We start from the raw sequence: 225,814 nt of genomic DNA, 5'->3' as shown, positions 1-225,814 counted from the left end.
CCGTCGCCTCCCGTTCCGCTGTTTCCCGCCCCGTCCGCCAGCCGCCGCAGGCAGCAGTACCGCGCCAGCGAGTACAGCCAGGCCCGGACCAGCCCGGGCTCGGCGAGCCGGCCGCCGTACCGCACCGCCAGCTCACGCACCTCCCGCAGGGCGGCCGCGGCGGCCTCGTGCTCGCACAGCACCGAGAGGCAGTAGGTGAAGAGGCCGTCCACCTGTCGCTCGTACGCCGCGAGGACGGCGTCGCGCGGCCCTTCCGTACTCGTCGTCACCCGTCCGACGGTAGAGAGCGCACCAGCCCCGTCCGGGGGATTCCGCCCGGTTGTACTTCTTTCGGGTAACAACATCGCCCATCCGTGTGGACCGGGACCGCCGCCCCGTGCTGCCGCCCCGCGCCGGGCGGTCGCCTCCGCACTGTCGGACCCAGGCGCTACGGTGACCGCATGGCTGCCCGTACCAAGACCACCGCCAAGCCCCGCCCGGCCTACCGCTGCACCGAGTGCGGCAACCAGCTGCCCAAGTGGGTCGGCCGCTGCCCGGAGTGCAACGCCTGGGGCACGGTCGAGGAGTACGGCGCGGTGCCGATCCGCACCACCGCCGCCGGGCCGGTCAGCGCGCCCGCCCGCCCGATCGCCCAGGTGGACGGCCAGGTGGCGACGGCGCGCTCCACCGGCGTGCCCGAGCTGGACCGGGTGCTCGGCGGCGGCCTGGTCCCCGGCGCCGTGGTGCTGCTGGCGGGCGAGCCCGGCGTCGGCAAGTCCACCCTGCTGCTGGACGTCGCCGCCAAGGCGGCGAGCGACCGGCACCGCACCCTCTACGTCACCGGCGAGGAGTCGGCCGGCCAGGTCCGGCTGCGCGCCGACCGGATCAACGCGCTCTCCGAGCACCTCTACCTGGCCGCCGAGTCCGACCTCGGCGCCGTCCTCGGCCACATCGAGGCGGTCGGCCCCGGCCTGCTGATCCTCGACTCGGTGCAGACCATCGCCTCCGCCGAGCTGGACGGCGCCCCCGGCGGCCCGGCCCAGGTCCGCGAGGTGGCGAACGCGCTGATCCGGGCCTCCAAGGATCGCGGCATGGCCACCCTGCTGGTCGGCCACGTCACCAAGGACGGCCAGATCGCCGGTCCCCGCCTGCTGGAGCACCTGGTGGACGTGGTGCTGAGCTTCGAGGGGGACCGTCACGCCCGGCTGCGGCTCATCCGCGGGGTCAAGAACCGCTACGGCGCGACCGACGAGGTCGGCTGCTTCGAGCTGCACGACGAGGGCATCGCCGGCCTGGCCGACCCGTCCGGCCTCTTCCTGACCAGGCGTGACAAGCCGGTGCCCGGCACCTGCCTGACCGTCACCCTGGAGGGCAAGCGGCCGCTGGTGGCCGAGGTGCAGGCGCTGATGGTGGACTCCCAGATCCCCTCGCCGCGGCGGACGACCTCCGGTCTGGAGTCGCCCCGGATCGCGATGATCCTGGCCGTGGTCGAGCGGCACGGCGGGGTGAAGCTGGGCAAGCAGGACATCTACACCGCCACCGTCGGCGGGGTGAAGCTCTCCGAGCCCTCGGCGGACCTCGCGGTGGCGCTCGCGGTGGCCAGCTCCTCCTCGGACACCCCGCTGCCCAGCAACCTGGTCGCGATCGGCGAGGTCGGCCTGGCCGGCGAGGTACGGCGGGTGACGGGTGTGCAGCGGCGGCTGGCCGAGGCGCACCGGCTGGGCTTCACCCACGCGCTCGTCCCGCCGGACCCGGGCAAGGTCCCGCCGGGCATGAAGGTGGTCGAGGTGGCGGACATCGGCGAGGCGCTGCGGGCGATCCCGGGCCGCCGCCGGGCCGCCGCCAAGCCGAGGAGTGAGGCACCGTCGGCCCCGCCGGCACCCCGCGCGCCCCGCCCGGCGGCCCACCCGGAGGAGCTCATGGACGGGTGGGAGCCGCTCGACTCCGACGAACTGCGCTGACCCAAGCCCTGTCGTTGCCGCACGCAGTTAGACTTTCCCCTGTCTCATTGGTGATAAGGCAGTACTAAGCGACAGAGCAACAGACCGTAGGCCGGCGCCCCGCGCGAGGGCACGCGGTACGGGGTCGACCGGAGGAGTCACGTGGCAGCCAGCGACCGGGCGGACAAGTCCTCCCGCGAGGAGGCCCTGCTGCGGGCCTCCCTCACCGCCATCGCCCCCGGCACCGCGCTGCGCGACGGCCTGGAGCGGGTGCTCCGGGCCAACACCGGCGGCCTGATCGTGCTCGGTTTCGACAAGACCGTCGAGTCGCTCTGTACCGGCGGCTTCGTGCTCGACGTCGAGTTCACCGCGACCCGGCTGCGCGAGCTGTGCAAGCTCGACGGCGCCGTGGTGCTGGACAAGGACATCACCAAGATCGTCCGGGCCGGCGTCCACCTGATGCCGGACTCCACCATCCCGACCGACGAGACCGGCACCCGGCACCGCACCGCCGAGCGGGTCAACCGGCAGACCGGCTTCCCGGTGGTCGCGGTCTCGCACTCGATGCGGCTGATCGCCATGTACGTCAACGGCACCCGCCGGGTGCTGGAGGACTCCACCACCGTGCTGTCCCGCGCCAACCAGGCGCTGGCCACCCTGGAGCGCTACAAGCTGCGCCTGGACGAGGTGGCCGGCACGCTCTCCGCCCTGGAGATCGAGGACCTGGTGACGGTCCGGGACGTCACCGCCGTCGCGCAGCGGCTGGAGATGGTCCGGCTGATCGCCACCGAGATCGCCGGCTACGTGCTGGAGCTCGGCATCGACGGCCGGCTGCTCTCGCTCCAGCTGGACGAGCTGATCGCGGGCGTGGAGCCGGAGCGCGAACTGGTCGCCCGGGACTACTTCCCGGAGCGCGCCGCCAAGAAGGGCCGGACCGTCACCGAGGTGCTGGCCGACCTGGAGGCGCTCACCCACGCCGAGCTGCTGGACCTGCAGACGGTGGCCAAGGCGCTCGGCTACTCGGGCTCGCCGGAGTCGCTGGACTCGGCGGTCTCGCCGCGCGGCTACCGGCTGCTGGCCAAGATCCCGCGCCTGCCCAACACGGTGATAGAGCGCCTGGTGGAGCACTTCGGCGGCCTGCAGAAGCTGCTGGCCGCGAGCATCGACGACCTGCAGACGGTCGAGGGCGTCGGCGAGACCCGGGCCCGTTCGGTCCGCGAGGGGCTCTCCCGGCTCGCCGAGTCGTCCATCCTGGAGCGCTACGTCTGAGCCGATCCCGACGCCGGAGCAGCCGCCGGCGACGGACGACGAAGCCCGGACCGCCTGAGCGGTCCGGGCTTCGTGCTGTCGTGCGGTGAGGGACGCTCAGTTCTCCAGCCGGATCGACGAGCGGGCCGAGGCCTGGCCGCCGGAGAGGCCGGTGAGGTCGGCGACCACCAGGTAGGTGCCGGCCGGGGCGGGCGCCGGGTCGGCGGTGGCGCACTGCGGCTTGCTGCGGACCCGGTCCCAGGTGAAGGTCTCGGTCAGCCCGCCGTTGGCCGGCAGCTGGACCCAGCTGCTGTTCCTGTCGGCCGGGCAGTCGCCGGAGGACCAGATGCGCTCGCCGTTGCTGGCGGTCACGGTGATCGCCGAGGCGGTCCGGCCCAGGTCCAGCCGGCAGGTGGTGCCGGAGGAGTTGTTGATGGTCAGCGCCAGTTTGGGCTTGTCCTTGGGCTGGTAGGCGTTCTGGGCGCCGGCCAGATTGAGCGTCACCTGCGAGGAGGCGCAGACCGGCAGGGCCATGACCTCGGGGGTGTTCACCGGGGGCGGGCCGCCGGTGCCGCCACCGCCGGTACCCCCTCCGGTGCCGCCGCCGGCACTGCCGCTCGCGCCGCCGGTCCCGCCGCCCGCCGCCGCTCCGCCGGTCGCCGGCGCCGGGTTGGCGCCGCCGCCGGTGGTACCGCCGGTGCTGAGGCTGACGTCGCCGCCGCCGGAGCCGCCCACGGCACCGCCGGAGGCACTGCCGCCGCCGGGGCGGGAGTTGTTGACCGGCCCGGTCGGCGAGGCGCCCGGCGTGATCGCCTGGGCGGGCGTCTGGCTCTGCGACTGGGACGGTGCGGCCTGCGCGGCCTTCTCCTGCGGGCCGTCACCACCCCCGCCCTGATCGGTCATCAGCCAGATGACGAGGGCGGCGACCGCGACGACGGCGACGAGCACGACGATGCGCCGACGCCAGTAGATCGAGGCCGGCAGCGGTCCTACGGGTTGACGCAGAGAGGGCACGCCCAAACTCTACGAGACAGTGTGTGTCCCTTGACGCACCAACACCGCACAGTCACCCCTTCCTTCACATGATCCGCCATTTGCGCCGTTCGAGGGAGGCTGAATGGGGTGTTTTGCGCCGCTTGGCGGAATCCCGTGATCCGCTTCGGCTCCCGCCCCGGGCGTGGGAGGATCGAAGGGCCATGGCTGTTAACACCGTCACCCCCGCCGTCCCCGCCCCCGTGAGCCCAGCGAGCCCAGCGACCCCCGTGGGCCCCGCCGGGGCGCCGAAGCTCGGACTGCCGCTGCCCGTCCTGCACACGACCGTCCTCGACTGGTACGAGGCCAACGCCCGCGACCTCCCCTGGCGCACCCCGGACGCCTCGCCGTGGGCCGTGATGGTCAGCGAGTTCATGCTCCAGCAGACCCCGGTCAAGCGCGTCCTGCCCGCCTGGGAGGCCTGGATGGAGCGCTGGCCCACCCCCGCCGCCCTGGCCGCCGAGGCTCCCGGCGAGGCCGTCCGGCTGTGGGGCCGGCTGGGCTACCCGCGCCGGGCGCTGCGCCTGCACGCGGCCGCCGTGGCGATCACCGAGGAACACGGCGGCGAGGTCCCGGACGACCACGCGACGCTGCTCTCGCTGCCCGGCGTCGGCGAGTACACCGCGGCGGCGGTGGCCTCCTTCGCCTTCCGCCAGCGGCACGTGGTGCTGGACACCAACGTCCGCCGGGTGTTCGCCCGCGCGGTGACCGGGGTGGAGTACCCGGCGCAGGCCACCACGGCGGCCGAGCGGCGGACGGCGACCGCGCTGCTGCCCGAGGCCGCCGGCACCGCCGCGACCTGGGCGGTGGCCGTGATGGAGCTGGGCGCACTGGTCTGCACGGCCCGCGGCCCGGAGTGCGGGGACTGCCCGCTGTTCACCTCCTGCGCCTGGCAGCGGGCCGGCCGCCCGCCGTACGAGGGCCCTGCCCGGCGCGGCCAGTCGTACGAGGGCACCGACCGGCAGGTGCGCGGCAAGCTGCTCGCGGTGCTCCGCGAGGCGCACGGCGGGGTGCCGCAGGCCCGGCTCGACGCGGTCTGGCCGGACGCCGTGCAGCGGGCCCGCGCGCTGGACGGACTGGTCGCCGACGGACTGGTCGAACCGGTCGAGCAGGGCGTCTACCGGCTGCCCCAGTAGCCCGGGCCGCCCCGGCCGCCACCCCGGCCGCCTCCCCGGCCGTCACCCCGGACACGCGAGGGCCCCCGCCCGCCGAGTCGGCGGACGGGGGCCCCGGTGCGTTCCGGCGTCAGATCGCGACGGCCTCGACGTTGTCGGCCGTGGCGCCCTTCTTGCCCTCGCCGCCCTCGGCCGGCGGGGTGCCCGCCCCGCGCAGCGGCACCTCGCGCATGAAGACCGCGGCGGCGACCGCGATCACCGCGACGGCGGCGCCCCAGAGGAAGACGGTGTGCATGCCGTTGGCCACCGCGTGGTGGTAGGCGTCCTGGACCGGCGCCGGCAGCGCCTTCAGCGCGGCCGGGCTCAGCTGCGCCGGGTCGCCGCCCTGCGAGCCGCCCGCCCCGGCGGCCGAACCGAGCCGCTCGTTCATCGTCTCGGTGACCCGGCTGTTGAACAGCGCGCCGAACAGCGCCACACCGAACGAGCCGCCGATGGTGCGGAACAGGGTGGCGGTGGAGCTGGCCACGCCCATGTCCTTGAGCTCGACGCTGTTCTGCGCGACCAGCATGGTGATCTGCATCAGGAAGCCCATGCCGGCACCGAGCACCACCATCCAGCAGGCGGAGGCGAAGCCCGAGGTGCCGGTGGACAGGGTGGAGAGCAGCAGCATGCCGGCGGTCATCACCACGGTGCCGATGATCGGGTAGATCCGGTACTTGCCGGTCTTGGTCACCGCCTGGCCGACCACCAGCGAGATCACCAGCATGCCGAACATCATCGGCATCAGCAGCAGGCCGGAGTTGGTCGCCGAGGCGCCCTGCACGGTCTGCTGGTAGAGCGGCAGGAAGACGGTCGAGCCGAACATCACGAAGCCGACCACGAAGCCGATGATCGAGACCAGGGTGAAGTTGAGGTTCCGGAACAGCGACAGCGGAAGCATCGGCTCCTCGACCCGCTGCTCGACGTAGCAGAAGCCGATCAGGGTGGCCGCGGCCAGCGCGGCCAGGCCGAGGATCTGCTTCGAGCCCCAGGCGTACTCCTGCCCGCCCCAGGTGGTGATCAGGGTGAGCGCGGTGATGCCGGTGGTGAGCAGCAGCGCGCCGAGGTAGTCGATCCGGGCCTTGCTGCGGACCTTCGGCAGCTTCAGCGTGACCACGACGACGGCGAGCGCGACGGCGCCGAGCGGCAGGTTGATGTAGAAGGTCCAGCGCCAGTTCAGGTGGTCGGTGATGAAGCCGCCGACCAGCGGACCGCCGATGGTGGCGAGGGCCATCACCGCGGCGAACATGCCCTGGTACTTGCCGCGGTCGCGCGGCGGGACGAGCGCACCCATGATCGACATCACGCCGACCATCAGACCGCCGGCGCCCAGGCCCTGCAGGGCGCGGAAGCCGATCAGCTCGGTCATGTCCCGGGAGAGGCCGGAGAGCGCCGAGCCGGCCAGGAAGATCACGATCGAGGTGAGGAAGGTGCCCTTGCGGCCGTAGAGGTCGCCGAGCTTGCCCCAGATCGGGGTGGAGGCGGCGGTCGCCAGGGTGTACGAGGTGACCACCCACGACAGGTGCTCGGCGCCGCCGAGCTCGCCGACGATGGTCGGCATCGCGGTGCCGACGATCAGGCCGTCGAGCATCGCGAGCAGCATGGTGACCACCAGGCCGATCATGACCAGGCGGATCTCACGGGCCGAGCGGGGCTGTTCCTCCTCGGCCGGTTTCTTCTCGGGGGAGCCGGTGTCGGCCTTGGGGTGTGACATGGGTGGGTGTCTCCCGGAACAGGACGTCGGGCGACCGGCGCGGCCTGCGGGGGCCTCCTTACTTGTCGCCCGGCTAGTTTGTGGACCGTCGGCACGGTAGGTTGTTCACTAGCCGGTCGTCAAGCCAGTTTTTCGGCGGGCGCGCCGGGCAGGGAGAATGAACGAAAAAGCGGTCGCCGGTCAGGTGCCCGTCGCTACGCCGCGGCGGTCGTCGGCCGGCGCGGAGACCGAACCACGACGCAGTCAGAGGCAGGCGATGGGCACGACGCACAGCCCCCGCAGCGACACCCGGGCGCGCATCGTCGCCGTCGCTCTGGAGCTCTTCTCCGAGCACGGCTACGAGCGCACCTCGCTGCGGGAGATCGCCGACCGCCTCGGCGTCACCAAGGCGGCGCTCTACTACCACTTCAAGACCAAGGAAGACATCGTCCAGGGCATCGTGACGGCCACCGCCGCGCCGATCCACGAGCTCATCGCCTGGGGGCGCGAGCAGACCTGGACGCCCGACGTCCGGGACGAGCTGATCCGCCGGTTCGCGGCCGGGATGTCCGAGCGGGCGCCGCTGCTGCGCTTCTTCCAGGAGAACCAGCCCGCGCTGCGCGACCTGCAGGCCGGGCGGGAGTTCCGGGACAGCATGATCGCGCTGGTCCGGCTGGTGCACGGTCCGGAGGCGAGCTTCGAGGACCGGCTGCGCGCGGCGATGTCCCTGTTCACCATCAACTCCGCCCTCTTCCTGCTGCACCAGGACAAGCGGCCCGAGGACAAGCGGCCCGAGGCCGAGTGCCCGGCCGGCGGGACGCGGGTAGCGGAGCCCACCCGGGAGGAGGCGGTCGAGGCCGCCCAGCACGTCGCGCTGGAGATCTGCCGGCTGATCGGCAGGCCCGCGCCGACGGACTGAGCGTCCGGGGGAGGCGGCGGGTCCCCCGGACGGGGGATCAGAAGTCGGTGACCCCGTGCCCGGACAGGTAGGCGATCGGGTTGATCACCCTGCCGTACTGGTTGGCCGAGCGGATCTCGAAGTGCAGGTGCGGACCGGTCGAGTTGCCGGTGTTGCCGGAGCGGCCGATCTGCTGCCCGGCCGCGACGCGCTGGCCCGCCGAGACCGACAGCGAGGACATGTGGGCGTACTGGGCGTACCGGCCGTCCGCCAGCCGCAGGACGACCTCCTTGCCGTACGCGCCGTCCCAGCCGGCCGACACCACGGTGGCGTTGCCGACCGCGAGCAGCGGGGTGCCCTGGGGGACCGCGAAGTCCACGCCGGTGTGGTACCCGGCCGCGTAGTGCGGGTTGCGCACGCCGTAGGGGTTGCTGGTCGGCGCGCCCGGGACCGGCGCGGACCACTGCGGGGCGGGCGCCGGGGCCGGGGTGGGCTCGGGTGCGGGCTCCGGGGCGGGGGCCGGCGCGGGCTCGACGGGCGCGGGCTCCGGCTCCGGCTCCGGCTGCGGCTGCGGCTCCGCGACGGGCGCCGGCACGGCGGCCTGCGCGGGCAGCAGGTTGGCCGCGACCGCCACGTACTCCTGGGCCGAGGCCTGCTCGGACGGCAGCGTGTACGGGCTCGGGCCCGCGACCTGGACCAGCACCGGAGCGTTCACCGCCCCGTGCGGCGCGGTGAACGCCGAGCTGCCGGGGGTGGTCGGGGCGATGGTCTGCGCCGAGGCGCTGCCCGTGGTGGTGAGGAGCAGGGCGCCGGTCAGCACGGCCGCACCGGCCGCGGCGGCGGTGGTGGAGTGGGTGCGGCCGGTCTGCCGGAGGAAGGAGTCGGCGAGCCGGCACAGGGCCGGCCCCAGAGGCGGGACGGAAGGCATCGGAGCTCGACCTCATGAACGTACGGGGGCAGCACGCTGAGCCGTTCGGGCGTGCTGAGCGGGGACCACTCAGGTGTAACCGTCACCGAGCGGAGCCCCAAACCGTGTGACGTACTACGGCGTGTAGTCATCCTCGGCCCGTGAATTCAAACCGACGGAGTAACGATCATGCGGTCGGATCGTCCGTTCACGGGAAGGCGGCCGCCGAGCCTCGCCCGGTCGGGCTACTACCGCCGCTCGTACCGGTCCCGCGGCTTGTGAGCAGCACCACCCGCGGGGCGGGTTTGGAGCGCTCATGCCGGCCAGCAGGCGGAGCCGGGCAGAAGGAATCCGGCCCGCCCCCGCGGGTGCGGGAGCGGGCCGGATCGGCTCAGCGGTGCCTGGTCATGGACCGGGCGTCAGAGCCGGTCGATCAGTTGTCGACCGGGCGGACGCGGATCCAGGTCTCCAGGTAGTTCGAGGACTCGTTCTCGACCTCGATGCTGGTGCCCGTCTTCGGGACGATGACGCTGCTGTACGGGTTGTCCTTCGACCAGTACGACTTCAGGTCGGAGAACTCGTCGACACCCTTGGCCCGCGGGACGACCGTCTCGACGCCGGCGCGGTGCAGGGTCAGGGAGTCGGTCTTGCGGGAGCCGAAGGTGGAGTCGTAGCCGTTGATGCGCGGGCGCATCAGCGTGCCGTCCTTCCACTTCAGCGGGCTCGGGTGCGAGTCGACCGGCAGGATCAGACCCTGGCCCGGGTGGTTGGTGACGTTGTTGTCACTCTGCGACTCGTCCCAGTACCAGATCAGCAGACCGGGCTGGTACGGGTAGTGCTCGACCCAGAGCGGCTTGTCGGCGAAGCCGAAGTTGTACGGGCCGACCTTGAGGGTGCGGTCGTACGAGACGTACTGGCGGTTCTCCGCGATGTAGTACTGGTTGTAGTCCTTGGTGAAGGACCCGGTGGTGCGGGAGAAGCCCTTGGCGGTCCAGCCGTTGTCGCCGTTCTCGGCGCCGTCGGTGAACACGGTGGCGCCGTCGGCGGTCACCGCGAGCTCGTCCAGGGCCAGGCCCTTGAGGTGCAGGCCGCCGTCGGTGACGTAGCGGAAGCGGACCTTGACGGCCTTGCCGGCGTAGGCGTCCAGCGGGAGGACGAGGTCGCCCCACTTGTCGCCCGAGTTGCCGGTCAGCGAGGCGTTGCCCGAGGGGTCCTTCGGCAGCGCGACGCCGTTGAAGGTGCCGTTCAGGGCGGTCCAGGTGGTGCCACCGTCGGCGGAGACCTCGGCGTAGCCGTAGTCGAAGTCCTGCTCGATGTCGTACCAGGCCTTGGCCGACAGGGAGCCCGAGGTCTTGCCGGTCAGGTCGACGTCACGGGTCAGCGAGACGTTCAGGTCGTCCGCGCTGCCGCTCCACCACTCGTTGGCGCCCGCGTAGGGCTTGTTGACGGTGGTGGTGACGGACTTCTTCGGCAGGTCGACGACGAGCGCCTGCGGGAGCTTGCTGTTGTACTCCGCCGGGCCGATGTGGTGGGTCGACTCGGTGCCGGCCTTGGCCTTGTCGTACTTCAGCCAGCCGAGCTGGAGCTTGCTCCAGGCGTCGAGGTCGTTCGGCATGTCGCCGATCGAGTTCTTGCCCTCGCCCAGCCAGGAGCCCGACGACATCAGCGACCAGAAGCCGACCGAGTTGTCGATGCCGCTGCCGGAGGTGTCGTAGAGGTCCGGCAGACCGAGGTCGTGGCCGTACTCGTGGGCGAAGACACCGAGGCCGCCGTTCTCGGGCTGCATGGTGTAGTCGCCGACCCAGACGCCGGTGCCGCCGACCGGGGTGCCGCCCAGCTTGTTGTCGGCCGGACCGGTGGAGCCGGCGCCGGTGCCGTAGACGTACGAACGGTGGGCCCACAGGGCGTCAGTACCCTGCTTGCCGCCGCCCGCCGACTGGTCCTCACCGGCGTGCACGATCTGGAAGTGGTCGATGTAACCGTCCGGCTCGTTGAAGTTGCCGTTGTGGTTGAAGTCGTACCGGTCCCACTGGTCGTACTGCGCGATGGTGGCCTTGATCTGCTCGTCCGTCTGGCCCTTGGCCTTCTGGTCGGCGACCCAGGTGTCGATCGCGTCGCGGATCAGGTCCTGCGCGTTGGCGCAGACGTGCTGGCCGCAGTAGTCCGAGCCGTAGCGGGCCTCGTTGTACTTGACCTTCACCCAGTCGGTGACCTGACCGTCCACCGAGTAGCGGCCCGAGGACTGCTTCTCGTAGTAGGTCTTCAGCGAGTCCTGGGTCTTGCTGAAGTACAGGTCCTGGTAGTGCTGCTGGTTGTAGTCGGCCTGCCAGAGCGTCGAGTTGTTGGTGGCCGCGTCGGGCTTCTCGATCTGGTTGCGCTGCGGGCCGGGGGTGCCGCCGTACTTGATCTTGCCGTCCGGCGTTGTGGTGGTGTTGTCCACCTGGTCGCCGAACTCCACCAGGATGGTGAAGATCTTGTCCGTGCGCTCGCGGGCCAGCTCGACGTACTTGTCCTTGCCCAGCTTGATGCTGGAGCTGCCGCCGTGCTGCTCGACCTTGGCGGTGCCGGCGAGCAGCTGCTCGGTGGCGGCCTTCTGCTCGGCCTCGACCTTCTCGGTCAGCGGGCCCGGCAGGTTGTGCTCAGTGCTGGTCTGGACTGCGTCGGCCGGGTCCGTCGGAACGGGGGCGGAGCCGGCGGCGACGGCCGTGCCCGGCAGCAGCCCCGCGCCGAGCGCGGCTATGACCGCTGCGGCCGAGGCGACCGAAGCGGCTTTCCTGGTCATCTTCAACGTTGTGACGTCCTCCCCAAACCGTCCGGCTCTTGGCCTTCCGGTAAACCAATGAAAGACAGGTGGACGTCATTTGATCCAAGCGTGGACGGAAAAGATAGACCTTGACCGTGACATGGCTACAGCGCTATGCTCCGCGACTTCGTATCAGCTGACGCACTGTCAACAACATTGACATTAAAGATGACTGCACTTTGGGTCGCATCCGCACCGGCCCCCCATTCGGCCCCCCACCTGCCCCTTCGTGGGCCGGATCACACGTTCGGATCTGTTCCGGAAAACGGTTCGGGCCCCCGGCGCGAACGCCGGGGGCCCGAACTGTTTGCTGTTATCTGTTAAATGTTGCTACTTCGTCAGGTCGGGACCCGGCGAGGCGACGGCGGCCGGGGTGTCCGCGACCGCGGACTTCTCCTCGCCGCGGAAGGTGAACTTCGCGTCCTTGCCCTCGCCCTCGACCCCGACGACCACGATGTGGCCGGCCCGCAGCTCGCCGAAGAGGATCTTCTCGGAGAGGTGGTCCTCGATGTCGCGCTGGATGGTCCGGCGCAGCGGCCGGGCGCCCAGGATCGGGTCGTAGCCGCGCTTGGCCAGCAGCTTCTTGGCCTCGACGCTGAGCTCCAGGCCCATGTCCTTGTCCTTGAGCCGCTCGTCCACCTTGGCGATCATGAGGTCGACGATCTGGATGATGTCGTCCTCGGACAGCTGGTGGAAGACGACGATGTCGTCGACGCGGTTCAGGAACTCGGGGCGGAAGTGCTGCTTGAGCTCCTCGCCGACCTTCGCCTTCATCCGCTCGTACCCGGTCTGGGTGTCGCCCTGGGCCGCGAAGCCCAGGTTGAAGCCCTTGGAGATGTCCCGGGTGCCGAGGTTGGTCGTCATGATGATGACGGTGTTCTTGAAGTCGACCACGCGGCCCTGGGAGTCGGTCAGACGACCGTCCTCCAGGATCTGCAGCAGCGAGTTGAAGATGTCCGGGTGGGCCTTCTCCACCTCGTCGAAGAGGACGACGGAGAACGGCTTGCGGCGCACCTTCTCGGTCAGCTGGCCGCCCTCCTCGTAGCCCACGTAGCCGGGGGGCGAACCGAAGAGCCGGGAGACGGTGTGCTTCTCCGAGAACTCCGACATGTCGAGGGCGATCAGCGCGTCCTCGTCGCCGAAGAGGAACTCGGCGAGCGTCTTGGAGAGCTCGGTCTTACCGACGCCGGACGGGCCGGCGAAGATGAACGAGCCGCCGGGGCGCTTCGGGTCCTTGAGGCCCGCACGGGTGCGCCGGATGGCCTGGGAGAGCGCCTTGATGGCGTCCTTCTGGCCGATGACGCGCTTGTGCAGCTCGTCCTCCATGCGCAGCAGCCGGGAGGTCTCCTCCTCGGTCAGCTTGAAGACCGGGATGCCGGTGGCGGTGGCCAGGACCTCGGCGATGAGCTCCTCGTCGACCTCCGCGACGACGTCCATGTCGCCGGCCTTCCACTCCTTCTCGCGCTTGGCCTTGGCCTGCAGGAGCTGCTTCTCGTCGTCGCGCAGGGACGCGGCCTTCTCGAAGTCCTGCGCGTCGATCGCGCTCTCCTTCTCGCGGCGCACGTCGGCGATCTTCTCGTCGAACTCGCGCAGGTCCGGCGGCGCGGTCATCCGGCGGATGCGCATCCGGGAGCCGGCCTCGTCGATCAGGTCGATGGCCTTGTCCGGCAGGAAGCGGTCCGAGATGTACCGGTCGGCCAGGGTGGCGGCGGCGACCAGGGCGGCGTCCGTGATGGAGACCCGGTGGTGGGCCTCGTAGCGGTCGCGCAGGCCCTTGAGGATCTCGATGGTGTGCGGCAGCGACGGCTCGGCGACCTGGATCGGCTGGAAGCGGCGCTCCAGCGCGGCGTCCTTCTCCAGGTGCTTGCGGTACTCGTCGAGCGTGGTGGCACCGATGGTCTGCAGCTCACCGCGGGCCAGCATCGGCTTGAGGATCGAGGCGGCGTCGATGGCGCCCTCGGCGGCGCCCGCGCCGACCAGGGTGTGCAGCTCGTCGATGAACAGGATGATGTCGCCGCGGGTGCGGATCTCCTTGAGGACCTTCTTCAGGCGCTCCTCGAAGTCACCGCGGTAGCGGGAGCCGGCCACCAGGGCGCCCAGGTCCAGCGTGTAGAGCTGCTTGTCCTTGAGCGTCTCCGGGACCTCGCCCTTGACGATCGCCTGGGCCAGGCCCTCGACGACGGCGGTCTTGCCGACGCCGGGCTCACCGATCAGCACCGGGTTGTTCTTGGTGCGGCGGGACAGCACCTGCATGACCCGCTCGATCTCCTTCTCGCGCCCGATCACCGGGTCGAGCTTGGCCTCGCGGGCGGCCTGGGTGAGGTTGCGGCCGAACTGGTCGAGGACCAGCGAGGTCGACGGGGTGCCCTCGGCGGGCCCGCCGGCCGTGGCCGACTCCTTGCCGCCGGGGGTCTGGTAGCCGGAGAGCAGCTGGATGACCTGCTGGCGGACCCGGTTGAGGTCGGCGCCCAGCTTCACCAGGACCTGGGCGGCGACGCCCTCGCCCTCGCGGATCAGGCCGAGCAGGATGTGCTCGGTGCCGATGTAGTTGTGGCCGAGCTGCAGGGCCTCCCGGAGCGACAGCTCCAGGACCTTCTTCGCCCGGGGGGTGAAGGGAATGTGACCGGACGGGGCCTGCTGGCCCTGGCCGATGATCTCCTCGACCTGCTGGCGAACGGCCTCAAGAGAAATCCCGAGGCTCTCCAGGGCCTTAGCGGCGACACCCTCACCCTCGTGGATCAGACCCAGGAGGATGTGCTCGGTGCCGATGTAGTTGTGGTTGAGCATCCGGGCTTCTTCCTGAGCCAGGACGACAACCCGCCGCGCGCGGTCGGTGAACCTCTCGAACATCGTTTATCGCTCCTCAGAGCGGTCGGGCAGTTCGGGGTCCGTCCCCGCCCTGTCCTTCCGCATGCTAGTCCCGCTCAGCGGCGCGGCCCACGGATTCACTCCCTCGTAGGGGAGCGAGATGCTGCGCGACCAGCCGACACCAATCCCAACCCGATGCTGGGAGACGGTGTTCCCGCACGCGGGCCGGATGCACCGGATACCGCTACGCCATCGGCGAACAACCTCCGCCGCGACGCTGCCGGTGGGTGGCCGACCGGTCACGCGTCCTGCCCCGGGCGGAGCCACGGACCCCGTCCCTCTGCATTCATACCCGGTATCGGGGCGGTTCTCGCGCAGTTTCCGCGGTGACGGTGTTCGCCTGGCGAGAAGTCGGGCCGCCGCTGACGGCGGATCAGTCGCGGCCGGGCGGCCGGTACGCCGCCCGGGCACCGTCCGCGGTGCCGTTCCGCCCTTACAGCGTCGCACAGGCCACGGCCGTCGCGCCGCCCGGACCGGACCCCGGCCCGCTGCCCGAACGGGCAGCCGGGGCCGTCCCGGGTTCGGCGGCCGGCCCCGTCCCGGGTGTGCGGCGCGGGGCGCGGAGGGGTTCCCTCCACGCCCCGCGCGTGTGCCGCGGACGCTCAAGCGGCCCCCGGAACCCCGCACCCGTCCCGGCGGCCGGGCGTCGCCCGGTTCAGGACGCGTTGGCCTTCTCGTAGGCCTCGCGCACGTTGCTGGGGACGCGGCCGCGGTCGTTGACCTCCAGGCCCTGCTCCTTGGCCCACGCGCGGATCTTCGCGGTGTCCGGGACGCTGCCGGACGGACGCGGGGCGGCGCCGCGGCCGGCCCGGCGGGTGCCGGCGAGGCGACCGCTCTGCTTGCGCCCCTTCTCGACGTACGGCGCCAGCAGACCGCGGAGCTTGTCCGCGTTGGCGCTCTTCAGGTCGATCTCGTAGGCAACGCCGTCGAGCGCGAACGTGACCGTCTCGTCCGCCGACCCGCCGTCGAGATCGTCTTCAAGAATGACCTGCACCCTCTGTGCCACGGGCTTCCCTTTCCGCTAAACGACCCATTGCCTAAGGAAAGGAAAGCGCCTTTCTCCGGAAAACACAAACCCCTGGCCGTCCGGGGGCGGCTCACAGGTGCAGCAGCATGCGCGAGTTGCCCAGTGTGTTGGGCTTCACCCGCTCCAGGTCGAGGAACTCGGCGACACCTTCATCGTACGAGCGGAGAAGTTCTTCATAGACATCCGTAGCGATCGCCGCCGGGTCTGTCGTACCATCATCGGTTTCCTGGAGCTCCCCGATCTCCACGAAACCGTGTTTCGCGAAGAAGGCGACCTCGAACGTCAAGCAGAAAATCCGACGGACGCCGAGCCAGCGGGCGGTCTGCAGCAGCTTCTCCAGCAGCAGGTGTCCCACTCCGTGACCGCGGCAGGACGGGTCGACGGCGAGGGTGCGGACCTCGGCGAGGTCCTCCCACATCACGTGCAGCGCGCCGCAGGCGACCACCGTCCCGTCGTCGTCGCGTTCCGCGACCCAGAACTCCTGCACCGATTCGAACAGTGTGACGGTGGGCTTGTCGAGCAGAATCCCGTCGCGCGAGTACGCGTCGACGAGCCCGCGTACGGCCCGCACGTCCGTGGTCCGCGCCCGGCGGATGGTGACCTCCATGGCGGGACGTTATCGTGCCGGCCCCGATCGGGTCTCCCCGGTATCCGGTCCGCTCTCCGGGGAATCCGGGGCGGCCGGATCGGACGGGGACAGAGCGGCCACCCGCAAGGCGTCCCGCAGTGCCTCCCGCTGCTCGGGCGACATCAGGCCGAAGAAGTGCACCAGGGCCGCGGCGGGATTGTCGCTCGTGGCCCACGCGTCGTTCATCAGGGCCGCCGTGTACGCCTCGCGCGAGGAGACCGGTTCATATCGATAGGCCCGCCCCGCGCGCTCGCGGCGGAGCCAGCCCTTTCTGTGCAGCTTGTCCAGGACGGTCATCACCGTGGTGTACGCGATATCGCGTTCCGACCGCAGATCCAGGAGAACCTCGCGAACCGTGACCGGTCGGTTCCACCGCCACACCCGGGTCATGATGGCGTTCTCAAGTTCGCCGAGTTGCCGGACCATAGTCCGGCCAGGATAGGGAGTGAATGGGGCAAATCTTGTGAAGTGCCGCCAAACCGGCGCGCCGCCACCCCCGGAATCCGGGAATGGCGGCGCGTGGTCTCGCGGGCGGCCGACGGGTCAGTCGACCGCGTCCTCCTTGGCCTTCTGGGCCCCGCCCTGGGTACGGATGATGGCCCGCACCAGGAAGCCGAAGCCGATCGCCATGACCAGCGGCGGGACGATCGCGCTGACGTAGTCCATCAGGTCACTCCTCCTCGGTCTTCTCCGCCGCACCGGCGGACGCCTTGGGCTCCGGCTTCACCAGCGGGAAGAGCACGGTCTCCCGGATGTTCTTGCCGGTGAGCAGCATGATCAGGCGGTCCACCCCGAGCCCGAGGCCGCCGGTGGGCGGCATCGCGTACTCCAGGGCCCGCAGGAAGTCCTCGTCGACCTGCATCGCCTCGACGTCGCCGCCGGCCGCCAGCAGGGACTGCGCGGTGAGGCGGGCGCGCTGCTCGACCGGGTCGACCAGCTCGGAGTAGGCGGTGCCGATCTCGGTGCCGAAGATCACCAGGTCCCACTTCTCGGCCACGCCCGGGACCGAGCGGTGCTGGCGGGTCAGCGGGGAGACCTCGGTCGGGTAGTCCCTGAGGAAGGTCGGCCGGACGGCGTTCTCCTCCAGCAGGCGCTCGACCATCTCCAGCACGATCTGGCCGTGGCCCCACTCCTTCTCGAAGGGGATGCCGTGCTCGGCGGCCAGCTTGCGCAGCTCCTCGACACCGGTCTCCGGGGTGACCTCGGCGCCCAGCCGGGCGGAGATGCCCGGGTAGACGCTGATCTCCTCCCAGGGCTCGGCGAGGTCGATCTCGTGCTCCACGCCGTGCGGGTCCAGGCCCCGGATCACCGTGGTGCCCAGCGCGTCCCGGGCGGCGTTGACGATGGTCGCCCGGATCAGCTCGGCCTGGGTGTCGTAGTCGCCGTAGGCCTCGTAGGACTCCAGCGAGGTGAACTCGGGGTTGTGGGTGGAGTCCGCGCCCTCGTTGCGGAAGTTGCGGTTGATCTCGAAGACCTTCTCCGCGCCGCCGACCACCAGCCGCTTGAGGTACAGCTCGGGGGCGATCCGCATGTAGAGGTCGATGTCGTACGCGTTGATGTGCGTCTTGAACGGCCGCGCGTTGGCGCCGCCGTGCACCGGCTGCAGCATCGGGGTCTCGACCTCGATGTAGCCGCGCTCCTCGTAGGTGCGGCGGATCGAGCGGACCACCTTGGACCGCAGGTGGAGGATCTCGCGGGCCTCGGGGTTGACGATCAGGTCGACGTACCGCTGGCGGACCCGGGCCTCCGGGTCGGTCAGGCCCTTGTGCTTGTCCGGCAGCGGGCGCAGGCACTTGGCGGTGAGCTCCCAGCGGTCCACCATCACGGACAGCTCGCCGCGCCGGGAGGTGATCACCTCGCCCTCGACGCCGACCTGGTCGCCGAGGTCGATGTCGGACTTCCAGGCCGACAGCCGCTCCTCGCCCAGCTTGTCCAGGGAGAGCATCACCTGGAGGTCGCCGGAGCCGTCGCGCAGGGTGGCGAAGCAGAGCTTGCCGCCGGTGCGGGAGAGGATCACCCGGCCGGTGATGCCGACCCGCTCGCCGGTCGCGGTGTCCGGGGCGAGGTCCGGGTGCTTGGCCCGGAGGTCGGCGATGGTGCTGGTCCGGGGGAAGCCGACCGGGTAGGGGTCGACGCCGGCGGCCCGGAGCCGGTCCAGCTTCTCGCGCCGGACGCGCATCTGCTCGGGAAGGTCGTCGGTCGCGGGGATGGGGCTCTGATCGCTCACCCCACCAGGGTAGCCAGCCCGGACCGGTGCTCCGCCACGGGATTACCGTGCCGCGCGGTGCGGCCGGGGCCGCCGGGCACGGGAACGGGGAGGCCGGGCCGGTCGGAACCGGCGCGGCCTCCCCGGGAGGCGCTGGCGGGGCGGGCTCAGCCGGTGCCGGTGGCCAGCTCCAGGTCCTCGGGTGCCTCCGGTGCGGCCGGGCGGGCGGCCGGCTTGGGGCGGCGGCCGAACAGCTCGGCGGGAGTGGGCATCCGGTGCGGCCGGGCGGGCTGCCGCTCCTGGGGGGCGCGGGGGTCGGCGGACTGCTCGACGGGGGGCTCGGTGCTGCTCATCGGGATCCGTCCTCCAACAGGGGTGCCAACGGGGATGGGGGGAGAGCTCGGGGGAGCGGCGGGGCTCGGTACGGCGACGAGGTGGCGCTGGCCGGTGGTGAGGGCGAGCCGCTCGCGCACGGCCGCCTCGGCCAGCGCGTGGCAGCGCCCGGCCAGCCGGGAGCGGCGGGAGCGCTCGCCCTGCCCGCAGGGCTGGCGGCTCAGTCCGCGCAGCGCGGTGAGGTCCTCCGGCCCGGGGAGGTAGCCGTCGGTCACCGCCTCCTCCAACCGCTCCAGGTAGCCGGTGGCGGTGCCGGGCAGAGCGGCCCGGTAGCGGGCGAGGTCGGCGAGCAGGAAGGCGCGCAGCCGGCCGCCCTCCTGGACGGCCTCGTCGATCGCCTCGGTCAGGCGCAGCGCGTCCTGGACGTCCTCGGCCCACAGCGCCGCGCCCGCGTCGGCGTGCGCCGGGCGGCCGGGGAACTGGAGGTGGACGGGGACGGAGGGGTGCAGGGCTTGGGCGAGGGCGCGGCGCAGCACGCGGACTTCGTCGGCGCTGAAGGCCATGCCGCCGCGCGATCCGTGTGGCGTAGGCATGGGTTGACACTACGTGAGGAATATCCGATTTGTCGGTAACCTCGCGCCGACGCCACGCGTCACTCGCCCGCTCGCCTCCGGGGCGGGGCCCGGACCGCGCCGGGCGGCTCAGCGGCGCAGCGCCTCCGCCGGCTGGATCCGGGCCGCCCGCCAGGCCGGGTAGACCCCGGCCAGCAGTCCGGTGAGCAGGCCGATCACCGGCGCTGCCGCCACCGTCGCCGGGTCGACCACCGGCGTCCAGTCCCGGGCCAGCGCCACCCCGAGCACCGTCAGCACGCCCAGCGAGGTGCCCACCAGGCCGCCGACCAGCCCCAGCGAGGCCGACTCGGAGAGGAACTGGCCGGTGATGTGGCGGCCGCGGGCGCCCAGCGCCCGGCGCAGGCCGATCTCGCCGGTCCGCTCCAGGACGGCGACCAGGGTGGTGTTGGCGATGCCCACCGCGCCGATCACCAGGCAGATGCCGGCCAGCAGCAGGAACAGCTGGTCGAGGTCGGAGGTGACGTCGGAGCGGAGGGTGCGCGGGTCCGGCGGCGGGACCGGTTCGAAGTACTCGGGGTGGGCCGGGTCCAGGGCGAGCGGGGCCTCCTCGGCGATCTGCCGGGCCGCGCCGATCCTGGTCGAGATGATCATCTTGGCCCGGTCGCGGTCCGGCTCGCCCCAGAGGCGGGCGGCGGCCCCGCGCGGCACCGTCACCGAGAGCAGCAGGTCCGCCATGCGCTTCACGTCGTCGACGATGCCGATCACCGTGAACGGCTTGTTCTCCAGGAAGATCGCCGGCTGGGTGTCCAGCGTGGTGATCCCCAGCCGGGCCGCCAGCGCCGCGCCGATCACCGCCACCTGCCGGCCGGTGGAGTCGTGCCAGCCGTCGAAGGTCCGGCCCTGCACCAGGTGCGGCTCGGCGGCCTTCAGCACCCCGGCCGAGGCGGCCACCACCGAGACCTGCTCGCCACCGCCCTGCCGGCCCACCGGCGCGGCCCGGACGGTGCCGGAGGCCCGGCCCACCGGCCAGTAGACGCCGGCCGCCTCGACCCCGTTCAGCCGCTCGATGCGCGCGTCGGCGTCGGCCGGGAAGGCCAGGCGCACCAGCTCGGGGCGGGCGCCGCCGGTGTCCTCGACGCTCACCTCGGTCGCGCTCAGCACGCTGAACCGGGAGTCGATCTGCGAGGAGGCGGTCGCGGTCAGCCCCAGGACGGCCACGAAGGTGCCCACCCCGAGGACGGTGCCCAGACCGGTCAGCGCCGAGCGGGCCGGCCGCTGGAGGACGCCGGCCAGCGCCTCGGCGAGCAGGTCGCGCAGCGGGAGCCGGGACGGCTCGACCACCCGGTCGCGGCGGCGGGTCGGCCGGATGCTCATGCCGCGGCCACCTCCTCGCGCAGCACGCCGTCCCGGATCGCCACCGTCCGCCGGCCGCGGGCGGCCACCTGCGGGTCGTGGGTGATCAGCAGCACCGTCAGGCCCTGCGCGTGCAGCTCGTCCAGCAGGGCCAGGACCGACTCGGCGGTGCCGGTGTCCAGGTTGCCGGTCGGCTCGTCGCAGAGCAGCAGCGAGGGCCGGCCGACCAGCGCCCGGGCGATCGCCACCCGCTGCCGCTCGCCGCCGGACAGCCGGGTCGGCAGGGCGTCCAGCCGGTGGCCGAGGCCCACCCGGGCCAGCGCCGCCCGGGCCGGCTCGCGCCGCCCGGCGCCGCGCCGGCCCCGGCCGGCCGTGTAGAGCATCGCCAGCGCCACGTTCTCGGTCGCCGAGCGGTGCGGCAGGAGGTGGAAGGACTGGAAGACGAAGCCGATCCGGCGCCCGCGCAGCGCGGTGCGGTCGGAGTCCGGGAGGGAGCCGGTGTCGATGCCGTCCAGCAGGTACTGGCCGGTGGTGGGGGCGTCCAGCAGCCCGGCGATGTTCAGGAAGGTGGACTTGCCGGAGCCGGACGGGCCGACCACGGTGACGTACTCGCCGGGGGCGATCGTGAGGTCGCACGGCTTCAGCGCGGTCACCGGGGGCGGCCCCGGGTAGGTCAGGCCGACCTGGCGGAACTCGATGACGGGGGCGCCCGGCCCGGTGCCGACGACGCCGGTCACCTGGCGCCCGCCCCGGTGGCGTCCTTGACGCCGACGATCACCCGGTCGCCCGGCTTCAGCGTGCCCCCGGTCAGCGGCCGGACCTCGGCGCTGCCGCCGCCGACCGTCCCCGGGGTGACCTCCACCCGGCGGCGCTGCCCGTTCTCGTAAACCGTCACCACCGTCCTGCCGTCCGCCGTCGCGGAGACCGCCGACAGCGGGACCACCAGCACCGGGCCGGCCGAGGAGGCGGCCTGCACGGTCAGCCGGACGTCCTGGCCGGCCAGCCGCGGGTCCAGCGGCGCGTCCGGCTGGACCACCATCGCGTAGCCGCTCGCCGCACCGCCCTGGACGGGGGCCGGGTTCTGGCCGCCGCCCGCCCCGGCGCCCGGCGCGGCCGCGGCCGGCTGGCCGTCCCCCGGGGTGTCGGCCACCGCGCCGACCGTGCCGGCGGCCTTGACGCCGGTCACCTCGGAGAGGATCTCCACCACCTGGCCGGGACGCACCAGGCCCTTGTCGGCGATGGTCAGACCGCCCTTGACCACCAGCGCCCCGGCCGAGACGGTCAGCACCTTGCCGGACACCTCGCCGCCGATCCGGCCGGCCACCGAGTCCACCCGGGCGGGGAAACCGGAGAGGAACAGCAGCTCGGCGGCCGGGACCATCGGGCCGGTGGAGGCCTTCGCGTCCGTCACCTTCTTCCGCAGCTTGGCGAGGTCCTCGGTGGCCCGGGTCACCTGCTTCCGGGCGGTGTCGACGGCGGTGCGGGCCGCGTCGACGGGGCTCTCCCCGACCGGGGCCGGGGCCGCGCCGCCGGTGGCCGCCCCCGTCGCCGCGCCCGTGGCCGGTGCGGCGCTCTGCTGCGCCTGCTGTCGGGACTGCTGCCGGTCGGCCGCCACCGCGTCGTCGTGGCGCTTCCTCGCCAGCCTCAGCGCGTCCCTGGCGTCCGCCAGCGCGCGCTCGCCGCCGGTGACCGCGTCCTGGGCGGCGGTCACCTGGGCGTCCCCGTCCGGCGCGGCGGGCAGCGGGTCGTAGCCGCGCGCCGCGTAGAACGCCTTCACCGCCTCCTTGGTGCCTGCGCCGAAGGTGCCCTCGGCATCGCCGCCGGAGTCGAACCCCAGCTCCTTCAGGGCCTGCTGGAGCTGCTTGACGTCCTGTCCGGTGGCGCCCGGCTTGAGGTCCCGGTACACCGGCAGGTCGCCGCGCAGCGGGAACACCGGCCGCCCCGCCACCTCCAGCACCGACTGCCCGGCCCGCACCTGGTCGCCGGCCTTGGCCGGCAGCCTGGTCACCACCGGCTTGGCCCCCGCCGCCCCGCCGCCCCCGGCCGGCGCCACGTCCACCGACTGCCCGGCGCTCACCTGCCCGCGGACCACCACCGAGTCGGTCAGCACCCGCTTCTCCACCGCCGCCGTCAGCACGTCGGGCGCCGGCGGCTCGCTCTCCGCGGCCGCCTGCGCCGGCGACTTGATCATCGTCGAGGCCGCCACCCCGCCCCCGGCCAGCGCCACCGCGGCCGCCATGACCGCCACCAGCACCCGCCGGCGCCGCCGGATGCCCCGCTCGCCGCCGCCCACCCCGTCGTCCGCCGCCTCCGGCGTCACGTCCGACTCCTCGAACTCGGCCACGACCCGCCCTCGTTCCGAAAGTCGATCCAACTGTCCACGGATGAAGACTGCCTGACCGACCCTCGGGAGCGTCGGCGGATTCCCGGAATCGTCCGGCCCCCGCCCGGCTCGCCGCCCGCGTGCGGCGCGAGTCGTGGCCGTTGCCCGCAAGGACGGTTGGTCAGCCGGTGGTGGAGCGCGATCGGCGACCTCCCGGCTGGAGAGGTCCAGGGCAGGGAAGGGGAGTACCTCTTCCCTGGCGGGCGCTCGGGCGGTCGATCCGGGGCGCCGCGGGGCGCAGGTCGGCCAGGTGTCATCGACGGCCGCGACGGTTCCGCGCATGGCCTTCGGCGCCCACCGCTCCCCGGCGGGAAACGGCGGGTGACGGGGCCACCGGTGTTCGGCGCCGGCACGGCGTCCGGGGGATCCGCGTCACATGCGACGGGCTCAGCTCGGGCGGTTGCGCTCGTAGACCAGCCGCAGGCCGATGAGGGTGAGCCAGGGCTCGTGGACGTCGATCGAGCCGGCCTCGCCGAGGACCAGCGGGGCCAGGCCGCCGGTGGCGATCACCTGGACGTCGTCCGGGTCCTTGGAGAGCTCGCGGGCCATCCGGTCGACCAGGCCGTCGACCTGGCCGGCGAAGCCGTAGAGGATGCCGGACTGCATGCCCTCGACGGTGTTCTTGCCGATCACGTTGCGCGGGCGGGTCAGCTCGATCTTGCGCAGCAGGGCGCCGCGGTTGCCGAGCGCCTCGACCGAGATCTCGATGCCGGGGGCGATCGCGCCGCCGACGTAGTCGCCGCGGGCGTTGACCGCGTCGAAGGTGGTGGCGGTGCCGAAGTCGACCACGATGCACGGGCCGCCGTAGAGGTGGTTGGCGGCCAGCGCGTTGACGATGCGGTCGGCGCCGACCTCCTTGGGGTTGTCCATGAGGACGTGCACGCCCGTCTTCACCCCCGGCTCCACGATCACCGCGGGGACGTCGCCGTAGTAGCGGCGCGTCACCTCGCGGAACTCGTGGAGCACGGAGGGGACGGAGGAGCAGATCGCCAGGCCCTCCACCTTCGCGTCGGCGATCGCGGTGCGCGAGCCCTGCGAGCCCATCAGGCCGTGCAGCAGCACCGCCAGTTCGTCCGCCGTCCGGCGCGGATCCGTGGAGATCCGCCAGGTCTCGACGACCTCTTCACCGCCGAACAGGCCGAGGGTGGTCTGGGTGTTGCCGACGTCGATGGTGAGCAGCATCGGATGCTTTCTGCGTCGAGGACCAGCGGGCGGACGGGGGGGACGAACGGGCGGTGCGGGCGGAACGGCGGCCGGTCAGGCGCGCAGGTCCAGGCCGATGTCCAGGATCGGCGAGGAGTGGGTCAGCGCGCCCACCGCCAGGTAGTCGACACCAGTCTGGGCGACCTCGCGCGCGGTGGCCAGGGTGAGTCCGCCGGACGCCTCCAGCTTGGCCCGGCCGGCCACCAGGGCGACGGCCTCGCGCAGCTGCGGGACGGTGAAGTTGTCCAGCAGGACGAGGTCGGCCCCGGCCTCCAGGACCGGCGCGATCTGCTCCAGGGTGTCGACCTCGACCTCGACCGGCAGGTCCGGGTAGGCGGCCCGGACGGCGCGGAACGCCTCGGCGACGCCGCCGGCCGCGACCACGTGGTTGTCCTTGACCAGGGCCGCGTCCGACAGCGCCATCCGGTGGTTGGAGCCGCCGCCGCAGCGGACCGCGAACTTCTCCAGCGCGCGCAGTCCCGGGGTGGTCTTGCGGGTGTCGCGGACCACCGCGCCGGTGCCCTCCAGGGCGTCCGCCCAGGCGCGGGTGGCGGTGGCGATGCCGGACAGGTGGCAGAGCAGGTTGAGCGCGCTGCGCTCGGCGGTCAGCAGGTCCCGGGTGCGGGAGCGGACCGAGAGCAGCACCTGGCCGGCCTCGACCCGGTCGCCGTCCTGGACGTGCCGCTCGACCTCGAACTCCTCCTCGCAGACCAGCGAGACGACCGCCTCGGCGATCCGCAGACCGGCCACCACGCCGGCCTGGCGGGCGGTGAAGTCGGCGGTGGCGACGGCGTCGGCCGGCACGGTCGCCACCGAGGTGACGTCCTCGCCGCCGGCGAGGTCCTCGGCCAGCGCCAGGGTGGCGATGTCCTCGACCTCGATCGGGTCCAGCCCGGCCTCCTCCAGCAGCTCGGCGAGCTGCGGGTCCAGGCCGGTCTCGTAGCCCTCGCCGTCCCCGCAGGCGCAGCCGTCGCCGCAGCCGCCGGCCAGCGGGAGCTCCTCGTGCTCGTGCTCGTGCAGGTGGGTCACGTCGGTCGCGTCGGTCATGGTGTTACTGCTCCTCGGGGGTGCTGACGGGGCCGCCGGAGGCGGTGAGGGTGGTGATCAGGTGGCGCCGCCAGTGCGCGTCGTCCCGCTCCGGGAAGTCCTCGCGCCAGTGGCAGCCGCGGGTTTCCTCGCGCTGCGCGGCGGCGGTGACCAGCGCGTCGGCGACCAGCAGCAGGTTGGCGGCCTCCCAGGTCTCCACCCGGGGGTCGGCCGGCTTCTGCTCGGCGGCGTCGGTGCGGGCGTGCTCGGCGAGCAGCGCCAGCCCCCGCGCCGTGGCGGCCATCGACGCGGCCGAGCGCAGGACGCCCGCACCGCGCGACATCAGCCGCTGGATCTCGGCCCGCGCCTCGGGCGCGGGCAGCGGCACCGGACGGGCGGCGCGGGCCGCCGCCGCGTCGACGGTGCGCTCGGGCAGGGCGCCGGCCGTGTGCCGGCCGGCCAGGTCGGCGGCGATCCGCTCGGCGAAGACCAGGCCCTCCAGCAGCGAGTTGGAGGCCAGCCGGTTGGCGCCGTGCACGCCGGTGCAGGCGACCTCGCCGCAGGCGTACAGGCCGGGGACGGAGGTGCGGCCGTGGTCGTCGGTGCGCACCCCGCCGGAGGCGTAGTGCGCGGCCGGGGCGACCGGGATCGGCTCGGCGACGGGGTCGATGCCGTGCGCGCGGCAGGACGCCAGGATGGTCGGGAACCGGCGTTCCCACATCTCGGCGCCGAAGTGCCGCCCGTCCAGGTACATGTGATCGGTGCCCTGGAGCAGCATCCGGTTCGTGATCGCCTTGGCGACGATGTCGCGCGGGGCCAGCTCGGCCAGCTCGTGCTGCCCGAGCATGAACCGCACGCCGTCCGCGTCGACCAGGTGGGCGCCCTCGCCGCGGACCGCCTCGGAGATCAGCGGCTGCTGGCCCTGCGCCTCCGGGCCGAGCCAGAGCACGGTGGGGTGGAACTGGACGAACTCCAGGTCGGTGACCTCGGCGCCGGCCCGCAGCGCGAGCGCCACGCCGTCGGCGGTGGAGACCGCCGGGTTGGTGGTGGCCGAGAAGACCTGGCCCATGCCGCCGGTGGCGAGCACCACCGCGCGGGCCCGGACGGCGCCGACGCCGTCCCGCCGGCCCTCGCCCATGACGTGCAGGGTCAGCCCGGCGGCGTGCCCCTCGGCGTCGGTGAGCAGGTCGAGGACCAGGGCGTGCTCGATGAGCTCCAGCTCGGGGTCCCGCCGGACGGCGTCGACCAGGGCCCGGGATATCTCGGCGCCGGTGGCGTCCCCGCCGGCGTGCGCGATCCGGTTGCGGTGGTGGCCGCCCTCACGGGTGAGCAGGATCGCGCCGTCCTCGCCGCGGTCGAAGGCGGCGCCGACCGCGATCAGCCGGCGGACCGCGTCCGGGCCCTCGGTGACCAGGGCGCGGACGGCGTCCTCGTCGCAGAGGCCGACGCCGGCCACCAGGGTGTCGGTCAGGTGCTGCTCGGGGGTGTCCCCCTCGCCCAGGGCGGCCGCGATGCCGCCCTGGGCCCAGCGGGTGGAGCCGTCGTCCAGCATCGCCTTGGTGACCACGATGGCCCGCAGGCCGGCCTTGCGGACGTTGAGCGCGACGGTGAGCCCGGCCACGCCGGAGCCGACCACGACGACATCGGTGTCGGTGGTCCAGCCCGGCGCGGGGGCGGTGAGGCGGTGCGTGACGGCGGACATGACGTGGTGGCTCCTTAACGCGCGGCGTCGTCGTCGGCGCCGCTGCCGCCACGGTACGCCGCGTCCCCGCGCAGCAGTCCGGTGCCCTCCCCGGCCTCGGCCGGGTCGCCGCCGGTGCCGGTGATCCGGTTGTGCTCGTCGACGAAGACGACCTTGGGCAGGTAGCCCTTGGCCTCGGCGGTGTCCATCTGCCCGTAGGCGATCAGGATGACCAGGTCGCCGGGGTGGACCAGGCGGGCGGCGGCGCCGTTGATGCCGATGACGCCGGAGCCGCGCGGGCCAGCGATGGTGTACGTCTCCAGCCGCGCGCCGTTGTTGATGTCGACGATGTGGACCAGCTCGCCGGGGAGCAGGTCGGCGGCGTCGAGCAGGTCCTCGTCCACCGTGACGGAGCCGACGTAGTGCAGGTCGGCCTGGGTCACGGTGGCCCGGTGGATCTTGGACTTGAGCATGGTGCGGAGCATTGCGGGTCACGCCTCCTGTGAGTGCATGCCTAGGGGAACAGCGGTGGGACTACCGGATCACCGGACGATGATGCGGACGTTGTCGATCAGGCGGGTCGGACCGACCTTCGCGGCGACGGCCAGCACGGCCTCGCCCTGGAAGTCGTCCGGCGCCTCGGTGAAGTCGTGCGGATCGATCAGGGCGAGGTAGTCGAGGTCCACTCCCTCGGCGCCGTCCAGTACGGCCGCGGCGGCCTCGCGCACGGCCTTCGGGCCCTGCGCGGCCGCGTCCCGGCCGGCGAACAGCGCCCGGGACAGGGCGAGGGCGCTGGTGCGCTCCTGCTCGGAGAGGTAGCGGTTGCGGGAGGAGAGCGCCAGGCCGTCCTCCTCGCGGACGGTCGGCACGCCGACCACCTCGACGTCGAAGTCGAGGTCGGCCACCATCCGGCGGATGATCGCCAGCTGCTGGGCGTCCTTCTCGCCGAAGAGGGCGAAGTCCGGGTCGGTGATGTGCAGCAGCTTGGCGACCACGGTCAGCACCCCGTCGAAGTGGCCGGGCCGGGTGGCGCCCTCGTAGCGCTCGCCCATCGGGCCGGCGGTCAGCCGCACCTGCGGCTCGCCGTTCGGGTAGACCTCGTCGACGGACGGCGCGAAGACCACGTCGGCGCCGTTGGCCTCGGCGAGCCGCACGTCCTCGTCCAGGGTGCGCGGGTAGCGCTCCAGGTCCTCGCCGGCGCCGAACTGCAGCGGGTTGACGAAGACCGTGACGGCGACCCGGCCGTCCCGGCCGACCTGCTTGCGGGCGGCGCGGATCAGTGCGGCGTGGCCCTCGTGCAGGGCGCCCATGGTCATCACGACCGCGTTGTCCACCGGCTGCTCGTCCGGCCAGAAGGCGGCCTCGAAGTCGTCGACGGTGTGCGTGACCACGGCCCGGTGGACCTTCGGGGCGCGCTGGGCCTTGCCCGGCTGCTTGCCGCGTGCCATTACTGCTTCTCCTCGTTCAGTACGTCCAGCAGCGCAGCCGCCGACGCTTCGTCGATCGTCCCGTGGGCCAGGGCCCGCTGGGCGGTGGCGCGGGCCATCGCCCGGTAGGCGGCCGGGATGTCCGGGGACACCGTACTGAGCTGCGCCAGGTGGCGCCGCACGGTGCCGGCGTCGCCCCGGGCGACCGGGCCGGTGAGGGCCGCGTCGCCGGAGCGCAGCGAGTTGTCGAGCGCGGCGCCGAGCAGCGGGCCGAGCATCCGGCCGGGCTCGGCGACGCCGGCCGAGCGCAGCAGCTCCATCGCCTGCGCGACCAGCGTGACCAGGTGGTTGGCGCCGTGCGCCAGGGCGGTGTGGTACCGCGGGCGGACGTCCTCGGGCACCCACTCGGGCTCGCCGCCCATCTCCACCACCAGCGCCTCGGCGACCGGGCGCAGCTCCTCGGGGGCGGTCACCCCGAACGGGCAGCCGGCCAGCCGGGCCAGGTCGACGGAGGTGCCGGTGAAGGTCATCGCGGGGTGCAGCGCGAGCGGCAGCGCGCCGGCCGAGGTGGCCGGCTCCAGCACGGCCACCCCGTGCGCCCCCGAGGTGTGCACCAGCAGCTGGCCGGGGCGGACGGCGCCGGTCGCGGCGAGGCCGGCCACCAGGTCGGCCAGCGCGTCGTCGGGGACGGTGAGCAGCACGAGGTCGGCGGCGGCCAGCACCTGCGGCGGGGTGACGATCCGCACGCCGGGCAGCAGCGCCTCGGCGCGGCGGCGGGAGGCGGCGGACACCCCGGAGGCGGCGACCACCTTGTGGCCGGCGAGCTGCAGGGCGGCGCCCAGCGCCGGGCCGACCCGGCCGGTGCCGACCACGCCCACGGCGAGGCGGGCCGGGCGGTTGCCGGGGTCGGCCGGGTCGCCGAGGCCGTCGGCGAGCGGGGCGAACTCGCCGGGGTCGGCGAAGTCGGACGGACTCACGGGTCCACCTTTGTCCAAGGGCTCCGTTCCAGTCCACCTGACGGGGTACCGGACGTACCGGCCCATTCTACGGGGGCAGGCGAAGGGGCAGGGGCGGATCCGGTCAGCGCCCGGCCCCGGTCAGTCGGTGGCGCCGGCGCGGATCAGGCCCGCCTCGTAGGCCAGCACCACCGCCTGGACGCGGTCGCGCAGGTTCAGCTTGGCCAGGATCCGTCCGACGTGGGTCTTCACGGTGGCCTCGGAGAGCACCAGCCGGGCCGCGATCTCCCCGTTCGACAGACCCTGGGCGACCAGCAGGAACACCTCGCGCTCGCGTTCGGTGAGCGGGCCGAGGGTGTCCGTGCGGCCCGGGCCGCTCTGCGGGGTGGGCAGCACCTCGGCGAACCGGTCGATCATCCGGCGGGTGGTGGTCGGCGCGACCACCGCGTCCCCGCCGTGCACGGCGCGGATCGCGGCCACCAGCTCGGTCGGCGGCACGTCCTTGAGCAGGAAGCCGCTGGCGCCGGCCTTGAGCGCGGCGAAGGCGTACTCGTCGAGGTCGAAGGTGGTGAGGATGAGCACGTGCGGGGCGTCGGGCAGCGGGCTGCCGTCCTCGGCGAGGCAGATCCGCCGGGTGGCCTGCACGCCGTCCAGCCGCGGCATCCGAACGTCCATGAGGATCACGTCCACCGCGGTGTGCCGGAGCTTCTCCAGGGCCTGGGCGCCGTCCCCGGCCTCGGCGGCGATCTCGATGTCGCCCTGTGACTGCAGGATCATCCGGAATCCGGTGCGCAGCAGTTCCTGGTCGTCGACCAGCATCACGCGGATGGTCAAGGGTGGCTCCTAGGTCCTCGGGGGGAACGGCGGGGGTCGGTGGGCGTCCGGGCCCGGGATCAGTGGGCCGCCTTGAGCGGCAGCACGGCGCGGATCCGGAAGCCGCCGCCGGGTCGCGGCCCGACGTCCAGGCTGCCGCTGACCATGCCGACCCGCTCGCGCATGCCGATCAGGCCGTGGCCCTGGCCGTCGGTGCCGCCGGCGGCCAGCTGCTCGTCGGTGCTGCCGCGGCCGTCGTCCTCGACCAGCACGGCCAGCTCGCGCTCGCCGAAGTCGACCGCGACCCGGGCGTGCACGTCGGGGCCGCCGTGCTTGCGGACGTTGGTCAGCGCCTCCTGGACGATCCGGTAGACGGTCAGCTCGACGCCGCGCGGCAGCTCGCGCGGGTCGCCCGAGGTCGCGTAGTCCACGTGCAGGCCGGCCGTGCGGACCTGGTCGAGCAGTTCGGGCAGCTCCTCGACGCCCGGCTGCGGCACGTACTCCTCGCCCTTGCTGTCGGCGCTGCGCAGCACGCCGAGCAGCCGGCGCATCTCGACCAGCGCCTGCCGGCCGGTGGAGGCGATGGTGCCCAGCGCCTCCTTGGCCTGCTGGGGCGAGTTGTCCAGCACGTACGCGGCGCCGTCCGCCTGGACGATCATCACCGAGACGTTGTGCGCGACCACGTCGTGCAGCTCGCGGGCGATCCGCGCCCGCTCGGCGGCGACCGCTACCTTGGCCTGGGCGTCGCGCTCGCGCTCCAGCCGGGCCGCGCGGTCCTCCAGCTCCACCAGGTAGGCCCGGCGGACCCGGGTCAGCCGCCCCCACGCCCAGCAGAGGATGAACGGGGTGGTCATCATGCCGCCGAAGAACAGCGCCTCGGGGACGGAGTACTCGACGTAGCTGATGTCGCCGTCGGGCAGCCGGGTGGCCTTCATCGGGTGGAGCCGCCAGAAGACCAGCGGGCCGGCCAGCAGTCCGGCGGTCAGGGCCGCCCGGGACGTCCAGGGCCGGCCGAACGCGGCACCCGTGTAGGCGAACACCAGATAGGCGATGCTGGAGAGCGCCGGGTTGACGTCGAGCGCCACCTGGGTGAGGCCGACCACGATCGCGGCGGCCACCGTCAGGTCGGGGAACCGGCGCCGGAAGACCATCAGCAGCGGCAGCACGACGGCGACGACGAACTGGACCACGGCGCGCCAGCCGTCGTTGTCACTGCCCTCCTCCGGCAGGACGCCGAGGAGGAGCACCAACGCGGCCCAGGCGGAGTCGACCACCATGGGGTGACGGCGGAGCCAGGCGTTGAGTCGATGCACAGGTCAAGCCTAGGCAGCCGCGACGTGTCCCCAGGTCCGCCGGGAGAGCGATCCGGCCTACTCCCTAGGTCGGAGAGGCCGCCGTACCGATGCCGTACGGGTTGGGCGGGCGCGGACCGGATGTGTAACGTCCCGCCGCATGACCTGGATGCGGTGGGCGCCCGCGACGGAGCGCGCCCTCTACGGACCCGACGGCGGCTTCTACCGCAGGCCGGAGGGCCCCGCCGGGCACTTCCGCACCTCGGTGCACGCCTCGCCGCTGTTCGCCCGGGCGGTGGCCCGGCTGCTGCTGGAGGTGGACGCGGCGCTCGGCCGTCCGCGCGAGCTGGCCTTCGTGGACGTCGGGGCCGGGCGGGGCGAGCTGGTCGCCGGGGTGCTGGCCCGGCTGCCGCGGGAGGCGGGGGAGCGGCTGCGGGTGTACGCGGTCGAGCTCGCCGACCGCCCGCCGCTGCCGCCCGCCGCTCCGTCCACAGGCCTGTGGACGGAGCGGCGCTGGGCGGAGGTGCTGTGGACGGACGAGGTGCCGCGCGGGCTCACCGGGCTGCTGTTCGCCAACGAGTGGCTGGACAACGTGCCGCTGGACACCGGCGAGGTCGGCGAGGACGGGCGGCTGCGCTACCTGGAGGTGGAGACCGGGACCGGCGAGGAGCGGCTCGGCGCCCCCGTCGACGCCGCCGACGCGGCCTGGGCCGCCCGCTGGTGGCCGGCCGAACACCCCGGTGACTTCGCCGAGTTCGGCACCCCCCGGGACGCCGCCTGGGCGCACGCGGTGGCCGGCCTGGAGCGCGGGCTGGCCGTCGCCGTCGACTACGGGCACACCGCCGGACGCCGCCCACCGTTCCCCACCCGCACCGGCTTCCGGGCCGGCCGCGAGGTGGCCCCGGTGCCCGACGGCTCCTGCGACGTCACGGCGCACGTCGCGCTGGACGCCGTCGCCGTCCCCGGTCTCCACAGCCTGTGGACGACCCAGCGCGAGGCGCTGCGGGCGCTCGGCGTCAGCGGCGCCCGGCCCGCGCTCGCCCTCGCCTCCACCGACCCGGCCGGCTACCTGCGGGCTCTCGGCGAGGCCGGCGAGGGCGCGGAGCTCACCGACCCGGCCGGGCTCGGCGCCTTCGGCTGGCTCTCACAGAGCGTCCGCATGCCGGTACCGCCGAGCCTGGAGGCGCTGCCGGGATGGCAGACTCTCACCCCATGAGGGAGACCACGGTCGGCATCGGGGCGGGAGCCGAGAACTTCACGGGCGAGGCGGGCGCCACCGACATGGTGCTCAACATCGGCCCGCAGCACCCGGCCACCCACGGCGTGCTGCGCCTGCGGCTGGTGCTGGACGGCGAGCGCATCGTCAGCGCCGAGCCGGTGATCGGCTACATGCACCGGGGCGCCGAGAAGCTCTTCGAGGCCCGGGACTACCGGCAGATCATCATGCTGGCCAACCGGCACGACTGGCTGTCGGCCTTCTCCAACGAGCTCGGCGTGGTGCTCGGCGTCGAGCGCATGCTCGGCATGGAGGTGCCCGAGCGCGCGGTGTGGATCCGCACCCTGCTCGCCGAGCTCAACCGTGTCCTCAACCACCTGATGTTCCTCGGCTCCTACCCCCTGGAGCTGGGCGGGATCACCCCGATCTTCCACGCCTTCTCCGGCCGCGAGGACCTCCAGCACGTGCTGGAGGAGGCCTCCGGCGGCCGGATGCACTACATGTTCAACCGGGTCGGCGGCCTGAAGGAGGACCTGCCGGCCGGCTGGCTCGGCCGGGTCCGCGCCGCCGTCGCCGTCGTCCGCTCCCAGCTGCCGGTCTTCGAGGAGCTGGTGCTCGGCAACGAGATCTTCCGCGCCCGCACCGCCGGGGTCGGAGTCCTCACCCGGGCGCAGGCCGAGGCGTACGGCGTCAGCGGCCCGATCGCGCGGGCCAGCGGCCTGGACTTCGACCTGCGCCGCGACGAGCCCTACCTCGCGTACGGCTCCGAGGAACTGCGCCGGGTGCTCACCGTGGTCACCCGGGAGGAGGGCGACTGCCTGGCGCGCTTCGAGTGCCTGCTGGAGCAGACGGTCAACGCGCTGGACCTCGCCGACGCCTGCCTGGACAAGCTGGCCGAGCTCGCGCCCGGACCGGTCAACCTGCGGCTGCCCAAGGTGCTCAAGGCCCCCGAGGGCAGCACCTACGCCTGGACGGAGAACCCGCTCGGCGTCAACGGCTACTACCTGGTGTCGCGCGGCGACAAGACGCCGTGGCGGCTGAAGCTGCGCTCGGCGTCGTTCAACAACATCCAGGCGCTCACCGAACTGCTGCCCGGGACGCTGGTCGCCGACATGGTGGCGATCCTGGGGTCGATGTTCTTCGTCGTCGGCGACATCGACAAGTGAGCGGAGGAGGGGGCGGGACGGGCCCGCCCCCTCCTCCGCTCGCGGTCCGGCGCTACTGCTTCGCCTTGGACGCCTTCGGCTTCTTCGCCGGGTCCGCCGGGTGCGGGGCCACCTTCCGGTCGCCCTTGGTGGCGATCCGCTCCTCGCACAGGCCGGCCAGCACCGCGTACGCGGCCCGGCCCATCAGCTCGGTGAGCTCCGGGCGGTAGCCGACGTAGACCGGGTCTGCGCCCTGGTGGGCGTCCGGGCTGCCGGTGCACCACCAGTGCAGGTCGTGGCCGCCCGGGCCCCAGCCGCGGCGGTCGTACTCGCCGATGGTGACCTGGAGGTAGCGGGTGTCGTCCGGGCGGTCGATCCAGTCGTAGGTGCGGCGCACCGGCAGCTGCCAGCAGACGTCCGGCTTGGTCTCCAGCGGCTCGCGGCCCTCCTTGAGCGCGAGCGCGTGCAGGGCGCAGCCCGCCCCGCCGGCGAAGCCGGGGCTGTTCACGAAGATGCAGGCGCCGTTGACCCGCCGGGTCTGGCGGTCGCCGTCCTCGTCGAACATGGTGATGCCGCCGTCGGTCCTGATCCGGCCCTTGGCGTCGGTGCCGTGCGGGTGGTTCTCCCACAGCTCCGGGGTCAGCCGGGCCGCGTGGCCGGTGACGCGCTTCTCGTCGTCCTCGTCCGAGTAGTGCGCGCCCAGCGTGCAGCAGCCGTCGGACTCGCCCCGGCCCTCGCGGATGCCCTGGCAGCCCTGGCCGAAGATGCACGACCAGCGGGAGGTCAGCCAGGTCAGGTCGCAGCGGAAGACCTGCTCCGCGTCGTCCGGGTCGGTGAACTCGACCCAGGCGCGCGGGAAGTCGAGCGGGACCTCGGGACGGAGCTCGGAGCGGAGGACCGGCATCGCGAGGTCGACGGCGGTCGGGCCACCGGCCTTCGGCTTGGCCTTCTTGCCCTTGGAGGTGCCGCTGCTGTGCTGGGACGTGTCTGCTGCTGCCACTCGGCAAGGGTAGAGCCTTCGCGCGGCTTCGAACCGTCCGTGGCCACGGGGTTTACGACGAGTTCACCGCGCCCCGGCCGCCGACCGGGGCGCTGCGGCCGGGCGGCGGTGGGTGCGCGGCCGCCGTGAAGGCCGGGTGAAGCAGGGGGAAGACGGGTGAAGCCGGGTGAAGGGGCCGGCTGTGCGCGCCGGCCGGGGGCATGGGCGGGCCTAGGATGGCGGCCGGTGCGGGACGGGGAGGTACGGGATGGCCGGCGGCGGTAGCGAGTTCGTCATCAAGCCGTGGGAACTGCACGGCGAGGGGCGGGAGTTCGAGCGGATCTCGGCGGACTTCGGGAAGGCCGCCACCGCCCTGGAGCAGGGGCTCGCCGCACTCGGCGGCCCGTGGGGCGCGGACGCGCCGGGCAGCGGGTTCGCCGCCGCCTACCGGGAGGCGCACGGCGGGCTGGTGGGCGGGCTGCGCGGGCTGGCCGGGCGGCTCGGGACGGTCGGCGCGGGCCTGCACAGCATGGCGGAGCGGACCGCCGACACCGACAGTTCGGCGGCGAGCGGCTTCGCCGGGGGCACCGGCGGGGGCGGGCGAGGCGCCGGCAAGGACCGGTCGGCCTGACGCCGCCGGCGGACGCGCGCACCGCTCGGGGCCCGGCGTGCGTCTCTCCGTGGGGCGGAGCACCGCCCGGTACCGCTCGCCCGGGTCCGCATTCGCCCCGGTCCGCATTCGCCCGGTATCGCAGGGCCGTCCGTCGAAGGGGGAAGCACGTGTCCCGGAAACTGCCCGAGGAACTCGTCCCGGTCCTGGCCCGGACCGGCCACCGGTGGCCGCTGGCCGACGAGGAGGGGCTGCGCAGGGCGGCCGGGCTGTGGCGTGAGTTCGGCACCGAGGCGGACCGGCTCGCCAAGCGCGGCGGCGACGCCGCGCGGCGCGTCACCGGGGACAACTCCGGTCGCGCCGTCGAGGCCTTCGCCGCGTACTGGCAGGCGTTCCGCGGCGGCGGCAAGGGGCATCTGGACGACGCGCACGCCGCGGCCGGGCTGGTCGCCGGCGCCTTCGACGCGGCCGCCCGGGCCGTCGACTCCGGCAAGGCCGACATCGTCGCCGCCCTCAACGAACTGGCCGCCGAACTGAAGAAGGCGGAGGAGCAGGCCGCCCGGGCGGCGGCCGCGAAGGCCTCGGCGGCCCCGGCGGCCTCGGGCACGGGCGGGGTCTTCGACGCGGTGCGGCAGACCGCCGGCGCGGCCGCCGAACAGGCCGCCCGGGCGGTCGCGGCCGCCGCCGTCGAAGCCGCCCGGCTGAAGATCGGCGGACTGCTGGAGGAACTCGGCCGGGCCATGAAGGACGGCCTGGGCACCGCGCTGCGGGAGCCGGCCGTGGTCGCGCTGCTGCGCCTGGCGCCGCCCGGTGGGCCGGGCGTGCGGACGGCCGGGTACCCGGGTGGGGCCGGCGGGGCCTTCGACCCGGTGGCGGCCGGCCTGCCCGCCGTCCTCGGCGAGCCGGGCGTGCTCGGCGGTCCCGGCGGGACGGGGCTGGCGGTGGTGCTCGGCCAGGACGGCAAGCCGGTGGTGGGCGTGCCCGGGCTGGCCGTGAAGCTCGACGAGGCCGGGCGGCCGGTCCTGGACGAGCACGGCGAGCCGGTCATCGTGCGCGCCGACGGGACCCCGGTGGCGGACGCCGAGGGGCTGGTCGTGGTGCGGGGCGCGGACGGCCGGCCGGTGGTCGGGGTGGAGGACCTGGCCGTGAAGCTCGACGAGCACGGGCGGCCGGTGCTGGGCGTGGACGGGCGGCCGGTGCTGACCGGGCAGGACGGCCGGGAGATCACCGGGGTGCCGCTGGCCGGGCAGCCGGTCGGGCCGCCGGCGGGGCCGGGGGAGACGGACGGGCGGCACGGCCGCGGCCACGGCGGCGGCGATGGTGACGGCGACGGCCCGGGCGGTGGGGTGGACGGCGAGGGCGGTGACGGCCGTCGGCACGGGGCCGGTGTGCCCGGCGAGGGCGGGCCGGTGACGGCGGTGTCGGCCGGGGCGGACGTGGTGCTCGGGGCGGGGGTTTCGGGGGTGTTCGGCGGGGCCGGGGGCGAGCCGGGGCCCGAGGGCGTGGTGACCGGACCCGTCCCGGGCGGGCACGGGCACCGGCCGGGGCCGGAGGGGTTCACGGACGGTCCGAGCGGTGGCGGTGGCGGTGGCGGTGGCGGTGGCGGGGACCGGGCCCCGGCCGGGCCCGGTCCCGCGCCGGTCCACCACGCCGACGGGGGCGGGGGAGGCGGGGGAGGCGGGGGAGGCGGCGGCGGTTCGGTCGGCTCCCCCGGGCACGCCCGCGCGGCCGACGACGACTACCTGCTGCCGCCGGCCGCCGCGCCCGCGCCCGCGCCGAGCCCGGCGCACGGCGGGGGCGGCGGCGGGTACGCGGCCGGTCCGGTGAGTGTGCGCACCGACTCGGTGCTCGCGCCGCCCGCACCCCAGCCCGTCACCGCCTACGACCTCCCGGCTCCGGCCCCCGGCCCCGCGCCGGCTCCGGCTCCGGCTCCGGCCGCGGCCGGCTGGACGGCCGCGCCGCACGTCCCCCCGTCCGCCGGTTCCCACGCCGGTCCTCATGCCGCGCCGTTCACCGCACCGCCGGTTGTCGGTGGTGGCGGCGGGTCGGTCGGGCCGGGACCACTGGCCGTGGGCGCGGCCCCGGGCCCGGCGGCGGCGCCGGGGGCGGCCGGCGCGCACGGCCCCGCTCCGTTCGGCAGCGGGATCGGCGCGGGCGCCCCGGCGGGCCCGTCGCCGGCCGCCCCCGCGCCCGGATCCGCTCCTGCCCCCGGCGCCCCGGCCCCTCGCGCGGCCGCCGGGGCCGGGCACCCGGCCTTCGTCCCGGTGGGTGCCCCGGTGCCGCTGACCGTTCCCCCGCCCCCGGCCGCCCCGCCGACGGTCGGGCCCGGCGCGGGCACGGCCCCCGGGCCCGTTCCCGGCCCCGGACCCGCGCCCGGGCGGCCCGACGACCACCCGGACGGCCATCATCCGCACCGCCGCCGCACGGACGGCCCCTCCGCCGACGCCCAGGCCGGGCCCGCCTGGGGCGTGGTGCCGGTGGCCACCGCGCACGCGACCGCCCTCCACCTGGCCATGCGCGCGCTGCGCGCGGACGGCGGCGCGGTGACGCCCGTCGTCCGGCTGCGGACCATCGCCGACAGCCGGCCGACCGGCCTGCCCGGCGGGCTCGGCCCGGTCGACCCGGAGCACCAGCGCGAGATCGAGCGCCGGGCGCCCCGGGACGCCGACGGCCTGCCCGTCCGCCACCCCGACCCGGCGGCGGGCGGCTGGACCGAGGTGGTCAACGACGGCGGGTACCGCGCACCGGGGCGGGCCAACAACGGCCTGGAGATCGCCCTCTCCGCCGTGGACACCTTCACCGGCCGGCCGACCTGCGCGGCCCCGCGTGTGCCCACCGAGGGCGACGCGGGCGAGCGCGGCGGCCGCGACCGCGCCGAGCGCGAACTCGGCGCGCCGTTCCGCGACCTCGGCGACGGCGACCGGGCCTTCGCCCGCCTCGCGGGGGAGCTCCGCCGGGCGGGCCACGGCGCCCAGGCCGTGCTGCTCACCCTGGACGGCTTCGGCCGCCCGCACGCCTGGAACGCGGTGAACCACCAGGACACCGTGACCTACCTCGACCACCAGGCGGGCCGCCGGGCCCCGGCCCCCCTCCACCCCGCCGACCACGGCCTCTGGGCCATCGCCCTCACTCCCGAAGGCCGCCCCCTCGACCTGCCCGCCCCCACCCCGTGACTCCGGCGATCGCCTGCGCCGACCCCTGCTCCGCTCCGACCCGGGGGTTTTATGCAGACCGGTCTACAGATTCACCCTGGGAAAAGGTAGACCGGTCCACATATTCCGCCTTCGACGCAGCAGATTCTCTAGACCGGTCTGCATATTCGACCCCACCGGGCCCGCGAGTACGCCGTGCCAGGACCGTCGCTCAAGCCGGCGGCCGCCACTCGTGCTCCAGGATCGAGTACGTGATCGAGTCACGCCAGGCGCCGTGGACGAAGACGTGGTCGCGGATCCGGCCGTCCTCGGTCATCCCCGCACGCAGGAGGGTCCGCGCGGAAGCCTCGTTGAGGGGGGAGCGGGCCGCCCAGACGCGGTGCAGGCCGAGGCCGTTGAAGCCGAGCTCACACAGCAGATGCACGGTCTCCGTTCCGAGGCCGCGGCCCCACTCGGCCGGGTGGAGGGCGAACCCGATGGTGGCGGCCCGCTGCGGTTCGGTCGCCAGGCGCGCGTAGCCGGTCAGCCGGTGCTCGCCGGGCCCGGTGACGGCGAGGCAGTACCCGGTCCTCGGCGTGTCCCCGGCGGAGACGACGGACCGGCCGACGATGGACTGCACCTGCTCCCGGGTGCGGGGCTCGAAACCGAGGTGCCGGGTGGCCCCGGGATCGCCGTAGATCGCCAGAAGGTCGTCGGTGTCCCCGGGTTCGACTTCGCGCAGGGCCAGCCGGCGGCCCGTCCGGTGACCCCGCGGAGCCTACCCGCGGGGTCACCGGACGATCAGAAGCGGCGGGCGGAAGGAGGACGGCGGGGCGGTGTGAGGGGGGTCGGCACAATGAGGTGGGCGCGGTGGGGCTGGGCACGAGGAGTCGGAGGTGGCCGCGGTGGCGGTGACGAGGGCGGCGGCGATCGAGGCGGCGCACCGGTGGATCAACGGGGACCTGCCGACGGCGCGCGCCCGGCGGGTCCGTTCGCACGAGTTCGAGCTGGGCTGGGTGGTCTGGGCCGATCCGCCGCCGGTCCACGTGGACCCGCTGACCGGGGAGCGGCGGGCGCCCGAGGAGATCGGGGCGGCCTGCGCCGTGGTGGACCGGACGGACGGCCGGTTCACCGTCTGGCCGTCCGTCCCGGTGCCCGAGGTGGTCCGGCTGTACCGGGACTTCGTCGGCGCGGGCGGGTACGACCCCGCCCGGCCGCCCGCCACCGGTCGCGGCACCCGGGCCGAGCTGATCTACCGTGACGCCACCGGTGAGCAAAGGACCCTGGCCCTGCGTTCGGCACCCGGCCTGCCGCACCCGGCGCTGCGCGGCTGGTGGTGGCTGCGCGGGCAGGGAGTCCGCCCCGAGGAGGTGCTCGCCGTCCGCACCGACCTGCGGCCGAGCGCCCTGCCGGGCGGCTACTGGGCGTACGCGCTGACGGCCGAACTCCCGGCCGCGCGCCTCGACTTCGAGCTGCCGTACGGCCCGCGCTTCGACCAGCGGGCGGCGGCCGTCCGCGCGCTGCCGCAGGAGGAGGGCGCCGGGCCGGTCCGCAACCGGGTCCCGTTCCCGCGCGCCGCCGCGCCCGCGCCCGCCGAGGCCGAGCACGCGCTCGCGGAACGGCTGACCGCGCGGTTCGGGCCCGACGGCGTCCGGCGGTTCGCGCCGGCGGACATCGCGCGCGCCGACCTGCCGGCCGAGGACGCCCGGGTGCTGCTGACGGTCGGTGTGCCGACGGCCGTCGACGGCTACTTCGCCCTGCACGACCCGGGCCCGGACCCGGTCCTGGGCGGCGCGCGCCCGGACGGCGGCCTCCACGGGCCCGCCACCGTGCTCCCGCCGCTGGCCGACCACCTGGCGGCGGCGGGCCGCGGCACCCGGGTGGCCGAGCGGGAGCGCCGGGCGCTCGCCCCGCAGCTGGTGCTCGGCACGGACGGCTGGGCGCTGATCACCCTGGACACCGCCTGCGGCGCCGTCCGCGCCGTCGACCCCGACGACGCGACGGCCCGCCACTGCAACGCCTCGCTCACCGCCTTCGTGCGCTCCCTCGCCCTGTTCGCCGGCCGGCTGCCAGGCCTGCGCGGGCTCGACCCGCAGGCCGCCGGAGCGGCCGTCGCCGAATTGCAGAACGGCCTCGCGGCGCTGGACCCGGAGGTCTTCGCCGACCCGGAGAACTGGTGGGCGGTCGTCGTCGAGCAGCTCTGGGACGGCCTGCTCTGAACGGGTGGCGCCAGCAGACTGCGCCGAGCCCTCCGCCGCCCGGGTGAACGCCGGAACAACACCGTCCGAATACCGTTCGAACGACCCCGCCGCCCCGGGCCCGAAGCACCCCCCGCAGCCGCGATCAGTGCCCGGACCAGCACGAACACCGGCACGACCGGTCTCCTCCGGGCCGGGATCGCGTAGCGTGGAGAGTTATGCGACTCGGTGTTCTCGACGTAGGTTCCAACACGGTCCACTTCCTCGTGGTGGACGCCCATCCGGGCGCCGCACCCCTGCCCGCCTACTCCCACAAGGCCGAGCTGCGGCTCGCCGAACTCCTCGACGAGCAGGGCGCGATCAGTGAGGCCGGCGTCGAGAGGCTGATCGGCATGATCGCCTCCTCGCTGCGGGTCGCCGAGGACAAGGGCGTGGTCGACATACTGCCCTTCGCGACCTCCGCCGTGCGCGAGGCCGCCAACGGCGAGGCGGTGCTGCGCCGGGTCGCCGAGGAGACCGGAGTGGAGCTGCGGGTGCTCTCCGGTCAGGACGAGGCCCGGCTGACCTTCCTGGCGGTCCGTCGCTGGTTCGGCTGGTCCTCCGGCCGGCTGCTCAACCTCGACATCGGCGGCGGCTCGCTGGAGATCGGCTGCGGCCTGGACGAGCAGCCCGACGCCGCCTGCTCGCTGCCCCTCGGCGCCGGCCGGCTGACCGCCCGCTGGCTGCCCGGCGACGTCGCCGACCCCGAGCAGCTGCGCGGGCTGCGGCGGCACATCCGCGCCGAGATCGCCACCGTCGTCGGCGAGATCTCCCGCCTCGGCGCCCCGGACCACGCCGTGGCCACCTCCAAGACCTTCAAGCAGCTCGCCCGGATGACCGGCGCCGCCCCGGCCGACGCCGGCCCGTACGCGGACCGCCGGCTCACCCGGACCAACCTCGCCGCCTGGCTGCCCCGGCTCTCCGCGATGACCGTCGCCGAACGGGCGCAGATCCCGGGCGTCTCCGAGGGGCGGGCCAAGCAGTTGCTGGCCGGCGCGCTGGTCGCCGACGCCGCGATGGACCTGTTCGGCCTCGACGAGCTGGACGTCTGTCCCTGGGCGCTGCGCGAGGGGATCATCCTGCGCCGTTTGGACGCCATGGACAACGCCGCCGACCGCCGCCGGCCCGCCCTCACCCCCTGACGGCCGGTGCCCGGAACGGCCGGGCGGGCGGCGACCCGCTCCCCGTTCCGGGCGCCGTCCGCTTACGCTGTCTCCCGTGGCACCACCAGCGGGCGAGGACGGAACGCGGGAGGGCCGCGCTCCCGAGGACGGGCAGCCGCGGCCGGACATCCCGCGCCGCCCGGCCCACCGCACGGCCCCCGAGCCGCCCGCAGAGCCGGCCCCCGGGCCGCCCGCCGTCCGGAGCCCGGACCGGGCCCCCGGCACGCCCCCGACGGCGGTCCGCCGGGCCGCCCCGGCGGACCCGACGGACGCCCCCGCCCGCCCCCGCAAGCTGGGCAAGGCCGCCCGTGAGGCCGCCGGCGGCGTCGCCGAGAAGGCCGCCCGGAAGGCCGCCACCAGAGCCGCGGGCAAGGCGGCCGGCGCAACCAAGGCGAGTAAGACGAGCAAAGCGAGTAAGACGAGCAAGACGAGCAAGACGCCCCCCAAGGCCCCCGCCGCCCAGCCCGCGCAGCCCGCCCGCAGCACCCGCACCGCCCGCGCGGCCGGCGCCGCCAAGGCCGCCGTCCAGTCGGTGAAGTCCGTCAAGGCCGCCCGCCAGGCCGCCGCCCGCCCCCCGCTGCTGCGCACCACCGACCGCCTGGTGCTGCCCGCCCACCCGGCCCTGCACATCCCGGACACCAAGGTCGCCCTGTCCACCGCCTCGGTCTACCCGGCCACCACCGCGATCGCCTTCGAGCTGGCCGCCAAGCTCGGCTACGACGGCGTCGAGGTGATGGTCTGGAACGACCCGGTCAGCCAGGACATCGAGGCGCTGCGCCACCTCTCCGACGTCCACGGCATGCCGATCCTCGCCGTGCACGCGCCGTGCCTGCTGATCACCCAGCGGGTGTGGACCACCGACCCGTGGACCAAGCTGGTCCGCGCCCGGGCGGCGGCCGAGAAGCTCGGCGCGAGCGCGGTCGTCGTCCACCCGCCGTTCCGCTGGCAGCGCCAGTACGCCCGCGAGTTCGTCGAGGGCATCCACCGGATGGCGGGGGAGACGGACGTGCGGTTCGCCGTCGAGAACATGTACCCGTGGCGCTACAAGGACCGCGAGATGCTGGCGTACGCGCCGGGCTGGGACGTCACCGACGAGGAGTACCGGCACTTCACCATCGACCTGTCGCACGTCGCCACCTCGCGGGTGGACGCCTTCGCGATGGTCGAGCGGATGGGGGACCGGCTCGCCCACATCCACCTGGCGGACGGCTCGGGCTCCGGCAAGGACGAGCACCTCATCCCGGGCCGGGGCAAGCAGCCCTGCGCCGAGCTGCTGGAACACCTCGCCCGGACCGGCTTCGACGGCCACGTGGTGCTGGAGGTCAACACCCGCCGGGCCGCGTCGCCCGCCGAACGCGAGGCCGATCTCGCCGAGGCGCTCGCCTTCACCCGCTTGCACCTGGCCACCCACGCGCGCGTACGCTGACGGCACACGAACTGCCGTACTCAGGGGGAGACATGGCGGAACAGGACGGAACCCGTACCAGGCCCAGCAGCGACTTCCGCGGGCTCGCGGAGTCGTTCGGCGGGGTGGCGGCGGAGTACGACCGGGCGCGGCCCTCGTACCCGCAGGAGCTGTTCGACGAGCTGGAGCGGCTGGCCGGCCGCCCCCTGCGGGGCGCGCGGGTGCTGGACGTCGGCGCGGGGACGGGGATCTCGACCCGGCTGCTGGCCGCGCGGGGCGCCGACGTGGTGGCGGTGGAGCCGAGCGCGGGGATGGCGGCGCAGTTCCTGGCGAGCGGCCCGGGTCTGGCGCTGGTCCGGGGCAGTGGCGACGAGCTGCCGTTCCACGACCACTCGGCGGACTTCGTGACCTACGCCCAGGCCTTCCACTGGACGGCCCCGGAGCGCTCCGTCCCCGAGGCGGTCCGTGTCCTGCGCCCCGGCGGAGCGCTCGCCGCCTGGTGGAACGTGAAGGACAGCACCGTCGCCTGGGTGCGGGCGATGGGCGAGCGGCTCGCCGTCGCGCTGCCCGGGACCTACCACGGCTACGGTGCCACCAAGGAGATCGCCTCCCACCTCGCCCCGTACGGCCTGCGGAACACGCAGTCGGTCCTCCACTGGGAGCGGCGGATCACCGTCGAGCACCTGATCACCGACCTCTCCTCGCGCTCCTACCTCGCCGCGCTCACCCCGCAGCGGCGCGAGCCGCTGCTGGCCGTCGAGCGCGAGGCGCTGCTGGCGGAGTTCCCGGACGGCTGGGTGATCGAGCCGTACGTGCTGTACCTCAACGTCGCGCTCACCCCGGCCCGAAGCCGCGCCTGAGCCCGGCCCGGTCCGACGGAGGGGGAGACATGGCGGACGTCCAGGAGTTCCGCGGGCTCGCGGAGTCGTTCGGCGGGGTGGCTGCGGAGTACGACCGGGGCCGGCCGTCGTACCCGCAGGAGCTGTTCGACGAGCTGGAGCGGCTGGCCGGCCGCACCCTGCGGGGCGCCCGCGTCCTGGACGTCGGCGCCGGCACCGGCATCTCCACCCGGCTGCTGGCCGCCCGGGGCGCCGACGTCGTCGGGGTGGAGCCGAGCGCGGGGATGGCGGCGCAGTTCCTGGCGAGCGGTCCGCGTCCTGCGCCCCGGCGGAGCGCTCGCCGCCTGGTGGAACGTGATGGACCAGGACGTGCCCTGGGTCCGCGCCGCCGGCGCCCGGGAGCGCACGCTGATGCCCGGGGCCGTCCGCCGGTTCGACGAGGTGGAGACGGCGGCCGAGCAGTGGCGCCGCCTCGGTCTGGAGTCCGTCGGCACGGTGCTCCGCTGGGAGCGCCGGACCACCGTCGACCACCTGATCACCGACCTGTCCTCGCGTTCCTACGTCGCCGTCCTCGGCGAGGACCGGCGCCGTGCGCTGCTGGAGGGCGAGCGCGAGGCGCTGCTGGCGGAGTTCCCGGACGGCCCGGTCACCGTGCCGTACCGCCTGGACCTCACCGTCGCGGTCGTCCCCCGCTGACCGCGGCGCTGACCGCATCGCGGACGCGGCGTCCGCCGCCCGGACGGCGGGCGTAGGCTCGACGGACACAGCGGCCCCGCACCCTCCGAACGACCGGGGCCGCCAGCCAGCCTCCGAAGGAGTGGAGCACAGTGCCCGAGCTGAGGTCCCGTACGGTCACCCACGGTCGCAACATGGCAGGCGCCCGGGCGCTTCTCCGGGCGGCCGGCGTAGCCCGCGAGGACTTCGGCAAGCCGATCATCGCGGTCGCCAACTCCTTCACCGAGTTCGTCCCCGGCCACACCCACCTCCAGCCGGTCGGCCGGATCGTCTCCGAGGCGATCAAGGAGGCGGGCGGCATCCCCCGCGAGTTCAACACCATCGCCGTCGACGACGGCATCGCGATGGGCCACGGCGGCATGCTCTACTCGCTGCCCTCGCGCGACCTGATCGCCGACTCGGTCGAGTACATGGTCAACGCGCACTGCGCCGACGCGCTGATCTGCATCTCCAACTGCGACAAGATCACCCCCGGCATGCTGATGGCCGCCCTGCGGCTGAACATCCCGACCGTCTTCGTCTCCGGCGGCCCGATGGAGGCCGGCAAGGCCACCCTGGTCGACGGCACCGTGCGCAAGCTCGACCTGGTCGACGCGATCTCCCAGGCGGTCAACGAGAACGTCTCCGACGAGGACATCGCGATCATCGAGGAGAACGCCTGCCCGACCTGCGGCTCCTGCTCGGGCATGTTCACCGCCAACTCGATGAACTGCCTCACCGAGGCGATCGGCCTCTCGCTGCCCGGCAACGGCTCCGTCCTCGCCACCCACACCGCCCGCCGCGCCCTCTACGAGCGGGCCGGCCACACCGTCGTCGAGATCGCCGACCGCCACTACGGCCGGGACGACCACTCCGTCCTGCCCCGCGCGATCGCCACCCGCGCCGCCTTCGAGAACGCGATGGCCCTCGACATCGCGATGGGCGGCTCGACCAACACCATCCTCCACCTGCTCGCCGCCGCCCAGGAGGCCGAGCTGGACTTCGACATGCGGGCCATCGACGCGATCTCCCGCAAGGTGCCCTGCCTCTCCAAGGTCGCGCCCAACGGCTCGTACTACATGGAGGACGTGCACCGGGCCGGCGGCATCCCGGCCATCCTCGGCGAGCTCTACCGGGGCGGTCTGCTCAACGAGGACGTGCACACCGTGCACGCCGACTCGCTCGCCGAGTGGCTGAAGACCTGGGACGTCCGCGGCGGCTCGCCGTCCGCCGAGGCGGTCGAGCTGTGGCACGCCGCCCCCGGCTGCGTGCGCTCGGCCGAGGCCTTCTCCCAGTCCGAGCGCTGGGATTCGCTGGACACCGACGCCGCCAAGGGCTGCATCCGCAGCGTCGAGCACGCCTACTCCGTCGAGGGCGGCCTCGCCGTGCTGTACGGCAACCTCGCCGAGGACGGCTGCATCGTGAAGACCGCCGGCGTCGACGAGTCGATCTGGACGTTCAGCGGGCCGGCCGTCGTCGTCGAGTCCCAGGAGGACGCGGTCGAGGCGATCCTCGCCAAGCGGGTCAAGGAGGGCGACGTGGTCGTCATCCGCTACGAGGGCCCCAAGGGCGGCCCCGGCATGCAGGAGATGCTCTACCCGACCTCCTTCCTCAAGGGCCGCGGCCTCGGCAAGGCCTGCGCGCTGGTCACCGACGGCCGTTTCTCCGGCGGCACCTCGGGCCTGTCCATCGGCCACGCCTCCCCGGAGGCCGCCTCCGGCGGCACGATCGCCCTGGTCGAGGACGGCGACACCATCGCCATCGACATCCCGGGCCGGCGGATCTCGCTGGAGGTGCCGGCCGAGGTCCTGGACGAGCGCCGCCGCGCGCTGGAGGCCGCCGGCGGCTACCGGCCGAAGAACCGCGACCGCCAGGTCAGCCAGGCCCTGCGCGCGTACGCCGCGATGGCCACCTCCGCCGACAAGGGCGCCGTCCGGGACGTCAGCAAGCTCGGCTGACCCCACCGCGGCACCGGCGAGTGACGAGGAGCCGTCCCGGCCACCGGGACGGCTCCTCCGCCGTTCCCGCCCACCGGGGATAATCGGACCCGTGACCCAGGAACCCAGTCCCCCTGCCCAGCCCGCCGGCGCGCCCGAGCCGGAGCCGATCCGCTGGTTCGGCACCAGTTGGGTCGAGCGCGGCGGCGACTACCGGCTGCGCCGCGTCCTCGTCCCGGTCGGAGCCCTGCTCGCCGCCGCGGCCACCGCCCTCGTGCTGCGCTTCGCCGTGGACGGCATCCAGATCGCCGACAACGGCGGGTTCCTGAACGGGCTGCTGGTCGCCGCCGTCGCGATCTGCTCGCTGCTCGCCGCGCTGCGCACCTGGAAGCTGCTGGCCGAGGGCAAGGAGAACCTGACCGGCTGGATGGCCGAGGAGAAGTCGCTCGGCGTGGTCTGGATCATCGGCGGGGTCGGCGCCCTGCTCGCCTACTTCGTGCGCAGCCTGCGCGAGGCGCCGGGCGAGGCCGTCCGGCGCGCCCGCTACGAGCGGGAGCTCGACCGCCACGAGCGCCGGCAGGCGAACCGCAGCGGGCGGCCCGGCGCCAGGACGCCGGGCCGCCCCAAGCGCAGGCGCTGAGTTCAGGCCCTCTCTCTCGGATCACGTCGGACCAGTGGGCGTCGGTGGAGTGCGTGCATCGGTGGTGCGGAGGAGGGAGTCCATGCGGTGGGGGCACCTCCCGGCCGCCGGGCTGGGGGCCATCGGCGACCGACGACAAGCCGGCGAGGTGCGTGCTCCGGCGGCGACCGCCTGGCGTGATCCGAAAGAGAGGGCCTAGCTGCGGGTCACCGTCCCGCACTCGCCGTCGTCGGCCGGCAGGTCCTTGGTGCGGTCGTACGGGTCGCTGGCGGTGCCGCTGGGCGCCGGCTCGGGGCCGTCGAACGTGGCCGAGAACTGGTCGAACCGCGGGTGCAGGTAGCCGTCGTAGACGTCGCAGGCGCTGTTGCCGATCTCGGACCTGCTGTTGATGTTCAGCTTCTTCGGGATCACGTCGTAGCGCTTCGGGTTGTAGAACCGGAAGGTCTCCACCTTGCGGATCACCGTGCGGGCGGTCCAGGTGTCCCCGGCGACGTCGGCGGCCGGCACCGTCCAGCCGACCGGGCGGGCGGTGCCGCCCCCGCTGCTTCCGTTGCCGCCCTCATTGCCGCCGCCGCCCGGCGCGGTCGGCCGCGCGGTGGGCTTCGGCCTGGGCGAGGCGGCCCGCTTGGCGGCCTCCGGCCCGGGCCGCAGCGCGTACACGAAGGTGAAGTCCGTGTGCACCAGGACACCCTTCTCGCCGTCGCCCTCGACCGTGATCAAGCCCTGGAGCTTCACCGTGCCGTTGACCGGGATCGCCTCGGCCGGGTCGAAGCGGGTGAACCAGTAGGTCGGATCGCTCTCGGCGGACGGCTTGGCGAGCGCCTTGACCGCCGAGTTCTGCTCCTCGGCGTCCAGCATCGCCAGCGCGGCCGTCGGACGCCCGCCGGCCACCACCGCCGGGTCCATGTTGGCCAGCGCCAGGTAGTCCTTGACCAGCGCGACCTGCTCGGCGACCTCCTCGGCGGTGAACACCCCGATGGCGCCGGGCGTCTCCTTGGGCTCGAACACCGTGATACTGGTCGGCCACCCCTCGGCGGGGGAACCGGCCCACGGGTGGTCGACGGTGGGGCGCTGCCCGGCCGCCGCCGACGGCGCCTCGGTCGGCCGGGCCGTCTCCGGCGCGACGGTCGGCACCGGGGCGGACGAGGCCGTGCCGGCGGAACCGTCACCGAAGCGCGTCGAGTACCAGTTCCGCAGCCCGTCGACGTTCAGCGCGGCGAGCACCAGGGCGATGGCCAGCACCACGAACAGCGGCGTGCGCCACTCCAGTGCGCGGCGCGGCCGAGGGCTGCCCCACGCGTCGACCGGCCGCGCCCTGCGGGCGAACCGCTTCTTCGGCGCCGGCCCGTCGTTCACCGAGCGGCGGCCGCCCGGGTCGACCGGCGGGGTGTGCTTCCACTGGGCGGCGAGCATCCGGGTGCGGCCCGTCTGCTCCTTGACGGAGGCACCGTTGACGAACTCCTCGTCGAGGACGAGGTCGGCGAACGGGTCCTTCCCGTCCGGTCCGGACGGGGCGGTCCCGTCCGGTTCCCGGCCCTCGGACGGGCGCGGTTCTGGGTCTTCGGCGATCGGCATCGCGCCAGTATGCCGACGGGGTGTGACGAATGTTCGATCGGGGGCACACCGTTCGGTGAACGCGCCGGCGGTGTGCGGGGATCGGGGCGCTTTTGTCCCTCGCGGGCCCGCCGCCGCGCCCGCGTCAGTCCTTGCCGCGGGCCTTCTTCACCGACCCGACCACCCCGGCGACGGTCACCAGCATGGCGGCCGGGAACAGCGACTCGAAGAACGCCTCGAACACGCCCGCGTCCCCGAGGAACAGCTGCGCCAGCACGTTCAGCACCAGCAGTCCGCCGGCCGCCGGGAGCGCCGCCTGCCACGGGTGCTCGTTCGCCCACCGCTGCAGCCGCCGGTCGCCGCCCTCCCGGCGCAGCCGGGCGCCGACCGTGCCGACCAGGAAGAAGAAGAACAGGCCCCAACCGGCCGGCCCTGCCAGCATGCTCAGCGACCAGTCCCCGTCGATCAGATCGATCACCAGGTCCGTCGCCCCCACCACCGCACCGACTCCCGCGGCCGTCCGCCACGGCCCCAGGGTCGCCGCGGCGACGGCGACCTGCCGGTTCTCACGTCGGGACATCTCTCCGTGTGCCATGACTCCACGGTGCGCCCGCGCCCAGCCCCGGGCCATAGGGGACAACCCGGAGTTTCGCCCTAAGGGGCGCCCCGTCCGGGCTGCCCGCAGAGTGGACGATGCCGCCGGTGGAGGGCGTGCGGTGCGAGGATGGCCGCGGTGACGGAACGCGGCACCGGAGGCAAGGAGCGGCCATGACCAGCAGCGCGGCGCACGGACAGAAGATCGCCTTCCTCGGCACGGGCAAGATCGGGGAGGCCCTGCTCTCCGGTCTGCTGCGGGCCGGCAAGGACCCGGGGGACGTCCTGGTGACCGCCCGCCGTCCGGAGCGGGCCGCCGAGCTGGCCTCCCGGTACGGGGTCGGCGTGGTGGGCAACACCGAGGCCGCCAAGCTCGCCGACACCCTGATCCTCGCGGTGAAGCCGCAGGACATGGGCACCCTGCTGGACGAGCTGGCGCCGCACGTCGCCCCGGACCGGCTGGTGATCTCGGCGGCGGCCGGCATCCCGACCGCCTGGTTCGAGGCCCGGCTGGCGGCCGGCACCCCGGTGGTCCGGGTGATGCCGAACACGCCGGTGCTGGTCGACGAGGGCATGAGCGTCATCTCCGGCGGCTCGCACGCCACCGAGGCGCACCTGGCGCGGGCGGAGGAGATCTTCCGTTCGGTCGGCAAGGCGCTGCGGCTGCCCGAGTCCCAGCAGGACGCGGCGACCGCTCTCTCCGGCTCCGGCCCGGCGTACTTCTACTTCCTGGTCGAGGCGATGACCGACGCGGGCATCCTGCTGGGGCTGCCCCGGCAGGTGGCGCACGACCTGATCGTGCAGTCGGCGATCGGTGCCTCGGTCATGCTGCGGGACTCCGGCGAGCACCCGGTGAAGCTGCGCGAGGCGGTCACCTCGCCGGCCGGCACCACCATCGCCGCCATCCGCGAGCTGGAGAACCACGGGGTGCGGGCGGCCCTGCTGGGCGCCCTGGAGGCGGCCCGGGACCGCTCCCGGGAGCTGGCCTCCGGCGGCAAGTGATGGCCGGGGCCGTCCGGCTAGGGTCGAACGCATGAGCTACGAACTGGTGATCTTCGACAACGACGGTGTCCTGGTGGACAGCGAGCCGCTCTCCAACCGGCTGCTGGCCGAGTACCTGACCGAACTGGGTTACCCGACCACGATCGAGGACTCCTACCGGGACTTCATGGGCACCGCCGCCCACCGGGTGCACGACGTGATCGCCGAGCGCTACGACGGCGCGCGGCTCCCGGAGGGCTTCGACGACGCGTTCCACGGCCGGGTCTTCGACGCCTTCGCCACCGAGCTGGCCGCCGTCCGGGGCGCGGACGCGCTGCTGGAGGAGCTCCGGCGGCGCTCCGTGCCCTACTGCCTGGCCTCCTCCGCCCACCACAGCTGGATCCGCGCCGCGCTGGACGCCACCGGCCTGCGCGGCCACGTCGCGGAGGAGCGGATCTTCAGCGCCCAGGACGTCGGCGTGGGCAAGCCCGCGCCGGACCTCTTCCTGCACGCGGCCCGCGCCCTCGGCGTCGACCCGGCGGCCTGTCTGGTGGTGGAGGACAGCCCCAACGGGGTGCTCGCCGCCCGCGCGGCGGGCATGGACGTCTACGGCTACACCGCGCTGACCGACCCGGCGAAGCTGACCGAGGCCGGCGCCACCGGCCTGATCGCCGACCTGGCCGAGGTCCCCGCCCTGCTGAGCCGTTAGGCCCCGGCCGCGCCCGGCCCCTTCCGGTCCCGCACACCCCTTCCCGGGATCGGCCGTCTGCGCCTACGCTCTCGCCACCGACCGCCGTACCGGCCAGTAGCGAGGTGCATGTGCGTACCGAGGGTCCCGTCGTCACGCCCCGGCTCCGGGCCGGCCGGGCCGCGCTGGCCGCGAGCTTCCTGCTCCAGGGCGTCACCTTCGCCCTGCTGGTCACCTGCATCCCGGAGATCCAGGACCGGTACGGGCTGGGCGACGCGCTGCTGCCGCTCTTCCTGGCCGCGGTGCCGGTGCTGGCCGGGGTGGGATCGATGGCCTCCGAGCGGCTGGTCCGCCGGACCGGCGCGCGGGCCGTGCTGCGGGTGGTCCAGCCGGCCGTCTGCGTCACCCTGGCCGCCGTCGGCCTCGGCGACGCGCTCTGGCAACTCGCCCTCGCCCTGGGTGCGTTCGGACTGCTGGTCGGCGCGCTGGACGCCAGTATGAACATGCTCGGGGTCGGTCTCCAGCACCGCTACGGCCGCTCGGTGATGCTCGGCTTCCACGCCGGTTTCAGCCTCGGCGGCATCCTCGGCGCGGCCGTCGCCGGCCTCGGCGCGCACTACGGCCTGGGCCTGCCGGTGCTCTTCGGGACGGCGGCCGCGGTGATCGCCCCGCTCGCGCTGCTGGCCGGCACGTACGCCGCCGGTCCCGCCGAACTCGGCGACGCCGTCCGGGAGGCCGCCGAGGCCGCCGCCCGGTCGATCCCCTGGCGTCCGCTGCTGCCGCTCTGCCTGGCGATGGCCTTCGCCTACATCGCCGACGCCTCGGTCTCCAACTACAGCGTCAAGTACCTGACCGACGGGCTGGGCAGTCCCGAGGACGTCGCCAAGCTCTCCTACCTCGGCTACATGCTGGCGATGCTGCTCGGCCGGGCGCTGGGCGACCGCGCCGTGCAGCGCTGGGGCGCCGTGCCGGTGGTGCGCACCGGCGCCGCGCTGGCCGCGCTGGGCTTCGCGGCGGCCGCCGCCGCGCCGGGCGCCTGGGCCGGGATCGCCGGCTTCACCGTGCTGGGCCTCGGGATCTGCGCGATCATCCCGCAGGTCTTCGCGGCCGGCGGCCGGCTCTTCCCGGCCGATTCGGACGCCGCCGTGGCCCGGCTCAACCTGTTCAACTACGTGGGCTTCCTGCTGGGTTCGCCGCTGGTGGGCGCGCTGGCGGACGCGAGTTCCTACCGCTGGGCCCTGCTCGCGCCGATGCTCCTGGTGCTCGCCGTCCTCCCGCTCGCCGACCGCTTCGCCCCGGGCCCGACGGCCCCCGCCCCGGCTCCGGCGGCCGTCTGAACGGCGGTCCGGGATCCTGGCCCGCGCCCCGGCCTCCAGGGCGACCCGCGCCCGGTGCCGGCCGCCGTCCCGGCCGGATCGCGGCCCCCGTGCCCGCGGCCGCGCCCGCGCCGACGGCGAACGGGCGCGTCGGGGCCTGACGGCCGTACGGCCGCCGTTCGAGGACCCGTTGCCGGGCCGGGCCGCCCCCACCCACTACGGTGGACGCCATGCCCGAAGCCGAGCGTGACACCTCCTGCGGCCTGCACCTCTTCTGGGACGAGGCGGTCACCGCCTACGACTTCGGCCCAGGCCACCCGATGGACCCGACCCGGCTCGCGCTCACCATGCGCCTGGTGGAGGACCTCGGACTCGCCGCCGGACCGGGTGTCACCGTCCGGGCCGCGCCGCCCGCCGGCGAGTCCACGCTGCGCCTGGTGCACACCGCCGAGTACGTCGAGGCGGTCAAGTACGCCGCCGCCCACCCGGAGCGGCAGGACCCGCGGCACGGCCTCGGTACCGACGACAACTGGTCCTTCCCCGCCGTCCACTCCGCCTCCGCGCTGATCGCCGGCCAGTCCGTCGCCGCCGCCGAGGCCGTCTGGCGCGGCGAGACCCCGCACGCCGTCAACTTCGCCGGCGGCCTGCACCACGCCATGCCCGACCGCGCCTCCGGCTTCTGCGTGTACAACGACCCGGCCCTCGCCATCGCCCGGCTGCTGGAACTCGGCGCCGAGCGGGTCGCCTACGTCGACATCGACGTCCACCACGGCGACGGCGTCCAGCAGGCCTTCTGGGACGACCCCCGGGTGCTCACCGTCTCCCTGCACGAGCACCCCGCCACCCTCTTCCCGCAGACCGGCTGGGCCACCGAGACCGGCGGCCCCGGCGCCGAGGGCTCCGCGGTCAACCTGCCGCTGCCGGCCGGCACCGGCGACACCGGCTGGCTGCGCGCCTTCCACGCCCTGGTGCCCGGACTGCTCGCCGCCTTCCGCCCCCAGGTCCTGGTCACCCAGCACGGCGCCGACACCCACCTGGAGGACCCGCTCGCCCACCTCGCCGTCACCGTGGACGCCCAGCGGGCCATCGCCCAGGAGCTGCACGAGCTGGCCCACGAGCACTCCGACGGCCGCTGGATCGCCCTCGGCGGGGGCGGCTACGCCGTCGTGGACGTCGTCCCGCGGACCTGGACGCACCTGGTCGCCACCGCGGCCGGCCGGCCCGTCGACCCGGCCACCGAGACCCCGGAGTCCTGGCGTGCCGAGGTCTACCGGCGCACCCGCCGTCCGGCCCCGCTGCGGATGACCGACGGCGCCCGGCCGGTCTGGCGCGACTTCGACGCGGGATACGATCCGGCGGACCGCCTCGACCAGGCGATCCTGGCGACCCGCCGCGCCGTTCTGCCGCACCACGGCCTGATGCCCTGATCCGGGCCGCCGAACCGGTGCCTCCACTTGTGAAGACCTGGTGCGTCGTCGCTTTCCGTGCGCACGCCGACTAGTGCAGACCGAGGATCGGCTACGTACTGCAACGGGCTTATCCCTCACCGTCAGAGGACTGCGCTTCCCCCTCTTCCCACTGGTACCACCCATAACTACTCTGGGGATACACGTGTGCCGGTGGAGTCACCGGAGGGGAAGCCGGTGCCTTGCACACGGGTAAGGGTCGGGTGATGGTCATGAGTTCCGGCGAACGCCCCTTGCAGGACGTCGTCTTCCTGACCGTGGCCGAGGTGGCCGCGGTCATGCGGGTTTCCAAGATGACGGTCTACCGGTTGGTGCACAGCGGTGAGCTGCCCGCCATCCGGGTCGGCCGCTCGTTCAGGGTGCCCCAGCAGGCAGTGCACGAGTACCTCAAGGACTCCTACGTGCGGCTCGAGAGCGCGTAGGCGGGCCGGTCCGGTACGGGGTCCACCTCGGTGGGCCCCGTATCCGTTCGCCCCGGATTCGCCGCCTGTTCGCCCGCTTCGGGGAGCGCGATTACGGCCCTGGGCGTGTGGAATGTAGGCTAGGCCCTCCGTCAGTCGTATGGACTCCGTCTCTCACGGGCGAGAGTCTCAGTGAGCGAGGGTTGTTCCGTGGGCTCTGTCATCAAGAAGCGTCGCAAGCGTATGGCCAAGAAGAAGCACCGCAAGCTTCTCAAGCGCACGCGCGTTCAGCGTCGCAACAAGAAGTAAGCGCCCCCGGCCGCGCCTCGCGCGCCCAGCGCTTCGCACCGCCCGTCCCGGTCTTCACGGCCCGGGGCGGGCGGTGTCGTTTCCCGGCCCGCCCGGGCGGCGCGGTACGGTGCACGCAGGTCTCCCGGGCCGAGGAATGGGGTGCAGCGCTGTGGGAACCGTCGTGCTCGTCACCGGCGTGGCCCGCCACCTCGGCGCCCGCTTCGCCGCCGAGCTGCGCCGCCGGGAGGGCGTGGACCTGGTGGTCGGGGTGGACGTGCAGCCGCCGCGCCCGGCGCTGCGCGCGCTCGCGGAGCCGGAGGGGCCCGCCGCGCCGTACCGCTTCCACCAGCTCGACCTGCGCCGTCCCGCGGTGGCCCGGGTGATCGCCGAGCACGGCGTCGACACGGTCGTCCACCTGGCGGTCAGCGCCACCGGGCCGGGCTCCACCCACCGCTCCGCGGTGAAGGAGTCCAACGTGATCGGGACCATGCAGCTGCTCGGCGCCTGCCAGAAGGCACCGGGCGTGCGCCGGCTGGTGGTGAAGTCGACCACCGGCGTCTACGGCTCGGCGCCGCGTGACCCGGCGGTGTTCACCGAGCGGACCCAGCCCAAGGTGCTGCCGGGCGGCGGCTTCGCCAAGGACGCCGTCGAGGTGGAGGGCTACGTCCGGGGCTTCGCCCGGCGCCGCCCGGACGTGGCGGTCACCGTGCTGCGGTTCGCCAACATCGTCGGCCCGGGCGCCGACACCCCGCTCGGCGCGTACTTCGCGCTGCCGGTGCTGCCGACCGTCCTCGGCTACGACCCGCGGCTGCAGTTCGCGCACGAGGACGACGTGGTCGAGGTGCTCTGCCGGGCCTCCTTCCCGGCCGGGCCCGGCACCGTGAACACCGGCACCTTCAACGTCGCGGGGGAGGGCGTGCTGCTGCTCTCCCAGTGCGCCCGCCGGCTGGGCCGGCCGACCCTGCCGCTGCTGCTGCCCGCGGTCAGCTGGATGGCCGGGCTGGCCCGGCAGACCCGGCTGGTCGACGTCTCGCCCGAGCAGCTGCGGCTGCTGACCCACGGCCGGGTGGTGGACACCGCCCGGCTGCGCGAGGCGTTCGGCTACCGTCCGGCGTTCACCACCCCGGAGGCCTTCGCGGACTTCGCCGCCGCGCAGTCGCCCGGCCTGCTGCCCCCGGGCCGGCTGACCGCCGTCACCGACGGCCTGGCCGCGCTGCTGGCCGGGGCCGACGCCGACGCCGACGCCGCCGGTGCCCGATCGCCCCGACCGCCCCGACCGAGGAGCTGAACCCGCATGAGTGCCGCCGCCGAGAACGCGCCGGGCGAGGCGAAGGTCATCCCGATCGAGTCCGCCCCCAGCTGGAGCGAGCAGCCGCCGGCCGACGGCCCGGGCCTGGCCGACCGGGTCGCCGAGGCCGTCGGCGGCGCGCTGGCCGGGCGGCTCGGCGCCGCCGCGACCCGGGCGTTCGGCAAGGGCTGGGAGGACCGGGCCGCCGACGGCCTGGCCTTCCTGCGCCGCCGGATCACCGGGGACTACGAGGTCGACGAGTTCGGCTTCGACCGCGAGCTCACCGAGGAGGTGCTGCTCGGGCTGCTGCGGCCGCTGGCGGAGACGTACTTCCGGGTGGAGGTGCGCGGGATCGAGAACATCCCGGCCGAGGGCGGCGCGCTGATCGTGGCCAACCACTCCGGCACGATCCCGCTGGACGCCCTGATGACCCAGGTGGTGATTCACGACCACCACCCGCGCCGGCGCCACCTGCGGATGCTCGCCGCCGACCTGGTGTTCGTGCTGCCGGGCGTCAACGAGCTGGCCCGCAAGGCCGGGCACACCCTGGCCTGCAACGAGGACGCCCAGGCGCTGCTGGAGCGCGGCGAGCTGGTCGGCGTCTGGCCGGAGGGCTTCAAGGGGATCGGCAAGCCGTTCTCCGAGCGGTACAAGCTGCAGCGGTTCGGCCGGGGCGGCTTCGTCTCCTCGGCGCTGCGGGCACGGGTGCCGATCGTGCCGTGCTCGATCGTCGGGGCGGAGGAGACCTATCCGATGATCGGGAACTTCCGGACGCTGGCCCGGCTGCTCGGCCTGCCGTACGTGCCCGTCACGCCGACCTTCCCGTGGCTGGGGCCGCTCGGGGCGGTCCCGCTGCCGACCAAGTGGATCATCGAGTTCGGCGAGCCGATCGCCACCGACCGGCACCCGGCGGAGGCGGCGGACGATCCGATGCTGGTCTTCGACCTGGCCGACGAGGTGCGGGAGACCATCCAGCACACCCTCTACCAGCTGCTGGTGCGGCGGCGTTCGGTGTTCTTCTGACGACGGGCGCCCGCGCGGACGCGGACGGGCCCGGCGGACGTGGTGTCCGCCGGGCCCGTTCCGTTCTCCCGCCGGTCCGGTCAGCCGCCGAGGATCCGCAGACCGGGCAGCAGGCCCGGGATCAGCGGAGGCACCTCGACGCCCTGCTGGGCGGCGCCGCTCGCGCTGGGCGCCTCGCTCGGCGAGGCCGGGGGCTGGTCCGGCGCCGGTGCCGGGGCCGGGGCCGCGGGGGCGTCCGCGCTGGGCGAGGGCTTGACACCGGTGAGCCCGCTGGTCAGGTTGTCGACCAGCCCGCCGACCGGCGCCGGGACGACGTCGGCCGGGTTGCTCGGCAGCGGGAGGACCGGTGCGGCGGGCGCCGCCGGGCCGAGGATGCCGCCCTGGGCCGGGACCTGCGGGGTGACGCCCGGCCTGCCGCCGACCGCCCCGGCCGCCGGGCCGCCGGTGGCGCCGCCCTGGGCCGGCGCGTCGCCGACCGCCGGGTTGCCGCCGGGCGCCGTCCCGGCGGACGGTCCGCCCGAGCCGCCGCTGCCCGCGCCGTGGGTCGCGCCGCCCGCCCCGCCTCCGGCCGGCGCACCGCCCTTGGCGGGCTGCTCGACCAGGTGCAGGGGCGCGACGTCCTCACTTATGTCGTCGAAGAGCTGGTCCACCAGGTGCGCCTGCGGGATGAGCTGGACCGGGAGCCGGGACTGCAGCTCGGTCCAGGTGCCGTCCCCGTCCTGGGCGAAGCCGGCCAGGGCGCGCATCGGGTCCAGCGAGCCGTTGTTGCGGTAGACGGCGCGCAGCAGGTCGCGCCCCCTGATCGCGTCGGCGTGCATGGCGTCGAGGGCCTTGCGGACCTGCTCGACGGTGCCCGGGCTGAGCGCGCCGGCGGAGTCCGTCCGGCCCACCAGCGACCTCGCCTCGCCGAGGCGGGTGGAGGCGTTGTCCAGGAGCAGTTCGCCGCGTTCGCTGTCGGAGCCCGCGAGGTTGAGCCGCAGGCCCTCCAGACCGCGCTTCATGCCGTACAGCGGGTCGCCGGGAAGGGCGTTGCCGCTGGCGGCCGCGGCGCCGGCGAAGCTGCCGACCGCGAGGCCGGCGACCAGGCCGCCGATCGCGAACCGGCGGCTCCAGCGTCCGCGCGGCGCGGTGCGCACGGCCCGGTGGCGGCGCTGCCGTGGCACGGTGGCGCCCGGACCGCCCGCGAAGGCCTGCTCGAACGCGGCCATCAGCTGGGCGCGTTGAACGGTCCTGACCTCCCGGTCGAGGCCCGGCGCGGGCAGCGCGCGGAGCGCGCCGACCGTGTCGATGAGTTCCGCCATCGCGGCCGGACCGGCGTTCCCGCCGGCGGTGCTGGCCGTTCCGTCGCCGTCGGCAGCGCGGTGCTCCGCCTGGTGGGCCTCCAGCGCCTCGGCGAAGGCCTTCGCCCGCCGGTGCTCCAGCACGTTTGCCGTCACGGGCCACACCTCCCTTCGTCGTTGTCGACACCCCGGCCTGCCGGACGGTTGCCCCGGCAAGCCAAAGCCACTCCATCGGGTGAGAGGTCGCAATTCGACTTGACCGTACGCCTGGTGGAGGCTTGCACGCTGGCCAACGAGCGGCGCGGGCGGTCGGTTACGCACGGTTGATCACCGGCCCGCCCGTTCACCCGGATGTGTCGGGCCGTCCCGGAAGGTGACGATCCGCGCCCCGGCCCTCCCGGCGCGTCCCCGGACCCCGCCCGGGGGCACCGCCCGTTCACCGCGCGTCGGGCGGGAGCAGGCGGGCCAGGGTGCGCACGGCGCGGTACTGGAGGGTCTTGATGGCGCCCTCGTTCTTGCCCATGATCCGGGCGGTCTCGGCGACCGAGAGCCCCTGCAGGAAGCGGAGGGTGACGCACTCCTGCTGCTGCGGGTTCAGCCGGCGGACGGCCTCCAGCAGGGCGGCGTTGGAGAGCGACTCCAGCACCGACTCCTCGGGGCTGCGCTCGCACTCGTTGGAGTCGAGCATCTCGCCGGTGGTCACCTCCAGCCGGAAGCGGCTGGACTTGAAGTGGTCGGCGACCAGGTTGCGGGCGATGGTCACCAGCCAGGCGCCGAAGTCCCGGCCCTGCCAGGTGAAGGTGCCGATGCGGCGCAGCGCGCGCAGGAAGGTCTCGCTGGTGAGGTCCTCGGCGGTGGCCCGGCTGCCGACCCGGTAGTAGATGTAGCGGTAGACGGTGTCCGCGTAGTGGTCGTAGAGCCGGCCGAAGGCCTCGCTCTCGCCGGCCTGGGCCCGTTCGACCAGCTCCATGATCGGGTTGTGCTCGGTCTCGTAGCCGGGGCCGGTGGTGGTGCGGGCCCGGCTGCGGCCGCCGGTGGTGCCGGTGCGGCCGCGGGTGCCGGCGCCGGTCGATCCGGCGGCGGTGGTGCGCAGCAACGGGCCGCCGGCGACGGGGCCGTGGACGGACGGGGCTCCGGCGGGCACCGGCTGGGGGACGGCGGCGAGCTGGCTGCGGAGCAGGCTGCGCAGCAGGTCCAGGCCGGTGGAGATCTGCCGGGGCGGGACCGGGCGGCCGCGGAGGCCGGCGCGGGAGCGCAGGGGCGCGGACGACGGGCGGGAGGGTGCAGGCGCGTCGTTCCGGACGGGTGGGTACACGGGACTCCCAGAGGCAGAACTGTGGACGGATCACCTCCGCCTGCGCGGAGAGCACGCCCGTCCCGCCCGGTCGTACCTGGGGCGGGTGGGTGACGTGCATCCAGGAGAGAATAACGCTTTGTGCAATGACAGCTACACCGTGTGGTCGAAGTGGTCGTTTGGGATCCGCATGGAGTGCATATCCGGCCGACACTGTCCGAACGTGTCGGCGATAGCCTGGCTCAACGTGACAGAACGAGTGCGCCAGGTGACCAATTCGGCGGCGCGGCGGGCGGTTTCCCGGCTCGGTGACCCGATAATCCCCGACTTTGGCGAGTCGGCGAACGATCAGATCCGGTCACCGGGCGGCGAGTTCGGTCGTGAGGTCCGGACGGCCCCGCGACGCGCGGGAGTTCGCCCGTACGAGCGGCCTGGTCAGCGGGCGGATTGACCGCCCTCACCCCGGCGGGCGGCGGCCGGACGGGCGGCCGCGGAGCGGCGCCGGGGCCCGGCCCGCCCCGGGTGCGGCGGCTCAGCCGCGGTGCCGCCGGTGCAGCGCGACCCCGGCCGCGGCGGCGCCCGCCGCCACGCCGAGCGCGGCGGCCGCGGGCAGGCCCACCCGGGCCGCCTTGCGCCCGGTGCGGAAGTCCCGGACCCGCCAGCCCTGCGCCCGGGCGTGCCGCCGCAGCGCGCCGTCCGGGTTCACCACGTACGGGTGGCCGACCAGCGAGAGCATCGGGATGTCGTTGGCCGAGTCGCTGTAGGCGGCGCACCGGTCGAGGTCGAGCCGCTCGCGCCGGGCCAGCGCCCGCACCGCGGCCGCCTTGGCCGGCCCGTGCAGCAGGTCGCCGACCAGCCGGCCGGTGTACGCGCCGTCGCGCGCCTCGGCCACCGTGCCGAGCGCGCCGGTCATGCCGAGCCGGGCCGCGATGATCCGGGCCACCTCCACCGGGGCGGCGGTGACCAGCCAGACCCGCTGCCCGGCGTCCAGGTGCATCTGCACCAGCGCGCGGGTGCCCGGCCACACCTTGTCGGCGATGACGTCCTCGAAGACCTCCTCGCAGAGCGCCTCCAGGTCGGCGGTCCGCTTGCCGGCCACCACGCCGAGCGCGGTGTGCTTGGCGTCCGCCACGTGCTCCGGGTCCTCGGCGCCGTGCACCCGGAACCAGGCCTGCTGCCAGGCGAACCGGGCGACGTCCCGGCGGCTGAGGAAGCCGCGCCGGTAGAGGCCGACGCCGAGGTAGAAGATCGCGGCGCCGCGCAGGATGGTGTTGTCGCAGTCGAAGAACGCGGCGGCGCGCGGGTCGTCCGGCTCGGGTGTGTGGTTGCCCACAGGAGCCTTGGGAGCCCTGCCGCGCCTGGCCGGCTGCGCCTGCTCGGCCGCTCGGTCCCCTTCGGCGGGCCGTGCCTCCCCGGCCGGCGGGCCCTCCCCGGCCTGCCCGGGCTCCCCGGCGGGCCGTGGCACGGCCCGCAGCGCGGCCTCCGCCGCCTCGGCCGCGGCCTCGCCCGCCAGGGCGGTCCGCGCGCTGGTGGAGCGCCTTGTCTGGAGGAGCCTTCGGAGCACGGCCATGTCACCGAGCATAGCCAGCCACCTGGGCGGGGGCCGTGACGGCGGCGTGCCCGGGGGGTGAACGGGAGGAAGGCCGGTCGTGTCCGGCCCGTCGTGTAGGGGCGTCGCACAATGGCGGGGTGAGCCCACTGCTGCGACGCGACAAGAAGCCCGAGCCGAAGCCGGCCGACCGGACCGTGACCCTGGTGGCCAAGCCCGGCTGCCACCTGTGCGACGACGCCCGGGAGGTGATCGTGCGGGTGACGGCCGAGCTGGGCGCGTCCTTCGAGGAGAAGGACATCACCCAGGACGAGGAGCTCTACCGGCGCTACTGGGAGCAGATCCCGGTCACCCTGATCGACGGCCGCCAGCACGACTTCTGGCGGGTGGACGAGAAGCGCCTGCGCACCGCCCTCGGCGCCTGATCCCCCGAGCCCCGCCCCCGCCGTCCGGCGGGGGCGGTTCGCCGAATCGTTGCGAAGATTCCGCGTGCTCGGCTTGGGACGCCGCCCGTCGGTCGGCTTACGATCGAACTCGTTTGCGCCCATGGGGGGCTGAGCACGCGAGGAGTGCCGCCATGCTTCCCGGCCCTTCCCCGGCAGCGCCCGCCGACCCGCCGGCCGCGCGCGGGGGCTTCGCCGTGGTCGACGTGGAGGCGACCGGCCGCAGCCCCTGGCGGCACCGGGTGGTCGAGGTGGCCGTGGTGCTGCTGGACGAGCGGCTGCGCCCGGAGGGCGAGTTCTGCACGCTGCTGGACCCGCTGGGCCCGGTCGGCCCGACCCACGTGCACCGGATCGCGCAGGAGGACGTCGAGGGCGCCCCGCGGTTCCGCGAGATCGCCCCGAGGCTGCTGGAGCTGCTGGCCGGCCGGGTACTGGTCGGCCATCACGTCACCTGCGACCAGGCCTTCCTGGACCGCGAGTTCGCCCGGATCGGGGTGCCGCTGCCGGCGGTGCCGCTGCTGTGCACCATGCGGCTGGCCCGCGCCCACCTGCCGCAGGCCCGCGGTTTCGGGCTGGCGGCCTGCGTGGAGGCGGCCGGCCTCGGCGGCTTCGCGGCGCACACCGCGCTGGGCGACGCCCGCGCCACCGCTGGCCTGCTGCGGCACTGCCTGGACGCTCCGTCCTGCCCGCCGGGGGACTGGACCGGGCCGCTGCGGGAGGCGGCCCGGGTGCCGTGGCCGAGGCTCGGGCGGGCGCGCTCGCGCCCGTCGGGCGAGCCGGTCCCGCTGGTCCTGCGCGACCCCTTCCGCCCGGCTCCCGTGCCCGCCCCGCGCGACCTGCCGGACCGTCTTCCGTACGGGTCCCGGCCACCCGCTGCACCGCCCCCGGCGACGGCCCGGAAATCGGCCGGTGCTATGGGGTCCTCGGCGTGATGCGCATCACTGTGCGGGGACAAATCGGACACCATCTTTGTGCACACGTTCACAAACGCATAGCCTGGCTGCCAAAGCCCAGCTTCACCCACAGGAGCACCGTGGCAATCGGCCGATCACCACAGAGCAGTTCGCAGACGCCCGACCCGGGCGCCGCGCGCCGACCCTCGCGTGCCCGGGGCATCCCGGAGGCGACGGTCGCCCGGCTGCCCCTCTATCTGCGTGCGCTCACCGCGCTCTCCGAGCGCTCGGTGCCGACCGTTTCCTCCGAGGAACTGGCCGCCGCGGCCGGGGTGAACTCCGCCAAGCTCCGCAAGGACTTCTCCTACCTGGGCTCCTACGGCACCCGCGGCGTCGGCTACGACGTCGAGTACCTCGTCTACCAGATCTCCCGCGAGCTGGGCCTGACCCAGGACTGGCCGGTCGTCATCGTCGGCATCGGCAACCTCGGCCACGCGCTCGCCAACTACGGCGGCTTCGCCTCCCGCGGCTTCCGGGTCGCCGCCCTGCTCGACGCCGACCCGGCCGTGGTCGGCAGCAGCGCGGCCGGCCTGCCCGTGCGCCACATGGACGAACTGGAGTCCATCGTGGAGAGCCAGCACGTCTCGATCGGCGTCATCACCACCCCGCCCGGTGCGGCCCAGCAGGTCTGCGACCGGCTGGTCGAGGCCGGCGTCACCAGCATCCTGAACTTCGCCCCGACCGTACTGACCGTCCCGGACGGGGTGGACGTGCGCAAGGTGGACCTCTCCATCGAGCTGCAGATCCTCGCCTTCCACGAGCAGCGCAAGGCCGGCGACGAGCCGGACCGCACCGAGTCCGTGCTCGACCGGGCCCCCGGCCCGGTCCGGGCCGCCGCCGCCAAGCTCCGCCGGGCGGCCGGGGGCAGCGGCAAGACCCGCCCGGCCGCCGAGGACGCGGACCCGGCGGCGAAGGGCAAGCCCGGCAAGGCCGGCGAGGGCGAGCTGTCCGCGGTGATGCCGGCATGAGCACCGAGATTCGTGGGACCAGGGAGCGGGCGTGAGTCTTCTCGTCGTAGGGCTGAGCCATCGCACGGCCCCGGTCGGCGTGCTGGAGCGCGCCGCGCTGACCGGTGGGGTGCCGACCCGGCTGCTGCACGACGCGGCCGCGTCCGCGACCGTCGCCGAGGCCGCGCTGCTGAACACCTGCAACCGGATCGAGCTGTACGCCGACGTGGACAAGTTCCACGCCGGCGTCGCCGAGCTGTCGCTGCTGCTCGCCCACCACAGCGGGGTGGACCTCGAGGAGCTGACCTCGCACCTCTACGTCCACTACGAGGACCGGGCCGTCCACCACCTCTTCTCGGTGGCCTGCGGCCTCGACTCGATGGTGGTCGGCGAGGGCCAGATCCTCGGCCAGCTGCGCGACGCCCTGGCCAAGGCCCAGGAGGAGCACACCGCCGGGCGCGGCCTGAACGAGCTGTTCCAGCAGGCGCTGCGGGTCGGCAAGCGGGCGCACAGCGAGACCGGCATCGACAAGGCCGGCCAGTCGCTGGTGACCTTCGGCCTGGAGCAGGTCGCGGCCGGCGCGGGCGAGATCGCGGGCAAGCGGGCGCTGGTGGTCGGCGCGGGCTCGATGAGCTCGCTGGCCGCCGCCACGCTGGTCCGCTCGGGCGTGACCGACCTGCTGATCGCCAACCGGACGCCGGCCCGCGCCGAGCGGCTGGTCGAGATCCTCGGCACCGACATCGCCCGCACCCTGGAGCTGGCCAAGGTGCCCGAGGCGCTGGCCGACGTCGACCTGGTGATCTCCTGCACCGGTGCGGCCGGCGTGGTGATCAAGGCCGACGACGTCGCCGCCGCGGTCGCCGCGCGCGGCGGCGCGGCCCCGCTCGCCTTCCTCGACCTCGCCATGCCGCGCGACGTCGACCACGCCGTGCACGAGCTGCCCGGCGCGCTGCTGGTCGACCTGGAGAGCCTCTCGCACGCCCACGCCGCCACCCCGGGCGCGGGCGACGTCGACGCCGTCACCGGCATCGTCGCCGACGAGGTCACCGCCTTCGGCGCCGCCCAGCGGGCCGCGCGGATCGCCCCGACCGTGGTGGCGCTGCGCGCGATGGCCTCCGAGGTGGTCGCCGCCGAGCTGGGCCGCCTGGACTCCCGGCTGCCCGGACTGGACGAGCGCTCGCGCGCCGAGATCGGCCAGACCGTCCGCCGGGTGGTGGACAAGCTGCTGCACGCGCCCACCGTGCGGGTGAAGCAGCTGGCCGCCGAGCCGGGCGGTGCCTCCTACGCGGAGGCCCTGCGCGAACTGTTCGACCTCGACCCGGCCGCCGTGCACGCGGTTTCGGGCACTCCGATCGGCGCCCAGCAGCCTGCGGGCGGGGGCGCCGGATGAACCGTCAGCCATCCCACGAGTACCACCGGGACGATCACCTCATGAATGGTCAACCGCTCACCGGCCACACGTCGGACGCCACCGCGACACCCCTGCGGCTCGGCACCCGGCGCAGCGCGCTCGCCATGGCCCAGTCGGGCATGGTCGCCCGCGAGGTGACCCGCCTCACCGGACGCCCCGTCGAGCTGGTGGAGATCACCACCTACGGCGACACCTCCCGCGAGGCGCTGGCGCAGATCGGCGGCACCGGGGTGTTCGTCTCCGCGCTGCGCGACGCGCTGCTGGAGGGCCGGATCGACTTCGCCGTGCACTCGCTCAAGGACCTGCCGACCACGGCCCCCGAGGGCCTGGTGCTGGCGGCCGTCCCGCAGCGCGAGGACAGCCGCGACGCCCTGGTGGCGCGCGAGGGCCTGGCGCTCGGCGAGCTGGTGGAGAAGCTGGCCGGCTCCGGCCGCGCGGCCCGGGTCGGTACCGGCTCGCCGCGCCGGATGGCGCAGCTGAACGCCTGGGCCCGGGCCAACGGCGTCCGGCTGGAGACGGTCGCGATCCGCGGCAACGTGGACACCCGGATCCGCTTCGTCACCTCCGGCGAGCTGGACGCGGTGGTGCTGGCCACGGCCGGCCTGAACCGGCTCGGCCGGGCCGCCGAGATCACCGAGCACCTCGACCCCGAGCTGATGATCCCGGCTCCGGGCCAGGGCGCGCTCGCCGTCGAGTGCACCCCCGCCGCTGTGCTCCCGGACGGGAGCGGACTGGCCGCCGCGCTGTCGGCCCTCGACCACGCCCCCACCCGGGTCGCGGTGGCCGCCGAGCGCGCCCTGCTGTCCACCCTGGAGGCCGGCTGCTCCGCTCCGGTCGCCGCGCTGGCCGGCTGGGAGCACCAGACCGAACTGCGGCTGGAGGGCGTGGTCGGCACCGTCGACGGCGCCACCCTGCTGAAGATGTCCGCCCACGGTCCGATCGTCCTCGACGAGACCGCCGAGCAGCAGGCGGCGGCCCTCGGCCGCGCGCTGGCCGCCCGGCTGCTCGACGCGGGCGCGGCCGCCCTGATGGGGGAGCGAGCCCGATGAGCCCCACCACCGCCACCGACGGCCCGTTCCCGGCCGACAGCCCGTTCGGGGGCACCGTCCCCGCCACCGGCCGCTGCACCTTCCTGGGCGCGGGCCCCGGCGACCCGGGCCTGCTGACCCTGCGCGCGGTCGAGGTGCTGGCCTCCGCCGACGTGCTGGTCGCCGACCCGCTGACCGCCGCCGCCGTGCGCAGCCACTGTCCGTCCGGCGTGCAGGTGCACGCCCCGGGCGCGGAGGGGCCGGACTTCGACCTGGCCGACCTGGTCGCCGAGGCCGTGCGCTCCGGCAAGCACGTGGTGCGGACCGTCGACGGCGACCCGGGCCTGGACGGCTGCGCGGCCGAGGAGATGCTCGGCTGCGCCGGCGCCGGGATCGCCTTCGAGGTGATCCCGGGCGTCGCCCAGTCGGTCGGCGTACCGGCCTACGCGGGCGTGCCGCTGCGCGGCGCGGCCGGCACCGACGTCCGCTTCGTGGAGGCCGCGGCGCTGCTGGCCGGCTCCCCGGTGGACCTGGGCGCGCCGGAGACCACCCTGGTGGTGCGCACCACCCTGGGCCAGCTGCCGGCCACCGCCAACGCGCTGGTCTCCAACGGCCGCAAGCCGGACTCCGCGCTGAGCGCGACGCTCTCCGGCACCACCACCCGCCAGCGCACCTTCACCGCGACCCTGGCCTCCATCGCGGCGGACCTCAAGGCCGCCCGGGTGCTGCCCTCGCCGGTCTCGGCCCCGGTGGACCCGGCCACCGCGGTGATAGCCGTGGTCGGTGAGCAGGTCGCCCACCGCGCCTCGCACTCCTGGTTCGAGACCAAGCCGCTGTTCGGCTGGAACGTGCTGGTGCCGCGCACCAAGGAGCAGGCCTACGGCCTCTCCGAGCAGCTGCGCTCGTACGGCGCGGTGCCGCAGGAGGTGCCGACCATCGCGGTCGAGCCGCCGCGCACCCCGCAGCAGATGGAGCGCGCGATCAAGGGCCTGGTCACCGGCCGCTACGAGTGGATCGCCTTCACCTCGGTGAACGCGGTGCGCGCGGTGCGCGAGAAGTTCGAGGAGTACGGCCTGGACGCCCGGGCGTTCGCCGGGATCAAGGTCGCGGCGGTCGGCGAGAGCACCGCGCAGGCGCTGGTGGACTTCGGCGTGAAGCCGGACCTGGTGCCGTCCGGTGAGCAGTCCGCGGCCGGGCTGCTGGAGGACTGGCCGCCGTACGACCCGGTGTTCGACCCGATCGACCGGGTGCTGCTGCCGCGCGCCGACATCGCCACCGAGACCCTGGTGGCCGGCCTGGTCGAGCTGGGCTGGGAGGTCGACGACGTGACGGCGTACCGGACGGTGCGCGCCTCGCCGCCGCCGGCCGAGACCCGTGAGGCGATCAAGGGCGGCGGTTTCGACGCGGTGCTGTTCACCTCGTCCTCGACCGTGCGGAACCTGGTCGGCATCGCGGGCAAGCCGCACAACGTGACGGTCATCGCCTGCATCGGTCCGGCCACCGCCAAGACCGCCGAGGAGCACGGCCTGCGGGTCGACGTGATGGCCCCGGCACCGTCGGCCGCCGCGCTGGCCCAGGCACTGGCCGACTTCGGGGCCAAGCGCCGGGACACCGCGACCGCCGCGGGGGAGCCCGTCTACCGCCCCAGTGAGCGCCGTCCCGGCTCGCGCCGCAAGGCCGCGCGCTGACGTAGAGACCGGGGGCGGCCCGACCGCCGCCCCCGGCACCGCACATCGTCCGGAGAGAGAAGCCGTGTCCGCCGAATTCCCGTACGTCCGCCCGCGCCGCCTGCGCTCGACCCCGGCGGTGCGCCGGCTGGTCGCCGAGACCCGGCTGCACCCGGCGGAGCTGATCCTTCCCGCCTTCGTCCGCGAGGGCATCACCGAGCCGAAGCCGATCTCCTCGATGCCGGGCGTGGTCCAGCACACCCGGGACAGCCTGCGCAGGGCCGCGGCGGAGGCCGCCGAGGCGGGGATCGGCGGCATCATGCTGTTCGGCCTGCCCGAGGTGAAGGACGCCGACGGCTCCGAGGGGACCAACCCGGACGGCATCCTCCAGCAGGCGATCCGCGACGTGGTCGCGGAGGCCGGCGACCGGCTCGTGGTCATGTCGGACCTCTGCCTGGACGAGTTCACCGACCACGGCCACTGCGGCGTGCTGGCCGAGGACGGCTCGGTGGACAACGACGCCACCCTGGAGCGCTACGCCGAGATGGCCGTGGTGCAGGCCGAGGCCGGCGTCCACATGGTCGGCCCGTCGGGCATGATGGACGGCCAGATCGCGGTGATCCGCCGGGCGCTGGACGAGGCGGGGCACCAGGGCGTGGCCGTCCTGGCCTACACCGCCAAGTACGCCTCCGCGCTGTACGGTCCGTTCCGCGAGGCCGTCAACTCCTCGCTCAAGGGCGACCGCAAGACCTACCAGCAGGACCCGGCCAACGCCCGCGAGGCGCTGCGCGAGCTGGAGCTGGACCTCGCCGAGGGCGCCGACATGGTGATGGTCAAGCCCGCCATGCTCTACCTGGACGTCCTGCGGCAGGTCGCCGACGTCTCCCCGGTGCCGGTCTCCGCGTACCAGATCTCCGGTGAGTACGCGATGGTGGAGGCCGCCGCCGCCAACGGCTGGATCGAGCGCGAGCGCACCATCCTGGAGACCCTCACCTCGATCCGCCGGGCCGGCGCCGAGCAGATCCTCACCTACTGGGCCGTCGAGGCCGCCGCGCTGCTGAAGTAGGGCCGCGCGCGCCGAAGGCCGGGCCCCTCCGACGGGAGGGACCCGGCCTTCGGCGTGCCCGCCGTCAGTCGCCGAGGTGGGCGAAGCCCTCCACGCCGCCGACGAGGTCGGTGGAGGTGGCGGCGCCGAAGCCGTGGGCGCCGGTCTTGATGTGCGAGGTGTGGGCGACGCCCCACCACTCGCCGGCCGCGAACACCGGGTCGGCGGAGGCGACGAACTCGCCGCCGCCGGCGAGGCCGACGTGGGCGGACGCCGCCGGGGCGGCGAGGCCGGCCAGCGCCAGCGCGCCGATGGCGGTCAGGGTGATCTTGCCCAGCGTGCTCTTCATGGATCTGCCCTTTCTTCCGGAGCGCCCGGTGCGGACGCTCTGCTTGTGGGGGTGTGCCCGGACGCCCGGAGGGCCCGGGGACCAGACGTCCCCGGGCCCTCCGTCGCGCCGTGCGGCTGGATCAGCCGATCAGGTGCGAGACACCCGCGTCGCCCGAGGACTGGGTGTTCTGGCCGACGTTGCAGATCTGCTTCGGGGTGCTGTTGAGGATCGGAACCTCGACCGGGACGGCGATGCCCAGGACGCCGACCGCGACGTTGTGGATCTCCGGCAGGCAGATGTTCGCGTTGTCGAGGGTGTGGAAGTTCGGGCTGTGGTCGCCGTGGGTGCCGGTCTGGTTGGTGCCGCCGTTGCCCTGGGCGGAGACGGCGGCGCCGTCCGAGTCGGCGATGGCCGCGGCCGAACCGGCGGACATCGCGATGGCGGCGGCGGCCAGGCCGGCGGCGGCGAGGGACTTCTTGATCATTTCGGTGTTCCTCTCGGGGGGTGAATCGGGGAGCGATTCGAAGGTGGTCGGTTCGGTCGGAAGGGGTGACGCTGCCGGGACGGGCGGGTCAGCCGATCAGGTGGGAGACGCCCGCGTCGCCCTTGGACTGGGTGCCCTGGCCCTGGGTGCAGTACTGCTTGCCGCCGCTGTTGGCGATCGGAACCTCGACCGGGACGGCCACACCGAGCACGCCGACGGCGATGTTGTGGATCTCGGGCAGGCAGATGTTCGCGTTGTCCAGGAAGTGGAAGTTCGGGCTGTGGTCGCCGACGGTGCCGGTGAAGTTGGTGCCGCCGTTGCCCTGGAACGACCCGGCGGCGCCGTCCGCGTCGCCGATGGCCGAGGCCGGCGCCGCGGCGGCGGCCAGCGCCGCGGCGGCCAGGCCGGCGGCGGCGAAGGACTTCTGGATCATGGGGAGATCCCTCTCTGAAAAGCTCGGTTTCCGTGCGGTTTCCGTGCGTACAACGCGTACAACGCCCAGACCCGGTCTGCGGTCACTGACGTTCAGATCAAAGAATCACGGCACGGAAGGTTACGGGGATTTTGGAAAAGAGTCCGGGAGGCGCGGCGGGCAACGGTTTCCGGTCGGATTATTAACCCGAAGTGGTTAACCGTCGCTATCGGGGACACCGCTCGCTCGTTGAGCCCGTTGCTTTCGGCTGCGCCCGCGCAGCCGTCTCCCCATGGATCTCCAGTACGGACAGGCAGAACGGTGAAAAGCATGAGGTTCTCCAAGCGGGCCGGCGCGATGCTGCTGGCGGTCGGTGCGGGCGTGCTCGCCTCCCAGGGGGCGGCGTCCGCCGCCCCGGTCAGCCCCGAGCAGGTCGGGGCGCTGGAGGACCAGCTGGCCACCCAGCAGGTGCCGGTGGACATCCCGCTGGCGCCGCTGGACAGCCGGATCTCGGCCGGCATCCCGTCCTCGCTGCTGATGCCGCAGGCGCCCGGCCACACCACCGGGGACGCGCTGATCCCGGAGCGCATCGTGCCCGGGGTCGACATCGGCAAGGTCGGCCCGACCGCCAAGGCCGAGCTGCCGCTGCCGCTGCTCGACCGGGGCACGGACCTCGGCGAGCTGCTGCTGGACGCCCCGGCCGCGCCGCTGCACGCCGAGACCCCCGGGATCGGCCTCGGCAAGCCGCTCTCGCTCGTCGAGGACGGCACCGGCCAGCTCGCCGACGGCCGGCTCAAGGTCGGCGAGATCGACCCGCGGCTGCTGACCGGCGCGGTCCAGGCGGTGCCCGGCGCCAAGGCCACCCTGGGCAACGAGGACGAGCGGATCTCGGTGACCGACTCGGTGGGGAACCTGGCCACCACGGCGACCGCCACCACCACGGGCGTCGTCCAGGAGAGCGGCGTGGCCGGTCTCGCCCAGCTCTAGGACTCCTGCGCGACGGCGAGAGCCCGGCACCCCCTCGCGGCGGGGTGCCGGGCTCTCGCGCGTGCGGCGGCGGCTCAGCCGGGCAGCACGCCGAGCAGTCCGCCGACCAGCGGCAGGTCGCGCGGGCCGCCGCCGGCGCTGAGCGGGCCGGTCAGCGTCCCGGTGCCGATCGGCCCCAGGCCGGAGTTCTCCGGCTGGACGGTCGCCCCGTTGTTCAGCACGTCGGCCGAGGAGTTGGCCCACGGGTCCAGCCGCAGGTCCTTGAGCGGCGCGATGCCGTAGCCGAGGCCGGTCGTGGTGCCGCCGAGCGCCTGGGCCAGGTCGGTCTTGGTCAGCGCGGCGCCGCCGCCTGCCGGGGCCGCGTGCGCCGCGCCCGCGCCGCCGAGCAGCATCGCGGCGCCCAGGGCGGCGGCGAGGCCGGCCCCGCTCTTCGTCGAAATCATGGGCAATCACCTTCGGGGGGAGGGGGTCCCGGGCGAGCCGACCGCGCCCGGGTACGCCGAACCGCCCCCCGGCCGTGGGACCGGGGGGCAGTGCGGAGGGAACGCGTGCCGATCGGGATCAGCAGTCGTCCTCGTCGTGGTGCTGGTGCTCGTGGTGCTCGTGCTCCGGGGCCTCCTGCTTCGGGGCGTCGGCGTTGATGCAGGTGTTGCCGAACGCCGGGTTCAGCAGGCCGACCAGGTTGATGGAGTTGCCGCACAGGTTGATCGGCACGTGCACCGGGACCTGGAGCTGGTTGCCGGAGACGACACCGGGCGAGCCGGCGGCGACGCCCTCGGCACCGGCGCTGGCGGCGGCGCCGCCCGCCGCACCCAGCACCAGGCCGGCAGCGGCGGCGGAGAGGACGGCGGCCTTCTTCACGTTCTGCATGGGGGTTGATCTCCTCGATCACACGCGGGTTGAGCGGGCCGCGCCCCGCCCGGTGGCGGAGTGCGGCACGAGGGCGGGGAAGCGGTGGCCGCCGGTTCGGTGGCCGCCGCTTCAGCCGGCGTTGACGCAGGTGTTGCCGAACGCCGGGTTCAGCAGGGCGATGATGTCGATGCTGTTGCCGCAGAGGTTGATCGGCACGTGCACCGGGACCTGGATCTGGTTGCCGGAGATGACACCCGGGGAGCCGGCGGCGACGCCCTCGGCACCGGAGCTGGCCATCGCGCCGCCGGCCGCACCGACCACCAGGCCGGCGGTGGCGAGAGACAGGACGGCGGCCTTCTTGAGGTTGCGCATATGTTCTTCCTCCGTATTCTTCCCGACCGTCTGTGGAAATAGTCGGGAGCCGGGCGCGGGGAAATCCTGGCCCGTTGGCTTCTGGAAATGCCGTGATTGTCACTCGGGCGGCCCAGCTGGCGCGTGTCGCCCATGGCTCGGGCGATGAGCGGCCGCCGCGGCACCGTGCGCCGCGAATTCCTCCCGCACGGCCGGGAGGCATTCGAATCGACGCGCGACCGGGAGAATTCCGGACGGGTTTGGACCGGCGGCGGATCTCCTCGTCGTAGCGGGGCGGGTGGAGCGTGTTCCGACTGGAGAACGAGGCAGGGTGCCGGCGGAAACGGCCGGATCCCGGTGTCACCCGATTGCCCGGCCCCGGGGTTCCGTTCCTCCGGACGGGTGACAACCGGGGTGCCCTCGCAACCGGTCCGAGCGGGTCTCGTTGGAGATGTCGCACTCCCCGTGCATCTCTGTCGAACAGTCAGGAGGCTCCCATGAGCATCAAGAAGACGGCCGCCGTCGGCGCCGCTGTGGTCGGCATCGTCGCCGCAGGTGCCGGCACCGCGATGGCCAGCTCCGGCGCGGAGGGCGTTGCCGCCGGTTCCCCCGGCGTCATCTCCGGCAACCAGCTGCAGATCCCGGTCCACATCCCGGTGAACCTGTGCGGCAACACCATCGACATCATCGGCATCCTGAACCCGGCCTTCGGCAACACCTGCGTCAACAACGGCTGATCAGCCGCTGGTCCGGCCGGTGCGAGCCGCCGCTCCCGTACACCCCTCCAGGGTGTGGGGCGGCGGCTCTCGGCGTTCCCGGGGCCGCGCCGGGTCCGGTCGCCGGTGCGCCGGCCCGGCTCCGGCGGCCCACCGGGCCCGGCGCCGTCCACCCGCACGGTTGATCCGTCCCCGACCTGCCGTCCGTCCGCCGGGCGGGCTCCCCGCCCGTCCGGCGGCGGTCGTGTCGTAGGCTCGGCCGGCGTCGCGCTGTCGGTCGGCGCACCGGTCACGAGTGGGGCGGGGAGTACCAGAGCTGATGAGCGCGGCATCGAGCACCGAGTCGTCGGGCGGTGGCGCGGGCGTGCCCCCGTCGCCCGCCACCCCGTCGACGCAAGCCCCGGAGGCTTCGGAGGCGTCGGAGACTTCGGGGGAGCGGGCGGCGGAGGGACGGGCCCCGGGCCGCTTCGGCGCCGCGGTGGACCGCTACGCGCCCGCGCTCGGCGCGTACGCGGTGGTCAAGGCGACCGGCCTGACCGTCTTCCTCCTCCTGCTCTCGCACACCGAGGACTTCCTGAAGAAGGACGCGGGGCGCGGCGGCGGCGCCCGGCCGTGGGACGTGCTCGGCACCTGGGACGGCATCTGGTACCAGCGGATCGCCGAGAACGGCTACGACCCGCAGCTGATCCCGCTGCACGGCTACCCGCTGGCCACCTACTACGAGAACTCCTCCGCGTTCTTCCCGCTCTACCCGTGGCTGATGCGGCTGGTCGGGACGGTCACCGGGCTCGGCCCGTACGGCTCGGGCATCGTCGTCTCGGTGCTCGCCTCCTTCGTCGCCGCGGCCGGCATCTTCGCGGTCGCCGAGCGGCTCGGCGGCTTCCGGGCCGGCGTGATCGCGGCGGTGATCTGGGGTCTGTTCCCGGGCTCGGGCGTGGAGTGGGCGGTCTACTCGGACTCGCTGTTCGTCGCCCTCTCGGCCTGGGCCTGCTACTGCGTGATGACCCGCCACTGGATCGCCGCCGGGGTGCTCGCCCTGGTGGCCGGCCTCAACCGGCCGACCGCGGCCGCGCTGATCGCGGCCGTCTCGATCTCCGCGCTGGTCGCCCTGGTGCGGCGCACCGACGGGGTGGCCCGCCCGCTGACCGCGATGCTGATCACCCCGTGGGGCCTGCTCGGGTACGTCGCCTGGGTCGGCTACCGGATGGGCGACTGGACCGGGTACTTCAAGCTCCAGCGCGGCGCCTGGAACCGCTACTTCGACTGGGGCGCGTCCACCGCCCGCAGCACCCTGGACACGGTCACCGGTCACTGGACGTTCTGGCAGTCCAACCCGGCGCCGGACCTCATCGCGGTGGGCCTGCTGATCGCCCTGCCCGGGCTGCTGGTGCTGCTGTTCCGGCTGCGGCCGCCGCTGGTCCTGGTGCTCTACACGCTGCTGACCGTCTTCATGGCGCTGAGCAGCAACCAGATCTACGGCAACATCTCGCGCTACCTGCTGCCGGCCTTCCCGCTGTTCATCGGTCTGGCGGTGGCGCTGCGCCGGCTGCGGCCGTCGACGCTGGGCGGCCTGGTCGCGATGCCGGCGGTGGCGGCCGGCTGGTACGCGGGCTACGCCCTCTTCGAGCTCGGCATCCCGTAGGCCGCCGGGGGCCCCCGGGCGGGCCCCCGGGAGGGCCCCTCCGGCAGGCCCCGGCCCCCGGTTCCCGGCCCCGGAGGGCCGCGTAACCTCGACGGCATGACGACCAGCCGCACGCCGCCCGTGCGTCAGATCCGCGACCTCTCCGGTCTGCTGGACCACGCCAGCCACGTCCTGGCGACCCGGATGGCGGCGGCGTTCACCGAGCTCGGCGTCACCCCGCGCGCCTACTGCGTGCTCTTCCACGCCCTGGCGGCCGAGCGCACCCAGATCCAGCTGGCCGAGCTGGCCGGCCTCGACAAGACCACCATGGTGGTGACCGTCGACGAGCTGGAGCGGGCCGGACTGGCCGAGCGCCGCCCGGCCGAGGCCGACCGCAGGGCCCGGATCGTACGGGTCACCGAGGCGGGCGGGCGGGCCGTCGAGCGGGGCACGGCGATCGCCGACCGGGTGCACCGGGAGGTGCTGGACACGCTGCCGCCGGACGAGCGGACCGTCTTCGTCAGGGCGCTGACCCGGCTGGTGGGAGGGGGAGGGGCGCTGGCCGATCCGGTCGGGGGCGAGCGGACGGTGCGCCGGGCCCGCCGACCGCGCGGCTGAGGGCCGCGCCGCCGCCCGGAGCTCAGGCCCGGGCGCGGCGGTAGTCGGTTTCCGGTCGGCTTGTATGCTCCACCTGGCGCCAGGGGGGACGTCCTGGCCGCTGATCGTTCGATGGCACAGCCGTGAAGAGGTGCGGGGATGTCGGGTCGCCGAGACAGGAGTCAGCCCAGCGTGGCCCGGCCGCGTCCGGAGGGCTCGACCGGCTCGGCGGGTTCCACCGGTGCCCGGAGCGGCTCGTCGGGCGGCGAATCCACCGGTTCGGTGCCGGCGCCCCGGCCGGGCGGCCGGGCCGAGGCCCGGCGGGCGGCGCAGTCCAAGGGCGGCCGCGGCGGGCAGGGCGGCGACGGCGGGGCGGCCGGTCAGGGTCACCGCAGGGCGGGCGGGCGCGGCAAGAAGCCCCAGCGCAACGTCAAGAAGATCGTCGGCTGGACGGCGGTCGGCGCCCTGGTGCTGATAGCCGGCACCGGCGGCGCGATCTACTTCAAGCTCAACGGCAACATCAAGACCATCGACTCGGACGCGCTGAGCAAGGACCGCCCGCCGGAGGCCGCCGCCGACGCCAACGGCAACAAGCCGGTGAACATCCTGCTGATCGGCTCCGACAGCCGCGGCGGCAGCAACTCCGACCTCGGCGGCGGCGACACCGACGGCGCCCGTTCGGACACCACGATCCTGTTGCACGTCTACGCCGACCACAAGAACGCGATCGGCGTCTCGATCCCGCGCAACACCCTGGTCACCATCCCGCCGTGCAAGCTCCCGAACGGGAAGTGGACCAAGGAACAGAAGGGCAAGGACGTCCTGTTCAACGCCGCGTTCACGGTGGGCGAGTCGCCGGACGGCAACCCCGCCTGCACCCAGAACACGGTGGAGAAGCTCACCGGCATCCGGGTCGACCACACCATCGTGGTCGACTTCCAGGGCTTCGCGGCGATGACCAAGGCCGTCGGCGGTGTCGAGGTCTGCCTGCCCAAGGACATCTACCAGAGGGACCTCAACGAGAAGCTGCCCACCAAGGGCTCCCTCGTCCTGAAGAAGGGCCAGCAGAAGGTCGAGGGCCAGCAGGCGCTCGACTACGTCCGGCTGCGGCACGGCATCGGCGACGGCTCCGACATCGGCCGGATGAAGCGTCAGCAGGCCTTCATGAGCTCGATGATCAGCACGGTGAAGAAGAAGGGCCTGGAGCCCACCACCCTGCTGCCGCTGGCCGACGCCGCCACCAAGTCGCTGCGCGTCGACGAGGGGCTCAACACCGTCGACAAGCTGATGTCCTTCGCCCTGTCTCTGAAGAACATCGACCTGCACGACCTCAAGTTCGTGACCCCGCCGTGGCGTTACAACGAGGCCAACCTCGACCTGGTGAAGCCGGACGCGGACCGGCTGTGGGAGGCCATCCGCGCCGACCGCACCCTGGACGGCAAGGACGCCACCGGCCAGCAGCCCGACGCGCCCGCCACCCCCGAGGCGCCGGCCACCCCGGAGGCCCCGCCGACCACCACGGCCCCCGCGCACACCGCCCCGGCGGCCCCGGTCAAGGTCGCGGTCTACAACGGAACGACCGTCAACGGCCTGGGTGCCAAGGCGGGAGACGCCCTGAAGGCGGCGCAGTTCACCGTCACCGGGGTCAACCAGGCGAAGTCCACCAACAAGGCCACCACCACGATCGAGTACGGCGCCGGGCAGAAGGCCAACGCCGAGAAGGTCGCCGCGCTGTTCCCCGGGGCCACCCTCGCCCCGATCTCGGCGGCGGGCATCAACGTCGTCCTGGGCAAGGACTACGCCGACGCCAACGGCGGCGCCGGCACCACCGCCCCCGGCGCCTCGACGGCCCCGGCCGCACCCGCCCCGCTGCCGACCTCGGTCACCGAGGAGGCCCGCTCGGCGGACGACGACATCTGCGCCAACACCACCTACGGCTCGGGCGGCTGATCCCCCGTGGGCACGCGGGAGGGGCCCCGGCCGACCGGCCGGGGCCCCTCCCGCGTTCACGTGAAGGTCAGGGCCAGACCAGGCAGTACAGCTGGTGGCCCGCGTCGTGCAGGCGGTTGGCGAAGTCCTGCCACTCGTGCAGCATGCTGTAGATCACGAAGGCGTCGCGCGGGCCCCGGCGGTCGGGGACGGTGGACCAGATGAAGGCGGCGGCGCCGAGTTCGGTCTCGTCCGCCTTGCGCAGCGGTTCGACGACGTTCTGCGGCAGCTGGACGACGGCGTAGTCCGGGTGCAGCACGACCAGTTCCAGCGGCGGCACCTGGTGCAGCGGCACGCCCTGGATGCCGGTGAGGACCATGGCGCTCATGGTCTCCGGCTTGATCTTGGTGGAGAGGTGGCCGTTGGGGGAGCCACTGGTCTCCATCAGGTCGCCGAGCCGGCCGAGTGAGCCGAGCTCGCCCGCGTCCAGTCCGAGCCCGCCCGGCCCGAGGGCGGTCGGGACCCGGGCCGCGGTCGCCCGGTCGGGTGCGCCGAAGTACTTGTACGTCACCCCCACGCGTCCCTCACCCCGCCTCTCACGGCCACGGCCGCTACGCCCCGTTCCCGCTCCCGTACCCCCGCGTGCGGCCTCGGTGGGCCGGCGGGGGCCACCCGCGGCCTCGTCGTGGCCGTCCTGCGCCTCGGACACTCGGACCATCCTCACCGGAATTCGCCGGAATCGACAGACCCCCGCACGTCCGTGTCCCTCCGGACGTGCTCCTTACCCGTCATGCGCCGCCGTACCCAGTCGCGGTACGCGGCAGTCCTCTCCACACCCCTGCATCGACCCGGAGCGCCCGTCCGTCCTCGCGGCCGGAGGAACTCCGGAGACACTCTGGGTACATAGTCTGACTGGTCCGGGTAGCCGGCGCAGCCAGGGGTCCCGTTGTACGGATAACCGTACAGACTCGGGCGCCCGGATCATCGTTCCAGATGATGAGGTCCGACATGCAGAGGTGAAGGACACGATTTGAGACCATGTCTCCCGTGAGCTACCCCTACGAAGCACCCCAGTCCCAGTCGCTCTTCGACCGCGCGTCGGTCGTGACGCCCGGCGGCGTCAACTCGCCGGTGCGCGCCTTCCGCGCCGTCGGCGGCACGCCGCGCTTCATGGTGTCCGGCACCGGCCCCTATCTGACCGACGCCGACGGCCGCGAGTACGTCGACCTGGTCTGCTCGTGGGGCCCGATGATCCTCGGCCACGCGCACCCGGACGTCCTCGACGCCGTGCAGCGGGCGGTGACCCGCGGCACCTCCTTCGGTACCCCCGGCCAGGGCGAGGTCGAGCTGGCCGAGGAGATCGTCGCCCGGGTCGCCCCGGTCGAGCAGGTCCGCCTGGTCTCCTCGGGCACCGAGGCCACCATGTCGGCGATCCGGCTCGCCCGCGGCTTCACCGGCCGGGCGAAGGTCGTGAAGTTCGCCGGTTGCTACCACGGCCATGTGGACGCCCTGCTGGCCGCCGCCGGTTCCGGCGTCGCCACCTTCGGCCTGCCGGACACCCCGGGCGTCACCGGCGCCCAGGCCGGCGACACCATCGTGCTGCCCTACAACGACCTCGCCGCCGTCGAGGAGGCCTTCCGGGCCCACCCCGGCGAGATCGCCTGCGTGATCACCGAGGCCTCGCCCGGCAACATGGGCGTCGTCCCGCCGCTGCCCGGCTTCAACGGCGGCCTGGCCCGGCTCTGCCGGGAGAACGGCGCGCTGTTCATCTCCGACGAGGTGATGACCGGCTTCCGCGTCTCCAGGGCCGGCTGGTACGGCCTGGAGGCGGCGAACGAGGGCTGGGCGCCCGACCTGCTGACCTTCGGCAAGGTCATGGGCGGCGGCTTCCCGGCCGCGGCCTTCGGCGGCCGCGCCGACGTGATGGCCCACCTCGCCCCGGCCGGCCCGGTCTACCAGGCCGGCACCCTCTCCGGGAACCCGGTCGCCACCGCGGCCGGCCTGGCCCAGCTGCGCGGCTGCACCGACGAGGTGTACGCGACCGTCGACCGGGTCGCCGGCGAGGTCTCCGGCCTGGTCTCCGCGGCGCTCGCCAAGGAGGGCGTGGCGCACCGGCTGCAGACCGCCGGAAACATGTTCTCGGTGTTCTTCACCGAGGACGCCGTGACGAACTACGCCGAGGCGAAGACCCAGGAGGCGTTCCGCTTCACCGCGTTCTTCCACGCGATGCTCGCCGAGGGCGTCTACCTGCCGCCGTCCGCCTTCGAGTCCTGGTTCGTCTCCGCCGCGCACGACGAGCGGGCGCTGGAGCGGATCGCCGCCGCCCTGCCCGCCGCCGCCCGGGCCGCCGCCGAAGCCACGGCCTAGGCCCCTTACGAGTCCCAGGAGTACTGAGAAGTGAGCGCCAAGGACATCACCGTCGTCCACCTGATGCGGCACGGCGAGGTGCACAACCCCGAGGGCGTCCTGTACGGGCGGCTGCCGGGCTACCGGCTGTCCGAGCTGGGCCGCGAGATGGCCGAGCGGGTCGCCGAGGACCTGACCGGGCGGGACATCACCCACGTGGTGGCGTCCCCGCTGGAGCGCGCCCAGGAGACCGCCGCGCCGATCGCCAAGTCGCACGGCCTGGACGTGGCCGTGGACGAGCGGCTGATCGAGGCGGAGAACATCTTCGAGGGCAAGACCTTCGGGGTGGGCGACGGCTCGCTGCGCAACCCGTCCTACTGGAAGTACCTGACCAACCCGTTCAAGCCCTCCTGGGGCGAGCCGTACCTGGAGCAGGCGGTGCGGATGATGGGCGCGCTGGCCGCGGCCCGGGACGCCGCGCGCGGGCACGAGGCGGTCTGCGTCAGCCACCAGCTGCCGATCTGGATCGTGCGCTCCTTCGTGGAGCGCCGCCGGCTCTGGCACGACCCGCGCAACCGGCAGTGCTCGCTGGCCTCGCTGACCAGCTTCACCTACGAGGGGGACCGGATCGTCTCGGTCGGCTACCGCGAGCCGGCCCGCGACCTGCTGCCGGCCCACCTGGTCGGCAAGGGCGGCAAGAGCAAGCCGGTGGGCAAGAGCTTCGGCGCCTGAGACCGGCCGCCGAACGCCGCCGAACGCCCCCGCGGGGACGGGTGATTCCGGGTACGCCGAGGAAGCCCGGACGCGCGGAACGGTGTTCATGGTTCCCGATCCGGCGTAAGAGCCGTGTGAGTAAGGCCTGGGTCACACTCCCGCGACACCAGGTACGGCGGTCCCATCGCAGGTCAGAGGGGGTCCGGCAGACAAGGCCGGACCCCCCGGGGCCCGCCCGCGACTCCATGCGAAACTTTTCACATGTCTGGCATGACGCGCCCCCGTCCCCGTGTCGCCGCCGCCGCGGTCACCGCCGCCGCTGCCGCGCTGGTCCTCACCGCTTGCAGCTCCTCCGGTTCCTCGACCAGTGGCGACGGACAGATCGGCTTCGTCACCGCCAAGGGCAGCAACATCTCGACCGCCGCCGTCGGCCACCGCCAGGACGCGCCGGACATCGGCGGCACCACCCTGGAGGGCACCCCGGCCAAGCTCTCCGACTACCGGGGCAAGGTCGTCGTGCTGAACGTCTGGGGCTCCTGGTGCGGCCCGTGCCGCTCGGAGGCCGACGACCTCCAGCGGGTCTGGGAGAAGTACCAGGACCAGGGCGTGCAGTTCCTCGGGATCAACACCCGGGACACCGAGATCAAGAACGCCGTCCGCTTCGAGCAGGAGAAGGGCGTCACCTTCCCCAGCATCTACGACCCGGCCGGCGCCGAGCTGCTCAAGTTCCCCAAGGGCAGCCTCAACCCGCAGTCCATCCCGACCACCCTGGTGGTCGACCGGGACGGCAAGCTGGCCGCCCGCGCCGTCGGCGGCCAGACCGACGACGCCCTGGAATCGATGCTCCAGCCGATCGTGGCGGAGCGGCAGCGGTGAGCGCGGCGCTGCAGCTCGCCGACACCACCGGGACCATCCAGAGCGGGGCGCTGCTGCTGGCGGCGCCGATCGCGGTGGCGGCCGGCCTGCTGTCCTTCTTCTCGCCGTGCGTGCTGCCGCTCGTCCCCGGCTACCTGTCGTACGTCACCGGCTTCTCCGCCTCGGACCTCGCCGACGCGCGCGGGGTCCGCCGCGGCCGGATGCTGGCGGGCGCGCTGCTGTTCATCCTCGGCTTCACCGCCGTGTTCGTCTCCGGCGGCGCGCTGTTCGGCTTCTTCGGCCAGACGCTCCAGGAGCACAAGCGGGTCATCTCGATCGTGCTCGGCGCCGTGACGATCGTCATGGGCCTGGCCTTCATGGGCCTGGTGCCCGGGCTGAGCATGCGTGAGCTGCGCTCGCACCGCCGCCCGGCCGTCGGCCTGCTCGGCGCGCCGATGCTGGGCGTGGTGTTCGGCGTCGGCTGGACGCCCTGCCTCGGTCCGACCATGTCGGCGATCCAGACGCTGGCCTTCAACGAGGCGGACGCTGGTCGCGCCGCCCTGCTGATGACCGCCTACTGCCTGGGCCTGGGCGTACCGTTCGTCGTGGCCGCGGTGGCCTTCCGGCGGGCGCTGGGCGCCTTCGGCTGGGTCAAGCGGCACTACCCGCTCGTGATGCGGATCGGCGGCGGCATGCTCGTCGTGGTCGGTCTGCTGCTGGTCACCGGGGCCTGGGACTCCATGGTGAGTGACCTGCAGAACCAGTTCGCCGACTTCCAGATCGGAATCTGACCCGTGACCAAGACCACGACCGATCGCGAGCAGCGCGAGGCCGCCGCCGCGCAGGGCGCGGCCGAGGAAGCGGCCGAGCGGCTCACCACCGCCCCGGCCGACTCCGACGGCCCCGCCGGCATCGGCGTGCTCGGCTGGCTGCGCTGGATGTGGCGCCAGCTGACCTCGATGCGGGTCGCGCTGATCCTGCTGTTCCTGCTCTCGCTGGCGGCCATCCCCGGCTCGCTGATCCCGCAGAACGGCCAGAACCAGTTCAAGGTCCAGGCCTGGAAGGCGCAGCACACCACGGTCGCGCCGATCTACGAGAAGCTCCAGCTGTTCGACGTCTACAGCTCGGTCTGGTTCTCGGCGATCTACATCCTGCTGTTCGTCTCGCTGGCCGGCTGCATCGTCCCGCGCACCTGGCAGTTCGTCGGTGTGCTGCGCTCGCGCCCGCCGGCGGCGCCGCGCAACCTGACCCGGATGCCGGTGTACGCGGCCTGGCGGACGGACGCCGACGCCGCGGCCGTCAACGCCGCCGCCCACCGGCTGCTGCGCGGGCGGCGCTTCCGGGCGCACCTGGACGGCGGCGCGGTGGCGGCCGAGAAGGGCTACCTGCGCGAGGTCGGCAACCTGGTCTTCCACCTGTCGCTGTTCGCGCTGCTCGGCGGCTTCGCCTGGGCGAGCCTGGCCAGCGGCACCGGCGGCAAGCTGCTGGTCGAGGGCGAGGGCTACTCCAACACCATCACGCAGCTGGACGACTTCACCGGCACCCGGTTCTACGGCACCGGCGACCTCGACCCCTTCTACGTGAAGCTGGACAGCTTCACCGCGAAGTTCCAGAACAACGGTTCGCAGGTCGGCAGCGCGCGGCAGTTCACCGCGGGCGTCGAGTACTACGAGGGCAGCGACCCGTCGAAGCTCAAGCAGGGCAGGATCGAGGTCAACCACCCGCTGGAGATCGGCGGCAGCAAGTTCTACCTGATCGGCCACGGCTACGCCCCGGTGATCACGGTGCGCAACGGCGCGGGCGACGTCGTCTACACCGGCGCGACCCCGTTCCTGCCGCAGGACGGCAACCTGACCTCCACCGGCGTCATCAAGGTCTCCGACTACGGCGAGAAGGACGGGAAGAAGACCCAGCTGGGCCTGTCCGGCTTCTTCCTGCCGACCGCGCCGGAGGCCTTCGACCGGAACACCGGCCCGCGCTCGCTGTTCCCCGGTGACGCGGACCCGGCGCTGGTGCTGAACGTCTACGCGGGCGACCTGGGCACCGACTCCGGCCTGCCGCAGAACATCTACCAGCTCAACACCAAGAACCTGACCCAGCTGGAGCAGGACGGCCAGCCGGCCAAGGCCCGGCTGAAGCCGGGCCAGGGCTGGACGCTGCCGGACGGCTACGGCACGGTCACCTTCGAGGGCTACAAGCAGTGGGCGAGCTTCAACGTCTCGCACCGCCCGGGCAACGGCATCGCGCTGGTCGGCGCGGTGGCGGCGATCGCCGGCCTGATCGGCTCGCTGTTCATCCAGCGGCGCCGGATCTGGGTGCGGGCGGTGGCCCTTCCGGACGGCGGCACGCTGGTCGAGCTGGCCGGGCTGGGCCGCAGCGAGTCGGCGAAGATCGCCGAAGAGCTCGCGACGCTCGCGGTGGACCTCCAGGACGACGCGCCCGCGCTCGACGACGAGCCCGATGACGAGCCCGACGAGAGCGGCACCACCGAGGCCGACGAGGCCTCGGCACCCGAAAGAACCGCAGTCCCCGCAGACCCGAACTCCAAGGAGTAGACGGTGCACCTCGCCTCGTCGGTCGACCCGCAGCTGGCCGACCTGTCCAACAAGCTGATCTATTCGGCGATGGCGGTCTACCTGATCGCCATGTTCGCCTACATGTTCGAGTGGACCTTCGGTGCCAAGGGCACCGTGGCCGTCCGCTCCACCGAGCAGGCGGGCCTGGCCGAGACGGTCGCCGAGGCCAAGGCCAAGGGCGCCAGGAAGGTCACCGTCACCGTCGCCTCGGCGGGCGGCGGCACCACCACGCTCACCCGCACCGCCCTGGCCGGCGAGGGTGCCACGGTGGTGACCAGCGGGCGCGGCGACGAGGACGTCGACGGGCCCGGCGCGGCCGGCACCAGCGAGAAGGCCGACCTGTCCGGCCGGATCGCGGTCTCGCTCACCGTCCTCGGCCTCCTGCTGCACGTGGGCGGCGTGCTCACCCGCGGCCTCTCGGTCTCCCGCTGGCCGTGGGGCAACATGTACGAGTTCTCCTGCGCCTTCGCGCTCGCCATGGCGCTCGCCTTCGTCGGGCTGCTGCTCGCGAAGAAGCCGGTCCGCTGGCTCGGCCTGCCGGTCACCCTGGCCGTCGTGCTCACCCTCGGCGTCGCCACCGAGGTGCTGTACACCGAGTCCGAGCAGCTCGTCCCGGCGCTGCACTCGTACTGGCTGGCGATCCACGTCTCCACCGCGATCGTCTGCGGCGGCGCCTTCTACGCGGGGTTCATCTCCGCCCTGCTGTACCTGGGCAAGGACTCCTTCGACAAGCGGATGGCGGCCGGCCTGGCCAAGGGCCCGCTCGGCACCTCGCCGTCGATCTGGCGCCGGCTGCCCGCCGCCTCGACCCTGGACAAGCTGTCCTACCGGATCAACGCCCTGGTCTTCCCGCTGTGGACGTTCACCATCATCGCGGGCGCGATCTGGGCCGAGGCCGCCTGGGGCAAGTACTGGGAGTGGGACCCGAAGGAGACCTGGTCGTTCATCACCTGGGTCGCCTACGCCTGCTACCTGCACGCCCGCGCCACGGCCGGCTGGAAGGGCCGCAAGGCCGCGTACCTGGCGCTCGCCGCCTTCGCCTGCTGGCTGTTCAACTACTACGGCGTGAACATCTTCGTCACCGGCAAGCACTCCTACGCGGGGATTTGACCGGGACCGGAAACCACCCACCGGCCCGGCACTCCCCAGGAGGAAGCCGGGCCGAGGTGCGACAGGGGTAGTTCGTGCCGGCCGCCCGGTCCGGTACGGAGAGGAACTGAGGAGGAAATCGCGCAATGGAGTGCGACGAGGTCATGCTGACCGTCCGAATCACCGCCGCCGAGCAGCTGCTGCTCCGCCGGCTCGCCCAGGGACACCGCAGCGACGTGTCCGAGGTGGTGGCCGACGGGCTGTTGGACATCATCCCCACGTTCAGCTCGCCGGCCGACGCCTACCGGCTGCTGGGCGCCCTCGCGGCCCCCGCGCCGTGCGCGCTGACCGTCTGGCTGCCGACGCCGCTGGCCGACCTGCTGGTGCCGGGCGCGGCCCGGATCGCCCAGGTGACGCAGGTGCGGATCGGCTCGGCCAGCGCGATGCTGGGCGCCGCGCTGCGGCTCTGGCTGGCCCAGGACCCGGGCCGGCTGGCGGAGAACCTCTCGGTGATGCACGCCGGGCGGCCCTCCGCGCTGGTCGCCGCCTGATCCGCCGGGCCCGGTGGCGCCGTCCTCGGCCGGCGGTGCGCGGTCGCCGGGGCGGTGCCGCCGGGGCGGGGGCTCAGCTGGCGAGCGGCAGGCCGCGGCGGGCCGGGGCCGGCGCGGCCTGGGCCGGGCCGCCGTCGGCCGGTCCGGTGAGCAGCCGGGCCTCGGCCACCGTGCGGCCCTCCTGCACCAGCAGGACCCGCAGCGGCGCCCGCCGTCCGCTGCCGCCACCGGTCTCCTGCCCCGCCTCCCGGACGGCCCGCACCACACAGGGGCGGTCCGGCGCGATCGGGTCGTGGAAGGACGTCACCAGCTCCAGCGGCACCACCCGGTCCGGGTGGTGCAGCCGCTGGGCGGCCTGCCGGGCGGCCTCCAGGACGAGCATCCCCGGCAGGTGGCCGGGCGCCGGGTCCATCGGGTCGAACAGCACCGGGTGACCGGCGTCCGCGCGCAGCAGCCAGCTGCCGGGCAGCAGCGCGGGGCCGAGCACCACGTCGGCGGCCTGCTGGCGGCCCACCAGTTCCGGGGCGGTGGCCTGGTCCGGGAGCCGGAGCGGGGCGGCGGCCGGGCCGGGGCCGCGCAGCCGGTCGTAGGCGGCGGGGGAGAGGATCCGCAGGCCGCCGAAGCCGCGGCCGACCGGCCGGCCGTCGCGTTCGACCTCGGCGTGCACCCGCAGGGCGGCCAGCCGGCCGTGCCGCATCCGGACGTCGTGGCAGCTGATCCGGAGCATCAGCTCGGTGGGGGCGGGGGCGACCGCGAGCCCCTCCAGGCCGGCCGGGCCGAGCGTGTAGCCGAGCTCGTCGAGCACCGCGTGGTGGTCGTGCGGGACGCCGAAGCCGGCGTGGCCCACCAGAAGGGCGGCCTGCCGGACCGTCTCGGCCATCAGCACCGGGTCGTGGTGCCGGTCGCCGGGCAGCCGGTAGAAGCCGTGCAGGCGCGGCCACTGGGCGCCGAGCAGGAAGTCGTAGGGGCCGGTGGCCTGCCAGCCGGTGATGAGCACCTCGGCGACCGAGGAACGGCGCACCAGGTGCCGGGAGACGGTCCGCTCGTGGAAGTCGTAACGGCCGGGGTGGGGATAGGGGGCGTCGCCGTCCATCGCGCTGAACACTGGCATGACGGGCCCCACTCCCGGGTGTCGGTCGGCCGGCCGTGCGGGCGGCCCGGGGAAAACATACAGGCCACCCGGTTTCTGCTTCCCCCGAGGGGTCGCCGTCGGCGCGCACCCGTGGTGCCCACCGTACCCGGGCCCCGGCCTGCGGCAACGCCTGGCCGCCTCGCTCGGGCCCCCGGACGGGGCCCGATCCCCCCTGGACGGCGGGGGCCGAACAGGGGCTAGATTAGATACCAACCATGCGGTTTCGGGCGGGCGCGGCGCGCCACCGACGGTCCGCAGACGGGGGCGCCGCGCCATCGACGGCGGCGCCGTGACAGCAACCGGGCGGGCCGGAGCTCGCCGCGGCCGGGGCCGGAGGGGCCGAGTGGCTAAGCAGGAACGGGCGGGGCGAACCAGGCAGGCCGTGCTGCTCGCCGCGGCGGACACCTTCGCCGACGCGGGCTTCGAGTCGGCCAGCCTGGTCGACATCAGCCGCCGGGCGGGCGTCAGCAAGGGCGCGCTCTACTTCCACTTCGTCTCCAAGCAGGCGCTGGCCGACGGGGTCCGCACCGAGGCCGCCGACACCGTCGGCCTCGCCGTGCTGCGGGCGCTGCGCGGTGGCGGGCCGGCCGTCCAGGAACTCGTCGACCTCACCCACGAACTGGCCCGGCTGCTGCGCGAGGACGTGGTGGTCCGGGCCGGTGTGCTGCTGGGCCTCGGCGGCCGGCCCGCGGACTGCCCGACCGGTGGGGTGGTCGCCCCGGCCGGTTCGCCGCCGGAGCCCTCGGCGGATGCCTGGCGGAGCCTGACCGCCGTCTTCCGCACCCTGCTCGACCGGGCCTCGGCGGCCGGCGAGCTGCGCCCCGGTCTCGACCGGGGGCAGGCGGCCGAACTGCTCACCACCCTGGCGGCCGGGCTGGTCCTGTTCGCCGCCGAGTCCACCGGCCGGCTCGCCCCCGCGGCGATCACCGGCCTCTGGTCGGCCGCCCTGCCGTCCCTCGTCCCGCCGGACCGCCTGCCGGCCTACCGGATCCGGGCGATCGGGTGCCCCGCCCCGAGCGCGGTCTAGGGGGCGCCGGCCGTCCGCGCCGGGTCAGAGCACCCCGGAGGCGAGCGGGCGAACGGCAGCGTTCAGGCGGGTCAGGGTGCGCGGTTCCACCAGGCCGGGAAGCAGAAGTGCCCAGAGGTCGGCCATCCGCTGCAGCAGGTCCTTGCGGTCCGTCAGCACCTGCGAGCTGAGCTGGATGCCGGTCACCGCACCGGTGATCACCCCGGCGGCGGCCGCCGGCCGCACCCCGGGATGGAGTTCGCCGGCGTCCTGCGCGTGCTCCAGCAGCTCGCGCGCCGCGTCCGTCCAGCCCTGGTACGCGCCGATCTGCGGCTGGGTGAAGCTGCCGTGCTCGATCGTCAGCCGGATCGCGCCGCGCAGCAGCGGGTCGTTCAGCAGCGAGTGCGCGAAGGCGTAGCCGAGGTCGATGACGGTCTGCATCGGGCTGTCGGAGGCGGGCCGCCAGGTGGCCAGCCAGGACCCCTGGCCCTCGATCACGGCGAGCGCCAGCTCCTCCTTGGACGGGAAGTGGAAGTAGAGCGCGCCCTTGGTGACGCCGGCCCGTTCCAGGATCTCGGCCATGGTGGCGCCCGCGTAGCCGCGTTCGTCGAACACCTCGGCCGCGGCGCGCAGCACCGTCTGGCGGGTCGCCAGCGCCCGGGCCTGCCTGGCCATCGCAGTCTCCCTGGTGTCGAGTCGTCGGCAGGGCTGGATCCTACGGGGCCGGGCCGGGCGTCGGCCCGCGTACCGTGCGGTAGCGATCCTTTCGAGCCGTTCCGGGCACTGGTGCGCGCCGGTGCGCGCCGGTCGCGCGGCCCCCGGGGGAGGAACGCCGCCGGCCGGCCACCCGTGTGCGCGGGTGGCCGGCCGGCGGTCGGACGGGTGCCGTCCGGGTCCTCGGTCGAGCCGTCAGGCGGCCCACTGCCAGCTGACCGGCGAGTAGTACGCCGGGCGGCGCTCCAGGCGCTGCCAGTTGGCGATCGGCTCGACCGGCGAGGCGGCGGCCGCCGCCTGCTGGGCGGCCGCGGCGCGGGCCATCAGCACGGCGGTCAGGGCGGCGAGCTCCTCGTCGGTGAGCGAGCCGCGGACGATGCGGACGAGTGGTTCGGCGGAAGCGGTCATGGTCCGGTCTTCTCCCGGCGGATGGTGGTGGGTCGGTCGTCGTCGGCGCGCCCGGCGGTGCTGTGCCGGCCGGGCGGTGCTGCTACATCGGGGGGTTGCCGTGCTTGCGGCTCGGCAGGTCCGCGTGCTTGGTGCGCAGCATGGCCAGCGAGGACGCCAGGACCTGGCGGGTCTCGGCGGGGTCGATGACGTCGTCCACGAGACCGCGCTCGGCCGCGTAGTACGGGTGCATCAGTTCGTTCTTGTATTCCTTGATCTTCTGCGTGCGCATCGCGTCCGGGTCGTCGGCGGCGTTGATGTCCCGGCGGAAGATGACGTTGGCGGCGCCCTCGGCGCCCATGACGGCGATCTCGTTGGTCGGCCAGGCGAAGGAGAGGTCGGCCCCGATCGAGCGCGAGTCCATGACGATGTAGGCACCGCCGTAGGCCTTGCGCAGGATCAGCTGGATCCGCGGAACGGTCGCGTTGCAGTAGGCGTAGAGGAGCTTCGCGCCGTGCCGGATGATGCCGTCGTGCTCCTGGTCGACGCCGGGCAGGAAGCCGGGGACGTCGAGCATGGTGACCAGCGGGATGTTGAAGGCGTCGCACATCTGGACGAAGCGCGCGGCCTTCTCGCTGGCGTTGATGTCCAGGACGCCGGCCAGCGACTGCGGCTGGTTGGCGATGATGCCGGTGACGTGGCCGTCGATCCGGGCGAGGACGCAGAGCACGTTGGTGGCCCAGCGCTCGTGGACCTCCAGGTACTCGCCGTGGTCGACGATCTCCTCGATCACCTTGCGCATGTCGTACGGCCGGTTGCCGTCGGCCGGCACCAGGTCGAGCAGCGACTCGTTGCGGCGGTCCACCGGGTCGTCGTTGACGGCGGCCGGCGGCATCTCGCGGTTGTTCTGCGGCAGCAGCGACAGGAGGAAGCGGACCTCCTCGATGCAGGACTGCTCGTCGTCGTAGACGAAGTGCGAGACGCCGGAGACCCCGGCGTGCACGTCGGCGCCGCCGAGCCCGTTCTGGCTGATCTTCTCGCCGGTCACGGCCTGGACGACGTCCGGGCCGGTGATGAACATCTGCGAGGTCTCGCGGACCATGAAGACGAAGTCGGTGAGGGCGGGCGAGTAGGCCGCGCCGCCGGCGCACGGGCCGAGCATCACGGAGATCTGCGGGATGACGCCGGAGGCCTTGGTGTTGCGCTGGAAGATGCCGCCGTAACCGGCCAGCGCGGTGACGCCCTCCTGGATGCGGGCGCCGGCGCCGTCGTTGAGCGAGACCAGCGGGGCACCGGCCGCGATGGCCATGTCCATGATCTTGTGGATCTTCTGGGCGTGGGCCTCGCCGAGCGCGCCGCCGAAGATCCGGAAGTCGTGGGCGTAGGTGAAGACCGTCCGGCCGTGCACGGTGCCCCAGCCGACGACCACGCCGTCGGTGTGCGGCTTCTTCGCCTCCAGGCCGAAGCCGGAGGCGCGGTGCCGGCGCAGCGGCTCGACCTCGCGGAACGAGCCCTCGTCGAGCAGCAGGTCGATGCGCTCGCGGGCGGTCAGCTTGCCCTTGGCGTGCTGGGCCTCGGTGGCCTTCTCACTCGGGCCGCGGCGGACCTGCTCGCGCAGTTCGTGCAGCTCCGCGACCCTGCCCCGCACGTCGGCGGGGGCTTCGGGGGCGTCGTCGTCGACCGGCGCCTGGTGCACAACCGTCATCTCGAACCACTCCAAAGGTGAGGGAACTGTCCGACAGCCAACGTCTGCGATGCCCCCGGCTGCGAATCACTTCTTCACTTATGACTGTACGAGGGGCCGCACGCTGGTTTCGGCGTCGATTCCGTACAAGGTCGCGTCCGTTTAGATGTCAGGGCTGCACAGAAACCGAAGCGTTTCGGCCCGTGCGACCGGTAGCTGTTCGATTACCCCGGGCTGTCGCCGAGATGGCCCCGGGGTGAGCTGAACATGAGGAAACGTGCAGGTCAGGGCTGTCTCCGTGAATACTGCCCGACGCGGCTCAAGGGCTGCTCAAGGGGCGCTTGGTACGGCGGTGAAGGCCGTGCCGACGAGGCGGTGGTGCCCTCCCAGTCGTAGGGATGCGCCAAAAACACCGCAGCCCACCCGGTGGATGCCGGGTGGGCTGTCCGGGCGATCCGGGGTCAGCCCCGCCGGCCCTCGTCCGGATCCTCCTTGCCGCGCAGCTCGTTCTCGCGGCGGCGCAAATCCGCCTCCCACTGCTTGAGCATGTCCTCGTGCTCGTTGTTGTGCTTCTTCAACGAGGCGAGGAACTCGGGGTCGTCGTCCGGGGCGAGCGGGCGCCCGTCGCGCCGGCGGTCGTACGCCGGGCCGTTCGCGCCGTAACCGCCGGCCGGGGCGGTGCGCACCGCGCGCTGCTTGCCGGCCACCAGCCAGGCGATCGAGCCGACGAGCGGGAAGAGCAGCACGATGATCACCCAGACCACCTTGGGGAGGTGCTTCACCTCCTCCTCGGGGGTGGTCAGGCAGTCGATGAAGGCCCACACCCACAGGGCGAGCGGGAGCACGAAGGTCAGGATCCTCAGCACGGCGGCGATCTCCCCCGGGCGGCGTCGGTGGCGGTCGGGCCCCTCGGAACGGCCGCCGCTGACGGTGCGCCGCGTCAAGGGGGCCCTTGACACAGGCCAGGCTAGCGGGTGGCGGATACTGGCAGGCATGGCATACGACGATCTCCGCTCGTTCCTGCGGGCCCTCGACCGCGAAGGCGACCTCAAGCGCATCAAGGCGGAGGTGGACCCCCATCTGGAGATCGGCGAGATCGTCGACCGGGTGCAGAAGGCCAAGGGCCCGGCCCTGCTGTTCGAGAACGTCAAGGGCTCGACGATGCCGCTGGCGATGAACGTCTTCGGCACCGAGCGCCGGCTCGCCAAGGCGCTCGGCCTCAAGGGCCCGGAGGAGATCGGCGACAAGATCTCCGGCCTGCTGAAGCCGGAGCTGCCGCAGGGCTTCACCGGCTTCCGGGACGCCTTCGGCAAGCTCGCCTCGATGGCCCACGTGCCGCCGAAGCACGTGAAGTCCGGCGACGCCCCGGTGCAGGAGGTGGTGCTCACCGGCGAGGACGTCAACCTGGACGAGCTGCCGGCGCTGTTCACCTGGCCGATGGACGGCGGCTCCTTCTTCAACCTGGGCCTCACCCACACCAAGGATCCGGACACCGGGATCCGCAACCTCGGCCTGTACCGGCTGCAGCGGCACGACCGCCGCACCATCGGCATGCACTGGCAGATCCACAAGGACAGCCGCAACCACGCCGCGGTGGCCGCCAAGCGCGGCGAGAAGCTGCCGGTCGCGATCGCCTTCGGCTGCCCGCCGGCCGTCACCTACGCGGCCACCGCGCCGCTGCCGGGCGACATCGACGAGTACCTGTTCGCCGGCTTCGTCGCGGGCGAGCGGGTGCGGATGGTGGACTGCAAGACCGTCCCGCTGCAGGTCCCGGCCGACGCCGAGGTGGTCCTGGAGGGCTGGCTGGAGCCCGGCGAGCTGCTGCCCGAGGGGCCGTTCGGCGACCACACCGGCTTCTACACGCCGCAGGAGCCCTTCCCGGCGCTGACCATCGACTGCGTGACCATGCGCCGCCGGCCGATCCTGCAGTCCATCGTGGTCGGCCGCCCGCCGACGGAGGACGGCCCGCTCGGCAAGTTCACCGAGCGCTTCTTCCTGCCGCTGCTGAAGATCATCATCCCGGACATCGTCGACTACGACCTGCCCGAGGCCGGCGGCTTCCACAACTGCGTGATCGTCTCGATCGACAAGAAGTACCCGAAGCACGCGCAGAAGACCATGCACGCCATCTGGGGCGCGCACATGATGTCGCTGACCAAGCTGATCATCGTGGTGGACTCCGACTGCGACGTCCACGACTACCAGGAGGTCGCCTGGCGGGCCTTCGGCAACGTCGACTACAGCCGCGACCTCACCGTGGTGGAGGGTCCGGTCGACCACCTCGACCACGCCTCCTACCAGCAGTTCTGGGGCGGCAAGGCGGGCATCGACGCGACCCGCAAGCTGCCCGAGGAGGGCTACACCCGGGACGGCGGCTGGCCCGAGATGGTCAGCTCCGACCCGGCGACCGCCGCCCTGGTGAGCCGTCGCTGGAAGGAGTACGGGCTGTGAGCACCGCCGCCGCCCTCCCCGAGGTGCCGCCCGGCAAGGTCAAGGCCTTCCTGCGGCTGGTGATGATCGAGCACTCGGTCTTCGCCCTGCCGTTCGCCTACATCGCCGCGCTGACCGCGATGTTCCTGGCCGACGAGCGGGTGCACTGGGCCGAGCTGTTCATCGTGACGGTGTGCATGGTGGGCCTGCGGACCTTCGCCATGGCGGCCAACCGGATCATCGACCGGGAGATCGACGCCCGCAACCCGCGCACCGCGGGGCGCGAGCTGGTCACCGGCGCCGTCTCGCTGAAGACCGCGTACGTGGGCTCGGCCCTCGCCCTGGTGGTCTTCCTCGGCGCGGCCGCGCTGCTGAACCCGCTCTGCCTGGCGCTCGCGCCCGTCGCCGTGGTGCCGATGGTCGTCTACCCGTACGGCAAGCGGTTCACCGACTTCCCGCAGGCGATCCTGGGCCTGGCCCAGGCGATGGGCCCGGTGGGCGCCTGGCTGGCCGTCACCGGCAGCTGGTCCTGGGACGCGGTCGTGCTCGGCGCGGCCGTCGGCATCTGGATCGGCGGCTTCGACCTGATCTACGCCTGCCAGGACGTCGCGTCCGACCGGGCGGGCGGCGTGCGTTCGGTGCCGGCGCGCTTCGGCGTCCCGGCGGCGATCCGCGGCGCGCGCGGCTGCCATGTGCTCACCACGCTGCTGCTCGGCTGGTACGCGGTGCTGACCGACGCGGGTGCGGCGTTCTGGATCGGCCTGCTGGTGGTCGCGGGCGCCTTCGTCTACGAGCACACCATCGTCAAGCCGAACGACCTGTCGCGGCTGAACCGGGCGTTCTTCCAGACGAACGGCTTCGTCGGCATCTCGCTGTTCTTCTTCGCGCTGGTGGACCTGGTGGTGCGCGGCCTCGGCGTCTGAGGCCGCGCCCCGCCGGGGCCCCTACTTCCCGCCCTCGTCGAGCGTGTGCTTGACGAGGGCGTTCGCGTGCCCGTGCCCGAGCCCGTGCTCCTCCTTCAGCCAGGCGACCAGCTCCATGTGCCTGGTCAGCGGCGAGGAGCGGATCAGCTCCTTCCAGTGCGCGATCGGCTGCCCGTACGTCTTCTCGATGGACGGGAAGTAGCCGGCGGGGCCCTTGGCGGCGGGGGTGGCGGTCATGGTGGGGCTCTCCTTCTTCGTTCGTTGTTCATAGGACCGGACGCGGCGTGAAAACTCATCGGTCGCGGGGGGTGACCCGGATCACATCCCGGGCGGCCCGGGCGGGGGCGAGGATCGGCCAGTCCGCACACCGCGCCGGCCTGCGGGGATGCGGGTGGACCTCCCGGCCCGCGGTGCGCCGGGGTGGCCGGAAATCGTGTGTCATTTGACCTGTGACATTGTTCTGACCTTCGGTCGGTGACAGGATCCACGCCAAATCTCCTTCCTTCAGCCCGACCCCACGTCGGGCTGCCCCCACTCGACGAAGGATTCCGCGTGCTCCTGCGCACCAGACTCTCCATGCTCGCGGCAGGCGTCGTCGCCTGTTGCGCCACGGCCACCGCCGTGCTGCCGGCCCAGGCCTTCGCGGCGCCCCCCGCCGCCACCGCCACCACCCCCGGCCCGGCTCCGACCACGCCCACGGCCGGCCCCGTCGGCCTCCCGGCCCCGACCACGACGACGGGTTCCGAGGACCACGCCGAGCCCGCCGCCCCGCTGCCCCCGGCGCTGCTCGGCGCGACGCGCCTGGCCGACCCGGCCGAGGCGGGCGCCCCCGCCCAGTTCAAGTCCCTCGCCGTGCAGAGCTGCACCGCGGCCGACTTCGCGGCCCGCACCGGGGCCGACCTGGTCGCGTTCATCAAGAGCTCGACCCCGGACTGCATCAAGTCGCTGTACAGCGGCGGCAAGGCCGACCCGAGCATCTTCCAGCAGTCCCGGATGCTGTCCGTCGCGGCCGCCCTCAAGGACCTGGCGGCCGGCTACACCGGCGACAACTCGACCGGCATCGCGCAACTGGTGAAGTACCTGCAGGTGGGCTACTTCATCCAGTTCAACTACCCGGCCGCGGCCGGCCCGTACACCCCCGCGCTCGCCGCCGCCGTCTCGTCCGCCCTGGACACCCTCTTCGCGGGCACCCGCTGGCGCGACGTCACCGAGGACAACGGCCGCATCCTCAAGGAGGTGGTGTGGCTGACCGACAGCGCCAACCTCCAGGCCCGCTACATGGGCGTCTACAAGCGGATCCTGGACGGGTACGACAACTCGTACAACGCGTTCCCGCAGATGATCAGCGCGGTCAACTCCGTGCTGTTCTACCCGCTCTGGGGAGGCTACCGGAACGCGGACTTCGTCCGGGCGCTCGCGGCCGACCCGGCCCTCATCAACTCGCTCGCCGACTTCGCGATCAACCACAGGGACCTGCTCGGCGGGCCCAACGCCGTCCTCGACACCAACGCGGGCAACGACCTGGCCCGGTTCGCCGGAACCAGCCCCGCCGCCGAGGCCCTGGCCAAGCCCCTGGTCAAGAAGGTGCTGGACTCCGCGCCGCTCCTCACGCCGCACGCGCCGCTGTACGTGTACACGGCCGTCCAGGCCGCCTACTACAACGGCGGTCAGTGCTCGTACTACGGCATCTGCGACCTGCCCGCCAAGCTCACCTCGGTGGTCCTGCCGAACCAGCTGGTCTGCGACAACCGCATCCTCCAGGCGCAGGCCCTGTCGGCCGCCGAACTGGCCACCGCCTGCGAGAGCCTGCGCAGCCAGGACGCGCTCTTCCACAACACGGTCAAGGACAACGGGCCCATCCCGAACCAGTACGCCAAGAACGTCACCTTCGGGATCTTCGCCAACAAGACCGACTACACGACCTACTCGTGGGCGATCTACGGCAACGACACCGACAACGGCGGCCAGACCGTCATGGACGCGACCGACCCGAACAAGCGGGCCGTGACCGTGATGTACCAGAAGGCCTGGAACGTCAACGACCCCGCGCGGGTGTGGAACCTCAACCACGAGTACACCCACTACCTCGACAGCATCTACAACCTGAAGGGCAACTACGACACCCAGTCGTCCGTTCCGAACAAGTGGTGGGTCGAGGGCCTCGCCGAGTACGTCTCGTACAGCCACCGCGGCGCCACCGACGTCGACGCGATGGCCCAGGCGGCCAAGCACACCTACAAGCTCAGCACCCTCTTCCAGAACACTTACGCCAACTCGGACTCGACCCGCACCTACCCGTGGGGCTACCTGGCCGTCCGGTACATGCTGGAGAAGCACCCGGCCGACGTCCAGGCGATGCTGGAGCGGTTCCGCGCCGGTGACTACCCCGGCGGCTACGCGGTCTACAACAACCTCGGCACCTCCTACGACGCCGACTTCGACGCCTGGCTCACCGCTTGCGCCGCCGGCGCCTGCTACGCGGCCGGCCCGACCTCGCTGTTCGACACCACGGTGAACGGCGCGACCGTCAGCGTGAGCGAGCGGTCCGTGCAGACCGGCCCGGGCCGGATCACCTCCTGGCACTGGACCTTCGGCGACGGCACCTCCTCGGACGAGCGCAACCCGAGCCACACCTACGCGGCGGCCGGCTCGTACACCGTCGCCCTGACCACCACCGACGACACCGGCCGCAGCGCCACCTCCCCGGCCACGGTCACCGTGACCGCCGCCCCGGCCACCCTGCCGACCTGCACCGAGCCGCGCGCCGACGCGATGGGCAAGAACTGCTCGCGCACCGGCCGCGCCGCGACCGCCGGCAACACCGACTACCTGTACGTCTACCTGCCGGCCGGCACCACCACCCTGAAGGTCACCGCCTCCGGCGGCACCGGCACCGCGCACCTGTACTACAACGCGGACACCTGGGCCTCGCCGAAGGCCTTCACCGCCTCCTCCACCGCCACCGGCACCACCCAGTCCATCACCGTCACCAACCCCACGGCCGGCTACCGCTACCTCAGCCTGCACGCCGTGACCGACTTCAGCGGCGTCACGATCAGCACCGAGTTCTGATCCCTGAAGCACGGCGACCGACGCCCGGCCGGGACTTCCCGGCCGGGCGTCGAAGCGCTGTGTGCGGGCGGGGGCCGTGCGCCAGACTGGCCGGATGGTGATGAACACGGCGGCGGCACTCGCCCACGGCGCGGAGCTGCTGCGCTCGGCGGAGCCGGCCGAACGGGCGGCCGGCTGCGACCTGGTGGGCGAGGCGGCCGACCGCGACGAGGCGGTCCGGGCCGAGGCGGCGGCCGTGCTGCTCGCACACGCCGAGCGGGAGCGGGACGGGAGCGTCCTGGCCTGGCTGGCGAGGGCCCTCGGGCGGACCGGCGACGGGCGGGCGGTGCCCGTCCTGGTCGCCCTGGCCGGTCACCCCGACGCCGGGGTACGGCGACAGGTCGCCTCCGCGCTCTCCCTCGACGAGGTGGCCGCCGGCCCGCCGGACGCCCCCGGTGTCCGCGCGCTCCTCACCCTGACCCGCGACCCCGACCCGGACGTCCGCGACTGGGCGACGTTCACGCTCGGGTTCCAGTGCGCGGCGGACGGCCCGCAGGTGCGGGCGGCGCTCTGGGAGCGGACCGGGGACGAGCACCCGGACGCCCGGGAGGAGGGCATCCGCGGCCTGGCCCGGCGGCGCGACCCGCGGGCCGTGCCGCTGATGCGCGAGCTGCTGGCGGATCCGCAGGGCGCGGCCGTGCTCACCTTCGGGGCGGCGGAGATCCTGGGCGCCCCCGAACTGCTGCCGCTGCTGGAGGACTACGACCCGGACGACCCCGGGGTGGCGCAGGCCCTCGCCGCCTGCGATCCGGCGCGGCGGGCCCGGCTGGACGGCGCGGCCTGGGAGCTGGTGCACGCGCTGGAGCGGTTGCGGCCCGACCTGGCGGCCGCGGTGTGGGCGGCCCGCTGCGAACCCGGGCTGACCCTGGGCGTCGGCGGCACCCCCGACGGGCCGGTCCACGACGTCGGGGCGCTCCTGACCCGGGCGGGCGGCGACCCGCTGCGGGCGGCCGAACTGGTGGGATCCGATCACCCGACGACCGGCACGCCCCGAGGCGGGCCCTAACATCGGCCCATGAGCGACACCGGCGACTGGAAGTCCGACCGCGTCGGCAGCGCCCTGCGCGGCGAGAACCCCACCGTCGTCCGGCGGCTGGCCGCCGGCTTCGCGGTGATGGGGGACGTGCAGTTCCTGCCCGGCTACGCGATCCTGCTCACCGACGAGCCGGGCGTCGAGCGGCTCACCGACCTGCCGCGGGCCCGCCGGCTGGCGTACCTGGAGGACCTCGACCGCCTCGGCGAGGCCGTCGAACGCGCCTGCCGGGCGGCCGACCCGGCCTTCCGCCGGGTCAACCTGGAGATCCTCGGCAACACCGACCCGATGCTGCACGCCCACGTCTGGCCCCGCTACGACTGGGAGCCCGCCGACCTCGTCCGCCTGCCCGTCTGGCTCTACCCCCGCACCCACTGGACCGCCCCGACCCACCCCCTCACCCCCGCCCACGACCCCCTGCGCACCGCCATCGGCGCGGAGCTGGATGCGCTGGGGTAAAGGCCAGTGGTGCAGACCACTCGTTCTCGTGAATCCGCTGACCGGGGGCGGGACGGGTGGCCGACTCGCGCCTACGCTGCGGGACATGGACATCGCCATCGTGCTCTTCGACGACTTCGAGCCGCTCGACGCGATCGGGCCGTACCAGGTGCTCGGCTACCTTCCGGGGGCCACCGTGCGGTTCGTGGCGGCGGGCGGGCGGGGGCCGGTGGCCGACAGCATCGGCGGGATGCGGCTGGAGGTGCCCGCCCGGTACGCGGACGTCGCGGCGTGCGACGTGCTGCTCGTGCCGGGCGGGCACGGCACCCGGCCGCTGATGGGCGACGAGGCCTTCGTCGGCTGGCTGCGCCGGGTGCACACGACCACCCGGTTCACCGCCTCCGTGTGCACCGGTGCGCTGCTGCTCGGGGCCGCCGGGCTGCTCGACGGCCTCGCCGCCACCACGCACTGGGCGGCCGCCGGCGAACTGGCCGCGTACGGTGCCACCTACACCCCCGAGCGGGTGGTGCGCCGCGACCGGATCGTCACGGCGGCCGGAGTCTCGGCCGGCATCGACATGGCGCTCCACCTCGCCGCCCTGCTCACCGACGAGACCACCGCCCGGGCGATCCAGCTGCACGCCGAGTACGACCCCCGCCCGCCCTTCGACAGCGGCTCCTGGGCGAAGGCCTCGCCCGCCGTCCGGGAGCGGATCAGGGAACTCTAGGGCCCGCCTTCGCAGCGAGGAAGGACTCCAGGGCGGCGGCCAGCGCGACCGGTGTCTCGTGCATCGGGTAGTGGCCGCTGGCGGGCAGCTCCCGCACGTCGGCGTTGGGGTAGTGGACGAGGAAGGTGGCGCGCATCGCCTCGGCGGTCAGTAGGAGGTCGTGCTCGCCGGCGAACACCCGGACCGGTACGGGGTTCCCGGCGACCGCCTCCACCAGGTCGGCGGTGGCCCAGTCGCGCACGTAGCGGCCGAACGCCTCGCGGGTGGACAGCTCCAGCGAGCGGTCCACCATCCCGTCGAGCCAGGCCCGGCCGGCCCGCCGCCCGGTCACCAGGTCCAGGATCTCGTACCGCTTCGCCCGGTCCTCGGCCGCGCCGTAGAACAGGGCCTCGCCGTCCGCGTCCATCGGGTACGGCCCGGCCGGGACGGGCGCCAGCCCGGCCAGCTTCCGCACCCGGTGCGGCGCCCGGGCGAGCACCTGCTGGGCGGCCTTGCCGCCCATCGAGTGCCCGACCAGCGAGAACTCCGGCCAGCCGAGCTGGTCGGCCAGCGCGAGCGCGTCGTCCGCGATCTCCGCCAGCGTGTAGGCGCCGGGCACGTCCTTGCGCTCGCCGTAGCCCCGGTAGTCGAGGAACGCGTAGGAGAAGGCGGAGCCGTCCAGGTAGTCCGGGAACGGCCCCCACCCGGCGCTGGTGCCGAACCAGTCGTGCAGCACCAGGACCTTGTGGGCGCCGGTACCGACCAAGCGGTGAGGGATCGTCATGCCCCGCTTACTGCCCGCCGGAGCCGGTCGCCGAACCCCGCACCCCCAGCACGCGCCGGTACGCCAGGCCCGGCCGTCCGCCGACGACCGCCTCGCCCTCCTCGGTGAAGCCGGTGCGGGCGAGCACCGCCCGGGAGGCCGCGTTGTCGACCGTGGTCACGGCGGTCAGCTCGCGCAGCCCGTACTCCCCGGCCGCCAGCCGGCACACCTGCTCGACGGCCGCCCGCGCCACGCCCCGTCCGGCGGCCGACTCGCCGACCCGGTAGCCGAGTTCGGCGCTGCCGCCCGCGGCGTCCACCAGGTTGACCCGCCCGACGATCCGCCCGCCGGCGTCCAGCACCACGTGGAAGTGGCAGGTGCCGTCGGCCTGTTCGGCGAGCAGCGCCCGGTGCCGGCCGGCGAACCCGGTCGCCGTGAAGTACGCGTCCCCCCGGTCCGGCACCGACCGCGCGAACCACGCCCGGTTCTCCCGCTCGAACGCCAGCACCGCCGCCGCGTGCCCGTCCGCCAGCCGCTCCAGCCGGATACCGCCACCTGTGATCATCCGCTCATGGTCATGTCCTGCGGCGACCGCTGTCCAGCGTGGACAATGCCGGTATGACAGAGGCGGGCGAGAGCGCACCGATCCTCCCGGTGCCGCGGGCGGAGGCCGTCGTCGGGCCCTCGCGCGAGCGGTACGACCCGTCGGCGCGGCTCGGCGTTCCCGCCCGCGTCACGGTGCCGCACCCGTTCCCGCCGGCCGACCGGCTGGACGCCGCGGTGCTCGGCGGCCTCGGCGAACTCCTCGCCGCCAGGGCCGACTTCCCCCTCTCCGCCCACCACGAAGGAGCGCCATGATCGGTCGGCTGCAGTGCCTCGTCCTCGACTGTCCGGACCCGGCGGTGCTGGCCCGGTTCTACGCCGGGCTGCTCGGTGGCGAGGTGGACCGGCCGGACCCGCGCTGGTCGCTCGGCGAGGACTGGTCCACCCTGCACACCCCCACCGGCCAGGTGCTCTGCTTCCAGCGCGTCGCCGACCACCGTCCGCCCCGCTGGCCGGACCCGGCGCACCCGCAGCAGGCCCACCTGGACGTCGACGTCCCCGACCTCGCCACCGCCGAGCCGGCCGTCCTCGCCCTCGGTGCCACCCTCCTCCACGACGCGGGCCGCTGGCGGATCTACGCCGACCCCGCCGGTCACCCGGTCTGCCTCCTCCCGGCCCACCCCTGAGCGTTCGGGGAGGTCAGCCGGCCGGAGCCCAGAAGCCGGTCAGCCGCGCGCGGCCGGGTCCGAGGCTCCGCCAGGGGCCGTCGACCGCGAGGACGGCGACGGCGGCGGTGGGGAACCCGGACCGCGCCACCTGCCGGGACAGCCCGTCCTCCGCCGCGTCCCGGCCCCGGGCCGCGAGGACGGCGACCAGGTCGTGGAGGCTCGGATTGTGGCCGACCACGACCAGGTCGCCCGAGCCCTCCGGCGTCTCCCGCAGGATCCCGATCAGCGCGTCGACCCCGGCCTCGCGGCGGTGGATGTCGACGCTGACGTCGTAGATCCGCCGCTCGTGGACGGTCGCGGGCGCCTCGGGGAGCGCCGCGCGGACGAGCTCCCAGGTCTCGCCGGTGCGCCGGGCGCTGGACACCCGCGCGAGGCCGGGCGCGACGCCGGACGCGGCGAGCCATCGTCCGGTCAGGGCGGCCTCGGTGCGGCCCCGCTCGTCCAGCCGCCGCTCGTGGTCGACCGCGGTCTCCCGTTCGGCCCGCGCGTGGCGGACCAGGACGATCCTCCGGGCGCCGTCGGCGGTCATGGTGCCTCCCCTTCCCCGGGCCGGAACGACCGGACGCACACGATCCGGCCGGTCCGCGGATGGTAGCAACAGCCCGTCAGGAGCCTTCGCCCGCCCGTGCCGCGGGCTCAGGCGATGCGGCGGACGCGCCGGATGGCGAGCGCGACGAGCAGGGCGGTCAGGGCGAGGAAGATCCCGGTCTCGATGGTCTGGAAGGTCCAGAAGCGGTCGGCCGGCTGGTACTCCAGCCAGTTGGTGTAGGGGCCGGGGCCGTAGCCGTCCCGGGCGAGGCCGGCCAGGCACTGGGTGACGCCTTCGCCGCCGCCGCCGCAGCTGATCCGGGCGTCGGGGATGACGAGGGCGCCGGTGCCGTTGCGCACGCCCTCCTGGTAGACCCACGAGCCGGCGAAGCGGTTGACCATGGCCGGACCGTCGACCGCGTAGGCGAGCGTCTCGGTCGGCATGAAGGAGGGGCGGGCGAGCAGTTCGACCAGGGCCCGGACGGCGATGAACGCGGCGAGCGAGATGCCCATCGCGGGCAGCACCCGGCGGCTGAGCGTGCCGGTCAGGATGCCGAGCGCGACCGCGAACAGGGTGTACCCGATCGGCGCGGTGCCCTGGACGTCGAAGACCAGGAAGCGGAAGCGGCCGAGGCCGTTGGCGGTGAGCGGCCCGAGCCACCAGGCGGAGCCGAGCGCGTAGCCGACGGACAGCACCAGCGCGACCGCGCCGACCAGGCCGAACTTGGTGAGGATCCAGCGCCGGCGGCTGATGCCCTGGGTCCAGACCAGCCGGTGGGTCCCGTTCTCGACCTCCCGGGCGACCAGCGGGGCGCCGAGGAAGACTCCGGCCAGGACCGGCAGCAGGACGAGGAGGATGGCCAGGTAGGTGGTCGTTTCGTACTTGCTCTTGAAGCGCTGGCTCAGCGCCTCGCAGCCGCCGCCGTCGACGAGTTCGGCGTGACCGAGGGCCCGCAGACAGGCGCCGAGGCCGGAGTCCTCGAAGGACGAGCGCATGGCCAGCCCGGTGGGCACGAGGACGGCGGCGAGCGCGGCGAGGGCCACGGCCGTCCACAGGGCCTGCTTGCGGTGCTGGCGCCAGGTCAGCCAGATCACGCGGCCACCTCCGGGAGCGCGGCGGTGCCGGGAGCACCGAGGTGGGCGAGGACGAGGTCCTCCAGGGTGACGTCGTGCACGGTCCAGCGGCTCTCGTCCACCGGGCCGTCGGTGCGCACCAGCAGGGTGGACTGCCGTTCGGTGTGGCTGGCCCGGATCACCGCGGCCACCCCGGGGACGGCGGCGCCCTCGGCGATCCTCGGGCCGACCAGCCGGCAGTGCGACGCGAGCAGGTCGTCGACGGACCCGACCAGTTGGGCCCGGGAGGTGTGCAGCAGTACGAGGTGGTCGCAGACCCGTTCGAGGTCGGCGAGCAGGTGGGAGGAGAGCAGGACGGTGGTCCCGTACTCGCCCACCGCGCCCATCAGGGCCTGCATGAACTCGTGCCGGGCCAGCGGGTCCAGCGCCGCCACCGGCTCGTCGAGCAGGAGCAGCCGGGGCCGCTTGGCGAGCGCCAGCGCGAGCGCCACCTGGGCGCGCTGGCCGCCGGAGAGCCTTCCGGCGGGCTTGTCGAGCGGGATGCCGAGCCGGGTGAGCCGGTCGCGGGCGACCGGTCCGTCCCAGCCCCGGGGGTTGAGCCGCCGGCCCATGGTGATCAGCTCGGTGGCGGTGAAGTCGGGGTAGAGCGGGGTGTCCTGGGCGACGAAGCCGAGGTCGGCCAGGGCGTCGCGGTCGTGGCGCGGGTCCCGTCCGAAGACGCGGACCTGCCCGGCGTCGGGCCGTAACAGGCCGACGGCGAGGTGGAGCAGGGTGGACTTGCCGGCGCCGTTGGGGCCGACGAGGGCGGCGATCCGCCCGGCGGGCAGCTCCAGCGAGCAGTCCTGGAGTGCCCAGGTCTGCCCGTAGCGCTTGCCCAGCGCCTCGGTGCGCAGAGCGACTTCCGTCATGTGTGTTCCCCCAAGATGACTGTCAGGCCGGCCCGGTCCCGTTGGTGGGCGGCCGGTCGGGCGTGGCCCGCAGAGTGGTGTCGACGAGCGCGGCGATGTCCTCGCGGGTGAGCCCGGCGGCCTGCGCCCTGCCCAGCCAGGCCACCAACTCCTCGCGCAGCGCGGCCTGGTGGGCCAGGGCCGGGCCGGCCAGGGTGCGGACCAGGAACGTCCCCACCCCGGGCCGGCCCTCGGCGAGCCCCTCCAGCTCCAGCTCCCGGTAGGCCTTGAGCACGGTGTTGGGGTTGATCGCCAGGGCCTGGGCCACGTCCCGCACCTTGGGGAGCCGGTCCCCGGGCTGCGCCAGTCCGACCCGCAGCGCCTGCTTCACCTGCAGGACCAGCTGCATGTACGTGGCCACCCGTGAGCGGCCGTCGAGCACGAACTCGATCACCAGTTGTTCTCCTGTCTTACGACAGTAAGACAGGATAGGCGCGGGTGAGTCAAGTGGCGAAACGGAACGATGAATTGACGGGAAGCCGGGGGAGCGCGGATCAGGCCAGCGTCAGGGTGTCGCCGACGGCGAGGCGGCCGGGGGCGGCGACCCCGGCGAGGGCGTCCAGCCGGCCGTCGTGGAACTGGACGAGGGCCTTGAGGATCTCCGGCGCGTGCGGCAGGCCGGGCTGGGCGGCGGTGGTCATCGCGCAGCGCTCGCTGGAGCGGACGAAGGCGAGCCGGGCGCCTGAGCGCGCGGAGCCGTGCGCCTCGCGCCCGAACCAGGTGTCCTCGGTGAACGGCGGGGTGCCCGGCGCGGTGCGCAGCAGGACGTTCGGGCGGAACCGGCGGACGTCCACCACGGCGGACGGCGCGGCCTCGGCGACCCAGTCCAGGGTGGCGGTGGTGAGCACGCTGACCGGGAGCTGGTCGAAGTGCGAGACGGCGTCCTCGCGGGCGAGTTCGACGTCCTCGCGCTGCAGGTAGGCGCGCAGGAAGGCGGCCGGGTCGAGGACCGGCCGGCCGAGCGGGTCGAACAGCTCGGGGCCGTCGAGCCGGTGGCCGAGCCGGGCGGAGAGGCGGAGCAGGCCGTCCATCCGCCGGAACCGGCGGGTGTTCTTGCCGGAGCCGAGCCTGCCGTCGCCGTCGCGCACGGCGTAGAGGCGGTCGCCCGCGAGCCCGCGGTCGTCCACCTCGACGGAGTCGAGCCGCTCGCCGCCGGTGGACTTCACGGGGTAGCGCCAGAGCTGCTCGATGACTCCGATGATCTCTGCCATGGCCGGACAGCGTACCGCCGCCCGCCGATGATGGTCTAGACCAAGTACCCGGCGTGGCAAGGCGTTCGTCCCCGGACGTTCACCCCAGCCGGGCGACCGCCCGCACCGGGGCCCCGTCCGCCGCCACCAGCCGCAGCGGGAAGAGCGACACCTCGACCGGCCGGCCCGCCTCCTGCGCGGCCAGCAGCGGCCGCAGGTCGGTCAGGTTCTCCGCGATCACCCCGCCGCCCGGCGCCCCGAGCAGCACCCGGTGCGCCGCCAGCGTCGGCTCCTCGGCGGCCGGCTGGTCGTGCTCGTCGGTGAGGTCGGCGAGCAGCGCGGCGACCGCCGGATCGCCCGGGCCCGGATCGGGGGTCGGGTCGACGCTGAGCGCGTCCACCCCGACGGTGCGCACCCCGGCGGCCACGATCGCCTCCGCGGCCCTCGCGGTCAGGCTCGGGTGGGCCAGGTAGGCGTCGGTGCCCCAGTGCCGCGCCCAGCCGGTGGCGAGCAGCAGGACGGTGCCCTCGCCGGCCCGCTCCAGCGCGGGCGCGAGCCGCTCGGCGGTGATCGCGGCCCGCGGTTCGAGGCCGCGCAGGTCGGCGACCACGGCCGGTCCGGTGAACCGCTCCAGCGGCAGGCCGTCCAGCGTCGGCCAGGTGACGTCGACGTGGTACGGCGCGTCCACGTGGGTGCCGGACTGCGAGCCGAGGTGCACGGCGAGCACGTTCACCCCGGCGGTGGCGGTGGTGAGGGCGGGCTCCAGGAGGACGGCCGGATCGCCGGGGTAGACCGGCATCGCGGTGGTCACCTGGTGGGTGAGGTCGACGAGGGTCGTGGCCATGCCGCCCATCCTCGCAGGGCGGGCCGGGGCGGAGTGAGGGGCCGAGTGGAGATAGAAAGTAGGCACTATGGAAAAGCCCGAACAGCCAGTGCGCCGCCCCTGGGTCGTCGGGGTCTCCGGCGCGTCCGGCACCCCGTACGCCGCCGCGGTGATCCGCGCCCTCCTCGCCGCGGGCGAGTCCGTCGACCTGGTGGTCAGCCGGGCCGCGCGGCTGACCATCCTGGACGAGACCGGCATCGCCTTCCGGGACGCGCACTGGCGGGCCGACCTGGCCACCTGGCTGGACGTCCCGGAGGACGGCCTGGAGGACGTCCGGTACTGGCCGGCGGGCGACTTCGCGGCCGGCCCGTCCAGCGGCTCGTACCCCGCGAAGGGGATGCTGGTGGTGCCCGCGACCACCGGCGCGGTGGCCGGGATCGCGCTCGGCCTCAGCAAGGACCTGCTGCAGCGGGTCGCCAGCGTCACCCTCAAGGAGCGGCGCCCGCTGGTCGTCTGCGTCCGCGAGACGCCACTCCACGGGGTGACGTTGAAGCACTTGGTGGAACTGGACGCGCAGGGCGCGGTCGTGCTCCCCGCCTCGCCCGGGTTCTACGCCGGCGGCTCCACCGTCGGCGAACTGGTCGGATTCGTCGCCGGACGGGTGCTGGACGCGGTCGGCGTGCCCCACACGCTGTACCGCCGTTGGGAGGGCGAGCTGGGCGCGGCGGCCCGCGGGGCCGAACGGTCGGCCTGAGGGGGAGTGAGATACCGCAGGACGGGAGAGTATGTTCTCTGCGATATCCGGGTTGGTCCGCGCACAGCGCCTTTGAATCCGGATAATGATCTGTGGGTCTGGTGAGGTTCGGAAGGACGCGGGACGGTATATGGACACGGTGGACAGACAGCTCATCCAGGCGCTGCGGGAGAACGGCCGCGCCTCCTACGCCGAGCTGGGCCGGTTGGTCGGCCTCTCCGGCCCGAGCGTCACGGACCGCATCAACCGCCTGGAGCAGGCCGGCGTCATCACCGGCTACCGCGCGACGGTCAACCCGGCCTCGCTCGGCTTCGGGGTCACGGCCCTGATCGGCCTCCAGCTGACCGACGCGGCGGACCACGAGGACGTGGCGTTCCGGCTGAAGGACCTCGGTGAGGTCGAGGACTGCTGGTTCATCGCCGGTGATGACTCGTACATGCTCAAGGTCCGGGTGCCGGACGTCGAGGGCCTGGAGTCGGTGGTGAAGCGGATCTCGGGCACGAAGGGCGTGGCCCGCACCCGGACGACCGTCGTACTCTCCACGAAGTGGGAGAGCCGGGTCAGCGAGCTGCCGCTCGCCGACGGCGAGTAACCAACGGTACGGACGGAACGCGGGGGAGTGGCGGTCATGGCACTGGTCGGTCTGGAGGAACTGCGCGCGGCCCGGCAGCGGATCGCGGGCGTCGCGGTGCGCACCCCGCTGGTCCCCGCCCCCTGGGCGGCGGACGGCGAGCGCCGGCTCTGGCTGAAGCCGGAGAACCTCCAGCCGACCGGGGCGTTCAAGACCCGCGGGGCGTACAACCGGCTCGCCGCGCTGAGCGGGGACGAGCGCGCCCGCGGCGTGGTCGCCCAGTCCAGCGGCAACCACGCGCAGGCGGTGGCGTACGCCGCGGGGCTGCTCGGGATCAAGGCCGTGATCGTGATGCCGGACACCTCGCCGGCGGTCAAGGTCGAGGCCACCCGCTCGTTCGGTGCCGAGGTGCTGCTGGTGTCGCCGCAGGAGCGCGACACGGTGCCCGCCGAGCTGGCCGAGCGGCACGGCTACGTCTGGGTGCCGCCGTACGACGACCCGTTCATCATCGCGGGCCAGGGCACGGTCGGCCTGGAGATCGCCGAGGACGCCCCGGCGGAGCTGGACACCGTGCTCGTCCCGGTCAGCGGCGGCGGGCTGATCGGCGGCACGGCGGCGGCGCTCAAGCTGACCCGCCCCGGTGTGCGGGTGGTCGGTGTCGAGCCCGAACTGGCCGCCGACGCCCAGGCCAGCCTGCGGGCCGGCGAGCGGATCGCCTGGCCGGTCGCCGACACCTACCGGACGATCGCCGACGGCCTGCGCACCCCCTCGGTGGGCGCGCTGCCGTACGAGCACCTCACCGCCTACGTGGACGACATCGTCACCGTCACCGAGGACGAGATCCGGGCCACCGTGGCGCTGCTGGCCCGGCGCGGGCGGATCGTCGCCGAGCCGTCCGGCGCGGTCGCCCCGGCCGCCTACTTCCACCGGGCCGCCGAGCTCGGCGGGCAGGCCGTGGCCGCCGTGGTGAGCGGCGGCAACATCGAGCCCTCGCTGCTGGCGGAGCTGCTCGCCGGCTGACCCGCGCGGGGCGGCTGCCCGCGAACCGCCCCCGGTGGGGGCGTACGCTCGTTCCGGCAAGGATTCGAAGTCGGAGGAGGCGGGGCACCGCATGGACGCAGGGCTCAAGCGCGAGCTGGAGGCGAAGGTCTACGCGGGTGAGCGGCTGACCCGGGAGGACGGGATCGCGCTCTACGGGAGCGACGACCTGGCATGGCTGGGCGGCCTCGCCCACCACGTGCGGACGCGGAAGAACGGCGACGTCGTCCACTTCAACGTCAACCGTCACCTCAACATGACCAACGTGTGCAACGCGTCCTGCGCGTACTGCTCGTTCCAGCGCAAGCCGGGCGAGAAGGACGCCTACACGATGCGCATCGAGGAGGCCGTCCGCCTGGCCAAGGCCATGGAGGTGGACTCCCTCACCGAGCTGCACATCGTCAACGGCCTGCACCCGACCCTGCCGTGGCGCTACTACCCGCGCTCGCTGCGGGAGCTGAAGGCGGCGCTGCCGAACGTCTCGCTCAAGGCCTTCACCGCCACCGAGATCCACTGGTTCGAGCGGATCAGCGGCCTGCCCGCCGACGAGATCCTCGACGAGCTGATCGACGCGGGCCTGGAGTCGCTGACCGGCGGTGGCGCGGAGATCTTCGACTGGGAGGTCCGCCAGCACATCGTCGACCACGACACCCACTGGGAGGACTGGTCGCGGATCCACCGGCTCGCCCACAGCAAGGGCCTCAAGACGCCGGCCACCATGCTGTACGGCCACATCGAGGAGCCCCGCCACCGGGTGGACCACGTGCTGCGGCTGCGTGAGCTGCAGGACGAGACCGGCGGCTTCCAGGTCTTCATCCCGCTGCGCTACCAGCACGACTTCCACGACTCCAAGGACGGCGTGGTGCGCAACAAGCTGATGGCGCGCACCGAGATGGCCACCGGCGCCGAGGCGCTGAAGACCTTCGCGGTCTCCCGGCTGCTCTTCGACAACGTGCCGCACGTCAAGGTCTTCTGGGTGATGCACGGCGTCACCACCGCGCAGCTGGCGCTCAGCCACGGCGCGGACGACATGGACGGCTCGGTGGTCGAGTACAAGATCACCCATGACGCGGACAACTTCGGCACCCCGAACAAGCTGAGCCGCGAGGACCTGCTCGGCCTGATCCGGGACGCCGGCTTCCGCCCGGTGGAGCGCAACACCCGCTACGAGATCATCCGCGAGTACGACGGCCCTGACCTGGCCCGCCGGGAGACCCCGCAGGCGATGCGCCTCTGACCACGGGCCGCCGCCCGGGCCCCCGGGGCCCGGGCGGCGGCTTCTTCACGGGGCCCGCACAGGCCCCCGGGTTTCGCAACCCGGCCTCCGTTTGGCAGGATCGGCCACATGTCCGGTTACCGTCGCACCTCCCCGTACCCGTCGTACGAGCCGGTGTACGAGGCGGTGTACGAGGCGCCGCAGCAGTCGTACGGCGCCCAGCAGCAGCCGTACGGCGGCGATCAGGAGTACGACGCCCCGCTGTACCAGGTGCAGGACCAGGGGCACGGAAACCACGACGGCGACGACGGGTACGACGCGTACGACGCGTACGACCAGCCGTTCCGGACCTCGCCCGCCGAGCCGGAGGCCCGGCCGCAGCCGGAGCCGGCGCCGCTGCCCCGGCAGCGCGCGGCCGCCGCCCCGGCCGGCGGCCGCGCGGCCGCCCGCGGGCACCGGCGCAAGCCCAAGAAGAAGCGCACCGGCCGCGTCGCCGTCGCCGGCACCGCGCTGCTGCTGGCGGCCGCCGCCGGCTGGTACACCGTCGGCGAGGACTCCGCCCGCCCCGGCGTGACCACCGCCGACGGCCCCGGCCCCGAGGGCGTCGGGACCCCCGACCGGCCGGCCGCGCAGCCGGTGGCCGACCAGGCCTCGCCGACCGCCCCGGCCGCCCAGGCCGCCGACGCCCGGCAGAGCGAGGTCCCCGCCGCCGGCCGCAGCGAGGCCCGCGCCGACGGCTCGGTCGAGGCGATCCCGGGCCTCGGTGCCGCTTTCGTCGGCCGGATACCCGCCGAGACCACCCAGGTGGTGCTGGCCAGCGGCGAGGGCAGGGACACCAACCGGGCCACCGTCACGCTGTGGAGCCGCACCGCCGAGGGCCGCTGGCTGGCCGGTGAGAGCTGGCAGGGCCACAACGCGTTCAAGGGCTGGACCACCGATCACAACGAGGGCGACCTGCGCAGCCCGATCGGCGTCTTCTCGCTCACCGACGCCGGCGGACGCAAGGCCGATCCGGGCAGCAGGCTCCCCTACGACAAGGACGCCAACTTCGTGGTCTCCGGGACGGGCTTCGCCGGCGAGCAGCTGGCCGGCTCCTTCGACTACGTCGTCGCGATCAACTACAACCGGGTGCCCGGCAACTCCCCGCTCGACCCGCGCCGCCCGAACGGCTCGACCAAGGGCGGCGGGATCTGGATCCACGTCGACCACGGCGGTCCGACGCACGGCTGCGTCTCCATCCCGGAGGACAAGATGGCGCAGCTGATCCGCACCCTGGACCCGGCCGCCCACCCGGTGATCGTGATGGGCGACGCCCCTTCGCTGGCCGCCTGACCGGCCGATCGGGCACGATCACCTCCCCGCGGTCCGATTCCGCGCTGGGCCGGAACCCGTCTGCCGCAACGGTCCTTGTCGGCCTCCTACAGCTTCACGGCGCGGATCCTGTAGCCGGGCGCGAGCGGCTGACCAGCGGGTAACCGGGTTGAGTGGCAGTATGAGCGGTTCGCGCATCGTGGCACTCGGCCACTACCAGCCCCCCAAGGTCCTCACCAACGACGACCTGGCGAAGCTGGTCGACACCGACGACGAGTGGATCCGCAGCCGGGTGGGCATCCGGACGCGGCACATCGCGGAGGGCGAGACCGTCGTCGACCTCGCCGCAGAGGCGGCGCAGAAGGCGCTGGCCAACAGCGGCCGGACGGCGTCCGACGTCGACCTGGTCGTGGTCGCCACCTGCACCGCCGTGGAGCGCAGCCCCAACACGGCGGCGGCCGTCGCCGCCCGGCTCGGGGTGCGCTCGCCGGCCGCCTACGACATCAACACGGTCTGTTCGGGCTTCTCCTACGCGCTGGCCACCGCCGACCACGCGATCCGCGCCGGAGCGGCCCGTACGGCCCTGGTGATCGGCGCGGAGCGGATGTCGGACACCCTCGACTGGACGGACCGCTCCACCTGCGTGATCTTCGGCGACGGCGCCGGCGCGGCGCTGGTCGAGGCCCAGGAGGACGGCGCCGAGCCGGGGATCGGGCCGGTGGTCTGGGGCTCGGAGCCGGAGCGCGGCGACGCCGTGGTGATCACCGGCTGGGACCCGGTGATCAGCCAGCAGGGCCAGTCGGTCTTCCGCTGGGCGACCACCCAGATCGCCCCGCTGGCCCGGCAGGCCTGCGAGCGGGCCGGGATCGACCCGTCCGAGCTGAAGGGCTTCGTGCCGCACCAGGCCAATCTGCGGATCATCGACGCGATCGCGTCCCGGCTCGGGGTCACCGACGCGGTGGTGGCCCGGGACGTGGTGGACTCCGGCAACACCTCGGCGGCCTCCGTCCCGCTGGCCTTCTCCAAGCTGGTCGAGCGCGGCGAGCTGGCGCCCGGCGACCCGGTGCTGCTGTTCGGCTTCGGCGGCGGCCTCGCCTACGCCGGCCAGGTCGTCCGCTGCCCGTGAGCCCCGGCTGAGGCCGCTGTGGCCCCTTTCCGACAGACATGCCTGTGGGCGGTCACCCTCGAAGGGTGACCGCCCACAGGCGTGTCGTGGCGCGCAGCGGACCGCCGGCGGACCTCCCCCGAGGACACGGCCGCCGTCCGTCGTACCCCGGACAGGAGGCCGGGGCGCGCGCGAAGCGGAAGGTGGGTCGTAGCGGAACGGTCTACTTGGGCGCCTTCTTGCCGGTGACGCCCAGGTACACCAGGGGAGCGAGGTTGGGCTTGAGGTCCTTGACCTTGACGCCCCAGGAGGTGAAGGCCTTCTGGTGCTCGGCCGCCGAGGCGAGCAGCGAGACCAGCGATCCGGCGACCGCGGCCGGGTCCAGCGATTTGTCGGCCTGGCCCTTCGCCTGGAGTTCCTTGACGGCCTCCGTGAGCGGCTTGGCGACGGCGTTGAGGACGGTCATGCGGATCTTGAAGAACCGCTTGTCCCCTTCGGCGGCACCGAGCGTGACCACACGGAGAATGGCGTCGTTCTTGCGCCAGAAGGCGAGGAATCCGTCGACCAGTTCTTCCGAAGTGGCCGTGCCGGACTTCCCTGCCCAGGACTTTCCGGCCACCAGCTCTTTGAGCGTGTCGGCGTCCTTGGCCATTTCCTCGGCGATTTCGAGGACGGCGCCCTCGACATCCGGGAAGTACTGGTAGAAGGTCGCGGGGGAGGTACCCGCCATACGGGCGACGTCGATGACCTTGACGTCCCGATAGGGCGACGTGCTGAGCATCTCGCGGAGGCAGTCGAGCAGCTTCTGCCGCGTCTCCTGTCCGCGTCGCCCGGCGACGCGACCGTCGACGGTGCGAACTTGTCCTGTCATGCCGTCAGCTTACCGTGGCCCGATCTTGGCGCGATTCGGTGATGTGACAATTACTCCGCACGGGGGTTGGTATAGCCGTCCGGAGCCCTTCGGAGGGATATTTCCGGGCCTCCGCGGCCCTCCTTGACGCCCCCCCGTATACCCGCGACGCCACAGGGTGACGACCCCTTCGCTGAGGGGTTATCGAGTAACGGAGCGTGACGACCCAATCGGTGGTGTGAGCTGCCCCTCGCTGCACTCCCGGGCGTGTCGGGCGCAAGCCGGTGCCGGAGCGGACGTCAGAATCCGGCCGTTCCGGAGCCGCTGACCGGCCGGTGGAGCCGGGAAGGGGCCGGACGGCGCTGTGGGCGGGGGAGGTTGGAGATGGGCCGGGCGGCATTGGAGAATCGGGTCCGGCACCACGCGGTGGGTGCTCGGCACCACGCGGGCGGTGCTCAAGACGGGGAGGTGGCAGCGGGTGGACCAGCTGACGGCGCACGATCCGAGGCGGATCGGGCCCTTCGAGGTGCTGGGGCGGCTCGGGGCGGGCGGCATGGGCCTGGTCTACCTGGCGCGATCGCCCGCCGGACGGCGGGTGGCGATCAAGACCGTCCGGGGGGAGCTGGCCGAGGACGAGCTGTTCCGGGTCCGCTTCGCGCGCGAGATCGCGGCAGCCAAGACGGTCGGCGGCTTCTACACCGCGGCCGTGGTCGACGCGGACCCGGACGCCCGGGTGCCCTGGCTGGCCACCGCGTACGTGCCGGCGCCGTCCCTGGAGGACCTGGTCACCGAGTGCGGGCCGCTGCCGGTCGGGGCGGTGCGCTGGCTGGTGGCCGGCATCGCCGAGGCCCTGCAGTCGATCCACGCCGCCGGGCTGGTCCACCGCGACCTCAAGCCGTCCAACGTGCTGGTCGTCGAGGACGGCCCCCGGGTGATCGACTTCGGCATCGCCGCCGGCGTCTCCAGCACCCGGCTCACCATGACCAACGTCGCGGTCGGCACCCCGGCGTACATGTCGCCGGAGCAGGCCCGGGACAGCCGGGGCGTCACCGGCGCCAGCGACGTCTTCTCGCTCGGCTCGCTGCTGGTGTTCTGCGCCACCGGCCACCCGCCGTACCGGGGCGCCAACCCGGTGGAGACCGTCTTCCAGCTGCTGCGCGAGCAGCCCGACCTCTCCGGCCTGCCGCCGGAGCTGGTCGACCTGGTGCGCGCCTGCATGCGGCCGGCGTCCGAGCACCGGCCGACCCCGGAGCAGATCCAGGTCGAACTGGCCCCGCACCTGTTCTCCCGGGACGACGCCTCCGGCGAGGCCGGGGACTGGCTGCCGCCCGACGCGCTCGCCCTGATCGAGCGCAAGCGGGGCCGCCGCCAGCCGCCGCCGCCCCTCCCGCCGCAGCCCGCGCCCCGGCCCGCCCCGCAGCCGGTCCCGGCGCCGCACCCGGGCCAGGACGACCCGCGCACCCGGGCGGTCGCCGGACACCCCCCGCCGCCCGCCGGGCCGGTGCACCACGCCCCGCCCGGGCCGGACACCGAGGCCGCCACCGAGAAGCTGGCCGCCCCCAGCCGGCACCGCCGGCCGGTCGCCGACGAGGGCGAGGAGGTGCGGCTGCCCGGCGCCTCGGTCCGGATAGGGCCGGGGCCGCGCGCCGAGCAGGCCGGCCCGGGCGCGCCGCCCGCCGAGACCGACTGGGTCCGGCGGATCACCCCGCCCCCGGCCCGCGCCGCCCGCTGGCGCCCCTGGCGGTTCCGGATGTCCAACGAGGTCTGGGGCACCCCGGTGGTCGCCGACGGCACCCTGTTCGTCTCCAGCTTCGAGGTGCACGCCCTGGACATCGCGTCCGGGCAGCGCCGCTACAAGACCCGGGACGTCGCCTGGGCGCTCGCGGTGGACGCCGGCCGGGTGCACGCGGCCGACGGCCCGCACCTGTACACGGTCGACGTCGCCGACGGCACCGAGCACTGGCGGCACTCGCTGGACGGCTGGGTGTACTCGCTGGACGCCGCCGAGGGCGTGCTCTGCTGCGGCGTGCGGGGCGGCGGCATCCAGCTGCGCGCGGCGGCCACCGGCGCCGAGCTGTGGCGCGCCGACGACGCCCAGCAGGACTTCGAGAACCCGCAGTCCGGCCCCGCCCTGGTGGGCGGCGCCGCGTACTACTACGGCGGCGGGCGGCTGCGCTGCGTGGACCCGCGCGGCGCAGGCCTGCGCTGGTCGGTCCCGGTCGGCGAGGACGTGCCCTCCCGCCCGGTCGAGCGCTCCGGCGTGCTGTACGTGACGGCCGGCACCCGGGTGTACGCGCTGGACGCGGCGAGCGGCGCCGAGCGCTGGCGGTTCGAGGCCCCGGTGGTGCTGTTCACCCCGCCGGCGCTGGACGCCGACGCCGTCTACGTCGCGGACTACCTCGGCACCGTGTACGCGCTGGACGCGGCCACCGGCCGGGACCGCTGGCGCGCGGTGACCGGCACCCGGCAGGGCGCCGAGCCGGTGGTGGTCGGGGACGGCATGGTGTTGGTCGGCAGCGGCGAGACGCTCTACGCCTTCGAGGCGGGCAGCGGCCGGGAGCGCTGGCGGTACACCGCGCGCGGCGAGATCGTCGGCTCCCCGGCGGTCGCCGACGGGCTGGTCCACCTCGGCAGCCGGGACCACTCGCTGCACACCGTGGACCTCGCCAGCGGCCAGCTGCGCTGGGAGCTCGGCACCAAGGGCGAGCTGACCGGCTCGCCGGTGGCGGTCGGCGGGAAGGTCTTCGTCGGCAGCAAGGACCGCTGCGTCTACGCGCTGGACGCCTTCTACGGCACCGCGGTGCCCTCGCACTGACCCGGGGCGGGGACGGCGGGGGCCCGTGGCCCCCGCCGCGGTCGCGCTACTTCCGGGCCTCCGGGTGGCGGCTGCACCAGCCCTCCCAGGCCGAGGCCACCATGGACTCGACGTCGTGCCCGGCGGTCCAGTCCAGCTCGCGGTGGATCAGCTCGGCCGAGGCGACCACCCGGGCCGGGTCGCCGGGGCGGCGCGGGGTGACCTCGGGGGTGGTGTCGTAGCCGGTGACCTTGCCGATCACGTCGAGCATCTCCCGGACGCTGACGCCCTCGCCGCGCCCGATGTTGAGGACCAGCGAGGTCTCCCCGGCCGGGTCGGCCGCCAGCCGCCGCGCGGCGGCCACGTGGGCCGAGGCGATGTCCGAGACGTGGATGAAGTCGCGGACGCAGGTGCCGTCCGGCGTGGGGTAGTCGGCGCCGAAGACCCGGGGGGCCTGACCGGCGGTGAGCCGCTCGAAGACCATCGGGATCAGGTTGAACACGCCCGCGTCGGAGAGTTCCGGCGAGGCGGCGCCGGCCACGTTGAAGTAGCGCAGCGCGACGGTGGACATCCCGTGGGCCTTGCCGGCCGCGGCCACCAGCCACTCGCCGGCCAGCTTGGTCTCGCCGTAGGGGCTCATCGGGGCGCACGGGGTCGACTCGGTCACCAGGTCGACGTCGGGCATGCCGTAGACGGCGGCGGAGGAGGAGAAGAGGAAGCGCTTGACGCCGCCCTCGGCCGCGGCCTCCAGGACGGTCTGGAGGCCGATCATGTTCTCCCGGTAGTACAGGAAGGGCTGCTCGACCGATTCGCCGACCTGCTTCTTGGCGGCGAAGTGCAGGATGCCCTCCACCCGGTGCTCGCGCACGGCCGCGTCCAGCGCGGCCCGGTCCAGGGTCGACCCCTCGACCAGGGCGACCCCCTCGGGCAGCCGGGTCCGGTCGCCGGTGCTCAGGTCGTCCAGGACGGCCACGCGCTCGCCCGCGTCGAGGAGCTGCTGAACGACGTGCCCGCCGATGTATCCGGCCCCGCCGGTGATCAACCAAGTCATGGGCGAATCCTAGGGTGCGGGGATCTCGCGGTGGTGTCGTGGGCGCGTCGGAGGCGGGGAACCGGACATTTCGGTGAAATGCTGACAAAGATCTCTGCGTCGCGTTCGAGCGGCCCGCCGTGGCCGCGCGCTGAGGAATCCGGAGGCCGTCACGGTGAACCGCAAGAAGGAGCCCACCCGTCCGATCCCGGCCGGACCGCGCCCGTCCGGGCCCGGGACCTCCGTGCGGCGGCTGCTCGCGCCGGGGGCCGCCGCCGTGCTGACCGCGCTCGCGCTGGCCGGGTGCAGCAGCGGCGCCTCCTCGGACACGTCGTCCGCGCGGGCGGACGGCTCGCCGACCGCCTCCGGCAGCGCCACCGCCCAGCCGGGCGGGGCCAACCAGCTCCAGTCCGACTACCAGCGGGTGATCAAGGACGTGCTGCCCTCGGTGGTGCAGATCACCACCGCGAGCGGCCTGGGCTCCGGGATCGTCTACGACGACAAGGGCGACATCGTCACCAACGCCCACGTGGTCGGCACCGCCACCACCTTCACCGTCACCCTGGCCGGCAGCACCAAGCCGCTGGACGCCGCCCTGGTCGCCAGCTACCCGGACTCCGACCTCGCGGTGATCAAGCTGGGCAGCCCGCCGGACGGCCTCAAGCCCGCGAAGTTCGGGGACTCCACCAAGGTCGACCTGGGCCAGATCACCCTCGCCATGGGCAGCCCGCTCGGGCTCTCCAGCAGCGTCACCCAGGGCATCGTCTCGGCCACCGGCCGGACCGTCACCGAGCCGAGCACCCAGGGCTCGCCGGGCGCCGTCATCGGCAACATGGTGCAGACCTCGGCCGCGATCAACCCCGGCAACAGCGGCGGCGCGCTGGTCAACCTGGACGGCCAGGTGATCGGCATCAACACGCTGGCCGCCACCGAGCCGCAGTCCGACGGCGCCGCCGCGCCGGGCATCGGCTTCGCCATCCCGGCGTCCACCGTGACCAGCATCGCCGACCAGCTGATCAAGGACGGCAAGGTCACCAACTCCGGCCGGGCCGCCCTCGGCATCACCGCCCGGACCTACTTCGACCAGAACTTCCGCCCGTCCGGCGCCGTGGTGGTCGCGGTCGCGCCGGGCGGCCCGGCCGACCAGGCGGGCCTGCAGGTCGGCGACGTGATCACGAAGATCGGCGACACCCCGGTCGACTCGCTGAACTCGCTCACCACCGCGCTGGCCTCGCTCGCGCCGGGCAGCAAGGTGACCGTCACCTACAACCGGGACGGTCAGAGCAGGACCGCCGACGTCACCCTCGGCACCCTGCAGACGCCGTAGGGCGTCTTCGGGGAGTTCCCCACCAGCCCCCGGACGGCGGGCGGCCCGCACAACCGCGCAAGGGTTCCGCGGGGCCGTCCGCCGTCCGGGTCACAGCGGGGCGAGGGGGTGCGCCCGGCGTCAGCGGCGGGCGGTGCGGGTGCGCCAGGGGAGTTCGACGGTCACCGTGGTCGGACCGCCGTCCGGGCTCTCCACCAGGAACACCCCGTCCACCGCGCGGATCCGCTCGGCCAGTCCGGCCAGGCCGCTGCCCGGGTAGGGGGCCGCGCCGCCCTTGCCGTCGTCCTGGACCAGCAGCATCAGCTGGTCGTCGGCCCGCCAGACGTCCACCGTGGCGGAGCGGGCGCCGGCGTGCTTGGAGATGTTGGTCAGCAGCTCGCTGACCGTGAAGTAGGCGATGCCCTCGACCGCCGAGTCGGGTCGGTCGGTGGCGCCGTCCGGGGCCTTCAGGTCGACGTGCACCTTGACCCCCTCCGGGACGGTGCAGCGCGCGGCCACCGAGGACAGCGCCGCGTCCAGGCCGCGGTCGGTGAGCACCGCCGGGTGGATGCCCCGGGCCAGGTCGCGCAGCTCCTGCAGGGCCAGCTTCACCTCGCCGTGGGCGTTGTCGACCATCTTGGCGGCGGCCGCCACGTCCTGCGGCGTCTCGGTCTCCCGCAGCCGCTCCTTGGCCATGCCGAGGTCCATCGCCAGCGCCACCAGCCGGGCCTGGGCGCCGTCGTGCAGGTCGCGCTCGATCCGGCGCAGGTCGGCGGCGGCGGTGTCGACCACGGTGCCCCGGTCGTCCTCCAGCTCGCGCACCCGCTCGGACAGGACGCCCGGGTGCAGCAGGGTCTCCACCAGCATCCGGTCCACCGCCGACTGGGCGCGGATCGCCCACGGCAGGGCCGGCCAGCCGACCAGCACGAAGACCAGGGTCAGCGCGAAGCCGAGGACGCCCCAGGGCAGCATCAGCACGTTGTAGAGGGCCGAGCGCCAGGAGAGCGCGTCGGTCAGGTGGGCGATCGCGAAGCCGGTGACGCCCGGCCGGCGGCGCGGCACCGGCTCCGGCTCGTGCACCTCGGAGCCGTACAGGGCCCGGGCCCGGCGGCGGGCGAAGCCGCTCATCGACCGGCAGCCGGCCAGTCCGGCGGCCAGCAGCGGCAGGCCGATGACGGTGACCGACAGGGCGAGGCCGACGGACAGCGTCACGACCGTGAAGACGAAGCCGGCGATCCCGAGCGGCAGGTTCAGCAACAGCCGCCCGACCTGGCGCCACATCCGCGCACCGTACAGCGGGGCGTGTCCGGCGGGCGCCGGCGGCTCCTGGCCGACGCCCCCGGCCGTGCCGTCCATTCGCTTCATCTCCGTCTACCGTCCTTTTCCGGTCGAGCTGTGCCTCTAGCTTGGCCGGTGGGGGGTAGGTGAGGCCATGGGGGTGATACGTCTCCCGGGGCGGGGGTTATCCCCACCCCGGGCGGGGCGCCGGCCGTCCACCGGTTGTCCATCGGGTGTCTTGCGGATCGGGCAGGATGCGGGGCACCGGTGCCGTGCACTTAGACTCACGCACTGGCGATGGTATTGAGCGTGTAAAGGAACGTCGTAGAACCTCCCCGAGGGCGGGTTCCGCGGCCGATGTGGAGGCGAGGCATGGTGGGGCAGCGGGCGGCTTCGGTCGCGGCCGACCCGGCGGCCGGCAGCGGCTACTTCGACGCGTACGCCGCGATGGGCCTGCTCGCCGTCGTCGGCGTGCTCTTCGTGACGGTGGCGTTCACGGCGAACCGCCTGCTGCGGCCGGTGGTGTACTCGCCCGAGAAACTCCTCGCCTACGAGTGCGGCGTGGACCCGGTGGGGGAGGACTGGGCGCACACCCAGGTCCGCTACTACGTCTACGCCTTCCTGTACGTGATCTTCGCGGTCGACGCGATCTACCTGTTCCCGTGGGCGACCGTCTTCGCCTCCGCCGGGTACGGCGCCGGGACGCTGGTCGAGATGTTCGTCTTCATCGGCTTCCTCGCGGTCGGACTGCTCTACGCCTGGAAGAAGGGCGTTCTGGAATGGACGTGACGCACACCCACTCGCACGGGCACGACGCCTCCGGCGGCCCGGTTCCGCTGGGCGTGCCGGACCCGTCGCGCCCCGGTGCCGCCGTCGAGCGGCGCGGCATCGGCCCGCTGGCCCGGCTCGCGCCGGACCCGGTGAAGGTCGTCCTCAACTGGGGGCGGCGCTACAGCCTCTGGTGCTTCAACTTCGGCCTGGCCTGCTGCGCGATCGAGTTCATCGCGGCCTCGATGGCCAAGCACGACTTCATCCGGATGGGTGTCATCCCCTTCGCACCGGGCCCCCGGCAGGCCGATCTGATGATCGTCTCGGGGACGGTGACCGACAAGATGGCGCCCGCCGTCAAGCGCCTCTACGAGCAGATGCCCGAGCCGAAGTACGTCATCTCCTTCGGGGCCTGCTCCAACTCCGGCGGGCCCTACTGGGACTCCTACTCGGTGACCAAGGGCGTCGACCAGATCATCCCGGTGGACGTCTACGTGCCCGGCTGCCCGCCCCGTCCGGAGGCGCTGCTCCAGGGCATCCTCAAGCTCCAGGAGAAGATCGCCGCCGAGTCGCTGCCCGGCCGCTACACCGCGCCCGCGGCGGCGCTGCGGCGTCCGCCGGTGGCCGGTCCGGATGCCGCCGCCGGCTCCACCGGTGCGGCCGGTGCGGCCGGTTCCGGTTCCGTCGAGGGAGGGGTCTCGTGACCACGGCCGAGCAGTACGCGGCGTCGGTCGGGGAGTGGGCGACCGGCGCCGAGGCGTACGGGCTGATCACCGTCGACGTGCCGGCGGAACACTGGATCGAGGCGCTCACCGCCGCCCGGGACACCCTGGGCCTCGGCTTCTTCGACTGGCTCAGCGCCGTCGACGAGCTCGCCGAGGGCTTCTCGGTGGTCGCCCATCTCGCCGCCGTCGACGCCCCGGGCGTGCGCCACCTGGCGCTGCGCACCCGGGTGCCGCGCGAGGCGGCCGCGCTGCCGACCGCCGTCCCGGTGTACGCCGGGGCCGCCTGGCACGAGCGCGAGACGCACGAGATGTTCGGCATCGACTTCGCCGGGCACCCCCACCTGATCACCCTGCTGCTGCCGGACGGCTTCGAGGGACACCCGCTGCGCAAGGAGTTCGTGCTCGCGGCCCGGGTCGCCAAGGCCTGGCCGGGCGCCAAGGAGCCGGGCGAGTCCGACCACGGCGACGGGCCGGCGCGGCGCAAGATGCAGCCGGCCGGTGTGCCGGACCCGAACGAGTGGGGGCCGCTCAAGGGCACCCTGCCGCCGGTCGCCGAGCGGCCGGCGCGCGGTGCCCGGGCGGCCGGCGCCGCCGGTGCGGCCCGGACGCCGCGCGGCGCGGCCGCGGGTGCGGCCGGTGCCGAGGGCGCCGCCGCGGTGCGGGCGGACCGGCCGAGGCGGACGCGCTCGGTCTCCGAGGGGTCGGCGAGCCAGGCGGCCGGCGCTCCGGCCGAGGGGGCCGCCGCCGAGGGGGCCGCTGCCGAGGGGGCGCCCGCGGTGCGGGCGGACCGGCCGAGGCGGACGCGCTCGGTCTCCGAGGGGTCGGCGAGCCAGGCGCCCGGCGAGGCCGCCCCGGCGCCCGCCCGGACGCGGTCCTCCGACGCGCCGTGGCACAACCCGGTGCCGGCGCACGACGAGCCCGAGCGGCCCGCCGCCGAGCCGTCGGCCGGGGAGCCGGTGGCCGGGAAGCCGGCGGCCGAGGAGCCGGTGGCGGAGAAGCCCGCCGCGGAGGAACCCGCCGCCGCGGAGCGCGGGACGAGCGAGACACCGCCGGCCGAGTCGGCCGGCCAGGACGGAGACGGCGCGTGAACCTGTTCGACACGGTGCTGCGCTGCGTCGCCACGCTGGTCGTCTTCCTCACCCTCCCCCTGGTCATCGGCCAGACCGAGCACAAGGTGATGGCGCACATGCAGGGCCGCCTCGGCCCGATGTACGCCGGTGGCTTCCACGGCTGGGCGCAGCTGATCGCGGACGGCGTGAAGTTCGCCCAGAAGGAGGACATCGTCCCGGCCGGCGCCGACCGGCGGATCTTCCAGCTGGCGCCCGCCGTCTCGCTGCTGCCGTACCTGCTGGTGCTGCTGGCGATCCCGGTCGGGCCGGGCGGCTTCGTCGGGCAGGCGGTGGACGCCGGCCTGTTCTTCGTGCTGGCCGTCATGGGCGTCGGCGTGATCGGCAAGCTGATGGCCGGCTGGGCCTCGGCCAACAAGTTCTCACTGCTCGGCGGTCTGCGGACGGCCGCGCAGCTGATGTCCTACGAGCTGCCGATGGTGCTCGCCGCCGCCTCCGTGGCGATGGCCGCCGGGACGCTCTCGCTGCCCGGGATCATGGACGCCTGGGAGTGGTACTGGATCCCGTGGCAGCTGATCGGCGGCTTCGTGTTCTTCACGGCCGGCCTGGCCGAGCTGCAGCGCCCGCCGTTCGACATGCCGGTCGCCGACTCCGAGATCATCTTCGGCGCGTACACCGAGTACACCGGTCTGCGCTTCGCGCTGTTCCTGCTCTCCGAGTACGCGGGCATCCTGGTGGTCTCCGCGCTGACCGCCGTGCTCTTCCTCGGTGGCTGGCACGGCCCGCTGCCGGACCAGCTCGGCTGGCTGTGGACCCTGCTGAAGACCTTCGCGCTGGCCTTCGTGGTGATCTGGCTGCGGGTCACCTACCCCCGGCTGCGCGAGGACCAGCTGATGCGCTTCGCGTGGACCGCGCTGATCCCGCTCGCCCTCGTCCAGCTGGCCCTCACCGGCATCATCAAGGTGGCGATCTCATGAGTTTCCCCGGTGCGGGCCTGGCCAAGGGCCTGGCCGTCACCCTGCGGACGATGACGAAGAAGAGCATCACCGCGCAGTACCCCGACGCGCAGCCGGCCCTCCCGCCGCGCTCGCGCGGGGTGATCGCGCTGCTGGAGGAGAACTGCACGGTCTGCATGCTCTGCGCCCGTGAGTGCCCGGACTGGTGCATCTACATCGACTCCCACAAGGAGACGCTGCCGGCCGCCGACCCGAACGCGCGCGCCCGCACCCGCAACGTGCTGGACCGCTTCGCCATCGACTTCTCGCTCTGCATGTACTGCGGGATCTGCATCGAGGTGTGCCCGTTCGACGCGCTGTTCTGGTCGCCCGAGTTCGAGTACGCGGAGACCGACATCCTGGAGCTGACCCACGAGCGGGACCGGCTGCGGGAGTGGATGTGGACGGTGCCGGTGCCGCCGGCGCTGGACCCGGCGGCCGAGGAGCCCAAGGAGATCGCGACCGCGCGCAAGTCCGCCGACAAGCTGGCGGCCGCCGCGGCCAAGGCGGCGGAAGCGGCCGAGCCGGCGCAGGACGGTGGTGACGCGTGAAGGGCGCCCTCACCCTGCTCGCCGCGACCGGGTCGCTGGACCCGGCCGCGCGCTCGTTCCTCTCCCCGACCGGGGTGGAGATCGTCTTCCTGCTGGTCGGCGTCGCCGTGCTCGGCTCGGCCCTGGTCGCCGTCACCACCAAGCAGCTGGTGCACGCCGCGCTCTGGCTGGTCGTCGCGCTCGGCGGCCTCGCGGTGGAGTTCCTGCTGCTCACCGCCGAGTTCATCGCCTGGGTGCAGGTGCTGATCTACCTCGGCTCGGTGGTCGTCCTGGTGCTGTTCGGCCTGATGCTCACCAAGGCGCCGATCGGGCGCTCACCGGACGCCGACTCCGGGAACCGCTGGCTCGCCCTGGTCGTCGCGCTGGCCTCGGCCGGCACGCTGGTGACGCTGGTCGTGGACGCCTTCCGGACGTCCTGGATCGACCTCGGCGCGGGCGGCGGCTCGGCGGCGGTGACCGGCGCGAGCCTGTTCCGGACCTGGGTGCTGCCCTTCGAGGCGCTCTCGGTGCTGCTGCTGGCCGCGCTGGTCGGCGCGATCGTGCTGTCGCGCGGCAACCGGAGCCGGGTGCCGGCGCCCCGGGCCGGGCGGATCCGGGCCGGCCGGCCGGTCGGCTCCAACCGCACGGTCGCCGAGGCCGAGGAGCGGGCCGGGAGCCGGCCCGCGGACCGGGCCGCGACCGGGGACGGGCCCGCGCCTGCTCCGACCACCCCCGAGCAGGAGGGCTGATGCACCTCGCCTACCCCGTCGTCCTCGCCGCGCTGCTGTTCAGCGTCGGCGTCTACGGCGTGCTCGCCCGGCGCAACGTCATCCTGGTGCTGATGTCCGTCGAGCTGATGCTCAACGCCGTCAACCTCAACCTCGTCGCCTTCGACGCCTGGCTGCGCGACGCGCTGCACGCCGGGCAGGCGCTGACCCTGTTCACCATCACCGTCGCCGCCGCCGAGATCGGCCTCGGGCTCGCCATCGTCCTGCTGCTGTTCCGGGCCCGGGGCACCGCGGACGTCGACCGGGTCACCGCGCTCGGCGACCCGGCCGAGTCCACCGCCGACGCCGAGCAGGCGCTGGCCGGAGCCGAGGCGCTGAAGGGCCGGGCCACCGCATGAACCTCGCCCTGCCCGCCCTCGTCCCCGCGCTGCCCGCGCTCGGCGCGGCGGCCACCCTCGCCACCGGCAAGCGCGTGCCCGGCCTCGCCAAGCCGCTGGCGATCGTGCCGGTCGCCGTCTCGGCGGTGCTCGCGCTGGTCGTCGCGCTCCAGCTCGGCAGCGGCCAGGCGCTGGACGCCGCCACCCGGCTCACCCCGACCGGCGGCCCGGACATCGCGCTCGCGATCCACCTGGACGGCTTCAGCTCGCTGATCTCGGTGCTGGTCGGCCTGGTCGCCACCTGCGTGCAGGTCTACTCGACCGCCTACCTCAAGGACGACCCGCGCTACCCCTCGTACGCGGCGCTGGTCTCGCTGTTCACGGCGGCGATGTTCCTGGTCGTCTACTCCGGGGACCTCGTCGTGCTGCTGGTCGGCTGGGAGGTCATGGGCATCTGCTCGTACTTCCTGATCGGCCACCACTGGGAGACCGAGGACGCCCGCTCCGCCTCGCTCAAGGCCTTCCTGGTCACCAAGCTCGGCGACGTGCCGTTCCTGTTCGGCGTCTTCCTGCTCGGCGCCGACGCCGGGAGCTTCCGGATCGAGGACGTGCTGCGGGCCGCCACCGAGGGGCGGCTCGGCCACCCGACGCTGGTCGCGCTGCTGCTGCTGGCCGGGGTGGCCGGCAAGAGCGCGCAGTTCCCGCTGCACACCTGGCTCCCGGACGCGATGGCCGGCCCGACGCCGGTCTCCGCGCTGATCCACGCCGCCACCATGGTCGCGGCCGGCATCTACCTGGTGGCCCGGCTGCTGCCGGTCTTCCTGCTCTCCGGCGCGGCGCTGGTCGTGCTGGCGGTGATGGCCGCCGTGACGATGATCGGCTCGGCCCTGTGCGCGCTCGCCCAGGACGACCTCAAGCGGGTGCTGGCCTACTCGACCGTCGGCCAGCTCGGCTACATGGCCGGCGCGCTGGCCAGCGGCGACCGCCAGGCGTCGGTCTTCCACCTGGTCAGCCACGGCGCCTTCAAGGCGCTGCTGTTCCTCGCCGCCGGTGTGGTGATCCACGCCGCGCACACCAACTCGATCTCCGCGATGTCCCGCATCCCCGGGCTGCGCAAGCGCGTCCCGGACGCCTACTGGACGATGGGCATCGCGCTGGCCGCCCTGGTCGGCCTGCCGCCGTTCGCCGGCTTCTTCAGCAAGGAGGCGGTGCTGACCGCCGCCGAGCACGCCGCCAACGGCGAGGCGCTGACCAACGGCCTCGGCCCCGCCTCGGCGGTGCCGCAGGCGGCCGGCTGGATCGTGCTGATCTCGGCCGGGCTCACCGCGCTGCTCACCGCGGCCTACGCCGCCCGGCTGTTCCTGGTGGCCTTCCACAGCCCGGCGGGCGCGGCCGCGGCGGCGCCCGAGGTGCTGCCCGCCGCCGACCGGGCCACGGTCGCCGGCGACCACGAGGCCGGCGCCCCCTACTCGCCCGAGCCGGACGAGGCCGACCCGGCCGTCGCCGAGCCGCCCGCGATGCGCTGGCCGCTGTGGGTGCTGGCCGTGCCGACCATGGGCTTCGGTGTCACCGGCCTGCGCTCGGACTGGTTGCCCGCGCTGCTGGACGGCGGCTCGCTGCGGCCCTCCGCGGTCACCGCCGTGATCGGCACCGGCCTCGCCGTGGTCGGCGCGCTGCTGGCCTACGGGGCCTGGCGCTCCGCCACCGCGCGGGTGCCCGGGCAGGCCGGAGCCCCGGCCGCCGGGACGGTCGTCGCCGACCCCGGGCGCGCCCTGCTCGGCCCGCTGTTCGACCCGGCCCGGCACGGCTTCGGCGTCGACCGGCTCTACGGCGCGCTGTTCGTCCGCCCGGTCGAGGCCGCCGCCCGCCTGGTCCGCTTCCTCGACCGCGAGGTCGTGGAGACGTACGTGCGCGGCGCCGGTGCCGGGGCGGGCCTGCTCGGCCGCGCCGTCCGGCTCGCCCAGACCGGCAACGCGCAGACCTACCTCAGCGCGCTGCTCGCCGGCGTCGTCCTGCTGGTCGTCCTGGTGGCGGTGTAACCGATGCCGTGCCTCCCTTCCCCGTCCGCCGTCGTCGCTAGGAGCCCCCGATGAACGCGGTCCTCATCGCCCTCCTGGTGCTGCCGCTGCTCGGCGCCGCGCTCACCCTGGCCCCGGTGTTCGGCGCGGACCCGGCCGCCGCCGACCGGCGAGCGCTGCGCTTCAGCACCGTGGTGACCGGCGCCGTCCTGGTGCTCACCCTCGTCCTGGCCGCCGGCTTCGACCACGACGAGCCCGCCCTGATGCAGGCCACCACCGACGTGTCCTGGATCCCGGCCATCGGCGTGCGCCTCCACCTCGGTGTGGACGGCGTCTCGCTGCCGCTGATCGTCCTGACCTCGCTGCTCACCTTCCTCTGCGCGCTCTACTCGGAGCGACGGCTGCCGTCCGGTGAGGCCCGGGGCGGAGCCCCCGACGCCGACCGTCCCTCGGCCCGGGCCTTCGCCGGGCTGTTCCTCCTCCTCGAAGTCGGCATGCTCGCCACCTTCGCGGTGCTGGACCTCCTGCTCTTCTTCCTGGCCTTCGAGATCGTGCTGATCCCGATGTACTTCCTGATCGCCCGCTGGGGCAGCGGGGCGAAGGTGCCGGCCGCCAACCGCTTCATCCTCTACACGCTGCTCGGCTCGGCCGTGATGCTGCTCGGCTTCCTGCTGGTCGGCGGCAAGGCGGGCACCTTCGACATGCAGGCCCTCGCCGCCGCCCACGGCTCCGGCCTGAGCCACTCCACCCAGGTGATCGCCGCGCTGGCGATCATGGTCGGGCTCGCGGTGAAGGCTCCCGCCTGGCCGCTGCACAGCTGGCTCCCGGACGCGCACACCGCGGCGCCGACCGTCGGCTCCGTGCTGCTCGCCGGCGTGCTGCTGAAGATGGGCACCTACGGCCTGGTCCGCGTCCTCCTCCCGGTCGTCCCCGACGGCACCACGACGCTCGCCCCCTACCTGGGAGCGTTCGCCGCCGTCGGCATCGTCTACGGCTCACTGGCCTGCCTCGCGCTCGCGCGGCGCGGCGCCAAGGGCGACCTCAAGCGCCTGATCGCCTACTCCTCCGTCGGCCACATGGGCTTCGTCCTGCTGGGCATCGCCTCCCTCACCCCGGTGGGCGTCAACGGCGCGCTGTTCGCGAACATCGCGCACGGTCTGATCACCGGCCTGCTGTTCTTCGTGGTCGGGGCGCTCAAGGACCGCTACGGGACGGCGGACCTCGACACCCTCTCCGGCGCCACCGGCGCCGCCCTCTACGGGCGGGCACCACGGCTCGGCGCGCTGCTCGCCTTCGCCGCCGTCGCCAGCCTCGGCCTGCCCGGACTGGCCGGCTTCTGGGGCGAGCTGCTCGCGATGTTCGGCGCGTTCGACCCGGCCGACGGCCTCTCGCGCCCCGCGTTCGTCACCTACATGGTCCTGGCCGGCCTCGGCACCCTCCTCACCGCCGCCTATCTGCTGATCGTGGTCAAGCGCGTCTGCATGGGCGACCCGAAGCAGCTCGCCCCGGTGGCCGAGCTCGCCGACCTGCGCCCGTACGAGGCCGTCAGCTGGACGCCGCTGGCCGCCCTCACCCTGCTCGCCGGTCTCTGGCCCGCGCTGCTGCTCGGCCTCTCCGACCCCGCCGTCAAACACCTCCTCGGGGGTGGCTGATCATGCTCGGCACCGCACTCGGACCTCACTCCACGGGGCAGACCACTGTGACCTCCCTCGCCGTCCCCAACCCGGGCAGCCTGATCCAGTCCGTGGACTGGGTGGCGATCGCGCCCCCGCTGATCGCCGCGCTGGCCGCGCTCGCCGTGCTGGTCACCGACCTCTTCCTGCCCGCGCAGCACAAGCGGTGGCTCGGCCGGCTCACCGCCGCCGGGCTCGCGCTCGCGCTCGTCTCGCTCCTCCCGCTCACCGGGGGATCACCCCGGGCCACCTTCTGTGCGCAGAACGTAACAGGAGCCACTGACAACGGTGGCTGCTCGTACGTCGCCGACCACTTCGCCCTGGTCTTCCAGCTGCTCGCGCTCGGCGGCGCGCTGATCGCCGCGCTGCTGTCCGCGCACACGGTGGACGAGGAGAAGCTGCCCGGCGGCGAGTACTGGTTCCTGCTGCTCTCCAGCGCCACCGGCGCCGCCCTGCTGCCCGCCTCCCGCGACCTCGCCACCCTGGTGATCGCCCTGGAGGTGGCCTCGCTGCCCGCCTTCGCCCTGGTCGCGCTGCGCCGGGACGGCCGGGGCGCCGAGGCCGCGCTGAAGTTCTTCCTCTCCTCCGTCACCGCGACCGCCGTGATGCTGCTCGGCATCGGCTTCGTCTACGCGGCGAGCGGCAGCCTGCACCTGGGCGCCGTCGCCACCGGCCTGGAACAGGCGCCCGCGCAGCTGAAGCCGCTGGCCGAGGCGGGCGCCGTGCTCACCCTGGTCGGCTTCGCCTTCAAGGTCGCCGCCGTCCCCTTCCACTTCTGGGTGCCGGACACCTACACCGGCGCCCCGCTGCCGGTGGCCGGCTACCTCTCGGTGGTCGGCAAGGCGGCCGGCCTGGCCGGCCTGGCGCTGGCCACCACGATCGCCTTCCGCCCGTACGCGCACACCTGGGGCCTGACGCTCGCGGTGCTGGCCGCCGTCACCATGACGGTCGGCAACGTGGGCGCGCTGCGCCAGCGCTTCGACACCCGGTACAGCGCGGTCCGGCTGCTCGCCTGGTCCTCGGTGGGCCAGGCCGGCTACCTGCTGGTGCCGCTGGCCGCGGCCGGTTACGCGCCCACCGCGACCGACCCGCTGGGCGCCACCGCCGCGTACGCGCTGATCTACGGCGTGGTCAACCTCGGGGCCTTCGGCGTGGTGGCGGCGGTCGGCCGCAGGGCCGGGACCAGCGTGGACGACTTCCGCGGCCTGTTCGCCCGCAACCGCTGGACGGCGCTGGCGCTGGCGTTCTTCCTGCTCTGCCTGGCCGGACTGCCGCCGGGCGTGATCGGCCTGTTCGGCAAGGTGGTGGTGTTCCAGGCCGCCGTCGACGCCGGGCTCGGCTGGCTGGCCGTGGTCATGGCCGTCAATGTGGTCGTCGCCCTGTACTACTACCTGCTCTGGACCGCCCGGCTGTTCGCCCCGGCCCAGGGCGAGGCCGCCGCCGGGGCCCCGGCCGCCGGTCACCGCCTGCCGGTGTCGCTGACCGCCACCCTGGGGCTCACCGCCTCGGCGGCGGTGGTGCTCTCGGTGGCCCCGCAGCTGGTCCTCCAGGTGGTCGGTGGCTCGCTGTTCTGACCCTCCCCGCGGTGTGTGCCGAGGTCGGAGCGGGTGGCCGCGGCCGGCCCGGCCGGGTGTCGCGCTGGTCACAAGGGAACAAGGCCGCCGTCCCCGCCCGTTGACCCGGCAGGAGGGACGAGGCAGAAAGGGCTTCCCCACGCACCATTGGAGGGCCAGCCGTGCACCGCCGGCACAACGGACTGAGGACCGCCGCCCTGCTCGGCGGCCTCTCGGCGCTGATCCTGGTGATCGGCGGCTTCTTCGGACGCACGGGCTTCGTGATCGCGCTGCTGGTCGCCCTCGGCACCAACGCCTACGCGTACTGGAACAGCGACAAGCTCGCCCTGCGCGCGATGCGCGCCCGCCCGGTGAGCGAGATCGAGGCCCCGCAGCTGTACCGGATCGTCCGGGAGCTCTCCACCGCGGCCCGCCAGCCGATGCCCCGGCTCTACATCTCGCCGACCCCGGCCCCCAACGCCTTCGCCACCGGCCGCAACCCGCGCAACGCGGCGGTCTGCTGCACCGACGGCATCCTGCAGCTGCTCGACGAGCGCGAGCTGCGCGGCGTCCTCGGCCACGAGCTGAGCCACGTCTACAACCGCGACATCCTGATCTCCTCGGTGGCCGGGGCGCTCGCCTCGGTGGTGATGTTCCTGGTCAACTTCGCCTGGCTGATCCCGTTCGGCCGCGGCGAGGACGACGACGGGCCGGGCCTGTTCGGGATGCTCGCGATCATGATCCTCGGCCCGGTCGCGGCCTCGCTGATCCAGCTGGCCGTCAGCCGCTCCCGCGAGTACCAGGCCGACGCCGACGGCGCCCGGATCACCGGCGACCCGCTCGCCCTGGCGAGCGCGCTGCGCAAGCTGGACGCCGGCACCCGGCAGCTGCCGCTGCCCCCGGAGCCGCAGATCCAGACCGCCAGCCACATGATGATCGCCAGCCCCTTCCGGCCCGGCGAGGCCGGCGCGAAGCTCTTCTCCACCCACCCGCCGATGGCCGAGCGGATCGCCCGGCTGGAGCGGATGGCCGGGCACCGGGCCTAGGGTCCACGCCGGGCGGCCCGCCGTCAGCCGGTGACCTCCTCGAAGGCCAGCCGCAGCCGGTGGACGCCCTCCACCACCTGGGCGGAGCTCTCGGCGGCCGCGTAGCTCATCCGCAGGTGCGGGGCCGGCGGCTCGGCCGCGTGGTACGGGCGGCCGGGCGTCACCTGGACGCCGGCCCGCAGCGCGGCGGCGGTCAGCGCGCCGTCGTCGACGCCGTCCGGGAGGCGCAGCCACAGGTGGTAGCCGCCGGGCCGGTACGCGCCGAGCGTGCCCGGCAGCTCCCGGTGCAGGGCGGCGACGGCGGCGGTGCGGCGGTTGCGCAGCTCGGTGCCGAGGGCCCGCAGATGGCGCGCCCAGCCGGGGTCGGCGACCAGTTCCAGCGTCGCCTCCTGCAGGGGCCGGGGCACGAAGAAGCTGTCCACCACCTGGGTCGCCCGCAGCCGGGCGAGCGCCGGCCCGCGCGCGGTGAGCGCGCCGACCCGCAGGTTGGGCGAGGCGGCCTTGGTCAGCGAGCGCAGGTGCACCACCACCCCGTCGCGGTCCTCGGCGGCGAGCGGGCGCGGCAGCGCGGGGGCGTCCGGGTGGACCAGCAGCCGGGCGAAGTCGTCCTCGACGACGAACGCGCCCGCCGCCCGGGCGATCCGCAGCACCTCGCCGCGGCGTTCGGGGGAGAGCACCGCGCCGGTCGGGTTCTGGAACAGCGGCTGGCAGACGAAGACCCGCGCCCGGGTGGCGGCGAAGGCGTCCGCCAGCAGGTCGGTGCGCACGCCGTCGGCGTCGACCGGTACCGGGACGGGCCGCAGCCCGGCCGCCCGGACCACCGCCAGGATCCCCGAGTACGTCGGCGACTCCACCAGGACGGGGGCGCCGGGCGCGGCGAGCGAGCGCATCGCCACGGTGAGCCCGCCCTGCCCGCCCGCGGTGATCAGGACGTCCCCGGTGCCGATCGGCCCGCCGTGGCCGCCGATGTCGCGGGCGAACCAGCCGCGCAGCTCGGTGAGGCCGTCGGTGGGCGGGCGCTCCCAGGCGCCCGGCCGCCGTCCGGCCCGGGCGAGGGCGGCGGCGAGCAGGCGCTCGGGCAGCAGCGAGGCGTGCGGGTAGCCGGCGTTGAGGTCGATGACGTCGGGCGGCGGCACGCGCAGGGTGGCGAACACCGGGGCGGCCAGCAGGTCGCGCGGGCCGGTGTCGCTGCTGAGCGCGAGCTCCTGCCAGGAGAGGTCGCCCGGACGGGCGGCGGGGGCGCCCGCCGCGGCTCCCGGGCCGCCCGCGAAGGCCGCCGCCCGGAACACCCCGGCGCCCGGGCGGGTGACCACCAGGCCCTCGGCGGCCAGGACGGCGATGGCGCGGGAGACCGTCCCCGGGCTGACCTGGTGGCGCTCCCTCAGGGCCCGGCTCGACGGCAGCTTCCGCCCTTCCGGGTAGCGCTCCACCTCGCGGCGCAGGCTGTCGGCGAGTTCGGCCACACTGCTACGCTCGGTCATGAGAGCACAAGATAGCGCTACGCACCCCTTGGCGGTAGCGGCACGACCCGCTACGGCGCCCGCCCCGACGGGGGCCCCGGGCACCGTCCTGGCCGCCCTGGGCGTCCTCTCCTTCTCCTTCAGCTTCCCCGCCACCGCCTGGGCGCTGACCGGCTTCGGCCCCTGGACGGCCACCGGTCTGCGCGGTCTGCTCGCCGGTCTGCTCGCCGCCCTCTGCCTCACGGCCGCCCGCGTCCCGCTGCCCGAACGCCGCCACTGGCCCGGCCTGCTGGTGGTCTCGGCCGGCTGCGTGCTCGGCTTCCCGCTGCTCACCACGCTGGCCCTGCGCACCTCCTCCACCGCGCACTCGGCCGTCGTCATCGGCCTGCTGCCGCTGGCCACCGCCGCCGTCGCCGCCCTGCGCTCCCGCCGGGACGGCCGCCGCCCGTCGCGGCTGTTCTGGGGCGCGGCGCTGGCCGGGGCGGTGGCGGTGCTGGGGTTCACCCTGCTGCAGAGCCACGGGCGGCCCGGCCCGGCCGACCTCTGCCTGGGCGCGGCGCTGCTGGTCTGCGCGGCCGGGTACGCGGAGGGCGGGCGGATCTCCCGGGAACTGCCCGGCTGGCAGGTGATCGGCTGGGCGGTGGTCGCCGCGCTGCCGGTCACCGCGCTGACCACGGCCCTGGCGCTGCCCGCCGAGCCGGTGCACCTCGGGGCGAAGGCGGCGGCCGGACTGCTGTACACGGCGGCCGTCTCGCAGTTCGGCGGCTTCGTGGTCTGGTACCGGGGGATGGCGCTGATCGGGGTCCCGAGGGCGAGCCAGCTCCAGCTGGCCCAGCCGCTGGTCACCCTGGTCTGGTCGGTGCTGCTGCTCGGCGAGGACCTGCCGGCCGCGGCCCCCGTGACCGCGGTGGTGGTGCTGCTCTGCATCGCGTTCACCCAGCGGGCCCGGGCCTGAGGCCGGGCACGGCGCCGCCGCCCGGCCCCGTACGCGGTACGGGGCCGGGCGGCGGACGGGATCAGTGACCGGCCCGTGCGGGCCGGTAGACGCACAGCGCCCAGATGATGAAGACGTCCAGGGCGATCACCACGATCGACCAGCCCGGGTAGTACGGCATCGACAGGAACGCGTCGATGGCGCTCACCGCGGTGAGGACGATACCGGCGTACCGGGCCCAGCCGGCTCCCTTGAGGAGGAAGGCGCCGACCAGCGCGACCAGCGCGCCGACGACGATGTGGATCCAGCCCCAGCCGGTGAGGTCGAACCGGAACACGTAGCGGTTGGTGGTCAGGAAGACCTCGTCATCGTGGACCGCCATGATGCCCCGCAGCACCTCCATGATGCCGTTGATCAGCATCAGGACGCCCGCGAACACCACGAAGCCGGGAGCCCACTCGCGGAACCCGTGGTGCGAGGCCGGCGGTGGCGGCTGGCCGGTGCCGGAGCGCCAGGGCGGGGGCTGGTCCGTCGGCGGCTGCTCCGGGGGCGGTTGGCCGGGCGGCGGGGACGACGTGCTGCTCATGGGTTCCTCCAGGACCGGACGCCGGGGCCGGTTGGGCACTCCCGGACAGGTGTTCAAAGAGGCGTGCTGACTTCGACCGTCCAACCCCCGCGGGTGCCGGGCAACCGGGTCGCGCCTGTTCGGGTGACCCGCCCCTGTTCGGGTGACCCGCCCGCGCGCCCCCGTCCGGCGCGGCCGGCCGGCCGGTACTGCTGGTCCGACCCCTGCCCCGGACCCGGAAGGCGCAGCGCGTGACTCTCCTGCCGAAGGACACCGCGGAGCAGCAGCCCCCGCACCCGTCGCGCACGCCCCGGCTGGAGCGCCACCGCGCCGCCGCCCGCCGCCGGCGCGGCCGGGCCCTGGTCGGCTGGCTCACCACCACCGACCACAAGCGGATCGGCACCCTCTACATCACCACGTCCTTCCTGTTCTTCCTGCTCGGAGGGCTGATGGCGATGCTGATGCGGATCGAGCTGGCCCGGCCCGGGCTGCAGCTGCTCTCCAACGAGGAGTTCAACCAGCTCTTCACCCTGCACGGCACGATCATGCTGCTGATGTTCGCGACCCCGCTGTTCGCCGGGTTCGCCAACTGGATCATGCCGCTGCAGCTCGGCGCCCCCGACGTCGCCTTCCCCCGGCTGAACGCCATCGCCTACTGGCTGTACCTGTTCGGCTCGCTGATCGTCGTCTACGGCTTCCTCACCCCGGACGGCGCGGCCGACTTCGGCTGGTTCGCCTACGCGCCGCTGAACGGCCCGGACCACTCCCCGAGCCTCGGTGCCGACCTGTGGATCATGGGCCTGGCCCTCTCCGGCTTCGGCACCATCCTCGGTTCGGTCAACTTCATCACCACGATCGTCTGCTTCCGCGCGCCCGGGATGACGCTCTTCCGGATGCCGATCTTCGTCTGGAACATCCTGCTCACCGCCGTGCTGGTGCTCTTCGCCTTCCCGGTGCTGGCGGCCGCGCTGCTCTGCCTGGAGTCGGACCGGCGCTTCGGCTCGCACGTCTTCGACGCGGCCAACGGCGGGGCGCTGCTCTGGCAGCACCTCTTCTGGTTCTTCGGGCACCCGGAGGTCTACATCATCGCGCTGCCGTTCTTCGGGATCGTCACCGAGATCATCCCGGTGTTCAGCCGCAAGCCGATCTTCGGCTACTCCGGGCTGATCGGCGCGACCATCGCCATCACCGGCCTGTCGATCACCGTCTGGGCGCACCACATGTTCGTCACCGGGCAGGTGCTGCTGCCGTTCTTCTCGATCATGACGATGCTGATCGCGGTACCCACCGGGGTGAAGTTCTTCAACTGGATCGGCACCATGTGGCGCGGTTCGCTGAGCTTCGAGACGCCGATGCTGTGGGCCGTCGGGTTCCTGGTCACCTTCCTGTTCGGCGGGCTGACCGGGGTGCTGCTGGCCGCGCCGCCGATCGACTTCCACGTCTCCGACTCGTACTTCGTCGTCGCGCACTTCCACTACGTGGTGTTCGGGACGGTGGTCTTCGCGATGTTCGCCGGCTTCCACTTCTGGTGGCCCAAGTTCACCGGCCGGATGCTCGACGAGCGGCTCGGGCGGATCCACTTCTGGACCCTCTTCGCCGGCTTCCACGCCACCTTCCTCGTCCAGCACTGGCTCGGCGCCGAGGGCATGCCCCGCCGCTACGCCGACTACCTGGCCTCCGACGGCTTCACCGCGCTCAACACCGTCTCCAGCATCGGCTCGTTCCTGCTCGGGATCTCCACCCTGCCGTTCCTCTACAACGTCTGGCACACCGCCCGGTACGGGGAGCGGGTCACCGTCGACGACCCGTGGGGCTACGGGCGCTCGCTGGAGTGGGCCACCTCCTGCCCACCGCCCCGGCACAACTTCGTCACCCTGCCCCGGGTCCGCTCCGAGTCGCCCGCCTTCGACCTCCACCACCCCGGGATCGCGGAGATCGACCGGCGGCAGAACGCCCGCGAACCACAAGGCTGATTCCCGGTCCTTTACCTCCTCGTTAGGATGACCGGCATGGCAGAGGACACCGCAGAGGAGACCCACGCCCCGGTGGCCGGCGACCCGCGGGGCCGCCGGCGCGGCCAGGGCGAGCTGGAGGCGCAGGTGCTGGCGGTGCTCCAGCGGGCCCCCGGCCCCGTCACCGCGGGCTGGGTCCAGGAACGCCTCGACGGCGACCTCGCCTACACCACCGTGATGACCATCCTCTCCCGGCTGCACGCCAAGGACGCCGTCACCCGCACCCGCTCCGGCCGCTCCTACCTCTGGCAGGCCTCCTCGGACGCGGCCGGCCTCGCCGCCCTGCGGATGCGCCGGGTGCTCGACGGCGAGCCCGACCGGGACGCGGTGCTCGCCAGCTTCGTGACCGCCCTGCTCCCGCACGACGAGGAGCTGCTGCGCACCCTGCTCGACGGCGCCTGCGCCCCGGCCCCCGATCCCGAAGGCTGACCTCCGCGCCGTGGGCGTCTTCGTCTTCCTCCCCCTCGTCCTGCCGCTGACGGCGCTGCCCATCGCCCGCCTCACCGAGCAGCACCTGCACCCGCGCGGCGCCGCCCGGCTGCTCACCGCGATCAGCATCGTGATGGCCCTGTGCAGCGCGGTCTGCCTGGCCCTGATCGGGGTCGTCGGCACCGCCCAGATCCCCGGCAACCCGCTGCCCGACAGCTGGTCCGACCCCGAGGTCCGGGCCGCGCTGCCGTACCACGAGAGCGTCGGCACGGCGGCGCTGCTCGTCCTCGCCGCCGTCCTGCTCGCCCTCGGCCGCACGCTCACCCGCCACCTGCGGATCCGGGCCCGCGCCCGGCGCGCCCTCGGCCGCGCCCTGCCCGCCTCGTCCGACGTCGCCCTGCTGCCCGACCCGGAGCCGTACGCCTACGCGCTGCCCGGCTCGCCGCGCTCGCCCGGCCGGGTCGTGGTCTCCACCGGCATGCTGGCCGGCCTCGCCGAGGACGAGCGCGCCGCCCTGCTCGCCCACGAGCGCGCCCACCTGACCCACCGGCACCACCGCCACCTGCTGGCCACCCAGCTGGCCGGCTGCGTCAACCCGTTCCTGCGGCCGCTGCAGCGCGCCGTCGCCTACAGCGCGGAGCGCTGGGCCGACGAGGAGTCCGCGCAGGCGGTCGGCGACCGCCGGGTCACCGCCCGGGCCGTCGCCCGCGCCGCCCTCGCCTCGCACCGCCCGCCCGCGGCCTACGCGGCCTTCCCCGCCTTCGCCGCCCCCGGCCCGGTGCCCCGCCGCGTCGCCGCCCTCCTCGGCCCCGTCCCCACCGCCCGCAACTGGCCCCCCGCCCACACCCCCGCCGGCCTCGCCGCCCTCGTCGCCGCCCTCGGCACCGCCGCCTCCGCCCTCTCCGCCCTCAACGCCGCCGTCGCCCTCCTCCTCGTCCTCAAGGCCGTCACCCCGCTGTAGGGCGAGCGCGCCCGGTCCGGAGGGTGGGGTGACGCAGGCTCACGAATGGCCTTCACCGATAGCGCTCCGTGTGCGGGCATGGGCAAATGGTGACAGCCGGTGTTTCCCACCGGATCGAGAATCAACGCCTCGAAAGGGCACCTTCCATGCGCACCATGCACCGTATCCTCGCCGCCTCCGCCATCGTCCTCCCGCTCGCCGTCTGCGGCGCCACCGCCGCCTCCGCCGACGCCGAGGGCGCCGTCCCCGTCGCCCACTTCGACAAGGGCGCCTTCACGGTCGGCCCCGACGGAAGCGCCCTGCACGTCATCGAGGTGAAGTACGGCCCCGACGGTGCCAGCTACTTCGAGGGCACCCTGGTCATCAGCGAGGACGGCGTCTCCGGCTCCTTCGTCGACACCGGCATCGGCCACGCGGAGGGCTGACCGCCCCCGACCACCGCTCCGCGCCGCCCGGGCCACCCGGGCGGCGCGGAGCCGCGTGTCCGGGCGGACCGGTCTCCTCCGTGAGGAGGGGCGGCACCCGGAGCGGTCCCTGAGGTGTGGCCTCCGAGCGCGTGGACACGCAGCTCAGCGGGCATCCGGGTCGTAGGGGGCAGTCGTCGCGCGTGAGAGGGTGCCAGGCATGAAGGTGATCGGATTCCTACTGAATGTGCTCTGGCTGGTCTTCTGCGGGTTCTGGATGGCGGTCGGTTATGTGATCGCCGGCATCATCTGCTGCGTTCTGATCATCACCATTCCCTTCGGCATCGCGTCGTTCCGGCTGGCGGGGTTCGTGATCTGGCCGTTCGGGCGCAAGGCCGTCGAGCGGCCGGACGCCGGGGCTCCGTCGTGCGTCGGGAACGTGATCTGGCTGGTGTTCGCCGGGTGGTGGCTGGCGCTGATGCACCTGATCACCAGCATTCCGCTGTTCCTGTCGATCATCGGGATCCCGTTCGGGTGGGCGAACCTCAAGCTGATCCCGGTGTCGCTGACGCCGCTGGGGCGGGAGATCGTGGCGACGGACGAGCCCTGGGGCGGGCGGTAGCGGACGGGGCGGGAGGGCCGGCGGGTGTTTCCGCCGGCCCTTCGGCGGTTTCAGGCGGTGGCGAGGGTGGTCAGGGTGGTGCGGGCGGTGGTGAGGGAGGTGGTGGCGAGGCCGCGGTAGGGGGTGAGGGCGGGGACGTCGGCGGCGCGGGTCAGTTCGGCGTGGACGAAGCGGAGGTTGGCCTCCGGGACGCCGAGGTGTTCGGTGCACCAGGCGCGCAGGTAGGGGGTCTGGAAGTCGAAGGGTTCGCGCGGGGTGCCGGGGCCGTAGCCGCCGCCGCGGGCGGTGACGGCGATGACGCGGGTGGCGGTGAGGCGGCCGGTGTGGGCGCCGGGGAAGGTGACGCGGTCGATCCAGGCCTTGAGGGCGGCGGGGACCGTGAAGTTGTACATGGGGACGCCGAGCAGGAGCGTGTCGGCCGCGTGGAGTTCGGTGATCAGGGGGTGGGTCAGGGACCACTCGTGGTGCTCGTCGGGAGTGGCCGCGAAGGCGGGGACGTCGGCGAGCGGGACGGGGGCGCCGTGGCGTTCGACGCGGACGCCGAGGGAGGCGTAGCCGGCGCCGATGAGCGGTACCGGGTCGGCGGCGAGGTCGCGGTAGCGGTAGCCGGCGCCGGGGTGGCCGGCCTGCCAGGCCCGGGCGAAGCGGGCGGTCAGGCGGCGGCTGACGGACCGGTCGGCGGGGCTCGCGCTGGAGTCCAGGTGGAGCAGGGTGGGCATCGGGGTGGGCATGAGGGGCTCCCGGTCACCTTCGGGGGGTGGGCATCGTCAACCCCGTGACGGGGACGCGGACGGAAAGGTGACCGATGGACGGGCGCGAGCGGTTGGCGGTGCGGTTCGAGGCCGAGCGGGGGCGGCTGGGGGCGGTGGCGCGCCGGATCCTGGGGTCGACGGCGGAGGCGGAGGACGCCGTGCAGGAGGCCTGGCTGCGGCTGGAGCGGGTGGACGCGGCGGAGCTGGAGAACCTGCCGGGCTGGCTGACCACGGTCGTGTCGCGGATCTGCCTGGACGTGCTGCGGGCGCGGCGGACCGAGCCGGCGGTGGCCGAGGGGGTGGTGGACGGGCCGGAGGCGGAGGCGGAGCTGGTCGACGAGGTCGGCCGGGCGATGCTGGTGGTGCTGGACCGGCTGGGGCCGGCCGAGCGGGTCGCCTTCGTGCTGCACGACGGCTTCGCGGTGCCGTTCGAGGAGATCGGGCCGATCGTCGGGCGGAACACGGCGGCCGCCAAGAAGCTGGCGAGCCGGGCCCGGCAGCGGGTCAAGGGGGCGCCGGCGGAGCGGGGGACGGGCGAGCGCACCGTGGTGGAGGCGTTCCTGGCCGCCGCCCGCGGCGGCGACCTGGACGCGCTGCTCGCCGTGCTCGCCCCGGACGTGGTGCGCCGGGCCGACCCGGCCGCGCTGCCGGCCGGCCGTCCGGCGGTGCTGCGCGGCGCCGACGCGGTGGCCCGGGAGACGCGGGTGATCGGGCGGCGGGCGCGGTTCGGGGTGCCGGTGCTGGTGGACGGCGCGGTCGGCGCGGCGATCGCGCCGGACGGACGGCTGCGGCTGCTGCTGCGGTTCACCGTGCGCGACGGCCGGGTGGCCGCCTTCGAGGTGGTCGCGGACCCGGCACGGCTGGCGGCGGCGGCGGTCGGGCCGCTGGAGTGCGGCCCGTGGGTCGGGGAGCCGGAGCGGCGGTGGCGAGCACGATGAGGCGTTGCCGCTCCCGGTGCCCGGTGCGGGCGGCGCGCGGGTCGTCGAGGTCGGCCTCGGTGCCGCCGGCGCCCTCGACGTACATCGCGCGGACCGGGCCGGGCACGGTGCCCGCCCTCTCGACGAGGCGGCCCCGGGGGAGCGGACCGGCGGTCCTCCGGTGCGGCTCAGCGCGGCTCGTCGGCGAGCTGGACGATCATCTTGCCGGTGTTGGCGCCGCGCAGCATGCCGAGGAAGGCGTCCACGACGTGCTCGAAGCCCTGGACGACCGTCTCGTCCGAGGCGACGGCCCCGGAGCGCAGGTGCGGGACGAGGAAGTCGTACAGCCCGGGGCGGGCGTCCAGGTGGTCGCGGACCAGGAAGCCCTCCAGCCGCAGGCTCTTGCCGACCACGTCGAACAGGTTGCGCGGCGCGGGCGGCGGGGCCTGGAGGTGGTTGTACTGGGCGACCGCCCCGCACCAGGCGATCCGGCCGTGGTCGCGCAGCGCGCCGATGGCGGCCTCCAGGTGGTCGCCGCCGACGTTGTCGAGGTAGACGTGCAGGCCGTCGGGCGCGGCCTCGCGCAGCCGGTCGGCGATCGGGGCGTCGTGGTAGTCGAAGGCGGCGTCGAAGCCGAGGTGTTCGGTGAGGTGGCGGACCTTGGCGGCGGACCCGGCGCTGCCGACGATCCGCCCGGCGCCGAGCAGGCGGGCGATCCGGCCGGCCGCGGTGCCGACGCCGCCCGCGGCCGCCGAGATGAAGATCGTCTCGTCGGGCCGCAGCCGGGCGATCCGGGTCAGGCCGACCCAGGCGGAGAGCCCGGTGCCGCCGAGGATGCCGAGGTGGGCGCTGAGCGGGACGCCCGCGAAGTCGGGCAGGACGGTGGTCTCCTCCGCGGTGACCACGGAGAGGGTGCGCCAGCCCCGGCGGTGGTGGACGAGGGTGCCGACGGGCAGCGCGGGCGTGCGGGACTCGACGACCCGGCCCAGGGTGCGGCCCTCCAGCGGGGCGTGCAGCCGCCAGCCGCCGGTCTCGTCCATCTCCTCGCGCATGTACGGGTCGACGGACTGGTGGATGTTCTCGACCAGCGCCTCGCCGTCGGCCGGTGGCGGGACCGTCTCGTCGAGGAAGGCGAAGTCGTCGGCGGTGGGCTCGCCGTCCGGGCGGGAGACGAGGTGGACGACGCGGGCGGTGGGGCGGGACACGGTGGGCTCCAGGGTTCAAGGGTTCAAGGGTTCAAGGGCTCGAGGCGGATGCCGGCGGGCGGTGGTGATCACCGTAGGGAGCGGGGCGGGGGCCGGGCAGGGGCCCGCGTCGATGGACGGGGACGTTCCATGAACGGGATCGATGGATCCGGTAGCGTCGCCGCCATGACCGATCTCGCCCCGCACGAGCTGCGGGTCCTCGTCGCGGTGGCCGAGGAGCAGGGGTTCACGGCCGCCGCCGCGCGCCTGGACAGCAGCCAGTCCGCCGTCTCGCACGCCGTGCGCGCCAGCGAACGGAAGCTCGGCGCGGTGCTGTTCGAGCGCGGGCGCCACGGCGCGCGTCCCACCGAGGCGGGCGAGCGGGCCGTCGCGTACGCCCGGCGGGTCCTGCGGCTGCTGGCCGCGATGGGCCCGGAGGTCCGGGCGGCCGCGGCGGGCGACGCGGCGGGGGAGGTCGGCGGGGTGCTGCGGATCGCCGCGTTCCGCAGCGTCGCCGCGCACCTGCTGCCGCCCGTCCTGGCCCGGCTGACCGCCCGCCACCCGGGGGTCACGGCGCAGGTGCGGATCGTCCGCGAGATCGGCCGGGGCACCGCCGGCGAGGTCGCCGACGGCCGGGCCGACCTCGGCCTCGCGACCCTCGACCCGGCCGCGCCGCCGCCCGTCCCCGGCCTGGTCGCCGCCCGGCTGTTCGAGGAGACGTACGCGCTGGCGCACCCGGCCGGTCACCCGGCGCCGCGCGGGCTGCCGCTGGTCGACTGGGACGAGAACTGCGGCTCGTACACCCGCGACTGGTGGGACCGGCAGGACTGGATCCCGCCGTCGACCATCGACGTCGAGGACGACACGGTGGCCGCCTCCCTGGTGTCGCAGGGCCTGGGGATGGCGATCATGCCCCGGACCGCCCTGCTCGGCGCGCCCGCCGGGCTGGCGGTCACCGGCCTCGGGCCGCGCCCGCCGAGCCGCTACGTCGGTTATGTGACGACGCCGGAGCTGGCGGGGACGGCGGCCGTCCGGGCGCTGATCCGCGAGCTGCGGGAGCTGCGCGGCCAGGGGCTGCCCGAGGGACTGACGGCGGTCTGACACCCGGACTCAGCGCGCGGCGGCGGCCACCGGGCGGGTGCGCAGCGCCCAGGCGGCGGCCGGCGCGGCGCAGACCGCGGCGAGCAGCAGCGCCCCGGCCGCCACCACGCCGACCGGCCGCCACGGCAGGACGAGCGGGGCGGGTACGCGCAGCACCGCCAGCGCGGCGTGCAGGGAGCCGAGCTGGACGGCCGCGACCGCGCAGCCGAGCACCGCGCCGACCGCCGTCACCAGCACCGACTCGGCGGTGACCAGGCGGACCACCTGACCTCGGGTCGCCCCGGCCAGGCGGAGCAGCGCGAGTTCGCGCCGGCGGTCGGCGGTGGCCATGAGCAGCGTGTTGGCGAGCGCGATGCCCGCGTAGACGAGGGCCGGGCCGAGCACCAGGACGATCCGCAGCCACGCGATCCGCGGGGACGCCCCGGCGGCGAGCCACTGCTCGCGGGTCAGCACGGCGGCGCCGAACGGCAGGGCGGCGGCGCGGACGCCGGCCGCCCGGGCGGCGGGGCCGAGCCGGACCTCGATCCGGTCGACCAGGGCGCCCGGGGCATTGGCGGCGGTCACGTACAGGCCGTTGTCGCCGAGCCCGTCGCGCAGCACGGCGGCGACCCGCAGGGTCGTCCGGCTGCCGTCGGCGCGGACCACCGGGACCGGCTCGCCGACCGTCCGGTGCCCCCACTCGGCGGGCAGGACGAGGGAGCCGTCGTCGAGGCCGGCCGGCGAACCGGCCAGCAGGGGCAGCCGGGCGAGCGCCGCCAGTCCGGCCGGATCGGTGGTCGCGCGGGCCTCGGAGCGGACCGTCACGCCGTCCGCTTCGACGAGCGAGAGGGCGGTCGGCGCGGTGGCGGAGAGGGCGGCCACGCCGGGAACGGCGCGCAGCGCGGCGAGCAGCGGGCCGCCGTCGGCGCCGGGGGCCGGGACGACGACCAGGTCGGCGGCGGTGCGGGCGCGCGCCTCGGCGGTGCGGGCGGCGCCCACCGTGTCCAGCGCGCCCGCCAGCGCGCCGGTCAGCGCGACCGAGACCAGGACGGGTGCGGCCACCGCCCCCGTCCGGCGCAGCGCCGCGGCGGCGCCGGCCGGCACCAGGCGGCCGGCGTAGCCGGTGACCCGGCGGGGGAGGACGCGGCCCAGCAGGCGGATCAGCGGCGGGGCGAGGAGCGGGGAGAGCAGGCCGGACGCGCAGATCAGCCACATGGGCTGGGTGGTGTACGTCTTGCGGTGCAGCAGGTCGGCGGGGTCGGTGGCGAGCGCGGTGGCGACCGGCGCGAGGAAGGCGAGCAGCAGGCCGAGGCCGGTGAGGAGCCGGCCGGCGGTCAGCACCCCGGTGTCGAGGTCGGCCGTGCGCAGGGCGTCCAGCGGGCCGACCCGTCCGGCCCGCCGGACGGCCGCGGCGACGCCGCCGAGGGCGACCAGCAGGCCGGTCGCGAAGGCGGTGGGCAGCGGCCAGGAGGCGGGGACGAGGGCGAAGCCGGGCGGGGCCATGCCGGCCTCGGACAGCCCCCGGACGAGCGCGGGAGCGCCGAGCCGGCCGAGCAGGCAGCCCGTGGCGGAGGCGGCGGCCCCGAGCAGCAGCGCCTCGGCGAGCACGGTGCGGCGGACCTGCGCGCGGGTGGCGCCGGCCAGGCGGAGCAGGCCGAGTTCGCGGCGGCGCTGGGCGACGGCGTAGGAGTAGGTGGAGGCGACGACGAACGCCGAGACGAACGCACTCACCCCGCCCGCGGTGCCGAGCGCGGCGACCAGCGAGACCAGTTCCTCCCCGCCGGCGGCGCCGCCCAGCGCGGCGGCGAGGCCGAGCAGCATGACGGCGGTCATCGCCACGCCGAGGGCCAGGGCCAGGAAGGCGCCGAGGAGGGAGACCGGGCGGGCCTTCAGGGACGTGAGCGCGATCCGCAGCTTTCTCATGCCGTCCAGCGAACCGCCGCCGGCCGGGCCGGCACAGCAGCCCAGGCGCCACTTCGGACGGTAGGGCGGGCCCTACCCGTAGGGGACGCGGAGGCCGCGCCGGACGTCGACGGGTCCGACTTCCGGCGCGGGCGGAACGGCGCGGGCCGCGGAAGGAAGGGCGCGGGCCGCGGGCGGAAAGGTAGGCCGGGCCCTACCGACGGGCCGCGGCCGGGGACCTAGGGTGGGCGGGCGCACAGGGGGAGGGACGCGATGGACGAGGGCTGGTGGGGCCCGGTGCCGCGGCCGGGGTTCCTGCGGTCGGCGGCCCCGTGGCGGGCGGCCGGGTACCTGCTGGCGACCGGGCTGACCGGGCTGCTGCTCTGCGCCGGGCTGCTGGTCTCGGTGGTGGCCGGCGGGGCGCTGGCGGTGCTGCTGGTCGGGCTGCCGCTGCTGGCCGCGCTCGCCCTGGTCGGGCTGCCGGTCGCGGCCTGGGAACGCCGGCTGGCCCGCTTCCTGGACGGCGCGCGGGTGCCGGACCCGCACCGCCTCCCCGACCGCCCCGGCCTCGCGGCCTGGCTGCGGCTGCGCTACCGCGAGCGGGCGACCTGGCGCGAGCTGGGCTTCACCGTGCTCGCCGGGTTCGTGCTCTGGCCGGTCGACCTGGCCGTGGCCGGCTGCGCCCTCGCCGTCCCCGGCTACCTGCTGGCCGCCCTCCCGCTGCTCCTGCTGGACGGCGAGCAGGTCAACGTCCTCAAGATCTGGCAGGTCCACTCGCCGGTGACGGCGGCCCTGTGCGGGCTGGCCGGCCTCGTCCTGCTGCCGTTGCTCGGGTACCCGCTGGCGGTGGTCGCCGCCGCCCGGGCGGGCCTCGTCCGGCTGCTGCTCGGGCCCGGCCGGCAGGAGCGGCGGATCGGCGAACTCGTCCGCTCCCGGGCCCGGCTGGTGGACGCCTTCGAGGCGGAGCGGCGCCGGATCGAACGCGATCTGCACGACGGCGCCCAACAGCGCCTGGTGGCCCTGCGGATGACGCTCGGCCTCGCCCGGCTGGACGCGCCGCCGGACGGCCCGCTGGCCGCCCGGCTCGCCGAGGCGCACCGCGAGGCGGGCGACGTGCTGGCCGAGCTGCGGGAGCTGATCAACGGCGTCCACCCCCAGGTGCTCACCGACCGGGGCCTGCCGGAGGCCTGCGCGGACGCCGCCGACCGCTCGCCGGTCCCGGTCACCACCCGCTTCGCGCTGCCCGTCAGGCTTCCGGCGCCGGTCGAGTCGGCCGGCTACTTCGCCGTCACCGAGGCGCTCGCCAACATCGCCAAGCACAGCGGCGCGCGCACGGCCGGCGTCGAGGGCCGCTACGCGGACGGGCGGTTGACCATCGAGGTGACCGACGACGGCCGCGGCGGCGCCGACCCGGCCCGCGGCACCGGCCTGACCGGACTGGCCGACCGGGTCGCGGTCGTGGACGGCACACTGACGGTCAGCAGTCCGCCCGGCGGACCGACCCTGGTGCGGGTGGAGATCCCCTGCGCCCCGGCTGACGGAGGAGCGGCCCGATGAGCCTGCGGATCGTGCTCGCGGAGGACGGCGTGCTGCTGCGCGAGGGGCTGGTCGGCCTGCTGGCCCGGTTCGGGCACCGGGTGGTGGCCGCCGTCGGCGATGCCGGGGCGCTGCGCGCGGCGGCCGAGGAGCACGCGCCGGACCTCGTCGTCACCGACGTCCGGATGCCGCCGGGCCAGACCGACGAGGGGCTGCGCACCGCCGTCGCCCTCCGGGAGCGGCGCCCCGGACTGCCCGTCCTCGTGCTCAGCCAGTACGTGCAGCGCTCGTACGCGGCGGAGCTGCTGGACTCCGGGGACGGCTCCGGCGTGGGCTACCTGCTGAAGGACCGGATCGGCCAGATCGAGGAGTTCACGGCGGCGGTCGCCGAGGTGGCGGCCGGCAGCACGGTGGTCGACCCGGAGGTGGTCCGGCAGTTGCTGCGCCGCCGCCGGGACCCGCTGGAGCGGCTGACCCCGCGTGAGCGCGAGGTGCTGGCGCTGATGGCGGAGGGCCGATCGAACGCGGCGATCTGCCGGGAGCTGGTGGTGTCCGAGGCGGCGGTGGGCAAGCACATCGGCAACATCCTGATGAAGCTGGACCTGCCCCCGGCCGAGGAGACCCACCGCCGGGTGCTGGCGGTGCTGGAGTTCCTGCGCTCCTGAGGGCCCGTCGACGGGGGCGTCGGCGGGCCCTACGAGACCGCCTCACGGAGCCTGCCGAACTCCGCCGCCAGGGTGTCCAGGGTGTAGTGGGCGTTGAGGCCGCTGGGGTTGGGCAGCACCCAGACCTCGGTCGTGCCGATGGTCTGCTCCTGGCGCCCGATCGACGCCGTCCGACGGCCGAAGGCCGTGCGGTAGGCGCCGATGCCGAGCACCGCCAGCACCCGGGGGCGCAGCCGCAGCACCCGGTCGGTGAGCGCGGCGCCGCCCGCCCGCAGCTCGTCGGCGGTCAGCTCGTCGGCCTTGGCGGTGGCGCGCGGGGCGACGTTGGTGATGCCGAGACCGAGACCGAGCAGCTGCCGCTGCTCGTCCGGGCGGAACTGGCGGGGCGTGAAGCCGGAGCGGTGCAGGGCGGGCCAGAACCGGTTGCCCGGGCGGGCGAAGTGGTGACCGGTGGCCCCGGACCAGAGCCCGGGGTTGATGCCGCAGAACAGGACGCGCAGACCGGGGGCGGTGACGTCCTCGATCGTGGTGTCGCGGGCGGCGAGCAGCTGTTCGGCGGTCGGCCTCGGCGCGGTGGTCGGCTTCTCGGTCACCGCTCCAGTGTGCCGGTGGGCGCGGCCGCCTCCGCGTCCGCCCCCGCCGCGTCCGCCCCCGCCGTCGCCGGGACGGCCACCGCCGCCCGGCTCGCCGCCAGCGACCGCGTCCGGCGCCGCTCCCGCAGCCACCGCACGCCGTACACCGCCGCGGCCGCGTAGGCCCAGCCGACGAAGACGTCCAGCAGGTAGTGCTCCGCCCCGTACACCAGCGCGAAGGTCATCGCGAGCGGGTACGCGACCAGCAGCACCCGCACCCACCGCGCGGCCGTCGGCCAGAAGAAGAACAGCAGCATCGCCGGGTACGCCGAGTGCAGCGAGGGCATCGCGGCGACGTCGTTCGCGAACTGGCTGCCGTTCTCGAACACCGACGCGGCCCGCGGCAGCCCGCTCTCGGTGAGCACGTCCGAGACCACCCGGGTCAGCGCCGGCAGGTGGCCCTCCTGGGAGGACAGCCACGGCGGCACCGCCGGGTACAGGATGTACGTCGCGAAGCCGGCGAAGGTCAGCACCAGGTAGCAGGTGAGCAGGTGCCGGAACCGGTCGTGGCGGCGGCGCCACAGCACCGCGAGGATCATGAAGACCGCGAAGAAGTGCGACATGTAGACGGTGACCGCCGCGTAGTCCCACCACTGCGGCGAGCCGGGCGTGTAGAGCCCGTGCTGGAGCCGCACGGTCAGCGTCTCACCGAAGCCGAGCACCTCGTCGAAGCGCTGCTGCGGCCACAGGTACGGGCCCCAGGGGGTGTGCGCGCCGTAGCCGCGCAGCAGCGAGTACGTCCAGACGACGGCCATCACCGGCACCCAGTCGCGCAGCACCAGCAGGAAGCCGCGCGCGCCGTGCCCGCTGTGCACGCCGGCGGCCACCAGGGCGCCCATCAGCCACAGGAAGACCAGGTCGTTGGTGTACGGCAGGCCGTACGCGCGCAGGTACCAGAGCAGGGCGGCGAGGTAGAGCGGCCACGCCAGCAGCCGGAGCCGGGCCAGGGCGCCGGGGCGCGCGCCGGTCCGGGAGCCGGTCGCCGGACGCAGCCGCCCGGCGCTCTCGGGAGGGGTGGGCGGCGCCGGGCGGAGCATTCTGGTCATGCCGGTCGAAGCTAGCAAGGCATTCTTGGAGAACTCTCGGTGCGAACGGCGGTCCGTTCAGGAAGGGCTCAGAAATGCCCCGGGCGGCGCAGCGGAGGCGGCCCGGGGTGACCCAGGACACGCGGAACAGGGCGCTCAGAACACGATGCCCAGCTCGTGCGGGGTGTTGTTGAACCGCCGCCCGCCCTGCTCGGTGACCGTCACGATGTCCTCGATCCGCACCCCGAACCGGCCAGGCAGGTAGACGCCCGGCTCGATCGAGAAGCACATGCCCGGCACCAGCGGCCGCTCCTCGCCCTCGACCAGGTACGGCGGCTCGTGCGTGGTGATGCCGATGCCGTGGCCGGTGCGGTGGATGAAGAAGTCGCCGTACCCGGCCTCGGTGATGACCCGGCGGGCGATCCGGTCGATCTCCTGGCAGCTCACCCCGGGCCGGACGGCCTCGAACGCGGTCTGCTGCGCCCGCCGGACCACGTCGTGGACCTTGCGCACCTCGTCCGGGACGTCGGGGCCGACGTGCACGGTGCGGGTGGTGTCGGAGCCGTAGCCGTCCTTGAGCCCGCCGAAGTCCAGGACGACGGTGTCGCCGTTCCCGATCACCCGGTCGCCGGCCTCGTGGTGCGGGTTGGCGCCGTTGGGGCCGGAGCCGACCACGGTGAAGTCGACCTGGCTGTGCCCGTACTGGATGAGCAGGGCGGCGAGGTCGGCGGCGACGTCGGTCTCCCGGCGGCCGGCGAAGGTGACCTCCAGGATGCCCCGGTAGGCGGCGTCGGCGGCGCCGCCGGCCGCGGCGAGGCGCTCCAGCTCGTCCGCGTCCTTGACCGCGCGCAGCATCGGCAGGGTCTCGGTGAGCGAGGTCCAGCCGACGCCCGGCAGGGCGGCCTGGAGCCCGAGCAGGTGCATCGCCCAGGCGTTGTCGGAGATCCCGTACCGGCCGGCCGGGTCGATCAGCGGGACGGCGGCGGCGTACGGGTCCTGGCCGTCGGTCCAGCCGACCAGCCGGAGGGCGGGGGCGCCGGTCGCCTTCTCGGCGTCGGGGCGCTCCAGGGCGGGGACGACCAGCGCGGGCTCGTGGCCGGCGGTGAGGACGAGGGCGGTGAGCCGTTCGGTGATCGCGGTGGGCTGGTAGCCGGTCAGGTGGAGGAGGTCGGGGCCGGGGGCGACGACCAGGCCGGCCAGCCCGGCGTCCGCGGCGGCGGCGGTGGCCCGCTCCAGGCGGGCGCGGTAGTCCTCGGTGGTGAACTCTCGGGGCATGCGGGGTCTCCTGGTGGGGGCTCGCCGACGGCGACGGCTGGTGGCTGGGTGCGCGTCGTGTGCGTCAACTCCATCATGGCCGGTGCGAGTTGGCGTAGTGCCGGAAGAACAGTGCCTCGACGTGGGCCATGTGCTCGATCTCGCCGGGGTCGACGCTCTCGTTGGGCGCGTGGATGAGGCAGCGCGGCTCCTCGACGCCCATCAGGATGATCTCCGCCTCCGGGAAGGTCGAGGCGAACACGGTGCAGAGCGGGATCGAGCCGCCCTGGCCGAGGAAGGACAGCGGCCGGCCGTAGACCTCCTGCGCGGCCTTGTCGAGTGCCGCGTACGCGGGCCCGCCGGTGGCGGCGCGGAACGGCGAACCGGCGCTCTCCGGTGTCACCTCGACGCGCACGTCCCACGGCGCGGCGGCCTCCAGGTGGGCGATGAGCGCGGCCTGGGCGGCGCCCGCGTCGGTGCCGGGCGGCACCCGCAGGCTGACCCGGGCCCGGGCGGTGGCCGGGACCGCGGCGGCGGAGCCGACCACCGGCGGGCAGTCGATGCCGAGCACGGTGACGGCGGGCCGGGCCCAGAGCCGGTCGGCGACGGTGCCGGAGCCGGTCAGCCGGACGCCGTCCAGGACGCCCGCGTCGGTGCGGAACTGCTGCTCGTCGTACCCGACGCCGCTCCAGGTGCCGTCGTTGTCCAGGCCGTCGATCCGGGTGCCGCCGTGGGTGTCGCGCAGCGAGTCGAGGATGCGGATCAGCGCCGCCAGCGCGTCCGGGGCCGGGCCGCCGAACATGCCGGAGTGCACGTCGCCGCGGAGCGCGGCGACGCTGACCACGACGTTGGTGACCCCGCGCAGCGAGGTGGTGGCGGTGGGGACGCCGATCGCCGCGTTGCCGGTGTCGCAGACCAGCAGCGCGTCGGCGTGCAGCTCGCCGGCGTGCGGCGGCAGGTAGGCCTCCAGGCCGCCGGTGCCCTGCTCCTCCGAGCCCTCGACGACCAGCTTGAGGCCGACCGGAAGGTCGTCGCCGAGCGCCCGCAGCGCGGTGAGGTGCATGACGATGTTGCCCTTGCAGTCGGCGGCGCCGCGCCCGTACCAGCGGCCGTCGCGCTCGGTCAGCTCGAACGGCGGGGAGGTCCAGGCGGCGTCGTCGAGCGGGGGCTGGACGTCGTAGTGGGCGTAGAGCAGGACGGTCGGCGCGCCGGGCGGGGGCGGGCGGTGGCCGACCACGGCGTGGCTGCCGTCCGGGGTCTCCTCCAGGTGGACGTCGCGCAGTCCGGCGGTGGAGAAGGCGTCGGCGACCCACTCGGCGGCCTGGCGGCACTTCTCGGGCGGGTACTGGCGGGGGTCGGCGACGGAGGGGATGGCGACCAGCTCGGCCAGGTCGGTCCTGGCCCGCGGCATCAGGGCGGCGATCCGGCGGGCGAGTTCGTCGGTCATGGTGACGGCTCCTCTGGGCGGCTGCCGGGCGTTCCGGCGTCGGGTGCGGACGTGTCGTCGGGTACGGAACATGTCGTCGGGCGCGGAACGTGTCGTCGGGTGCGGACCGGGGCGTCGGTCGGGGACCGGGGGTCGGTCGCGGTCGGTGCCGTCAGTTGCGGACGGTGTCGTCGAGCTTGAGGTCGTCGATCTTGTCCTTGATGGCGGCGAGCTTGTCCGGGCAGTACACCGAGAGCACGATCGCCTCCGCGAAGACCACCTCGCGGTCGGAGAGCACCGGGCGCTGGCCGGGGCCGGCGGCGCCGTTGGACATGCCGTACTTCCACTGGGCCTGCTGGAGCGCGCCGGCCGGGTCCTCGCAGACGGCGCCGCCGTCCTCGCCCAGGGTGTGCACGATCTGGTCCTGCGAGGGCACCGGGTAGCCGGCGGCGGTGAGCGCCTCGGAGAGCTGCTGGGCCTTGCGGTTGGCCTCGTTGGTCTCGTGCAGCTGGGTGTAGGTGAGCAGACCGGTGATCAGCATGCCGATCAGCAGGACGATCGCGCCGAGGTAGATCCAGCGGTGCCGGGAGGCCATCGGGTTGCGGGTCATGCCGTACCGTCCTTGTCCGGGCCGGGCCGGTCCGCACCGTCGGCGCGGCCCAGTTCGGCGGCCTCCTGGGCGGCGAGCTCGGCCCGGGCCTCGGGCGAGCGCCACTCGGGCTTGCGCAGCCGCAGGAACAGATAGGGGATCAGCAGGCCCAGGACCGCCAGACCGCCGCCGACGATCGCCACGTACGACCAGGCCGAGCCGCTGCCGAACTGCGAGGAGGGCACGAAGCCGATCGCCATCGCCGCCGCCGAGGCCACCAGGCCGGTCACCGAGATCGGCACCAGCGCGGGCGCCCGGTAGCCGCGCGGGTGGTCGGGCCGGGTGCGGCGCAGCCGGATCGCGGCGGCGAACATCAGCAGGTAGACGATCAGGTACACCTGCGTGGTGATCACCGAGAAGATCCAGTAGGCGCTGGAGACGTTCGGGATCAGGGCGTAGGCGAGGGCGATGACCGTGGTGATCACGCCCTGGGTGACCAGCAGGTTCTGCTGGATGCCCTCCTTGTTGAGCCTCTGCAGGAAGGGCGGGAGGTAGCCCTCCTGGCGGGAGATCATCAGCAGGCCCTTGGACGGCCCGGCGAGCCAGGTGAGCATGCCGCCGAGCGAGGCGGAGACCAGCGCCACCGCGATCACCGGGGTGAGCCAGCCGATGTGGAAGTACTGGAAGAAGGCGTCGAAGGCCTGCATCACGCCGGCCGTCAGGCTCAGCTCGCTGGACGGCACCACCCAGCTGATCGCCAGCGCGGGCAGGATGAAGATCGCCAGCACCATCGCGGAGGCGGTGAACATCGAGCGCGGGAACTCCCGGGCCGGGTCGCGCAGCGAGGAGACGTGCACCGCGTTCATCTCCATGCCGGAGTAGCTGAGGAAGTTGTTGACGATCAGCACCAGGCTGGCCAGGCCGGTCCACTCCGGGAACAGGTGGGCGGCGTCCATCGGGGCGGCGGAGCCGTTGCCCTGGCCGAGGAAGACGAGGCCGAGCACGACCAGCAGCGTGCCGGGGATCAGCGTGCCGATCACCAGGCCCGCCGAGGAGAGGCCGGCCACCGCCTTGGTGCCCCGGGAGGAGACCCAGACGCCGGTCCAGTAGAGCACCATGATCACGATCGCGGTGTACGGGCCGTTGCTCGCGAGGGAGGGGTCGACCACGTAGGCGATGGTGGAGGCCACGTAGGCGAGCAGGGATGGGTAGTAGAAGATCGTCATCGCGAACTGGCACCAGACGGCCAGGAAGCCCAGCGGCTTCGACAGGCCCTCCGACACCCAGCGGTAGACGCCGCCCTCCCAGCCGGACGCCAGCTCGGCGGAGACCAGCGCGGTCGGCAGCAGGAAGACGACGGCCGGGAGCAGGTAGAGGAAGACGCAGGCGAGGCCGTAGACCGCCATGGTCGGGGCGGAGCGGAGGCTGGCCACCGAGGCGGTGGTCATGAAGGCGAGGGTCAGCCAGGACATCCGGGGCGTGTCCGCCAGCCTGGTGGCCGCCGCGCCGGTGTGCCGGGTGTCCGCCTCGGTGCGGCGTCCGCCGGCGCCGCCGCCCGTGCCGCCTCCGTTGCCGCCGCCTCCGTTGCCGCCGCCGCCCGTGCCGCCGCCGCCCGTGCCGCCGGGCCGGCCCTGGCCGGACGACGGTAGGTCCATCGAACTCATGCGTCCTCCTGGGGTGGCCCGCCGGCGCCGGTCCGGGGGCCGGACCGGGAACGGGCCGGGGACGGGCCGTACCCGGCCAGTTCACCCGGTTGGCGATGGGGCCGCATGCGGGTGCGCCCGCACGGGTGAGCGACTGTCAGGAGGACGGGGCGGGCGTGACCGGCGGCTCGGGCCAGCCGGCGCGGCGCAGCGTCCGGCCGGCCGTCGCCGGGACCAGGCCCGCCGTGAGCAGCACGGCCACCGCGACGAGGACCGCCGCGGGGGAGAGGTGGTCGAGCAGCAGTCCGCTGCCGACCATCCCGGCCGGCATCCCGGCCGTGAACAGCGTCATCGTCGCGGCGATCACCCGTCCGCGGAGCGCGTCCGGGACCCTGCTGAACACCAGCAGGTCGATCATGACCCGCAGCGTCGGTATCCCCAGGCCCACCGTGAACAGCGCCGCGAACACGGTGACCGTCCCGCCCGGCAGCAGCGGCGCGAGCAGCACCGGGACGGTCAGCCAGGACACCGCGAGCAGCAGCACCCCGGGCCCGGCCAGCCGGTGCAGCCGGCTCACCAGCAGCGCGCCGGCCAGCGCCCCGACGGCCTCGCCGGCCAGTGCCAGGCCGATGCCGGTGCTGGAGGTGCCCTGGCCGCGCAGGAGGACCATCACCGGCAGCAGCATCGCGGTGCCCGCGACGTTGATCAGCAGGACGACGCCGAGGACCGGGCGGAGCAGGGCGTTGCGGGCGAGGTAGCGGTAGCCGGCCAGGGCGCCGCCCCGCGCGGCGGCCTCCCGGCCCGTCCCGGTCTCCGGCCGGCTCGGGAAGCGCACCAGCAGCGCGGCGGTCAGCGAGAGCAGCGAGGCGACCGCCGTGCCGACGAACGGCGCGCCCCGGCCGAGCCCGAACAGCGCGCCCGCCAGCGGCGGCCCGATCAGGCCCGCCCCGCTGATCCGCGCCTCGTCCTGCGCCAGCGCCTGCCGCAGCTGCTCCGGCGGGACGACCGAGCGCACCGCGATCAGCCGGGTCGGGCCGGTGTAGGCGATGGTCGCGCCGATCACCACGGCCACCACCAGGGTGTGCGCGACGGTCAGCCGGTCCACGGCCAGGGCGAGCGGGACGCTGGCACAGGCGAGCAGCCGGACGCAGTCGCCGACGATCAGCACCACGCGGCGGTCGTAGCGGTCGGCGGCCGCGCCGCCGTGGATGCCGAAGAGGACGGAGGCGCCGATCTGCAGCGCCCCGAACGCCCCGGCGAGCGTGGCGGAGCCGGTGAGCGCGAGCAGCAGCAGCGGGTACGCGGTGTCGGCGATCTGCAGGCCGAGGGTGGAGCCGGCCTGGCCGGCCCAGAGGGCCTGGAAGCGCCAGTTGCGCCGCAGGGGGACGGGGGCCACCGCCGTGTCCGGGGTCGTGTCCGGGGTCGTGTGCGTGGTCGCGGTGTCGGTCCTCATCGGCGATCTCCCCCTCCGGACGCCACTCACTATGACGTCATCATTCACGAATGCGTGAATGATGACGCCAGCGTGATCGATTGCGCAAGAGTGAACGCGCGATTGCCCGGGTCGGCGGCCATCTGCGAGGGTGGGCCCGTGGTCGAGAACGCCGAGAGTGCCGTGAACGCCGACGCGGGGCCTGTCGCCCCCGCCCCCGCCGTCCTCAAGGAGCGCCGGGTGGAGGACGCCGCCACCCTCAAGGCCCTGGCCGACCCGCTCCGCCTGGCGATCCTCGACGTCCTGATGGCCGCCCGCGATTCCGGACCGCTCACCGCCAAGGAGATCGCCGCCGCGCTCGACGAGCCGCAGACCAAGCTCTACCGGCACATCAAGCAGCTGGAGAAGGTCGGACTGATCGGCGTCGCCGGCACCCGGCTGGTCTCCGGCATCGTCGAGAGCCGCTACGCCCCGGCCCAGCTCTCACTGCGGGTCGCCCCGGAGATCTTCGCGCCCGGTTCGCCGACCCGGGTCGACGCCTACGACGCCCTGCTCGCCGCGATGGACCGGGTCCGCGGCGACTTCCGCGCCCACGCGGTCGCCGACCGCATCGACTTCACCACCTCGCGGGACGCCGGGGCGACCGGTCTGCCGGGCATGTTCTCGCACTTCACGTACCGGCTCACCCCCGAGCGGATGCGCCGGTTGCGCGGTCAGCTCGACGAGATCTTCCACGAGTTGAGCGCCGAGGGGGACAGCGACGCCGAGGACGCGGTGGAGACGACCCTGTTCGCCCTGCTCTACGGCGTCCGCCCCGAGCGGGCGGCCGACTCTCGGACTGATAGCCGACCGGGCACGGAATCGTAAACGCCGCGCGGACTGTCGGTGTCATGGTTCACGATGACTGAATGTCATACGAACTTCAGGCGCTGATCGGGCCGGCCGAGCTGGTCGCGGTGGCGGCCGCCGAGGTTTCGGCGGCCCGCCCGCGACCGCTCGCCCAGGGCCTGGCGCTGATCCCGGCCACCCCCGAGTTCCTGGCGGCCCTCCGGTTCGGCGACGAGGACCCGGCCTCCCCGGGCGCCGCCGGCTTCGGCTGGTTCTCCGACGGCCTCGAACGCCGGCTCGCCGCCTGGTCCAAGGCCGGCCCGATCGCCTGCGTGGAGGCCGACTACTTCGGCGGCACCGGCACCCAGCGCGCCGCCCTCTGGGCCGACGGCCGGCTCGCCCTGGGCCCGCTCACCAGCGCAGAACTCGAACCCTTCCCGCCCGAGGGCAGCCCGATCTCCCGCGTCCTGCGCCACCTCGGCGTCCACCCGGCCGACACCGACCCCGCCGCCCACGACGAGTTCGACGCGGCCGGCCTCGGCGCCCACCGCACCACCGCCTCCTGGGCCACCGCCGACTGACCCCCGGCGCCCGCCCCGCGAACGACGACGGCCCCGGCCGCACGCCCCGTCAGGAGCACGCGCCCGGGGCCGTCCTCCGCCTCAGCGGTAGTTCACGAACTGGAGCGCGAAGTCCAGGTCCTTGCCCTTGAGCAGCGCCTGGACGGCCTGCAGGTCGTCACGGCTCTTCGAGGTGACCCGGAGCTCGTCGCCCTGGACCTGGGCCTTGACGCCCTTGGGGCCCTCGTCCCGGATGATCTTCGCGACCTTCTTGGCATCGTCCTGGGAGATGCCCTCCTTCACGTCCGCGAAGATCTTGTACTCCTTGCCGGACAGCTGCGGGTCCTTGGCGTCCAGCGCCTTCAGCGACAGGCCGCGCTTGATGAACTTGCTCTGCAGCACGTCCAGGATCGCCTTGACGCGCTCCTCGCCGTTGGCCTTCATCTCGATCGTCTCGCCGGAGCGCTTGATCTCGGCGCCGACGTTCTTGAAGTCGAAGCGCGTGGAGATCTCGCGGGAGGTCTGGTTGATCGCGTTGTCGACCTCCTGCCACTCGACCTTCGAGACGATGTCGAAACTGGAGTCGGCCATGGGTGTTGGTCTCCTTGATGTTCTGGCTGCACTGACACGGCCCGTCCCACCGGACGCCCGCCGCCCCAGCCTATCCAGCCCGCCCCCGCCCCCGCCCGGGACAGCCACGCCACACCCGCCGATCCCGCCCCACCCGACCGGGTGGCGAACCACCCCCCGGCATCGGGTAAGGTTTACCCAGTCGAACGGGGCGAGCCCCCGGGAGGCGAACATCCTGGCTGGTTGCCCGAGCGGCCAAAGGGAGCAGACTGTAAATCTGTCGCGCAAGCTACGCAGGTTCGAACCCTGCACCAGCCACAGGATAGATGGAAGGCCCCCGGTTCACGGAGACGTGAACCGGGGGCCTTTTGTCGTTTCGGGGGTCACCGGGGGTGGGTGAGGAGGAGGGTGGCGGCGGTGGGGGTGTCGGGGGCGGTGTGGGTGGGGGTGGGGTGGGACGGGGGGAGGGGCGGGGGCGGGGTGGGGGTGATCCAGATGGAGCGGAGGCCGGCGGCGTGGGCGCCGCGGAGGTCGGTGGCGGGGTTGTTGCCGACCATCCAGTCGGCGGGGGTGAGGGTGCGGCCGAGGCGGGCGGCGGCGAGGTGGAAGATCTCGGGGGCCGGTTTGCGGGCGCCGGCCTCCTCGGAGACGCAGACGGCGTCGACGGCGGGAAGCAGGCCGGTGCGGGCGAGTTTGGCGCGCTGGACGTCGGTGGAGCCGTTGGTGACGACGGCGATGGTCCAGCCGGCCGCGCGGAGGGTGGCGAGGGCCTCGGGCACGCCGGGGAGCGGGTGGGTGCGGGCGGCTTCGTGGGCGACGTGCGCCTCCCAGAGGGCGGTGCCGGAGTGGGGGAGGCCGTAGCGGGCGGCGATGCGGGCGAAGCCGGCGGGGGAGCGGTCGGCGCGCAGCAGGGCGTGGACGGCGGGGGCGGCCTCGGCGGGCAGGCCGTGGGTGGCGCAGAAAGCGGGGGCCCAGGCGTCGGGGGCGCCGTCGCGTTCGACCAGGGTGTGGTCCAGGTCGATCAGGAGGAGAGGGGAGGACGGCGGGGGCGGGGAGTGGCGGGACATGTGCGGAGAGTAGTGGAGTCGATGGATGGGGCGTTATTGCGAATAGCTTGCAATTACGTGCGTCAGGCAGCACAGTGGTGGGGCAGGGTGGGGTCGGACCGTTCAGCTCGGCCGCCGCGCAGTGCTGATCGTCTTCCCAACCGGCGTCCGCCGGGACAGCGGTCCGCCCACCCCGCCCAGCCGCCGTCAAGGGCCCGTCAAGAGCGGGCGACGGCGCGTCAGGAACGCGTAGGGGCCGAGGGGCGGGACCGGCCGCCGGCCGCAGGATCGGATCAACCGATCGACTGCGGAGGTCCCGTCCGATGTCCAGCCCCCTCGCCCCGGCCGTCGCCGCCGAGCCCGGGCCCGAGCCGCCGGACACCGGCGACGGAGCCCCGGACCGGCACCGGCTGACCGCGCTCGGCGGTCTGGCCTCGCTCTCCCTGGACGCGATGGCGTCGGTGGCCTACGGGCCGGAGTCGGTGGTGCTGGTACTGGCGGCCGCGGGGGCGTACGGCCTCGGGTTCACGGTGCCGGTCACGGCGGCGATCGCGGTGCTGCTGGCGGTGCTGGTCGCCTCCTACCGCCAGGTCATCGCGGCCTTCCCGGACGGCGGCGGCTCGTACGCGGTGGCCAAGGCGCACCTGGGCCGGCGCACGGCGCTGACGGCGGCGGCCTCGCTGGTGATCGACTACGTCCTGAACGTGGCGGTGTCGGTGACGGCCGGCGTGGCGGCGCTCACCTCCGCCGTGCCGGGCCTGTACGAGGACCGGGTGTGGCTGTGCCTGGGCGTGCTGGCGCTGGTGACGGCGGTGAACCTGCGCGGGATCGCCGAGTCGGCCCGCTGGTTCATGGCCCCGACCGCCGTGTTCGTGCTCTCGATCCTGGCGATCATCGTGGTCGGCCTGTTCCGGGACGCGCCGGCGAGCACCGCGGCGGCCGCGGGTCACGCCTCCGTCCTCGCCGACAACGCGACCGCGGTGGGCGCCCTGCTGCTGCTCAAGGCCTTCGCGGCCGGCTGCTCGGCGCTGACCGGCGTGGAGGCGGTGGCGAACGCCGTCCCGTCCTTCCGCACGCCGGGCGTGAAGCGCGCGCAGCACACCGAGGTCGCGCTCGGCGCGCTGCTCGGCGTGATGCTGATCGGACTGGCCGTGCTGATCGGCCGCTTCCACCTCCAGCCGGTCGAGGGCGTCACCGTGCTCGCCCAGCTGGCCGACGCCTCGCTCGGCCACGGCGCCGGCTTCTACCTGGTGCAGTTCGCCACCGTCGTCCTGCTCGGACTGGCCGCCAACACCTCCTTCGGCGGCCTGCCCGTCCTGCTCCACCTGCTGGCCCGCGACAACCACCTGCCGCACGTCTTCGCCCTGCGCGCCGACCGGCAGGTCCACCGCCACGGCGTGCTCTTCCTGGCCGCCGTCTCCGCCCTCCTGCTGGTCGGCTCCGGCGGCGACGTCAACAGCCTGGTGCCGCTCTTCGCGATCGGCGTGTTCGTCGGCTTCACCGTCTGCCAGGTCGGCATGGTCCGTCACTGGTCCCTGCGCCGGCCCGCCCGCTGGAGGGCCAGGGCGGCGCTGAACGGCTTCGGCGCGCTGCTCACCGGCGTCGCCGCGCTCGTCGTCACCGGCACCAAGTTCACCGAGGGCGCCTGGGGCATCTGCGTGGCCCTGCCCCTGCTGGTCCTGCTGTTCGAGGCGGTGCACCGCGGCTACGCCCGGATCGGCGAGCGCCTCGAACTGGGGCGTGTGCCCGGACCGCTCACCCCGCAGCGCAGCCTGGTCGTGGTCCCGGTCACCGCCATCACCCGCCTCACCCGCGACGGCCTCTCCGCCGCCCTCTCGCTCGGCGACGAGGTCATGGCGGTCACCGTCGTCCACGAGCCGGCGGAGGCCGAGGCGCTGCGCCGGGACTGGGAGCTGTGGCGGCCCGGGGTGCCGCTGGTCGAGATCCCGGACGCGCACCGCCGCCTCGGCCCGCCGATCGCCGCCTTCGTCAACGAGCTCGCCGCCGAGCACGCCTACGACCGCCTCACCGTCCTCATCCCCGAGGTCGAGCCGGTCCGCCCCTGGCAGCGCGCGCTGCAGAACCGCCGCGGCGCCGTGATCGACCGGGCGCTGCGCCGGCACACCGACGCGGTGGTCTGCCGGCTCCGGATGCGGATGTGAACGGCCCGACGGGCCGGCGGCCCCCTGAACAGCTCGCCTGAACAGCTCAGCTGAACATCCCTCGTGAACAGCCCCCCTGAACAAATTGCAGGGATATGTCCCATGTAAGCGGCCTGATCTTCATATCTTGACGATGTCTTAACGCCCCCTCTTAACGCCCCCTCTTAACGCCTCCGAAACGCCCCCGCCCCACCCGGAACACTTCACCCATAGCGGCCCCGACCTGCGAAAACATCCCGCCCGTCCGTCACGGCGGCCGTCATGGGCACGCCGGAACGGCCCATTGCGCGCCCGTCGCACACGCTTACGCTCGCCGATGTGTTCAACGTGCCCCAGGCGCTCAAGCGCCTCGTGATCGGCAGGGCGATGCGCAGCGAGGAGCTCGGCGAGACCCTGCTCCCCAAGCGCCTGGCCCTGCCGATCTTCGCCTCCGACCCGCTCTCCTCGGTCGCCTACGCGACCCAGGAGATCCTGCTGGTGCTCACCGTCGGCGGCACCGCCTTCCTCTACCTGACCCCGTGGGTCGCGGCCGGCGTGGTCGCGCTGATGGCGGTCGTGGTGATGTCCTACCGCCAGGTCGTGCACGCCTACCCGAGCGGCGGCGGCTCCTACGAGGTGGTCTCCCGCAACCTGGGCGCCAACTCGGGCCTGGTGGTGGCCGCCTCGCTGCTGGTCGACTACGTGATGACGGTCGCCGTCTCGGTGGCCTCCGGCGTGGACAACATCATCTCGGCGCTGCCCTCGCTCGCGGACCACCGGGTGGAGCTGGCGCTCGGCTTCGTCGTGCTGCTGATGGCGATGAACCTGCGCGGCGTGCGCGAGTCCGGCAAGGCCTTCGCCGCGCCGACCTACCTGTTCATCGGCGCGATCCTGCTGATGGTGGTCACCGGCCTGATCCGGGTGGCCTTCGGGGACGCGCCGGTGGCGTCCAGCGCCTCGTACGGGATCGTGCCGGAGGACGGCAAGGACAGCCTGGCCGGCCTCGGGCTGCTGATGCTGGGGCTGCGGGCGTTCGCCTCCGGCTGCACGGCGCTGACCGGCGTGGAGGCGATCTCCAACGGCGTGCCGGCCTTCCGGGCGCCGAAGTCGCGCAACGCCGCCGCCACGATGGCCGTGATGGGCACCACGGCCGTGGTCATGTTCGTCGGCATCACCTCCCTGGCGCTGATCTCCGAGGTCCACATCGCCGACGACGCCTGCCACCTGACGGGCTTCGCCGGGGACTGCGCGAGCGCGCCGCAGCAGACCGTGATCGCCCAGTTGGCGGCGGCGATCTTCGGCGGGGACCACAGCGTCCTCTTCTACGCCGTCCAGGCGGTCACCGCGCTGGTGCTGATCCTGGCGGCCAACACCGCGTTCAACGGCTTCCCGCTGCTCGCCTCGATCCTGGCCGAGCACCGCTACCTGCCCCGGCAGATGCACACCCGCGGCGACCGGCTGGCCTTCTCCAACGGCATCATCGCGCTCGCGGTGGTGGCCGGCGGGCTGCTCTGGCTCTACGACGCGGACGTCACCAGCCTCATCCACCTGTACATCCTGGGCGTCTTCACCTCCTTCACGCTGTCGCAGATCGGCATGGTGCGGCACTGGAACCGGACCCTGGCCACCGAGACCGACCCGGCGGTGCGCCGCTCCGCCCAGCGCTCCCGGGTGATCAACTTCGCCGGCGGGGTCACCACCGCGCTGGTGCTGGTCATCGTGCTGCTGACCAAGTTCACCCAGGGCGCCTGGCTGGCCGTGGTGGCCGCGGTGGTGCTGTGGGTGATGATGCGCGGCATCCGCCGGCACTACGACAGCGTCGCCGAGGAACTGGCGGTGGACGACGCGCGGGCCGAGTCGAGGAGGCCGTCCCGGGTGCACGGCATCGTGCTGGTCTCCAAGGTGCACAAGCCGACCCTGCGGGCGCTCGGCTACGCGCAGGCGTTCGCGCCGGACTCGCTGGAGGCGCTCACCGTGGCGGTGGAACAGGACGCCACCGGGGAACTGCAGCGCCGGTGGCGGGAGCTGGACCTCCAGGTGCCGCTGAAGGTGCTGGACTCGCCGTACCGGGAGATCACCAAGCCGGTGGTGCAGTACGTGCGGGACCAGCGGCGCAGCAGCCCGCAGGACGCGGTGGCGGTGTTCATCCCCGAGTACGTGGTCGGCCACTGGTGGGAGCACCTGCTGCACAACCAGTCGGCGCTCTGGCTGAAGAGCCGGCTGCTGTTCACCCCGGGCGTGATGGTGATCAGCGTGCCCTGGCAGCTGACCTCCTCCAACCGGGCCAACCGGCCCTCGCGGCGCGCCCCCGGCGCCGTCCGGCGCGGCGAGCCCGACCTGCGCGCCGAGTCCGACCTGCGCGCCGAGCGGGAGAGGACGGCGGCCCCCGAGCGCGGGTAGGCGCCCGCGAACCGGTACGAGGCCCCGGACGGCACCCGCCGTCCGGGGCCTCGGCGCACCCGGTCACGGCACCCGGTCACGGCCCGGACAAGGGCCCGTATGGAGCCCGTCAACAATCGAACGGGCGCCGTATGGAGGGCGTCAAGAGAGCCGTTGACGCTCCGTGAGCGCGGTTGGCTGGCCATGCCGGCCCGCCGCCGGTGCCGCACCCCCTCCGCTTCGGCGCGGGAGACGCGGCCACCTCTGAACCACCGTGGTGGAGCCCATGTCCGATCTCATCTACGTCGCCGTCACGCTCGCCGTGTTCGGCGTCATCGCCCTGATCGCACGGGGGGTGGAGAAGCTGTGAGCGAGCGTAGCGAGCGAACCCCCAAGAGCGGCGCGTGGCGCGAAGCGGCTGCCGAGCGTAGCGAGGTGGGCGCGTGAGTGCGGAGAACGTCGCAGGTCTCATCGTGGCCGTCGCCCTCGTCGGCTACCTCGTCGTGGCGCTGATCTACCCGGAGAAGTTCTGACATGGGCTCGACTCTCGCGGGCTGGCTGCAGGTCCTCGCCCTGGTGGGCGCGCTGGCCCTGTGCTACCGGCCCCTGGGCGACTACATCGCCCGCATCCTGACCACCTCCAAGCACCTCAGAGCGGAGAAGGCGCTCTACAGGGTGATCGGCGTGGACGCCGACGCCGACCAGCGCTGGCCGGTCTACCTGCGCTCGGTGCTGGCCTTCTCGGCCGTCTCCGTCCTCTTCCTCTACGGCCTGATCCGCCTCCAGCAGTGGCTGCCGCTCAACCTGGGCGTGCCGCGGATGGAGGGCCACCAGGCCTGGAACACCGCGATCTCCTTCGTCGCCAACACCAACTGGCAGTCCTACAGCGGCGAGGCCGCGATGGGGCACCTGGCCCAGATGGCCGGCCTGGCGGTGCAGAACTTCGTCTCCGCGGCCGTCGGCATCGCCGTGGTGGCGACCCTGATCCGCGGTTTCACGCGCAACCGGACCGACCGGGTCGGCAACTTCTGGGTGGACCTCACCCGGATCAGCGTGCGGCTGCTGCTGCCGGTCGCGATCGTCTTCGCCCTGGTCCTGGTGGCGAGCGGCGTGGTGCAGAACTTCCACGGCTTCCACGAGGTGACCACCCTGGCGGGCGACCCGCAGGCGGTCCCGGGCGGGACGGTGGCCTCGCAGGAGGTCATCAAGCTGCTGGGCACCAACGGCGGCGGCTTCTACAACGCCAACTCGGCGCACCCCTTCGAGAACCCGAGCGGCTTCTCCAACCTGGTCGAGGTCTTCCTCATCCTGCTGATCCCGTTCGCGCTGCCGCGCGCCTTCGGCCGGATGGTCGGCGACCACCGCCAGGGCTACGCGATCGTCTCGGTGATGGCGCTGTTCTGGATCGCCTCGACGGCGCTGATCACCTTCTCCGAGTCGCAGCACGCGGGCAGCGCCCTGCAGGCGGCCGGCGGGGCGCTGGAGGGCAAGGAGCAGCGCTTCGGCATCGCGGCCAGCTCGATGTTCGCGGCGTCGACGACGCTGACCTCGACCGGCGCGGTGAACTCCTTCCACGACTCGTACACCGCGTTCGGCGGCGGTCTGACGATGTTCGACATGATGCTGGGCGAGATCGCGCCCGGCGGTGTGGGCTCGGGCCTGTACGGGATGCTGGTGCTGGCGGTCGTGGCGGTCTTCGTGGCCGGCCTGATGGTCGGACGCACCCCGGAGTACCTGGGCAAGAAGCTGGGCGGGCGGGAGATGAAGTTCGCCTCCCTCTACATCCTGACCACCCCGACCATCGTGCTGGTGGGCACGGGTGTGGCGATGGCGCTGCCGGGCGAGCGGGCCGGGATGCTGAACACCGGTGCCCACGGCTTCTCCGAGGTGCTGTACGCGTTCACCTCGGGCGCGAACAACAACGGCTCGGCGTTCGGCGGCATCACCGTGAACACCGACTGGTACGACACCGCGATCGGCCTCGCGATGGTCTTCGGCCGGTTCGTGCCGATGGTCTTCGTCCTCGCCCTGGCCGGCGCGCTCGCGCAGCAGCAGCCGGTCCCCGCCACCCCGGGCACCCTGCCCACCCACAAGCCGCTGTTCGTGGGCCTGCTGTCGGGCGTCGTCCTGATCGTCGTCGGCCTCACCTACTTCCCGGCCCTGGCTCTCGGGCCGATCGCGGAAGGTCTCTCCTGATGTCGTCCACCCTTGCTGAGAAGCCGGCCCCGCAGCCGGAGACGGCGCCCGCCGAGGCGCCGCACAGAGCGGCCAGCGGCCTGCTGGACCCCAAGCTGATCGTGGCGTCCCTCCCGGACGCGGTGAAGAAGCTCGACCCCCGGGTGATGGTCAAGAACCCGGTGATGTTCGTGGTCGAGGTCGGCTCGATCGTCACCACCGTCTCCGCGATAGCCGACCCGAGCGTGTTCGCCTGGTCGATCACGGTGTGGCTCTGGCTGACCACCGTCTTCGCCAACCTGGCCGAGGCGGTCGCCGAGGGCCGCGGCAAGGCGCAGGCGGACACCCTGCGCCGCACCAAGACCGACACCCTGGCCCGCCGGCTGACCGACTGGCCGGCGTCCCGGGCCGAGGAGGAGGTGGCCGGCACCGCGCTGCGGCTCGGCGACCACGTGGTGGTCGAGGCCGGCCAGATCATCCCCGGCGACGGCGACGTCGTCGAGGGCGTCGCCTCGGTCGACGAGTCGGCGATCACCGGCGAGTCCGCTCCGGTGATCCGCGAGTCGGGCGGTGACCGCTCCGCGGTGACCGGCGGCACCAAGGTGCTGTCCGACCGGATCGTGGTGAAGATCTCCTCCGAGCCCGGCAAGACCTTCATCGACCGGATGATCGCCCTGGTCGAGGGCGCCGCCCGGCAGAAGACGCCCAACGAGATCGCGCTCAACATCCTGCTGGCCTCGCTGACCATCGTCTTCCTGATCGCGGTCGTCACCCTGCAGCCGATGGCGACCTACGCGGGCGCCCCGCAGTCGATGATCGTGCTGGTCGCGCTGATCGTGGCGCTGATCCCGACCACCATCGGCGCGCTGCTCTCGGCGATCGGCATCGCCGGTATGGACCGGCTGGTGCAGCGCAACGTGCTGGCGATGTCCGGCCGGGCCGTCGAGGCCGCCGGCGACGTCAACACCCTGCTGCTCGACAAGACCGGCACCATCACCCTCGGCAACCGCCAGGCCTCCGAGTTCCTCTCGGTGACCGGCGTGTCCACCGACGAACTGGCCGACGCCGCCCAGCTCTCCTCGCTGGCCGACGAGACGCCGGAGGGCCGCTCGATCGTCGTCCTCGCCAAGACCGGCTACGGCCTGCGGGCCCGCGCCCAGGGCGAGCTGACCCACGCCACCTGGGTGCCGTTCACGGCGCAGACCCGGATGTCCGGCGTCGACCTGGACGAACCCGAAGGCGTCCACCAGGTCCGCAAGGGCGCGGCCGCGGCCGTCGCCGCCTGGGTCACCGGCAACGGCGGCACCGTCACCGACGAGGTCTCCTCCCTGGTCGACGGCATCTCCGGGGCCGGCGGCACCCCGCTGGTCGTCGCCACCAGGATCGCCGACGCCCCGGCCCGCGTCCTCGGTGTCATCCACCTCAAGGACGTGGTCAAGGAGGGCATGCGCGAGCGGTTCGACGAACTGCGCCGGATGGGCATCAGGACCGTCATGATCACCGGCGACAACCCGCTGACCGCCCGGGCGATCGCGGAGGAGGCGGGCGTGGACGACTTCCTCGCCGAGGCCACCCCCGAGGACAAGATGGCCCTGATCAAGAAGGAGCAGGCCGGCGGCAAGCTGGTCGCGATGACGGGCGACGGCACCAACGACGCCCCCGCCCTCGCCCAGGCCGACGTCGGTGTCGCGATGAACACCGGCACCATGGCGGCCAAGGAGGCCGGCAACATGGTCGACCTGGACTCCAACCCCACCAAGCTGATCGAGATCGTCGAGATCGGCAAGCAGCTCCTCATCACCCGCGGCGCCCTGACCACCTTCTCCATCGCCAACGACGTCGCCAAGTACTTCGCGATCATCCCGGCGATGTTCGCGGCGGTCTACCCGGGCCTGGAGAAGCTGAACATCATGCACCTGCACAGCCCGCAGTCCGCGATCACCTCGGCGATCATCTTCAACGCCCTGGTCATCATCGGCCTCATCCCGCTGGCCCTGCGCGGCGTGCGCTACCGCCCCACCGACGCCGGCTCCCTGCTGCGCCGCAACATCGGCCTCTACGGCTTCGGCGGCCTGGTCGTCCCGTTCGTCGGCATCAAACTGATCGACCTGGTCGTCCAGTTCATCCCCGGCCTCAACTAGCAAGAGAGGAGAACGCATCATGTCCAAGCCCCTGCCCACCGCCGTGCGCACCTACCTCACCGCGCTGCGCGCCCTGCTGGTCCTGACGGTGCTCCTCGGCATCGCCTACCCGCTGCTGGTCACCGGCGTCGCCCAGGCCGTCTTCAACGACCAGGCCAACGGCTCGATCGTCGAGGCCGACGGCAAGGAGGCCGGCTCCAGCCTGCTCGGCCAGAACTTCAACCTGCCCAAGCAGGACCCGAACGACGCCGACGAGGCCCCCCGGCCGGACCCGCAGTGGTTCCAGCCGCGGCCCGGCGCCTACGACCCGAAGGCCTCCGGCGCCTCCAACCTGGGCCCCAACAGCGAGGACCTCACCAAGACCGTCGAGGAGCGCCGCCAGGCCGTCGCCGCGTTCGACGGCGTCGACCCGGCGAGCGTCCCGGCCGACGCGGTCACCGCCTCCGGCTCCGGCCTCGACCCGCACATCTCCACCGCCTACGCCGAGCAGCAGGTCGACCGGGTCGCCGGTGCCCGCGGCCTGCCGGCGGACACCGTCCGCAAGCTGGTCGGGAAGTACACCGACGGCCGCTCGCTGGGCTTCCTCGGACAGCCGGGCGTCAACGTCGTCCTGCTGAACAGGGCTCTGGAGGACCAGAAGTGACGGCCGTTCGGCCGAGCACCTGAGACGGGCCGATCCGGGCCGGGGAGACACCCCGGGCCCGGGTCGGCCCGCCGTCCGTCCCCCGTACGCCGCAGACGACGAAAGAGCAGCGCCCATGGCCCGCGACCTCACCCCCGGCACCGGCCACCGACGCGGCCGGCTGAGGGTGTACCTCGGCTCCGCCCCCGGTGTCGGCAAGACCTACCGGATGCTGGACGAGGCACGGCGCAGACAGGACCGCGGCGCCGACGTCGTCGTCGGCTACATCGAGTGCCACGGCCGCCGGCACACCGAGTCCATGCTGCACGGCCTGGAGGTCCTGCCCCGGGCCCACCGCTCCTACCGGGACGCCGACTTCGAGGAGATGGACCTCGACGCGGTGATCGCGCGCCGGCCCGCCGTCGTGCTGGTCGACGAGCTCGCCCACACCAACGTCCCCGGCGGGCGCAACGGCAAGCGCTGGCAGGACGTCGAGGAGCTGCTGGACGCCGGGATCGACGTCATCACCACCGTCAACATCCAGCACCTGGAATCGCTGAACGACGTCGTCCAGAAGATCACCGGCATCCCGCAGCGCGAGACCGTCCCGGACGAGGTGGTGCGCCGGGCCGACCAGATCGAACTCGTCGACATGGCCCCCCAGGCGCTGCGCCGCCGGATGGCCCACGGCAACGTCTACAGGGCGGAGAAGGTGGACGCCGCGCTCTCCCACTACTTCCGGGTCGGCAACCTCACCGCCCTGCGCGAACTCGCCCTGCTCTGGGTGGCCGGGCGGGTCGACGAGGGCCTGCGCGACTACCGGGCCAGCCACAACATCGACAGGGTCTGGGAGACCCGCGAGCGCGTCGTGGTCGCCCTCACCGGCGGGCCCGAGGGCGAGACGCTGATCCGCCGCGCCGCCCGCATCTCCCGCCCGTCGCCCACCGCCACCCTTGGCCGAGGCGCTTCGCGCCGCCCCTCTCTCCGCACCGCCGGCGGCGACCTGCTCGCCGTCCACGTCACCCGCAGCGACGGCCTGGCCGGCGCCTCCTCCGGAGCCCTCGCCCAGCAGCGGCAGCTGGTGGAGACCCTCGGCGGCAGCTACCACGTGGTCGTCGGCGACGACATCCCCACCTCGCTGCTCGCCTTCGCCCGCGCCCACGACGCCACCCAGCTGGTGCTCGGCACCAGCCGGCGCGGCCGGATCACCCGCTTCCTCACCGGCCCCGGCATCGGCGAGACCACCGTGGACGCCTCCGAGGACATCGACGTCCACATGGTCACCCACGAGTTCACCGGCCGCGGCCGGCTGCCCGCGCTCGGCCGCCGCCACTCCCGGCGGCGCACCGTCGCCGGCTTCCTCGCCGGCCTGGTGGTGCCCTGGCTGCTGACCGCGCTGCTCTCGCAGTTCCACGAGACCGTCAACCTCACCACCGACGCGCTGATCTTCCAGCTCGGCGTGGTGATCGTCGCCCTGCTCGGCGGCGCGACCTCGGCCCTGCTGGCCTCGCTGGTCGCCTCGGTGCTGCTCAACTACTTCTTCATCCCGCCCGTCCACGACTTCACCATCGGCGAGACCAACAACATCATCGCCCTGGTGGTCTTCGCCGCCGTCGCGCTGACCGTCTCCACCGTGGTCGACCACGCCACCCGGCTCACCGCCCGGGCGGCCCGGGCCACCGCCGAGGCCGAGACGCTCTCCACCCTGGCCGGCAGCGTGCTGCGCGGCGCCGACGCACTGCCCGCCCTGCTGGAGAAGTCCCGTACCGCCTTCGGGATGCGCACCGTCGCCCTGCTGGAACGCACCGGCGGCGAGGTGCTGGCCTCCTGCGACGCCTCCGCGGGCGCCGCCGGGGCCGCTCCCGCCGGCGCCGGCGCGGAGCCCGGGCCGGAACGGGACGAGGTGACCACCGAGGTCCCGGTCGGCGCCGACGCCGTGCTGGTCCTCACCGGCCGCCGGCTGCCCGCCGCCGACCAGCGGGTCCTCACCGCCTTCGCCGCGCACGTCGCCGCCGCCCTGGAACGCGACCGGCTCGCCGTGGTCGCCGCCGAGGTCGAACCGATCAAGGCCGCCGACCGGATGCGCACCGCCCTGCTCGCCGCCGTCAGCCACGACCTGCGCACCCCGCTGGCCGCCGCCCTCGCCTCGGTCGGCTCGCTGCGCAGCCCCGACGTCGAGTTCTCGCCCGAGGACCAGGCCGAACTGCTCGCCACCGCCGACGAGTCGTTGGTCAAACTCACCCGTCTGGTGGACAACCTGCTCGACATGAGCCGACTCCAGGCCGGCGCGCTCACCCTGCACCTCGCCGAGACCCACCTCGACGACATCCTGCCGCGCGCCCTCGACTCGCTCGCCGACCCGTACGCGCCCGTCCAGCCGCTCGATCTGGAGACCGTGCCGCCGGTGCTCGCCGACCCGCCGCTGCTGGAACGGGTGCTCGCCAACGTGATCACCAACGCCCTGCGGCACAACGCGCCCGGCGCGCCCGTGCTGGTCGCCGCCAGCCACCTGCGGGACCGCGTCGAGCTGCGGGTGATCGACCGCGGCCCCGGCATCGCCCCCGAGGACCGCGACCGGGTCTTCCTGCCCTTCCAGCGCCTCGGCGACACCGACAACACCACCGGCGTCGGCCTCGGCCTCGCGCTCTCCCGCGGCCTGGCCGAGGCCATGGGCGGCAGCCTGGAGGTCGAGGACACCCCCGGCGGCGGCACCACCATGCTGCTCACCCTGCCCGCGGCGCACGCGCCGTCGGCCGACCACCCCGCGGAGGCCCCCGCGTGAGCGAGATCCTCGTCGTCGACGACGAGCCGGCGCTGCTGCGCACCCTGCGGATCAACCTGGGCGCCCGGCAGTACGCCGTCCGCACCGCCGCCACCGGCGGCGAGGCCCTGGACCGCGCCGCGCGCAGCGCCCCCGACGCCGTCCTGCTCGACCTCGGCCTGCCCGACCTGGACGGCATGGACGTGCTGCGCGGCCTGCGCCGCCGCAGCGCGGTGCCGATCATCGTGCTCTCCGGCCGCTCCGGCGCCGCCGACAAGGTCGACGCGCTGGACGCGGGCGCCGACGACTACCTCACCAAGCCGTTCCTGATGGAGGAGCTGCTGGCCCGGCTGCGCGCCGTGCTGCGCCGCCCGCCGGTCGCCGGCCCGGCGCCCGCGCCGGTGATCGGCGACCACACGGTGGACCTCGACGCCACCACCGTGACCGGTCCGGACGGCCCGGTGCGGCTCACCCCGACCGAGTGGCGGATCCTCGCCCTGCTGCTGGCCAACCCGGGCCGGCTGGTGCCCGGGCGGCAGATCCTGCGCGAGGTCTGGGGGCCGGCCCAGGAGCGGCGCGGCAACTACCTGCGGGTCTACCTGGCCGGGCTGCGGCGGAAGCTGGAGCGCGATCCGGCCCGGCCGCGCCACCTGATCACCGAACCGGGAATCGGCTACCGCTACGAGCCCTGACCGGCCCACGCGTCAACGAGCCGTCAAGAGCGGCCTCCCGAACGACAACAGCCCGTCAAGACCCGCCGGAACCACCCGTTCGCGGGCATAGCGTCAGCGGTGAGGAAGCGGCGTCCCGCTCCATGTGGGGGATGCCTGGGGCGCCGCTTCGCCGCTCCGGCGAGGGGCGCGCGGTGGCCATGCCGCGCGCCCCGATCACTCGTTCGGCCCGCGCCCGTCCGTGCCGTCGGACTGCCGGGGCAGGGCCAGGGCCACGGTGTCGGCGAACTCCCGCACCGCGCTGGTCCGGCTGACCACCCGTCCGCTGTGCACCACCAGCCGGCTGTGCCCGCCCGCCAGCGCCCCGGCCAGGCTGTCCCCGCGCACCGCCAGCAACTCGGCCGGGAAACCGGCGTCCACCCGCACCGGCGGCAGCCCGAGCGCCAGCCGCGCCTGGTTGGACACCGCGTCGTACGCCCCGTCCACGTCCAGCACGCCGCCGGCCGCCAGCAGGTACGCGGCCTCCAGCGGATCGGCCCGACCGACCGGGTTGGCGCCGTCCCGCAGCGACCCGCTGCCGGCCGCCAGCGGCACCCGGGCCTTCACCAGCTCGCGCAGGAGCGCCGGCCGCAGCCCGGAGGGCAGGCCCTCCAGCCCCGCGCAGCCGCCGTTCTGCGGCAGGCAGACCACCCGGACCCCGGCGTTGGCCAGCACCGTCGAGGCGCCCGGCGCGAGCGCGCCGCACGGCCCGAGCACCACCCGGGGCCGCAGCGGTGCCAGCGCCCCGGCCAGCCGGGCGAGGCGGCCCGGGTCGGCGGCGGTGGTGTGCAGGTCCACCGCGCAGTCCGCCTCCCGGGCGGCCTCCAGCAGCAGCTGGACGTAGCCCGCCGGGTCCGGGTCCAGCTCGGGGCAGCCGCCGGCCGCGGTGGCGCCCAGCTTGAGCGCCTCCCGCAGCTGGGCCCGGCCGTCCGCCCCGGCCCGGCCGGTGAGCAGCCGGGGCATCGCCACGGCCTGCAGCTCGGCGAGGCCGCGCAGCGCCTGCTGGGCGGTGAGCACCGCCTCCAGCCGGCGCAGCCCGTGCACGTCGCCGATCCGGACGTGGGTGCGCTGGGCGGTCGCGCCGTAGCCGAGCGAGGTCAGCGCGGCCTCGGTGACCCGCCGGGTGAGCTCGGTGGGGGTCTCCGGCGGGGGCGCGGGCAGCGCTGCGGAGAACGCGACGTCGTAGTGGGCGTGCGCCTCGGCCGGGGCCGGCAGCAGCAGGTAGCCGCGCAGGTCGATCCGGGCCCCGGTGGTGACGGTGGGCCCCCCGGGGAGGGCGGGCAGCGGGCCGAGCCCGCCGGTGGTGCCGACGGCCTGGATCCGGTCGCCGCTGATCCGCACGTCCACCACCCGGCCGTCCGCCAGCCTGGCCCCGGTGAGCAGCAGGACGGGTCCGTGCCCGAGTGGATTGGCGGCCGGGCCGGGTCCGGGGTGCGGCCCGTCGGCGGCTGCGCTGTCCATCGCCAGGCTCCTCGCTCGCGTCCGGCTGCTGCTCGCGTCAATGAGCGACGAGCCTACGGGCGGCGGGCCCGGGGTGCCGGGAGGCGGGCAATAGTCGTATCGGGTCGGGCCGCGGCCGCGGGGGCCGGTCGAACGCCGGGCCTTCGATCGCTCAGCCGTGCGCGCCGCGGACCTGCGGACTTCGCCGCCGGATACGGATTTCACCTCTGGGCGCGGAACGTGTAATCTCTTCCTCGTTCGCCCCTATAGCTCAGTCGGTAGAGCGTCTCCATGGTAAGGAGAAGGTCTGCGGTTCGATTCCGCATGGGGGCTCTGGTGAGAAGGAGTCGGCTTCGGCCGTGCTCCGGATCACTGTGGCGGTGTAGCTCAGTTGGTAGAGCAAGCGGCTCATAATCGCTGTGTCACCGGTTCAAGTCCGGTCACCGCTACCCCGCGTAGTCGGTCGGGAGATCGCACTCCCGGTCGGCTACTCTTGTCTGTGTTCTTATTCATTGTCCAAGGAAGGCACTCCCGTGGCTGCCACCGATGTCCGCCCGAAGATCACGCTGGCCTGCGTGGAGTGCAAGGAGCGGAACTACATCACCAAGAAGAACCGGCGTAACGACCCGGACCGTCTTGAGATGAAGAAGCACTGCCCCCGCTGCAACTCGCACACCGCGCACCGCGAGACCCGCTGACCCTCACCGCAGGGCATCGGGCCTGTGTGAATTCAGGTCTCCGACTCCGGGCCGCATCCCTCACTGGGTTGCGGTCCGGAGTTTTTTTCGTTTGTCCACCGCGTTTCCGAGGAGCTCTGCCGATGGCACTCGACCCCTCCTTCATCGGGCGGACGTACCCGCCCACCGAGCCGTACGAGGTCGGCCGCGAGAAGATCCGTGAGTTCGCCGTCGCCGTGGGTGACGCCAACCCGGCGTACACCGACCCGGAGGCGGCCAAGGCTCTCGGCCACCCGGACGTCATCGCCCCGCCGACCTTCCCCATCGTGCTGAGCATGCGGGCCTCCGCCCAGGTGGTCACCGACCCGGAGCTCGGCCTGGACTACAGCCGGGTGGTGCACGGTGACCAGAAGTTCGCCTACACCCGCCCGGTGCGGGCCGGTGACCGGCTGACCGTCGTGGTCACCGTCGACAACATCAAGTCGCTGGCCGGCAACGACGTGCTCACCGTGCGCGGCGAGATCGCGGACGAGTCCGGCGAGCACGTGGTGACGTCCGTCATGACCCTGGTGGCCCGGGCCGCCGACGAGAAGGCGGGGGAGTGAGCCCGATGACGGTCCGCTACGACGAGATCGAGGCCGGCACCGAGCTGCCGGCGCAGTCCTTCCCGGTGACCCGCGCCACTCTGGTGCAGTACGCGGGGGCCTCCGGCGACTTCAACCCGATCCACTGGAACGAGAAGGTCGCCCTGGAGGTCGGCCTGCCCGACGTCATCGCGCACGGCATGTTCACCATGGCCGAGGCGGTCCGGGTGGTCACCGACTGGGTCGGCGACCCGGGCGCGGTGGTCGAGTACGGCGTCCGGTTCACCCGCCCGGTGCCGGTGCCCAACGACGGCGCCGGCTCGGTGATCGAGGTCACCGGCAAGGTGGCCAAGCTGCTCGACGACCGCAAGGTGCAGGTCGACCTGGTGGCGACCTACGCGGGCCAGAAGGTGCTCGGCATGTCCCGGGCGGTCGTCCGGCTGGCCTGAGCGCGGCCCCGGCGGGGGAGCGTACGGGGCCCCCGTACGCTGGGGGGCGTGCTGGAAGAACTCGACGCCCCCCTCGCCCCGCTGACCACGCTGCGGCTCGGCGGCCCGGCCCGCCGCCTGGTGACCGCGCACACCGACGACGAGGTGATCGCCGCCGTCCGCGCCGCGGACGCGGCGGGGGAGCCGCTGCTGGTGATCGGCGGCGGCTCCAACCTGGTGATCGGTGACGCCGGCTTCCCCGGCACCGTCCTGCGGATCGCCACCACCGGCTTCGCCCTGGACGGCACAACGCTGGAGCTGGCGGCCGGCGAGGTCTGGGCCGACGCGGTGGCCCGCACCGTCGAGGCGGGCCTGGCCGGCATCGAGTTCCTGGCCGGCATCCCCGGCTCGGCCGGCGCCACCCCGGTGCAGAACGTCGGCGCGTACGGCCAGGAGGTCGCCCAGACGGTCACCGAGGTGGTCGCCTACGACCGCCGCACCGGCGAGAGCGTCACCCTCGGCAACGAGGCCTGCGCCTTCTCCTACCGGCACAGCCGCTTCAAGGCGGACCCGGAGCGCTACGTGGTGCTGCGGGTGCGCTTCGCGCTGGAGGACGCCGCCGGGCGCTCCACCCCGGTCCGCTACGCCGAGGTCGCCAAGCACTTCGGGGTGGCCCAGGACGAGCGGGTCGGCCTGCGCGAGGCGCACGACGCGGTGCTCGGCCTGCGGGCGGGCAAGGGCATGGTGCTGGACGCCGCGGACCACGACACCTGGTCGGCCGGCTCCTTCTTCACCAACCCGGTGCTGAGCGCCGAGCAGTACGCCGCCTTCCTGGCGGTGGCCGCCGGGCGCGAGCTGACCGCCCCCGCCTACCCGGCGCCGGACGGGCGCACCAAGACCTCGGCCGCCTGGCTGATCGACAAGGCCGGGTTCGGCAAGGGCTACGGCAGCGGCCCGGCGACCCTCTCCACCAAGCACACCCTGGCGCTCACCAACCGCGGCGCCGCCACCACCGAGGACCTGCTCGCCCTGGCCCGGGAGATCCGGGACGGCGTGCGGGCGGCCTTCGGGGTGGAGCTGGTCAACGAGCCGGTCATGGTGGGCGTCAGCCTGTAGTGCCCGCTCAGGCGGTCAGCCAGGTGTCGATGTCGGCCAGCAGTTCCTTCCTGACGCTCTCCGGCGCGCACGAGCCGCGCACCGACTGGCGGGCCAGCTCGGCCAGCTCCTGGTCGGAGAAGCCCAGGACGTCACGGGCCAGGTCGTACTGGGCGGCGAGCCGGGTGCCGAACAGCAGGGGGTCGTCGGCGCCGAGCGCGAGCGGCACCCCCGCGTCGAACAGCCGCCGCAGCGGGACGTCCCCGGGGTTCTCGTAGACGCCGAGCGAGACGTTGGAGGACGGGCAGACCTCGCAGGTGATCTGACGGTCGGCCAGCCGCTGCATCAGCCGCTCGTCCTCGGCGGCGCGCACGCCGTGGCCGATCCGGCCGGCGCCGAGGTCGTCCAGGCAGTCCCGGACGGACTCCGGGCCGGCCAGCTCGCCGCCGTGCGGGGCGGCCAGCAGCCCGCCCTTGCGGGCGATGTCGAAGGCCCGGTCGAAGTCCCGGGCCAGGCCGCGCCGCTCGTCGTTGGAGAGGCCGAAGCCGACCACGCCCCGGTCGGCGTACCGGACGGCGAGGCGGGCCAGCGTCCGGGCGTCCATCGGGGACTTCATCCGGTTGGCGGCGACCAGGACCCGGATGCCGACCCCGGTGGCCGCGGCGGCGTCGTCCACCGCGTCCAGGATCAGCTCCAGGGCGGGGATCAGGCCGCCCAGCCGGGGTGCGTAGGAGGTCGGGTCGACCTGGATCTCCAGCCAGCGGGAGCCGTCCCGCCGCTCGTCCTCGGCGGTCTCCAGGACCAGCCGGCGGATGTCGCTCTCGTCGCGCAGGCAGGAGCGGGCGGTGTCGTAGAGGCGCTGGAAGCGGAACCAGCCGCGTTCGTCGGTGGCCCGCAGCTTGGGGGGCTCGTCGGAGCTGAGCGCCTCCGGCAGCCGGACCCCGTGCTTGTCGGCCAGTTCGAGCAGGGTGGCCGGGCGCATCGAGCCGGTGAAGTGCAGGTGCAGGTGGGCCTTCGGAAGGTCCCTGACGTCTCGCGGGTTCAGCAGGCGTTCCATTCACGAATCCTGCCGCATCGGGGGGTGCTACGGGAACCGCCCTCTTTCCGTCCCCCGAAGGGGTGAAAAGAGGGCGGTCCGGTCAGCGGCGGCCGACCTGGTTCTCCGAGGGTCAGTCGCGCGCTTCCGACAGCAGCTTCTGGATGCGGCCGACGCCCTCGGCGAGGTCGGCGTCGCCCAGCGCGTAGGAGAGCCGCAGGTAGCCGGGGGTGCCGAAGGCCTCACCGGGGACGACCGCGACCTCGGCCTCGTCCAGGATCAGCGAGGCCAGCTCGGCGGAGGTCTGCGGGCGCTGCCCGCGGATCTCCTTGCCCAGCAGGGCCTTGACCGACGGGTAGACATAGAACGCGCCCTCGGGCTCGGGGCAGACCACGCCGTCGATCTCGTTGAGCATCCTCACGATGGTGCGCCGGCGCCGGTCGAAGGCGGTGCGCATCTCGTGCACGGCCGAGAGGTCGCCGGCCACGGCGGCCAGGGCGGCGCGCTGGGCCACGTTGGAGACGTTCGAGGTGGCGTGCGACTGCAGGTTGGTCGCGGCCTTGACGACGTCCTTGGGACCGATCACCCAGCCCACCCGCCAGCCGGTCATCGCGTAGGTCTTGGCGACGCCGTTGACCACGATGGTCTTGTCGGCCAGCTCGGGCAGCAGGGCCGGCAGCGAGGTGAACTCCGCGTCGCCGTAGACCAGGTGCTCGTAGATCTCGTCGGTGAGCACCCACAGCCCGTGCTCCAGCGCCCAACGGCCGATCGCCTCGGCCTCGGCCCGGGTGTACACCGCGCCGGTCGGGTTGGACGGCGAGACGAACAGCACCACCTTGGTGTTCTCGGTGCGGGCGGCCTCCAACTGCTCGACCGAGACCTTGTAGCCGGTGGTCTCGTCGGTCACGACCTCCACCGGCACGCCGCCGGCCAGCTGGATCGACTCGGGGTAGGTGGTCCAGTACGGCGCCGGGACGATGACCTCGTCGCCCGGGTCGAGGATCGCCGCGAACGCCTCGTAGATCGCCTGCTTGCCGCCGTTGGTCACCAGCACCTGGGAGGCGTCCACCGCGTAGCCGGAGTCGCGCAGCGTCTTGGCCGCGATCGCCTCCTTGAGCTCCGGCAGGCCGCCGGCCGGGGTGTAGCGGTGGTTCTTCGGGTCGCGGCAGGCCTCGACGGCCGCCTCGACGATGTAGTCCGGGGTGGGGAAGTCCGGCTCGCCGGCGCCGAAGCCGATGACCGGACGGCCGGCCGCCTTCAGGGCCTTGGCCTTGGCGTCCACGGCGAGGGTGGCGGACTCGGCGATGGCGCCGATCCGGGCGGAGACGCGGCGGTCGGCGGGGCGGACGGAACTGTCGGGCTGCGGGGTGGAAGCGCTCATGCCTGCATCGTCGCAGACCGCACACGGGCCGGGCATGGCGGTTTCACCATATGTACGGGGCCGTCCACATCGCGGCCGGTGGGGCCCGGGTGACGGCCGGAAAAGAAGAGGTTCGACCAAACGCCCTCCGACCACGTACACTCACTGCTCGACGGACACCGAGCGAACCGGATCCTCCGCCGCCGTGCAGAACCTGTACGGGGATCAGCGGAAGATGCGGTAGGTTGGTGGTCGCTACTGGGGCCGCGAGGTTCCGTAGGGCAATAGCTCAATTGGTAGAGCACCGGTCTCCAAAACCGGCGGTTGGGGGTTCAAGTCCCTCTTGCCCTGCTGCTTGATCCGTATTCAGCCCGTTCGCTCCGAAGAGCGAGCGGGCTTGATGCGGAGAGGGCGCCGATCAGCACCGTTAGCCGGCCGCTCGTGCCCTTCTCGGGCACGCAGTCGACGTCCGGCAGGACCCGGATTCAGGTGAGGACGAGTGACGGAGACCACGGGCTCCACCGCAACGCCTGAGAGCGGCAACCCCGAGGGGACCGACGGCGCTGCCGAGACCACGCCCGCTGAGGGCGAGTCGCGCCGCAAGCGCTCTGGCGACAAGAAGTCCGGCAAGCGCGGCAAGAAGGGCGTCTTCGCCCGGCTCGCGCTGTTCTACCGGCAGATCATCGCCGAGCTCCGCAAGGTCGTGTGGCCGACCCGCAACCAGCTGATGAGCTACACCAGCGTCGTGGTCGTGTTCGTCGTGATCGTGATGGCCTTCGTGTGGGGCCTCGACTACGGCTTCGCCAAGGCCGCCCTCTGGATCTTCGGCTGACGCAGCCGTCCACCTTCGAATCAGCTTCCCCGACCCGGGCCGGTCCTCGGCCCGGGTCGAGCTGTCTGCGTCGGCGGGACGAGGCCGCTACCGTTGACTCGGTACTGTTGAAGTCTCCGGGGCGAACGTCCGGCGACCGCGTGAGCGGAGCGTCGCCGGTCCGTCGCGGAGCGCGCCACCTTCACCATCTCCAGGAAAGAAGCAGCCACCGTGTCTGAGTCCCCCCTGTACGACGCCGACGAGACCGTCCGCGCGGCGGATGTCGCCGCCGAGGACGCGGCCGAGCTGGCTGACGACGTCGAGACCGACGAGCAGCAGATCGTGGACGCCGTCGACGCCGACGAGGACGAGACCGAGGCCTACGACGAGGCCGAGGCCGGGGAGTCGGCCGAGGAGGCCGCGCTGCACGTGGAGTCCGACGAGGAGCCTGCCGAGGAGGCCGCCGCCGAGGAGGCCGACGACACCGAGGCCGAGCCGGCCGTCGAGGTCGACCCGGTCGCCAAGTTCCGCGAGGACCTGCGGTTCATGCCGGGCGAGTGGTACGTGATCCACACCTACGCCGGCTACGAGAACCGGGTGAAGCAGAACCTGGAGCAGCGCGCCGTCTCCCTCAACGTCGAGGAGTACATCTTCCAGGCCGAGGTGCCGCAGGAGGAGGTCGTCCAGATCAAGAACGGCGACCGCAAGACCATCCGCCAGAACAAGCTCCCCGGCTACGTCCTGGTGCGCATGGACCTCACCCCGGAGTCCTGGGGCGTCGTGCGCAACACCCCCGGTGTCACCGGCTTCGTCGGCAACGCCTACGACCCGTACCCGCTGACCCTGGACGAGGTCGTCAAGATGCTCGCCCCCGACGTGGAGCGCCAGGCCGCGAAGGAGGCCGGCAAGCCCTCGCCGGTCAAGCCCAGCGAGATCCAGGTGCTCGACTTCGAGGTCGGCGACTCGGTCACCGTCACCGACGGCCCGTTCGCCACCCTGCAGGCGACCATCAACGAGATCAACCCCGACTCGAAGAAGGTCAAGGGCCTGGTCGAGATCTTCGGCCGGGAGACCCCGGTCGAGCTCTCCTTCGACCAGATCCAGAAGAACTAGTCGTACGGTCTTCGGATTCGGGGCGGGGCCGAGGGCCCCGCCCCGAATCCGTTTTGGTCCAGCGACGCCGAGGCGTTAGCCTGGTCCGATGTGTGTGCTGGCGACCGGGTGTCGCCCCGGATCGGCACACACCAGCAATCACCTCTCGGAAGGACCCGGAGAGACATGCCTCCCAAGAAGAAGAAGGTCACGGGGCTTATCAAGCTCCAGATCAACGCCGGTGCGGCCAACCCGGCTCCGCCGGTCGGCCCCGCGCTGGGTCAGCACGGCGTCAACATCATGGAGTTCTGCAAGGCCTACAACGCCGCGACCGAGTCGCAGCGCGGCATGATCGTGCCGGTGGAGATCACGGTCTACGAGGACCGTTCCTTCACCTTCATCACGAAGACGCCGCCGGCCGCGCGCCTCATCCTGAAGGCCGCCGGTATCGAGAAGGGCTCCAGCGAGCCGCACAAGACCAAGGTCGCGAAGCTCACCAGCGCCCAGGTCCGCGAGATCGCCACCACGAAGATGCCCGACCTGAACGCCAACGACCTGGACGCCGCGGCGAAGATCATCGCCGGCACCGCCCGGTCGATGGGCATCACCGTCGAGGGCTGATCACCCCTTCTCGTTCCCCGTGGTAGGGCCTGCGCTGGCCCGTGAATACCACAACTCCCATCACCATTCAGGAGCAGCTATGAAGCGCAGCAAGGCCCTGAAGGCCGCGGACGCCCAGGTCGACCGCGAGCGCCTTTACGCCCCCCTCGAGGCCGTCCGCCTCGCCAAGGCGACCAGCACCAGCAAGTTCGACGGCACCGTCGAGGTCGCCATGCGTCTGGGCGTCGACCCGCGCAAGGCCGACCAGATGGTCCGCAGCACCGTGATCCTCCCGCACGGCACCGGTAAGACCGCTCGGGTCCTGGTCTTCGCGACCGGCGAGCGTGCCGAGGCCGCGCGTGCTGCGGGTGCCGACATCGTCGGTGCCGACGAGCTCATCGACGAGGTCGCCAAGGGCAAGCTGGACTTCGACGCCGTCGTCGCCACCCCGGACCTCATGGGCAAGGTCGGCCGTCTCGGCCGCGTGCTCGGTCCCCGTGGCCTGATGCCGAACCCGAAGACCGGCACCGTCACCCCCGATGTCGCCAAGGCCGTCAACGACATCAAGGGCGGCAAGATCGAGTTCCGCGTCGACAAGCACTCGAACCTGCACTTCATCATCGGTAAGGCCTCCTTCACCGACGAGCAGCTGGTCGAGAACTACGCCGCCGCGCTGGACGAGGTGCTCCGCGCCAAGCCGTCCGCCGCCAAGGGCCGCTACATCAAGAAGACCGCGTTCTCGACCACCATGGGCCCCGGCATCCTGGTGGACCCGAACCGCACCCGCAACCTCCTCGTCGAGGAGGACCCGGCCGCGGTCTGATCGCAGTCGACGTCCGTACGGCGGGCCCGTACCCCCTTCGCCGGGGGTGCGGGCCCGCCGTCGTTTCCCGATCGATACCCCCGGCGGGGGGAACCGGCCCGCGGTCCGTCGTACGCTCGCCCGGTCCGCCCGCGCGCTCCCGCCCCCAGGGGGCGCCGCCGTCCGACCGCCGGAGAGTGCCGTGCCCGCCCTTCGCCCCGCCGCCAAGGGGGCGGCCCTGCTGATGCTCGCCGCCGGCCTGACCGCCTGCAGCGTGCTGGCCGTCTCCGGTGACCGCACCCCGATCAGCGACCGCCCCACCGTGCGCCCGCCCCGGCAGGTGCTGCTGTCCGCCTCCCAGCGGCTGGACGACGCCGGCGGGGCCAGGGTCCAGGTGGTCCAGGAGGGCCCGGCCGGGCGGCGCAGCGCCGACGGGGCGCTCTCCTGGGGCGCCCACGACACGGCCGAGCTGACCGTCACCGACGAGCTGGGCACCGGACGGCTGCAGGGCCGGAACGGCGCGCTGGAGCTCGGCTACCCGGGAGCGGCGTCCAGGACGGCGGAGCGGGCCGGGGCGGAGTCGCTGGACCCGCGGGCGGCGGCGAACGGCGCGAACGGAACGGCCGGCTGGGCGGGCGGCTGGATCACCGGCCTGCTGTCCAACCCGGGCGGCCCGGCGCGCGCGATGGCGCTCGCCGGCAAGCTCACCCCGCTCGGCGGCGAGCAGTTGAACGGCGGGACGGTCGCGCACTACCGCGGCACCGCGTCACCGGCGGACTACTTCGGCGCCGACGAGGGGCTGAGCCCCGCCCGGCTGACCGAACTGCTCGGCTACTACGAGCGGAACGGGGTCGGCACGCTCGAGTACGACTTCTGGGTGGCCCCCGGGGACCGGCTGCTGCGGGTGCGCTCCACGGTCCGCGGCGCGGCCGGCGCGGTGGTGACCACCACGGACGTCGCCGAGGGCGCCGAGACCGCCACCGAGCCGTCGGCCGACCCCTCCGCCACGCCGGTGCCGTAGGGGCCGCGCGGCGGGTCGTGCGGCCGAGTGGCGGGGGGTGCCACCGGGCCGCGCGAGGCCGGGTGGCAAGGTGGGCGGGACGCAGTGTTCGGACGGGGAGGCGTGGATGGCGGTGCGGCAGCGGCTGGCGGCGGTGGTCACCGTCGCGGTGCTGGCTGCCGGGTGCAGCTCGGCCGGCACCCCGGAGCCGTCCCCTTCGTCGAGCGCGCCCGGCTCCCCGACGCCGACGCCCAGCAGCGCCTCGCCGACCTGGCCGGCCAAGCCGACCGACCGCTCCCCGCACGGGGTGCTGCTCTCCTCCCAGCTGGCGATGCAGACCGCCCGCCGGGCCAAGGTGAGCTACCGGCTGGGCGCGGACGCCGGCTCCGGGCCGCTGTTCTGGCAGCCGAAGACCGCGCTCCAGGTCAAACGTTCCACCCCGGCCGCCGCCGAGCAGCTGATCGTCGTGGACACCGTCGCCTACGAGGGCGGTGACGCGGCCACCGCGGCCCGGCAGGGCGGCAGGCACTGGGAGCGGTTCGCCGGGCCGCAGGGCCCGGACGGGCACCGGGAGATCCCCTACGCGGGGCTGATCGACCTGCTCAATCCGGTGGTGGCGCTGGCCGCCGCGACCGCCGACGGGACCACCGCCCAGTACGTCGGCGAGGAGAAGTTCGAGGACTCGACGGTCGAGCACTACCGGGTGACCACCGACGCGGCCCGCTACGCGGCGGCGCAGACCCAGCTCAGCGGGGCCCGCCGGGAGGGCCTGCGGACCGCGCTGGCCCCCGGCGGCTCGGCCTCGCTCACCCTGGACCTCTGGCTGAACGACAAGGACCAGCTGGTCCGGATGGAGCGCACCGGCACCGGGGACAGCGGCCGGCTGGACGATTCGGTGGTCTACACCGAGCCCGGCGGCCCGCTCTCGGTGCAGGCCCCGGCGGAGTCGGACACCGTGGACACCGGCACCCGCAGCGTCTCCCCGCTGGCCCGCTGAGCCCGCCGGGCCCGGCCCGCCGGGCGCCGGCCGGGGGCGATTTGCCCCGGACGGCGGCGTCCGGCTAGTGTTACCCAAGCCAAAGACCGCTGGTTGTCGCCGTGCACCCGCAAGGGAGTGCGCGACCGAAGGACCTGCGCTTCGCGCGCAGGCAGCCCGCGCAGGACTGTTTGGAGCTTTGACCTCCGGGTCGCGTGCCCCGCACGTGGATCCGTCGAGTTCACGCCGAGCCCCGTGCGCCTGCGCACCGGGGCTCATCTGCTTTTCCGCAGGGGCTTTCCTCCGTCCGGTGGTTCGAGGCGCGAATGGTCGACTCTCGCGGTCGGCCCGACTTCGACATCACGGAAGGAGGCGTACGCCTATGGCTAGGCCCGACAAGGCTGCCGCCGTCGCCGAGATCACGGAGCTTTTCCGTGGCTCGAACGCGGCTGTGCTGACCGAGTACCGCGGTCTCACGGTGAAGCAGGTCAAGACCCTGCGTCGCTCGCTGGGTGACAACGCCCAGTACGCCGTGGTGAAGAACACGCTGACCAAGATCGCGGCCAACGAGGTCGGGATCACGGAGCTGGACGACCTGTTCGCCGGTCCGACGGCTGTCGCCTTCGTCACCGGTGACCCGGTGGAGTCGGCGAAGGCTCTGCGTGACTTCGCCAAGGAGAACCCTGCTCTCGTCATCAAGGGCGGTGTCCTTGACGGCAAGGCGCTGTCCGCCGACGAGATCAAGAAGCTCGCGGACCTCGAGTCCCGCGAGGTGCTGCTCGCCAAGCTGGCGGGTGCCCTGAAGGCCAAGCAGTCCCAGGCTGCCGCGCTCTTCCAGGCCCTGCCGTCGAAGCTCGTCCGCACCGTGGACGCGCTGCGCGACAAGGTCGAGCAGGGCGGTGCCGGTACGCCGGCTCCCGCCGCCGAGGAGACCGCGGCCGAGTAATCGGCCGGGGCCTTGCCTCGCTGCGGGCCCGTACGCCCGCCAACCCGTACATCCGGCACCACCTGCCGATTTAGTGGAAGGACGCCAATCATGGCGAAGCTGACCCAGGACGAGCTGCTCGCGCAGTTCGAGGAGCTCACCCTCATCGAGCTGGCCGCGTTCGTGAAGGCCTTCGAGGACAAGTTCGACGTCACCGCTGCCGCCCCGGTCGCCGTTGCCGGCATCGCCGGCCCGGTCGCCACCGAGGCCGCTGCCGAGGAGCAGGACGAGTTCGACGTCATCCTCGAGTCGGCCGGCGACAAGAAGATCCAGGTCATCAAGGAGGTGCGCACCCTGACCTCCCTCGGCCTGAAGGAGGCCAAGGACCTCGTTGACACCGCTGGTGCCAAGGTCCTGGAGAAGGTTGCCAAGGACGTTGCCGAGAAGGCCAAGGCTGCCCTCGAGGGCGCCGGCGCCAAGGTCACCGTCAAGTGACTCTCCGCCCCCTCTGAGGGGGCTGCGGGCCGGGCCGATCACCCTTGCGGGTGGTCGGCCCGGCCTTTTTCGTACCCGCGTGCGGGCGGCGGGGCCGGCGCCGGACACACCGGTGTGGCCGAACGCCCACTCGGCACTGTCGGTGCGGCCGGGTATGGTGATCGCTGTCATCGGGTGCGGCCCCGACCACGGCTTCTGTAACGCCGGGGTGGTCCGGCGCGATGGAGGGGTCGAGGTCCGCGCCGGAGGCGGGCCCTTGACGAACCTGGCACGGCGCGCGATTCTCAAGGCGCGAGTCCGCCCGGTTGGTCCGCCGCCGGATGCATAACCGGCGGCTCCGGAGGGAAGTGACTCCACGTGAGTCGTGGGGCCCGGCGAGTCCGGGCCGATGCAGTACCCGGCGGGCGTCCGCGCCCGACGGCTACCGGGAGGAGTCTCCGATTCGGTTTCCGAATCAGAGCTGGACAGCAGTGTCGCCTTTGGCTACACTGTCCCTTTGCGCTGCCTGTTAGCTGCTCCGTGACTCGTCGCCCGGAGTCGGCGTTGCCCTGAAGGGGTCTGGCATCGCCTCCGCAAAGCGGCTCTGACCTGGGGTTTCGACCTCGGCAGAGGCCAGTGGCGAGGAGGCGGGACCAAGCCCGTGAAGGCCCGGCTGGTACGCGCGTAGTGAGCTCCGAGCCCTCGGAAGGACCCCCCTCTTGGCCGCGCCGCGCAACGCCTCGAACAATTCCGCCGCATCCACCGCCCCGCTCCGCGTCTCGTTCGCGAAGATCAAGGAGCCCCTCGAGGTCCCGAACCTCCTGGCCCTGCAGACCGAGAGCTTTGACTGGCTGCTCGGCAACGCGGCCTGGAAGTCCCGCGTCGAGGAGGCGCTGGAGAACGGTCTGGACGTCCCCACCAAGTCCGGTCTGGAGGAGATCTTCGAGGAGATCTCCCCGATCGAGGACTTCAGTGGGTCGATGTCCCTGACCTTCCGCGACCACCGTTTCGAGCCGCCGAAGAACTCCATTGACGAGTGCAAGGACCGCGACTTCACGTTCGCGGCCCCGCTCTTCGTCACGGCCGAGTTCACCAACAACGAGACCGGTGAGATCAAGTCTCAGACGGTCTTCATGGGCGATTTCCCGCTCATGACCCACAAGGGCACGTTCGTGATCAACGGCACCGAGCGTGTCGTCGTCTCGCAGCTCGTCCGCTCCCCGGGTGTGTACTTCGACTCCACCCTGGACAAGGTCTCCGACAAGGAGATCTACTCCTGCAAGGTCATCCCCTCGCGTGGTGCCTGGCTGGAGATGGAGATCGACAAGCGCGACATGGTCGGCGTCCGCATCGACCGCAAGCGCAAGCAGTCGGTCACCGTGCTGCTCAAGGCGCTCGGCTGGACCAACGAGATGATTCTCGAGGAGTTCGGCGAGTACGAGTCGATGCGCGCCACCCTGGAGAAGGACCACACCCAGGGCCAGGACGACGCGCTGCTGGACATCTACCGCAAGCTGCGTCCGGGCGAGCCGCCGACGCGCGAGGCCGCGCAGACGCTGCTGGAGAACCTGTACTTCAACCCGAAGCGCTACGACCTCGCCAAGGTCGGCCGCTACAAGGTGAACCGCAAGCTCGGCAACGCCGAGTCGCTGGACTCCGGTGTGCTCACCGAGCCCGACATCATCAACGCGATCAAGTACCTGGTCAAGCTGCACGCCGGCGAGGTCGACTGGCGTGACGAGACCGGCCGCGACATCGTGGTCGAGGTCGACGACATCGACCACTTCGGCAACCGCCGCCTGCGCAACGTGGGCGAGCTCATCCAGAACCAGGTCCGTACGGGTCTCGCCCGTATGGAGCGCGTCGTGCGCGAGCGCATGACCACCCAGGACGTCGAGGCGATCACGCCGCAGACCCTGATCAACATCCGGCCGGTCGTCGCCTCCATCAAGGAGTTCTTCGGCACCAGCCAGCTGTCCCAGTTCATGGACCAGACGAACCCGCTGTCGGGCCTGACCCACAAGCGCCGTCTGTCCGCCCTCGGCCCCGGCGGTCTCTCCCGTGAGCGCGCCGGCTTCGAGGTCCGTGACGTGCACCCCTCGCACTACGGCCGCATGTGTCCGATCGAGACCCCCGAAGGCCCGAACATCGGTCTGATCGGCTCGCTGGCCTCGTACGGCCGGGTCAACGCGTTCGGTTTCATCGAGACCCCGTACCGCAAGGTCGTCGACGGCGTGGTCACCGAGCAGGTCGACTACCTGACCGCCGACGAGGAGGACCGCTACGTCATCGCCCAGGCGAACGCCCCGCTGACCGCGGACCTGCACTTCGCCGAGCCCCGCGTCCTGGTCCGCCGCCGTGGTGGCGAGATCGACTACATCCCGGGCACCGAGATCGACTACATGGACGTCTCGCCGCGCCAGATGGTGTCGGTCGCGACCGCCATGATCCCGTTCCTCGAGCACGACGACGCCAACCGCGCGCTCATGGGCTCGAACATGATGCGCCAGGCGGTGCCGCTGCTGAAGAGCGAGGCCCCGCTGGTCGGTACCGGCATGGAGTACCGCTGCGCCGTCGACGCCGCCGACGTCATCACCGCCGAGAAGGCGGGTGTCGTCCAGGAGGTCTCGGCCGACTACGTCACCGTGGCCAACGACGACGGCACGTACACCACGTACCGCGCCGCCAAGTTCACCCGCTCGAACCAGGGCACCGCCTTCAACCAGAAGGTGCTCGTGGACGAGGGCGCCCGGGTCGAGGTCAACCAGGTGCTGGCCGACGGCCCGTGCACCGACGAGGGCGAGATGGCCCTCGGCAAGAACCTGCTCGTGGCGTTCATGTCGTGGGAGGGCCACAACTACGAGGACGCGATCATCCTGTCGCAGCGCCTCGTGCAGGACGACGTCCTCTCCTCGATCCACATCGAGGAGCACGAGGTCGACGCCCGTGACACCAAGCTCGGCCCCGAGGAGATCACCCGGGACATCCCGAACGTCTCCGAGGAGGTCCTCGCCGACCTCGACGAGCGCGGCATCATCCGCATCGGCGCCGACGTCGTCACCGGCGACATCCTGGTCGGCAAGGTCACCCCGAAGGGCGAGACCGAGCTGACCCCGGAGGAGCGCCTGCTCCGCGCGATCTTCGGCGAGAAGGCACGTGAGGTCCGCGACACCTCGCTGAAGGTCCCGCACGGTGAGTCCGGCAAGGTCATCGGCGTGCGCGTGTTCGACCGCGAGGAGGGCGACGAGCTTCCCCCGGGTGTCAACCAGCTGGTCCGCGTCTACGTGGCCCAGAAGCGCAAGATCACCAACGGTGACAAGCTCGCCGGCCGTCACGGCAACAAGGGCGTCATCTCCAAGATCCTGCCGGTCGAGGACATGCCGTTCCTGGAGGACGGCACCCCGGTCGACATCATCCTCAACCCGCTGGGCGTCCCGTCCCGAATGAACCCGGGACAGGTCCTGGAGATCCACCTCGGGTGGCTCGCCAAGCAGGGCTGGGACGTCTCCGGCCTCGCCGACGAGTGGGCCAAGCGCCTGCAGGTGATCGGCGCCGACAGCGTCGAGGGTGGCACCAACCTCGCCACCCCGGTCTTCGACGGCGCCCGCGAGGACGAGATCACCGGTCTGCTGGACCACACCACGCTCACCCGTGACGGCGAGCGCCTGGTGAACTCCACCGGCAAGGCCCGGCTGTTCGACGGCCGCTCCGGCGAGCCGTTCCCGATGCCGATCTCGGTCGGCTACATGTACATCCTCAAGCTGCACCACCTGGTCGACGACAAGCTGCACGCCCGCTCGACCGGTCCGTACTCGATGATCACCCAGCAGCCGCTCGGTGGTAAGGCGCAGTTCGGTGGTCAGCGCTTCGGTGAGATGGAGGTGTGGGCCCTTGAGGCATACGGCGCCGCGTACGCGCTGCAGGAGCTGCTCACCATCAAGTCCGACGACGTTCTCGGCCGCGTGAAGGTCTACGAGGCCATCGTCAAGGGCGAGAACATCCCCGAGCCCGGCATTCCCGAGTCCTTCAAGGTCCTCATCAAGGAAATGCAGTCGCTCTGCCTCAACGTGGAGGTGCTGTCCTCGGACGGCCAGTCCATCGAGATGCGGGACTCCGACGAGGACGTCTTCCGCGCCGCCGAGGAGCTCGGCATCGACCTGTCCCGGCGCGAGCCGAGCAGCGTCGAAGAGGTCTGACGGAGGTGGGGCCGGCTGCCCGCTGAGCAGCCGGCCCGCCCCCAGGCCCCCCTCAGACCACACGAACGACTCTCGACTTACGAAAGAGGGCTTGACGACCAGTGCTTGACGTCAACTTCTTCGACGAGCTCCGCATCGGCCTGGCCACCGCCGACGACATCCGCCAGTGGTCGCACGGCGAGGTCAAGAAGCCGGAGACCATCAACTACCGCACCCTGAAGCCCGAAAAGGACGGCCTCTTCTGCGAGAAGATCTTCGGCCCCACCCGGGACTGGGAGTGCTACTGCGGTAAGTACAAGCGCGTCCGCTTCAAGGGCATCATCTGCGAGCGCTGCGGCGTCGAGGTGACCCGCGCCAAGGTGCGCCGTGAGCGGATGGGCCACATCGAGCTGGCCGCCCCGGTCACCCACATCTGGTACTTCAAGGGTGTGCCGTCCCGCCTCGGCTACCTGCTCGACCTGGCGCCGAAGGACCTTGAGAAGGTCATCTACTTCGCCGCCTACATGATCACCTGGGTCGACGACGAGCGCCGCCAGCGCGACCTGCCGTCCCTGGAGGCGCACGTCTCGGTCGAGCGCCAGCAGATCGAGAACCGCCGCGACTCCGACCTCGAGGCCCGTGCCAAGAAGGCCGAGACCGACCTGGCCGAGCTGGAGGCCGAGGGCGCCAAGGCCGACGTGCGCCGCAAGGTGCGCGAGGGCGCCGAGCGCGAGATGAAGCAGCTGCGCGACCGCGCGCAGCGCGAGCTCGACCGCCTCGACGAGGTGTGGGCCCGCTTCAAGAACCTCAAGGTCCAGGACCTCGAGGGCGACGAGCTGCTCTACCGCGAGCTGCGCGACCGCTTCGGCACCTACTTCTCCGGCTCGATGGGCGCGGCGGCCCTCAAGGACCGCCTGGAGACCTTCGACCTGGCGGAGGAGTCCGAGCGCCTGCGCGAGATCATCCGCACCGGCAAGGGCCAGAAGAAGACCCGTGCGCTGAAGCGCCTCAAGGTCGTCTCCGCGTTCCTGCAGACCACCAACAAGCCCAACGGCATGGTGCTGGACTGCGTCCCGGTCATCCCGCCGGACCTGCGTCCGATGGTGCAGCTGGACGGTGGCCGCTTCGCGACCTCCGACCTGAACGACCTGTACCGCCGCGTCATCAACCGCAACAACCGCCTGAAGCGGCTTCTCGACCTCGGCGCGCCCGAGATCATCGTGAACAACGAGAAGCGCATGCTCCAGGAGGCCGTCGACGCGCTGTTCGACAACGGCCGCCGCGGCCGTCCGGTCACCGGCCCGGGCAACCGCCCGCTGAAGTCCCTCAGCGACATGCTGAAGGGCAAGCAGGGTCGTTTCCGCCAGAACCTGCTCGGCAAGCGCGTCGACTACTCGGCCCGTTCGGTCATCGTCGTCGGCCCGCAGCTCAAGCTGCACCAGTGCGGTCTGCCCAAGGCCATGGCGCTGGAGCTCTTCAAGCCGTTCGTGATGAAGCGCCTGGTCGACCTGAACCACGCGCAGAACATCAAGTCGGCCAAGCGCATGGTCGAGCGCGCCCGCCCGGTCGTGTGGGACGTCCTCGAAGAGGTCATCGCCGAGCACCCGGTCCTGCTGAACCGCGCGCCCACCCTGCACCGCCTCGGCATCCAGGCCTTCGAGCCGCAGCTGGTCGAGGGCAAGGCCATCCAGATCCACCCGCTCGTCTGCACCGCGTTCAACGCGGACTTCGACGGTGACCAGATGGCCGTCCACCTGCCGCTCTCCGCGGAGGCGCAGGCCGAGGCCCGCATCCTGATGCTGTCCTCGAACAACATCCTGAAGCCGGCCGACGGTCGCCCCGTCACCATGCCGACCCAGGACATGGTGCTCGGTCTGTTCTTCCTCACCTCGGACCGCGACAACGTGAAGGGCGCCGGCCGCACCTTCTCGTCGACCGCCGAGGCGATCATGGCCTTCGACGCCCGCGAGCTGGACGTCCAGGCCCCGATCGAGCTGCGCCTGCCCATCGGCACCGTGCCGCCCCGCGGCTGGACCCCGCCGGTGGACGAGGACGGCCAGTCCTCCTGGTTCGAGGGCGAGTCCTTCCGCCTGAAGACCACCCTGGGCCGCGCGCTCTTCAACGAGCTGCTGCCCGAGGACTACCCGTTCGTCGACTACGAGGTGGGCAAGAAGCAGCTCTCCGCGATCGTCAACGACCTGGCCGAGCGCTACCCCAAGGTCACCGTCGCGGCGACCCTGGACAACCTGAAGGCGGCCGGCTTCCACTGGTCGACCCGTTCGGGTGTCACCGTCTCGATCTCGGACGTCATCGTCCCGCCGAGCAAGCCCCAGATCCTGGAGGGCTTCGAGGCGAAGGCGGAGAAGGTCCAGAAGCAGTACGAGCGCGGTCTGATCACCAACGACGAGCGCAAGCAGGAGCTCGTCGGCATCTGGACCCAGGCGACCAACGAGGTCGCGGACGCCATGGCCGCGAACTTCCCGAAGACCAACCCGATCTTCATGATGGTCGACTCGGGCGCGCGTGGAAACATGATGCAGATGCGCCAGATCGCCGGTATGCGTGGTCTGGTGTCCAACGCGAAGAACGAGACCATCCCGCGACCCATCAAGGCGTCGTTCCGTGAGGGTCTCTCCGTGCTGGAGTACTTCATCTCCACCCACGGTGCCCGTAAGGGTCTCGCGGACACCGCCCTGCGTACCGCCGACTCCGGTTACCTCACCCGTCGTCTGGTCGACGTCTCCCAGGACGTCATCATTCGCGAGGAGGACTGCGGCACCGAGCGCGGCCTGAAGCTGGCGATCGGCTCCGTGGGCGCCGACGGCGTGCTGCGCAAGGCCGACGACGTCGAGACCAGCGTCTACGCCCGCATGCTCGCCGAGGACATCACCGTCGACGGCAAGCTGCTGGCCACCGCCAACACCGACCTCGGTGACGTGCTGATCGACGAGCTGATCCGCCACGGCATCGCCGAGGTCAAGACCCGCTCGATCCTGACCTGTGAGTCGGCCGTCGGCACCTGCGCCATGTGCTACGGGCGTTCGCTGGCCACCGGCAAGCTGGTCGACATCGGTGAGGCGGTCGGCATCATCGCCGCCCAGTCCATCGGTGAGCCCGGTACCCAGCTGACCATGCGTACCTTCCACACCGGTGGTGTGGCCGGTGACGACATCACCCAGGGTCTGCCGCGTGTCGTCGAGCTCTTCGAGGCCCGTACCCCCAAGGGTGTGGCCCCGATCTCGGAGGCGCAGGGCCGGGTCCGCATCGAGGACACCGAGAAGACCCGCAAGATCGTCGTCACCCCGGACGACGGCACCGACGAGATCGCCTACCCGGTCTCCAAGCGTGTCAAGCTCCTGGTGAGCGAGGGCGAGGCGGTCGAGGTCGGCCAGAAGCTGACCATGGGTGCCACCAACCCGCACGACGTCCTGCGCATCATGGGCCAGCGTGCCGTCCAGGTCCACCTGGTCGCCGAGGTCCAGAAGGTCTACAACTCGCAGGGTGTGTCGATCCACGACAAGCACATCGAGATCATCATCCGGCAGATGCTCCGCCGCGTGACGATCATCGAGTCGGGCGACGCCGAGCTGCTCCCGGGCGAGCTCGTCGAGCGCGGCCGCTTCGAGCAGGAGAACCGTCGCGTGGTCTCCGAGGGCGGTCACCCCGCCTCCGGCCGTCCGCAGCTGATGGGTATCACCAAGGCCTCGCTGGCCACCGAGTCCTGGCTGTCGGCCGCCTCCTTCCAGGAGACGACCCGGGTGCTCACCGACGCGGCGATCCACGCCAAGTCGGACCCGCTGCTGGGCCTCAAGGAGAACGTCATCCTCGGTAAGCTCATCCCGGCCGGTACGGGTCTGCCCCGCTACCGCAACATCCGGGTCGAGCCGACCGAGGAGGCCAAGGCCGCCATGTACTCGGCCGTCGGCTACGACGACTACGACCTGTCGCCCTTCGGCGCCGGCTCCGGCCAGGCGGTCCCGCTGGACGACTACGACTACGGCCCGTACACCGGCTGAGTCGAAGGTTCCCGTCCGCAGGGCGGCCACCCCCTCCCGGGGTGGCCGCCCTGCGGCGTTGCGGGGGCGGCGTTCCGGGGCGGGCGGAAGCCGATTAGGGATTCCGGCCGAGGTCGCGTAAGATCGTGTTTACCGACGCGGGGTGGAGCAGCTCGGTAGCTCGCTGGGCTCATAACCCAGAGGTCGCAGGTTCAAATCCTGTCCCCGCTACTGCATCGAAGGGCCCGGAGGCATCTAACCTCCGGGCCCTTCGGCGTTCCCCGGCTCCCCGTGCGGGGGAGGGCCGGAAACCGGTCCGGCGGGACAGCCGCGGGACGGTCGATCTATCGGTGGCGGCCGGAGCGCGCCGGCCGTACCGTCCGGGGCATGAACGCGAAGCGCCCGCTGATCGCCGTCCTCACCGGCGCCGGGATCTCCACCGACTCGGGCATTCCCGACTACCGCGGCCCGAACGGGCTCTGGCAGCGCGACCCGGACGCGCAGCGGCTGGTCACCATCGGCCCCTACCTCTCCGACCCGGAGGTCCGCCGGCGGGCCTGGCGGCTGCGCGCCGAGACGGGCGCCCTGGCCGCCGAGCCGAACGCCGGGCACCGGGCGCTGGTCGGGCTGGAGCACTCGGGGCTGCCGGTGCGGGTGCTCACCCAGAACGTCGACGGGCTGCACCAGCGGGCCGGGCAGACGCCCCGCAAGGTGCTCGAACTCCACGGCACCGCACGGGAGGTGCAGTGCGTGGAGTGCCGGGCGGTGGCGCCGATGGAGGAGGCGCTGGAGCGGGTCGCGGCGGGCGGGGCGGATCCGCCGTGCCGGGCCTGCGGCGGGATCCTGCGGCCGCGCACCGTGATGTTCGGCGAGCAGCTGGACCCGGAGGTGCTGCGGCGGGCGGACGCGATCAGCCAGGCCTGCGAGCTGTTCATCGCGGTCGGCACCAGCCTGCAGGTGTTCCCGGTGGCGGCGCTGCCGTACAACGCGGTGAAGACCGGCTCCCGGCTGATCATCGTGAACGGCGAGCCGACGCCGTTCGACGAGGCCGCCGAGGAGGTCGTCCGCGAACCGATCTCCGCCGCCCTGCCGGCCCTGGTCCGCCGGCTGGTCGCCCGGTACGCCTGAGGCCGTCCGGGCCCTCGGGAGGGCGCCGGGTTCGCGGACGAATCGCCGACCGGGTTCCGAACTCGCCGCTCCCGGTGGCCTGTTCTGCGCTACGCTGCCGCGCGGAGCGGCGTGGCCGGTTTCCGGCCACCGGGGGAGGCCGCACGGGCGCATGCGCCTGAGCGCCGCACCGGCCAGGGGCGTCCCCCGCTCCGCGGCGGCGCGTACGAAGGAGCCCTCATGACCTCAGGCCGACTGCTGGACCGCCACGCGATCGGGGGCGAGCTGCGCGCGCTGGCGGACCGGCCCGGCCTGGTGGATCGTCAGGAGGAGCTCCGTGAGCTGGGGTTGGCGCTCTCGGGCGCCGGTGACCTCGACCCGTGGGCCGAACTCGACCTGGTGCACAGCTTCGTGCGGCCGGAGAGCGTGCGGGCCGCGGTGCGGCCGCGCCCCGAGCCGAGGTTCTGGTCCTGGGCCGAAGTCGCCCTGGGCGCCCTGGTGTTCGTCCCTCTGCTGGTCACCTGGGGCGGACTGATGCAGGCCACCAGCGCCTACCGGGCGCTGATCGGCGCGGACGCCCGGCAGGCCGAGCGCCCGTTCCTCCAGCTCTGGCAGACCGGCTTCGAGGGCCGGCTGCCCGGATGGGCCACCTTCGGCGACGTCGCGCTGTCCGCCACCCTGTTCATCACGCTGCTGCTCGCGCTCTCGGTGGCGCACGGCGTGCGCCGGGCCGGCACCGAGCGCCGCGAGGCCGCGGCCGAGGGCGAGGCGGAGGACCTGCTGGCGGAGCTGGCGCCGGTGCTCACCCGCGCCCAGCTGGTGCTGAACGAGCGCCGCCGCTCCACGCCGCAGCGCTTCGCGGCCGAGCTGACCGGCGCGGCGCAGACCCTGGAGCGGCTCGGCCGCCAGGCCGCGGACACCCAGCGGGAGCTGAGCGAGGCCGCGCTGGCCGTCGAGCGCTCGGTCGCCGGGGCCGAGCAGCGCCTCGCCGAGGCGGGCGAGGCGGTCGACCCGCTGCGCCGGGCCGTCGACGGCGTCGAGAAGGCGGTGGACGGCATCGGCCAGGCGGTCGACGGGGTCGGCCGGGCGGTGCGGGACAGCGGCGACCGGCTCGCCGAGACGGTCCGGGACGGCGCGGCGGCCACCGACAACCTGGTCCACCGGGGCGGGAAGCAGCTCACCGACGCGGCCGAGCTGGTCCGGCGGGCCGCCGACCGGGTGGGCGCCGAACTCGCCGGCGCGGGCGAACGGGTGGAGGAGGCGGTGCGCGATCTCGCGGTCGCCCAGCGCGGGTTCACCACCGGCGCGGAGACCGTGGCCGACGTCAGCGGGCAGGTGCTGGAGCGGCTCGACGGGCTGGCCCGGGACGTCGCGATGCTGGCCGACCGGGTCGCGGCGGCGGCCCGCCCGGAGGGGGCCGGGCCGGCCGGACACCCCGGCGAGGCGGGCGTCGTCATGGTGAAGACGGCGTCCGGGCCCGGTCCCGACGGGGGCACCGCGCGGTCCCGGGGCACGGCTGCGGCCGCCACCGCCGCCTCGGCCGCCGAAGCCGACGACCGGACCCTGCTGGAGCTGGACGAGGTGCCGGTGCACGGGCAGGGCCGATGAGGGGCCGCTTCCGGACGGCCCGGCCGCGGATCCGGGGCGTGCACCTGGCCGGCTGGCTGTTCGCCGACATGCTGCTCGTGCTCGCCCTGGTCGCGATGGGCGACCAGGGCGACCCGGTGGCCGCCGAGCGGGCCGCCGCGCCCACCGCCACCCCGGGTGCCACCGCGACCGCCACCGCCGCGCCCAGCGCCACGCCCACCCCGACCGGGCCGCGCGGCGTCGAGCACGACCCGGTCACCGTCGACGTCTCCGGAGACTCCTCGGACACGGCCGGCCTGGCCGCGCAGATCCGCGCGGCCACCGAGCGGTACACCGGCCGGCAGGCCGCCGTGGTCCTCACCTTCGGCAGCAACCGCGACCCGGGCGCCGGCCAGGCCTACGCCCACACCGTCAACGGCCTGCTGGCGCAGGCCCGTCCGGAGATGTTCCGGGGCACCACCACGCGGGACTTCATCTCGCTGGCGGACAACCCCCGGCACGCCTCGCTGGAGATCTACTTCTACACCGGCTGACCCTGCCCGCCGGCCAATCCAAGGAGAAGTTCCGTGCAGATCCTCCCGTTCTACGCCGTGTGCGACGAGTCGGGGTCGATGAGCGCCGACATCGACACCCTCAACAAGGCCCTGTTCGACCTCCACCAGGAGATCAGCACCAACCCGACCATCGCCGACAAGACCCGGTTCGGGCTGATCGGCTTCTCCACCGACGCCCACGAGCTGCAGCCGCTGGTCGACCTCAGCGACCTCGACGAACTGCCCGCCCTGGAGGCCTCCGGCCTCACCTCCTTCGGCAACGCCTTCGGCCTGCTCCGCCAGGCGATCGAGCGGGACGTGCAGGCGCTGAAGGCGGACGGCCACGACGTCTACCGCCCGGTGGTCTTCTTCCTCTCCGACGGCGTGCCGACCGACTCCGACTGGGACCGGCCGTACCAGGACCTGCTGGCCGCCGCCTTCCGGCCGCACATCATCGCCTTCGGCATCGGCCAGGCCGACCGGAGCGTGATCGCGCACGTCGCGACCTTCAAGGCGTTCATGCAGGAGGACGGCAACGCCGACGTGGCGGTCGCGCTGCGGGAGTTCGCGGCCAGTCTGACCCGCTCGATCGTCCGCTCGGTGAGCGGGGCGACCGAGGCCGGCCAGGGCATGAGCCTGCAGGTCGACGACCACGTGCCCGGGTTCACCTCCGTCTCGCTCGACAAGCTCTGAGGCCGGGCCGCCGGATGAACGCGTACGACAACCAGCTGCCGGCCGGCCGCGCGCCGGAGCCCGGGCCGGAGCACGTGCCCACCCGCAAGGGCGACCCGATCGACCTCGCGGCCTCGGTGTACGAGCACGGCTGGGGCCCGGAGCCCGCGACGACGGGGACGCCGCCGACCGTCCCCTCCGGGCCGGTGGTCCCGGAGGGGTTCCTGCCGCGGCCGATCGGGCCGGGGCCGTCGGCGGTCCGCGGGCCCTGGAGCGCCGAGGGCCCGGGCGTCGTGCCGCCCGAGGCCGCCGCCGGCCCCTTCGCTCCCGCTGCCGCCGCTCCCGCCGCCGGTCCCTTCGCGCCGGCCGGACCGTTCGCGCCGACCGGTCCGGCCGTCACGCCGGCCTCCGCCGAGGAGCCCGGCCCGCTGCCGCACATCGGCCGCAAGCCCCCCGCCTACCCCGCCGAGCCGACCGACATCCCCGCCCTGCAGGGCGGCGACCTCGTCGGCGCGCTGCTGCCCGACACCGTGGTGGACGGCGGAGTCCTCGGCCGGACCACTGTCCGCGCCGCCTCCGTCCGCGGCGACGGCCACCGCTACGCGGCCGAGTGCCGCCAGGACGCCGTCCTGGTCGTGCGGACCGGCGAGCTGCTGCTGCTCGCGGTCGCCGACGGCGTCGGCTCCCAGCCGCGCTCCCACCACGGCTCGCACGGCATCGTCCGGCTGCTGACCAAGCAGGTCGTGCCGAAGGCGGAGACCCTGCTGGCCTTCCTGCGCTCCGGAGCCGAACTCGACTTCGCCAGCCTGATGAGCCGGCTCATCGCGGCGGCGGCCATCGAACTCGCCCAGGAGGCCGAGCGCGCCGGCCACCCGCCGAAGTCCTACTCGACGACGCTGCGGGCGCTGCTGGTGCCGGCCGACCCGGCCGTCCCGTTCCGGGGCTTCGTGTCGGTCGGCGACGGCGGGCTGCTGCGCCTGCGCGAGGGCGGCTGGCAGAACCTCGAAACGGACGGCGGCGACGGGGGCGGCACGCTGATCAGCACCCGGACCGACTGCCTCCCCGAGGCGTACGAGCACGCCCGGGCCCGGCTGATCACCGACACCCGCCCCGGCGACGTGCTGGTGCTCTGCACCGACGGCCTCGCGCTCCCGCTGCTCAAGGAGCCCGAGCTGCAGCAGTGGCTCGGCGAGCGCTGGGGCCGCGAGGTGCCCGGCCTCGCGGAGTTCCTCTGGCAGGCCCAGGTCCGGGTGCGCAGCTACGACGACGACCGCTCGGTGGTCTGCCTCTGGGAGGCCGCGCCGTGACCGCGCCGGACATCGCCACCGCACTGGCCGGCGGCGGGGACGCCGGCCTGGCGCTGCTGCCCGTCGGCGCCGAGGCCGGCCGGGGCGGCCAGGGCCTGGTGCAGCGCCTGGACGGCTACCCCGGCCTGCTGTTCAAGCGCTACCTGGAGGCCGGCCGGGTCAACGGCCGGGCGCTGGTCGAGCTGGTCGGCCTGCGGCTCACGCTGCCGCAGGCCGACCGCGACCGCCTCGACGCCCAGGCCGCCTGGCCGCTCTGCCGGGTGGTGGACGGCCCGCGCTGCGTCGGCTTCCTCATGCGGGAGGCCCCGCCGGCGATGACCTGGCAGACGGCCACCGGCGCGCGCAAGCTCACCGAGGCGCAGTACCTGCTCTACCCGGAGAAGCCCGCCACCCAGGGCATCGTCCGCCCGGACGCGGAGCAGCGGCTGGCCCTGGTGCTGGAGCTGGTCGGGCTGATCGACCGGTTGCACCGCTGGGGGCTGGTGATCGGGGACCTCTCGCACGCCAACGTGCTCTGGACGGTGCGGCCCGAGCCGGCGGTGCACCTGCTGGACTGCGACGGCATCCGCAAGGTCGGCGCGGCCCCGGTGCTGGAGCAGGCGGACACGCCCAACTGGGCGGATCCGCGCTCCCCGCACGGCAGCGCCGCCTCGGTGGACAGCGACCGCTACAAGGCGGCGCTGCTGATCGGCCGGACGCTGGCGCAGGACCCGTACGTGGCACCGGGCACGCCGCTGGAGCCGGTGCCGGGCGTGCTGACGGACCGGCAGCTGGCGATGGTCCGGCGGGTCTGGGAGCAGGCCGCCGGACCGTACGGGAGCCGGCCGGACCTCACCGCCTGGCTGCTGGCGCTCGGCGGCCGCGGCAGCATCCCGCTCGCCCCGGGCCTGGCCCCTCCGCCGCGGCCCCCGGCCCGGCCGGTCGACCAGCGGCTGTTCGACGGCCGGGCGGCACGGGGAAGCATCCGGCTGCAGCGGCCGAGCTGACCGCAGCGGGGGCCGGACGGAGCGCATGCGTACGATGATCCTTCCGGCTCCCCCTCATGGCCTGGAGTGATCGACCGATGACGACGACGGCGAAGTTCGACCCCTGGTCGGCGGCGTTCGTGGCCCACCCCTACGACGCGTACGCCGCCCTGCGCGAGCAGGCCCCCGTGACGTACTTCGAACCCACCGACCAGTGGCTGGTCTCGCGGCACGAGGACGTCAGCGCGCTGCTCCGCGACCGCAGGCTCGGCCGCACCTACACCCACCGGTTCAGCCACCAGGAGTTCGGCCGCCCCGAACCCGACCCGGCGCACGAGCCGTTCCACACCCTCAACGACAACGGCCTGCTCGACCTGGAGGCTCCGGACCACACCCGGATCCGCCGGCTGGTCTCCAAGGCCTTCACCCCGCGCATGGTCGAGGGCCTGCGGCCCACCGTCCACCGGCTCGCCGGGGAACTCGTCGACGGCCTGCTCGCCGACGGCGGCGGCGACCTCATCGCCGCCGTCGCCGAGCCGCTGCCGGTCGCGGTGATCGCCGAGATGCTCGGCGTCCCGGAGTCCGACCGGCACCTGCTGCGCCCGTGGTCCGCCGACATCACCGGGATGTACGAGCTCAACCCGACCGAGGACGCCGCCCGCCGGGCCGTCACCGCGAGCACCGAGTTCTCCGATTACCTGCGCGCCCTCATCCGCGAGCGCCGGGCCACCCCCGGCGAGGACCTGATCAGCGCGCTCATCCAGGCCCAGGAGGGCTCGGACGCGCTCAGCGAGCAGGAGATGATCTCCACCTGCGTGCTGCTGCTCAACGCCGGCCACGAGGCGACCGTCAACACCACCGGCAACGGCTGGTGGGCGCTGTTCCGCCACCCCGGGGAGCTGGCCCGGCTGCGCGCCGACGTCGACGGACTGCTGCCCACCGCCGTCGAGGAACTGATGCGCTGGGACACCCCGCTGCAGATGTTCGAGCGCTGGGTGCTGGAGGACATCGAGGTCCGCGGCGTCACCATCCCGCGCGGCTCCGAGGTCGCCCTGCTCTTCGGCTCCGCCAACCGCGACCCCGAGCGCTTCGCCGACCCCGACCGCCTGGACCTCGGCCGCACCGACAACCCGCACATCACCTTCGGCGCCGGAATCCACTTCTGCCTCGGCGCCCCGCTCGCCAGACTGGAGCTCACCGAGTCCTACGGCACCCTGCTGCGCCGCGCCCCGGGCCTGCGGCTGGTCCGCGAGCCCGAGTGGCAGCCGGGCTACGTGATCCGGGGGCTGAAGGAGCTGCTGGTCGAGGTGTGACGGGGGAACCGGACGCGGGCCGGCCGCGTCGAATCGGCAGCCAGGCGCGGGCACCGGCCCGCGCCGTGACCGAGAGGCGAGGCCGGCCATGTCCGCGACGTCCGCCCGCACCCGCCGTCCGGCGGTGCTCCTGCTCTGCTGTGCGGCCCTGCTCACCGCCTGCGGCTCCTCCGGCGGCAGCACGGCCGTGGTCCGGGCCGACCCCGCGACGCTGCCGCCCGCCGACCCGGCCCAGGTCGCCGCCACCGCCTCGGCCACCGGCGCCTTCGGGCTCGACCTGCTGCACACCCTCACCGCCGCCCCCGGCGCGGCCGGCCGCAACCTGGTGCTCTCGCCGTCCGGCCTGGCCACCGCCCTCGCCATGGTGCTGCCCGGCGCGCGCGGCACCACCGCCGAGGAACTCGCCAAGGCGCTGCACACCGGGCTCACCCCCGAGCAGTACGCGCTCGCCACCGGCACCCTGAACCGGTCCGGCGCCCCGGCCGGCAAGGACGGACCGGTCCTCCGGCAGTCCGACGACCTCTGGGCCCAGCGCGACTACCCGCTCGACCAGCGCTACCTCGGCGTGCTGGCCGCCGCCTTCGGCACCGGCGTGCACACCGCCGACTTCCGCAAGGACCCGGAGGGTGCCCGCAAGGCCGTCAACGGCGTCGTCGAGAAGGCCACCGAGGGGCGGATCAAGAACCTCTTCGCCGAGGGGCAGATCAACCCGAACACCCGGCTCGCGCTGACTGACGCGCTCTACCTCAAGGCCGACTGGGCCGAGCCGTTCAAGGCCGGGAAGACCACCGGCCGGCCGTTCCACCGCCTCGACGGCACCGAAACCGCCGTGCCCACCATGGCCCAGACCACCGGCCTGCGCTACGCCGAGGGCTCCGGCGGCATCCTCGGCGAACCCTGGCAGGCCGTCGAACTCCCGTACGCGGGAAGCACGTTGGCGATGGACCTGGTGGTGCCCGCGCAGGGCGGCTTCGCGGCGTTCCGCAAGGGCCTGGACCAGGCCGAGCTGGACCGGATCCTCGGCTCGCTCGCCGAGCGGACCGTCGACCTCACCCTGCCGAAGTTCCACTTCGACACCGCGAACGAGCTCTCGCCCGCCCTGCAGGCCTTGGGCGTCAGGGCCGCCTTCGGGCCGGCCGCCGACCTCTCCGGCATCCCCGGGCCGGGCGCCGAAGGGGCGCTCACCATCGGCACGGTGGTGCAGAAGGCCACCGTGCAGGTCGACGAGCAGGGCACGGTCGCGGCGGCCGGCAGCGGCGTCGGCGTGGAGGCGATGGCCGCGCCGGTGCCCGCGAGCCCGGTGCAGCTGCACATCGACCGGCCGTTCCTCTTCCTGATCCGGGACACCGCCACCGGGCGGCCGCTCTTCCTCGGGCAGGTCACCGACCCGGCGGCGAAGTAGCGCGGGAGGCGGCGCGGCGCGTCACCCGGCCGGGTAGCGGTCCCCGAGCGCCGGGTGGCCCGGCTCGCGGCTGCCGAACAGCACCAGCAGGTCGTCCGCCGTCCGCAGCAGCGCCTCCCGGCCCTCCACCGCCTCCGCCCAGTCGGCCGGCAGCGCCGAGGCGCCGTACGCCGCGCCGACCAGGTTGCCGCAGACGGCGCCGGTCGAGTCGCTGTCACCGGAGTGGTTCACCGACAGCAGCAGCGCCGAACGGGCCGGCCGCGGCTCGGCGGACGTCGCGAGCAGGCAGTACACCGCGATCGCCAGGCACTCCTCGGCGATCCAGCCCAGCCCCACCCGCTCCACCGCCTCGGCCGACGGCTCGGACTCCTGGGCCACCCGCACCGCCCGGGCCAGCGCCTGCACCGTCTCCTTGGAGGCCGGCCACTCCCGGGTCTGCTCCACCGTCTCGCCGACCGCCGCCCAGGGCTCCGTCCCGGCCGCCAGCCGCTCCACCAGCGCCGCGAACGCGCCCGCCGCCAGGTAGCCGGTCGGGTGCCCGTGGGTCAGCTGCGCGCACTGCGCGGCCAGCCCGAACGACTGCTCCGCCCCCAGCCGGGCCAGCCCGAACGGCGCGGAGCGCATCACCGTGCCGCAGCCCTTGGAATGCGCGTTGATCGGGCCCGGCTGCCCCAGCGCCACCGGCGGCTCGAACACCGGGTGGTACTGCACGCCGGTCATGCAGGCGTTGCCCGGCGCCCGCTGCGCGTACAGGAACGGCTCGCGCAGCAGCCAGCCGTCGTACGGGCGGGGGAGCGGCTCGCGGTCCGGCGCGCCCTGCTGCTGGGTGAGCAGCCAGCGGCGGTAGGCGCCGTGCACCGCCTCCGGCACCGAACCGCCGCCGCCGGACCAGCCGCGGACGAAGCCGCGGATCAGGCCCTCGGCGGTGAACAGCGTCATCTGGGTGTCGTCGGTGACCTCGGCCACCAGGCCGCCGCCCGGCAGGCCGGCCACGCCGTCCGGGCCGTAGCGCTCGCGGATCTGCCGCAGCTGGAGGAACTCCACCGGCCAGCCCAGGGCGTCCCCGATCGCGCCGCCGAGCAGCGCCCCGCGCACCCGGTCCCGGTAGCCCGTCTCCGTACTCACATCGCCCACCCCTCGTAGTCCCCGCGACCCGTTTCTACCAGGCGCCCGGGCCCCGGTCCGGGACCTCAGCGCCTGATCTCGCCCGAGCGTCCGCGCAGGGAGGCCCGGTCCGCCGCCGCGCGGCCGGCCGCCCAGCCCTCGCCGTCGCTCACCCGCACGCGCTGGGACACCAGCTTGGGGAACATCCGGTCCACCTCCTGGTCCACCGCCTCGGTGCGGGCCTTCAGGGCCGGCAGCAGCCGCGCGTCCGGGACCAGCTGCTCCGCCGTGCCGTCCTCGCGCAGGTGCCGGCCGGCGGCGGCGGCGCTGGTCGTCCGCTCGGTGGCCTCGGCCAGCCGCTCGCGGATCCGGGCGGCGTAGGCCACCAGGAAGGACTGCCGGAAGGCCTTGGTGCGGGAGGCGCCGTCCAGGTGCTGGCGGGCGCCGGCCTGCTGCATCGCGTGCGTCGCCTGGACGAGGAGCGAGGTGTAGAGCAGCTCGACGCCGTCCAGGTCGGCGTCGAAGCCGATCACGGTGCAGAAGCCGAACTCCTTCGCCCAGACCACCCGGCAGCGGTTGGCGGCCGCGACGGCGTCCAGCAGCATCGTCTTCGGGCCCTCGTAGGGGTTGTCGACGCCGATCCGCAGCGCGCCCGGCGCGTGCGGGTCGGCGCCGTCGACGGCGAGCAGGGCCTCGTCGATGCTGTGCTGGGCCATGAGCTGCTGGGCCTTGGCGGTCAGCGCCTCGGCCTCCTCGGGGAAGTCGGTGGACTCGGCCTTCGCCAGCAGGGCGCGGATCCGCGACAGCATCCGCGGCTCGCCCGTCACCGGGCCGCGCGGGCCGGTCTCCCGGCGCGCGCTCTGTCCCGGGGCGGGGCCCACGGGGGCGATCGGGGGCAGCCGGCCCCAGCTGCGCAGCAGCTCCAGCAGCGCGGTGGCGAGAGCGAAGCGGTCCAGCCGGTGCCGGTGGGCGAACGCGGGGAGGTGCGCCTCGTCGGACGTCCACCAGACCTCCGCCTCCAGCTCGCGCAGCTGCTCCTGCCAGCGGCGGTCCGTCGCGGCCGCGGGGTGGCGGCGGCCCTCGGCGGCGATCAGGTCCACGGCGAGCGCCAAGTGCACGGGCTTCAGCTCGCGGCGCACCACCCGCGCCAGGTCCGCCGGCCGCCACCCGGCCGACCAGCACCGCCCGACCGCCGTGTCCGCGTACCCCAGCACCGCCCGGCTCACCGCCGGCCACTGCCCGGCGGAGGCCGCCAGCAGTGAGGCCCCGGTGTCCAGCGCGAGGTCCAGCCCCTCCTCGGACGCCGTCACCACCCCCCGCACCGCCGTCTCCAGCAGCGCCCCGGCGTCCCCGCCGCTGCCGCCGCCGTCCTGCTTCCGCCTACCCACGCCGCCTACCTCCGGGTTCCATACCTCCCACCCATGATGCCGGACCACCTCGTCGGGCGGCTTCGGCTTCGCCTCGCCGCTATCGCATCGGGGGCTGTGGCTGATCAGGTGAGCGGGATGCCCGAGCAGCCTTCTTTCACCGGCCGGTTGCGGAGTGGGAGGTCGGCCGTTCCGACTTCCCGCTCCGGAGGAGCCGCATGGCGATGTGGGCGGCCCCTCGCCCGGCGCGAGCGAGGGGCCGCCGTTGTCAGCGTTCGACGGCCTTGGCGAGGATCTCGGGGAGGCGTTCCAGCAGGCGGCCGGCGGCGAGGCGCAGGCCGAGGGTGGCGACGAGGGCGCCGTAGAGGGGGCCGGCGAGGAGGAGGGGCCAGGTGGGGGCGTCGGCGGCGAGGGCCCAGGCGAGGTAGCCGACGGCGGGGGAGGCCACGATGACGCTGCCGAACATCGAACCGAAGCTGTTGAGCATCACCAGGCCGCCCTGGCCCGGGGCGGCGTTGCGCATCGGGTTGTTGTCGGCGGGCATGGTGTACGGCGCGAGCACGCTGAGCACCGCGCCGATGGCGATGCCGCTGCCGAGCAGGGCGAAGGCGAGGCCGACGGCCGAGGGCAGACCGGACCAGTCGCCGCTGGCGGCGGCCAGCACCACGGCGAGCACCAGGGTGACCGGCACGGCGTACGAGAGCAGGGCGAACGCCCGGCCGCGCAACTCGTCGCGGGCGTCGGTCGGGGTCAGCAGGGTGGCGGCGACCATCCAGAACGCGGAGCCGTCCATGCCGAACAGGTTGAGCATCTGCAGGCCGAGGAACAACCCGGTCATCGCCACCAGGTAGACCGTGGACCAGCCCTGGACGATCGACAGCACGCAGATCACCAGCGTCATGCCGATGCTGGTGAACACCGCGGCCTTGGCCCGCGGTTCGCGCCAGGCGTACCGCAGGTGGCGCTGCATCACGGCGCCGACCCGGCCGTCCGGCAGGAAGCGCCAGCCGCGCCCGGAGTCCTGGACGCCGCGCACCACCTCCAGCGTCGAGGCGTCGGCCGTCACCATCAGCTGCTGCAGGCTCGCCCGCCACCAGCGCAGCAGGACGACCAGCAGCACCGCGGTCGCCGCGAGCTGGAGCAGTGCGAGCGGGTACCGGCCCTCGCCGGCGGTGCGGACGGCGTCGACGGCGGAGACCGGCGGCACCCAGCGCAGCACGGAGGCGATCGGGCCCAGCGGTTCGAGGTCCAGGCCGTTGGCACCGGGCTTGCCGAAGACGCTCTGCGAGCCGACGTTGGCGATCTGCACCAGCAGCGCGAAGAGCAGGCCGCCGAAGATGGCGAAGTCCTTGCCCCGCCGGCTGGAGAGCAGCCGGGCGTTGCCGGCGGCGACCGCGCGCGACAGCACGACGACGGTGAGCACCGCGAGCGGCACACCGAGCACCCCGGCCGCCGCCGAGGCGCCGCCCCGCGCGCCGGAGAGCGCGGCGCCGGTGAGCAGGACCAGGCTGATCAGCGGCCCGGGCCCGAGCAGGGCCGCCAGCACCGAGCCGCGCAGCAGCGGGCCGGGCCGCAGCGGCAGCATGGTCAGCCGGGTCGGGTCGGCGCTCTCGTCGCTGGAGAACAGGAAGAGCGGGAGCGCCGCCCAGCCGAGGGTGAGCGCGCCGGTGAGGACGACGCCCGCGTCGGCGGCGGACCCGGTGTCGACCGCGTGCTCCAGCATGGCCATGGCCAGCGCGATCCCGCCGGCGAACAGCAGGCCGACGACGGCGCCGAGCGCGTAGAGGACGGCGCGGCCGCGGCTGCGGCGCAGGCCGTTGCGGAGCAGCCGCAGCTTCAGCGAGACCAGGGTGCGCACGACCGTGCGGTCGTCGGGCACGCCGGAGCCCAGCGCCGTGGAGGCGCTCACCGGTCGCCCCCGCCGAGCCAGCCGAGCGCCTGGCCGTCGTCCTCGCGGACGCCGATGAGCTCCAGGAACGCCTCGTGCAGGCTGCGCCCGCCGCGGACGGTGTCCAGCGGGCCCTGGGCTATCACCCGGCCGGCGCTGACGACGGCGACCCAGTCGCAGAGCTGCTCGACGAGCTCCATGACGTGGCTGGAGAAGACGACGGTGGAGCCGGCCGCCGCGTACCGCTTGAGCACGCCGCGGATGGTCTGGGCGGAGACCGGGTCGACGCCCTCGAAGGGCTCGTCGAGGAAGAGCACGTCCGGGTTGTGCAGCAGCGCGGCGGCCAGGCCGATCTTCTTGCGCATGCCGGTGGAGTAGTCGGCGACCAGCTTGTCGGCGTGGCCGGCGAGGTCGAGGACGGCGAGCAGCTCCTCGGCGCGGCGGTCGACCTCGGCGCCGGGCAGGCCGCGCAGCCGGCCGTTGTACCGCAGCAGTTCGCGGCCGCTGAGCCGCTCGAACATCCGCAGGCCCTCGGGCAGGATGCCGATCCGCGCCTTGGCGGCGACCGGGTCGGCCCAGACGTCGGCGCCGTGGACGAGCACGGTGCCCTGGTCGGGCCGGAGCAGGCCGGTGACCATCGACAGGGTGGTGGTCTTGCCGGCGCCGTTGGGGCCGACCAGTCCGACGAACGCCCCGGCCGGCAGCTCCAGGCTGAGCCCGGCGACGGCGGCCTGGGTGCCGAAGTGCTTCCACAGGCCCTGGATGGAGACGGCCGAGGGCACGGGAGCGGCGGGGACGGGGAACGGCGGTGGCGCTGACGCCTGCATGGCGGCTCTCTCTGCTGGTGGTCGGACCGGTCGGGGCCGGTGGAGATTCCATGATCGGTACGGGCCCGAACGACAGCCTGCCACCGCCCGGCCGGGCCTGTCTGCAGGGGCGATGCCCCGGGTGCGTCAGGGCCAAACGGGTGGTTTCGGCGGTGGGCACGGCCGGAGGGCACCGAAAAGTCGGCGGATCGAGGGAATTGGCAACTACTCAGGACTCCCGTTCGTCCTGCACTATGAGAGCCCAGGGAACGGGCGAGAACCGTGTGCGCGCGGGGGTACCGGGAGGTGGCGGATGGCCGTTCAGCCGTGGGGTGAGCAGGGCTACGGGACGGCCAAGCCGCCCGCGTCCACCCCGCCCGCGCCCCCGTACGCTCCGGCGCCGCACGCCGCGCAGCACGTCGCGATGCCGCAGTCGGCGATGCGCGCGGCGACCACGGACCGCGAGCGCACGGTGGACGTGCTGAAGGCCGCGTTCGCCGAGGGCCGGCTGAGCGCCACCGAGTACGGCGAGCGGTTCGAGGCGGCGAGCACCGCGCAGACCTACGGCCAGCTGGCCCGGCTGGTCGCCGACCTGCCGGCCGGACCGATGGTGGCGCCCCCGATGATGGCGCCGCAGATGGCGATGCCGGTGCCGCCGACCTTCCTGCCGCCGCCGGTCCTGGTGCCGCCGCCGCGGCCGACCAACGGCGCGGCCGTGGCCTCCCTGGTGCTCGGCCTGCTGGGCATGGGCCTGCCGGCGGTGGTCGCCGGCCACGTCGCCAAGAACCAGATCCGCCGGCGCAACGAGGACGGCGACGCGATGGCCACCGTCGGCCTGGTCCTCGGTTACCTGGAGTGCGTGATGTGGACCCTCTTCGTGTTCGTCCTGATCGCGTCCGCCGGCTGACCGGGCCCGCCGCGGGGAGGCGTTCGAGTGGCGGCGGCCTCCCCGGTGTGGTAGAGCGGCAGGAGGACGGTCCGACACCGGGCGGCCGTGCGCGGGACACCCGCGCGACACCCGGCCGATGGCCGTCACCTGCGGCGTTGCATTTGTTTTGACCGCGCCCGATGCGCTAGGTACGCTCTGACCTTGTGCCTGGGGTGTCCCCGGGTCCTTGTGCGTGCATGCACACCGGTCGCCGCGCCGAGCCGGAGCGCCTCCCAGCGCGCCGCGCGTTGAGCGCCGTCGCTGTACATCAGCTCACGGGATTCCGTGCCGGAAAAAACCCAACACACCCGACCGCGTGGGTCGACCACGGGGCCGTGTGCGAGGGAATCACCGCAGGTTAGTTCCACCAAGCCTTGGCACACAGAAAACGGAGAAACGGTGCCTACGATCCAGCAGCTGGTCCGAAAGGGCCGGCAGGACAAGGTCGAGAAGAACAAGACTCCCGCGCTGAAGGGCTCCCCGCAGCGCCGTGGGGTCTGCACGCGTGTGTACACGACCACCCCGAAGAAGCCGAACTCGGCGCTTCGTAAGGTCGCCCGTGTGCGCCTCACCAGCGGGATCGAGGTCACCGCTTACATCCCGGGCGAGGGCCACAACCTGCAGGAGCACTCCATCGTGCTGGTGCGCGGTGGTCGTGTGAAGGACCTTCCTGGTGTCCGCTACAAGATCATCCGCGGTTCGCTCGACACCCAGGGTGTCAAGAACCGCAAGCAGGCCCGCAGCCGCTACGGCGCCAAGAAGGAGAAGTAAGAATGCCTCGTAAGGGCCCCGCCCCGAAGCGCCCGGTCATCATCGACCCGGTCTACGGCTCCCCGGTCGTCACCCAGCTGGTCAACAAGATCCTGCTGCACGGCAAGCGCTCCACCGCCGAGCGGATCGTCTACGGCGCCCTCGAGGGCGTCCGCGAGAAGACCGGCTCGGACCCGGTCGTCACGCTGAAGCGCGCGCTGGAGAACGTCAAGCCGGCCCTCGAGGTCAAGTCCCGCCGTGTCGGTGGCGCGACCTACCAGGTTCCGGTCGAGGTCCGCCCGGGCCGCGCCAGCACCCTGGCGCTGCGCTGGATGGTCGGCTACTCCCGCGCCCGTCGCGAGAAGACCATGACCGAGCGCCTCATGAACGAGATCCTCGACGCCAGCAACGGCCTGGGCGCTTCCGTGAAGCGTCGCGAGGACACCCACAAGATGGCCGAGTCCAACAAGGCCTTCGCGCACTACCGCTGGTAGTCCGTACCCCGTCACTAGACAGAGAGAGAACGAGCCACCATGGCTGCAACCTCCCTTGACCTCGCCAAGGTCCGCAACATCGGGATCATGGCGCACATCGACGCGGGCAAGACCACCACCACCGAGCGGATCCTGTTCTACACCGGTGTGTCGTACAAGATCGGTGAGGTCCACGATGGCGCTGCCACCATGGACTGGATGGAGCAGGAGCAGGAGCGCGGCATCACGATCACGTCGGCCGCGACGACCTGTCACTGGACCGTCGACGATGCCGACCACACCATCAACATCATCGACACCCCGGGGCACGTCGACTTCACCGTCGAGGTGGAGCGCTCGCTGCGCGTCCTCGACGGTGCCGTGACGGTGTTCGACGGTGTCGCCGGTGTCGAGCCCCAGTCCGAGACCGTGTGGCGGCAGGCTGACCGCTACGGCGTCCCGCGCATCTGCTTCATCAACAAGCTGGACCGCACGGGCGCCAACTTCTTCTTCTGCGTCCAGACCATCGTGGACCGCCTCGGCGCCACCCCGCTGGTCATGCAGCTCCCGATCGGTGCCGAGTCGGACTTCCAGGGCGTTGTCGACCTGGTCCGCATGAAGGCGCTGGTCTGGTCCGCCGAGGCCGCCAAGGGCGAGATGTACGACATCGTCGACATCCCGGCCGAGCTGCAGGAGCAGGCGGACGAGTACCGCGAGGCGCTGATCGACACCGTCTCGAACGTCAGCGACGAGATCATGGAGCTCGCCCTCGAGGGCGAGGACATCCCGGTCGAGCTGCTGCAGGCGGCGATCCGCAAGGGCACGCTGAACTCGGACTTCACCCCGATCTTCTGCGGCACCGCGTTCAAGAACAAGGGCGTTCAGCCCCTGCTCGACGCCGTCGTCAAGTACCTGCCGTCCCCGCTGGACATCGAGTCCATCGAGGGCACCAAGCCGGGCGACGACACCGTCAAGATCTCCCGCAAGGCCTCGGACGACGAGCCGCTCGCCGCGCTCGCGTTCAAGATCATGTCGGACCCGCACCTCGGCAAGCTCACCTTCGTCCGGGTCTACTCGGGCCGCCTGGAGTCCGGCACCTCGGTGCTGAACGCCGTCAAGGGCAAGAAGGAGCGCATCGGCAAGATCTACCGCATGCACGCGAACAAGCGTGAGGAGATCGAGTCGGTGGGCGCCGGCGACATCATCGCCGTCATGGGCCTGAAGCAGACCACCACCGGTGAGACGCTGTCCGACGAGAAGAACCCGGTCATCCTGGAGTCCATGGACTTCCCGGCCCCGGTCATCCGCGTCGCGATCGAGCCCAAGTCCAAGGGTGACCAGGAGAAGCTGGGTGTCGCCATCCAGCGTCTCGCCGAGGAGGACCCGTCCTTCCAGGTCAACACGGACGAGGAGACCGGCCAGACCATCATCGCGGGTATGGGCGAGCTGCACCTCGAGGTGCTGGTCGACCGTATGCGCCGTGAGTTCAAGGTCGAGGCCAACGTCGGCAAGCCGCAGGTCGCGTACCGCGAGACCATCCGCCAGGCGGTCGAGCGCATCGACTACACCCACAAGAAGCAGACCGGTGGTTCCGGTCAGTTCGCCAAGGTGCAGATCGCGATCGAGCCGCTCGAGCAGGCCGAGGGCTACGAGTTCGTCAACCAGGTCACCGGTGGCCGCGTTCCGCGCGAGTACATCCCGTCGGTCGACGCCGGCTGCCAGGAGGCCATGGAGTTCGGCATCCTCGCCGGCTACCCGCTGCAGGGTGTCCGCGTGAAGCTGCTCGACGGCCAGGCGCACGACGTCGACTCCTCCGAGCTCGCGTTCAAGATCGCCGGCTCGATGGCCTTCAAGGAAGGCGCGAGGAAGGCCAAGCCGGTCCTCCTCGAGCCGATGATGGCCGTCGAGGTCACCACGCCCGAGGACTACATGGGCGACGTGATCGGCGACATCAACTCTCGCCGTGGCCAGATCCGGTCCATGGACGAGCGTCACGGTGCCCGCGTCGTCACGGCGCTGGTGCCCCTCTCCGAGATGTTCGGCTACGTCGGTGACCTGCGCAGCAAGACCTCCGGTCGCGCGAGCTACTCGATGCAGTTCGACTCGTACGCCGAGGTTCCGAAGAACGTGGCGGACGACATCATCGCCAAGGCCAAGGGCGAGTGACGTCCCGACATTCGGGACGATAACGAACCCTTAGGCTATTAGGAGGCAACCCGGGAGGATCCGGTCGGATCCTCCCGGGGCCTCCGGCCCCCCCACCAGCGGGACGGCACGGGGTGTCCTCCGGACAGCCCGCACCAAAACCGATCAAAGACCAACTGGCGTCAGCACGGCGTACAGGAACTGTCCTCAGGAGGACTCAGTGGCGAAGGCGAAGTTCGAGCGGACGAAGCCCCACGTCAACATCGGCACCATCGGTCACATCGACCACGGTAAGACCACGCTGACCGCGGCCATCACCAAGGTGCTGCACGACGCGTACCCGGAGATCAACCCCTTCACGCCGTTCGACCAGATCGACAAGGCGCCGGAGGAGCGGCAGCGCGGTATCACCATCTCCATCGCGCACGTCGAGTACCAGACCGAGGCGCGCCACTACGCCCACGTCGACTGCCCGGGTCACGCGGACTACATCAAGAACATGATCACCGGTGCCGCCCAGATGGACGGCGCCATCCTGGTGGTCGCCGCCACCGACGGCCCGATGCCGCAGACCAAGGAGCACGTCCTCCTGGCCCGCCAGGTCGGCGTCCCCTACATCGTTGTCGCCCTGAACAAGGCCGACATGGTGGACGACGAGGAGATCCTGGAGCTCGTCGAGCTCGAGGTCCGCGAGCTGCTCTCCGAGTACGAGTTCCCGGGCGACGACCTGCCGGTCGTCCGCGTCTCCGCGCTGAAGGCGCTGGAGGGCGACAAGGAGTGGGGCGAGAAGCTCCTCGGCCTGATGCACGCCGTCGACGAGAACATCCCCACCCCGGCCCGCGCCGTGGACCAGCCGTTCCTGATGCCGATCGAGGACGTCTTCACGATCACCGGTCGTGGCACCGTCGTCACCGGTCGTATCGAGCGCGGCATCCTCAAGGTCAACGAGACCGTCGACATCATCGGCATCAAGACCGAGAAGACCACCACCACGGTCACCGGCATCGAGATGTTCCGCAAGCTGCTCGACGAGGGCCAGGCCGGTGAGAACGTCGGTCTGCTGCTCCGTGGCATCAAGCGCGAGGACGTCGAGCGCGGCCAGGTCATCATCAAGCCGGGTTCGGTCACCCCGCACACCGACTTCGAGGCCCAGGCCTACATCCTGTCGAAGGACGAGGGTGGCCGCCACACCCCGTTCTTCAACAACTACCGCCCGCAGTTCTACTTCCGTACCACGGACGTGACCGGCGTCGTGACCCTCCCCGAGGGCACCGAGATGGTCATGCCGGGCGACAACACCGCCATGACCGTCGCGCTGATCCAGCCCGTCGCCATGGAGGAGGGCCTGAAGTTCGCCATCCGTGAGGGTGGCCGCACCGTCGGCGCCGGCCAGGTCACCAAGATCGTCAAGTAATTCGACGCTCTGATCGCTCACCCCCCGGGTGAGGAGGGCCCGGTGGACTCACGTCTACCGGGCCCTCGGCTTTTCCACGATTGTGTTTGTTCTATGATCGGCCAGTGTTGCCGGGGGGCTCTGGCGTTCGTCAGTACTCGGACAACCACTGTGCTGTCCAGGTCGATCGAAGGGCAACGTTCGTGGCAACCACCTCCCCCGCGACGGAAGCGGTGCGGCCGGGCCGTGCCGCCGACGAGGGGCCGAAGACTCCGGGTGAGGCGCCGGCGCGCCGCAGCCTGCCGGTGCTGGCCGCCGCCGTGGCGGCCGCTTGGCTGGTGCCGGCCGTGCTCGTCCCGCTCGGGCTCGGCATCGTGGTGCTCCCGGTGCTGCTGCTCGCGGTCGCCGCGATCATCCGGGTCGGCGGAGGACTCCTCGACCGCCTGGTCGTCGCCGGTCTGATCGTGGTCGGCTCGGTGCTGGTCTCCGGTCTGCTCTTCTCGCTCTGGCCGTTCGGGCTCTCGCCCGTCGCCACCTCCGGCACCCTGCTCACCGCCGTCGCGGTGACCGGCTGGCTCGCCCGCCGCCGGCCGCGGATCCCGCTGCGCTTCCGCCCCTCCGACCTGCTGGTGCTCGGTACCGCCGCCGTCTTCTGGCGCTACCTGCACCACCCGCTGGCCGGGAAGTCCGCCGCCGAGCGGCTCTCCTTCTTCAGCACCGCCGAGGACCGGCTGAACCACTTCTCGTACTTCTCCGGGATCCAGCACGTCGGCGGCTACAACTTCCTGCACCAGGACGCCGCCCGGGCGTACATGATGTCCCCGGCCGAGGTGACCTACCCGCAGGGCACCCACTTCCTGCTGGCCTGGGTGGACTCGCTGGTCCACTCCTCCGCCGACCCCGGCGCCATGCTCGGCGTGATGAACCGGTACCTGCTGTACGTGCTCGTGGCGTACACCCTGCTGGCCACCGCCCTGGTCTGGGCGGCCCGCTGGATCGGCGGCCCGCGGCTGCGCGGCTGGCGCACCGCCGCGGTCTGCGGCACGGTCCTGGCGCTGATGCTCGCCAGCAACTACACCTACCTGGTCATCCACGGCTTCGACTCGACGGTCATCGGCCTGCTGATGCTCGCCGTGACGCTGGCCCTGCTGATCCGCCCGGCCATGGGCCGGACCGAGTACGCGCTGGTCGCGCTCGCGGGCCTGATCACCGTCACCTACGTCTACAACCTGTTCGGCGCCGTGGTCGGCCTCGCCGTGGTGCTCTCCGTCCTGGTGCACCGCCGCAGGTTCGCCGGCGGTACCCGCCGGTGGCTGCGCTACGCGCTGATGGGGGCGGTGGGCCTCGGCCTGGCCGGTCTCCCCAGCGCGGTGTCCGTCCTGTCCGAGCTGGACGTCGCGAGCACCGCGAGCCTGGGCGGCCCGAGCGTCGAGGCGGACCGCACGCTGCTGGTCGGCGGCATGCTGCTGGCCCTGCTCGCGGCCGCCGCCCCGGCCAACCGCCGGACCGGCTCCGGGCGGGCGCACCTCGCCGTGGTGCTCGGCACCGGAACGGTGGTCTTCGGCTTCGGCTGGTACCAGATCAGCACCATAGGCGAGTACTCCTACTACTTCGAGAAGCTGGCCGGCTGCGCGATCGTGGTCGCGCTCATCTCGCTCGGCGCGGTCGGCACCCTGCTGGGCACCCCGGCCCCGGCCCCGGCCGCCTCCCGGCGGGGCCGCCGGCTCGCGAGCGACGGCGTGCTCTCCGGCCTCGCGGTGGCGGCCGCGCTGAGCCTGTTCGCCGGCGTGCAGTGGAACGTCCACTCCTTCAAGGGCGGCCCGGTGGCCTGGCACGCCAACTCGCTGGTCGGCTGGAGCCGAGGCGACGCCTGGAGCGACATCGGCCCCCGCGACGGCGCGACCGTGCTGGCCGACCTGAAGGACATCGAGGGGCCGGTCATGGCCCTGTACTCGAACGACGACTACAAGAACCTGAAGTCGACCTGGCTCGCGGCGCTGCTGCGCGAGCGCGGCGGCGACATGCTCCCGCTGTACGAGACCCACTGGATCAACATCGGTGCGGCCCCGCGTCCGGAGAACGAGTACCAGAAGGCGATGGAGCACGTCCGGCTGGCCATCACCAAGGTGGGGCAGCCGCTGACCATCGTCGTGGTCGACCGCGGGCTGGCCGACCGGATGGGCCGCGAACTCGCCGCCGCCGGCCTGAAGGCCACCGTCGTCGCCATGCCGGACAACCAGTGGATCCACCCGTGGAACAAGAGCTTCCCCGGCGACTGAGCCACCACCCCCGTCAAAGGGGGATCTCGTGCCGCCCGGCTACACTGACGCCCTGTCGTCCCCGCGCCCCCGCGCGCGGGGACCGGTTCGGCTTCGAGCCCCACTCGCGAAAGCGTCTCCCGTATGACTGATGCCCCTGCCCTGACGCAGCCGTCGCGTCCCGGGCACAGTGATGCCGTGCCCACCGCTCCCGCCGGAGCGCGCTCCGCGGCCCGCCAGCGCCGGCCCCGGCTCTACGCCCTCGACGGCATGCGGCTGATCGCCGCGCTCACCGTGGTGTCCTTCCACTGGACGGCGTACGTCGGGATCGACGGGGTCTGGCCGGGCAAGACCCCGCGGGAGGTGCTGCCCACGCTCAACCAGTTCGCGTCCTACGGCTGGCTCGGCGTCGAGCTGTTCTTCGTCATCAGCGGCTTCGTGATCTGCATGAGCTGCTGGGGCAAGCGGCCCGGCGACTTCTTCGTCTCCCGGGTGATCCGGCTGTACCCGGCCTACTGGACCGGCGTCGCGCTCACCACGGTCGTCCTGCTGACGTTCACCGAGTACGCCCGGTCCGGTGCGGCGGACGGGCTGGACGCCTCCCGGGTGCTGGCCAACCTCACCATGCTCCAGGAGCCCTTCGGCGTCCACCACGTCGACGGCGTGTACTGGACGCTGTGGGCGGAGATGAAGTTCTACCTGCTCTTCTCCGTCGTGGTGGTCAGGGGCCTGACCTACCGCCGGGTGGTGGCGTTCTGCGGGATCTGGGCGGTGGCGGGCGCGCTCTCCGTCCCGGCGCAGATACCGCTGCTGACCACCCTGGCCATGCCGGACCAGGCGCCGTTCTTCATCGCGGGCATCGCGATGTTCCTGATGTACCGCTTCGGCCAGAACCTGCTGCTCTGGGGGATCGTGGGCTTCAGCTGGATGCTGGCCCTCTCCCGGATCAACTCGATCAAGGTCCTGTACGAGAGCGTCCTCGGCTACCACCTGTCCTGGAACGTCATCGCGGGCGTGATGACCCTGGCGTTCGCACTGGTGCTCGCCGCCGCCCTGGGCTGGTTCAATTGGGCGTCGTGGAAGTGGCTCACCGTCGCCGGTGCGCTCACCTATCCCGTTTACCTGATCCACCAGGAGATCGGCTGGACGATCATCCACTTCGCCCAGACCCAGGGCCTCGGGGTCCGCGGGGCCCTGGCGGTGGCACTGACGGTCATCCTGGTCACCGCGTGGCTGATCCATCGCTTGGTCGAGCGGCCGCTCTCCGGAGCCCTGAAGAAGGGCCTGGACCGCTCGATGCTCACCCTGCGCCGGGCCTCCGACGAGCCCGGACGCACCCCGAGCTGACCGGCCCCCCAGCCGGCGCCCGGTCTACCGCACAGATCTTCATGGAATAGGCGAACAACGATGGACAATGCAGTAGTGCCGGCGGCCTGGCCGGGGGACTCGGCTCCCCCGTTGCTGTCGGTGGTCATCCCGATCTACAACGAGCAGGAGGCCCTGCCGCTGACGGTCCAGCGGCTGCGGCCGATCCTGGACGGTCTGTCCGTCACCTACGAGGTCGTGGGCATCGACGACGGCAGCACCGACGCCACCCCGGCGATCATGCAGAAGATCCACCAGGACTGGCCGGAGTTCCGCATCGTCCGGTTCGCCCGCAACTCCGGGCACCAGGCCGCGCTCACCGCGGGCATCCACCGGGCCTTCGGCGACTACGTCGTCTCCATCGACGCCGACCTCCAGGACCCGCCGGAGAAGATCCCGGAGATGCTCTCCCTCGCCCGGGAGCAGAACCTGGACATCGTCTACGGCGTGCGCGGCGACCGCGGCACCGACACCTTCTTCAAGCGCCGCACGGCCGGCGCCTACTACTGGCTGATGCGCAAGCTGGTCGGCAAGAAGATGCCGAACCAGGCCGGCGACTACCGCCTGCTCAGCCGCGCCGCCGTCGACGCGCTCAAGTCGCTGCCCGAGCACCAGCCGGTGTACCGCCTGCTGGTGCCGTGGCTGGGCTTCCCGAGCGGCGAGGTGGTCTACGTCCGCGAGGAGCGGGTCGCCGGCAGCACCCACTACCCGCTGTCGAAGATGATCCGGCTGGCCATCGACAGCATCACCAACTTCTCCGCGAGCCCGCTGCGGCTGGCCACCTGGCTGGGCCTGCTGAGCTTCGTGCTCTGCTTCGGCCTGGGCGTCTACACCACGGTCGAGTACGCGCTCGGCGAGACCGTCCCCGGCTGGTCCTCGCTGTTCATCGGCATGCTCTTCCTCGGCGCGGTGCAGCTGGTCTGCATCGGTCTGCTGGGCGAGTACGTGGGCCGGATCTACTCCGCCGCCCAGTCCCGCCCGGCCTACTTCATCGGCTACGACTCGGCGGAGGACCCCCGTACGCGGTCCTCGAAGGCCCCCGAGTACGTGGCGTGACCCCCTCCCGTCCCGCGGCCGTCCGCCGCGGGACGGGCCCCGGGCCCCGCCGCAGGCCGGCACGCGGCCACAGGAAGAGAAGAGCGATGGGTACCACTGACAGCACCGCCTCCGCGCCGCTCCGCAGCCCGGAGCAGGGCGTCGACGCGCCCGGCACCCCCGGGCGGCGTCCGTCCGCGGCGTTGCGGTTCCTGCCCGCCGGCGCGGCGTACCTGGTGCTGGTGGCCGTGCTGCTGAAGTCCGGCACCGCGCCGCTCGACGTCGCCAAGTACACCGGCTACGCGGTCTGGGCGGTCGTCCTGCCCGGCACGCTGGTGTTCCGCGCGCTCCGCCGCCGGCCGCACACCCTGGTCGAGGACCTCGCGTTCGGCGCCGTCGTCGGCCTCGTGCTGGAGCTCGCCGCCTGGGCGCTGCTGGTCTCGCTCGGCCTGCAGTCGCTGGCCCTGGCCTGGCCGCTCGCCGTCGTGGTGCCCTTCGCGGCCGTCCCGGCCCTGCGCCGGCACTGGCGCCCGAGCGGTTACCGGATCCCGTCCACGGCCTGGTCCTGGGCGGTCGCCGCGACGGTCGCGTTCACCAGCCTCTACCTGTACGTCGTCGCGCTGCGGACCAACCCGATCGTCCCGGACAGCGAGACCACCCGGCAGTACATCGACCTGCCGTACCTGCTGTCGCTGGCCGGCAACGCCAAGCACCACGTCCCGCTGACCTTCCCGCAGGCGGCGGGCGAGCCGCTGAACTACCACTGGTTCACCTTCGCCCACATGGCGATGACCAGCATGGTCGGCGACATCGACCTGGCCGTGGTCCAGATGCGCCTCATGGTGCCGGCGCTCTCGGCGCTCGCTATGGTCGTCGCCGCCGTCACCGCCTGGCGGCTCACCGCCCGGCCGTGGAGCGGCCCGGTGGCCGCCGCGCTGGTCTTCGCGATCGGCGAGTTCACGGTCAACTACCCGGCGGACGTCAACAGCTGGGTCTTCGGCGCGCTCTCGGTGCCGCTGATGTCCTGGGCCAGCCTCTCGCTCACCTACAGCCTGCCGCTGCTGCTGGCGCTGATCGCCGCGGTGGGGGACCGGCTGCGGGGCGCGGACGCGGACGCGGCCGTCCCGGGCTTCGGCCGCGGCGCCTTCGTCCTGGCCGGGCTGTTCGCCCTGGCCTCCAGCGCGGCCAAGGCCAGCTCGCTGCCGGTGACCCTGGCCGGTCTGGCCTTCGCCGGCGCGGTGGTGCTGCTGGTCGAGCGGCGGATCCCGTGGAACATCGTCGGTCTCGGCGCGGTCCTCGGCGCTGCCCAGGTGTTCACCACCGCGGTGATCTTCCGCTTCGAGAGCTACGGCCTGGAAGTCGTCCCTTTCGGGAACATCAAGGGGTACTGGGCGGACCCGCAGCAGCTGCGCTCGGCCCCGGTCCAGGCCGGGGTGGTGCTGCTGACCGTCGGCGCGTTCGTGCTCAACCACCAGCTGCGGGTGGCCGGCCTGGTGCCGCTGCTGTGGCGCCGCCGGCTGGCCCTGCAGCCGGTGCAGTGGTTCCTGCTCGGCGGCGCGCTGGCCGGTCCGGCGCTCTACTTCGTGGTCAACGGCTTCAACGCGAGCTACTTCACGCTGGCCGGGCTGCCGTTCGGCATCCTCCTGTCGGCCTGGGGCTACGCGGAGAGCGTCGAGCGGGCCCGGCTGTCGCGGCGGGCCGCGATCGCGCTGGCCGCCGGCACGGTGCTCTTCGTCGCCCTGCTGACCTGGGGCATCCAGCGGTACTCGCGGGACTGGGCCGAGTTCGTGCTGCGGAACACCGGCGACCTCACCCAGCCGCGCACCTACGCCGCGCTGCTGCCGGCGGTGGCCGCCGCCGCGGCGCTGGCGGGGATCGCCCTGGTGGGAGGGCTGCTCTGGTGGGCGCTCGGCCGCCGGGCGGTGCCGGGGCTGCGCCGTCGCGGCGGGCTGGTCCTGCTCACCGGCGTGCTGGTGGCCGGCGCGCCGACCCTGCTGCTGGACGGCCTGCAGACCCGTGAGCACGTCTGGGAGAGCGCCTGGCCGATGCCGGCCGGCCAGGTGCAGGCGGCCCGCTGGGTCCGCGAGCACAGCGAGCCGGACGACGTCCTGGCCACCAACACCCACTGCCGGCCCGAGGACGACTACGCCGACCCCAACCGGGGCTGCGGCAACGCGCTCTCGTTCTGGCTCAGCGGCTACTCCGAGCGCTCGGTGCTGGTCGAGGGCTGGGCGTACTCGCCGCGCGTCATGGCCGCCGGCAACGGCGCGTTCTGGGACGAGCCGCTGCTGCGGCTCAACGACGAGGTCTTCCACCAGCCGACCGCGGAGAACGTCGGCCGGCTCCGGGACGAGCACCACGTCCGCTACCTGGTGGCCGACCGCAAGGCCGGGGCCGACACCGCCGAGCTGGGCGCGCTGGCCAGGCCCGTGTACGACAACGGCCGCGTGGCCGTGTTCGAGTTGTCCTGATCGACCTGCCGATGAACGAGCCCAGGGGAGCCAACATGCCGCCGACCGCCGAGCCCACCGTGGCGCCGGAGACCGCCGCCGGCGGACCGGGGGCGACCACCACCGCCAAGCGCCAGATCCCGTCCTTCCTGATCATCGGGGTCCTGAGCACGCTGTTCTACCTGCTGCTCTACGTGGTCGCCCGGCGCTTCGTGGACCCGCAGGCCGCCAACCTGATCGCCCTCGCGGTCAGCGCCGTCGCGAACACCGCCGCCAACCGGCGGTTCACCTTCGGCATCACCGGCTCGGACGGGGCGCTGCGCCACCAGCTCCAGGGCGCCGTGGCCTTCCTCATCGGCCTCGCGCTGAGCGCCGGCGTGCTCGCCCTGCTCGACGTCGCCGTCCCGGACGCCTCCAAGGTGGTCGAGGTGGGCGGCCTGATCGTCGCCAACGGCCTGGCCACCGTCGCCCGGTTCGTGCTGATGAAGATCTGGGTGTTCCGCACCAGGTAGGGATTCACCAGGAGTTCATCCCGCGCGCGCCCCGGCCCGGCGCGGGAACGCGATCGCCCCCGGCCCGCCGAAGCGGACCGGGGGCGATCGCCGTCGGTACGGGGTCAGCCGAGGGCCGGGGTGCGGCGCACCTCGTCCTCCCAGAGGGTGCGCACCGCCTCGCGCAGCTCGCGCCGGGGGGTCCAGCCCAGCGCCTTCGCGATCGCGGTGACGTCCAGCTGCTGCCACTCGGTCTCCGGGCCGGTGCCCTCCGGCGCCGGGACCTCGGTGATCTTCGTCGGGACGCCGCTGACCTCGATCAGCAGCTCGACCAGCTCGCGCGCCGAACTCGCCCGGCCGAGGCCGACGTTGAGCACGGCCGGAGCCTGCGGGGCGGACGGCAGGGCGGCGACGATCGCGTCGACGGTGTCCTGCAGGTCGACGAAGTCCCGCTGGGCGGTGAGCGGCTGCAGGGACAGCTCGGCCTCGGTGCCGGCGGCCCGGGCGGCCGCCAGCTTGCCCGCCATGACGCCGAGCAGGCTGTGCGAGGGCTGGCCGGCGCCGACGACGTTGCCGAGCCGCAGCACGACGGCGTCGAGCCCGTCCCGGCGCACGGCGTCCGCGATCAGCTCGGTGGCCTTGAGCTTGAGCTCCCCGTACGCCATGGACGGGTGGGGCTCGGAGTCCTCGGCGAGGCTGACGCCGATCGGGCACAGGCCGTACTCGTGCACCGTGCCGAGGTGGACCAGGCGCGGGGGAGCGGCCATCGACCGCAGCGCCTCCAGCAGGCCGGTGACCATGCCGACGTTGGCGCCGACCATCTGCTCGTCGGTGAGGCCCCACATGCCGCCGGCCGCGTTGACCACCACGTCGATCCGGTGCTCCTCCAGCAGCGCGGCGAGCGCGGCCGGCGGGTCGTCGGTCAGGTCCAGCCGGGCGAAGTCGCCGGGCAGGGCGTCGGCCGGCTCCTTACGGGCGACGGTGAGCAGGTGGTGGCCCCGCTCGGCGAGGGTGGCGAGGATGGTGCGGCCGATGAAGCCGGTGCCGCCGAGAACGGCGACCCGGGGGAGAGCTGAGCTGGTGGCGGCCATGGCCTCTGGTTCCGGTAGGTCGGGTACGGGACGGTGGGGCGGAGGGTGGCTCAGTAGCGGTCGTTGCCGGCGACGTGCCGCAGCAGGGTCCTGGTGCCCTCGCTGTGCCGGCTCTTGACCGCGCCCGGCACCATGGTGAGCGCGTGGATCCGGGAGGACAGGTGCAGCCGGGAGGCCTTGGCGGCCCGCGGCCAGCCGTGCGCGTCCAGCCGGTCGGCGACGTCCCGGAAGAAGCGGTTGGCCTCCTCGAAGCGGACGCCGGTGAAGGCCTGAGCGGAGGAGATGCTCACCGCGTGCCGGCGGTACTGGAAGATGACCTTGTCGGTGATCATCATCTGCTCGCCGGCCTGGAGCAGGTCGATGACCAGCGCCAGGTCCTGGGTGACCTCCAGGTTGTCCCGGAAGCCGACCGCCTTCACGGCCTCGGTGCGCCAGCAGATGGAGGGGAAGAACAGCCAGTTGCCGCGGAGCAGGCTGGTGGCCAGCTCCTCCCCGCTCATCTGCTTGCGGCCGTTCACCTTGGGAGCGTAGATCCGCTTCTTGGCCTGGTCCACCAGCCCGTCGGTGGGCCTGCCCTCGCCGTCGATGACCTGGACGCCCGGCTGGACCATGCCGATGTCCGGGTTGTCCTTGAGGACGGCGCGGACGTTCTCCACGTAGTCCGGCAGCATGATGTCGTCGGTGCCCATCATGACGAAGTGCTGCTCGCGCACCAGGCCGAGGCACTTGCGGTAGTTGCCGGTGACGCCGAGGTTCTGCTCGTTGCGCTGGTAGGAGACGCGCTCGTCGCCGAGTTCGGCGAACCAGCCCGGGACGTCCGGTTCCTTGCCGTCGTCCACCACGGTGAGCCGCCAGTTCGGGTCGCTCTGGGCCAGGATGCTGCGTACGGCCGCCTGCATGAGGGCGACGTTGCCGTAGTAGGGCAGCATGATGTCAAGAGTTGTCATGAGCGGCGCACCTGGTGTTTTCCGGGTAGGAGGGGACGGCGAGAAGGCTACTGGCCCGCGAGCGAACGCCGGTAGCGCAGGCACTCCTCGTAGTCCGGCAGCAGGCCGGTCTCGATGGCCTCGGCCAGGGTCGGGGCGGCGGCGTCCCGGGCGGACAACTGCGGGGTGCCGGCCGGCCACTCGATCGCCAGGTCGGGGTCCAGCGGGTGCACCGCGTGCTCGCCGGTCGGGTTGTAGGTCTCGGAGCAGACGTAGGAGAGCGTGGCGTCGTCGCTCAGCGCGCAGAAGCCGTGGCCGAGGCCCTCGGAGATGTACACCGAGCGGCGGTCGACGTCGTCGAGCCGGACGAACTCCCAGCGGCCGAAGGTCGGCGAGCCGACCCGCAGGTCGACGACGACGTCCAGCACGGCGCCGCGCACGCAGCTGACGTACTTGGCCTGGCCGGGCGCGACGTCGGCGAAGTGGACGCCCCGGACGACGTCCTTGGCGGACACCGAGAGGTTGCCCTGGGCCATCCGCAGCGGGTGGCCGACCACCTCGGACAGCCGGTCGAAGCGGTACCACTCCATGAACAGGCCGCGCGGGTCGCCGTGCAGCTGCGGGGTGATCTCCCAGGCGCCCTCGATCGAGAGCTCGCGGAACTTCATCGGGCGGCCTCCTCGTCGAGCAGGTTCACCAGGTACTGGCCGTAACCGCTCTTCAGCAGCGGTTCCGCCAGCTCGCGCAGCTGCTCGGACGAGACGAAGCCGGCCCGCCAGGCGGCCTCCTCGACGCAGCCGATCTTGAAGCCCTGGCGCTCCTCGATGACCCGGACGAACTCCGAGGCCTGCACCATCGAGACGAAGGTGCCGGTGTCCAGCCACGCGGTGCCGCGGTCCAGGACGGTCACCTGGAGCTCGCCGCGCTGCAGGTAGGCCTCGTTGACGGCGGTGATCTCCAGCTCGCCGCGGGCGCTCGGGGTGATCGAGCGGGCGATCTCCACCACGCGGTTGTCGTAGAAGTACAGGCCGGGCACCGCGTAGCGGGACTTCGGCCGGACCGGCTTCTCCTCGATGGAGATGACCTGGCCGGACTCGTCGAACTCGACCACGCCGTACGCGGTCGGGTCGGCCACCGGGTACGCGAAGACCATGCCGCCCTTGGGGTCGGTCCGCTGCGCGAGCCGCGTGCCCAGGCCGCTGCCGTGGAAGATGTTGTCGCCGAGGATCAGCGCGACCGGCTCGTCGCCGATGAAGTCGGCGCCCAGCACGAAGGCCTGGGCGATGCCCTCGGGGCGCTCCTGGACGGCGTACTGGAGGTCCAGTCCGAGCTGCGAGCCGTCGCCGAGCAGGCGCTCGAACTGCTCCCTGTCCTGGGGCGTCGTGATGATCAGGATCTCGCGGATGCCCGCCATGATCAGCGTCGAGAGCGGGTAGTAGATCATCGGCTTGTCGAAGACCGGGAGGAGCTGCTTCGAGACTGCCCGGGTGAGGGGCCAGAGGCGGGAACCGGTGCCGCCCGCAAGAAGAATGCCGCGCATGGCGCACACCTTACGTGGCCTGCCGTCCCCGGCCACAACCGCCTTCGGACGCCCACGCATCACCGTCCCGGACCCCGGGAAGAGGGTCTGCGCGCGCGCACTATACTCAGCCGCACTATGCGTATCCTCGTCACCGGCGGCGCCGGATTCATCGGGTCCCAGTTCGTCCGCGCGCTGCTGTCGGCGGATCCCGCGGCGCGCGTCACCGTCTTCGACAAGCTGACCTACTCCGGCGTCGAGGAGAACCTCGCGCCCGTCGCGGACCACCCGGGCTACTCCTTCGTCCGCGGCGACATCTGCGACATCGACGCCGTCGACCAGGCCATGCCGGGCCATGACGCGGTCGTGCACTTCGCGGCCGAGTCGCACGTCGACCGCTCCATCGCCGGCGCCGGCCCGTTCGTGATGACCAACGTCGTCGGCACCCAGGTGCTGCTGGACGCGGCCCGCAAGCACGGCGTCGGCCGCTTCGTGCACGTCTCCACCGACGAGGTCTACGGCTCCATCACCGAGGGCTCCTGGACCGAGGAGTGGCCGCTCGCGCCGAACTCCCCGTACTCCTCCTCGAAGGCCGGCTCGGACCTGCTCGCGCTGGCGTACCACCGCACCCACGGCATGGACGTGGTGGTCACCCGCTGCTCCAACAACTACGGGCCGTACCAGTTCCCCGAGAAGGTCATCCCGCTCTTCACCACCAACCTGATCGACGGCAAGCGCGTCCCGCTGTACGGCGACGGCGGCAACATCCGCGACTGGCTGCACGTCTCGGACCACTGCCGCGGCATCGACCTGGCGCTGCGCAAGGGCCGGGCCGGCCAGGTCTACAACATCGGCGGGGGCGTCGAGCTGACCAACAAGGAGCTCACCGGCCTGCTGCTGGAGGCCGCCGGCCAGGGCTGGGACATGGTCGACCGGGTCGAGGACCGCAAGGGCCACGACCTGCGCTACTCGCTGGACATCAGCAAGATCCGCGAGGAGCTCGGCTACGAGCCGCAGGTCACCTTCGAGGAGGGCCTCGCCTCGACCATCGCCTGGTACCGCGAGAACCGCGCCTGGTGGGAGCCGCTCAAGGTGAGGGCCGCGCAGCAGTCGTGAACCAACAGGGCAGTGCGGCGCCCGCGCGCCGCTCCCCGCTGGCCAAGGTCGTCAGCGCTCTTCCCCCGGGCACCCAGCTGGTGATCGGGGGAACGGTGCTGCTCGGCGCCGCCTCCTACGTCCACCTGATGGCGGCCGGCTACAGCCTCGGCAAGCCGGAGATGGCCCTGGTCTCGCTGCTCTGGACGATCCTCATGTGGGTCGGCCTCGGGCTCTTCTTCCCGGTCGAGCAGGAGCTCACCCGGATCGTCGCCGCCCGCCGGGCCGGCGGCCAGGGCACCGCGCCGGTCGTCCGCCGGATCCTGCTGCTCACCGCCGGGATGCTGGTGGTGCTGGTGGCCGGCATGGCGGTCGCCGCCCGCCCGCTCGCGGACACCTTCTTCGACGGCCACCGCAGCATGGTGGTGGCGCTGGCCGCGGCCTTCGGCGCGATGGCGGTCAGCAACGTCAGCCGCGGCGTGCTGGCCGGCCTCGACCGGTTCGGCGCGTACGGCACCCAGCTCGCGGTGGACGGCGCGCTGCGCATCGCGCTGGCGGTCGGCTGCGCGCTGGCCGGCGTCCGCTCGCCGCTCGCCTTCGCGCTGATCCTCACCGTCGCGCCGCTGGTGGGCGTGGTGGCCACGCTCCGGCCGCTGCTCGCCGGGGTCCAGGCCGGACCGGCGGTCAAGTGGTCCACCCTCACCTCGGGCCTGGCCCCGCTGATCGCCTCCACCCTGCTGTCCCAGGTGGTCGTGAACGTCGCGGTGGTCTCCACCAAGCTGCTCGCGCCGGACGACGCCGCCCTGGTGGCCGGCCTGCTGAACGCCGTCGTCCTCGCCCGGGTGCCGCTGTTCGTCTTCGGCTCGCTCCAGGCCTCGCTGCTGGCCGGGCTGTCCACCGCGGCGGCGGCCGGCGACCGGGCCGGATTCTCCAAGCTGCTCGCGCGCACCTGCGGTGTGGTCACCGTGCTCGGCGTGGCGGGCGGCATCCCCGCGACCCTGCTCGGGCCGTGGCTGATCCAGGTGCTCTTCAAGGCCGACGACGTGCTCGGCTCGCTGGACTTCCTCTGGATGTCGGCCGGCACGCTGTGCTACATGCTCGCCATGGTGCTCGGCCAGGCGCTGCTCGTCCTGCACCGCCACCGTCTCCAACTGCTCGGCTGGGCGGTGGGAACCGTTGCCCTGATCGTCACCACCCTGCTGCCCGGACCGATCGCGACCCGGGTCTGCCTCGCCTACACTATGGGTTCGCTGGCCGCGGTCTGCTGCATGCTCGCCGCACTGTGGCTGACCTTCCTGCGGCGGTCGCCCGGCGCGCCGGCCGACCAGGGCGGCCCGGTCCGCCCCTCGCTCGTGGATTCGGTATGACCGTCAAGGCGCAGCTCCCCACCATCATCCGATCCCGCCGCGATCCGCGGCTGCACGACGCGGCATGGAGTCACGATGTCCGACTATGACGATGTGTGGCTGGTCATCCCCGCCTACAACGAGGGAACCGTCATCGCCGATGTGATCGAGAACGCGCGCAAGACGTTCCCCAACATCGTCGTGATCGACGACGGCTCGACCGACAACTCGGCCGAGACCATCATGACCACCGGCGCGCACCTCGTGCAGCACCCGGTCAACCTCGGCCAGGGCGCCGCGCTGCAGACCGGTTTCAACTACGCGCTCAAGCAGCCGGGCGCCAAGTACTTCGCCACCTTCGACGCGGACGGCCAGCACCAGACGCACGACGTCGAGAAGATGGTCGCCCTGCTCCGGGCCGACGAGGCCGACGTGGTCCTCGGCTCCCGCTTCATCGAGCAGACCGGCGAGGTGCCGTGGATCAAGCGCGTGGTCCTGCGGACCGCGGCGACGATCAGTCCCACCGCGCGCAAGCTCAACCTGACGGACTCGCACAACGGCCTGCGGGTGATCAACCGCAAGGCCGCGTCCGCGCTTCGCATCACCATGAACGGCATGGCTCACGCCTCCGAGATCGTGGCCACGCTGGCCTCCTCGGACCTGCGCGTCATGGAGGTCCCGGTGGACATCCTGTACACCGAGTACTCCCGCTCCAAGGGCCAGTCGTTGATCAACGGCGTCAACATCCTCTTCGACATCTCGCTCAGGGAGCGTGGCCGCAAGTGAAGTACCTCTGGATCCAGCTGCTCCTCATGGCCGGCACGGGCGTGCTCGTGTACGCCTTCATCCGCCGCTGGGACGCCGCGCACACCCGTGCGTGGAAGCGGATGGCGTTCTTCGCCTTCGTGATCGCCAACGTGTACGCCGTCCTCCGGCCGCAGGACGTCACCTGGATCGCCAACAAGCTGGGCGTCGGGCGCGGCACCGACCTGGTGCTCTACCTGCTCGTGGTGGCGATGGCCTTCATGACGCTGAACACCTTCATGCGCTTCCGCTCGTTGGAGAAGAAGCTCACCGACCTGGCCCGCACCGTCGCCGTCAACGACGGCCAGCGGGTCAACAAGGAGCGCTTCGCCGAGGACGACGCCGTCCTCCCGGTCGGCTCCGAGCGGTAGTCCGCACCCCGCGGGGCGCACCCGTACAACCCGTCCGACGGAAAAGGGACTGAGATGACGAACCTGGCCGCCGGAACGGTCAGTACCGAGAGTCCGGAGCTCGAACCCGCCGGCGCGGCCGCCCCGGTCGCTCCGGCGGGGGAGGCCAGGCCCGGCCTGCTGACCCGGCGCTGGGCCCAGATCACCGCCGAGGTCGTGGTCAGCGTCGTCGCGGCCCTCGGTTTCACGCTGCTCTGCAGCCGGATCGACGTCAACCCGCTGAACCGGATCGGCCAGGTCAGCGGGCTGGCGAAGATCCAGCAGTACGTCGCGATCGTCGGCCTGCCGCTGCTCGCGGTGCTGCTGTTCACCGCCTACCGGGGCACCCTGCGCCGGCACCGGCTCACCCAGCGGCTGGTCTGCGCCGCGCTGGCCGGCCTGTCGACCGGCGTGATCGCCGGCGGTGTCGTGGTCGCCCTCAACGGGACCCCCTGGCCGCTCGGCGGCCAGGAGGGCGACCCGAGCGTCCTGGTCCACATGGCCACCGGGATGCTGG

Annotated in this window: 205 protein-coding genes, 5 tRNA genes and 1 pseudogene (2 of these 211 running past the window's edge); 132 read left to right on the top strand and 79 right to left on the bottom strand. The window is 73.4% G+C overall.

The features are described from left to right. A protein-coding gene (locus tag ABT238_RS03080) for a sigma-70 family RNA polymerase sigma factor (RefSeq protein WP_350755356.1) crosses the window boundary here: on the bottom strand, positions 1 to 269 show its 5' end (the start). Its footprint begins 1,669 nt before the window's first position; only the first 269 of its 1,938 coding nucleotides appear in the window; it begins with the start codon at positions 267 to 269; the stop codon falls past the left edge of the window. A 171-nt stretch (positions 270 to 440) separates the two neighbouring features. On the opposite strand from ABT238_RS03080, the gene radA reads away from it, so the two are divergent. Both radA and disA read left to right on the top strand, forming a co-directional pair. Then, positions 441 to 1,940 carry a DNA repair protein RadA gene (gene radA / locus ABT238_RS03075; protein WP_350564483.1) on the top strand — a complete coding sequence of 500 codons (1,500 nt, stop codon included), beginning with the start codon at positions 441 to 443 and terminating at the stop codon, positions 1,938 to 1,940. A gap of 189 nt (positions 1,941 to 2,129) precedes the next feature. Continuing rightward, positions 2,130 to 3,188, top strand: a complete 1,059-nt coding sequence (disA, locus tag ABT238_RS03070; protein ID WP_344345239.1) for a DNA integrity scanning diadenylate cyclase DisA — start codon at positions 2,130 to 2,132, stop codon at positions 3,186 to 3,188. Between the two features lie 96 nt (positions 3,189 to 3,284). On the opposite strand, the gene ABT238_RS03065 is transcribed toward disA, so the two are convergent. Beyond that, entirely contained in the window at positions 3,285 to 4,181 is an 897-nt protein-coding gene (locus tag ABT238_RS03065) for a hypothetical protein (protein ID WP_350564481.1), read from the bottom strand. 182 nt (positions 4,182 to 4,363) lie between these two features. Here ABT238_RS03065 and ABT238_RS03060 point away from each other — a divergent pair, with 182 nt between their 5' ends. After that, a complete protein-coding gene (locus tag ABT238_RS03060; RefSeq protein ID WP_350755354.1) occupies positions 4,364 to 5,335 on the top strand; it encodes an HhH-GPD family protein in 972 nt (323 codons plus the stop codon). 109 nt (positions 5,336 to 5,444) lie between these two features. Here ABT238_RS03060 and ABT238_RS03055 read toward each other — a convergent pair whose 3' ends face one another. Continuing rightward, positions 5,445 to 7,067: an MDR family MFS transporter gene (locus ABT238_RS03055; protein WP_350755352.1), complete on the bottom strand. Its 1,623-nt coding sequence runs from the start codon at positions 7,065 to 7,067 to the stop codon at positions 5,445 to 5,447. Positions 7,068 to 7,323: 256 nt separating this feature from the next. On the opposite strand from ABT238_RS03055, the gene ABT238_RS03050 reads away from it, so the two are divergent. Further along, the gene (locus tag ABT238_RS03050; protein WP_350755350.1) at positions 7,324 to 7,965 is read left to right on the top strand and encodes a TetR/AcrR family transcriptional regulator; all 642 of its coding nucleotides are present in this window, start codon (positions 7,324 to 7,326) and stop codon (positions 7,963 to 7,965) included. Between the two features lie 37 nt (positions 7,966 to 8,002). On the opposite strand, the gene ABT238_RS03045 is transcribed toward ABT238_RS03050, so the two are convergent. The 20 genes from ABT238_RS03045 to ABT238_RS02950 all read right to left on the bottom strand — a co-directional run bounded on the left by ABT238_RS03045 (position 8,003) and on the right by ABT238_RS02950 (position 31,443). Next, positions 8,003 to 8,872, bottom strand: coding sequence for a M23 family metallopeptidase (locus tag ABT238_RS03045; protein WP_350755348.1), 870 nt, complete (start codon positions 8,870 to 8,872; stop codon positions 8,003 to 8,005). Positions 8,873 to 9,284: 412 nt separating this feature from the next. After that, complete coding sequence (locus ABT238_RS03040) at positions 9,285 to 11,633, bottom strand: immune inhibitor A domain-containing protein (protein ID WP_350564472.1); 2,349 nt, start codon at positions 11,631 to 11,633, stop codon at positions 9,285 to 9,287. Positions 11,634 to 11,984: 351 nt separating this feature from the next. Continuing rightward, positions 11,985 to 14,504: an ATP-dependent Clp protease ATP-binding subunit gene (locus tag ABT238_RS03035; protein ID WP_350564470.1), complete on the bottom strand. Its 2,520-nt coding sequence runs from the start codon at positions 14,502 to 14,504 to the stop codon at positions 11,985 to 11,987. Positions 14,505 to 15,177: 673 nt separating this feature from the next. Continuing rightward, the gene (locus tag ABT238_RS03030) at positions 15,178 to 15,528 is read right to left on the bottom strand and encodes a histone-like nucleoid-structuring protein Lsr2 (protein ID WP_350564468.1); all 351 of its coding nucleotides are present in this window, start codon (positions 15,526 to 15,528) and stop codon (positions 15,178 to 15,180) included. Between the two features lie 91 nt (positions 15,529 to 15,619). Then, positions 15,620 to 16,156: an amino-acid N-acetyltransferase gene (locus tag ABT238_RS03025; RefSeq protein ID WP_350564466.1), complete on the bottom strand. Its 537-nt coding sequence runs from the start codon at positions 16,154 to 16,156 to the stop codon at positions 15,620 to 15,622. A 9-nt stretch (positions 16,157 to 16,165) separates the two neighbouring features. After that, entirely contained in the window at positions 16,166 to 16,603 is a 438-nt protein-coding gene (locus ABT238_RS03020) for a BlaI/MecI/CopY family transcriptional regulator (protein WP_350755346.1), read from the bottom strand. 117 nt (positions 16,604 to 16,720) lie between these two features. Continuing rightward, entirely contained in the window at positions 16,721 to 16,843 is a 123-nt protein-coding gene (locus tag ABT238_RS03015; protein WP_350564463.1) for a hypothetical protein, read from the bottom strand. Between the two features lie 4 nt (positions 16,844 to 16,847). Next, the gene (gene lysX, locus ABT238_RS03010) at positions 16,848 to 18,404 is read right to left on the bottom strand and encodes a bifunctional lysylphosphatidylglycerol synthetase/lysine--tRNA ligase LysX (RefSeq protein ID WP_502884232.1); all 1,557 of its coding nucleotides are present in this window, start codon (positions 18,402 to 18,404) and stop codon (positions 16,848 to 16,850) included. Positions 18,405 to 18,550: 146 nt separating this feature from the next. Continuing rightward, positions 18,551 to 19,309 (bottom strand): hypothetical protein, encoded by a 759-nt coding sequence (locus ABT238_RS03005; protein ID WP_350564461.1) that lies wholly within the window; start codon positions 19,307 to 19,309, stop codon positions 18,551 to 18,553. Positions 19,310 to 19,417: 108 nt separating this feature from the next. Further along, on the bottom strand, positions 19,418 to 20,662 hold the full coding sequence (locus tag ABT238_RS03000; protein WP_350755344.1) for an ABC transporter permease: 1,245 nt from the start codon (positions 20,660 to 20,662) through the stop codon (positions 19,418 to 19,420). Further along, positions 20,659 to 21,378, bottom strand: coding sequence for an ABC transporter ATP-binding protein (locus tag ABT238_RS02995; protein ID WP_350755342.1), 720 nt, complete (start codon positions 21,376 to 21,378; stop codon positions 20,659 to 20,661). Before ABT238_RS02995 ends, ABT238_RS03000 begins: the two co-directional genes overlap by 4 nt. After that, entirely contained in the window at positions 21,375 to 22,985 is a 1,611-nt protein-coding gene (locus ABT238_RS02990; protein WP_350755340.1) for a peptidoglycan-binding protein, read from the bottom strand. Before ABT238_RS02990 ends, ABT238_RS02995 begins: the two co-directional genes overlap by 4 nt. A gap of 426 nt (positions 22,986 to 23,411) precedes the next feature. Beyond that, a complete protein-coding gene (locus ABT238_RS02985) occupies positions 23,412 to 24,206 on the bottom strand; it encodes a type III pantothenate kinase (RefSeq protein WP_350564455.1) in 795 nt (264 codons plus the stop codon). Between the two features lie 75 nt (positions 24,207 to 24,281). Beyond that, the gene (gene nadC, locus ABT238_RS02980) at positions 24,282 to 25,274 is read right to left on the bottom strand and encodes a carboxylating nicotinate-nucleotide diphosphorylase (protein WP_350564453.1); all 993 of its coding nucleotides are present in this window, start codon (positions 25,272 to 25,274) and stop codon (positions 24,282 to 24,284) included. Positions 25,275 to 25,278: 4 nt separating this feature from the next. Then, entirely contained in the window at positions 25,279 to 26,955 is a 1,677-nt protein-coding gene (locus tag ABT238_RS02975; RefSeq protein WP_350564451.1) for an L-aspartate oxidase, read from the bottom strand. A gap of 14 nt (positions 26,956 to 26,969) precedes the next feature. Then, on the bottom strand, positions 26,970 to 27,419 hold the full coding sequence (panD, locus tag ABT238_RS02970) for an aspartate 1-decarboxylase (RefSeq protein ID WP_350564449.1): 450 nt from the start codon (positions 27,417 to 27,419) through the stop codon (positions 26,970 to 26,972). A 57-nt stretch (positions 27,420 to 27,476) separates the two neighbouring features. Beyond that, positions 27,477 to 28,382, bottom strand: a complete 906-nt coding sequence (gene panC, locus ABT238_RS02965; RefSeq protein WP_350564447.1) for a pantoate--beta-alanine ligase — start codon at positions 28,380 to 28,382, stop codon at positions 27,477 to 27,479. Beyond that, complete coding sequence (locus ABT238_RS02960; protein ID WP_350564656.1) at positions 28,382 to 29,239, bottom strand: Rossmann-like and DUF2520 domain-containing protein; 858 nt, start codon at positions 29,237 to 29,239, stop codon at positions 28,382 to 28,384. The genes panC and ABT238_RS02960 overlap by 1 nt, the downstream gene beginning before the upstream one ends. A gap of 219 nt (positions 29,240 to 29,458) precedes the next feature. Next, on the bottom strand, positions 29,459 to 30,151 hold the full coding sequence (locus ABT238_RS02955; protein WP_350564445.1) for a response regulator: 693 nt from the start codon (positions 30,149 to 30,151) through the stop codon (positions 29,459 to 29,461). A 59-nt stretch (positions 30,152 to 30,210) separates the two neighbouring features. Next, positions 30,211 to 31,443: a sensor histidine kinase gene (locus tag ABT238_RS02950; protein ID WP_350564444.1), complete on the bottom strand. Its 1,233-nt coding sequence runs from the start codon at positions 31,441 to 31,443 to the stop codon at positions 30,211 to 30,213. A 139-nt stretch (positions 31,444 to 31,582) separates the two neighbouring features. On the opposite strand from ABT238_RS02950, the gene ABT238_RS02945 reads away from it, so the two are divergent. Then, complete coding sequence (locus ABT238_RS02945; RefSeq protein WP_350755338.1) at positions 31,583 to 32,638, top strand: SAM-dependent methyltransferase; 1,056 nt, start codon at positions 31,583 to 31,585, stop codon at positions 32,636 to 32,638. After that, positions 32,635 to 33,804 carry an NADH-quinone oxidoreductase subunit D gene (locus ABT238_RS02940; RefSeq protein WP_350564440.1) on the top strand — a complete coding sequence of 390 codons (1,170 nt, stop codon included), beginning with the start codon at positions 32,635 to 32,637 and terminating at the stop codon, positions 33,802 to 33,804. Before ABT238_RS02945 ends, ABT238_RS02940 begins: the two co-directional genes overlap by 4 nt. 52 nt (positions 33,805 to 33,856) lie before the next feature. Here the strand turns inward: ABT238_RS02940 and ABT238_RS02935 are convergent, their stop codons facing one another. Continuing rightward, positions 33,857 to 34,687, bottom strand: coding sequence for a DUF3109 family protein (locus tag ABT238_RS02935; RefSeq protein WP_350755421.1), 831 nt, complete (start codon positions 34,685 to 34,687; stop codon positions 33,857 to 33,859). Positions 34,688 to 35,030: 343 nt separating this feature from the next. Between ABT238_RS02935 and ABT238_RS02930 the strand changes: the two genes are divergently transcribed. Next, on the top strand, positions 35,031 to 35,393 hold the full coding sequence (locus ABT238_RS02930) for a hypothetical protein (protein ID WP_350564439.1): 363 nt from the start codon (positions 35,031 to 35,033) through the stop codon (positions 35,391 to 35,393). Positions 35,394 to 35,542: 149 nt separating this feature from the next. After that, positions 35,543 to 38,545, top strand: a complete 3,003-nt coding sequence (locus ABT238_RS02925; RefSeq protein WP_350755336.1) for a toxin glutamine deamidase domain-containing protein — start codon at positions 35,543 to 35,545, stop codon at positions 38,543 to 38,545. A 190-nt stretch (positions 38,546 to 38,735) separates the two neighbouring features. On the opposite strand, the gene ABT238_RS02920 is transcribed toward ABT238_RS02925, so the two are convergent. After that, complete coding sequence (locus ABT238_RS02920) at positions 38,736 to 39,245, bottom strand: GNAT family N-acetyltransferase (RefSeq protein ID WP_350755420.1); 510 nt, start codon at positions 39,243 to 39,245, stop codon at positions 38,736 to 38,738. A gap of 154 nt (positions 39,246 to 39,399) precedes the next feature. Here ABT238_RS02920 and ABT238_RS02915 point away from each other — a divergent pair, with 154 nt between their 5' ends. From ABT238_RS02915 to ABT238_RS02880, 7 genes and pseudogenes are all read left to right on the top strand, one after another. Then, complete coding sequence (locus tag ABT238_RS02915) at positions 39,400 to 40,722, top strand: SUKH-4 family immunity protein (protein ID WP_350755334.1); 1,323 nt, start codon at positions 39,400 to 39,402, stop codon at positions 40,720 to 40,722. A 197-nt stretch (positions 40,723 to 40,919) separates the two neighbouring features. After that, a complete protein-coding gene (locus ABT238_RS02910) occupies positions 40,920 to 41,882 on the top strand; it encodes a Ppx/GppA family phosphatase (RefSeq protein ID WP_350561583.1) in 963 nt (320 codons plus the stop codon). A 619-nt stretch (positions 41,883 to 42,501) separates the two neighbouring features. After that, positions 42,502 to 43,329, top strand: a complete 828-nt coding sequence (locus ABT238_RS02905) for a sugar phosphate isomerase/epimerase family protein (RefSeq protein ID WP_350561951.1) — start codon at positions 42,502 to 42,504, stop codon at positions 43,327 to 43,329. A 32-nt stretch (positions 43,330 to 43,361) separates the two neighbouring features. Next, positions 43,362 to 44,168: a class I SAM-dependent methyltransferase gene (locus tag ABT238_RS02900; RefSeq protein ID WP_350755332.1), complete on the top strand. Its 807-nt coding sequence runs from the start codon at positions 43,362 to 43,364 to the stop codon at positions 44,166 to 44,168. Between the two features lie 29 nt (positions 44,169 to 44,197). Further along, positions 44,198 to 44,843: pseudogene (locus ABT238_RS38745) on the top strand (class I SAM-dependent methyltransferase). A 131-nt stretch (positions 44,844 to 44,974) separates the two neighbouring features. Further along, complete coding sequence (ilvD, locus tag ABT238_RS02885; protein WP_350561589.1) at positions 44,975 to 46,819, top strand: dihydroxy-acid dehydratase; 1,845 nt, start codon at positions 44,975 to 44,977, stop codon at positions 46,817 to 46,819. A 91-nt stretch (positions 46,820 to 46,910) separates the two neighbouring features. Beyond that, complete coding sequence (locus ABT238_RS02880; RefSeq protein ID WP_350561591.1) at positions 46,911 to 47,438, top strand: hypothetical protein; 528 nt, start codon at positions 46,911 to 46,913, stop codon at positions 47,436 to 47,438. A gap of 195 nt (positions 47,439 to 47,633) precedes the next feature. Here ABT238_RS02880 and ABT238_RS02875 read toward each other — a convergent pair whose 3' ends face one another. Both ABT238_RS02875 and ABT238_RS02870 read right to left on the bottom strand, forming a co-directional pair. Next, on the bottom strand, positions 47,634 to 49,013 hold the full coding sequence (locus ABT238_RS02875; RefSeq protein ID WP_350561593.1) for an SCO2583/SCO2584 N-terminal domain-containing protein: 1,380 nt from the start codon (positions 49,011 to 49,013) through the stop codon (positions 47,634 to 47,636). Between the two features lie 124 nt (positions 49,014 to 49,137). Continuing rightward, entirely contained in the window at positions 49,138 to 49,572 is a 435-nt protein-coding gene (locus ABT238_RS02870) for a hypothetical protein (RefSeq protein ID WP_350561595.1), read from the bottom strand. A gap of 188 nt (positions 49,573 to 49,760) precedes the next feature. On the opposite strand from ABT238_RS02870, the gene proC reads away from it, so the two are divergent. From proC to ABT238_RS02830, 8 genes are all read left to right on the top strand, one after another. Continuing rightward, positions 49,761 to 50,588, top strand: coding sequence for a pyrroline-5-carboxylate reductase (gene proC / locus ABT238_RS02865; protein WP_350755328.1), 828 nt, complete (start codon positions 49,761 to 49,763; stop codon positions 50,586 to 50,588). A gap of 31 nt (positions 50,589 to 50,619) precedes the next feature. Continuing rightward, positions 50,620 to 51,276, top strand: a complete 657-nt coding sequence (locus ABT238_RS02860; protein ID WP_350561596.1) for an HAD family hydrolase — start codon at positions 50,620 to 50,622, stop codon at positions 51,274 to 51,276. Positions 51,277 to 51,386: 110 nt separating this feature from the next. Further along, positions 51,387 to 52,592, top strand: coding sequence for an MFS transporter (locus tag ABT238_RS02855; RefSeq protein WP_350561597.1), 1,206 nt, complete (start codon positions 51,387 to 51,389; stop codon positions 52,590 to 52,592). 209 nt (positions 52,593 to 52,801) lie between these two features. Then, on the top strand, positions 52,802 to 53,998 hold the full coding sequence (locus ABT238_RS02850) for an acetoin utilization protein AcuC (protein WP_350561598.1): 1,197 nt from the start codon (positions 52,802 to 52,804) through the stop codon (positions 53,996 to 53,998). Between the two features lie 251 nt (positions 53,999 to 54,249). Continuing rightward, the gene (locus ABT238_RS02845) at positions 54,250 to 54,459 is read left to right on the top strand and encodes a helix-turn-helix domain-containing protein (RefSeq protein WP_329885539.1); all 210 of its coding nucleotides are present in this window, start codon (positions 54,250 to 54,252) and stop codon (positions 54,457 to 54,459) included. Positions 54,460 to 54,630: 171 nt separating this feature from the next. Next, entirely contained in the window at positions 54,631 to 54,747 is a 117-nt protein-coding gene (locus tag ABT238_RS02840) for a 30S ribosomal protein bS22 (protein ID WP_425311139.1), read from the top strand. Between the two features lie 151 nt (positions 54,748 to 54,898). Next, positions 54,899 to 56,017 (top strand): NAD-dependent epimerase/dehydratase family protein, encoded by a 1,119-nt coding sequence (locus ABT238_RS02835; protein WP_350755326.1) that lies wholly within the window; start codon positions 54,899 to 54,901, stop codon positions 56,015 to 56,017. 6 nt (positions 56,018 to 56,023) lie between these two features. Continuing rightward, positions 56,024 to 57,040 carry a lysophospholipid acyltransferase family protein gene (locus tag ABT238_RS02830; protein WP_350561602.1) on the top strand — a complete coding sequence of 339 codons (1,017 nt, stop codon included), beginning with the start codon at positions 56,024 to 56,026 and terminating at the stop codon, positions 57,038 to 57,040. Between the two features lie 80 nt (positions 57,041 to 57,120). On the opposite strand, the gene ABT238_RS02825 is transcribed toward ABT238_RS02830, so the two are convergent. The 3 genes from ABT238_RS02825 to ABT238_RS02815 all read right to left on the bottom strand — a co-directional run bounded on the left by ABT238_RS02825 (position 57,121) and on the right by ABT238_RS02815 (position 61,184). After that, entirely contained in the window at positions 57,121 to 58,476 is a 1,356-nt protein-coding gene (locus ABT238_RS02825) for a DUF5667 domain-containing protein (protein ID WP_350755324.1), read from the bottom strand. 280 nt (positions 58,477 to 58,756) lie between these two features. Beyond that, positions 58,757 to 59,530, bottom strand: a complete 774-nt coding sequence (locus ABT238_RS02820) for an ECF subfamily RNA polymerase sigma factor, BldN family (RefSeq protein ID WP_350561953.1) — start codon at positions 59,528 to 59,530, stop codon at positions 58,757 to 58,759. 616 nt (positions 59,531 to 60,146) lie between these two features. Continuing rightward, on the bottom strand, positions 60,147 to 61,184 hold the full coding sequence (locus tag ABT238_RS02815) for an HAD family hydrolase (protein ID WP_350561606.1): 1,038 nt from the start codon (positions 61,182 to 61,184) through the stop codon (positions 60,147 to 60,149). Between the two features lie 119 nt (positions 61,185 to 61,303). Between ABT238_RS02815 and ABT238_RS02810 the strand changes: the two genes are divergently transcribed. The 7 genes from ABT238_RS02810 (at position 61,304) to hemB (ending at position 68,678) form a co-directional block, all read left to right on the top strand. Then, positions 61,304 to 61,588, top strand: coding sequence for a glutaredoxin family protein (locus ABT238_RS02810; RefSeq protein ID WP_350561608.1), 285 nt, complete (start codon positions 61,304 to 61,306; stop codon positions 61,586 to 61,588). A gap of 152 nt (positions 61,589 to 61,740) precedes the next feature. Continuing rightward, positions 61,741 to 62,538 (top strand): 3'-5' exonuclease, encoded by a 798-nt coding sequence (locus tag ABT238_RS02805; protein ID WP_350561610.1) that lies wholly within the window; start codon positions 61,741 to 61,743, stop codon positions 62,536 to 62,538. Positions 62,539 to 62,639: 101 nt separating this feature from the next. Further along, a complete protein-coding gene (locus ABT238_RS02800) occupies positions 62,640 to 63,527 on the top strand; it encodes a redox-sensing transcriptional repressor Rex (RefSeq protein ID WP_350561612.1) in 888 nt (295 codons plus the stop codon). Between the two features lie 31 nt (positions 63,528 to 63,558). After that, positions 63,559 to 64,896, top strand: a complete 1,338-nt coding sequence (locus tag ABT238_RS02795) for a glutamyl-tRNA reductase (protein ID WP_350755322.1) — start codon at positions 63,559 to 63,561, stop codon at positions 64,894 to 64,896. Between the two features lie 41 nt (positions 64,897 to 64,937). Beyond that, a complete protein-coding gene (gene hemC / locus ABT238_RS02790; RefSeq protein WP_350755320.1) occupies positions 64,938 to 65,966 on the top strand; it encodes a hydroxymethylbilane synthase in 1,029 nt (342 codons plus the stop codon). Beyond that, positions 65,963 to 67,633, top strand: coding sequence for a bifunctional uroporphyrinogen-III C-methyltransferase/uroporphyrinogen-III synthase (locus tag ABT238_RS02785; protein WP_350561619.1), 1,671 nt, complete (start codon positions 65,963 to 65,965; stop codon positions 67,631 to 67,633). Before hemC ends, ABT238_RS02785 begins: the two co-directional genes overlap by 4 nt. A 64-nt stretch (positions 67,634 to 67,697) precedes the next feature. Beyond that, positions 67,698 to 68,678: a porphobilinogen synthase gene (hemB, locus tag ABT238_RS02780; protein WP_350561621.1), complete on the top strand. Its 981-nt coding sequence runs from the start codon at positions 67,698 to 67,700 to the stop codon at positions 68,676 to 68,678. Positions 68,679 to 68,742: 64 nt separating this feature from the next. Here hemB and ABT238_RS02775 read toward each other — a convergent pair whose 3' ends face one another. The 3 genes from ABT238_RS02775 to ABT238_RS02765 all read right to left on the bottom strand — a co-directional run bounded on the left by ABT238_RS02775 (position 68,743) and on the right by ABT238_RS02765 (position 69,905). Next, complete coding sequence (locus ABT238_RS02775) at positions 68,743 to 69,006, bottom strand: hypothetical protein (protein WP_350561623.1); 264 nt, start codon at positions 69,004 to 69,006, stop codon at positions 68,743 to 68,745. A 121-nt stretch (positions 69,007 to 69,127) separates the two neighbouring features. After that, the gene (locus ABT238_RS02770) at positions 69,128 to 69,472 is read right to left on the bottom strand and encodes a rodlet layer protein (protein WP_350561625.1); all 345 of its coding nucleotides are present in this window, start codon (positions 69,470 to 69,472) and stop codon (positions 69,128 to 69,130) included. A gap of 88 nt (positions 69,473 to 69,560) precedes the next feature. Continuing rightward, positions 69,561 to 69,905 (bottom strand): rodlet layer protein, encoded by a 345-nt coding sequence (locus tag ABT238_RS02765; protein WP_350755318.1) that lies wholly within the window; start codon positions 69,903 to 69,905, stop codon positions 69,561 to 69,563. A gap of 309 nt (positions 69,906 to 70,214) precedes the next feature. Here ABT238_RS02765 and ABT238_RS02760 point away from each other — a divergent pair, with 309 nt between their 5' ends. Continuing rightward, entirely contained in the window at positions 70,215 to 70,871 is a 657-nt protein-coding gene (locus tag ABT238_RS02760; protein ID WP_350561629.1) for a hypothetical protein, read from the top strand. A 74-nt stretch (positions 70,872 to 70,945) separates the two neighbouring features. On the opposite strand, the gene ABT238_RS02755 is transcribed toward ABT238_RS02760, so the two are convergent. The 3 genes from ABT238_RS02755 to ABT238_RS02745 form a co-directional block, all read right to left on the bottom strand. Next, positions 70,946 to 71,314, bottom strand: coding sequence for a hypothetical protein (locus ABT238_RS02755; RefSeq protein ID WP_350561631.1), 369 nt, complete (start codon positions 71,312 to 71,314; stop codon positions 70,946 to 70,948). A 118-nt stretch (positions 71,315 to 71,432) separates the two neighbouring features. Further along, a complete protein-coding gene (locus ABT238_RS02750; protein ID WP_350561633.1) occupies positions 71,433 to 71,741 on the bottom strand; it encodes a chaplin in 309 nt (102 codons plus the stop codon). A 111-nt stretch (positions 71,742 to 71,852) separates the two neighbouring features. Beyond that, positions 71,853 to 72,095 carry a chaplin gene (locus ABT238_RS02745; protein ID WP_350561635.1) on the bottom strand — a complete coding sequence of 81 codons (243 nt, stop codon included), beginning with the start codon at positions 72,093 to 72,095 and terminating at the stop codon, positions 71,853 to 71,855. A 476-nt stretch (positions 72,096 to 72,571) separates the two neighbouring features. Between ABT238_RS02745 and ABT238_RS02740 the strand changes: the two genes are divergently transcribed. The 4 genes from ABT238_RS02740 to ABT238_RS02725 all read left to right on the top strand — a co-directional run bounded on the left by ABT238_RS02740 (position 72,572) and on the right by ABT238_RS02725 (position 76,958). Continuing rightward, a complete protein-coding gene (locus ABT238_RS02740) occupies positions 72,572 to 72,811 on the top strand; it encodes a chaplin (RefSeq protein WP_350561637.1) in 240 nt (79 codons plus the stop codon). Positions 72,812 to 73,109: 298 nt separating this feature from the next. Further along, entirely contained in the window at positions 73,110 to 74,432 is a 1,323-nt protein-coding gene (locus tag ABT238_RS02735) for a putative hexosyltransferase (protein ID WP_350561639.1), read from the top strand. Positions 74,433 to 74,528: 96 nt separating this feature from the next. Continuing rightward, on the top strand, positions 74,529 to 75,029 hold the full coding sequence (locus tag ABT238_RS02730; RefSeq protein ID WP_350755316.1) for a MarR family winged helix-turn-helix transcriptional regulator: 501 nt from the start codon (positions 74,529 to 74,531) through the stop codon (positions 75,027 to 75,029). A gap of 171 nt (positions 75,030 to 75,200) precedes the next feature. Next, positions 75,201 to 76,958: an LCP family protein gene (locus ABT238_RS02725; protein ID WP_350561644.1), complete on the top strand. Its 1,758-nt coding sequence runs from the start codon at positions 75,201 to 75,203 to the stop codon at positions 76,956 to 76,958. A 67-nt stretch (positions 76,959 to 77,025) separates the two neighbouring features. Here the strand turns inward: ABT238_RS02725 and ABT238_RS02720 are convergent, their stop codons facing one another. Then, positions 77,026 to 77,655, bottom strand: a complete 630-nt coding sequence (locus ABT238_RS02720) for a hypothetical protein (RefSeq protein ID WP_502884156.1) — start codon at positions 77,653 to 77,655, stop codon at positions 77,026 to 77,028. 320 nt (positions 77,656 to 77,975) lie between these two features. Here ABT238_RS02720 and hemL point away from each other — a divergent pair, with 320 nt between their 5' ends. The 7 genes from hemL to ABT238_RS02685 all read left to right on the top strand — a co-directional run bounded on the left by hemL (position 77,976) and on the right by ABT238_RS02685 (position 85,068). After that, positions 77,976 to 79,304, top strand: a complete 1,329-nt coding sequence (gene hemL / locus ABT238_RS02715) for a glutamate-1-semialdehyde 2,1-aminomutase (protein ID WP_350561646.1) — start codon at positions 77,976 to 77,978, stop codon at positions 79,302 to 79,304. A 63-nt stretch (positions 79,305 to 79,367) separates the two neighbouring features. After that, positions 79,368 to 80,015 (top strand): histidine phosphatase family protein, encoded by a 648-nt coding sequence (locus ABT238_RS02710; protein WP_350755419.1) that lies wholly within the window; start codon positions 79,368 to 79,370, stop codon positions 80,013 to 80,015. A gap of 252 nt (positions 80,016 to 80,267) precedes the next feature. Next, the gene (locus ABT238_RS02705) at positions 80,268 to 80,873 is read left to right on the top strand and encodes a TlpA family protein disulfide reductase (RefSeq protein ID WP_350561648.1); all 606 of its coding nucleotides are present in this window, start codon (positions 80,268 to 80,270) and stop codon (positions 80,871 to 80,873) included. Then, on the top strand, positions 80,870 to 81,643 hold the full coding sequence (locus ABT238_RS02700) for a cytochrome c biogenesis CcdA family protein (RefSeq protein WP_350561650.1): 774 nt from the start codon (positions 80,870 to 80,872) through the stop codon (positions 81,641 to 81,643). The genes ABT238_RS02705 and ABT238_RS02700 overlap by 4 nt, the downstream gene beginning before the upstream one ends. Before the next feature lie 3 nt (positions 81,644 to 81,646). Further along, a complete protein-coding gene (resB, locus tag ABT238_RS02695) occupies positions 81,647 to 83,407 on the top strand; it encodes a cytochrome c biogenesis protein ResB (protein WP_350561652.1) in 1,761 nt (586 codons plus the stop codon). 3 nt (positions 83,408 to 83,410) lie between these two features. Then, positions 83,411 to 84,538 (top strand): c-type cytochrome biogenesis protein CcsB, encoded by a 1,128-nt coding sequence (gene ccsB, locus ABT238_RS02690; protein WP_350561654.1) that lies wholly within the window; start codon positions 83,411 to 83,413, stop codon positions 84,536 to 84,538. Positions 84,539 to 84,681: 143 nt separating this feature from the next. Beyond that, positions 84,682 to 85,068 (top strand): hypothetical protein, encoded by a 387-nt coding sequence (locus ABT238_RS02685; RefSeq protein ID WP_350561656.1) that lies wholly within the window; start codon positions 84,682 to 84,684, stop codon positions 85,066 to 85,068. 73 nt (positions 85,069 to 85,141) lie between these two features. Here ABT238_RS02685 and ABT238_RS02680 read toward each other — a convergent pair whose 3' ends face one another. Continuing rightward, positions 85,142 to 86,179 (bottom strand): ScbA/BarX family gamma-butyrolactone biosynthesis protein, encoded by a 1,038-nt coding sequence (locus tag ABT238_RS02680; RefSeq protein ID WP_350561658.1) that lies wholly within the window; start codon positions 86,177 to 86,179, stop codon positions 85,142 to 85,144. A 364-nt stretch (positions 86,180 to 86,543) separates the two neighbouring features. Here ABT238_RS02680 and ABT238_RS02675 point away from each other — a divergent pair, with 364 nt between their 5' ends. Beyond that, positions 86,544 to 87,227, top strand: coding sequence for a ScbR family autoregulator-binding transcription factor (locus ABT238_RS02675; protein ID WP_350561660.1), 684 nt, complete (start codon positions 86,544 to 86,546; stop codon positions 87,225 to 87,227). A 24-nt stretch (positions 87,228 to 87,251) separates the two neighbouring features. Here the strand turns inward: ABT238_RS02675 and ABT238_RS02670 are convergent, their stop codons facing one another. From ABT238_RS02670 to ABT238_RS02655, 4 genes are all read right to left on the bottom strand, one after another. Next, entirely contained in the window at positions 87,252 to 87,881 is a 630-nt protein-coding gene (locus ABT238_RS02670) for a ScbR family autoregulator-binding transcription factor (RefSeq protein ID WP_350561662.1), read from the bottom strand. Positions 87,882 to 88,115: 234 nt separating this feature from the next. Continuing rightward, the gene (locus ABT238_RS02665; protein WP_350561664.1) at positions 88,116 to 88,328 is read right to left on the bottom strand and encodes an acyl-CoA carboxylase subunit epsilon; all 213 of its coding nucleotides are present in this window, start codon (positions 88,326 to 88,328) and stop codon (positions 88,116 to 88,118) included. 82 nt (positions 88,329 to 88,410) lie between these two features. Further along, on the bottom strand, positions 88,411 to 90,012 hold the full coding sequence (locus ABT238_RS02660) for an acyl-CoA carboxylase subunit beta (protein ID WP_350561666.1): 1,602 nt from the start codon (positions 90,010 to 90,012) through the stop codon (positions 88,411 to 88,413). Positions 90,013 to 90,452: 440 nt separating this feature from the next. Further along, on the bottom strand, positions 90,453 to 90,857 hold the full coding sequence (locus tag ABT238_RS02655; protein WP_350561668.1) for a PLD nuclease N-terminal domain-containing protein: 405 nt from the start codon (positions 90,855 to 90,857) through the stop codon (positions 90,453 to 90,455). Between the two features lie 127 nt (positions 90,858 to 90,984). Here ABT238_RS02655 and ABT238_RS02650 point away from each other — a divergent pair, with 127 nt between their 5' ends. Both ABT238_RS02650 and mqnP read left to right on the top strand, forming a co-directional pair. Then, positions 90,985 to 92,442 (top strand): menaquinone biosynthesis decarboxylase, encoded by a 1,458-nt coding sequence (locus ABT238_RS02650; protein WP_350561670.1) that lies wholly within the window; start codon positions 90,985 to 90,987, stop codon positions 92,440 to 92,442. Then, entirely contained in the window at positions 92,439 to 93,344 is a 906-nt protein-coding gene (gene mqnP / locus ABT238_RS02645; protein WP_350561672.1) for a menaquinone biosynthesis prenyltransferase MqnP, read from the top strand. Before ABT238_RS02650 ends, mqnP begins: the two co-directional genes overlap by 4 nt. A gap of 21 nt (positions 93,345 to 93,365) precedes the next feature. Here the strand turns inward: mqnP and ABT238_RS02640 are convergent, their stop codons facing one another. Beyond that, positions 93,366 to 93,581 (bottom strand): DUF4287 domain-containing protein, encoded by a 216-nt coding sequence (locus ABT238_RS02640; RefSeq protein ID WP_350755313.1) that lies wholly within the window; start codon positions 93,579 to 93,581, stop codon positions 93,366 to 93,368. Between the two features lie 315 nt (positions 93,582 to 93,896). On the opposite strand from ABT238_RS02640, the gene ABT238_RS02635 reads away from it, so the two are divergent. From ABT238_RS02635 to ABT238_RS02620, 4 genes are all read left to right on the top strand, one after another. Beyond that, positions 93,897 to 96,416, top strand: coding sequence for a collagenase (locus ABT238_RS02635; RefSeq protein WP_350755311.1), 2,520 nt, complete (start codon positions 93,897 to 93,899; stop codon positions 96,414 to 96,416). A 94-nt stretch (positions 96,417 to 96,510) separates the two neighbouring features. Then, the gene (locus ABT238_RS02630) at positions 96,511 to 97,461 is read left to right on the top strand and encodes a HEAT repeat domain-containing protein (RefSeq protein WP_350561678.1); all 951 of its coding nucleotides are present in this window, start codon (positions 96,511 to 96,513) and stop codon (positions 97,459 to 97,461) included. A 9-nt stretch (positions 97,462 to 97,470) separates the two neighbouring features. Further along, a complete protein-coding gene (locus ABT238_RS02625; RefSeq protein ID WP_350561680.1) occupies positions 97,471 to 97,947 on the top strand; it encodes an HIT family protein in 477 nt (158 codons plus the stop codon). An 85-nt stretch (positions 97,948 to 98,032) separates the two neighbouring features. Beyond that, positions 98,033 to 98,653, top strand: a complete 621-nt coding sequence (locus tag ABT238_RS02620; RefSeq protein ID WP_350561682.1) for a DJ-1/PfpI family protein — start codon at positions 98,033 to 98,035, stop codon at positions 98,651 to 98,653. On the opposite strand, the gene ABT238_RS02615 is transcribed toward ABT238_RS02620, so the two are convergent. Both ABT238_RS02615 and ABT238_RS02610 read right to left on the bottom strand, forming a co-directional pair. Next, the gene (locus ABT238_RS02615) at positions 98,640 to 99,416 is read right to left on the bottom strand and encodes an alpha/beta fold hydrolase (protein ID WP_350561684.1); all 777 of its coding nucleotides are present in this window, start codon (positions 99,414 to 99,416) and stop codon (positions 98,640 to 98,642) included. The two genes, ABT238_RS02620 and ABT238_RS02615, sit on opposite strands and share 14 nt — an antisense overlap. Positions 99,417 to 99,423: 7 nt before the next feature. Continuing rightward, positions 99,424 to 99,960: a GNAT family N-acetyltransferase gene (locus ABT238_RS02610; RefSeq protein ID WP_350755309.1), complete on the bottom strand. Its 537-nt coding sequence runs from the start codon at positions 99,958 to 99,960 to the stop codon at positions 99,424 to 99,426. 53 nt (positions 99,961 to 100,013) lie between these two features. Between ABT238_RS02610 and ABT238_RS02605 the strand changes: the two genes are divergently transcribed. Beyond that, positions 100,014 to 100,253, top strand: coding sequence for a hypothetical protein (locus ABT238_RS02605; protein WP_350755307.1), 240 nt, complete (start codon positions 100,014 to 100,016; stop codon positions 100,251 to 100,253). Further along, a complete protein-coding gene (locus ABT238_RS02600) occupies positions 100,250 to 100,624 on the top strand; it encodes a VOC family protein (protein ID WP_350561689.1) in 375 nt (124 codons plus the stop codon). The genes ABT238_RS02605 and ABT238_RS02600 overlap by 4 nt, the downstream gene beginning before the upstream one ends. A 13-nt stretch (positions 100,625 to 100,637) precedes the next feature. Here ABT238_RS02600 and ABT238_RS02595 read toward each other — a convergent pair whose 3' ends face one another. From ABT238_RS02595 to ABT238_RS02570, 6 genes are all read right to left on the bottom strand, one after another. Beyond that, complete coding sequence (locus ABT238_RS02595; RefSeq protein ID WP_350561691.1) at positions 100,638 to 101,195, bottom strand: SixA phosphatase family protein; 558 nt, start codon at positions 101,193 to 101,195, stop codon at positions 100,638 to 100,640. Between the two features lie 107 nt (positions 101,196 to 101,302). After that, positions 101,303 to 102,289: an ABC transporter permease gene (locus ABT238_RS02590; protein ID WP_350755305.1), complete on the bottom strand. Its 987-nt coding sequence runs from the start codon at positions 102,287 to 102,289 to the stop codon at positions 101,303 to 101,305. Next, positions 102,286 to 103,176 carry an ABC transporter ATP-binding protein gene (locus tag ABT238_RS02585; RefSeq protein ID WP_350755303.1) on the bottom strand — a complete coding sequence of 297 codons (891 nt, stop codon included), beginning with the start codon at positions 103,174 to 103,176 and terminating at the stop codon, positions 102,286 to 102,288. Before ABT238_RS02585 ends, ABT238_RS02590 begins: the two co-directional genes overlap by 4 nt. 22 nt (positions 103,177 to 103,198) lie before the next feature. After that, entirely contained in the window at positions 103,199 to 103,609 is a 411-nt protein-coding gene (locus ABT238_RS02580) for a GntR family transcriptional regulator (RefSeq protein WP_350755301.1), read from the bottom strand. Positions 103,610 to 103,709: 100 nt separating this feature from the next. Further along, positions 103,710 to 104,426 (bottom strand): MOSC domain-containing protein, encoded by a 717-nt coding sequence (locus ABT238_RS02575; protein WP_350561699.1) that lies wholly within the window; start codon positions 104,424 to 104,426, stop codon positions 103,710 to 103,712. A 79-nt stretch (positions 104,427 to 104,505) separates the two neighbouring features. Next, positions 104,506 to 105,249: a cyclase family protein gene (locus ABT238_RS02570; protein ID WP_350561701.1), complete on the bottom strand. Its 744-nt coding sequence runs from the start codon at positions 105,247 to 105,249 to the stop codon at positions 104,506 to 104,508. A gap of 67 nt (positions 105,250 to 105,316) precedes the next feature. Between ABT238_RS02570 and ABT238_RS02565 the strand changes: the two genes are divergently transcribed. The 6 genes from ABT238_RS02565 (at position 105,317) to ABT238_RS02540 (ending at position 111,244) form a co-directional block, all read left to right on the top strand. Then, positions 105,317 to 105,982: a UbiX family flavin prenyltransferase gene (locus ABT238_RS02565; RefSeq protein ID WP_350561703.1), complete on the top strand. Its 666-nt coding sequence runs from the start codon at positions 105,317 to 105,319 to the stop codon at positions 105,980 to 105,982. A 130-nt stretch (positions 105,983 to 106,112) separates the two neighbouring features. Next, on the top strand, positions 106,113 to 106,574 hold the full coding sequence (locus ABT238_RS02560) for an Lrp/AsnC family transcriptional regulator (RefSeq protein WP_350561705.1): 462 nt from the start codon (positions 106,113 to 106,115) through the stop codon (positions 106,572 to 106,574). A 36-nt stretch (positions 106,575 to 106,610) separates the two neighbouring features. Next, positions 106,611 to 107,573 carry a threonine ammonia-lyase gene (locus ABT238_RS02555; protein ID WP_350561707.1) on the top strand — a complete coding sequence of 321 codons (963 nt, stop codon included), beginning with the start codon at positions 106,611 to 106,613 and terminating at the stop codon, positions 107,571 to 107,573. A 91-nt stretch (positions 107,574 to 107,664) separates the two neighbouring features. Next, complete coding sequence (gene mqnE / locus ABT238_RS02550; RefSeq protein ID WP_350561709.1) at positions 107,665 to 108,828, top strand: aminofutalosine synthase MqnE; 1,164 nt, start codon at positions 107,665 to 107,667, stop codon at positions 108,826 to 108,828. A 108-nt stretch (positions 108,829 to 108,936) separates the two neighbouring features. Further along, positions 108,937 to 110,139 (top strand): L,D-transpeptidase family protein, encoded by a 1,203-nt coding sequence (locus ABT238_RS02545; RefSeq protein WP_350755300.1) that lies wholly within the window; start codon positions 108,937 to 108,939, stop codon positions 110,137 to 110,139. 160 nt (positions 110,140 to 110,299) lie between these two features. Then, positions 110,300 to 111,244, top strand: coding sequence for a beta-ketoacyl-ACP synthase III (locus ABT238_RS02540; protein ID WP_350561713.1), 945 nt, complete (start codon positions 110,300 to 110,302; stop codon positions 111,242 to 111,244). A 202-nt stretch (positions 111,245 to 111,446) separates the two neighbouring features. Here the strand turns inward: ABT238_RS02540 and ABT238_RS02535 are convergent, their stop codons facing one another. Beyond that, positions 111,447 to 112,094 (bottom strand): TetR family transcriptional regulator, encoded by a 648-nt coding sequence (locus ABT238_RS02535; RefSeq protein WP_266311629.1) that lies wholly within the window; start codon positions 112,092 to 112,094, stop codon positions 111,447 to 111,449. 457 nt (positions 112,095 to 112,551) lie between these two features. Between ABT238_RS02535 and ABT238_RS02530 the strand changes: the two genes are divergently transcribed. Beyond that, entirely contained in the window at positions 112,552 to 114,888 is a 2,337-nt protein-coding gene (locus ABT238_RS02530) for an outer membrane protein assembly factor BamB family protein (protein ID WP_350755418.1), read from the top strand. Between the two features lie 46 nt (positions 114,889 to 114,934). On the opposite strand, the gene galE is transcribed toward ABT238_RS02530, so the two are convergent. Next, complete coding sequence (gene galE / locus ABT238_RS02525) at positions 114,935 to 115,918, bottom strand: UDP-glucose 4-epimerase GalE (RefSeq protein ID WP_350561715.1); 984 nt, start codon at positions 115,916 to 115,918, stop codon at positions 114,935 to 114,937. Between the two features lie 184 nt (positions 115,919 to 116,102). Between galE and ABT238_RS02520 the strand changes: the two genes are divergently transcribed. Further along, a complete protein-coding gene (locus ABT238_RS02520; RefSeq protein ID WP_502884176.1) occupies positions 116,103 to 117,224 on the top strand; it encodes a S1C family serine protease in 1,122 nt (373 codons plus the stop codon). Positions 117,225 to 117,344: 120 nt separating this feature from the next. On the opposite strand, the gene ABT238_RS02515 is transcribed toward ABT238_RS02520, so the two are convergent. Beyond that, on the bottom strand, positions 117,345 to 118,559 hold the full coding sequence (locus ABT238_RS02515) for a sensor histidine kinase (RefSeq protein WP_502884178.1): 1,215 nt from the start codon (positions 118,557 to 118,559) through the stop codon (positions 117,345 to 117,347). Between the two features lie 294 nt (positions 118,560 to 118,853). Here ABT238_RS02515 and ABT238_RS02510 point away from each other — a divergent pair, with 294 nt between their 5' ends. The 11 genes from ABT238_RS02510 (at position 118,854) to htpX (ending at position 129,961) form a co-directional block, all read left to right on the top strand. Beyond that, positions 118,854 to 119,270 carry an NADH-quinone oxidoreductase subunit A gene (locus tag ABT238_RS02510; RefSeq protein WP_350561717.1) on the top strand — a complete coding sequence of 139 codons (417 nt, stop codon included), beginning with the start codon at positions 118,854 to 118,856 and terminating at the stop codon, positions 119,268 to 119,270. Next, positions 119,261 to 119,953, top strand: coding sequence for an NADH-quinone oxidoreductase subunit B (locus ABT238_RS02505; RefSeq protein ID WP_350561719.1), 693 nt, complete (start codon positions 119,261 to 119,263; stop codon positions 119,951 to 119,953). The genes ABT238_RS02510 and ABT238_RS02505 overlap by 10 nt, the downstream gene beginning before the upstream one ends. Beyond that, positions 119,950 to 121,062 carry an NADH-quinone oxidoreductase subunit C gene (locus tag ABT238_RS02500; RefSeq protein WP_350755298.1) on the top strand — a complete coding sequence of 371 codons (1,113 nt, stop codon included), beginning with the start codon at positions 119,950 to 119,952 and terminating at the stop codon, positions 121,060 to 121,062. The genes ABT238_RS02505 and ABT238_RS02500 overlap by 4 nt, the downstream gene beginning before the upstream one ends. Further along, positions 121,059 to 122,018, top strand: a complete 960-nt coding sequence (locus ABT238_RS02495; RefSeq protein ID WP_425554840.1) for a complex I subunit 1/NuoH family protein — start codon at positions 121,059 to 121,061, stop codon at positions 122,016 to 122,018. Before ABT238_RS02500 ends, ABT238_RS02495 begins: the two co-directional genes overlap by 4 nt. Continuing rightward, entirely contained in the window at positions 122,015 to 122,587 is a 573-nt protein-coding gene (locus tag ABT238_RS02490) for a NuoI/complex I 23 kDa subunit family protein (protein WP_350561723.1), read from the top strand. Before ABT238_RS02495 ends, ABT238_RS02490 begins: the two co-directional genes overlap by 4 nt. After that, complete coding sequence (locus ABT238_RS02485; protein WP_350561725.1) at positions 122,584 to 123,315, top strand: NADH-quinone oxidoreductase subunit J family protein; 732 nt, start codon at positions 122,584 to 122,586, stop codon at positions 123,313 to 123,315. Before ABT238_RS02490 ends, ABT238_RS02485 begins: the two co-directional genes overlap by 4 nt. Then, positions 123,315 to 123,692 (top strand): NADH-quinone oxidoreductase subunit NuoK, encoded by a 378-nt coding sequence (nuoK, locus tag ABT238_RS02480; protein ID WP_350755296.1) that lies wholly within the window; start codon positions 123,315 to 123,317, stop codon positions 123,690 to 123,692. The genes ABT238_RS02485 and nuoK overlap by 1 nt, the downstream gene beginning before the upstream one ends. After that, a complete protein-coding gene (locus ABT238_RS02475) occupies positions 123,689 to 125,710 on the top strand; it encodes an NADH-quinone oxidoreductase subunit 5 family protein (RefSeq protein WP_350755294.1) in 2,022 nt (673 codons plus the stop codon). The genes nuoK and ABT238_RS02475 overlap by 4 nt, the downstream gene beginning before the upstream one ends. A 50-nt stretch (positions 125,711 to 125,760) precedes the next feature. Next, positions 125,761 to 127,341 (top strand): complex I subunit 4 family protein, encoded by a 1,581-nt coding sequence (locus tag ABT238_RS02470; protein WP_350755292.1) that lies wholly within the window; start codon positions 125,761 to 125,763, stop codon positions 127,339 to 127,341. Between the two features lie 2 nt (positions 127,342 to 127,343). Beyond that, positions 127,344 to 128,936 carry an NADH-quinone oxidoreductase subunit N gene (locus ABT238_RS02465; protein WP_350561733.1) on the top strand — a complete coding sequence of 531 codons (1,593 nt, stop codon included), beginning with the start codon at positions 127,344 to 127,346 and terminating at the stop codon, positions 128,934 to 128,936. Between the two features lie 161 nt (positions 128,937 to 129,097). Beyond that, complete coding sequence (htpX, locus tag ABT238_RS02460; RefSeq protein WP_350755290.1) at positions 129,098 to 129,961, top strand: zinc metalloprotease HtpX; 864 nt, start codon at positions 129,098 to 129,100, stop codon at positions 129,959 to 129,961. Between the two features lie 23 nt (positions 129,962 to 129,984). On the opposite strand, the gene ABT238_RS02455 is transcribed toward htpX, so the two are convergent. Continuing rightward, a complete protein-coding gene (locus ABT238_RS02455; protein ID WP_350561737.1) occupies positions 129,985 to 131,442 on the bottom strand; it encodes an aminotransferase-like domain-containing protein in 1,458 nt (485 codons plus the stop codon). On the opposite strand from ABT238_RS02455, the gene ABT238_RS02450 reads away from it, so the two are divergent. Next, on the top strand, positions 131,441 to 132,376 hold the full coding sequence (locus ABT238_RS02450; protein WP_350755288.1) for a DMT family transporter: 936 nt from the start codon (positions 131,441 to 131,443) through the stop codon (positions 132,374 to 132,376). The genes ABT238_RS02455 and ABT238_RS02450 overlap by 2 nt on opposite strands. 61 nt (positions 132,377 to 132,437) lie before the next feature. On the opposite strand, the gene ABT238_RS02445 is transcribed toward ABT238_RS02450, so the two are convergent. Beyond that, positions 132,438 to 132,941 (bottom strand): DUF7144 family membrane protein, encoded by a 504-nt coding sequence (locus ABT238_RS02445; RefSeq protein ID WP_350561741.1) that lies wholly within the window; start codon positions 132,939 to 132,941, stop codon positions 132,438 to 132,440. A gap of 293 nt (positions 132,942 to 133,234) precedes the next feature. On the opposite strand from ABT238_RS02445, the gene ctaD reads away from it, so the two are divergent. From ctaD to ABT238_RS02420, 5 genes are all read left to right on the top strand, one after another. Next, positions 133,235 to 134,893: an aa3-type cytochrome oxidase subunit I gene (gene ctaD / locus ABT238_RS02440; RefSeq protein ID WP_350561963.1), complete on the top strand. Its 1,659-nt coding sequence runs from the start codon at positions 133,235 to 133,237 to the stop codon at positions 134,891 to 134,893. A gap of 36 nt (positions 134,894 to 134,929) precedes the next feature. Then, positions 134,930 to 135,361 (top strand): BlaI/MecI/CopY family transcriptional regulator, encoded by a 432-nt coding sequence (locus ABT238_RS02435; protein ID WP_350561743.1) that lies wholly within the window; start codon positions 134,930 to 134,932, stop codon positions 135,359 to 135,361. A 10-nt stretch (positions 135,362 to 135,371) separates the two neighbouring features. After that, the gene (locus ABT238_RS02430; protein WP_350561745.1) at positions 135,372 to 136,322 is read left to right on the top strand and encodes a M48 family metalloprotease; all 951 of its coding nucleotides are present in this window, start codon (positions 135,372 to 135,374) and stop codon (positions 136,320 to 136,322) included. A 155-nt stretch (positions 136,323 to 136,477) separates the two neighbouring features. After that, positions 136,478 to 136,747, top strand: a complete 270-nt coding sequence (locus ABT238_RS02425) for a hypothetical protein (protein WP_350561747.1) — start codon at positions 136,478 to 136,480, stop codon at positions 136,745 to 136,747. A gap of 199 nt (positions 136,748 to 136,946) precedes the next feature. Further along, a complete protein-coding gene (locus ABT238_RS02420; protein ID WP_350561749.1) occupies positions 136,947 to 137,348 on the top strand; it encodes a YccF domain-containing protein in 402 nt (133 codons plus the stop codon). A gap of 50 nt (positions 137,349 to 137,398) precedes the next feature. Here ABT238_RS02420 and ABT238_RS02415 read toward each other — a convergent pair whose 3' ends face one another. Further along, complete coding sequence (locus ABT238_RS02415; protein ID WP_350755286.1) at positions 137,399 to 138,079, bottom strand: FMN-dependent NADH-azoreductase; 681 nt, start codon at positions 138,077 to 138,079, stop codon at positions 137,399 to 137,401. A gap of 74 nt (positions 138,080 to 138,153) precedes the next feature. On the opposite strand from ABT238_RS02415, the gene ABT238_RS02410 reads away from it, so the two are divergent. Continuing rightward, positions 138,154 to 139,038, top strand: coding sequence for a sigma-70 family RNA polymerase sigma factor (locus ABT238_RS02410; RefSeq protein WP_350561753.1), 885 nt, complete (start codon positions 138,154 to 138,156; stop codon positions 139,036 to 139,038). Positions 139,039 to 139,205: 167 nt separating this feature from the next. On the opposite strand, the gene ABT238_RS02405 is transcribed toward ABT238_RS02410, so the two are convergent. Continuing rightward, positions 139,206 to 140,222 carry an NADP-dependent oxidoreductase gene (locus tag ABT238_RS02405; protein ID WP_350561755.1) on the bottom strand — a complete coding sequence of 339 codons (1,017 nt, stop codon included), beginning with the start codon at positions 140,220 to 140,222 and terminating at the stop codon, positions 139,206 to 139,208. A gap of 165 nt (positions 140,223 to 140,387) precedes the next feature. On the opposite strand from ABT238_RS02405, the gene ABT238_RS02400 reads away from it, so the two are divergent. After that, on the top strand, positions 140,388 to 141,302 hold the full coding sequence (locus ABT238_RS02400) for a LysR family transcriptional regulator (RefSeq protein WP_350561757.1): 915 nt from the start codon (positions 140,388 to 140,390) through the stop codon (positions 141,300 to 141,302). A gap of 9 nt (positions 141,303 to 141,311) precedes the next feature. On the opposite strand, the gene ABT238_RS02395 is transcribed toward ABT238_RS02400, so the two are convergent. Beyond that, positions 141,312 to 143,204, bottom strand: a complete 1,893-nt coding sequence (locus tag ABT238_RS02395; RefSeq protein ID WP_350755284.1) for an FtsX-like permease family protein — start codon at positions 143,202 to 143,204, stop codon at positions 141,312 to 141,314. Between the two features lie 252 nt (positions 143,205 to 143,456). On the opposite strand from ABT238_RS02395, the gene ABT238_RS02390 reads away from it, so the two are divergent. Together ABT238_RS02390 and ABT238_RS02385 are read left to right on the top strand one after the other, a co-directional pair. Next, positions 143,457 to 144,740 (top strand): sensor histidine kinase, encoded by a 1,284-nt coding sequence (locus tag ABT238_RS02390; protein WP_350755282.1) that lies wholly within the window; start codon positions 143,457 to 143,459, stop codon positions 144,738 to 144,740. Beyond that, positions 144,737 to 145,384, top strand: coding sequence for a response regulator (locus ABT238_RS02385; protein WP_350755280.1), 648 nt, complete (start codon positions 144,737 to 144,739; stop codon positions 145,382 to 145,384). Before ABT238_RS02390 ends, ABT238_RS02385 begins: the two co-directional genes overlap by 4 nt. Positions 145,385 to 145,413: 29 nt before the next feature. Here ABT238_RS02385 and mug read toward each other — a convergent pair whose 3' ends face one another. The 7 genes from mug to ABT238_RS02350 form a co-directional block, all read right to left on the bottom strand. Continuing rightward, complete coding sequence (gene mug / locus ABT238_RS02380; protein ID WP_350561765.1) at positions 145,414 to 145,977, bottom strand: G/U mismatch-specific DNA glycosylase; 564 nt, start codon at positions 145,975 to 145,977, stop codon at positions 145,414 to 145,416. Then, on the bottom strand, positions 145,974 to 147,062 hold the full coding sequence (locus ABT238_RS02375) for a phosphatase PAP2 family protein (protein ID WP_350561767.1): 1,089 nt from the start codon (positions 147,060 to 147,062) through the stop codon (positions 145,974 to 145,976). The genes mug and ABT238_RS02375 overlap by 4 nt, the downstream gene beginning before the upstream one ends. 135 nt (positions 147,063 to 147,197) lie before the next feature. Continuing rightward, positions 147,198 to 148,316 (bottom strand): M24 family metallopeptidase, encoded by a 1,119-nt coding sequence (locus ABT238_RS02370; protein ID WP_350755278.1) that lies wholly within the window; start codon positions 148,314 to 148,316, stop codon positions 147,198 to 147,200. A 73-nt stretch (positions 148,317 to 148,389) separates the two neighbouring features. Further along, positions 148,390 to 149,742 carry a dipeptidase gene (locus ABT238_RS02365; protein WP_350561771.1) on the bottom strand — a complete coding sequence of 451 codons (1,353 nt, stop codon included), beginning with the start codon at positions 149,740 to 149,742 and terminating at the stop codon, positions 148,390 to 148,392. Positions 149,743 to 149,893: 151 nt separating this feature from the next. Then, positions 149,894 to 150,331: a hypothetical protein gene (locus tag ABT238_RS02360; protein ID WP_350561773.1), complete on the bottom strand. Its 438-nt coding sequence runs from the start codon at positions 150,329 to 150,331 to the stop codon at positions 149,894 to 149,896. Next, entirely contained in the window at positions 150,328 to 151,782 is a 1,455-nt protein-coding gene (gadC, locus tag ABT238_RS02355) for a glutamate/gamma-aminobutyrate antiporter GadC (protein ID WP_350561965.1), read from the bottom strand. Before gadC ends, ABT238_RS02360 begins: the two co-directional genes overlap by 4 nt. Before the next feature lie 328 nt (positions 151,783 to 152,110). Then, positions 152,111 to 153,406 carry an MFS transporter gene (locus tag ABT238_RS02350; RefSeq protein WP_350755276.1) on the bottom strand — a complete coding sequence of 432 codons (1,296 nt, stop codon included), beginning with the start codon at positions 153,404 to 153,406 and terminating at the stop codon, positions 152,111 to 152,113. A 138-nt stretch (positions 153,407 to 153,544) separates the two neighbouring features. Between ABT238_RS02350 and ABT238_RS02345 the strand changes: the two genes are divergently transcribed. Both ABT238_RS02345 and ABT238_RS02340 read left to right on the top strand, forming a co-directional pair. Then, positions 153,545 to 154,252 carry an ArsR/SmtB family transcription factor gene (locus ABT238_RS02345; RefSeq protein ID WP_350561777.1) on the top strand — a complete coding sequence of 236 codons (708 nt, stop codon included), beginning with the start codon at positions 153,545 to 153,547 and terminating at the stop codon, positions 154,250 to 154,252. Between the two features lie 41 nt (positions 154,253 to 154,293). Further along, entirely contained in the window at positions 154,294 to 154,794 is a 501-nt protein-coding gene (locus ABT238_RS02340) for a hypothetical protein (RefSeq protein WP_350561779.1), read from the top strand. A gap of 81 nt (positions 154,795 to 154,875) precedes the next feature. Here ABT238_RS02340 and ABT238_RS02335 read toward each other — a convergent pair whose 3' ends face one another. Continuing rightward, positions 154,876 to 155,364 (bottom strand): YajQ family cyclic di-GMP-binding protein, encoded by a 489-nt coding sequence (locus ABT238_RS02335; protein WP_350561781.1) that lies wholly within the window; start codon positions 155,362 to 155,364, stop codon positions 154,876 to 154,878. A 216-nt stretch (positions 155,365 to 155,580) separates the two neighbouring features. Here ABT238_RS02335 and ABT238_RS02330 point away from each other — a divergent pair. After that, positions 155,581 to 155,661: transfer RNA gene (locus tag ABT238_RS02330), tRNA-Tyr, on the top strand. 65 nt (positions 155,662 to 155,726) lie between these two features. Here the strand turns inward: ABT238_RS02330 and ABT238_RS02325 are convergent. Next, a complete protein-coding gene (locus ABT238_RS02325; protein WP_350755274.1) occupies positions 155,727 to 156,410 on the bottom strand; it encodes an HAD family hydrolase in 684 nt (227 codons plus the stop codon). 302 nt (positions 156,411 to 156,712) lie between these two features. Between ABT238_RS02325 and ABT238_RS02320 the strand changes: the two genes are divergently transcribed. The 8 genes from ABT238_RS02320 (at position 156,713) to ABT238_RS02285 (ending at position 169,300) form a co-directional block, all read left to right on the top strand. Then, on the top strand, positions 156,713 to 158,551 hold the full coding sequence (locus tag ABT238_RS02320; RefSeq protein ID WP_350755272.1) for an APC family permease: 1,839 nt from the start codon (positions 156,713 to 156,715) through the stop codon (positions 158,549 to 158,551). A 366-nt stretch (positions 158,552 to 158,917) separates the two neighbouring features. Further along, positions 158,918 to 160,930, top strand: a complete 2,013-nt coding sequence (locus tag ABT238_RS02315) for an APC family permease (RefSeq protein WP_350755417.1) — start codon at positions 158,918 to 158,920, stop codon at positions 160,928 to 160,930. Between the two features lie 422 nt (positions 160,931 to 161,352). Further along, the gene (gene kdpF / locus ABT238_RS02310; RefSeq protein WP_238863773.1) at positions 161,353 to 161,442 is read left to right on the top strand and encodes a K(+)-transporting ATPase subunit F; all 90 of its coding nucleotides are present in this window, start codon (positions 161,353 to 161,355) and stop codon (positions 161,440 to 161,442) included. A gap of 1 nt (position 161,443) precedes the next feature. Continuing rightward, positions 161,444 to 163,105 (top strand): potassium-transporting ATPase subunit KdpA, encoded by a 1,662-nt coding sequence (gene kdpA / locus ABT238_RS02305; RefSeq protein ID WP_350561823.1) that lies wholly within the window; start codon positions 161,444 to 161,446, stop codon positions 163,103 to 163,105. Beyond that, positions 163,105 to 165,225: a potassium-transporting ATPase subunit KdpB gene (gene kdpB / locus ABT238_RS02300; protein ID WP_350561825.1), complete on the top strand. Its 2,121-nt coding sequence runs from the start codon at positions 163,105 to 163,107 to the stop codon at positions 165,223 to 165,225. Before kdpA ends, kdpB begins: the two co-directional genes overlap by 1 nt. A 19-nt stretch (positions 165,226 to 165,244) precedes the next feature. Continuing rightward, a complete protein-coding gene (kdpC, locus tag ABT238_RS02295; RefSeq protein WP_350561827.1) occupies positions 165,245 to 165,868 on the top strand; it encodes a potassium-transporting ATPase subunit KdpC in 624 nt (207 codons plus the stop codon). A gap of 115 nt (positions 165,869 to 165,983) precedes the next feature. Continuing rightward, on the top strand, positions 165,984 to 168,629 hold the full coding sequence (locus ABT238_RS02290) for an ATP-binding protein (protein ID WP_350561829.1): 2,646 nt from the start codon (positions 165,984 to 165,986) through the stop codon (positions 168,627 to 168,629). Then, complete coding sequence (locus tag ABT238_RS02285) at positions 168,626 to 169,300, top strand: response regulator (protein WP_350561831.1); 675 nt, start codon at positions 168,626 to 168,628, stop codon at positions 169,298 to 169,300. Before ABT238_RS02290 ends, ABT238_RS02285 begins: the two co-directional genes overlap by 4 nt. 195 nt (positions 169,301 to 169,495) lie before the next feature. On the opposite strand, the gene ABT238_RS02280 is transcribed toward ABT238_RS02285, so the two are convergent. Next, complete coding sequence (locus tag ABT238_RS02280; protein ID WP_350561833.1) at positions 169,496 to 170,779, bottom strand: amidohydrolase family protein; 1,284 nt, start codon at positions 170,777 to 170,779, stop codon at positions 169,496 to 169,498. Between the two features lie 239 nt (positions 170,780 to 171,018). Here ABT238_RS02280 and ABT238_RS02275 point away from each other — a divergent pair. From ABT238_RS02275 to ABT238_RS02250, 6 genes are all read left to right on the top strand, one after another. Next, positions 171,019 to 171,091: transfer RNA gene (locus tag ABT238_RS02275), tRNA-Thr, on the top strand. 43 nt (positions 171,092 to 171,134) lie between these two features. After that, positions 171,135 to 171,207 (top strand) — tRNA-Met (locus ABT238_RS02270). An 84-nt stretch (positions 171,208 to 171,291) separates the two neighbouring features. Further along, positions 171,292 to 171,456 (top strand): 50S ribosomal protein L33, encoded by a 165-nt coding sequence (rpmG, locus tag ABT238_RS02265; RefSeq protein ID WP_006604855.1) that lies wholly within the window; start codon positions 171,292 to 171,294, stop codon positions 171,454 to 171,456. Positions 171,457 to 171,578: 122 nt separating this feature from the next. Next, positions 171,579 to 172,040: an FAS1-like dehydratase domain-containing protein gene (locus ABT238_RS02260; protein ID WP_350561835.1), complete on the top strand. Its 462-nt coding sequence runs from the start codon at positions 171,579 to 171,581 to the stop codon at positions 172,038 to 172,040. Between the two features lie 5 nt (positions 172,041 to 172,045). Continuing rightward, entirely contained in the window at positions 172,046 to 172,468 is a 423-nt protein-coding gene (locus ABT238_RS02255; RefSeq protein ID WP_350755416.1) for a MaoC family dehydratase, read from the top strand. A 51-nt stretch (positions 172,469 to 172,519) separates the two neighbouring features. Next, complete coding sequence (locus tag ABT238_RS02250; protein WP_350561969.1) at positions 172,520 to 173,563, top strand: UDP-N-acetylmuramate dehydrogenase; 1,044 nt, start codon at positions 172,520 to 172,522, stop codon at positions 173,561 to 173,563. Positions 173,564 to 173,570: 7 nt separating this feature from the next. Here the strand turns inward: ABT238_RS02250 and ABT238_RS02245 are convergent, their stop codons facing one another. Together ABT238_RS02245 and ABT238_RS02240 are read right to left on the bottom strand one after the other, a co-directional pair. Beyond that, a complete protein-coding gene (locus ABT238_RS02245) occupies positions 173,571 to 174,599 on the bottom strand; it encodes an adenosine deaminase (RefSeq protein ID WP_350561839.1) in 1,029 nt (342 codons plus the stop codon). 112 nt (positions 174,600 to 174,711) lie between these two features. Next, complete coding sequence (locus ABT238_RS02240) at positions 174,712 to 175,959, bottom strand: pyridoxal phosphate-dependent aminotransferase (RefSeq protein WP_350561841.1); 1,248 nt, start codon at positions 175,957 to 175,959, stop codon at positions 174,712 to 174,714. 257 nt (positions 175,960 to 176,216) lie between these two features. Between ABT238_RS02240 and ABT238_RS02235 the strand changes: the two genes are divergently transcribed. The 20 genes from ABT238_RS02235 (at position 176,217) to ABT238_RS02140 (ending at position 199,674) form a co-directional block, all read left to right on the top strand. After that, positions 176,217 to 176,289 (top strand) — tRNA-Trp (locus ABT238_RS02235). 148 nt (positions 176,290 to 176,437) lie between these two features. After that, positions 176,438 to 176,770, top strand: coding sequence for a preprotein translocase subunit SecE (secE, locus tag ABT238_RS02230; RefSeq protein WP_350561843.1), 333 nt, complete (start codon positions 176,438 to 176,440; stop codon positions 176,768 to 176,770). 210 nt (positions 176,771 to 176,980) lie between these two features. Continuing rightward, on the top strand, positions 176,981 to 177,862 hold the full coding sequence (nusG, locus tag ABT238_RS02225; protein WP_350755269.1) for a transcription termination/antitermination protein NusG: 882 nt from the start codon (positions 176,981 to 176,983) through the stop codon (positions 177,860 to 177,862). 165 nt (positions 177,863 to 178,027) lie between these two features. Beyond that, complete coding sequence (gene rplK, locus ABT238_RS02220; protein WP_350561845.1) at positions 178,028 to 178,462, top strand: 50S ribosomal protein L11; 435 nt, start codon at positions 178,028 to 178,030, stop codon at positions 178,460 to 178,462. 79 nt (positions 178,463 to 178,541) lie between these two features. Beyond that, positions 178,542 to 179,264 carry a 50S ribosomal protein L1 gene (gene rplA, locus ABT238_RS02215; protein WP_344342459.1) on the top strand — a complete coding sequence of 241 codons (723 nt, stop codon included), beginning with the start codon at positions 178,542 to 178,544 and terminating at the stop codon, positions 179,262 to 179,264. A 181-nt stretch (positions 179,265 to 179,445) separates the two neighbouring features. Then, positions 179,446 to 180,264 (top strand): hypothetical protein, encoded by an 819-nt coding sequence (locus tag ABT238_RS02210; RefSeq protein ID WP_350561848.1) that lies wholly within the window; start codon positions 179,446 to 179,448, stop codon positions 180,262 to 180,264. Positions 180,265 to 180,370: 106 nt separating this feature from the next. Next, complete coding sequence (locus ABT238_RS02205) at positions 180,371 to 181,240, top strand: SCO4651 family lipoprotein (protein ID WP_350561850.1); 870 nt, start codon at positions 180,371 to 180,373, stop codon at positions 181,238 to 181,240. Between the two features lie 361 nt (positions 181,241 to 181,601). Then, positions 181,602 to 182,165: a 50S ribosomal protein L10 gene (rplJ, locus tag ABT238_RS02200; protein WP_344342466.1), complete on the top strand. Its 564-nt coding sequence runs from the start codon at positions 181,602 to 181,604 to the stop codon at positions 182,163 to 182,165. A 90-nt stretch (positions 182,166 to 182,255) separates the two neighbouring features. Next, a complete protein-coding gene (gene rplL / locus ABT238_RS02195; protein ID WP_350561852.1) occupies positions 182,256 to 182,639 on the top strand; it encodes a 50S ribosomal protein L7/L12 in 384 nt (127 codons plus the stop codon). A 698-nt stretch (positions 182,640 to 183,337) separates the two neighbouring features. Beyond that, positions 183,338 to 186,814, top strand: coding sequence for a DNA-directed RNA polymerase subunit beta (rpoB, locus tag ABT238_RS02190; RefSeq protein WP_350561854.1), 3,477 nt, complete (start codon positions 183,338 to 183,340; stop codon positions 186,812 to 186,814). Positions 186,815 to 186,915: 101 nt separating this feature from the next. Next, complete coding sequence (locus tag ABT238_RS02185; protein ID WP_350561856.1) at positions 186,916 to 190,809, top strand: DNA-directed RNA polymerase subunit beta'; 3,894 nt, start codon at positions 186,916 to 186,918, stop codon at positions 190,807 to 190,809. 136 nt (positions 190,810 to 190,945) lie between these two features. Then, positions 190,946 to 191,019, top strand: a tRNA-Met gene (locus tag ABT238_RS02180). A gap of 156 nt (positions 191,020 to 191,175) precedes the next feature. Then, positions 191,176 to 191,916: an SIR2 family NAD-dependent protein deacylase gene (locus ABT238_RS02175; RefSeq protein ID WP_350755267.1), complete on the top strand. Its 741-nt coding sequence runs from the start codon at positions 191,176 to 191,178 to the stop codon at positions 191,914 to 191,916. A 219-nt stretch (positions 191,917 to 192,135) separates the two neighbouring features. Further along, entirely contained in the window at positions 192,136 to 193,503 is a 1,368-nt protein-coding gene (locus tag ABT238_RS02170; RefSeq protein ID WP_350755265.1) for a methyl-accepting chemotaxis protein, read from the top strand. Then, a complete protein-coding gene (locus tag ABT238_RS02165) occupies positions 193,500 to 194,015 on the top strand; it encodes a hypothetical protein (RefSeq protein WP_350755263.1) in 516 nt (171 codons plus the stop codon). Before ABT238_RS02170 ends, ABT238_RS02165 begins: the two co-directional genes overlap by 4 nt. 33 nt (positions 194,016 to 194,048) lie before the next feature. Next, positions 194,049 to 194,708, top strand: a complete 660-nt coding sequence (locus tag ABT238_RS02160) for a vWA domain-containing protein (RefSeq protein WP_350561864.1) — start codon at positions 194,049 to 194,051, stop codon at positions 194,706 to 194,708. Between the two features lie 14 nt (positions 194,709 to 194,722). Next, complete coding sequence (locus ABT238_RS02155; RefSeq protein WP_350755262.1) at positions 194,723 to 195,994, top strand: protein phosphatase 2C domain-containing protein; 1,272 nt, start codon at positions 194,723 to 194,725, stop codon at positions 195,992 to 195,994. Then, the gene (locus ABT238_RS02150; protein WP_350561868.1) at positions 195,991 to 196,980 is read left to right on the top strand and encodes a hypothetical protein; all 990 of its coding nucleotides are present in this window, start codon (positions 195,991 to 195,993) and stop codon (positions 196,978 to 196,980) included. The genes ABT238_RS02155 and ABT238_RS02150 overlap by 4 nt, the downstream gene beginning before the upstream one ends. 77 nt (positions 196,981 to 197,057) lie before the next feature. Then, complete coding sequence (locus tag ABT238_RS02145) at positions 197,058 to 198,272, top strand: cytochrome P450 (RefSeq protein ID WP_350561870.1); 1,215 nt, start codon at positions 197,058 to 197,060, stop codon at positions 198,270 to 198,272. An 88-nt stretch (positions 198,273 to 198,360) separates the two neighbouring features. Continuing rightward, on the top strand, positions 198,361 to 199,674 hold the full coding sequence (locus tag ABT238_RS02140) for a serpin family protein (protein ID WP_350561872.1): 1,314 nt from the start codon (positions 198,361 to 198,363) through the stop codon (positions 199,672 to 199,674). A 21-nt stretch (positions 199,675 to 199,695) separates the two neighbouring features. Here ABT238_RS02140 and ABT238_RS02135 read toward each other — a convergent pair whose 3' ends face one another. From ABT238_RS02135 to ABT238_RS02120, 4 genes are all read right to left on the bottom strand, one after another. Further along, a complete protein-coding gene (locus tag ABT238_RS02135; RefSeq protein ID WP_350561874.1) occupies positions 199,696 to 200,799 on the bottom strand; it encodes an ADP-ribosylglycohydrolase family protein in 1,104 nt (367 codons plus the stop codon). A gap of 65 nt (positions 200,800 to 200,864) precedes the next feature. Beyond that, the gene (locus ABT238_RS02130; protein ID WP_350561876.1) at positions 200,865 to 202,166 is read right to left on the bottom strand and encodes a DUF2786 domain-containing protein; all 1,302 of its coding nucleotides are present in this window, start codon (positions 202,164 to 202,166) and stop codon (positions 200,865 to 200,867) included. 247 nt (positions 202,167 to 202,413) lie between these two features. Continuing rightward, positions 202,414 to 204,054 carry a GumC domain-containing protein gene (locus ABT238_RS02125; protein ID WP_350561878.1) on the bottom strand — a complete coding sequence of 547 codons (1,641 nt, stop codon included), beginning with the start codon at positions 204,052 to 204,054 and terminating at the stop codon, positions 202,414 to 202,416. Beyond that, positions 204,051 to 204,860: an ABC transporter ATP-binding protein gene (locus ABT238_RS02120; RefSeq protein WP_350561880.1), complete on the bottom strand. Its 810-nt coding sequence runs from the start codon at positions 204,858 to 204,860 to the stop codon at positions 204,051 to 204,053. Before ABT238_RS02120 ends, ABT238_RS02125 begins: the two co-directional genes overlap by 4 nt. 292 nt (positions 204,861 to 205,152) lie before the next feature. Between ABT238_RS02120 and ABT238_RS02115 the strand changes: the two genes are divergently transcribed. The 10 genes from ABT238_RS02115 (at position 205,153) to ABT238_RS02070 (ending at position 218,148) form a co-directional block, all read left to right on the top strand. After that, complete coding sequence (locus tag ABT238_RS02115) at positions 205,153 to 205,746, top strand: DUF1707 and DUF4190 domain-containing protein (protein ID WP_350561882.1); 594 nt, start codon at positions 205,153 to 205,155, stop codon at positions 205,744 to 205,746. Positions 205,747 to 206,166: 420 nt separating this feature from the next. Continuing rightward, positions 206,167 to 206,538: a 30S ribosomal protein S12 gene (gene rpsL, locus ABT238_RS02110; protein WP_014144289.1), complete on the top strand. Its 372-nt coding sequence runs from the start codon at positions 206,167 to 206,169 to the stop codon at positions 206,536 to 206,538. 2 nt (positions 206,539 to 206,540) lie between these two features. Beyond that, entirely contained in the window at positions 206,541 to 207,011 is a 471-nt protein-coding gene (gene rpsG / locus ABT238_RS02105; RefSeq protein ID WP_030055803.1) for a 30S ribosomal protein S7, read from the top strand. 39 nt (positions 207,012 to 207,050) lie between these two features. Beyond that, positions 207,051 to 209,156: an elongation factor G gene (gene fusA / locus ABT238_RS02100; RefSeq protein ID WP_350561884.1), complete on the top strand. Its 2,106-nt coding sequence runs from the start codon at positions 207,051 to 207,053 to the stop codon at positions 209,154 to 209,156. Between the two features lie 199 nt (positions 209,157 to 209,355). After that, positions 209,356 to 210,549: an elongation factor Tu gene (gene tuf, locus ABT238_RS02095; RefSeq protein WP_030280743.1), complete on the top strand. Its 1,194-nt coding sequence runs from the start codon at positions 209,356 to 209,358 to the stop codon at positions 210,547 to 210,549. Positions 210,550 to 210,731: 182 nt separating this feature from the next. Next, complete coding sequence (locus ABT238_RS02090; RefSeq protein ID WP_350561886.1) at positions 210,732 to 212,807, top strand: hypothetical protein; 2,076 nt, start codon at positions 210,732 to 210,734, stop codon at positions 212,805 to 212,807. Positions 212,808 to 212,984: 177 nt separating this feature from the next. Continuing rightward, positions 212,985 to 214,133: an acyltransferase family protein gene (locus tag ABT238_RS02085; RefSeq protein ID WP_350561888.1), complete on the top strand. Its 1,149-nt coding sequence runs from the start codon at positions 212,985 to 212,987 to the stop codon at positions 214,131 to 214,133. Between the two features lie 60 nt (positions 214,134 to 214,193). Further along, positions 214,194 to 215,207, top strand: a complete 1,014-nt coding sequence (locus ABT238_RS02080) for a glycosyltransferase family 2 protein (RefSeq protein ID WP_350561890.1) — start codon at positions 214,194 to 214,196, stop codon at positions 215,205 to 215,207. Between the two features lie 86 nt (positions 215,208 to 215,293). Then, the gene (locus ABT238_RS02075; protein WP_350755260.1) at positions 215,294 to 217,657 is read left to right on the top strand and encodes a hypothetical protein; all 2,364 of its coding nucleotides are present in this window, start codon (positions 215,294 to 215,296) and stop codon (positions 217,655 to 217,657) included. An 11-nt stretch (positions 217,658 to 217,668) separates the two neighbouring features. Beyond that, a complete protein-coding gene (locus ABT238_RS02070; protein WP_350561894.1) occupies positions 217,669 to 218,148 on the top strand; it encodes a GtrA family protein in 480 nt (159 codons plus the stop codon). A gap of 104 nt (positions 218,149 to 218,252) precedes the next feature. Here ABT238_RS02070 and ABT238_RS02065 read toward each other — a convergent pair whose 3' ends face one another. Genes ABT238_RS02065 through rfbA form a run of 4 tightly spaced genes read right to left on the bottom strand, consistent with a single transcriptional unit; the run spans position 218,253 to position 221,684 of the window. Beyond that, a complete protein-coding gene (locus ABT238_RS02065; protein WP_350561896.1) occupies positions 218,253 to 219,218 on the bottom strand; it encodes an NAD-dependent epimerase/dehydratase family protein in 966 nt (321 codons plus the stop codon). Between the two features lie 50 nt (positions 219,219 to 219,268). Next, entirely contained in the window at positions 219,269 to 220,165 is an 897-nt protein-coding gene (locus ABT238_RS02060) for a glycosyltransferase family 2 protein (RefSeq protein WP_350561898.1), read from the bottom strand. Positions 220,166 to 220,212: 47 nt separating this feature from the next. Further along, the gene (locus ABT238_RS02055) at positions 220,213 to 220,812 is read right to left on the bottom strand and encodes a dTDP-4-dehydrorhamnose 3,5-epimerase family protein (RefSeq protein WP_350561900.1); all 600 of its coding nucleotides are present in this window, start codon (positions 220,810 to 220,812) and stop codon (positions 220,213 to 220,215) included. Beyond that, positions 220,809 to 221,684 carry a glucose-1-phosphate thymidylyltransferase RfbA gene (gene rfbA, locus ABT238_RS02050; RefSeq protein WP_350561902.1) on the bottom strand — a complete coding sequence of 292 codons (876 nt, stop codon included), beginning with the start codon at positions 221,682 to 221,684 and terminating at the stop codon, positions 220,809 to 220,811. Before rfbA ends, ABT238_RS02055 begins: the two co-directional genes overlap by 4 nt. Before the next feature lie 117 nt (positions 221,685 to 221,801). On the opposite strand from rfbA, the gene rfbB reads away from it, so the two are divergent. The 5 genes from rfbB to ABT238_RS02025 form a co-directional block, all read left to right on the top strand. Continuing rightward, positions 221,802 to 222,779, top strand: a complete 978-nt coding sequence (rfbB, locus tag ABT238_RS02045) for a dTDP-glucose 4,6-dehydratase (protein ID WP_350561904.1) — start codon at positions 221,802 to 221,804, stop codon at positions 222,777 to 222,779. Further along, the gene (locus ABT238_RS02040) at positions 222,776 to 224,125 is read left to right on the top strand and encodes a lipopolysaccharide biosynthesis protein (RefSeq protein WP_350561906.1); all 1,350 of its coding nucleotides are present in this window, start codon (positions 222,776 to 222,778) and stop codon (positions 224,123 to 224,125) included. Before rfbB ends, ABT238_RS02040 begins: the two co-directional genes overlap by 4 nt. 75 nt (positions 224,126 to 224,200) lie before the next feature. Further along, positions 224,201 to 224,890, top strand: coding sequence for a glycosyltransferase family 2 protein (locus ABT238_RS02035; protein WP_350561908.1), 690 nt, complete (start codon positions 224,201 to 224,203; stop codon positions 224,888 to 224,890). Further along, positions 224,887 to 225,279 carry a DUF2304 domain-containing protein gene (locus ABT238_RS02030; RefSeq protein ID WP_350561910.1) on the top strand — a complete coding sequence of 131 codons (393 nt, stop codon included), beginning with the start codon at positions 224,887 to 224,889 and terminating at the stop codon, positions 225,277 to 225,279. The genes ABT238_RS02035 and ABT238_RS02030 overlap by 4 nt, the downstream gene beginning before the upstream one ends. A 54-nt stretch (positions 225,280 to 225,333) precedes the next feature. Then, positions 225,334 to 225,814, top strand: partial view of a hypothetical protein gene (locus ABT238_RS02025; RefSeq protein ID WP_350561912.1) — the beginning only. 1,325 nt of this gene lie beyond the right edge of the window; the window shows 481 of its 1,806 coding nt (coding positions 1-481); it begins with the start codon at positions 225,334 to 225,336; its stop codon lies off the right edge, out of view.

The organism is Kitasatospora sp. NPDC001527, assembly GCF_040298605.1.
GTDB lineage: Bacteria > Actinomycetota > Actinomycetes > Streptomycetales > Streptomycetaceae > Kitasatospora.
The sequence above is the reverse complement of the archived record's forward strand: the minus strand, read 5'-3'. Positions and strand labels throughout refer to the sequence as shown.

Bases quoted from the DNA above. Each gene is read 5' to 3' on its own strand.
- radA (WP_350564483.1), top strand. From the start codon at position 441: ATGGCTGCCCGTACCAAGACCACCGCCAAGCCCCGCCCGGCCTACCGC.
- ABT238_RS03060 (WP_350755354.1), top strand. From the start codon at position 4,364: ATGGCTGTTAACACCGTCACCCCCGCCGTCCCCGCCCCCGTGAGCCCA.
- ABT238_RS03055 (WP_350755352.1), bottom strand. From the start codon at position 7,067: ATGTCACACCCCAAGGCCGACACCGGCTCCCCCGAGAAGAAACCGGCC.
- ABT238_RS03050 (WP_350755350.1), top strand. From the start codon at position 7,324: ATGGGCACGACGCACAGCCCCCGCAGCGACACCCGGGCGCGCATCGTC.
- ABT238_RS03045 (WP_350755348.1), bottom strand. From the start codon at position 8,872: ATGCCTTCCGTCCCGCCTCTGGGGCCGGCCCTGTGCCGGCTCGCCGAC.
- ABT238_RS03040 (WP_350564472.1), bottom strand. From the start codon at position 11,633: ATGACCAGGAAAGCCGCTTCGGTCGCCTCGGCCGCAGCGGTCATAGCC.
- ABT238_RS03035 (WP_350564470.1), bottom strand. From the start codon at position 14,504: ATGTTCGAGAGGTTCACCGACCGCGCGCGGCGGGTTGTCGTCCTGGCT.
- ABT238_RS03025 (WP_350564466.1), bottom strand. From the start codon at position 16,156: ATGGAGGTCACCATCCGCCGGGCGCGGACCACGGACGTGCGGGCCGTA.
- ABT238_RS03020 (WP_350755346.1), bottom strand. From the start codon at position 16,603: ATGGTCCGGCAACTCGGCGAACTTGAGAACGCCATCATGACCCGGGTG.
- ABT238_RS03015 (WP_350564463.1), bottom strand. From the start codon at position 16,843: ATGGACTACGTCAGCGCGATCGTCCCGCCGCTGGTCATGGCGATCGGC.
- ABT238_RS03005 (WP_350564461.1), bottom strand. From the start codon at position 19,309: ATGCCTACGCCACACGGATCGCGCGGCGGCATGGCCTTCAGCGCCGAC.
- ABT238_RS03000 (WP_350755344.1), bottom strand. From the start codon at position 20,662: ATGAGCATCCGGCCGACCCGCCGCCGCGACCGGGTGGTCGAGCCGTCC.
- ABT238_RS02985 (WP_350564455.1), bottom strand. From the start codon at position 24,206: ATGCTGCTCACCATCGACGTCGGCAACACCCAGACCACCCTCGGCCTG.
- nadC (WP_350564453.1), bottom strand. From the start codon at position 25,274: ATGACCGACGCGACCGACGTGACCCACCTGCACGAGCACGAGCACGAG.
- ABT238_RS02975 (WP_350564451.1), bottom strand. From the start codon at position 26,955: ATGTCCGCCGTCACGCACCGCCTCACCGCCCCCGCGCCGGGCTGGACC.
- panD (WP_350564449.1), bottom strand. From the start codon at position 27,419: ATGCTCCGCACCATGCTCAAGTCCAAGATCCACCGGGCCACCGTGACC.
- panC (WP_350564447.1), bottom strand. From the start codon at position 28,382: ATGGCACGCGGCAAGCAGCCGGGCAAGGCCCAGCGCGCCCCGAAGGTC.
- ABT238_RS02945 (WP_350755338.1), top strand. From the start codon at position 31,583: ATGACCTGGATGCGGTGGGCGCCCGCGACGGAGCGCGCCCTCTACGGA.
- ABT238_RS02940 (WP_350564440.1), top strand. From the start codon at position 32,635: ATGAGGGAGACCACGGTCGGCATCGGGGCGGGAGCCGAGAACTTCACG.
- ABT238_RS02935 (WP_350755421.1), bottom strand. From the start codon at position 34,687: ATGCCGGTCCTCCGCTCCGAGCTCCGTCCCGAGGTCCCGCTCGACTTC.
- ABT238_RS02930 (WP_350564439.1), top strand. From the start codon at position 35,031: ATGGCCGGCGGCGGTAGCGAGTTCGTCATCAAGCCGTGGGAACTGCAC.
- ABT238_RS02910 (WP_350561583.1), top strand. From the start codon at position 40,920: ATGCGACTCGGTGTTCTCGACGTAGGTTCCAACACGGTCCACTTCCTC.
- ABT238_RS02900 (WP_350755332.1), top strand. From the start codon at position 43,362: ATGGCGGAACAGGACGGAACCCGTACCAGGCCCAGCAGCGACTTCCGC.
- ABT238_RS02875 (WP_350561593.1), bottom strand. From the start codon at position 49,013: ATGCCGATCGCCGAAGACCCAGAACCGCGCCCGTCCGAGGGCCGGGAA.
- ABT238_RS02870 (WP_350561595.1), bottom strand. From the start codon at position 49,572: ATGTCCCGACGTGAGAACCGGCAGGTCGCCGTCGCCGCGGCGACCCTG.
- proC (WP_350755328.1), top strand. From the start codon at position 49,761: ATGACCAGCAGCGCGGCGCACGGACAGAAGATCGCCTTCCTCGGCACG.
- ABT238_RS02860 (WP_350561596.1), top strand. From the start codon at position 50,620: ATGAGCTACGAACTGGTGATCTTCGACAACGACGGTGTCCTGGTGGAC.
- ABT238_RS02850 (WP_350561598.1), top strand. From the start codon at position 52,802: ATGCCCGAAGCCGAGCGTGACACCTCCTGCGGCCTGCACCTCTTCTGG.
- ABT238_RS02845 (WP_329885539.1), top strand. From the start codon at position 54,250: ATGAGTTCCGGCGAACGCCCCTTGCAGGACGTCGTCTTCCTGACCGTG.
- ABT238_RS02830 (WP_350561602.1), top strand. From the start codon at position 56,024: ATGAGTGCCGCCGCCGAGAACGCGCCGGGCGAGGCGAAGGTCATCCCG.
- ABT238_RS02815 (WP_350561606.1), bottom strand. From the start codon at position 61,184: ATGGCCGTGCTCCGAAGGCTCCTCCAGACAAGGCGCTCCACCAGCGCG.
- ABT238_RS02805 (WP_350561610.1), top strand. From the start codon at position 61,741: ATGCTTCCCGGCCCTTCCCCGGCAGCGCCCGCCGACCCGCCGGCCGCG.
- hemC (WP_350755320.1), top strand. From the start codon at position 64,938: ATGAATGGTCAACCGCTCACCGGCCACACGTCGGACGCCACCGCGACA.
- ABT238_RS02785 (WP_350561619.1), top strand. From the start codon at position 65,963: ATGAGCCCCACCACCGCCACCGACGGCCCGTTCCCGGCCGACAGCCCG.
- ABT238_RS02775 (WP_350561623.1), bottom strand. From the start codon at position 69,006: ATGAAGAGCACGCTGGGCAAGATCACCCTGACCGCCATCGGCGCGCTG.
- ABT238_RS02770 (WP_350561625.1), bottom strand. From the start codon at position 69,472: ATGATCAAGAAGTCCCTCGCCGCCGCCGGCCTGGCCGCCGCCGCCATC.
- ABT238_RS02765 (WP_350755318.1), bottom strand. From the start codon at position 69,905: ATGATCCAGAAGTCCTTCGCCGCCGCCGGCCTGGCCGCCGCGGCGCTG.
- ABT238_RS02760 (WP_350561629.1), top strand. From the start codon at position 70,215: ATGAGGTTCTCCAAGCGGGCCGGCGCGATGCTGCTGGCGGTCGGTGCG.
- ABT238_RS02755 (WP_350561631.1), bottom strand. From the start codon at position 71,314: ATGATTTCGACGAAGAGCGGGGCCGGCCTCGCCGCCGCCCTGGGCGCC.
- ABT238_RS02750 (WP_350561633.1), bottom strand. From the start codon at position 71,741: ATGCAGAACGTGAAGAAGGCCGCCGTCCTCTCCGCCGCCGCTGCCGGC.
- ABT238_RS02745 (WP_350561635.1), bottom strand. From the start codon at position 72,095: ATGCGCAACCTCAAGAAGGCCGCCGTCCTGTCTCTCGCCACCGCCGGC.
- ABT238_RS02740 (WP_350561637.1), top strand. From the start codon at position 72,572: ATGAGCATCAAGAAGACGGCCGCCGTCGGCGCCGCTGTGGTCGGCATC.
- ABT238_RS02735 (WP_350561639.1), top strand. From the start codon at position 73,110: ATGAGCGCGGCATCGAGCACCGAGTCGTCGGGCGGTGGCGCGGGCGTG.
- ABT238_RS02730 (WP_350755316.1), top strand. From the start codon at position 74,529: ATGACGACCAGCCGCACGCCGCCCGTGCGTCAGATCCGCGACCTCTCC.
- ABT238_RS02720 (WP_502884156.1), bottom strand. From the start codon at position 77,655: ATGGTCCGAGTGTCCGAGGCGCAGGACGGCCACGACGAGGCCGCGGGT.
- hemL (WP_350561646.1), top strand. From the start codon at position 77,976: ATGTCTCCCGTGAGCTACCCCTACGAAGCACCCCAGTCCCAGTCGCTC.
- ABT238_RS02710 (WP_350755419.1), top strand. From the start codon at position 79,368: ATGCGGCACGGCGAGGTGCACAACCCCGAGGGCGTCCTGTACGGGCGG.
- ABT238_RS02705 (WP_350561648.1), top strand. From the start codon at position 80,268: ATGACGCGCCCCCGTCCCCGTGTCGCCGCCGCCGCGGTCACCGCCGCC.
- ABT238_RS02685 (WP_350561656.1), top strand. From the start codon at position 84,682: ATGCTGACCGTCCGAATCACCGCCGCCGAGCAGCTGCTGCTCCGCCGG.
- ABT238_RS02680 (WP_350561658.1), bottom strand. From the start codon at position 86,179: ATGCCAGTGTTCAGCGCGATGGACGGCGACGCCCCCTATCCCCACCCC.
- ABT238_RS02670 (WP_350561662.1), bottom strand. From the start codon at position 87,881: ATGGCCAGGCAGGCCCGGGCGCTGGCGACCCGCCAGACGGTGCTGCGC.
- ABT238_RS02665 (WP_350561664.1), bottom strand. From the start codon at position 88,328: ATGACCGCTTCCGCCGAACCACTCGTCCGCATCGTCCGCGGCTCGCTC.
- ABT238_RS02660 (WP_350561666.1), bottom strand. From the start codon at position 90,012: ATGACGGTTGTGCACCAGGCGCCGGTCGACGACGACGCCCCCGAAGCC.
- ABT238_RS02650 (WP_350561670.1), top strand. From the start codon at position 90,985: ATGGCATACGACGATCTCCGCTCGTTCCTGCGGGCCCTCGACCGCGAA.
- ABT238_RS02640 (WP_350755313.1), bottom strand. From the start codon at position 93,581: ATGACCGCCACCCCCGCCGCCAAGGGCCCCGCCGGCTACTTCCCGTCC.
- ABT238_RS02630 (WP_350561678.1), top strand. From the start codon at position 96,511: ATGGTGATGAACACGGCGGCGGCACTCGCCCACGGCGCGGAGCTGCTG.
- ABT238_RS02625 (WP_350561680.1), top strand. From the start codon at position 97,471: ATGAGCGACACCGGCGACTGGAAGTCCGACCGCGTCGGCAGCGCCCTG.
- ABT238_RS02620 (WP_350561682.1), top strand. From the start codon at position 98,033: ATGGACATCGCCATCGTGCTCTTCGACGACTTCGAGCCGCTCGACGCG.
- ABT238_RS02615 (WP_350561684.1), bottom strand. From the start codon at position 99,416: ATGACGATCCCTCACCGCTTGGTCGGTACCGGCGCCCACAAGGTCCTG.
- ABT238_RS02610 (WP_350755309.1), bottom strand. From the start codon at position 99,960: ATGATCACAGGTGGCGGTATCCGGCTGGAGCGGCTGGCGGACGGGCAC.
- ABT238_RS02605 (WP_350755307.1), top strand. From the start codon at position 100,014: ATGACAGAGGCGGGCGAGAGCGCACCGATCCTCCCGGTGCCGCGGGCG.
- ABT238_RS02600 (WP_350561689.1), top strand. From the start codon at position 100,250: ATGATCGGTCGGCTGCAGTGCCTCGTCCTCGACTGTCCGGACCCGGCG.
- ABT238_RS02595 (WP_350561691.1), bottom strand. From the start codon at position 101,195: ATGACCGCCGACGGCGCCCGGAGGATCGTCCTGGTCCGCCACGCGCGG.
- ABT238_RS02585 (WP_350755303.1), bottom strand. From the start codon at position 103,176: ATGACGGAAGTCGCTCTGCGCACCGAGGCGCTGGGCAAGCGCTACGGG.
- ABT238_RS02575 (WP_350561699.1), bottom strand. From the start codon at position 104,426: ATGGCAGAGATCATCGGAGTCATCGAGCAGCTCTGGCGCTACCCCGTG.
- ABT238_RS02570 (WP_350561701.1), bottom strand. From the start codon at position 105,249: ATGGCCACGACCCTCGTCGACCTCACCCACCAGGTGACCACCGCGATG.
- ABT238_RS02565 (WP_350561703.1), top strand. From the start codon at position 105,317: ATGGAAAAGCCCGAACAGCCAGTGCGCCGCCCCTGGGTCGTCGGGGTC.
- ABT238_RS02560 (WP_350561705.1), top strand. From the start codon at position 106,113: ATGGACACGGTGGACAGACAGCTCATCCAGGCGCTGCGGGAGAACGGC.
- ABT238_RS02555 (WP_350561707.1), top strand. From the start codon at position 106,611: ATGGCACTGGTCGGTCTGGAGGAACTGCGCGCGGCCCGGCAGCGGATC.
- mqnE (WP_350561709.1), top strand. From the start codon at position 107,665: ATGGACGCAGGGCTCAAGCGCGAGCTGGAGGCGAAGGTCTACGCGGGT.
- ABT238_RS02545 (WP_350755300.1), top strand. From the start codon at position 108,937: ATGTCCGGTTACCGTCGCACCTCCCCGTACCCGTCGTACGAGCCGGTG.
- ABT238_RS02540 (WP_350561713.1), top strand. From the start codon at position 110,300: ATGAGCGGTTCGCGCATCGTGGCACTCGGCCACTACCAGCCCCCCAAG.
- ABT238_RS02535 (WP_266311629.1), bottom strand. From the start codon at position 112,094: ATGACAGGACAAGTTCGCACCGTCGACGGTCGCGTCGCCGGGCGACGC.
- galE (WP_350561715.1), bottom strand. From the start codon at position 115,918: ATGACTTGGTTGATCACCGGCGGGGCCGGATACATCGGCGGGCACGTC.
- ABT238_RS02515 (WP_502884178.1), bottom strand. From the start codon at position 118,559: ATGGACGGCACGGCCGGGGGCGTCGGCCAGGAGCCGCCGGCGCCCGCC.
- ABT238_RS02510 (WP_350561717.1), top strand. From the start codon at position 118,854: ATGGTGGGGCAGCGGGCGGCTTCGGTCGCGGCCGACCCGGCGGCCGGC.
- ABT238_RS02505 (WP_350561719.1), top strand. From the start codon at position 119,261: ATGGACGTGACGCACACCCACTCGCACGGGCACGACGCCTCCGGCGGC.
- ABT238_RS02490 (WP_350561723.1), top strand. From the start codon at position 122,015: ATGAGTTTCCCCGGTGCGGGCCTGGCCAAGGGCCTGGCCGTCACCCTG.
- nuoK (WP_350755296.1), top strand. From the start codon at position 123,315: ATGCACCTCGCCTACCCCGTCGTCCTCGCCGCGCTGCTGTTCAGCGTC.
- ABT238_RS02475 (WP_350755294.1), top strand. From the start codon at position 123,689: ATGAACCTCGCCCTGCCCGCCCTCGTCCCCGCGCTGCCCGCGCTCGGC.
- ABT238_RS02470 (WP_350755292.1), top strand. From the start codon at position 125,761: ATGAACGCGGTCCTCATCGCCCTCCTGGTGCTGCCGCTGCTCGGCGCC.
- ABT238_RS02465 (WP_350561733.1), top strand. From the start codon at position 127,344: ATGCTCGGCACCGCACTCGGACCTCACTCCACGGGGCAGACCACTGTG.
- ABT238_RS02450 (WP_350755288.1), top strand. From the start codon at position 131,441: ATGAGAGCACAAGATAGCGCTACGCACCCCTTGGCGGTAGCGGCACGA.
- ABT238_RS02455 (WP_350561737.1), bottom strand. From the start codon at position 131,442: ATGACCGAGCGTAGCAGTGTGGCCGAACTCGCCGACAGCCTGCGCCGC.
- ABT238_RS02445 (WP_350561741.1), bottom strand. From the start codon at position 132,941: ATGAGCAGCACGTCGTCCCCGCCGCCCGGCCAACCGCCCCCGGAGCAG.
- ABT238_RS02435 (WP_350561743.1), top strand. From the start codon at position 134,930: ATGGCAGAGGACACCGCAGAGGAGACCCACGCCCCGGTGGCCGGCGAC.
- ABT238_RS02425 (WP_350561747.1), top strand. From the start codon at position 136,478: ATGCACCGTATCCTCGCCGCCTCCGCCATCGTCCTCCCGCTCGCCGTC.
- ABT238_RS02420 (WP_350561749.1), top strand. From the start codon at position 136,947: ATGAAGGTGATCGGATTCCTACTGAATGTGCTCTGGCTGGTCTTCTGC.
- ABT238_RS02415 (WP_350755286.1), bottom strand. From the start codon at position 138,079: ATGCCCACCCCGATGCCCACCCTGCTCCACCTGGACTCCAGCGCGAGC.
- ABT238_RS02410 (WP_350561753.1), top strand. From the start codon at position 138,154: ATGGACGGGCGCGAGCGGTTGGCGGTGCGGTTCGAGGCCGAGCGGGGG.
- ABT238_RS02400 (WP_350561757.1), top strand. From the start codon at position 140,388: ATGACCGATCTCGCCCCGCACGAGCTGCGGGTCCTCGTCGCGGTGGCC.
- ABT238_RS02395 (WP_350755284.1), bottom strand. From the start codon at position 143,204: ATGAGAAAGCTGCGGATCGCGCTCACGTCCCTGAAGGCCCGCCCGGTC.
- ABT238_RS02390 (WP_350755282.1), top strand. From the start codon at position 143,457: ATGGACGAGGGCTGGTGGGGCCCGGTGCCGCGGCCGGGGTTCCTGCGG.
- ABT238_RS02385 (WP_350755280.1), top strand. From the start codon at position 144,737: ATGAGCCTGCGGATCGTGCTCGCGGAGGACGGCGTGCTGCTGCGCGAG.
- ABT238_RS02375 (WP_350561767.1), bottom strand. From the start codon at position 147,062: ATGACCAGAATGCTCCGCCCGGCGCCGCCCACCCCTCCCGAGAGCGCC.
- ABT238_RS02370 (WP_350755278.1), bottom strand. From the start codon at position 148,316: ATGCCCCGAGAGTTCACCACCGAGGACTACCGCGCCCGCCTGGAGCGG.
- ABT238_RS02365 (WP_350561771.1), bottom strand. From the start codon at position 149,742: ATGACCGACGAACTCGCCCGCCGGATCGCCGCCCTGATGCCGCGGGCC.
- ABT238_RS02360 (WP_350561773.1), bottom strand. From the start codon at position 150,331: ATGACCCGCAACCCGATGGCCTCCCGGCACCGCTGGATCTACCTCGGC.
- gadC (WP_350561965.1), bottom strand. From the start codon at position 151,782: ATGTCCTGGCTGACCCTCGCCTTCATGACCACCGCCTCGGTGGCCAGC.
- ABT238_RS02350 (WP_350755276.1), bottom strand. From the start codon at position 153,406: ATGAGGACCGACACCGCGACCACGCACACGACCCCGGACACGACCCCG.
- ABT238_RS02340 (WP_350561779.1), top strand. From the start codon at position 154,294: ATGTCATACGAACTTCAGGCGCTGATCGGGCCGGCCGAGCTGGTCGCG.
- ABT238_RS02335 (WP_350561781.1), bottom strand. From the start codon at position 155,364: ATGGCCGACTCCAGTTTCGACATCGTCTCGAAGGTCGAGTGGCAGGAG.
- ABT238_RS02325 (WP_350755274.1), bottom strand. From the start codon at position 156,410: ATGTCCCGCCACTCCCCGCCCCCGCCGTCCTCCCCTCTCCTCCTGATC.
- ABT238_RS02320 (WP_350755272.1), top strand. From the start codon at position 156,713: ATGTCCAGCCCCCTCGCCCCGGCCGTCGCCGCCGAGCCCGGGCCCGAG.
- ABT238_RS02315 (WP_350755417.1), top strand. From the start codon at position 158,918: ATGCGCAGCGAGGAGCTCGGCGAGACCCTGCTCCCCAAGCGCCTGGCC.
- kdpA (WP_350561823.1), top strand. From the start codon at position 161,444: ATGGGCTCGACTCTCGCGGGCTGGCTGCAGGTCCTCGCCCTGGTGGGC.
- kdpB (WP_350561825.1), top strand. From the start codon at position 163,105: ATGTCGTCCACCCTTGCTGAGAAGCCGGCCCCGCAGCCGGAGACGGCG.
- kdpC (WP_350561827.1), top strand. From the start codon at position 165,245: ATGTCCAAGCCCCTGCCCACCGCCGTGCGCACCTACCTCACCGCGCTG.
- ABT238_RS02290 (WP_350561829.1), top strand. From the start codon at position 165,984: ATGGCCCGCGACCTCACCCCCGGCACCGGCCACCGACGCGGCCGGCTG.
- ABT238_RS02280 (WP_350561833.1), bottom strand. From the start codon at position 170,779: ATGGACAGCGCAGCCGCCGACGGGCCGCACCCCGGACCCGGCCCGGCC.
- ABT238_RS02260 (WP_350561835.1), top strand. From the start codon at position 171,579: ATGGCACTCGACCCCTCCTTCATCGGGCGGACGTACCCGCCCACCGAG.
- ABT238_RS02255 (WP_350755416.1), top strand. From the start codon at position 172,046: ATGACGGTCCGCTACGACGAGATCGAGGCCGGCACCGAGCTGCCGGCG.
- ABT238_RS02245 (WP_350561839.1), bottom strand. From the start codon at position 174,599: ATGGAACGCCTGCTGAACCCGCGAGACGTCAGGGACCTTCCGAAGGCC.
- ABT238_RS02240 (WP_350561841.1), bottom strand. From the start codon at position 175,959: ATGAGCGCTTCCACCCCGCAGCCCGACAGTTCCGTCCGCCCCGCCGAC.
- rplK (WP_350561845.1), top strand. From the start codon at position 178,028: ATGCCTCCCAAGAAGAAGAAGGTCACGGGGCTTATCAAGCTCCAGATC.
- rplA (WP_344342459.1), top strand. From the start codon at position 178,542: ATGAAGCGCAGCAAGGCCCTGAAGGCCGCGGACGCCCAGGTCGACCGC.
- ABT238_RS02205 (WP_350561850.1), top strand. From the start codon at position 180,371: ATGGCGGTGCGGCAGCGGCTGGCGGCGGTGGTCACCGTCGCGGTGCTG.
- rplJ (WP_344342466.1), top strand. From the start codon at position 181,602: ATGGCTAGGCCCGACAAGGCTGCCGCCGTCGCCGAGATCACGGAGCTT.
- rplL (WP_350561852.1), top strand. From the start codon at position 182,256: ATGGCGAAGCTGACCCAGGACGAGCTGCTCGCGCAGTTCGAGGAGCTC.
- ABT238_RS02175 (WP_350755267.1), top strand. From the start codon at position 191,176: ATGAACGCGAAGCGCCCGCTGATCGCCGTCCTCACCGGCGCCGGGATC.
- ABT238_RS02170 (WP_350755265.1), top strand. From the start codon at position 192,136: ATGACCTCAGGCCGACTGCTGGACCGCCACGCGATCGGGGGCGAGCTG.
- ABT238_RS02165 (WP_350755263.1), top strand. From the start codon at position 193,500: ATGAGGGGCCGCTTCCGGACGGCCCGGCCGCGGATCCGGGGCGTGCAC.
- ABT238_RS02155 (WP_350755262.1), top strand. From the start codon at position 194,723: ATGAACGCGTACGACAACCAGCTGCCGGCCGGCCGCGCGCCGGAGCCC.
- ABT238_RS02145 (WP_350561870.1), top strand. From the start codon at position 197,058: ATGACGACGACGGCGAAGTTCGACCCCTGGTCGGCGGCGTTCGTGGCC.
- ABT238_RS02140 (WP_350561872.1), top strand. From the start codon at position 198,361: ATGTCCGCGACGTCCGCCCGCACCCGCCGTCCGGCGGTGCTCCTGCTC.
- ABT238_RS02120 (WP_350561880.1), bottom strand. From the start codon at position 204,860: ATGCAGGCGTCAGCGCCACCGCCGTTCCCCGTCCCCGCCGCTCCCGTG.
- ABT238_RS02115 (WP_350561882.1), top strand. From the start codon at position 205,153: ATGGCCGTTCAGCCGTGGGGTGAGCAGGGCTACGGGACGGCCAAGCCG.
- rpsG (WP_030055803.1), top strand. From the start codon at position 206,541: ATGCCTCGTAAGGGCCCCGCCCCGAAGCGCCCGGTCATCATCGACCCG.
- fusA (WP_350561884.1), top strand. From the start codon at position 207,051: ATGGCTGCAACCTCCCTTGACCTCGCCAAGGTCCGCAACATCGGGATC.
- ABT238_RS02080 (WP_350561890.1), top strand. From the start codon at position 214,194: ATGGACAATGCAGTAGTGCCGGCGGCCTGGCCGGGGGACTCGGCTCCC.
- ABT238_RS02075 (WP_350755260.1), top strand. From the start codon at position 215,294: ATGGGTACCACTGACAGCACCGCCTCCGCGCCGCTCCGCAGCCCGGAG.
- ABT238_RS02070 (WP_350561894.1), top strand. From the start codon at position 217,669: ATGAACGAGCCCAGGGGAGCCAACATGCCGCCGACCGCCGAGCCCACC.
- ABT238_RS02065 (WP_350561896.1), bottom strand. From the start codon at position 219,218: ATGGCCGCCACCAGCTCAGCTCTCCCCCGGGTCGCCGTTCTCGGCGGC.
- ABT238_RS02060 (WP_350561898.1), bottom strand. From the start codon at position 220,165: ATGACAACTCTTGACATCATGCTGCCCTACTACGGCAACGTCGCCCTC.
- ABT238_RS02055 (WP_350561900.1), bottom strand. From the start codon at position 220,812: ATGAAGTTCCGCGAGCTCTCGATCGAGGGCGCCTGGGAGATCACCCCG.
- rfbA (WP_350561902.1), bottom strand. From the start codon at position 221,684: ATGCGCGGCATTCTTCTTGCGGGCGGCACCGGTTCCCGCCTCTGGCCC.
- rfbB (WP_350561904.1), top strand. From the start codon at position 221,802: ATGCGTATCCTCGTCACCGGCGGCGCCGGATTCATCGGGTCCCAGTTC.
- ABT238_RS02035 (WP_350561908.1), top strand. From the start codon at position 224,201: ATGTCCGACTATGACGATGTGTGGCTGGTCATCCCCGCCTACAACGAG.